Source organism: Ruegeria sp. H4 (genome assembly GCF_056533065.1).
In genome coordinates this window covers 167,113-389,849 of record NZ_JBQFOC010000002.1, presented here as the reverse complement: position 1 = coordinate 389,849, position 222,737 = coordinate 167,113, and the positions used below count along the sequence as shown (strand labels likewise).

General features: G+C 56.8%; 221 protein-coding genes, 6 tRNA genes and 1 pseudogene (2 of these 228 only partly in view). 118 read left to right on the top strand and 110 right to left on the bottom strand.

Annotated features, from left to right (window positions below; genetic code table 11):
* Positions 1–34 carry the final stretch of a dihydropteroate synthase gene (folP, locus tag ACR0KG_RS13410; protein WP_480827555.1) on the top strand. Its footprint begins 965 nt before the window's first position, so 34 of the gene's 999 nt are visible here — the last part of the coding sequence; its start codon lies off the left edge, out of view; the stop codon is at positions 32–34.
* 33 nt (positions 35–67) lie between these two features.
* Positions 68–1,411 carry a phosphoglucosamine mutase gene (gene glmM / locus ACR0KG_RS13405; protein WP_480547892.1) on the top strand — a complete coding sequence of 448 codons (1,344 nt, stop codon included), beginning with the start codon at positions 68–70 and terminating at the stop codon, positions 1,409–1,411.
* On the opposite strand, the gene ACR0KG_RS13400 is transcribed toward glmM, so the two are convergent.
* The gene (locus tag ACR0KG_RS13400) at positions 1,408–2,310 is read right to left on the bottom strand and encodes a DMT family transporter (RefSeq protein ID WP_480827554.1); all 903 of its coding nucleotides are present in this window, start codon (positions 2,308–2,310) and stop codon (positions 1,408–1,410) included. The two genes, glmM and ACR0KG_RS13400, sit on opposite strands and share 4 nt — an antisense overlap.
* 79 nt (positions 2,311–2,389) lie before the next feature.
* Between ACR0KG_RS13400 and ACR0KG_RS13395 the strand changes: the two genes are divergently transcribed.
* Complete coding sequence (locus ACR0KG_RS13395; RefSeq protein WP_480541107.1) at positions 2,390–2,701, top strand: ArsR/SmtB family transcription factor; 312 nt, start codon at positions 2,390–2,392, stop codon at positions 2,699–2,701.
* On the top strand, positions 2,698–3,153 hold the full coding sequence (locus tag ACR0KG_RS13390; protein ID WP_480827553.1) for an SRPBCC domain-containing protein: 456 nt from the start codon (positions 2,698–2,700) through the stop codon (positions 3,151–3,153). The genes ACR0KG_RS13395 and ACR0KG_RS13390 overlap by 4 nt, the downstream gene beginning before the upstream one ends.
* Before the next feature lie 45 nt (positions 3,154–3,198).
* Here ACR0KG_RS13390 and ilvC read toward each other — a convergent pair whose 3' ends face one another.
* Positions 3,199–4,221 carry a ketol-acid reductoisomerase gene (gene ilvC / locus ACR0KG_RS13385; RefSeq protein WP_480547896.1) on the bottom strand — a complete coding sequence of 341 codons (1,023 nt, stop codon included), beginning with the start codon at positions 4,219–4,221 and terminating at the stop codon, positions 3,199–3,201.
* 131 nt (positions 4,222–4,352) lie between these two features.
* Here ilvC and ACR0KG_RS13380 point away from each other — a divergent pair, with 131 nt between their 5' ends.
* Both ACR0KG_RS13380 and ACR0KG_RS13375 read left to right on the top strand, forming a co-directional pair.
* The gene (locus ACR0KG_RS13380; RefSeq protein ID WP_480541110.1) at positions 4,353–4,808 is read left to right on the top strand and encodes an Lrp/AsnC family transcriptional regulator; all 456 of its coding nucleotides are present in this window, start codon (positions 4,353–4,355) and stop codon (positions 4,806–4,808) included.
* Complete coding sequence (locus ACR0KG_RS13375; protein ID WP_480827552.1) at positions 4,805–5,263, top strand: Lrp/AsnC family transcriptional regulator; 459 nt, start codon at positions 4,805–4,807, stop codon at positions 5,261–5,263. The genes ACR0KG_RS13380 and ACR0KG_RS13375 overlap by 4 nt, the downstream gene beginning before the upstream one ends.
* A 6-nt stretch (positions 5,264–5,269) precedes the next feature.
* Here the strand turns inward: ACR0KG_RS13375 and ACR0KG_RS13370 are convergent, their stop codons facing one another.
* On the bottom strand, positions 5,270–5,971 hold the full coding sequence (locus ACR0KG_RS13370) for a GntR family transcriptional regulator (protein WP_480547898.1): 702 nt from the start codon (positions 5,969–5,971) through the stop codon (positions 5,270–5,272).
* 232 nt (positions 5,972–6,203) lie between these two features.
* Between ACR0KG_RS13370 and ACR0KG_RS13365 the strand changes: the two genes are divergently transcribed.
* Positions 6,204–7,331, top strand: coding sequence for an aminotransferase class V-fold PLP-dependent enzyme (locus tag ACR0KG_RS13365; protein WP_480827551.1), 1,128 nt, complete (start codon positions 6,204–6,206; stop codon positions 7,329–7,331).
* Positions 7,332–7,343: 12 nt separating this feature from the next.
* On the opposite strand, the gene ACR0KG_RS13360 is transcribed toward ACR0KG_RS13365, so the two are convergent.
* The 3 genes from ACR0KG_RS13360 to ACR0KG_RS13350 form a co-directional block, all read right to left on the bottom strand.
* A complete protein-coding gene (locus ACR0KG_RS13360; RefSeq protein ID WP_480827847.1) occupies positions 7,344–8,540 on the bottom strand; it encodes a UbiH/UbiF family hydroxylase in 1,197 nt (398 codons plus the stop codon).
* A gap of 73 nt (positions 8,541–8,613) precedes the next feature.
* Entirely contained in the window at positions 8,614–8,862 is a 249-nt protein-coding gene (locus tag ACR0KG_RS13355; RefSeq protein ID WP_480827550.1) for a hypothetical protein, read from the bottom strand.
* Positions 8,863–8,948: 86 nt separating this feature from the next.
* On the bottom strand, positions 8,949–9,593 hold the full coding sequence (locus ACR0KG_RS13350; RefSeq protein WP_480827549.1) for a pyrimidine 5'-nucleotidase: 645 nt from the start codon (positions 9,591–9,593) through the stop codon (positions 8,949–8,951).
* A 99-nt stretch (positions 9,594–9,692) separates the two neighbouring features.
* Here ACR0KG_RS13350 and ACR0KG_RS13345 point away from each other — a divergent pair, with 99 nt between their 5' ends.
* Positions 9,693–10,340, top strand: a complete 648-nt coding sequence (locus ACR0KG_RS13345) for a GntR family transcriptional regulator (RefSeq protein ID WP_480827548.1) — start codon at positions 9,693–9,695, stop codon at positions 10,338–10,340.
* 3 nt (positions 10,341–10,343) lie between these two features.
* Here ACR0KG_RS13345 and ACR0KG_RS13340 read toward each other — a convergent pair whose 3' ends face one another.
* Together ACR0KG_RS13340 and carA are read right to left on the bottom strand one after the other, a co-directional pair.
* On the bottom strand, positions 10,344–12,224 hold the full coding sequence (locus ACR0KG_RS13340) for a glycosyltransferase (RefSeq protein WP_480827547.1): 1,881 nt from the start codon (positions 12,222–12,224) through the stop codon (positions 10,344–10,346).
* 81 nt (positions 12,225–12,305) lie between these two features.
* On the bottom strand, positions 12,306–13,472 hold the full coding sequence (gene carA / locus ACR0KG_RS13335) for a glutamine-hydrolyzing carbamoyl-phosphate synthase small subunit (RefSeq protein ID WP_480547902.1): 1,167 nt from the start codon (positions 13,470–13,472) through the stop codon (positions 12,306–12,308).
* 183 nt (positions 13,473–13,655) lie between these two features.
* Here carA and ACR0KG_RS13330 point away from each other — a divergent pair, with 183 nt between their 5' ends.
* Complete coding sequence (locus ACR0KG_RS13330) at positions 13,656–14,141, top strand: GatB/YqeY domain-containing protein (protein ID WP_170532647.1); 486 nt, start codon at positions 13,656–13,658, stop codon at positions 14,139–14,141.
* A 24-nt stretch (positions 14,142–14,165) separates the two neighbouring features.
* Here ACR0KG_RS13330 and ACR0KG_RS13325 read toward each other — a convergent pair whose 3' ends face one another.
* A complete protein-coding gene (locus ACR0KG_RS13325; protein WP_480541130.1) occupies positions 14,166–14,657 on the bottom strand; it encodes a DUF2244 domain-containing protein in 492 nt (163 codons plus the stop codon).
* 43 nt (positions 14,658–14,700) lie between these two features.
* The gene (locus ACR0KG_RS13320; RefSeq protein ID WP_480547903.1) at positions 14,701–15,300 is read right to left on the bottom strand and encodes a DsbA family protein; all 600 of its coding nucleotides are present in this window, start codon (positions 15,298–15,300) and stop codon (positions 14,701–14,703) included.
* Between the two features lie 224 nt (positions 15,301–15,524).
* Between ACR0KG_RS13320 and ACR0KG_RS13315 the strand changes: the two genes are divergently transcribed.
* The gene (locus tag ACR0KG_RS13315) at positions 15,525–16,676 is read left to right on the top strand and encodes a S41 family peptidase (RefSeq protein WP_480547904.1); all 1,152 of its coding nucleotides are present in this window, start codon (positions 15,525–15,527) and stop codon (positions 16,674–16,676) included.
* 120 nt (positions 16,677–16,796) lie between these two features.
* Here the strand turns inward: ACR0KG_RS13315 and ctaD are convergent, their stop codons facing one another.
* Entirely contained in the window at positions 16,797–18,455 is a 1,659-nt protein-coding gene (ctaD, locus tag ACR0KG_RS13310) for a cytochrome c oxidase subunit I (RefSeq protein ID WP_480827546.1), read from the bottom strand.
* A 189-nt stretch (positions 18,456–18,644) separates the two neighbouring features.
* Here ctaD and ACR0KG_RS13305 point away from each other — a divergent pair, with 189 nt between their 5' ends.
* Positions 18,645–19,400: a glutathione S-transferase family protein gene (locus ACR0KG_RS13305; protein WP_480827545.1), complete on the top strand. Its 756-nt coding sequence runs from the start codon at positions 18,645–18,647 to the stop codon at positions 19,398–19,400.
* Between the two features lie 84 nt (positions 19,401–19,484).
* Positions 19,485–19,904: an HIT family protein gene (locus tag ACR0KG_RS13300; protein ID WP_480498693.1), complete on the top strand. Its 420-nt coding sequence runs from the start codon at positions 19,485–19,487 to the stop codon at positions 19,902–19,904.
* Positions 19,905–20,386: 482 nt separating this feature from the next.
* Here ACR0KG_RS13300 and lipB read toward each other — a convergent pair whose 3' ends face one another.
* Complete coding sequence (gene lipB, locus ACR0KG_RS13295; RefSeq protein WP_480547906.1) at positions 20,387–21,043, bottom strand: lipoyl(octanoyl) transferase LipB; 657 nt, start codon at positions 21,041–21,043, stop codon at positions 20,387–20,389.
* 39 nt (positions 21,044–21,082) lie between these two features.
* On the bottom strand, positions 21,083–21,742 hold the full coding sequence (locus tag ACR0KG_RS13290; protein WP_480827544.1) for a DsbA family oxidoreductase: 660 nt from the start codon (positions 21,740–21,742) through the stop codon (positions 21,083–21,085).
* 141 nt (positions 21,743–21,883) lie between these two features.
* Here ACR0KG_RS13290 and ACR0KG_RS13285 point away from each other — a divergent pair.
* Both ACR0KG_RS13285 and ACR0KG_RS13280 read left to right on the top strand, forming a co-directional pair.
* Positions 21,884–21,970, top strand: a tRNA-Leu gene (locus tag ACR0KG_RS13285).
* A 212-nt stretch (positions 21,971–22,182) separates the two neighbouring features.
* Complete coding sequence (locus ACR0KG_RS13280; protein WP_480541144.1) at positions 22,183–23,709, top strand: FkbM family methyltransferase; 1,527 nt, start codon at positions 22,183–22,185, stop codon at positions 23,707–23,709.
* Positions 23,710–24,134: 425 nt separating this feature from the next.
* Here the strand turns inward: ACR0KG_RS13280 and ACR0KG_RS13275 are convergent, their stop codons facing one another.
* A complete protein-coding gene (locus ACR0KG_RS13275) occupies positions 24,135–24,917 on the bottom strand; it encodes an FkbM family methyltransferase (protein ID WP_480541145.1) in 783 nt (260 codons plus the stop codon).
* Positions 24,904–26,013: a glycosyltransferase gene (locus ACR0KG_RS13270; RefSeq protein WP_480827543.1), complete on the bottom strand. Its 1,110-nt coding sequence runs from the start codon at positions 26,011–26,013 to the stop codon at positions 24,904–24,906. The genes ACR0KG_RS13275 and ACR0KG_RS13270 overlap by 14 nt, the downstream gene beginning before the upstream one ends.
* Positions 26,014–26,365: 352 nt before the next feature.
* Here ACR0KG_RS13270 and ACR0KG_RS13265 point away from each other — a divergent pair, with 352 nt between their 5' ends.
* The 4 genes from ACR0KG_RS13265 to ACR0KG_RS13250 all read left to right on the top strand — a co-directional run bounded on the left by ACR0KG_RS13265 (position 26,366) and on the right by ACR0KG_RS13250 (position 32,025).
* Positions 26,366–28,249, top strand: coding sequence for a glycosyltransferase family 2 protein (locus ACR0KG_RS13265; RefSeq protein ID WP_480548949.1), 1,884 nt, complete (start codon positions 26,366–26,368; stop codon positions 28,247–28,249).
* 96 nt (positions 28,250–28,345) lie between these two features.
* Entirely contained in the window at positions 28,346–29,008 is a 663-nt protein-coding gene (locus tag ACR0KG_RS13260) for a class I SAM-dependent methyltransferase (protein WP_480827542.1), read from the top strand.
* Positions 29,009–29,039: 31 nt separating this feature from the next.
* On the top strand, positions 29,040–30,095 hold the full coding sequence (locus ACR0KG_RS13255) for a glycosyltransferase family 2 protein (RefSeq protein WP_480541153.1): 1,056 nt from the start codon (positions 29,040–29,042) through the stop codon (positions 30,093–30,095).
* A gap of 25 nt (positions 30,096–30,120) precedes the next feature.
* Positions 30,121–32,025, top strand: a complete 1,905-nt coding sequence (locus ACR0KG_RS13250; RefSeq protein WP_480548953.1) for an ATP-grasp fold amidoligase family protein — start codon at positions 30,121–30,123, stop codon at positions 32,023–32,025.
* 12 nt (positions 32,026–32,037) lie between these two features.
* Here ACR0KG_RS13250 and ACR0KG_RS13245 read toward each other — a convergent pair whose 3' ends face one another.
* Positions 32,038–32,343 (bottom strand): DUF6476 family protein, encoded by a 306-nt coding sequence (locus ACR0KG_RS13245; RefSeq protein ID WP_480541157.1) that lies wholly within the window; start codon positions 32,341–32,343, stop codon positions 32,038–32,040.
* Here ACR0KG_RS13245 and ACR0KG_RS13240 point away from each other — a divergent pair.
* The 5 genes from ACR0KG_RS13240 (at position 32,342) to ACR0KG_RS13220 (ending at position 36,478) form a co-directional block, all read left to right on the top strand.
* Positions 32,342–33,376, top strand: coding sequence for an RluA family pseudouridine synthase (locus ACR0KG_RS13240; protein WP_480548955.1), 1,035 nt, complete (start codon positions 32,342–32,344; stop codon positions 33,374–33,376). The two genes, ACR0KG_RS13245 and ACR0KG_RS13240, sit on opposite strands and share 2 nt — an antisense overlap.
* A 146-nt stretch (positions 33,377–33,522) precedes the next feature.
* Positions 33,523–34,419, top strand: coding sequence for an RNA polymerase sigma factor RpoH (rpoH, locus tag ACR0KG_RS13235; RefSeq protein WP_170451393.1), 897 nt, complete (start codon positions 33,523–33,525; stop codon positions 34,417–34,419).
* A gap of 144 nt (positions 34,420–34,563) precedes the next feature.
* The gene (locus ACR0KG_RS13230) at positions 34,564–35,538 is read left to right on the top strand and encodes a Gfo/Idh/MocA family protein (protein WP_480827541.1); all 975 of its coding nucleotides are present in this window, start codon (positions 34,564–34,566) and stop codon (positions 35,536–35,538) included.
* A 56-nt stretch (positions 35,539–35,594) separates the two neighbouring features.
* Positions 35,595–35,864 carry a DksA/TraR family C4-type zinc finger protein gene (locus ACR0KG_RS13225; protein ID WP_480827540.1) on the top strand — a complete coding sequence of 90 codons (270 nt, stop codon included), beginning with the start codon at positions 35,595–35,597 and terminating at the stop codon, positions 35,862–35,864.
* Positions 35,865–35,971: 107 nt separating this feature from the next.
* Entirely contained in the window at positions 35,972–36,478 is a 507-nt protein-coding gene (locus ACR0KG_RS13220; RefSeq protein ID WP_480551513.1) for a hypothetical protein, read from the top strand.
* A gap of 90 nt (positions 36,479–36,568) precedes the next feature.
* On the opposite strand, the gene ACR0KG_RS13215 is transcribed toward ACR0KG_RS13220, so the two are convergent.
* From ACR0KG_RS13215 to ACR0KG_RS13205, 3 genes are all read right to left on the bottom strand, one after another.
* Entirely contained in the window at positions 36,569–38,389 is a 1,821-nt protein-coding gene (locus ACR0KG_RS13215; RefSeq protein WP_480827539.1) for a M3 family oligoendopeptidase, read from the bottom strand.
* A gap of 103 nt (positions 38,390–38,492) precedes the next feature.
* On the bottom strand, positions 38,493–39,440 hold the full coding sequence (locus ACR0KG_RS13210) for an alpha/beta hydrolase (RefSeq protein WP_480827538.1): 948 nt from the start codon (positions 39,438–39,440) through the stop codon (positions 38,493–38,495).
* Positions 39,440–39,730 (bottom strand): SCP2 sterol-binding domain-containing protein, encoded by a 291-nt coding sequence (locus ACR0KG_RS13205; RefSeq protein ID WP_480548969.1) that lies wholly within the window; start codon positions 39,728–39,730, stop codon positions 39,440–39,442. Before ACR0KG_RS13205 ends, ACR0KG_RS13210 begins: the two co-directional genes overlap by 1 nt.
* Before the next feature lie 69 nt (positions 39,731–39,799).
* Here ACR0KG_RS13205 and ACR0KG_RS13200 point away from each other — a divergent pair, with 69 nt between their 5' ends.
* From ACR0KG_RS13200 to ACR0KG_RS13175, 6 genes are all read left to right on the top strand, one after another.
* Positions 39,800–40,369 (top strand): tetratricopeptide repeat protein, encoded by a 570-nt coding sequence (locus tag ACR0KG_RS13200; RefSeq protein ID WP_480827537.1) that lies wholly within the window; start codon positions 39,800–39,802, stop codon positions 40,367–40,369.
* A gap of 22 nt (positions 40,370–40,391) precedes the next feature.
* Positions 40,392–43,202, top strand: a complete 2,811-nt coding sequence (locus ACR0KG_RS13195) for a helicase-related protein (protein WP_480827536.1) — start codon at positions 40,392–40,394, stop codon at positions 43,200–43,202.
* A gap of 6 nt (positions 43,203–43,208) precedes the next feature.
* Positions 43,209–43,574, top strand: coding sequence for an RNA-binding S4 domain-containing protein (locus ACR0KG_RS13190; RefSeq protein WP_480548975.1), 366 nt, complete (start codon positions 43,209–43,211; stop codon positions 43,572–43,574).
* A 65-nt stretch (positions 43,575–43,639) separates the two neighbouring features.
* Complete coding sequence (fdxA, locus tag ACR0KG_RS13185) at positions 43,640–43,978, top strand: ferredoxin FdxA (protein ID WP_170532724.1); 339 nt, start codon at positions 43,640–43,642, stop codon at positions 43,976–43,978.
* A 283-nt stretch (positions 43,979–44,261) separates the two neighbouring features.
* Positions 44,262–44,777, top strand: a complete 516-nt coding sequence (locus ACR0KG_RS13180; RefSeq protein ID WP_170532727.1) for a CarD family transcriptional regulator — start codon at positions 44,262–44,264, stop codon at positions 44,775–44,777.
* Positions 44,778–44,876: 99 nt separating this feature from the next.
* A complete protein-coding gene (locus ACR0KG_RS13175; protein ID WP_480827535.1) occupies positions 44,877–45,122 on the top strand; it encodes a hypothetical protein in 246 nt (81 codons plus the stop codon).
* Between the two features lie 3 nt (positions 45,123–45,125).
* On the opposite strand, the gene cobS is transcribed toward ACR0KG_RS13175, so the two are convergent.
* Entirely contained in the window at positions 45,126–45,890 is a 765-nt protein-coding gene (gene cobS, locus ACR0KG_RS13170) for an adenosylcobinamide-GDP ribazoletransferase (protein WP_480827534.1), read from the bottom strand.
* A gap of 78 nt (positions 45,891–45,968) precedes the next feature.
* On the opposite strand from cobS, the gene cobT reads away from it, so the two are divergent.
* On the top strand, positions 45,969–46,979 hold the full coding sequence (cobT, locus tag ACR0KG_RS13165) for a nicotinate-nucleotide--dimethylbenzimidazole phosphoribosyltransferase (protein WP_480827533.1): 1,011 nt from the start codon (positions 45,969–45,971) through the stop codon (positions 46,977–46,979).
* Between the two features lie 29 nt (positions 46,980–47,008).
* Here the strand turns inward: cobT and ACR0KG_RS13160 are convergent, their stop codons facing one another.
* Positions 47,009–48,889, bottom strand: a complete 1,881-nt coding sequence (locus ACR0KG_RS13160) for a cation:proton antiporter domain-containing protein (RefSeq protein WP_480827532.1) — start codon at positions 48,887–48,889, stop codon at positions 47,009–47,011.
* Positions 48,890–48,908: 19 nt separating this feature from the next.
* Positions 48,909–49,373 carry an Lrp/AsnC family transcriptional regulator gene (locus ACR0KG_RS13155; protein ID WP_353007826.1) on the bottom strand — a complete coding sequence of 155 codons (465 nt, stop codon included), beginning with the start codon at positions 49,371–49,373 and terminating at the stop codon, positions 48,909–48,911.
* A 137-nt stretch (positions 49,374–49,510) separates the two neighbouring features.
* On the opposite strand from ACR0KG_RS13155, the gene hppD reads away from it, so the two are divergent.
* On the top strand, positions 49,511–50,608 hold the full coding sequence (gene hppD, locus ACR0KG_RS13150) for a 4-hydroxyphenylpyruvate dioxygenase (protein WP_480827531.1): 1,098 nt from the start codon (positions 49,511–49,513) through the stop codon (positions 50,606–50,608).
* Here hppD and ACR0KG_RS13145 read toward each other — a convergent pair.
* Together ACR0KG_RS13145 and ACR0KG_RS13140 are read right to left on the bottom strand one after the other, a co-directional pair.
* Positions 50,605–51,231, bottom strand: a complete 627-nt coding sequence (locus ACR0KG_RS13145; RefSeq protein WP_480827530.1) for a class I SAM-dependent methyltransferase — start codon at positions 51,229–51,231, stop codon at positions 50,605–50,607. The two genes, hppD and ACR0KG_RS13145, sit on opposite strands and share 4 nt — an antisense overlap.
* Entirely contained in the window at positions 51,224–53,185 is a 1,962-nt protein-coding gene (locus tag ACR0KG_RS13140) for a hypothetical protein (protein ID WP_480827529.1), read from the bottom strand. The genes ACR0KG_RS13145 and ACR0KG_RS13140 overlap by 8 nt, the downstream gene beginning before the upstream one ends.
* Before the next feature lie 163 nt (positions 53,186–53,348).
* On the opposite strand from ACR0KG_RS13140, the gene ACR0KG_RS13135 reads away from it, so the two are divergent.
* Positions 53,349–54,044 (top strand): SIMPL domain-containing protein, encoded by a 696-nt coding sequence (locus ACR0KG_RS13135; protein WP_480827528.1) that lies wholly within the window; start codon positions 53,349–53,351, stop codon positions 54,042–54,044.
* Between the two features lie 2 nt (positions 54,045–54,046).
* Here the strand turns inward: ACR0KG_RS13135 and ACR0KG_RS13130 are convergent, their stop codons facing one another.
* The 3 genes from ACR0KG_RS13130 to ACR0KG_RS13120 form a co-directional block, all read right to left on the bottom strand.
* Positions 54,047–54,757 (bottom strand): GNAT family N-acetyltransferase, encoded by a 711-nt coding sequence (locus ACR0KG_RS13130; RefSeq protein WP_480827527.1) that lies wholly within the window; start codon positions 54,755–54,757, stop codon positions 54,047–54,049.
* A gap of 3 nt (positions 54,758–54,760) precedes the next feature.
* Positions 54,761–56,053 (bottom strand): O-acetylhomoserine aminocarboxypropyltransferase/cysteine synthase family protein, encoded by a 1,293-nt coding sequence (locus ACR0KG_RS13125; RefSeq protein ID WP_480541192.1) that lies wholly within the window; start codon positions 56,051–56,053, stop codon positions 54,761–54,763.
* Positions 56,054–56,124: 71 nt separating this feature from the next.
* On the bottom strand, positions 56,125–57,120 hold the full coding sequence (locus ACR0KG_RS13120) for a hypothetical protein (protein ID WP_480827526.1): 996 nt from the start codon (positions 57,118–57,120) through the stop codon (positions 56,125–56,127).
* A gap of 300 nt (positions 57,121–57,420) precedes the next feature.
* Here ACR0KG_RS13120 and ACR0KG_RS13115 point away from each other — a divergent pair, with 300 nt between their 5' ends.
* Genes ACR0KG_RS13115 through preA form a run of 3 tightly spaced genes read left to right on the top strand, consistent with a single transcriptional unit; the run spans position 57,421 to position 60,960 of the window.
* Positions 57,421–58,755, top strand: coding sequence for an NAD(P)-dependent oxidoreductase (locus ACR0KG_RS13115; protein WP_480827525.1), 1,335 nt, complete (start codon positions 57,421–57,423; stop codon positions 58,753–58,755).
* A 43-nt stretch (positions 58,756–58,798) separates the two neighbouring features.
* The gene (locus ACR0KG_RS13110) at positions 58,799–59,635 is read left to right on the top strand and encodes a methyltransferase domain-containing protein (protein ID WP_480548999.1); all 837 of its coding nucleotides are present in this window, start codon (positions 58,799–58,801) and stop codon (positions 59,633–59,635) included.
* 20 nt (positions 59,636–59,655) lie between these two features.
* The gene (gene preA, locus ACR0KG_RS13105; protein WP_480549001.1) at positions 59,656–60,960 is read left to right on the top strand and encodes an NAD-dependent dihydropyrimidine dehydrogenase subunit PreA; all 1,305 of its coding nucleotides are present in this window, start codon (positions 59,656–59,658) and stop codon (positions 60,958–60,960) included.
* Positions 60,961–61,007: 47 nt separating this feature from the next.
* Here the strand turns inward: preA and ACR0KG_RS13100 are convergent, their stop codons facing one another.
* Complete coding sequence (locus ACR0KG_RS13100; RefSeq protein WP_480549003.1) at positions 61,008–61,616, bottom strand: TetR family transcriptional regulator C-terminal domain-containing protein; 609 nt, start codon at positions 61,614–61,616, stop codon at positions 61,008–61,010.
* Positions 61,617–61,786: 170 nt separating this feature from the next.
* On the opposite strand from ACR0KG_RS13100, the gene ACR0KG_RS13095 reads away from it, so the two are divergent.
* The 10 genes from ACR0KG_RS13095 (at position 61,787) to ACR0KG_RS13050 (ending at position 71,121) form a co-directional block, all read left to right on the top strand.
* Positions 61,787–63,037: a Zn-dependent hydrolase gene (locus ACR0KG_RS13095; RefSeq protein WP_480827524.1), complete on the top strand. Its 1,251-nt coding sequence runs from the start codon at positions 61,787–61,789 to the stop codon at positions 63,035–63,037.
* Positions 63,038–63,130: 93 nt separating this feature from the next.
* A complete protein-coding gene (gene hydA / locus ACR0KG_RS13090; protein WP_480827523.1) occupies positions 63,131–64,585 on the top strand; it encodes a dihydropyrimidinase in 1,455 nt (484 codons plus the stop codon).
* A gap of 53 nt (positions 64,586–64,638) precedes the next feature.
* Positions 64,639–65,436: an ABC transporter ATP-binding protein gene (locus ACR0KG_RS13085; RefSeq protein ID WP_480827522.1), complete on the top strand. Its 798-nt coding sequence runs from the start codon at positions 64,639–64,641 to the stop codon at positions 65,434–65,436.
* Positions 65,426–65,863 (top strand): N-acetyltransferase family protein, encoded by a 438-nt coding sequence (locus ACR0KG_RS13080; RefSeq protein ID WP_480827521.1) that lies wholly within the window; start codon positions 65,426–65,428, stop codon positions 65,861–65,863. Before ACR0KG_RS13085 ends, ACR0KG_RS13080 begins: the two co-directional genes overlap by 11 nt.
* Positions 65,860–66,792 carry an ABC transporter permease gene (locus tag ACR0KG_RS13075; RefSeq protein WP_480827520.1) on the top strand — a complete coding sequence of 311 codons (933 nt, stop codon included), beginning with the start codon at positions 65,860–65,862 and terminating at the stop codon, positions 66,790–66,792. Before ACR0KG_RS13080 ends, ACR0KG_RS13075 begins: the two co-directional genes overlap by 4 nt.
* Positions 66,789–67,634 (top strand): ABC transporter permease, encoded by an 846-nt coding sequence (locus ACR0KG_RS13070; RefSeq protein WP_480827519.1) that lies wholly within the window; start codon positions 66,789–66,791, stop codon positions 67,632–67,634. The genes ACR0KG_RS13075 and ACR0KG_RS13070 overlap by 4 nt, the downstream gene beginning before the upstream one ends.
* Positions 67,635–67,696: 62 nt before the next feature.
* Positions 67,697–68,686, top strand: coding sequence for an ABC transporter substrate-binding protein (locus ACR0KG_RS13065; RefSeq protein WP_480549017.1), 990 nt, complete (start codon positions 67,697–67,699; stop codon positions 68,684–68,686).
* Between the two features lie 159 nt (positions 68,687–68,845).
* Positions 68,846–69,559, top strand: coding sequence for an ABC transporter permease (locus ACR0KG_RS13060; protein WP_480549019.1), 714 nt, complete (start codon positions 68,846–68,848; stop codon positions 69,557–69,559).
* Positions 69,552–70,286 carry an ATP-binding cassette domain-containing protein gene (locus tag ACR0KG_RS13055; RefSeq protein WP_480549021.1) on the top strand — a complete coding sequence of 245 codons (735 nt, stop codon included), beginning with the start codon at positions 69,552–69,554 and terminating at the stop codon, positions 70,284–70,286. Before ACR0KG_RS13060 ends, ACR0KG_RS13055 begins: the two co-directional genes overlap by 8 nt.
* A gap of 19 nt (positions 70,287–70,305) precedes the next feature.
* Entirely contained in the window at positions 70,306–71,121 is an 816-nt protein-coding gene (locus ACR0KG_RS13050) for an ABC transporter substrate-binding protein (protein WP_480541221.1), read from the top strand.
* A gap of 39 nt (positions 71,122–71,160) precedes the next feature.
* Here ACR0KG_RS13050 and ACR0KG_RS13045 read toward each other — a convergent pair whose 3' ends face one another.
* The 10 genes from ACR0KG_RS13045 to ACR0KG_RS13000 all read right to left on the bottom strand — a co-directional run bounded on the left by ACR0KG_RS13045 (position 71,161) and on the right by ACR0KG_RS13000 (position 80,400).
* Positions 71,161–72,033 (bottom strand): substrate-binding domain-containing protein, encoded by an 873-nt coding sequence (locus ACR0KG_RS13045; RefSeq protein WP_480541223.1) that lies wholly within the window; start codon positions 72,031–72,033, stop codon positions 71,161–71,163.
* On the bottom strand, positions 72,034–72,159 hold the full coding sequence (locus ACR0KG_RS13040; protein ID WP_480541225.1) for a hypothetical protein: 126 nt from the start codon (positions 72,157–72,159) through the stop codon (positions 72,034–72,036). It abuts the gene before it with no gap.
* A gap of 13 nt (positions 72,160–72,172) precedes the next feature.
* The gene (locus ACR0KG_RS13035) at positions 72,173–73,435 is read right to left on the bottom strand and encodes a c-type cytochrome (RefSeq protein WP_480827518.1); all 1,263 of its coding nucleotides are present in this window, start codon (positions 73,433–73,435) and stop codon (positions 72,173–72,175) included.
* The gene (locus ACR0KG_RS13030) at positions 73,436–74,644 is read right to left on the bottom strand and encodes a formate dehydrogenase subunit gamma (RefSeq protein WP_480549029.1); all 1,209 of its coding nucleotides are present in this window, start codon (positions 74,642–74,644) and stop codon (positions 73,436–73,438) included.
* A 73-nt stretch (positions 74,645–74,717) separates the two neighbouring features.
* Entirely contained in the window at positions 74,718–75,314 is a 597-nt protein-coding gene (gene fdh3B / locus ACR0KG_RS13025; protein ID WP_039530246.1) for a formate dehydrogenase FDH3 subunit beta, read from the bottom strand.
* A gap of 15 nt (positions 75,315–75,329) precedes the next feature.
* Entirely contained in the window at positions 75,330–78,224 is a 2,895-nt protein-coding gene (locus tag ACR0KG_RS13020) for a formate dehydrogenase subunit alpha (protein ID WP_480827517.1), read from the bottom strand.
* Between the two features lie 154 nt (positions 78,225–78,378).
* On the bottom strand, positions 78,379–78,567 hold the full coding sequence (locus tag ACR0KG_RS13015; RefSeq protein WP_480827516.1) for a twin-arginine translocation signal domain-containing protein: 189 nt from the start codon (positions 78,565–78,567) through the stop codon (positions 78,379–78,381).
* Between the two features lie 58 nt (positions 78,568–78,625).
* Entirely contained in the window at positions 78,626–79,237 is a 612-nt protein-coding gene (locus tag ACR0KG_RS13010) for a TorD/DmsD family molecular chaperone (protein ID WP_480827515.1), read from the bottom strand.
* 3 nt (positions 79,238–79,240) lie between these two features.
* Entirely contained in the window at positions 79,241–79,822 is a 582-nt protein-coding gene (locus tag ACR0KG_RS13005; RefSeq protein WP_480827514.1) for a DUF3306 domain-containing protein, read from the bottom strand.
* A complete protein-coding gene (locus ACR0KG_RS13000; RefSeq protein ID WP_480827513.1) occupies positions 79,819–80,400 on the bottom strand; it encodes a DUF3305 domain-containing protein in 582 nt (193 codons plus the stop codon). The genes ACR0KG_RS13005 and ACR0KG_RS13000 overlap by 4 nt, the downstream gene beginning before the upstream one ends.
* A gap of 233 nt (positions 80,401–80,633) precedes the next feature.
* On the opposite strand from ACR0KG_RS13000, the gene ACR0KG_RS12995 reads away from it, so the two are divergent.
* Entirely contained in the window at positions 80,634–82,589 is a 1,956-nt protein-coding gene (locus tag ACR0KG_RS12995) for a 4Fe-4S binding protein (protein WP_480827512.1), read from the top strand.
* Here the strand turns inward: ACR0KG_RS12995 and ACR0KG_RS12990 are convergent.
* Entirely contained in the window at positions 82,583–83,311 is a 729-nt protein-coding gene (locus ACR0KG_RS12990) for a hypothetical protein (protein WP_480827511.1), read from the bottom strand. The genes ACR0KG_RS12995 and ACR0KG_RS12990 overlap by 7 nt on opposite strands.
* A 108-nt stretch (positions 83,312–83,419) precedes the next feature.
* Here ACR0KG_RS12990 and ACR0KG_RS12985 point away from each other — a divergent pair, with 108 nt between their 5' ends.
* The 3 genes from ACR0KG_RS12985 to ACR0KG_RS12975 are packed head-to-tail and all read left to right on the top strand — an operon-like array spanning position 83,420 to position 85,652.
* On the top strand, positions 83,420–84,481 hold the full coding sequence (locus ACR0KG_RS12985; RefSeq protein ID WP_170532826.1) for an Mrp/NBP35 family ATP-binding protein: 1,062 nt from the start codon (positions 83,420–83,422) through the stop codon (positions 84,479–84,481).
* A complete protein-coding gene (locus ACR0KG_RS12980) occupies positions 84,478–85,176 on the top strand; it encodes a biotin/lipoate--protein ligase family protein (protein ID WP_480827510.1) in 699 nt (232 codons plus the stop codon). The genes ACR0KG_RS12985 and ACR0KG_RS12980 overlap by 4 nt, the downstream gene beginning before the upstream one ends.
* Entirely contained in the window at positions 85,173–85,652 is a 480-nt protein-coding gene (locus ACR0KG_RS12975) for a DUF6505 family protein (protein ID WP_480827509.1), read from the top strand. The genes ACR0KG_RS12980 and ACR0KG_RS12975 overlap by 4 nt, the downstream gene beginning before the upstream one ends.
* Here the strand turns inward: ACR0KG_RS12975 and ACR0KG_RS12970 are convergent.
* Both ACR0KG_RS12970 and ACR0KG_RS12965 read right to left on the bottom strand, forming a co-directional pair.
* Positions 85,649–86,149, bottom strand: coding sequence for a flavin reductase family protein (locus tag ACR0KG_RS12970; protein ID WP_480827508.1), 501 nt, complete (start codon positions 86,147–86,149; stop codon positions 85,649–85,651). The two genes, ACR0KG_RS12975 and ACR0KG_RS12970, sit on opposite strands and share 4 nt — an antisense overlap.
* A gap of 125 nt (positions 86,150–86,274) precedes the next feature.
* Positions 86,275–86,351, bottom strand: a tRNA-Ile gene (locus ACR0KG_RS12965).
* Positions 86,352–86,458: 107 nt separating this feature from the next.
* Between ACR0KG_RS12965 and purM the strand changes: the two genes are divergently transcribed.
* The 3 genes from purM (at position 86,459) to rnd (ending at position 89,370) form a co-directional block, all read left to right on the top strand.
* On the top strand, positions 86,459–87,505 hold the full coding sequence (gene purM / locus ACR0KG_RS12960; protein ID WP_480549047.1) for a phosphoribosylformylglycinamidine cyclo-ligase: 1,047 nt from the start codon (positions 86,459–86,461) through the stop codon (positions 87,503–87,505).
* Complete coding sequence (gene purN, locus ACR0KG_RS12955; protein ID WP_480549049.1) at positions 87,502–88,098, top strand: phosphoribosylglycinamide formyltransferase; 597 nt, start codon at positions 87,502–87,504, stop codon at positions 88,096–88,098. Before purM ends, purN begins: the two co-directional genes overlap by 4 nt.
* A 114-nt stretch (positions 88,099–88,212) precedes the next feature.
* Positions 88,213–89,370, top strand: a complete 1,158-nt coding sequence (rnd, locus tag ACR0KG_RS12950) for a ribonuclease D (protein WP_480549051.1) — start codon at positions 88,213–88,215, stop codon at positions 89,368–89,370.
* 6 nt (positions 89,371–89,376) lie between these two features.
* Here the strand turns inward: rnd and ACR0KG_RS12945 are convergent, their stop codons facing one another.
* Positions 89,377–89,901, bottom strand: coding sequence for a hypothetical protein (locus tag ACR0KG_RS12945; RefSeq protein ID WP_480827507.1), 525 nt, complete (start codon positions 89,899–89,901; stop codon positions 89,377–89,379).
* Between the two features lie 140 nt (positions 89,902–90,041).
* Here ACR0KG_RS12945 and ACR0KG_RS12940 point away from each other — a divergent pair, with 140 nt between their 5' ends.
* Positions 90,042–90,452 carry a SufE family protein gene (locus ACR0KG_RS12940; RefSeq protein ID WP_480827506.1) on the top strand — a complete coding sequence of 137 codons (411 nt, stop codon included), beginning with the start codon at positions 90,042–90,044 and terminating at the stop codon, positions 90,450–90,452.
* Between the two features lie 9 nt (positions 90,453–90,461).
* Here ACR0KG_RS12940 and ACR0KG_RS12935 read toward each other — a convergent pair whose 3' ends face one another.
* Positions 90,462–91,118: a DUF1638 domain-containing protein gene (locus tag ACR0KG_RS12935; RefSeq protein ID WP_480827505.1), complete on the bottom strand. Its 657-nt coding sequence runs from the start codon at positions 91,116–91,118 to the stop codon at positions 90,462–90,464.
* A 192-nt stretch (positions 91,119–91,310) separates the two neighbouring features.
* Positions 91,311–92,009: a corrinoid protein gene (locus tag ACR0KG_RS12930; RefSeq protein WP_480541258.1), complete on the bottom strand. Its 699-nt coding sequence runs from the start codon at positions 92,007–92,009 to the stop codon at positions 91,311–91,313.
* Between the two features lie 287 nt (positions 92,010–92,296).
* On the opposite strand from ACR0KG_RS12930, the gene ACR0KG_RS12925 reads away from it, so the two are divergent.
* A complete protein-coding gene (locus tag ACR0KG_RS12925; protein ID WP_480827846.1) occupies positions 92,297–93,364 on the top strand; it encodes a PA0069 family radical SAM protein in 1,068 nt (355 codons plus the stop codon).
* Between the two features lie 45 nt (positions 93,365–93,409).
* On the opposite strand, the gene gltA is transcribed toward ACR0KG_RS12925, so the two are convergent.
* Positions 93,410–94,705, bottom strand: coding sequence for a citrate synthase (gene gltA, locus ACR0KG_RS12920; RefSeq protein ID WP_480541260.1), 1,296 nt, complete (start codon positions 94,703–94,705; stop codon positions 93,410–93,412).
* Positions 94,706–94,827: 122 nt separating this feature from the next.
* Positions 94,828–96,228 (bottom strand): glutamate--tRNA ligase, encoded by a 1,401-nt coding sequence (gene gltX / locus ACR0KG_RS12915; RefSeq protein WP_480827845.1) that lies wholly within the window; start codon positions 96,226–96,228, stop codon positions 94,828–94,830.
* A 78-nt stretch (positions 96,229–96,306) separates the two neighbouring features.
* Between gltX and ACR0KG_RS12910 the strand changes: the two genes are divergently transcribed.
* Complete coding sequence (locus tag ACR0KG_RS12910; protein WP_480827504.1) at positions 96,307–98,358, top strand: ComEC/Rec2 family competence protein; 2,052 nt, start codon at positions 96,307–96,309, stop codon at positions 98,356–98,358.
* Here the strand turns inward: ACR0KG_RS12910 and lexA are convergent.
* The 6 genes from lexA to ACR0KG_RS12880 all read right to left on the bottom strand — a co-directional run bounded on the left by lexA (position 98,352) and on the right by ACR0KG_RS12880 (position 103,177).
* Positions 98,352–99,050, bottom strand: coding sequence for a transcriptional repressor LexA (gene lexA, locus ACR0KG_RS12905; RefSeq protein ID WP_480827503.1), 699 nt, complete (start codon positions 99,048–99,050; stop codon positions 98,352–98,354). The two genes, ACR0KG_RS12910 and lexA, sit on opposite strands and share 7 nt — an antisense overlap.
* Before the next feature lie 78 nt (positions 99,051–99,128).
* Entirely contained in the window at positions 99,129–100,301 is a 1,173-nt protein-coding gene (locus ACR0KG_RS12900) for a molybdopterin molybdotransferase MoeA (RefSeq protein WP_480827502.1), read from the bottom strand.
* Positions 100,298–100,771: a cyclic pyranopterin monophosphate synthase MoaC gene (moaC, locus tag ACR0KG_RS12895; RefSeq protein WP_480827501.1), complete on the bottom strand. Its 474-nt coding sequence runs from the start codon at positions 100,769–100,771 to the stop codon at positions 100,298–100,300. The genes ACR0KG_RS12900 and moaC overlap by 4 nt, the downstream gene beginning before the upstream one ends.
* Positions 100,771–101,583 (bottom strand): indole-3-glycerol phosphate synthase TrpC, encoded by an 813-nt coding sequence (gene trpC, locus ACR0KG_RS12890; RefSeq protein WP_480827500.1) that lies wholly within the window; start codon positions 101,581–101,583, stop codon positions 100,771–100,773. The genes moaC and trpC overlap by 1 nt, the downstream gene beginning before the upstream one ends.
* Entirely contained in the window at positions 101,580–102,599 is a 1,020-nt protein-coding gene (trpD, locus tag ACR0KG_RS12885; protein WP_480549069.1) for an anthranilate phosphoribosyltransferase, read from the bottom strand. The genes trpC and trpD overlap by 4 nt, the downstream gene beginning before the upstream one ends.
* Positions 102,596–103,177 carry an anthranilate synthase component II gene (locus ACR0KG_RS12880; protein ID WP_480541274.1) on the bottom strand — a complete coding sequence of 194 codons (582 nt, stop codon included), beginning with the start codon at positions 103,175–103,177 and terminating at the stop codon, positions 102,596–102,598. The genes trpD and ACR0KG_RS12880 overlap by 4 nt, the downstream gene beginning before the upstream one ends.
* Positions 103,178–103,373: 196 nt before the next feature.
* Between ACR0KG_RS12880 and ACR0KG_RS12875 the strand changes: the two genes are divergently transcribed.
* Positions 103,374–104,783 (top strand): divergent polysaccharide deacetylase family protein, encoded by a 1,410-nt coding sequence (locus ACR0KG_RS12875; protein WP_480549071.1) that lies wholly within the window; start codon positions 103,374–103,376, stop codon positions 104,781–104,783.
* A gap of 45 nt (positions 104,784–104,828) precedes the next feature.
* Here ACR0KG_RS12875 and trpE read toward each other — a convergent pair whose 3' ends face one another.
* The 5 genes from trpE to fabI all read right to left on the bottom strand — a co-directional run bounded on the left by trpE (position 104,829) and on the right by fabI (position 110,849).
* On the bottom strand, positions 104,829–106,340 hold the full coding sequence (trpE, locus tag ACR0KG_RS12870; protein ID WP_480827499.1) for an anthranilate synthase component I: 1,512 nt from the start codon (positions 106,338–106,340) through the stop codon (positions 104,829–104,831).
* A gap of 9 nt (positions 106,341–106,349) precedes the next feature.
* Positions 106,350–108,191, bottom strand: coding sequence for a peptidyl-prolyl cis-trans isomerase (locus ACR0KG_RS12865; RefSeq protein ID WP_480827498.1), 1,842 nt, complete (start codon positions 108,189–108,191; stop codon positions 106,350–106,352).
* An 80-nt stretch (positions 108,192–108,271) separates the two neighbouring features.
* Positions 108,272–109,447, bottom strand: coding sequence for an aminotransferase (locus tag ACR0KG_RS12860; RefSeq protein WP_480827497.1), 1,176 nt, complete (start codon positions 109,445–109,447; stop codon positions 108,272–108,274).
* An 81-nt stretch (positions 109,448–109,528) separates the two neighbouring features.
* Entirely contained in the window at positions 109,529–110,038 is a 510-nt protein-coding gene (gene gpt, locus ACR0KG_RS12855; RefSeq protein ID WP_170532900.1) for a xanthine phosphoribosyltransferase, read from the bottom strand.
* A 4-nt stretch (positions 110,039–110,042) separates the two neighbouring features.
* Complete coding sequence (fabI, locus tag ACR0KG_RS12850) at positions 110,043–110,849, bottom strand: enoyl-ACP reductase FabI (protein ID WP_480549081.1); 807 nt, start codon at positions 110,847–110,849, stop codon at positions 110,043–110,045.
* A 135-nt stretch (positions 110,850–110,984) separates the two neighbouring features.
* Between fabI and pdxH the strand changes: the two genes are divergently transcribed.
* The 4 genes from pdxH (at position 110,985) to ACR0KG_RS12830 (ending at position 112,834) form a co-directional block, all read left to right on the top strand.
* Positions 110,985–111,590 carry a pyridoxamine 5'-phosphate oxidase gene (pdxH, locus tag ACR0KG_RS12845; RefSeq protein ID WP_480549083.1) on the top strand — a complete coding sequence of 202 codons (606 nt, stop codon included), beginning with the start codon at positions 110,985–110,987 and terminating at the stop codon, positions 111,588–111,590.
* Positions 111,591–111,732: 142 nt separating this feature from the next.
* Complete coding sequence (locus ACR0KG_RS12840) at positions 111,733–112,239, top strand: cold-shock protein (protein ID WP_480549447.1); 507 nt, start codon at positions 111,733–111,735, stop codon at positions 112,237–112,239.
* A gap of 10 nt (positions 112,240–112,249) precedes the next feature.
* On the top strand, positions 112,250–112,714 hold the full coding sequence (locus tag ACR0KG_RS12835; protein ID WP_480549449.1) for a DUF192 domain-containing protein: 465 nt from the start codon (positions 112,250–112,252) through the stop codon (positions 112,712–112,714).
* A 43-nt stretch (positions 112,715–112,757) separates the two neighbouring features.
* A tRNA-Pro gene (locus tag ACR0KG_RS12830) sits at positions 112,758–112,834 on the top strand.
* A gap of 229 nt (positions 112,835–113,063) precedes the next feature.
* Here the strand turns inward: ACR0KG_RS12830 and ACR0KG_RS12825 are convergent.
* Positions 113,064–113,498, bottom strand: a complete 435-nt coding sequence (locus tag ACR0KG_RS12825) for a hypothetical protein (RefSeq protein WP_480549085.1) — start codon at positions 113,496–113,498, stop codon at positions 113,064–113,066.
* Between the two features lie 520 nt (positions 113,499–114,018).
* Here ACR0KG_RS12825 and ACR0KG_RS12820 point away from each other — a divergent pair.
* Entirely contained in the window at positions 114,019–117,639 is a 3,621-nt protein-coding gene (locus ACR0KG_RS12820; RefSeq protein WP_480827496.1) for a vitamin B12-dependent ribonucleotide reductase, read from the top strand.
* Positions 117,640–118,181: 542 nt separating this feature from the next.
* Positions 118,182–118,427 (top strand): EF-hand domain-containing protein, encoded by a 246-nt coding sequence (locus tag ACR0KG_RS12815; RefSeq protein WP_353007741.1) that lies wholly within the window; start codon positions 118,182–118,184, stop codon positions 118,425–118,427.
* A gap of 51 nt (positions 118,428–118,478) precedes the next feature.
* On the opposite strand, the gene ACR0KG_RS12810 is transcribed toward ACR0KG_RS12815, so the two are convergent.
* A complete protein-coding gene (locus tag ACR0KG_RS12810; RefSeq protein ID WP_480827495.1) occupies positions 118,479–120,023 on the bottom strand; it encodes a trimethylamine methyltransferase family protein in 1,545 nt (514 codons plus the stop codon).
* 400 nt (positions 120,024–120,423) lie between these two features.
* Here ACR0KG_RS12810 and ACR0KG_RS12805 point away from each other — a divergent pair, with 400 nt between their 5' ends.
* The gene (locus tag ACR0KG_RS12805; RefSeq protein WP_480827494.1) at positions 120,424–120,951 is read left to right on the top strand and encodes an outer membrane protein; all 528 of its coding nucleotides are present in this window, start codon (positions 120,424–120,426) and stop codon (positions 120,949–120,951) included.
* 5 nt (positions 120,952–120,956) lie between these two features.
* On the opposite strand, the gene ACR0KG_RS12800 is transcribed toward ACR0KG_RS12805, so the two are convergent.
* Both ACR0KG_RS12800 and ACR0KG_RS12795 read right to left on the bottom strand, forming a co-directional pair.
* A complete protein-coding gene (locus ACR0KG_RS12800) occupies positions 120,957–122,144 on the bottom strand; it encodes a pyridoxal phosphate-dependent aminotransferase (protein WP_480827493.1) in 1,188 nt (395 codons plus the stop codon).
* A gap of 44 nt (positions 122,145–122,188) precedes the next feature.
* Positions 122,189–122,533: an MmcQ/YjbR family DNA-binding protein gene (locus ACR0KG_RS12795; RefSeq protein ID WP_480541296.1), complete on the bottom strand. Its 345-nt coding sequence runs from the start codon at positions 122,531–122,533 to the stop codon at positions 122,189–122,191.
* 207 nt (positions 122,534–122,740) lie between these two features.
* Here ACR0KG_RS12795 and cysS point away from each other — a divergent pair, with 207 nt between their 5' ends.
* The 3 genes from cysS (at position 122,741) to ACR0KG_RS12780 (ending at position 126,616) form a co-directional block, all read left to right on the top strand.
* Complete coding sequence (cysS, locus tag ACR0KG_RS12790) at positions 122,741–124,138, top strand: cysteine--tRNA ligase (RefSeq protein ID WP_480827492.1); 1,398 nt, start codon at positions 122,741–122,743, stop codon at positions 124,136–124,138.
* A gap of 64 nt (positions 124,139–124,202) precedes the next feature.
* Entirely contained in the window at positions 124,203–125,837 is a 1,635-nt protein-coding gene (cimA, locus tag ACR0KG_RS12785) for a citramalate synthase (RefSeq protein ID WP_480827491.1), read from the top strand.
* Complete coding sequence (locus tag ACR0KG_RS12780; protein ID WP_480549100.1) at positions 125,834–126,616, top strand: squalene/phytoene synthase family protein; 783 nt, start codon at positions 125,834–125,836, stop codon at positions 126,614–126,616. The genes cimA and ACR0KG_RS12780 overlap by 4 nt, the downstream gene beginning before the upstream one ends.
* Here ACR0KG_RS12780 and ACR0KG_RS12775 read toward each other — a convergent pair whose 3' ends face one another.
* The gene (locus ACR0KG_RS12775) at positions 126,617–127,843 is read right to left on the bottom strand and encodes an MFS transporter (RefSeq protein ID WP_480541304.1); all 1,227 of its coding nucleotides are present in this window, start codon (positions 127,841–127,843) and stop codon (positions 126,617–126,619) included.
* A 97-nt stretch (positions 127,844–127,940) separates the two neighbouring features.
* Between ACR0KG_RS12775 and ACR0KG_RS12770 the strand changes: the two genes are divergently transcribed.
* Genes ACR0KG_RS12770 through ACR0KG_RS12755 form a run of 4 tightly spaced genes read left to right on the top strand, consistent with a single transcriptional unit; the run spans position 127,941 to position 130,037 of the window.
* Complete coding sequence (locus ACR0KG_RS12770; protein WP_480549102.1) at positions 127,941–128,573, top strand: DNA-3-methyladenine glycosylase family protein; 633 nt, start codon at positions 127,941–127,943, stop codon at positions 128,571–128,573.
* Positions 128,570–129,235, top strand: a complete 666-nt coding sequence (locus ACR0KG_RS12765) for an alpha/beta hydrolase (RefSeq protein ID WP_480541308.1) — start codon at positions 128,570–128,572, stop codon at positions 129,233–129,235. The genes ACR0KG_RS12770 and ACR0KG_RS12765 overlap by 4 nt, the downstream gene beginning before the upstream one ends.
* Before the next feature lie 2 nt (positions 129,236–129,237).
* Positions 129,238–129,735, top strand: coding sequence for an N-acetyltransferase family protein (locus ACR0KG_RS12760; RefSeq protein WP_480827490.1), 498 nt, complete (start codon positions 129,238–129,240; stop codon positions 129,733–129,735).
* Positions 129,732–130,037, top strand: a complete 306-nt coding sequence (locus ACR0KG_RS12755; RefSeq protein WP_480827489.1) for a putative quinol monooxygenase — start codon at positions 129,732–129,734, stop codon at positions 130,035–130,037. The genes ACR0KG_RS12760 and ACR0KG_RS12755 overlap by 4 nt, the downstream gene beginning before the upstream one ends.
* A gap of 6 nt (positions 130,038–130,043) precedes the next feature.
* Here ACR0KG_RS12755 and ACR0KG_RS12750 read toward each other — a convergent pair whose 3' ends face one another.
* Positions 130,044–130,469, bottom strand: a complete 426-nt coding sequence (locus ACR0KG_RS12750; RefSeq protein ID WP_480549106.1) for a VOC family protein — start codon at positions 130,467–130,469, stop codon at positions 130,044–130,046.
* Between the two features lie 32 nt (positions 130,470–130,501).
* Positions 130,502–131,107, bottom strand: a complete 606-nt coding sequence (locus ACR0KG_RS12745) for an rRNA large subunit pseudouridine synthase E (protein WP_480827488.1) — start codon at positions 131,105–131,107, stop codon at positions 130,502–130,504.
* Positions 131,108–131,319: 212 nt separating this feature from the next.
* Between ACR0KG_RS12745 and ACR0KG_RS12740 the strand changes: the two genes are divergently transcribed.
* A complete protein-coding gene (locus tag ACR0KG_RS12740; protein WP_353007716.1) occupies positions 131,320–131,907 on the top strand; it encodes an HNH endonuclease in 588 nt (195 codons plus the stop codon).
* On the opposite strand, the gene ACR0KG_RS12735 is transcribed toward ACR0KG_RS12740, so the two are convergent.
* Together ACR0KG_RS12735 and ACR0KG_RS12730 are read right to left on the bottom strand one after the other, a co-directional pair.
* Positions 131,904–132,371, bottom strand: coding sequence for a disulfide bond formation protein B (locus tag ACR0KG_RS12735; RefSeq protein WP_480827487.1), 468 nt, complete (start codon positions 132,369–132,371; stop codon positions 131,904–131,906). The genes ACR0KG_RS12740 and ACR0KG_RS12735 overlap by 4 nt on opposite strands.
* Positions 132,368–132,946 (bottom strand): YqaA family protein, encoded by a 579-nt coding sequence (locus ACR0KG_RS12730; protein WP_170532969.1) that lies wholly within the window; start codon positions 132,944–132,946, stop codon positions 132,368–132,370. Before ACR0KG_RS12730 ends, ACR0KG_RS12735 begins: the two co-directional genes overlap by 4 nt.
* A gap of 145 nt (positions 132,947–133,091) precedes the next feature.
* Here ACR0KG_RS12730 and ACR0KG_RS12725 point away from each other — a divergent pair.
* The 6 genes from ACR0KG_RS12725 (at position 133,092) to ACR0KG_RS12700 (ending at position 140,024) form a co-directional block, all read left to right on the top strand.
* Positions 133,092–133,177 (top strand) — tRNA-Leu (locus ACR0KG_RS12725).
* Positions 133,178–133,338: 161 nt separating this feature from the next.
* Positions 133,339–134,043: a class I SAM-dependent methyltransferase gene (locus ACR0KG_RS12720; RefSeq protein ID WP_480549109.1), complete on the top strand. Its 705-nt coding sequence runs from the start codon at positions 133,339–133,341 to the stop codon at positions 134,041–134,043.
* A 338-nt stretch (positions 134,044–134,381) separates the two neighbouring features.
* Positions 134,382–135,593 (top strand): glycosyltransferase family 2 protein, encoded by a 1,212-nt coding sequence (locus ACR0KG_RS12715; protein ID WP_480549110.1) that lies wholly within the window; start codon positions 134,382–134,384, stop codon positions 135,591–135,593.
* Positions 135,594–135,912: 319 nt separating this feature from the next.
* On the top strand, positions 135,913–136,881 hold the full coding sequence (locus ACR0KG_RS12710; protein ID WP_480827486.1) for a TAXI family TRAP transporter solute-binding subunit: 969 nt from the start codon (positions 135,913–135,915) through the stop codon (positions 136,879–136,881).
* A gap of 102 nt (positions 136,882–136,983) precedes the next feature.
* On the top strand, positions 136,984–139,596 hold the full coding sequence (locus ACR0KG_RS12705) for a TRAP transporter permease (protein ID WP_480827485.1): 2,613 nt from the start codon (positions 136,984–136,986) through the stop codon (positions 139,594–139,596).
* Entirely contained in the window at positions 139,593–140,024 is a 432-nt protein-coding gene (locus ACR0KG_RS12700; RefSeq protein WP_480827484.1) for a universal stress protein, read from the top strand. The genes ACR0KG_RS12705 and ACR0KG_RS12700 overlap by 4 nt, the downstream gene beginning before the upstream one ends.
* Here ACR0KG_RS12700 and ACR0KG_RS12695 read toward each other — a convergent pair whose 3' ends face one another.
* Genes ACR0KG_RS12695 through ACR0KG_RS12685 form a run of 3 tightly spaced genes read right to left on the bottom strand, consistent with a single transcriptional unit; the run spans position 140,025 to position 144,113 of the window.
* Positions 140,025–141,065, bottom strand: a complete 1,041-nt coding sequence (locus ACR0KG_RS12695; RefSeq protein ID WP_480827483.1) for a lipocalin-like domain-containing protein — start codon at positions 141,063–141,065, stop codon at positions 140,025–140,027. It abuts the gene before it with no gap.
* Positions 141,055–143,469 (bottom strand): FtsX-like permease family protein, encoded by a 2,415-nt coding sequence (locus tag ACR0KG_RS12690; protein WP_480827482.1) that lies wholly within the window; start codon positions 143,467–143,469, stop codon positions 141,055–141,057. Before ACR0KG_RS12690 ends, ACR0KG_RS12695 begins: the two co-directional genes overlap by 11 nt.
* Complete coding sequence (locus tag ACR0KG_RS12685) at positions 143,466–144,113, bottom strand: ABC transporter ATP-binding protein (protein WP_480549114.1); 648 nt, start codon at positions 144,111–144,113, stop codon at positions 143,466–143,468. Before ACR0KG_RS12685 ends, ACR0KG_RS12690 begins: the two co-directional genes overlap by 4 nt.
* A 174-nt stretch (positions 144,114–144,287) precedes the next feature.
* Between ACR0KG_RS12685 and ACR0KG_RS12680 the strand changes: the two genes are divergently transcribed.
* Entirely contained in the window at positions 144,288–144,743 is a 456-nt protein-coding gene (locus ACR0KG_RS12680) for a potassium channel family protein (RefSeq protein WP_480541330.1), read from the top strand.
* Here ACR0KG_RS12680 and cls read toward each other — a convergent pair.
* Entirely contained in the window at positions 144,733–146,145 is a 1,413-nt protein-coding gene (cls, locus tag ACR0KG_RS12675; protein ID WP_480549116.1) for a cardiolipin synthase, read from the bottom strand. The two genes, ACR0KG_RS12680 and cls, sit on opposite strands and share 11 nt — an antisense overlap.
* Positions 146,146–146,218: 73 nt before the next feature.
* Positions 146,219–147,289, bottom strand: a complete 1,071-nt coding sequence (locus ACR0KG_RS12670) for an AI-2E family transporter (RefSeq protein ID WP_480827481.1) — start codon at positions 147,287–147,289, stop codon at positions 146,219–146,221.
* 144 nt (positions 147,290–147,433) lie between these two features.
* On the opposite strand from ACR0KG_RS12670, the gene ACR0KG_RS12665 reads away from it, so the two are divergent.
* Positions 147,434–148,300 (top strand): YihY/virulence factor BrkB family protein, encoded by an 867-nt coding sequence (locus ACR0KG_RS12665; RefSeq protein ID WP_480549120.1) that lies wholly within the window; start codon positions 147,434–147,436, stop codon positions 148,298–148,300.
* Between the two features lie 108 nt (positions 148,301–148,408).
* Positions 148,409–148,597: a hypothetical protein gene (locus ACR0KG_RS12660; protein ID WP_480541336.1), complete on the top strand. Its 189-nt coding sequence runs from the start codon at positions 148,409–148,411 to the stop codon at positions 148,595–148,597.
* 2 nt (positions 148,598–148,599) lie between these two features.
* Here the strand turns inward: ACR0KG_RS12660 and ACR0KG_RS12655 are convergent, their stop codons facing one another.
* Positions 148,600–149,316, bottom strand: coding sequence for an RlmE family RNA methyltransferase (locus tag ACR0KG_RS12655; RefSeq protein ID WP_480549122.1), 717 nt, complete (start codon positions 149,314–149,316; stop codon positions 148,600–148,602).
* Complete coding sequence (locus ACR0KG_RS12650; RefSeq protein ID WP_480541340.1) at positions 149,316–150,428, bottom strand: Ppx/GppA phosphatase family protein; 1,113 nt, start codon at positions 150,426–150,428, stop codon at positions 149,316–149,318. The genes ACR0KG_RS12655 and ACR0KG_RS12650 overlap by 1 nt, the downstream gene beginning before the upstream one ends.
* A gap of 180 nt (positions 150,429–150,608) precedes the next feature.
* On the opposite strand from ACR0KG_RS12650, the gene ACR0KG_RS12645 reads away from it, so the two are divergent.
* From ACR0KG_RS12645 to ACR0KG_RS12630, 4 genes are all read left to right on the top strand, one after another.
* A complete protein-coding gene (locus ACR0KG_RS12645; RefSeq protein WP_480549124.1) occupies positions 150,609–152,495 on the top strand; it encodes a PhoX family protein in 1,887 nt (628 codons plus the stop codon).
* Positions 152,496–152,743: 248 nt separating this feature from the next.
* Positions 152,744–153,040: a virulence factor gene (locus ACR0KG_RS12640; protein WP_170533008.1), complete on the top strand. Its 297-nt coding sequence runs from the start codon at positions 152,744–152,746 to the stop codon at positions 153,038–153,040.
* 26 nt (positions 153,041–153,066) lie between these two features.
* Positions 153,067–153,993 (top strand): methylenetetrahydrofolate reductase, encoded by a 927-nt coding sequence (locus ACR0KG_RS12635; RefSeq protein WP_480549126.1) that lies wholly within the window; start codon positions 153,067–153,069, stop codon positions 153,991–153,993.
* 9 nt (positions 153,994–154,002) lie between these two features.
* Complete coding sequence (locus ACR0KG_RS12630; RefSeq protein ID WP_480541346.1) at positions 154,003–155,064, top strand: methyltetrahydrofolate cobalamin methyltransferase; 1,062 nt, start codon at positions 154,003–154,005, stop codon at positions 155,062–155,064.
* An 84-nt stretch (positions 155,065–155,148) separates the two neighbouring features.
* On the opposite strand, the gene ACR0KG_RS12625 is transcribed toward ACR0KG_RS12630, so the two are convergent.
* Positions 155,149–155,685, bottom strand: coding sequence for a winged helix-turn-helix transcriptional regulator (locus ACR0KG_RS12625; protein ID WP_480549128.1), 537 nt, complete (start codon positions 155,683–155,685; stop codon positions 155,149–155,151).
* 39 nt (positions 155,686–155,724) lie between these two features.
* Between ACR0KG_RS12625 and ACR0KG_RS12620 the strand changes: the two genes are divergently transcribed.
* Both ACR0KG_RS12620 and ACR0KG_RS12615 read left to right on the top strand, forming a co-directional pair.
* The gene (locus ACR0KG_RS12620) at positions 155,725–156,096 is read left to right on the top strand and encodes a VOC family protein (protein WP_480827480.1); all 372 of its coding nucleotides are present in this window, start codon (positions 155,725–155,727) and stop codon (positions 156,094–156,096) included.
* Positions 156,097–156,159: 63 nt separating this feature from the next.
* Positions 156,160–156,233 (top strand) — tRNA-Gly (locus ACR0KG_RS12615).
* A gap of 46 nt (positions 156,234–156,279) precedes the next feature.
* Here the strand turns inward: ACR0KG_RS12615 and ACR0KG_RS12610 are convergent.
* Positions 156,280–158,328: an ASKHA domain-containing protein gene (locus tag ACR0KG_RS12610; protein ID WP_480827479.1), complete on the bottom strand. Its 2,049-nt coding sequence runs from the start codon at positions 158,326–158,328 to the stop codon at positions 156,280–156,282.
* Positions 158,329–158,544: 216 nt separating this feature from the next.
* Between ACR0KG_RS12610 and guaB the strand changes: the two genes are divergently transcribed.
* The 3 genes from guaB (at position 158,545) to ACR0KG_RS12595 (ending at position 163,570) form a co-directional block, all read left to right on the top strand.
* Positions 158,545–159,993 carry an IMP dehydrogenase gene (gene guaB, locus ACR0KG_RS12605; protein ID WP_480827478.1) on the top strand — a complete coding sequence of 483 codons (1,449 nt, stop codon included), beginning with the start codon at positions 158,545–158,547 and terminating at the stop codon, positions 159,991–159,993.
* A 16-nt stretch (positions 159,994–160,009) separates the two neighbouring features.
* Positions 160,010–161,167, top strand: a complete 1,158-nt coding sequence (locus ACR0KG_RS12600; protein WP_480827477.1) for an RsmB/NOP family class I SAM-dependent RNA methyltransferase — start codon at positions 160,010–160,012, stop codon at positions 161,165–161,167.
* 111 nt (positions 161,168–161,278) lie between these two features.
* Positions 161,279–163,570: an ATP-binding response regulator gene (locus tag ACR0KG_RS12595; protein WP_480827476.1), complete on the top strand. Its 2,292-nt coding sequence runs from the start codon at positions 161,279–161,281 to the stop codon at positions 163,568–163,570.
* Positions 163,571–163,575: 5 nt separating this feature from the next.
* Here ACR0KG_RS12595 and ACR0KG_RS12590 read toward each other — a convergent pair whose 3' ends face one another.
* Positions 163,576–164,169, bottom strand: a complete 594-nt coding sequence (locus tag ACR0KG_RS12590) for a gamma-glutamyl kinase (RefSeq protein ID WP_480827475.1) — start codon at positions 164,167–164,169, stop codon at positions 163,576–163,578.
* A 192-nt stretch (positions 164,170–164,361) separates the two neighbouring features.
* Here ACR0KG_RS12590 and recA point away from each other — a divergent pair, with 192 nt between their 5' ends.
* The 4 genes from recA to ACR0KG_RS12570 all read left to right on the top strand — a co-directional run bounded on the left by recA (position 164,362) and on the right by ACR0KG_RS12570 (position 169,554).
* The gene (gene recA / locus ACR0KG_RS12585) at positions 164,362–165,429 is read left to right on the top strand and encodes a recombinase RecA (protein ID WP_480549140.1); all 1,068 of its coding nucleotides are present in this window, start codon (positions 164,362–164,364) and stop codon (positions 165,427–165,429) included.
* A 178-nt stretch (positions 165,430–165,607) separates the two neighbouring features.
* Entirely contained in the window at positions 165,608–168,280 is a 2,673-nt protein-coding gene (gene alaS / locus ACR0KG_RS12580; protein WP_480827474.1) for an alanine--tRNA ligase, read from the top strand.
* Position 168,281: 1 nt separating this feature from the next.
* Positions 168,282–168,569, top strand: coding sequence for a DUF1330 domain-containing protein (locus ACR0KG_RS12575; RefSeq protein WP_480549144.1), 288 nt, complete (start codon positions 168,282–168,284; stop codon positions 168,567–168,569).
* 361 nt (positions 168,570–168,930) lie between these two features.
* On the top strand, positions 168,931–169,554 hold the full coding sequence (locus tag ACR0KG_RS12570; RefSeq protein ID WP_480827473.1) for a transglutaminase-like cysteine peptidase: 624 nt from the start codon (positions 168,931–168,933) through the stop codon (positions 169,552–169,554).
* Between the two features lie 71 nt (positions 169,555–169,625).
* Here the strand turns inward: ACR0KG_RS12570 and ACR0KG_RS12565 are convergent, their stop codons facing one another.
* From ACR0KG_RS12565 to ACR0KG_RS12540, 6 genes are all read right to left on the bottom strand, one after another.
* A complete protein-coding gene (locus ACR0KG_RS12565; protein WP_480827472.1) occupies positions 169,626–170,093 on the bottom strand; it encodes a hypothetical protein in 468 nt (155 codons plus the stop codon).
* 462 nt (positions 170,094–170,555) lie between these two features.
* A complete protein-coding gene (gene typA / locus ACR0KG_RS12560) occupies positions 170,556–172,373 on the bottom strand; it encodes a translational GTPase TypA (protein ID WP_480549148.1) in 1,818 nt (605 codons plus the stop codon).
* Positions 172,374–172,449: 76 nt separating this feature from the next.
* Complete coding sequence (locus ACR0KG_RS12555) at positions 172,450–172,785, bottom strand: SMR family transporter (RefSeq protein ID WP_170536604.1); 336 nt, start codon at positions 172,783–172,785, stop codon at positions 172,450–172,452.
* 375 nt (positions 172,786–173,160) lie between these two features.
* Positions 173,161–174,324, bottom strand: coding sequence for an HD domain-containing protein (locus ACR0KG_RS12550; RefSeq protein ID WP_480541375.1), 1,164 nt, complete (start codon positions 174,322–174,324; stop codon positions 173,161–173,163).
* On the bottom strand, positions 174,321–174,566 hold the full coding sequence (locus tag ACR0KG_RS12545; RefSeq protein WP_353007675.1) for a hypothetical protein: 246 nt from the start codon (positions 174,564–174,566) through the stop codon (positions 174,321–174,323). The genes ACR0KG_RS12550 and ACR0KG_RS12545 overlap by 4 nt, the downstream gene beginning before the upstream one ends.
* Positions 174,566–175,219, bottom strand: coding sequence for an alpha/beta hydrolase (locus ACR0KG_RS12540; RefSeq protein ID WP_480827471.1), 654 nt, complete (start codon positions 175,217–175,219; stop codon positions 174,566–174,568). Before ACR0KG_RS12540 ends, ACR0KG_RS12545 begins: the two co-directional genes overlap by 1 nt.
* A gap of 177 nt (positions 175,220–175,396) precedes the next feature.
* Between ACR0KG_RS12540 and iscR the strand changes: the two genes are divergently transcribed.
* From iscR to ACR0KG_RS12495, 9 genes are all read left to right on the top strand, one after another.
* A complete protein-coding gene (iscR, locus tag ACR0KG_RS12535) occupies positions 175,397–175,855 on the top strand; it encodes a Fe-S cluster assembly transcriptional regulator IscR (RefSeq protein ID WP_353007674.1) in 459 nt (152 codons plus the stop codon).
* Positions 175,856–175,903: 48 nt separating this feature from the next.
* Complete coding sequence (locus ACR0KG_RS12530) at positions 175,904–176,947, top strand: cysteine desulfurase family protein (protein ID WP_480827470.1); 1,044 nt, start codon at positions 175,904–175,906, stop codon at positions 176,945–176,947.
* A gap of 18 nt (positions 176,948–176,965) precedes the next feature.
* Positions 176,966–178,486 (top strand): Fe-S cluster assembly protein SufB, encoded by a 1,521-nt coding sequence (sufB, locus tag ACR0KG_RS12525; RefSeq protein ID WP_480827469.1) that lies wholly within the window; start codon positions 176,966–176,968, stop codon positions 178,484–178,486.
* 70 nt (positions 178,487–178,556) lie between these two features.
* The gene (gene sufC / locus ACR0KG_RS12520) at positions 178,557–179,312 is read left to right on the top strand and encodes a Fe-S cluster assembly ATPase SufC (protein ID WP_480549157.1); all 756 of its coding nucleotides are present in this window, start codon (positions 178,557–178,559) and stop codon (positions 179,310–179,312) included.
* Positions 179,312–180,592 carry a SufB/SufD family protein gene (locus ACR0KG_RS12515; protein ID WP_480827468.1) on the top strand — a complete coding sequence of 427 codons (1,281 nt, stop codon included), beginning with the start codon at positions 179,312–179,314 and terminating at the stop codon, positions 180,590–180,592. Before sufC ends, ACR0KG_RS12515 begins: the two co-directional genes overlap by 1 nt.
* Complete coding sequence (locus ACR0KG_RS12510; RefSeq protein WP_480549161.1) at positions 180,592–181,077, top strand: YIP1 family protein; 486 nt, start codon at positions 180,592–180,594, stop codon at positions 181,075–181,077. The genes ACR0KG_RS12515 and ACR0KG_RS12510 overlap by 1 nt, the downstream gene beginning before the upstream one ends.
* Complete coding sequence (locus ACR0KG_RS12505) at positions 181,074–181,640, top strand: YIP1 family protein (RefSeq protein WP_353007668.1); 567 nt, start codon at positions 181,074–181,076, stop codon at positions 181,638–181,640. Before ACR0KG_RS12510 ends, ACR0KG_RS12505 begins: the two co-directional genes overlap by 4 nt.
* A 12-nt stretch (positions 181,641–181,652) precedes the next feature.
* Complete coding sequence (locus ACR0KG_RS12500) at positions 181,653–182,873, top strand: cysteine desulfurase (protein ID WP_480549163.1); 1,221 nt, start codon at positions 181,653–181,655, stop codon at positions 182,871–182,873.
* Between the two features lie 66 nt (positions 182,874–182,939).
* A tRNA-Arg gene (locus tag ACR0KG_RS12495) sits at positions 182,940–183,016 on the top strand.
* Between the two features lie 493 nt (positions 183,017–183,509).
* On the opposite strand, the pseudogene ACR0KG_RS12490 reads toward ACR0KG_RS12495, so the two are convergent.
* The 9 genes and pseudogenes from ACR0KG_RS12490 to ACR0KG_RS12450 all read right to left on the bottom strand — a co-directional run.
* A pseudogene (locus tag ACR0KG_RS12490) lies at positions 183,510–184,544 on the bottom strand (recombinase family protein); the annotation flags it as partial.
* Positions 184,544–184,867, bottom strand: a complete 324-nt coding sequence (locus ACR0KG_RS12485; protein WP_480827467.1) for a hypothetical protein — start codon at positions 184,865–184,867, stop codon at positions 184,544–184,546. The pseudogene ACR0KG_RS12490 and the gene ACR0KG_RS12485, both read right to left, overlap by 1 nt.
* A gap of 233 nt (positions 184,868–185,100) precedes the next feature.
* Entirely contained in the window at positions 185,101–185,463 is a 363-nt protein-coding gene (locus tag ACR0KG_RS12480) for a hypothetical protein (RefSeq protein ID WP_480827466.1), read from the bottom strand.
* Positions 185,423–185,734: a hypothetical protein gene (locus tag ACR0KG_RS12475; protein WP_480827465.1), complete on the bottom strand. Its 312-nt coding sequence runs from the start codon at positions 185,732–185,734 to the stop codon at positions 185,423–185,425. Before ACR0KG_RS12475 ends, ACR0KG_RS12480 begins: the two co-directional genes overlap by 41 nt.
* Before the next feature lie 21 nt (positions 185,735–185,755).
* Positions 185,756–185,989: a hypothetical protein gene (locus tag ACR0KG_RS12470; RefSeq protein WP_480827464.1), complete on the bottom strand. Its 234-nt coding sequence runs from the start codon at positions 185,987–185,989 to the stop codon at positions 185,756–185,758.
* Positions 185,990–186,069: 80 nt separating this feature from the next.
* Positions 186,070–186,291, bottom strand: a complete 222-nt coding sequence (locus ACR0KG_RS12465; protein ID WP_480827463.1) for a hypothetical protein — start codon at positions 186,289–186,291, stop codon at positions 186,070–186,072.
* A 19-nt stretch (positions 186,292–186,310) separates the two neighbouring features.
* Positions 186,311–187,957, bottom strand: a complete 1,647-nt coding sequence (locus tag ACR0KG_RS12460) for a type IV secretory system conjugative DNA transfer family protein (RefSeq protein ID WP_480827462.1) — start codon at positions 187,955–187,957, stop codon at positions 186,311–186,313.
* The gene (locus tag ACR0KG_RS12455) at positions 187,957–188,241 is read right to left on the bottom strand and encodes a hypothetical protein (RefSeq protein WP_480827461.1); all 285 of its coding nucleotides are present in this window, start codon (positions 188,239–188,241) and stop codon (positions 187,957–187,959) included. The genes ACR0KG_RS12460 and ACR0KG_RS12455 overlap by 1 nt, the downstream gene beginning before the upstream one ends.
* 477 nt (positions 188,242–188,718) lie before the next feature.
* On the bottom strand, positions 188,719–189,843 hold the full coding sequence (locus ACR0KG_RS12450; RefSeq protein ID WP_480827460.1) for a hypothetical protein: 1,125 nt from the start codon (positions 189,841–189,843) through the stop codon (positions 188,719–188,721).
* A 508-nt stretch (positions 189,844–190,351) separates the two neighbouring features.
* Here ACR0KG_RS12450 and ACR0KG_RS12445 point away from each other — a divergent pair.
* Both ACR0KG_RS12445 and ACR0KG_RS12440 read left to right on the top strand, forming a co-directional pair.
* Entirely contained in the window at positions 190,352–191,722 is a 1,371-nt protein-coding gene (locus tag ACR0KG_RS12445; protein ID WP_480827459.1) for a hypothetical protein, read from the top strand.
* 80 nt (positions 191,723–191,802) lie between these two features.
* The gene (locus tag ACR0KG_RS12440; protein ID WP_480827458.1) at positions 191,803–194,094 is read left to right on the top strand and encodes an AAA family ATPase; all 2,292 of its coding nucleotides are present in this window, start codon (positions 191,803–191,805) and stop codon (positions 194,092–194,094) included.
* Between the two features lie 50 nt (positions 194,095–194,144).
* On the opposite strand, the gene ACR0KG_RS12435 is transcribed toward ACR0KG_RS12440, so the two are convergent.
* Positions 194,145–194,324, bottom strand: coding sequence for a hypothetical protein (locus tag ACR0KG_RS12435; protein ID WP_480827457.1), 180 nt, complete (start codon positions 194,322–194,324; stop codon positions 194,145–194,147).
* Between the two features lie 227 nt (positions 194,325–194,551).
* On the opposite strand from ACR0KG_RS12435, the gene ACR0KG_RS12430 reads away from it, so the two are divergent.
* Both ACR0KG_RS12430 and ACR0KG_RS12425 read left to right on the top strand, forming a co-directional pair.
* Positions 194,552–194,875 (top strand): H-NS histone family protein, encoded by a 324-nt coding sequence (locus ACR0KG_RS12430; RefSeq protein ID WP_480827456.1) that lies wholly within the window; start codon positions 194,552–194,554, stop codon positions 194,873–194,875.
* 146 nt (positions 194,876–195,021) lie between these two features.
* Entirely contained in the window at positions 195,022–195,435 is a 414-nt protein-coding gene (locus ACR0KG_RS12425; RefSeq protein ID WP_480827455.1) for a hypothetical protein, read from the top strand.
* 1 nt (position 195,436) lies between these two features.
* Here the strand turns inward: ACR0KG_RS12425 and ACR0KG_RS12420 are convergent, their stop codons facing one another.
* Positions 195,437–195,871 (bottom strand): hypothetical protein, encoded by a 435-nt coding sequence (locus tag ACR0KG_RS12420; RefSeq protein ID WP_480827454.1) that lies wholly within the window; start codon positions 195,869–195,871, stop codon positions 195,437–195,439.
* 117 nt (positions 195,872–195,988) lie between these two features.
* A complete protein-coding gene (locus tag ACR0KG_RS12415) occupies positions 195,989–196,582 on the bottom strand; it encodes a recombinase family protein (protein ID WP_480827453.1) in 594 nt (197 codons plus the stop codon).
* Positions 196,583–196,747: 165 nt separating this feature from the next.
* Between ACR0KG_RS12415 and ACR0KG_RS12410 the strand changes: the two genes are divergently transcribed.
* Entirely contained in the window at positions 196,748–197,095 is a 348-nt protein-coding gene (locus tag ACR0KG_RS12410; RefSeq protein WP_480827452.1) for a hypothetical protein, read from the top strand.
* A gap of 55 nt (positions 197,096–197,150) precedes the next feature.
* Entirely contained in the window at positions 197,151–197,666 is a 516-nt protein-coding gene (locus ACR0KG_RS12405; RefSeq protein ID WP_480827451.1) for an ORF6N domain-containing protein, read from the top strand.
* 5 nt (positions 197,667–197,671) lie between these two features.
* On the opposite strand, the gene ACR0KG_RS12400 is transcribed toward ACR0KG_RS12405, so the two are convergent.
* On the bottom strand, positions 197,672–198,307 hold the full coding sequence (locus ACR0KG_RS12400) for a hypothetical protein (RefSeq protein WP_480827450.1): 636 nt from the start codon (positions 198,305–198,307) through the stop codon (positions 197,672–197,674).
* 587 nt (positions 198,308–198,894) lie between these two features.
* On the opposite strand from ACR0KG_RS12400, the gene ACR0KG_RS12395 reads away from it, so the two are divergent.
* The 3 genes from ACR0KG_RS12395 (at position 198,895) to ACR0KG_RS12385 (ending at position 201,258) form a co-directional block, all read left to right on the top strand.
* Positions 198,895–199,320 (top strand): hypothetical protein, encoded by a 426-nt coding sequence (locus ACR0KG_RS12395; protein WP_480827449.1) that lies wholly within the window; start codon positions 198,895–198,897, stop codon positions 199,318–199,320.
* 350 nt (positions 199,321–199,670) lie between these two features.
* The gene (locus ACR0KG_RS12390; protein WP_480827448.1) at positions 199,671–200,240 is read left to right on the top strand and encodes a hypothetical protein; all 570 of its coding nucleotides are present in this window, start codon (positions 199,671–199,673) and stop codon (positions 200,238–200,240) included.
* 1 nt (position 200,241) lies between these two features.
* Positions 200,242–201,258, top strand: coding sequence for a M48 family metalloprotease (locus ACR0KG_RS12385; RefSeq protein ID WP_480827447.1), 1,017 nt, complete (start codon positions 200,242–200,244; stop codon positions 201,256–201,258).
* 58 nt (positions 201,259–201,316) lie between these two features.
* Here ACR0KG_RS12385 and ACR0KG_RS12380 read toward each other — a convergent pair whose 3' ends face one another.
* The 4 genes from ACR0KG_RS12380 to mepK form a co-directional block, all read right to left on the bottom strand.
* Positions 201,317–201,529, bottom strand: a complete 213-nt coding sequence (locus ACR0KG_RS12380; RefSeq protein ID WP_480827446.1) for a hypothetical protein — start codon at positions 201,527–201,529, stop codon at positions 201,317–201,319.
* 135 nt (positions 201,530–201,664) lie between these two features.
* A complete protein-coding gene (locus ACR0KG_RS12375; RefSeq protein WP_480827445.1) occupies positions 201,665–202,900 on the bottom strand; it encodes a relaxase/mobilization nuclease domain-containing protein in 1,236 nt (411 codons plus the stop codon).
* Complete coding sequence (locus tag ACR0KG_RS12370) at positions 202,897–203,301, bottom strand: hypothetical protein (RefSeq protein ID WP_480827444.1); 405 nt, start codon at positions 203,299–203,301, stop codon at positions 202,897–202,899. The genes ACR0KG_RS12375 and ACR0KG_RS12370 overlap by 4 nt, the downstream gene beginning before the upstream one ends.
* Positions 203,302–203,537: 236 nt before the next feature.
* The gene (gene mepK, locus ACR0KG_RS12365; protein WP_480549165.1) at positions 203,538–204,107 is read right to left on the bottom strand and encodes a peptidoglycan L,D-endopeptidase MepK; all 570 of its coding nucleotides are present in this window, start codon (positions 204,105–204,107) and stop codon (positions 203,538–203,540) included.
* 351 nt (positions 204,108–204,458) lie between these two features.
* Between mepK and ACR0KG_RS12360 the strand changes: the two genes are divergently transcribed.
* From ACR0KG_RS12360 to ACR0KG_RS12345, 4 genes are read left to right on the top strand one after another with little or no spacing between them, the layout of a single operon-like run.
* Entirely contained in the window at positions 204,459–206,066 is a 1,608-nt protein-coding gene (locus tag ACR0KG_RS12360; protein WP_480827443.1) for a L,D-transpeptidase family protein, read from the top strand.
* A gap of 36 nt (positions 206,067–206,102) precedes the next feature.
* Positions 206,103–207,194: a UDP-3-O-(3-hydroxymyristoyl)glucosamine N-acyltransferase gene (gene lpxD / locus ACR0KG_RS12355; RefSeq protein WP_480827442.1), complete on the top strand. Its 1,092-nt coding sequence runs from the start codon at positions 206,103–206,105 to the stop codon at positions 207,192–207,194.
* A gap of 32 nt (positions 207,195–207,226) precedes the next feature.
* Positions 207,227–207,484, top strand: a complete 258-nt coding sequence (locus ACR0KG_RS12350; RefSeq protein ID WP_170536685.1) for an acyl carrier protein — start codon at positions 207,227–207,229, stop codon at positions 207,482–207,484.
* Positions 207,485–207,493: 9 nt separating this feature from the next.
* Positions 207,494–208,705, top strand: coding sequence for a beta-ketoacyl-[acyl-carrier-protein] synthase family protein (locus ACR0KG_RS12345; protein ID WP_170536688.1), 1,212 nt, complete (start codon positions 207,494–207,496; stop codon positions 208,703–208,705).
* Positions 208,706–208,752: 47 nt separating this feature from the next.
* Here ACR0KG_RS12345 and ACR0KG_RS12340 read toward each other — a convergent pair whose 3' ends face one another.
* Positions 208,753–209,331 carry an invasion associated locus B family protein gene (locus ACR0KG_RS12340; RefSeq protein WP_480541425.1) on the bottom strand — a complete coding sequence of 193 codons (579 nt, stop codon included), beginning with the start codon at positions 209,329–209,331 and terminating at the stop codon, positions 208,753–208,755.
* 454 nt (positions 209,332–209,785) lie between these two features.
* Here ACR0KG_RS12340 and ACR0KG_RS12335 point away from each other — a divergent pair, with 454 nt between their 5' ends.
* Positions 209,786–211,333, top strand: coding sequence for a helicase HerA-like domain-containing protein (locus ACR0KG_RS12335; RefSeq protein ID WP_480541427.1), 1,548 nt, complete (start codon positions 209,786–209,788; stop codon positions 211,331–211,333).
* A 95-nt stretch (positions 211,334–211,428) separates the two neighbouring features.
* Here ACR0KG_RS12335 and ACR0KG_RS12330 read toward each other — a convergent pair whose 3' ends face one another.
* From ACR0KG_RS12330 to ACR0KG_RS12295, 8 genes are all read right to left on the bottom strand, one after another.
* The gene (locus tag ACR0KG_RS12330; RefSeq protein WP_480541429.1) at positions 211,429–211,683 is read right to left on the bottom strand and encodes a hypothetical protein; all 255 of its coding nucleotides are present in this window, start codon (positions 211,681–211,683) and stop codon (positions 211,429–211,431) included.
* A gap of 190 nt (positions 211,684–211,873) precedes the next feature.
* Positions 211,874–213,187 carry a branched-chain amino acid ABC transporter permease gene (locus ACR0KG_RS12325; RefSeq protein WP_480541431.1) on the bottom strand — a complete coding sequence of 438 codons (1,314 nt, stop codon included), beginning with the start codon at positions 213,185–213,187 and terminating at the stop codon, positions 211,874–211,876.
* Positions 213,184–214,194, bottom strand: coding sequence for a branched-chain amino acid ABC transporter permease (locus ACR0KG_RS12320; protein WP_480549175.1), 1,011 nt, complete (start codon positions 214,192–214,194; stop codon positions 213,184–213,186). The genes ACR0KG_RS12325 and ACR0KG_RS12320 overlap by 4 nt, the downstream gene beginning before the upstream one ends.
* A 257-nt stretch (positions 214,195–214,451) precedes the next feature.
* Complete coding sequence (locus ACR0KG_RS12315) at positions 214,452–214,781, bottom strand: hypothetical protein (RefSeq protein WP_480827441.1); 330 nt, start codon at positions 214,779–214,781, stop codon at positions 214,452–214,454.
* A 276-nt stretch (positions 214,782–215,057) separates the two neighbouring features.
* Positions 215,058–215,483: a hypothetical protein gene (locus ACR0KG_RS12310; RefSeq protein WP_480549179.1), complete on the bottom strand. Its 426-nt coding sequence runs from the start codon at positions 215,481–215,483 to the stop codon at positions 215,058–215,060.
* A gap of 2 nt (positions 215,484–215,485) precedes the next feature.
* The gene (locus ACR0KG_RS12305; protein WP_480549181.1) at positions 215,486–216,328 is read right to left on the bottom strand and encodes an ABC transporter ATP-binding protein; all 843 of its coding nucleotides are present in this window, start codon (positions 216,326–216,328) and stop codon (positions 215,486–215,488) included.
* The gene (locus tag ACR0KG_RS12300) at positions 216,325–217,113 is read right to left on the bottom strand and encodes an ABC transporter ATP-binding protein (RefSeq protein WP_480827440.1); all 789 of its coding nucleotides are present in this window, start codon (positions 217,111–217,113) and stop codon (positions 216,325–216,327) included. Before ACR0KG_RS12300 ends, ACR0KG_RS12305 begins: the two co-directional genes overlap by 4 nt.
* A 127-nt stretch (positions 217,114–217,240) precedes the next feature.
* Positions 217,241–218,422, bottom strand: coding sequence for an ABC transporter substrate-binding protein (locus ACR0KG_RS12295; protein WP_480549185.1), 1,182 nt, complete (start codon positions 218,420–218,422; stop codon positions 217,241–217,243).
* A 161-nt stretch (positions 218,423–218,583) separates the two neighbouring features.
* Between ACR0KG_RS12295 and ACR0KG_RS12290 the strand changes: the two genes are divergently transcribed.
* The gene (locus ACR0KG_RS12290) at positions 218,584–219,678 is read left to right on the top strand and encodes a PQQ-dependent sugar dehydrogenase (protein ID WP_480827439.1); all 1,095 of its coding nucleotides are present in this window, start codon (positions 218,584–218,586) and stop codon (positions 219,676–219,678) included.
* Between the two features lie 4 nt (positions 219,679–219,682).
* On the opposite strand, the gene ACR0KG_RS12285 is transcribed toward ACR0KG_RS12290, so the two are convergent.
* The gene (locus tag ACR0KG_RS12285; RefSeq protein WP_480827438.1) at positions 219,683–220,687 is read right to left on the bottom strand and encodes a GlxA family transcriptional regulator; all 1,005 of its coding nucleotides are present in this window, start codon (positions 220,685–220,687) and stop codon (positions 219,683–219,685) included.
* A 167-nt stretch (positions 220,688–220,854) separates the two neighbouring features.
* On the opposite strand from ACR0KG_RS12285, the gene ACR0KG_RS12280 reads away from it, so the two are divergent.
* A complete protein-coding gene (locus ACR0KG_RS12280) occupies positions 220,855–222,225 on the top strand; it encodes a class II 3-deoxy-7-phosphoheptulonate synthase (RefSeq protein ID WP_480827437.1) in 1,371 nt (456 codons plus the stop codon).
* Between the two features lie 57 nt (positions 222,226–222,282).
* On the opposite strand, the gene ACR0KG_RS12275 is transcribed toward ACR0KG_RS12280, so the two are convergent.
* On the bottom strand, positions 222,283–222,737 hold the 3' portion of the coding sequence (locus ACR0KG_RS12275; protein WP_480827436.1) for a PAS domain-containing protein. It continues 214 nt past the right edge of the window; the window shows 455 of its 669 coding nt (coding positions 215–669); the start codon falls outside the window, past its right edge; it ends in the stop codon at positions 222,283–222,285.

Here is a 222,737-nt window from a genome sequence, read left to right as displayed (position 1 = left end):
TCAGGCCTTGCGTCTATGGGCTGCGGTCCGGTAATCCGGTCTCAACGATTTTGGTGAGGGGTCATTGATGCGCAAGTTGTTCGGAACAGATGGTGTGCGGGGCACGGCCAATACCCATCCGATGACAGCCGAAATGGCCTTGCGTATCGGGGCTGCGGTTGGGCGGTATTTCCGCCGTGACGCCTCAGGCGTACACCGTGTGGTTATCGGTAAAGATACGCGACTGTCCGGCTATATGCTGGAAAACGCGCTGACAGCAGGTTTGACCTCAACTGGAATGAACGTGCTGCTGTTGGGCCCTGTGCCGACACCCGCAGTGGGTCTGATGACCCGGTCCATGCGCGCCGATCTGGGGGTCATGATTTCGGCCAGCCACAACCCGGCCATCGACAATGGGATCAAGTTTTTTGGGCCTGATGGATTCAAACTGTCCGATCAGGCCGAGATCGAGATTGAGCGCTTGATTGAAGAGGGCGTCAGCCCGGCCCAAGCACAGAATATCGGCCGCGCCCGCCGCGTCGACGATGCGCGTTTTCGCTATGGCGAGCGGATCAAATCCTCTTTGCCACGCGATGTGCGGCTGGATGGCCTGAAGGTTGTGATCGATTGCGCCAACGGGGCCGCGCACCGCACCGCGCCGGAAGTGCTGTGGGAGTTGGGGGCCGAGGTGATCCCGGTTGGCATTGCGCCGAACGGCAAGAACATCAACCTCAACTGCGGATCGACACAACCGCAATTGGCCGCAGAGACGGTGGTGGCGCATGGTGCGAATGTGGGGATTTGCCTGGATGGCGACGCGGATCGGGTCGTCGTTATCGATGAGACTGGAAAAGTAGCGGATGGCGATCAGTTGATGGCCTTGCTGGCCTCGGCCTGGGCTAAGTCTGGCCAGTTGAAAGGCGGCGCTTTGGTCGCCACCGTTATGTCTAACCTTGGGCTAGAACGGCATTTGCAATCGCAGGGTTTGCAGCTGGAACGCACCGCGGTTGGCGACCGATATGTGGTCGAACGCATGCGAGACGGTGGCTTCAACCTGGGTGGGGAACAATCCGGCCATATCGTGATGAGCGACTATGCCACCACCGGTGACGGGCTTATGGCAGGTCTGCATTTTCTGGCCGAAATGGTTCTGTCGGGCCGTAAAGCCTCGGATCTCGCGCGGCAGTTTGAGACCGTGCCGCAACTGCTTAAGAACGTCCGCTATGCTGCCGATCAGGCCCCACTTGAGGCGCAAAACGTTAAGGCAGCTATTGCCGATGCCGAGGCTCGCCTGAGCGGGCAGGGGCGTCTGTTGATCCGAAAATCAGGCACCGAACCATTGATCCGCGTGATGGCGGAGTGCGAGGATGACGCGCTTCTGTCTCAGGTGGTCGATGGCATCGTGGCCGAGGTCGAAGCGGCGGCCGGCTAGCGGCCGATCAGCAATTTACGCAGGCTGAACCACTGGCTGATCGCCAGCCCGGTCAGGATCATCGCCAGAGCGATGAAGAACCGCAGTGGCAGAGCCTCGGACAGAACCCATGCGCCGAACACCATCGACCAGATCGGAACCTGATAGTTCACCAGCGTCAGAAAGACTGACCCCGCACTGCGAATGATCGAGACCCGCAGAAGCGTTGCAAAGGCGGTCGGAACCAGCCCTAGGATGATGATGGCAAGACCCGAGCGCGCGCCTTCCCATTCCGGCAGCTCTTCTATGACCAGCATAAGCGGCAGCAAGCAGATTGCGCCGACCACAAGCGTTAGCGCGGCCAGAGTCACCGGGTCGATTGGCGGGCAGCGCCGGGTGAAGATCGAGGCCACAGAATAGCACAGCGCAGCTGTGATACAGGCAAGCTGGGCCAAAGGCTCGGCCCCTTGTCCGATCTGGGCAAGCCCCGGACCTATCAGGACCAAAGCGCCAACAAACCCCAGAGATACCCCCAGCATTCTGCGCGCATTCAGCGGTTCGTCGGAAAAGAAATGGGCCAATGGTAGAACCATCAGCGGGATCGCTGCCATGGAAAGGCCTGCGAAAGCCGATGGAACATATTGTTGACCCCAACTGAGCAGCATGAAGGGCAGAGCGGTCGACAGCAACCCGATGATGACAATCGCCCCCCAAAGGCGGCGATCCGGTCCGGGCATCCGACGACCAGTGACAGCCATCAAACACAGCAGGGTGATCGCCCCCAGCGTCGTCCGTGCCGTTGCGACGGTCACGGGTCCATATCCATCTAGCGCCATGGCGACCACCATGAACGTACCACCCCAGATGAGGCCGAGTGAAATCACACCACTCCAATCGCGGTAGTTGGGATCATGAACCATAATTCCCCCTTATCCTTTGATTTTACAGATGTCACGTGGCTGAATTTGACAATACGTAAGTTATAACTTACGGTAAGTTATGACTTACCATGATACATTTTCAGCCCTAGGTGATCCAACGCGCCTTAGGGTTTTCGAAGCGGTAGCGGCCCGGCCTTCTGCGGTCGGGGCCTTGGCGGAAACGCTACCCGTCAGCCGCCCAGCGGTATCGCAGCATCTGAAGGTTTTGTCTGACGCCGGATTGGTCGAATGCCGATCAGAAGGGACGCGTCGTATTTACTTTGCACGTCCAGATGGGTTGGACAGCATTCGGGCATGGCTGGAAAGACACTGGTCGGACGTGCTGGGCAGTTTTGCAGAAGAAATCAATCGGGAAAGGCACGATGTATGACCAATCCAATTGTCAAATCTATTACCGTGAACGCTGCGCCGAATAGGGCTTTTGATGTCTTCGTTCATCGCGTTGCAAACTGGTGGCCGCTGGACGGCCATGCAGTGTCGGCCTCCAAGGGAAAACCAGCGCTGGCGGTCATGATCGAGCCCTGGGTTGGTGGTGCGGTGTATGAAACGATGTGCGATGGCGAAAGGGCCGACTGGGGCGAGGTGCTTATCTATGAAGACGGGCGGCGCGTGGCGTTCACTTGGCATCCTGGCACGAACAAAGACTTTCCCACTCAGGTTGAAGTGCTTTTCGAAGAGAGCGATCCCGGCAAAACCCTTGTGACATTGACCCACTCGGGGTGGGAAGTCTGGGCTGCAGAGGCGCCGGAGAAACGTGGCGGATACGATACAGGCTGGGATTTTGTTCTAGGCGAGTGTTACGCCAACGCATTCACGAAATAAAAAGGGCGACCACTTGGGTCGCCCCAACTCTGACATCTGTCAGGCTTAGTTCTTTTCTTTGTCGACCATTTTACCGGCCGAGATCCAGGGCATCATGGCGCGCAGTTTTGCACCGGTTTCCTCGATCATGTGCTCGTCATTTGCACGGCGCGACGCTTTGATGGTCGGCTGGCCAACGGCGTTTTCCAGCATGAAGTCGCGAACGAATTTACCCTGCTGGATGTCGTTCAGAACCTCTTTCATACGTGCTTTGGTCTCGTCGTATTTCAGGATACGCGGGCCGGTGACGTATTGGCCGTACTCAGCCGTGTTCGAGATCGAGTAATCCATGTTCGCGATACCGCCTTCATAGATCAGGTCAACGATCAGCTTCACTTCGTGCAGACACTCGAAGTAAGCCATCTCGGGCGCGTAGCCCGCTTCGACCAGAGTTTCAAAGCCGCAGCGGATCAGCTCAACCAGGCCACCGCACAGTACGGCTTGTTCGCCGAACAGGTCGGTTTCGCATTCTTCGCGGAAGTTGGTCTCGATGATGCCCGAGCGGCCGCCACCGATGGCCGAGCAGTAAGACAGGCCGATTTCCAGCGCTTTGCCGGTTGCATCGTTGTCTACAGCAACAAGGCAGGGCACGCCGCCGCCTTTGGTGTATTCGCCGCGAACGGTGTGGCCGGGGCCTTTGGGGGCCATCATGATCACGTCGACGCCTTCTTTCGGCTCGATCAGGCCGAAATGCACGTTCAGGCCGTGAGCGAAGGCAATGGCCGAGCCCGGCTTGATGTTGTCATGCACGTATTTCTTGTAGGTTTCAGCCTGCAGTTCGTCGGGCATGGTGAACATGATGACGTCGCACCATGCGGCCGCTTCGGCGATACCCATGACCGTCAGACCTTCACCTTCGGCTTTCTTGGCCGAGGGCGAACCTTCGCGCAGGGCGACGACCAGGTTCTTCGCACCCGAGTCGCGCAGGTTCAGTGCGTGCGCGTGGCCTTGGCTGCCATAGCCCAGGATGGCCACTTTTTTGTCTTTGATCAGGTTGATGTCGCAATCGCGATCGTAGTAGACGCGCATTTCGCCGGTCCTTTCTGTTTCGATTGCTGTGCTTTTAGCCGGAGCTTTTGGTATTGGCGAGCGCGTCGGCATCAGATATTCACAAAAAACAAGAAGAAGTATTCGTGTTGGTGAAAGATTCTGGAAAATTCATGCTTGATGAGATTGATCGACGTATCTTGCGCCATTTTCAGGCCGAGCCCAGCCTTTCGACCGCTGAATTGGCCGAACGGTGTCGGATCACGCAAGGTGTTTGTTGGCGACGTATCGAAAAGATGCAGGCCGCAGGAATTGTCGAGGGCCAAGAGGCAGTGATTGACTGGACCGCTTTGGGCTACGCGGTCGAGGTGTCATTGCGTGTGACACTGGATAAGACACAGCCGCGCGCATTTGATGAGTTCACCGCTGCAGCCCGACAGGTGCCAGAAGTGATCGAGATACAGACCTTTCTGGGTAGGGTGGATGTGCGCCTGTCCATTCTGGCAAAGGATATGGCGCATTATCAGCAGCTGTATCGGGATCGCATCCTGACCCTGCCGCATATCGCTGATATCGAAGCGTTAATGCATATCGCGCGGGTCAAGCGGGACGAGGTGCTGCCGGTATGATCGAACTCGACGAAACTGATCGACAGATCCTGCGCGCCCTATGTCTGGACGCAACCCAAAGCGCGGGTGCCCTTGGTCGCAAACTCGGATTGTCACAGCCCGCCACGTGGCGGCGTATTCGCAGGCTCGAAGAGGCCGGCGTCATCAAGGGCCGCCGGCTGCGCCTGAATGCCGAGGCTTTGGGGTTCGGCGTTACGGTTTTCCTGGGTGTGAAGCTGGCCCGCAAAGGACAGGTCAGTCTGGAAGATTTCGAACGCGCCGTCAGTGCTATCCCCGAAGTGCAGACTGTCGAACATGTGTTGGGGCTGTATGATTACCGGTTGCGCGTTGTGGCGCGGGACTTGTCCGATTTCGAACGAGTGCTGCGCCGCCGGATCATGACCCTGCCGGGTGCAGGCGATGTTGAGGCGAATGTTCTGCTCAGCGAGGAACGGCTGCCCGGGCCGATTGGCTGACGGCGTCTAGTACTTTGTCCGGATGCGATAGCTCGGGTGATGCGTGATCCGCGCAAAACTTAACGGGGTGTCATCTTTCCATGTCGTCTTTTCCATCTGGATCATCGAGGTTCCCGCCGTCGTACCCATGAACTCAGTAAGGCGACTGTCAGCCGAGACTGCGCTGAACGAAACTTCAGCTTCGTTAAACGGCGCGGCGTTCAACAGCCATTCATGCGGACCACTATCGGTTAGGTTGGCATCTTCGATCTCGGGAACGGCTTCGATATTGATCCACCGCTCTTCCAACTGAAAGGGGCGGTTGTCGGCATAATGCATGCAAGTCAGGTTCAGAACACGTGCGTCGCATGCAACGCCGAGCTGAGAAGCCAGCCATCCCGGGCTTAATTCCACATTCCGCTCGACCAGCGCATACCGATAGTCAGCGTTTTGGTTTTGCACCATCTGCCGGGCCAGCAAAAGCTCTAGCTTTGCATGACGGCTTGGTTCCTTTTTGACCCGCGTCCCGCTTTTGCGCTTGCGTTCGACAAAGCCCTGATCGGCGAGTTCGCGCAGCGCCCGATTCACAGTTGCACGGGCGCAGTTGAACTCTTCAGCCAGTTGCGTTTCTGTCGGTAAAAGCGAGCCCTGAGGCCAGATGCGGCTTTCGATACGACGTTTGACTTCGTCACGAACGACCTGGAAGCTGATCCGCTTTTGAACATTCACCTGTGAAATTATCCCTTCAAGCAAAAAGTGTATGCATCTGGTCAGAAGCAAGCAAAAGTGTAAAGGGGAGCTGATACTAATTGGCGTCATTTTTGCTGTATTTGAAGCCTTTAGTACGGAATCTCAGGGATTGTTTCACTTGACCTTGGGTCAGTTTTGTCGCGCCGTTTTGCCTTTACCCGCTTAGGTAATCCCGCCAGTCTCCCCGAAAAGTCTGAGGAAAGGATTCGAAATGCCTGCATTGCTGGAAACCGTGGATCCAAACGGTCTTGAAGAGTTCTCGGTTGTCTTTACCGATCGCTCGTTGAATCACATGTCGTCGAGATTTCAGCAGGTCATGCGCGATATCTCTGACATGCTGCGCGAGGTATACAACGCCGATGGCGTTGCCATCATTCCCGGCGGTGGCACCTATGGGATGGAGGCTGTTGCCCGTCAATTCGCTCGCAACGCCGAGGTTCTGGTGGTGAGAAATGGGTGGTTTTCCTACCGGTGGAGCCAGATCGTCGAAAGCGGTGCTTTGACCAAAGCGGTGACTGTCCTGAAAGCCCGGGAAACGGGGAATTCCAGCCCATCGCCCTTTGCACCTGCACCTATCGAGGATGTGGTTGCCACCATTCGTGAGACCCGCCCGGATGTGGTCTTCGCACCGCATGTGGAAACCTCGGCCGGGGTGATCCTGCCCAATGACTATGTGGCCGCTATGGCTACTGCTGCGCATGAGGTCGGTGCGTTGATGGTTCTGGATTGCATCGCGTCTGGCTGCGCCTGGGTGGATATGAAAGCAACCGGTGTGGACGTCCTGATCTCGGCCCCACAAAAGGGCTGGAGCGCATCGCCCTGCGCCGGTCTTGTCATGCTGTCCGAGCGGGCCGAGGCGCGGTTGCAAGAGACCGCGTCCGACAGTTTTGCAGTGGATCTCAAAAAGTGGCGTCAGATTATGCAGGCCTATGACAATGGGGGACATGCCTATCACGCCACTATGCCCACGGATGCGTTGACCGCGTTTCGCGATACGATGCTTGAGACGCAAGGTTACGGGTTCGAGAAGCTGCGCGATGCGCAATGGGCGTTGGGCAATGGTGTGCGGGCGATGCTGAAGGAGAGGGGTGTTGTCTCGGTGGCCGCGGATGGATTTGGCGCGCCAGGCGTTGTTGTCAGCTATACGGCTGATCCGGACGTTCAGAATGGAAAAAAATTCGCAGCGCAGGGAATGCAGATCGCGGCTGGCGTGCCGCTGCAATGTGACGAACCGGCTGGGTTCAGCACGTTTCGGCTTGGTCTGTTCGGCCTCGACAAGCTGTATGATGTCGATGGCACCATCGCCCGCTTGAAACGCGTTCTGGATCAGGTTCTATGAACCTGTTGGGCCTTAGCGAACGCCGAGGCCCATCTGCATCAGCGTCTTGCGTACTGGTGCCATCGAATACAAGGCGTTCAGCCCCATAGCGCGGGCATCGCGCAACGGGCGCGCCTCGATCATCGAGGCGCGGTTCAGCAGGTCAATGCCTTTAACCCGCAGGTCAATCTCGGCATGGCGCGCCTTGTGATAGGCATCCAGCATTTGCGCGTCGCCCAAACCATCGGGTCGGGCTTGCGCCAGATCCAGCAGCGACCGCAGATCACCCAGCGACATGTTCAGGCCTTGCGCGCCGATAGGGGGCACCACATGGGCGGCCTCGGCCATCAGCGCGATGCGCTCGCCCGACAGGCGCGCAGCAGATTGGCTGATGATTGGCCAGATCGTCCGGCGCGAGGCCAGTTTCAACGGCCCGAACAAACCGCAGGACCGCTCGGTCATCGCGGTTTCGAATGCATTGGTATCGAGGTTCAGCAACTCAATCGCACGTGGCCCGCGTTCCATCCAGACGATTGCAGATGAAGGTTGACCCTGCCAATCGGGCAAAGGCACCAGCGTGAAGGGGCCACCGGACAGGTGTATCTCGGTCGAGACGTTTTCATGCGCTATGGGATGTGTGACGGCAAAGGCAAGCGCTTTCTGGCCATAGCGTGTGGTGTGAACTGTAATTCCCGCGGCTTCGCGCATGGGAGAATTCCGACCGTCTGCAGCGATGATCAGTTTGCACTGGAGCCGGCTGCCATCACTCAGGCCGACACGCGCCTCAGCGGTGCGGGTGAACAGGCTGACGGTACCTGTTCCGGGGCGGAAATCGACGTTGGGCAACTCGGCCAGCCGAGCCACCATCTCGCGTCGCAGCAGCCAGTTGGGCAGGTTCCAGCCAAATGGCTGATCCGAGATGTCAGAGGCGTTGAAATCCCGCACCACGCGCGGTTCAGGGATGTCACCGCCCGCGTCAACGATACGCATAATCTGCAAGGGAGCTGCGTACGATTTCAGCCGGCCCCACAATCCACACTGTTCCAACAACGCCTGCGCGGGCTGAAGAAAGGCCGTGGTCCGCAGGTCTGACCCATCAACATCGCGTTCAGTGATCGGAGGGGTCGGGTCAACGCAGACCACATTGTACCCAGCTGTGCCAAAGGCCGCCGCCGCAGTCAGGCCCGCGATTCCTCCGCCGGAAATCAGAATGTCACAGCTGTTGATCATGGCGCTTACTCCGTTCCCGGCAGACCCTAGTGCGGTTCCGCCGCCTGCGCCAAGTGACATCCTGTCTCGTGCCCTATCCGCGTGAAATCAGGATGAGGATCAGGAACATGATTGGAACCATCAGTACCGCTGGGATGTAAAGACCCGGCAGACCGAATAGCAAAGCCGAGCACCCCCACATGCTGAAGATCGCCGCCGCGGTGTACACAAGGTCCTCAGGTTCGCCCTCTGCGGCGTCTCGTGCCAGCCAGCCAAGCAGGGGAATTCTATAAAACAAGCGCTGCCAAATCGGCTGGCGCCGAGGCATCTCGATCGCGGTCATCGGGGTCTCCGTTCTGTTCGTCGCAAAACGGGATATAGGATTGATGCTGCAGGTGCAGAATGTGCAGATCGTCGCAGTGTGACAGCCTATCGCAGGCGCGCCAGAAAGGCGGTTAGATCGTCCGTGTGATGGTGGATATGGTCGGCCTCATGCGGGTCTGGCGCGACGTGAACGGTGCGCATTCCCATCTCGTGCGGGGCGGCCAGATTGCGGGGGTCATCCTCGAACATGGCAGCCTTATCGGCCTGAATGCCATCCTGCGCAAAGATCGTCTCGAAAGCTGCTTTCTCCGGTTTCGGGCGATAGCCTGCATGTTCGACGCCGTAGATCGCATCAAACAGACCTGTCAGCCCACGCGCCTCAAGTACGCGTTCGGCATAGGGCGCGCTGCCATTGGTATAAACGATGCGCCGACCGGGCAGGGCGCGGATATGGGCAGCCAGTTCGGCATCGGCGTCCATATGGCTCATATCGACCTGATGGACCGCATGCAGATAGGGATCAGGGTCCAAATCGTGTTCAGCCATCAACCCTGCCAGCGTGGTGCCATACTCGCGCCAGTAGTGGCTGCGCAGCCGGTCGGCCTCGGCCCGGTCCACGCCGATGGCCTGTACGACGTAATCCGTCATCAACACCTCGATCTGGTCGAACAGGCGCATGTGCGGCGGATAAAGAGTGTTGTCCAGATCGAACACCCATTGGGTGACGTGGCTAAAGGCAGGTTTGACCATGATGTGGGTTTAGGCTGCAATCTGGTGCTTTTCAATGCCGGGCTTGATTGCACGGCCCGGACACGGATAGACATGTCCGAACGAGGAGACGTAAGACACATGCCCCAATCCCGACAATCCAACAAGGACGCCTATAGCCTGATCTTGGAAGCGATTGACGTGGGTGTCTACAAACCCGGCAATCGTCTGGTTGAAAGTGAGTTGGCCGAGCGGTTTGGTGTCTCGCGCACTCCGATTCGCGAGGCGCTGCAGCGGCTTGAGACGCAGTCTTTGTTGGAACGGGACGGACGGTCGCTGATCGTGGCGTCTTTGGATCACAACCAGATGGCCGAGTTGTATGTGGTACGGCGTGAGTTAGAAGGTCTAGCCGCCCGTCTGGCCGCCAAGCATGCCACCGAAGAAGAAATCAGAGTTCTGCAGGAAATGGTGGCCGAGGATGATGCTTTGGTCGATGACCCAACCGCCTTGGCGCGGGCAAACCGTCGGTTTCATGAGCAGATACATTTAGCCTCGCACAACCGGTATCTGGTGCAGCAATTGGATCTGGTGCACCGCACGATGGCCTTGATGGCAACGACGTCCCTGGCGGCTCAAGGGCGGGGTGAGATTGCGCAGAGCGAACACAAAGCCATTGTCGATGCCATAGCCGCACGGGATGAAGAAGCCGCAGGCCGCGCCCTGAAAGAGCATATCTCCGTCGCGTTTATGACACGCCTCAAACAGGATGCCGTGCGGCGGGAAAACTGACGCTCAGATCTGTTGCAGGTCCTCGGCTGCTTGGCCGTGTTGGGTTTTATCCCAGAAGAACGGGTTGAACACCAACTCCCACAACGCCTTGTAGGCGGCAACGACGCCCAAGGGAAAATACAGCCCCATCGTCGGCACCCATGGCAGAAGGAACCGCCGCTCGCGTGCGGCGACGGCCAGCATCCCAACCGCAGTGTTGATCGCTTCGGTTACAATGAACAGCATTAGCAAAGGCGGGATGAGAGCAGAGGGCAAGATGGTTTGCATTGGGTTCGACACACCCAGTGTCGATAACCAAAAGACCCATAGTACCGGAGCCAGAAGGAACTGTCCCAGAGTGCCCAGAAAGAACGCCTGTACCCCGGCAAACTTCATCGGTCCAAGATCGCGGTACAGTTTCAAGGGGCTGCGCATATGCACCAGATAGGTGACCATAAATCCCTTGAGCCAGCGCGAACGCTGTTTGACCCAGGGCCAGGCGCGGAAATTGGCCTCTTCATAGGTGGTGGTATCAACCATCTCAGTGCGGTATCCGGCACGGCTGAGGCGCACGCCCAGGTCTGCATCTTCGGTCACATTATGGGCATCCCAGCCGCCCAGTTCGACCAGCTTGTCACGGCGAAAGAAAAACGTGGTTCCACCTAATGGCACCACAAGGCCCAACCGGGCAATCCCCTGCAAAATAACGCGAAACCAGCTATTGTACTCAATCGCAAAACAGCGCGAGCGCCAATTGGTGCGAGGGTTGTAATAGTCCAGAACCCCTTGCAGGCAAACCACATCCGGTGCGGCTTGGGTGAAGTGTTCGACAACGCGTTCGATCTGATCCGGTTGAGGCGCATCTTCGGCATCCCAAACGCCCAGAATGTCGCCCCGGCAGAAATCCAGCGCATAGTTCATCGCGCGCGGCTTTGTGGTCAGGCCGTTCAACTCGGGAACTTCGACGGTTCTGATCCAACTGGGCAGATGGGCCTTGGCAACGGTTTCGCGCGTGACTTCGTCACTTTCTTCCAGCACCAGGATCACATCCAGCAGCGCCTTGGGATAGGTCAACCGTTGCAAGCGTTGGATCAAAGCGCCTGCAATCTCGCGCTCTTTGTACAGCGGGACCATGATAGAGACACAGGGTTGTCGCAGGGAAATCGGGGCGGATTTGGGATCAGCCTCGCGTGGTCTGATCCGCGACACCAGAAAGGCCAACGCGCCTGCCACTCGCAAGATCATGAACAGGATCAACGTGGTAACGGCCGCAATCAGAAGAACGGAAAGCCCCAACTTCGGCATCAGCGCAAAGAGGGTCGTCACCCCAATTGCACCCAAAACCGGAACGGCGCGCGAAACCGGTGTCCAGGTGCGGCAGCTTTGCGACTCATCAACGCGTGCTTCGGCAGCATGGGCCAAAGGCATCGCAAATTGCTGCGATATCACCCGGTCAATCTGGTCTGGCGCGGCCAGAACCGGGATGATGGCATAGGGGCAGTCCTGCATTTCAGCGGTGACAGTTGGAAACCGGTCAGGCCGGGCAGTGGCGACCAGAAGAAGGGGGCCGATGCGCATCCACGGGATGACATTATGCGCCAGCCAGAATTCCACCGGCTTGAACTCGGACAAGCCCGGGGCGGGCGGGATTTCTTCAAGGTCGGCAATTTTCCAGCCGCTTTGTGTGGACAGGGCCGTCAGAACATCAGCGCGACTGACCCACCCCTCGCCAACCAGAATTTCGCCCAAAGAGGCTTTCTGTCGCGTTTGGAGGTCCAGCGCTTGCCTCAATTGATCCGCCGTTATTGCGCCTTGTTCAATGAGACAGGCCCCAAGGGGTTTGCGCAAACCTTGCGGCGGGATCGGTGCTGCAGAGGTGAAATTCTGAAGATTCAATTCAACCATTAAAAAAACCCTGACGCAGCGACCTGTCGTCAGGGTTGATCCATTTAGGTTAATAGCGGGTTAACCTTGGGCAGTGGGCGATTATGCCTGCGCTTTACGGCCCGCCATGGCGTCAGCGAAACGCTCGAACAGGTAGAAACTGTCCTGCGGTCCGGGTGACGCCTCAGGGTGGTATTGAACCGAATAGACGGGGCGATCCGTCATGCGGATGCCGCAGTTCGATCCGTCAAACAAGGATCGATGGGTTTCTACAATGCCCTCGGGTAGGGTCTCGGCATCCACCGCAAAGCCATGGTTCATCGAGGTGATCTCGACCTTGCCGGTCTCCAAGTCCTTGACCGGGTGGTTCGCACCATGATGGCCGTGGTTCATCTTGATGGTCTGCCCGCCAAGCGCCAGAGCCAACATCTGGTGGCCAAGGCAGATGCCGAAGACCGGCAGTTCTGTCGTCTCAAGAATTTCTTTGATCATCGGCACGGCGTACTCACCAGTCGCGGCCGGATCGCCCGGACCGTTTGACAGGAACACTCCGTCGGGATTGTGAGCCAGAACCTCGGCGGCGGTGGCGGTTGCCGGCAGCACGGTCACATCGCAGCCCGCCGAGGCAAGACAGCGCAAAATGTTGCGCTTGGCGCCATAGTCGATTGCAACGACCTTGTGAACAGGCGCTTCCTGACGGGCATAGCCCTCGGGCCAGGCCCACCGCATTTCATCCCAGCGATAGCTTTGCGCGCAGGTGACTTCTTTGGCCAGGTCCATGCCTTCCAGACCGGCAAACCCACGCGCCGCTGCAATCAATGCCTCAATATCGAACTTCCCTTCCGGGTCATGGGCCAGCGCCACATGCGGCGCGCCTTGTTGACGGATCGCTCGGGTCAGGCGGCGGGTATCAACGCCGCCGATGGCGATCCGGCCACGGCGAGCCAGCCAATCCTTCAACTCTTCGGCGGAACGCCAGTTCGAGGGTTCGGTCGGATCCCATTTGACCACCATACCGGCGGCCACCGGATCGTTGGTTTCGTCATCTTCGGGGTTCACACCGACGTTGCCGATATGCGGGAAGGTGAAGGTGACGATCTGTCCGGCGTAAGAGGGATCAGTCATGATTTCCTGATACCCTGTCATCGCGGTGTTAAAGCACAGCTCGGCCACAGTTTGGCCTGTTGCGCCGAAGCCTACGCCATAAAACAGGGTTCCGTCGGCCAGAGCCAGACATGCGGTGGGCTTGGACGGGGCATTCTGGACCATGGCGCAACTCTCCTAAAGGGTAAATCGGCGCATAACTAAGGGGGTTATGCCTTCGGGTCAAGTGTGTTCAAATTTTTGGCTATCGTTATTTATCAATAGGTTAAATGGTTTCGCACCCTGTTGTATCATGCTTTTTGTTTGGATATGTTCGGGGTTCCTTTGTCATGGGGATGGACAAACCAAATGGACATGCGATCACGGGTGAACACCGCCCTGAAGCAAGCAATGAAAGACAAAGCGGTCGAACGTCTATCGACACTGCGTCTGATCAACGCCGCAATCAAGGATCGGGATATCGCCTCGCGCGCTTCCGACAATGAAGAGGCGAAAGGGTGCGGCGATGCCGAGGTTCTTGAAATTCTTGGTAAAATGACCAAGCAGCGCAAGGAAAGCGCGCGCGCTTATGAAGAGGGCGGACGCCTGGATCTGGCCGAACGTGAAATGCGTGAGGTTGCGATCATCGAGGAATTCCTGCCCAAACAGCTGGATGACGATGAGGTCACACAGGCAATCCAATCGGCGATCACGTCCACTGGTGCCGGTTCGATCCGGGATATGGGCAAGGTGATGGGTGAGCTTAAGACGCGCTATACCGGCCAGATGGATTTTGGCAGGGTCGGCCCCATGGTCAAAGACCACCTCTGTGCCGCATCAAGCGACGGCTGCTGAGCATCCAACCAGATGTGAACTTAGCTACTGCGCGGCAGGACCGCGCAGTCGTTCCACCAGCTCATCATATAGGCTGATACGTTCCTCTTCAGACAGGAACGCGCCAATCTCTACCTCGCGCCCGTCACCGACAAGGGTGACGTAGTAAGGAACCGGTCCGCCTTTCCTGTGCATCTCTGGACGCGCCCAATAGCGGTTGCAGGACCATTCCTGCTGTTGCCTACCCGGTGTGCGATGGATCAGCTGGGCGCGGGTCCCATTCAGTGTGAGCACCTCAAACACGCTGCGTGCCTTGTAGTTCGTTTGGATTGCCAGCCACAGGCCCAGAACTGTCAGCAACAAGAAGGGCAGCAGACCCCAAAGTACGACCGATCCCAGCATCGCCAGGATCGGGATCAGCCCAAACAGAAATACCGAAAATATGACGATCATTGCCCCACGTGGTGGCAACGAATTGTGTGGCCACAAGCGTAGCTCTTGTTCCGTGTCCGAGGTTTGGGTCCATTGGTAGGGCATGGCTGAAACCTAGCGTATGAGCCTGCTGTGTCGATGGCAAAGTTTAGACGACATGTCCAACGCGAGCCCAGGACAAAGCGTCGTCCAACCTATCATCGCCCCAGAACACTTCATCGCGCACAACAAAGCTGGGTGCACCGAAAACGCCGAGTTTGGTCGCGCGTTCGGTTTCGGCCTCAAGCCCGGCAATACAATCTGCGTTGCGGGCACGCGCAAGTGTCAGGCGCGGATCCTGCTGACAACGCAACAAGGCTTCGGACAAGGCGGATTCGCTACCAGCTTCAACGCCCTCTTCAAACCAGATCCGGTAGAGGTTCTGGGTGAAATCCTGCCCCCAACCGTCCTGCATCCCCAGAAACGCGACCTGATTGGCAAGTCCCAGGTCCGAGATGGGGTAGGGTGCAGGCAGTTTTGCGTGGATGTGATACTTGGCGGCCCGACGCTCAATATCCCGCCACATATATGCGGTCTTTTGGGGTTTGCCTGCAAACGGCGTGTTCTGCTGCGCCATCATGACCGTGCGCACGTTAAAGGGGCGCCAATGCACGGTTGCATCGGTTTCGGCGCACCAGTCATCCAACCTCATAACGGTCAGAAAGCTGTAGGTGCTGCCGATCGAATACCAAAAGTCGATTTCAGGCATATGAACCCTCCGGGTTGCCGGAACAGTTGCCCGGACGAGAATAGCTTATTTTCGAGTATTTGGCGAATTGAACGGGCTGCGGGGTTTTTGGCAAGCGGTTCGGAGCGGGCGAGCTTTTTGTTTCGAAACGACCTGGCGTCGTGCTTCGTCGTATGGGAAGTGGACATCCCGGTGTGTCCCTATAGTCTCTGCGCATGTCTTTGTTGAGCGATCTAGAGCATGTAGTGACGACGGTATTGTCGACCGATCCCAGTTTCAACAAGGTCAAGCCCAACGCGTTGGATCAGTGTATCGCTGACGCTCGACGGGATGCGCTTGCCGATGCAAAGGACGACTTTTTGATGTCCTTGATGCGCTTGCTCGCCCTTCCGGGGAATGGGCATACCCGGCTTGTTCCGAACAATGCAATCTCAGTGCTGCCCTTGCGGTTCGTTGCCATCGGTAGCCACGTGAACCTGGTGGGAAGTGCGCCAGGCCTTGGTGCCGTACCGGGTGCGCGGTTGATCGCTGTGAACGGTGTCTGCGTGAAAGACATCGAGGCGCGTGCTGTCGACTATTTGGCGGGAACACGTCAGCGTAAACGTGTAGTTGGCCCGATGCTATTCGCATGGCCGCACGCCTTGAAACGCTTGGGTGTTTGTAAAGAGGTCGGTTTGCTCGAATACGAACTCCGCACGGATACGGGGCAAACAACCTATCTGAGAATGCACGCCGAAGACACGGTTTCTGGATCAATCTGGTATCCAAGAAACGAACACGGAAAATCCGATGCGGCATGGGTCCCAACGGAGTTTCTGAACGTTCGGGATTTTCTCGAAGACGGGCTCTTGCTTGCGTTTCCTAGTTTCTTTGACCTGAGTGAAAAGAAGCTGCCTGATGCGATATTTTCGGCCGCCGAACACGTAAGGTCGTGTGCGAGCACACCTCTTCTTATTGATGTCCGAGGGAATACCGGCGGCGATTTTCTTAAAACGATGCCTCTTATCGATGCGATATCGGATGGTGCAGAAAATCGAAAGGTTGGATTGCTCGTCGACAAGTTTACGTTCTCTGCCGCGATTGTGTTCGTGGCGATTGTCAAACACCGTTTGGGAGCCAGATGCCAAATCATAGGTGAGGAAATGGGCGATGGGCTCACGTTCTTTGCTGAAGGCGGCCTGCTCGATCTGCCCGCGAGTGGGGCGCGTGTACGATACTCGACCGCATATCACGATTGGGCAACCGGTCGGATCGATGAAACGACACCCGCCGAAATCGCCGAGCAAATCGTCCCGGTTGGAACACTTAAGCTGGACAGATCCTGGGTCGCCGGGGCGCTGAACGCGGATCCAGCAGATGGGGCCTATCGCGACATCCTCAGAGGAATGAACAAGTGACCCCATGTGCGCTGCGTCAGCGAATGTGATGTCTCTTATGTGACCGCGGCATTTTGGTGCTTGCTGGACAAAGAAAAACCCCGCCGATTTGGGCGGGGTTTTCTGTGGTCTCTGACCGGATCAGTGCGCGTGGCCTTTGTCCCAGTCTTCCTGCTTTGGCAGCTGCTCGAACGTGTGTTCAGGCGGTGGGGTGGGCAGGGTCCATTCCAGCGTGTCTGCGTATTCGTTCCACGGGTTCGGACGTGTCTCTTTCGCGCCACGGAACAGGGCGTAGAACACGATGCCGAAGAACAGCAGGAACGAGGCGAAGGACACGAATGCGCCAATCGACGAGACATAGTTCCACTGCGCGAACGCTTCGGGATAGTCGATATAGCGGCGTGGCATGCCCTGACGGCCCAGGAAGTGCTGCGGGAAGAAGGTCAGGTTCGCGCCGATGAAGAACATCCAGAAGTGAACCTTGCCCCAGAACTCCGAGTACTGACGACCCGTCATCTTCGAGAAGTAGAAGTAGACGCCAGCGAAGATCGCAAAGACGGCACCCAAGCTCATCACATAGTGGAAGTGAGCAACCACGTAGTAGGTGTCGTGATACGCGCGGTCGATGCCCGCCTGCGACAGAACCACACCGGTCACACCGCCGACTGTGAACAGGAACAGGAAGCCAAAGGCAAACAGCATCGGCGTTTTGAACTCGATCGAGCCACCCCACATGGTCGCAATCCACGAGAATACCTTAACACCCGTCGGAACCGCGATCACCATCGTGGCCAGCATGAAGTAGGCCTGCTGACGCAGTGACATGCCAACTGTGTACATGTGGTGCGCCCAGACGACGAAGCCCAGAACACCAATTGCAATGATCGCCCAGACCATCGGCAGGTAACCGAAGATCGGCTTGCGCGAGAAGGTGGCGATCACGTGGCTGATGATGCCGAAGCCTGGCAGGATCACGATGTACACTTCCGGATGGCCGAAGAACCACAGGATGTGCTGATACAGGATCGGGTCACCGCCACCGGCCGGATCAAAGAAGGTGAAGCCAAAGTTGCGGTCCATCAGCAGCATGGTGATTGCGCCTGCCAGAACCGGCAGCGACAGCAGAATCAGCCACGAGGTGATGAAGATTGACCAGCTGAACAGCGGCACCTTGAACAGGGTCATGCCCGGCGCACGCATGTTCAGGAAGGTGGTGATCATGTTGATCGCGCCGAGAATCGAGGAGGCGCCCGATACGTGCACGGCGAAGATCGCCAAGTCCATGGACATGCCGCCTTCGGTCGTCGACAGCGGCGGATACAGAACCCAGCCCACGCCCGAGCCAAGCTGATCGTTACCGCCGGGGCTCAGCAGCGAAGCGATACCCAGCGAGGTACCAGCGACGTACAGCCAGAAGGACAGGTTGTTCATCCGCGGGAACGCCATATCCGGCGCGCCGATCTGCAAGGGCATGAAATAGTTGCCAAATCCACCAAAGAGGGCTGGGATGACAACGAAGAACATCATCAGAACACCGTGATAGGTGATCATGACGTTCCACAGGTGTCCATTCGGGGTACACGGGTCGGCCATGAACCCTTCGAGGCACATGTACTGCACACCGGGGTGCATCAGTTCAAGCCGCATGTAAACGGTCATCGCCACCGAGATCAGACCGGCCAGAGCCGAGAAGATCAGGTAGAGAATCCCGATGTCTTTGTGGTTGGTCGACATGAACCAACGCACAAAGAAACTGCGCTGGTCTTCATGATCGTGACCATGAATGGCTGCGTCTGCCATTATAGGTGCCTCCTGTTGCAACTGCACCGCGCAGTCGGACCTCTCCAACGCGCGGGATTCCTGCTGGTTTTAGAATGCGAAGAGGGCGCCTTCAATGGTCGAGTTTGATATGGATCAAGATTAATTGTCGCGGGCAGCGGTTGCAGCACTTGGTCAAAGGGTACACATGTCTTTGCTGGAGGACTCTGAATGATGCTGAAATACGCGACGACCGAGCAGGCAAAAGCAGCGTCAGGGCTGCGTATGATCGTGGTTGGCGGCGTGCCCAGCCCCTGGAGCGAGGCAGCCAAAGGATTGCTACACGTCAAGAACGTACCCTGGATGCCCGTCTATTTGGATCAGCAGGACCGCGCACAGGCCGTTTGGGCCCAGACAGACAGCGCGCCGGTTGCATTTTGGGAAGACGAAAACCCGGTTTCAGACGCGGCCCAGATCGTTTCGCTGGTTCAGCGCATCGCGCCTGACCCGGATTTGGTTCCTGAGGCGGCAGCCTCTGAGATCATGGAGTTCATAAGCTTACTGGCGGCCCCCGGTGGGCTGGGCTGGCACAGGCGGTTGCAGCAGATCCATGCGGGGCTTGAGGGGCGGGATGGAGGATTTCGCCCCAAAATCGCCGCCTATCTGGCGGCAAAATACGGGTATGACCCAGAGGCAGGCGCTTTGGCCGAAGGGCGTGCAAATGCAATCCTGAAAAACGTCAGCGCTCGGCTTGAAACCGGGGGAGATTTTCTGTTCTGCAATCGTCTGACCGCCGCAGATATCTACTGCGCAGCCTTTATGGCCCTGTTTTCACCCTTGCCAGATATACTCTGCGCCATGCGGCCCAGCACCCGAACTGTGTTCGCGCATGTCTCGGATGAATCGAGGGCAGTTTTGTCATCTGGTTTGTTGGCGCACCGGGACAGAATGTATCAGGACTGGTTGGCGACGCCCTTGTCGCTGTAGCACCCGTTTTTTTGCGGCTTGACCGCATCGATGGGGCCTCGCACAAACGCAGTTAGGAAACCAGCATCCAACCGGAGCCTGCATATGTCCAGCTATGACCCCGACAACATCTTCGCCAAGATCCTGCGCGGCGAAATCCCGTCGACCCGTGTTTACGAGGATGAAGACACGCTGGCCTTCATGGATATCATGCCGCGATCAGACGGCCATTTACTGGTCATCCCTAAAAGCCCGTGCCGCAACATGCTGGATGCTACGCCCGAACAACTATCTGCAGTGATGGCGACCGTGCAGAAGCTGTCCCACGCGGTGAAACAGGCGTTTGAGGCCGACGGGGTCACCATCCAGCAGTTCAACGAAGCAGCTGGTGGGCAGGAGGTATTTCACCTTCATTTCCATGTTCTGCCCAGGCACGAAGGTATTTCAATGCGCCCGCCGGGCAATATGGGGGATTTTGATCTGATTGCCGAGCATGCGGAAAAGATCAGGAAGGCGCTAAACTGAGTGAGACGATGGAAACGCGCTGTCTATGCCGGGTATGGCCCTGAGTTTGGTGAAACGCACAACTTTTGAGCACTCAAAGCCTTTGCAAACAATGCTCAGCCTGCCGCGACCAGCGATAGCGCTGTGATCTTGCAATAGGGATGATGTGGTTTTGAAGGGATGGTCCAGTCAGTCGAAAGCTTAGAAAGAGAATTGCCGTTCCGATTTGGGGTCGGAACGGCAGACTCGTAACCAAACACTGATCGGATTTCACAGGGCAAGCCCTGGATCACCGGTTTAACATACCACTCACTCTAGATTGGCTGTTCCATGCTACTCGTAAACATTGGCATTGTATTCACAGAAGTGAACGTTGGTTAAAATGAGAGTTAATATCGTTGCAAAATTATGCAAGACCTAGAAAATTGGGAAACAGAGCGATCTGAGTTCATGGGATTGTGTCTGCGAGCTATCAAATTGCGATTCGAATCACTTAAAAGAAACTATTTTGCTGGGCTTTCGAAAGCCTCGTAAAAGGTCTTTTGCAACGCAGCATCCACATCCGCCATGGTTACGGGCAAGCCTAGATCGACCAGTGAAGTGACCCCGTGTTCGGTGATGCCACAGGGTACGATTCCGGTGAAATGATCCAGTTCCGGTTCGACATTGATTGAGATACCGTGAAAGCTAACCCATTTGCGGAGGCGCAGTCCAATAGCTGCAATTTTATCCTCGGCAGGTTGGCCCGCCGAAGTCAGCGGCTTGTCATCTCGCTGGACCCAAACGCCAACCCGGCCGTCCCGAATTTCGCCTTGAACGTTGAATTCACCCAGCGCCGCGATCACCCAGGTTTCCAGCTGTTTCACAAACTGGCGCACATCGCGGCCGCGTGTGTTCAAGTTCAGCATTACATAAGCAACGCGCTGCCCCGGGCCGTGATAGGTATATTCCCCGCCACGCTTGCTTTCGTACACGGGGAAGCGGTCCGGGTCCTTTAGGTCCGAGATTTTGGCCGAGGTTCCGGCAGTATAAAGCGGGGGATGTTCCAGCAGCCAGACGCACTCCTCTGCATCGCCTGCCGCTATCGCGGCCACGCGCGCCTCCATGAAGGCAACGGCATCCTCATACCGGGTCAGACCATCAGTGACTTTCCATTCCATGCCGGCCTCCTATCGCGTATGCGGGGCAGGGGGAAGGGGCTAGGCCGCCTCGGCCAGGCAGCGCTGTAACACTTGCGCGTAGGTCTCGGTGCCTTGCGCCCCGGTCAGCAGGTATTTGCCCCCGAATACCATGGATGGAACACCCGAAATGCCACGACTGGTCCAGAACTGCTGTTTCTCGCGCACCGAAGCGGCATGGGTCCCAGATTCAAGCGCCGCAAGGGCATCATCGGGGTCGAGCCCCGCTGCAGAAACAGCCTCAATCAGAACAGCGGTATCTGAGACATCCTTTTGCTGGGTGAAATACACCTCGAACAAGGCCAGTTTCAACGGGTGTTGCCGCCCTTGTATTTCGGCCCAATCCAACAGCTGATGCGCTGCGAATGTATTAACAATGCGGCTTTTGTCATTGAAATTAAAAGTAAACCCAAGCTCCGACCCCAAAGCGGTCAACCTGTCGCGGGCTTGTTGGCTTTGCTCAGTCGTCGAGCCATATTTTTCCGCAATATGCGCGCGCAAGTTTTGACCTTCCGGAGGCATGGTCGGGTTCAATTCAAAAGGATGCCACCTGAGACGGGCCAAAACCTGTTGCTGTTGCAAAGCCAGATCGAGCTGCCGAAATCCGACAATGCACCAGGGGCAGACAACATCCGAGACGATATCCACCTGAAGTACGGGCCGTGGGTCAGAGGTGCTCATGATAAGGTCCAGTCAGTCTGTTTTTGTTTCACCTGAGCCAACAGATATGTCGGTCCAGATGGAATTTAAACCAACGCTGTTTTGTCTCTTCACATCGCCCCCATCTGCGTCTATACGCCCCTCTACCAAGTCACTGGCAGTGCGGTCGTGGCGGAATTGGTAGACGCGCAGCGTTGAGGTCGCTGTGGGGTAACTCCCGTGGAAGTTCGAGTCTTCTCGACCGCACCAAACTTGAAAAGCACACCTATCCCCTAAATCAGGCTGAACCGATCCTTTTTGGGCGGATTCCTTAGTTTGCTTAGCGCGATGACCCTTACTTCAGATAAAAGGCACATTCTTGATTGGGCGTAGAGCTTTCATTGCCAGTCTGCTTTCTCTAAGACGCTTGTAACGGACATTTTGGGCCGTACCGTGTCCCGTGCGGCTCATCACAACTGCGGTTGGACGAAAGGGTGATCTTGATGCATAGTGAACAGGTTAGCGAAGTTAATTTTCGGAACACGACGCTGAAATTTCACATCTCGAATCCTCGCGATCATATCCAGCGCCGTCATCAAGCCGGAAACTTGTATGAGGTAGAAGAGCTACTTCTCATCGAGAAGTACTTCCCGTCCGGGGGCGTTTTTTGCGATATCGGTTCGAATGTCGGAAACCACTCCGTTTTCGTGGGTAAATTTCTGAACCCCTCCAAGATTGTTCTGTTCGAGCCGAACCCCGTCGCGTGTGATATCCTCAAACGGAACATCGCTTTGAATCAGCTCGAGGCTGTGTCGGACCTGTCTTGCGTGGAATTTGGGTTGTCCGATGAAGACTCCGTTGGCAACGCAATCGACTACCCTGACAACAATCTGGGCGCGGGCCGGGTCGTGTCGAAAAATGATGGCGCAGGTATTCGACTGCGTCCGGGAGACGACCTATTGCCCAAGAAGGTCGACTTTCTGAAAATCGATGTGGAGGGCATGGAGTTAAATGTTCTCAGTGGGTTGCAGGAAACTCTTTCAAACAGCCGCCCGGATATTCTGATTGAAGTGGTCATAGACACATACCATGACGTGCTGGATCTTCTGCATTCGCACGGATACCGCGTTTTGCACTCGATTCGGCGGTATGGCGTCAATCTGAACCTGCTGGCGCGCCCGCAAGAGCTTGTGTTGTACGGCGCGGAAGCATGTGCAAAACGCGCTACTGCGTCCGATTTGAACATCCAGGCAAAGCCAGAGCGCGACAAAAGGACAATGTTCATCTTTCGCGCTCACAAATGGACCGAGAATGAGGCCAAACTCTTTTCCATCTGGAAAAAGGCGGCTCCGGGACCTGTCTGTATCGCATATGATGCGACGAATTCTGCGCCGCCAGAGTTACCAGATGAGCAGGTATTGAGTTTCGATCAGACTTGGATTCGAGAGAATGGGCTTCTTGAAGTAAGAAAGGTTGGTTGGAGGTTCGGCGACTATGCACTGTATCGCGCGATGCAGGCCGCGCCAGACGTCGAGTACTTTCTGATTTCCGACAGCGATCTGCTTCCTAACTGGCCCGACCTCAAAGATTTTTTTACCGAGCTTGAAGCCTGTAATCAGGACCTGCTGACATCGGTGTTGGTTGGTGCTGGTCCACGCAGAGTGGCGTCTATGCAGCATGAATTGTTCGATCAGTTCGAGCGCAAAATGTCGTGCCGCTTTGGAATATTGCGTGCCAGCAGACGGCTTGTAGAGAAAGCCTATGACTTCCGTCAGTTATATTCGGACGCTATGCGGCAAAAACCGGTACGACCTTTTGCCAATGACGAAGCGTTGTTTGCTACGCTGGCGAGTAATCTGGAAGGCTACACTGCTGCGACATTTGATGAAGCACTGCCGGGGGGTGTCACGACCTCGCTTTTGCGTGATGCCGCAAATCCCGTTCCGATTGAAGGCATTGAATACCTTACATTTGCGCGCACATTTGCTCATCCCGTAGTCACTGGCTGAACCGGCAACGCGCGTGGGGCGTCTGGGTTGGCATTCACGGAGTCGAGCAAATGAGGGGGATTTGTCGCGAAGCACTGCGGGTTAGTAATCTCTTCGAAATCGTACAAATTCAAGATGGCCGCGCCCGATTTGTGTGCCACCGCTGCCAAGATAGCTCCGTCATTCACCCTCAGCGGAGCAGAGTTGTTTTGCACTCATTGGCGTAACTCGAACATGTCAGAGATCATTTTTCGGCTGACTCGTGTGAACGGAAAAATGCACCCAAAACTTGGGTCTTCGCCGACCGAGGCCAGACCTTTCGAGTATAGCGGAGGGGTCTCGAACTGACGCAAGCCCGCTGCAAGGGCGGGGCTTTCGCTGAAACATCATAGCGACTTCAAGGGGATGTCTTGAAGCATTGGAAATGCTTCTGGCAGGTCATCAACTTAGTCCAAATCGAACCATTTCGACTCCCATGGCACGAACAGGAGATCGCAATCAGGAGCGTCTCTGTCTACCGGGCGCGGGGCCTCAATCAGTTCAAAGCCGTGTTTGCCCATCTCGGCGACAAACTCACTGAAGCGATAGCCATCCTTGAAACGCCGTTTCACCGAGACCTCTGCAAGGACGAACTCCGTCCGTTTCAGGGTTTCCCTTGCCCCTCGGATCACGGCCAGCTCATTGCCTTCGGTATCGATTTTCAAACCAAATCGGCCAGGGATGTCAGTGGTATAGCTGTCGAGGCGCTGCTTTGGGACAACGCGCTTTTCCATGTTCACGATACGGTTTTCATATTCCGCTGAAAAACCCGCGACTGTCGCCAAGGACCGTCGTTTGCGATCCGTTGTGGGAATGATTAGTTCAACCTCACCTTCATCTGCGTCCAGCGCGACAATGTGAAGGTCATAATCGATACGGTCGCGCCAAGATGCGACCCGTTGTGCGGTCTCTTCAATTGGATCGAAAAGGACGAACTTTTTGTCGGGAAATGCTTCGTACAAGAATGGCGTACCGGCATCGACGCCGACGTCAAGGATTGTGTCGACCTGGAATTCAAAACTTCTAAGGTTTGCTGATGTCACGCCGCCTTGGATGACAGAAAGGCCAGTAGAGTTGAGCCGACGCATGACCGGCCGCGGGCCAACAAACTCGCCGGTTTCGAACTCGACGACTTTCAGGCCAACGGATCGCAGCAGTCGGCGAAAAGAGAATGCATCAATCTTCGGCATGTTTGACACCCTTGGTAGCAGAGCAGGTTTGTGTGTCATCAGCGGGCGTGTCTTGTAACACTGCTTCGCGCAATGCCTGGCTTTGAACTTCTGGTCGAATTGAAACAGCATGATCCATGCAAGCCGCGCGCAGTGCCAACAGTTCTTCTGTGTCCATATCAATAAGTTTTCGCATCTGGAACATCATGCCCCGTACCTTGCCATCGGTGTACAATGCCTTGTGCGCGGGTTCGGGCAGATGGTCCCTGAGCGCCTCGACATTTGGCCCAATGACAGGAAGGCCGAAGGTCAGCGCCAGATTGACCGAACCCGATGTAAGGATACGGTTGAAGGGCGCAACGCACACATGGCTGTGGGCGAGTATATCGCGCAGTTCCTCATCCGGCAGATACCGGTCATGAAACCGGACATTGGGCATCGCTCTAATTGGCTGCTGTCCCCGACGCTCGCCTGCGATGACAGCGCCTGCGATGTCCAATTCCCAGGCTTGCTCGCGGATGTTAAGTGCTTTTAGCGCTTGCCACATAAACCGCCCGCCGCGGTTTTCCTGTACTTTTCCGATATGTACGAACCGGCGGTGTTCTGCAGGCGGTAGGGTGTCGCGTCGAGCTAGAGTGTCTTCGGCAGGCTCATAAACCCCCAGGTAACTGGGATGGGCGACACGCAGGATCATATGTTGTGGGATGCGATAAGTCTGAGCCATCAAGTTGACCGCGTGGGGTGTGTGCAGGTGAATTCTGTCTGCTTGGCGCACCAGCACCGCGCGACCTTTGTGGATCGCGTCCATATCCCTGCCCGAGTTATGCGGGTGGAAGTTGTGAACCGTCCAGATGATTTTCACACCCTTGTCCCTAAGCGAAGCAAGACCGGCTTCGATCTTGGCAAAACGCTCCTCAGCGGGAATGTCATTCCTGCTGCCAAATTCGACCGTTTCCCAGTGAATCCAGTAGATATCACCGGCCTGTATCGGGGGTAATCCATCTGTGTAGAAGGCGTTTAACCGAACAACCCGGACGTCATATTCCGTGAAGCTGCTGTAGATCATGCGCTGATACGGATTGTTTCCCAGCGGCGCGTTGGAAAAAATCGTTGGCATGTGCTCGACCTCTTGTTTCAGGCGTTTCAACGCAGAGCAATGTAAATGCTGCGCCCGCCTGTCTTCTGGAACCGCTTCTGACGCGCGGCCTGCGACATCCATGCGGCCAACAAACAGCCGTTTAATGCCTTTGTTGGTGGTGCACGATGCACGGACCAAGTGGCAAGTTGCATCTTGAGGGGTGGGGCGGATTTGTTGACCTATCGTGTCTATGCGATCACGTGCGCGCGCTTGCAAAGCACAATATGGACCCGTAACAAAGCTGAGCAGCCAAGACTGTTGCGCAGGCCACCTAAGCCATGGTTTTACTTACGGTCTTGAAGCTCCGAACGCGGTCCAAGGGTGAGAATAGATGAGACTTGTCGTATCCACGATGAAAGACGAAGGGCCGTTTATTCTTGAGTGGATCGCCTATTATCTTTCGATCGGGTTCACGCATTTCATTGTCAATTCGAACGATTGTTCGGATGGAACCGATGCCATCCTCAAGCGCTGCGAAGAGCTTGGGTTTCTGGCCCATATCGATAATCCGGGGCCTTGGGAGTACGGACCTCAAGCCTCTGCCTACACAAATGCGATGAAGCATCCGTGGTACAAAGAAGCCGAGTGGATCCTGGTCTGCGATGTGGATGAGTTTTTTGACATTCGCATCGGTGACGGAACTCTCGATGACTTGTTCCAGGCTCAACCCAATGCCGACGGGTTTGCAGCGCTATGGCAACTGTTTGGGCACAACGGGGTCGTAGATTTTGAAGATCGTTTTGTGATCGAACAATTCACCAAAGCTTGCGATTTGGGCGCGGTTCTTCCGCAGAACCTGCGTGCGTTCAAATCCCTGATCCGAAACAATGGGTCCTATCACTTTATCAGCACGCACCGCCCGCGTGGCCCAGTGCGCGAGAAAGCAGAGCGTTTTGGCTGGATTGACGGGGATGGGGACCCCTTGCCGCCCGCGATGCGTCGCAGGGGGTGGGCCTTTTCGACAACTGGCGCGGGGTTCGGTGGCAGCCTGTTTCGGATGAACCACTATGCCGTGCGATCGATCGAAAGCTATTTGATGAAACGCGTCCGCGGCGACGTGAACACCACAGCCTTTCATCCAAAGATGGAGACCACCGGACAGGCCTATTGGCACCTTCACTGCTACAACGAAGTCGAAGAAACTTCGATCCTGTCGAAAGTTGGACGCCTTCGCGAAACCTACGAGCGACTACGTTCAGACGACGATTTGGATACGTTACACCAACAGGCAGTGGCGTTTCACAAGAACCGGATCGGCGCAATTCGAGAAACTGAGGCCGCCATTGGTTTTGTTAAGAAATACAAAAGCTTCAAAGGCGGCCAGAATGTAAAGGCCCTTGATCTGGGCGTCGTCGAAGAGGCCAATGTGTCCTTTGACCCGCAAACTTACAAAGACCCCAATGTTACTTTTGCGCAGGTCGCCAAGTGGAATCGCATTGGGCAGATGGTGAACGCACAAAACTCCAAGCCGAACAACTACCCCTGGTTCGTGCGGCTGGACGCGTTGGACACGCCTTTCGTGCATGAACAAGCAGCCGCATTGCATGCACAGATCACTGAACCAACGCAGGTTTCAGTGCCCTTTGATCCAAAGGATACAAGCCATCTTCCGGCTGTTTCGCCCGAGATTGAAAGGACCGCTAAGCAGCGACGCAGTTTTCTCAAATCAATCAGTGGCAAGAAATCCTGGGTCCTGATCGGGCAGGTTGAAACCGAAATTGTCGAGGAAATATTGGCGCTGCCATCTGTCTCGAAACTTTCGATACTGGCGCCGTGGGGGCTGACGTGGAACGGTTTTGCCTGTGCCGATACAACGCAAAATCCCGAGTTACAGGCGCTGGATCGCGCGTTCTATGCATTTCTGGAGTATTTTCGCGACCCCATTCTTGCGGGTCGACTGCGAGTCTATCGGGCGATGCCCCCCTTGATGCTTAAGCTATTCCAGGAGAACTCTGTTGGGGTAGCGGTCGTCAGGGGAGTTAGATCCGAACGGGTTACGAACGGTTTGCTGCGCAGGATTGACCGTGTGCTGGCCCCAGGGGGCAGCATCGCCTTCACTACCTATCGCCGTCGCGGGGGTGGTTCATATGGCGGGATGAATGCGGCGATCAACACATTTCTGGGGCAGAATGCCAGCCGATACAGGATAACCAGCCTGCAACCACCGTGGCTTGGGATCGACAAGTTACCACCACTTAACGCAGAAGAGACTTAGATTCTGGTTCTTGAGGTGTTGGCGTGGTAACGGTGGCTCAACAAACAAAAACGGGTTCGGTATAGGGCTGAAACCCTTCTGCGAAGTGAGGTCGAGATGTCAAACGAACCCAAGGTGATTGGCGTAGCGCCGGGAAGCCAGCCCAAACCCAAGGCGGACAAGGCGACCAAGCGCAAGAACTCGAAAGAGGCCATCCGGCGGACCTTTCTGTCCCGCTTGCCCAAAGGTGGGGTCGCGGTTGAGATCGGCGTTTGGCAGGGGGAGTTCTCTCCGACTATTCTGAAGCTGCTGAAACCCAGTCAGTTGTTCCTGATCGACCCCTGGAAACATATTGGGGAAGAATCGCACACCACAGCCTTTGTCGGCCGGACCGAGGACGAGAAGATGGAAGCCATCTTCCAGAAGGTCAAAAAGTCGTTTGAGAAAGAGATCGAAGACGGGAAGGTTGGCATTATACGCGACTTCTCAGTCCCGGCTCTGAACCTGTTCGATGATGAAAACATATCCTTTGCCTATGTGGACGGGGACCATTCCTACGAAGGTGTTTCGGCGGATCTGGCAGCGCTGTTTCCCAAGATGAAGATTGGCGGCATTATGGCATTCGACGATTATCATCGCCGCGGCTGGTGGGGGGATGGGGTCATCCGCGCTGTGAACGAATTCCTAGGTCAATATCCAAGACATTTGCGCATCAGAGCCATTGCGGGCGCGCAGATTGCGATCGAGAAAATCGAACCTCAGGTCGATAGTAAGGACTGATCTGACCCAGCATTTAGACCGAGCGCATCCGATGCAAAACCCTGAGAAAATCGTCATCTCGGCCATGAAAAATGAAGGGCCTTACATCCTTGAATGGGTGGCCCATCATAAGGTGCTCGGTTTTGACAAGATCATCGTCTACACCAACGATTGTTCGGACGGGACAAACCGTATCTTGCGACGGTTGCAGGAGCTTGGGCATGTCGAATTTCGACGCAACCGGGTCGGCGCCGGAGGAATTCATCGATCAGCCCTGAGACAGGCGCGTCGATTGCCGATCGTGAAAGACGCAAAGTGGATTTATGTTTGCGACGCGGACGAGTTTCTGAATATTCACGTTGGCAACCGCAAGGTTGACGATCTGATCGAGGCGACGCCCGACGTGGATGTGATCTCGATCCCCTGGAAGATATTCTCGAATAGCGGTCGGCACATACTGCGCGATTCCCCTGTTACGGCGCAGTTCGATGACGGTGAATTGGATTTTGAGCAGGGCGGGGCCGGGCGTCGTTTTGTGAAGTCGATTTTCCGGCAAGGCGAGTTTTATAATCGTTTCGGTCTGCACAACCCACATCCCAGACCCGAATTCCAGTCCAGCGTCTTCCGGTCCGTGGCGGGTGGGCATGCCAGAGAGCCCGCACCCTTCGGCAATCATGTTTCGCCGCCATTTGGGTTTGAAATTGCACAGATCAACCACTATGCCGTGCGTTCAACACAGGCGTATCTGGCCAAGCGTAGCCGTGGACGGGCAAATCATTCGTCTCATACACTTGGAACCGACTATTGGGATCGCTGGAACCGAGGCGGCTCCAAGGACGAAACCATCCTGCGTTATCAGGACGAAACGGCCGAGATATTGGAGCAGTTCAAATCAGACGAAACCCTTCAGCGATTGCATCGTAAGGCATTCCGTTGGCATAAGGATCTGATCTCGAATCTGATGCAGATCCCAGAGTATGAGCAGCTATATCAACGGCTTGTGGAAAAACCCGCCGCAAGTTTTGTAAAGCAGGATCGCGGCGTGCGCGACCGCGTCACAAGCGAAAACGTGCAGCGCCCGTCTGGCCTAAACCAACCGGAAATGTGACCTAAGACCCCGGAGTATCAACGCAATGGTTGTCGACCCCAAGCTCCCGACGATTGGAATGCTCTGGTTGGAAGGCTCGCTGAGCTTTCTTGAGCAGATGTGTCTGCTGTCTTTCGTTGCGAATGGGCACAAGGTGGTACTGTTCCACTATGGCGAGGTCGAAAACGTTCCCGAAGGCGTTGAACTGGTATCGGCGAATGAGATTCATGAGCCCAAAAAGTTCATCATGAGCAATACATTCAATACACCGGTGCCTCAGTCTGATATTTTCAGACTTCAGTTGATGAAGAAAACCGATTTCCTCTGGTGCGATACAGATGTGATTGCTTTGGCGCCGATACCAAAAGCGGATCACATCTTCGGTTTTTTCAACAAAACCACAATTTGCAACGCTGTGATGCGTTTGCCGTCCGACAGTCCTGCGTTGAAAGCCTACACCGAATACAGCTTGGATTCGTTTCCCATCCGGCCTTGGGTTGAAGGCGAGGAGAGACAGCGGCTTGAAAAGATGAAACAGGCAGGGGAGCTGCCACACGCATCGGATCAAGATCACAGCGTTTACGGGCCTGACGTTATGACTTGGTTTCTCAGGCATTATGGAGAGATAGAGCACGCAAGCCCGCCGCCGGTCTTTTATCCATTGCCGTTTCGTCAGACGGGGCAAGCAAATGACATTTCTGCACGAGAATTTCGCAACACCTACATCAAAGAAGAAACACTGGCCGTGCATCTCTGGGGGCGCCGCATGCGGTGGTGGATTGCCAAAGGCATAAAGCGGCATTCCTTTCTGGATCGGCGTCTGCGTGGATTGGGTATCCGGCCCGCTGATGCGCCTTTACCAGTCAAGGGCAGGGGTGCTCCTAAGGCCATTCAGTTCCCAGATGTGCTTCCTGATCTGCGCGTGACCGACGAACAAATTAGTGCGGCAACGGAGGGAAAGATGCCCGTTGCACTTTTGTCGGACCGCCGAGACTACCTAAGGTTTGCTCAACGCGAGTTGGACAGAATAAAAGATCAAGGCCTCTACCAAGTGCACGAAAAACCGCGCCCTGGTCATTTGCGCGGTTGGGATCACTACGGTAGCGACCCCGCGCGACTGAATGCTTTGATGCTGTCGCTGTTTCGGTTTGCCAAAAATCACCGCTACTTGCCTGACCTGTCAGCGCCTGCCACGTTGACTGAAAAACTGTTGATTATGAAGCTTTTTGCCGAGTTTCCTGCTGTCAGTGCGGCGGACAAGCTGACGGCAGAGGAGTTTGTGCCTGAAGAGGCCAGAGCTTTGCTGACGCCGGTTCAGAGATATTGGGTCTCACCTGATCCAGTGCTTTCCGAACTTGACCTCAGTGCGGGAAGTTATTGGCTTAAGTGCAATAATGCTCAGGGAAAGAATCTTCGTCTAACATGGCCTCTAACCGGAGAGGCATTGCGCCACGCGAACCGGAACCTTGAAATTTGGAGCAAGAGCCCGGTTCCGCATGGCTATTGGGCGGCCGAATGGTGGTATTCAACCATCGACACGCGGTATTTTATAGAAGAAGACCTCGCCGCTGAAGGTGAGGATATCATCGACTGGAAATTCTGGGTTGTTGCCGGGCGGGTTCAGCTGGTTCAGGTCGACCGGGACCGCTCGCGCGGGCATGTGCAGATGATCCACGACCGGGATTTCAACTTTATTCCCAAAGAGCTGTACTTTAAGACCAGCGAAGATACCGAGCCAAAGCCAGAACGGTATGACGATATGGTGCAGATCGCCGAAGCCATTGGCCAACGGGTCGAGTTCGCAAGGGTCGACCTCTATGCGATTGGCGACAAGATTTACCTTGGTGAGATTACGCTCTGCCCGTTTGGCGGGAAACGCCAGATGCGCACGCCAGAGCTGGACACTCAGTTGGGCGATGCGTGGACGGGCACGCGACTGTTCCCGAACTAAAGCAACACCGGTTTAGTCTACGGATATCTCTTGCCGCAGGTTACCGGTTGTCTTGTCGAAGATCAGAATGCGGTTGTCGTCGGTCACCACGGCATACCAGTTGTTGCCAATCGTGACCGCCTGCGCCTGTGCCCCATCGGGCAATTCGACCTGATCCGGCAGGGTGGGCGTGCGGTCCGATAGGCGGATGACAATCAGTGCGAATGTCACTAGAACCCCGCCAATCATCACCGCGGTCAGCAGCATGACCATGCGCCGCAGCAATCGCAATTGCGGTGTCTCTTGCGGTTCGTCTTGGGGGTCGGAAGGAACAGTCATGGGCACCCGCCAGATAGAGTTTCAGATTGCGGCCGATCCGCCGCCTCGTCTTGATAAGGCCCTTTCGCGGGATGTGCCAGCCGATGAGAGCCTGTCACGCACCCGCTTGGCCCGCCTGATCGAAGAGGGCGCAGTGTCTATTGATGGTGTCGCAATTTTTGATCCGAAATACAAAGTGGCCGAGGGGGCTGCGGTGGTTATTTGGGTTGCCGAGGCTGAAGACAGCCATATCGGCCCCGAGGATATTCCGCTGGAGATTGTCTTTGAAGACTCCGACCTGATCGTGATCAACAAACCGGCGGGCATGGTCGTACATCCGGCGCCAGGCTCGCCTAAGGGAACGCTGGTGAATGCGCTGTTGCATCATTGCGGCGATGATCTTTCCGGGGTCGGTGGCGTCAAGCGCCCCGGTATCGTTCATAGAATAGATAAGGAAACCAGTGGCTTGCTGGTCGTCGCTAAATCAGACGCGGCGCATCACGGGTTGGCCGCCCAGTTCGAGGCGCATAGTGTTGAGCGTTATTATCGTGCCATCTGCTACGGGGTGCCGGATGCCAATGATCCGCGCTTGCGTGGGGTGAAGGGCGTAAGCTTCGAGCCAGGCAACATCATGCGGCTAACCACGCAGTTGGCGCGGCATAAGACGGACCGGCAAAGACAGGCTGTACTGTTTCATGGCGGGCGTCATGCCGTCACGCGCGCACGGGTCGTCGAGAGCTTTGGCAATCCTGTGGGGCTGGCGCTAATCGAATGCTGGCTGGAAACCGGTCGCACGCATCAGATCAGAGTCCATATGGCCCATGCTGGCCACGGGCTGGTGGGGGATCCTGTCTATGGCGGCAAACGCAAGCTGGCGGCCAAAGCGTTCAGCGCCGCAACTGCCGAGGCGGTGCGCGCCTTTCCACGTCAGGCGTTGCATGCCGCAGTTTTGGGCTTTGAACACCCGGTCACAGGTGAAAACCTGCGGTTTGAGGCCGAATTGCCAGCCGATATGCAGGTTTTGATCGACACTCTGCATGCGCCGCTGACATAATCCGCAAACTGCTGTGAGTAAGGTTTTCTTATCTTTCCTTTACCAAAGCTTAATTCCAAACTGTTAATGGTACCTCTTGAAAGGGGTGGGTTCCTTACCTATCTCCTATGTTAAAGACTTAAACATTTGTCGGAGGGACATCATACATGGCCAATTACGCAAATCTCCCCGCACCGACGCCCGAGGGCGGCCTGAACCGCTATATGCAGGAAATCCGCAAGTTTCCTCTGCTTGAGCCGGAAGAAGAATACATGCTGGCCAAGCGCTGGGTCGAAGAGCAGGACACTGAATCCGCGCATAAAATGGTGACATCGCACCTGCGCCTGGCGGCAAAGATTGCCATGGGCTATCGCGGCTATGGTCTGCCACAGGCCGAAGTGATTTCCGAAGCGAACGTGGGCCTGATGCAGGCCGTGAAACGGTTCGACCCGGAAAAGGGTTTCCGCCTTGCCACCTATGCGATGTGGTGGATCCGCGCCTCGATCCAGGAATACATCCTGCGGTCGTGGTCGCTGGTCAAGCTGGGCACGACCTCGGCGCAGAAAAAGCTGTTCTTCAACCTGCGCAAGGCCAAGGCCCGCATTGGTGCGCTGGAAGAGGGCGATCTGCGCCCCGAAAATGTCGCGCAGATTGCCAATGATCTGGGCGTGACCGAAGAGGAAGTGATCAGCATGAACCGCCGCATGTCGGGCGGCGATGCCTCGCTGAACGCGACCGTCGGGTCCGAGGGCGAAGGCACCATGCAATGGCAGGACTGGCTTGAGGATGAAGACGCAGATCAGGCCGGTGATTATGAGGCGCGCGATGAACTGGACGCGCGGCGCGAGCTGCTGGCAGCCGCTTTGGAAGTGCTGAATGATCGTGAGAAGGACATTCTGACTCAACGCCGGTTGATGGATCAGCCCGTTACACTGGAAGAGCTGAGCACACAGTACAATGTCAGCCGCGAACGCATCCGCCAGATCGAGGTGCGCGCCTTCGAAAAGCTGCAGAAGAAGATGCGCGATTTGGCGCGCGAGAAGGGTATGCTCGGCACTGTCTGAACGGGCTGCTTGTGAACAGGATGACCGGCTCAACCCTGTTGGGCCGGTTTTCTTTTGGCCGATCCCCGCGAAACCTGCATGACAGCGCAGCCTTCTGCCGTTAAGTAGAACTCAACTTTGGTTGCGCTAACGGCGGAGGGGACAATGCAGAAACCGGTTCGATGGGGCGTTCTTGGGGCCTCGAAATTTGCGCGTCAATATCTGGCCCCGGCGATCCACGCAGCAGACGGTGCGCAGCTTTATGGGCTGGCGACCTCGGATCCTGCGAAGGCCACTCCGTTTCAGGCGTTCTGTCCGGATCTGAACATCTATGACAGTTACGAGGCGATACTGGCAGACCCGCAAATCGATGCGGTCTATGTCCCTCTGCCAAACCACCTGCATGTGGAATGGAGCCTGAAGGCGCTGGATGCGGGCAAGCATGTGCTGTGTGAAAAGCCCATGACCATGCGCGCTGATGAGTTCGACGCCTTGATCGACAAGCGCGACCGGACCGGTCTGCTGGCGGCTGAGGCTTATATGATCGTCCACCACCCGCAGTGGCAGTTGGTGCGCAAGCTGATCGCCGATGGGGCCATCGGCAAACTGGTGCACGTGACCGGCGCGTTCAGCTTTGATAATCGCGCGGATACTGGAAACATCCGCAACAAGGCGGAAACGGGCGGCGGCGGCCTGCGGGATATTGGCGTCTATGTGATCGGCTCGGCGCGGTTTGCAACGGGGCAGGAACCCTACGGCGTTCAATCCGCCATCCGTTGGCAAAACGACATCGACATCTTCACTGAAATCCGAGCGCAGTTCCCTGATTTCACCTATTCGGCCTATGTCTCGATCCGGATGCACCCGCATCAAGAGATGGTGTTTCACGGTGAAGGCGGCGTGATCCGCCTGACCGCCCCGTTCAACGCACGGGTCTTTGGCGAAGCGCGGGTGGAACTGCACCGCCCCGGGTTAGAGATGCAGGTCACGCGCTTTCCGGGCGATGATCACTATAAGCTGCAGATCGAGGCGTTCTGCCGGTCGGTGCGCGACGGTGGCGACTACCCATGCCCGCTGGAATTCTCGCACGGAACGCAACGGATGATTGATCAGGTCTTTGATGGGGCCGTGGCCCTGTAACTTGCCTTACCTGCTGGCTTGGTTATCCTGACCGCCTTGAACACAGGAGAGACCCCATGGCAGGCGGTTGGGCACGCGACGGCGCGGTAAGCGAACAGATCGAGGCGTCGATATCGGACGAGCTGGCCCGGATGCAGGCGCAAAAGCGACCTGTGGGTGAAAGCCTGACTCATTGTGCGGAGTGCGAGGAACCGATCCCCAAAAAACGACGCGCCGCCTTGCCGGGCGTGAAACTGTGCCTGGATTGCCAGCAGGAGCGGGATGGGGCGTTCAAGGCGCCCGGTGGGATCAATCGACGCGGGTCCAAGGATAGTCAGTTGAGGTGAGGTTGGTTTGGCTGCTTTGAGCCCTGAGTTACTGCTCATCTTCTAACCAAAATCTGCGAAAATGGCGCATATCAGTTTTTTGAATAGGAACGTAGAAGGTCAGAACCATGAAGAAATGGGTTCTAATACCTCTCATCATTTTTGTGCTGGGTTGGATGTTTTGGTCTTGGATACACAGGGCGTCTGCGACGCCCGAAGAGCATCTTCAGATCACAATGTCGATATGGCCTATGCAAGGGATTCACAGCGATTGGCATCGAAATGTTTCAATCACTTACAAAGGTGAACGCATTTCCAAAGAGCTTCTAGGGGATACGGGATGGTGGCGCGGTTCTAACTTGTACCGCCATATTTCAGGGGCTTATGTCGTGCATGAGGGGCAAGGCTGGTGCTTCGGCTTCACCCTTGAACCTTTGGAGTTTGACAGAGCTCTTGAAGATGTCTGTATCAAAGGCCAAATCACAACGGGCACATTGAATGGGCGTTCGCTTTACTACCGTGACTTAATTTATTTAGGGCACTTTTACGAAACTTGGCGCGATAAAGAAGGTGTAAGAATCCGATACTCTGGAGCTGATCGGACCCCAGAAGTTGAACTACCTGACGGACCATGAACTACATGCTTCGAACCTGAGAAATTCAGATTTACTCAATGTCTGCTTTGTCCCGCGAAGCGGACAAAGCGATTATTGGCCTGTCCTGATTCAGCTTTCCATCGCTTCCAACTCGTCAATAAAGCCCGAGATCATCGACAGGCCCTTGTCCCAGAATTTCGGGTCGCTGGCATCCAGCCCAAACGGGGCGAGCAGGTCTTTGTGGTGTTTCGAGCCACCAGCGCGCAGCATGTCGAAATACTTGTCCTCAAACCCCTCGGCGCCGCTTTCATAAACCGAATAGAGCGCGTTTACGAGGCCGTCGCCAAAGGCATAGGCGTAGACATAGAAGGGCGAGTGCACAAAGTGCGGGATGTAGGCCCAGAAGGTCTCATACCCTTCCATGAACTCAAATGCGGGCCCAAGGCTTTCGGCCTGTACGCTCATCCACAGGGCGTTGATGTCATCGGGGGTCAACTCGCCTTCGCGGCGGGCGGCGTGCAGTTTGCATTCGAAGTCGTAAAACGCGATCTGGCGGACCACCGTGTTGATCATATCTTCGACCTTACCGGCCAGAAGCACTTTGCGCTGTTCCTTGGTTTCGGCCTTGTCCAGCATTTTGCGGAAGGTCAGCATTTCGCCAAATACCGACGCGGTTTCGGCCAGTGTCAGCGGGGTCGAGGACAGCATTTCACCCTGATCGGCAGCCAGCACCTGGTGCACACCATGGCCCAACTCGTGCGCGAGGGTCATTACGTCGCGCGGTTTGCCAAGATAGTTAAGCATCACGTAAGGATGCACCTCGGTCACGGTGGGGTGCGCAAAGGCGCCCGGCGCTTTGCCCGGCTTCACTGCCGCATCAATCCAGCCTTTTGAGAAGAAGGGTGAGGCGATCTCTCCCATACGCGGATCAAACGCATTGTAGGCGTCCATAACGGTCTTTTCGGCCTCATCCCAGCCAACGATGCGGGTGTCTTCCATCGGCAAGGGCGCGTTGCGATCCCAGACCTGCATGACGTCCAGACCCAGCCACTTGCGTTTCAGCTCATAGTAACGGTGGCTCAGCTTGGGGTAGGCGGCGACCACGGCTTCGCGCAGGGCTTCGACCACCTCGGGTTCGACGTCGTTCGACAGATGGCGGCCGGTTTGAGCCGTCGGCATGTTGCGCCAGCGGTCGACGATTTCCTTTTCCTTGGCTTGCGTATTGTGCACACGGGCGAAGGTTTTGATGTTGACCTGAAACACCGATGCCAGTTCGCGCGCCGCCGCCTCGCGCTTGCTGCGATCCTGCTCGGTCAGCAGGTTCAGAGTGCCTTCGATGTTCAGTTCTTCTCCGTCAACGTCAAAGGTCAGACCCGCAATGGTCTCGTCGAACAGGCGTTCCCAGGCATCGCCAACAACGCCCAGATCGTGCAGGAATTTCTCCAATTCGTCAGATAGTTGATAAGGCTTCATCGCACGGATGCGACGGAAGACCGGCTCGTACCGCGCCAGATCAGCATTGGCTGCGAAATGCGCTTTGAGCACATCATCGTCGATGCGGTTGAGTTCGAGCGTGAAAAACACCAGTGGGGTGGTGAAGATAGTGATCTTTTCCTGCATGTCCGACAGGAATTTGGCACGATCTGCATCGGTGGTCAGTTGGTAGTAGCGCAGACCGGCGAATGACATGATCCGCCCGGCAATTGCGTTGATCTTTTCATTGCGCAACACGCAGGTGAGCAGGCCATCGGCATCCAGATCGGCCAGCTTGCCTTCGTAGTCTGACGCGAAAGAGGCGCATTCGCCGTCCAGCCAATCCAGATCACGCGCCAGTTCAGGCGCTTCTTCTGAGGCATAAAGGTCGCTCAGATCCCATTCCGGCAGGTTGCCCAGGTTGTCGGTGCCACCGACAGCGTTTGCATCACGGACGGGAAAGGGAAGGTCGCGCATAGATCACCTTTTGAAACTGCTTTGGCAAACATCTAGGGCTGCCGCGCCGGGATCACAAGCGGACAGTTGGCGTACTGGGGCTCAACTCGGCCCAAGTTGCGCCCTACGATTGGTGTGACAGAAAATGAGCCGCCAGCTGATCCAGCACCGGACCACGCACATCAGGCGCTTCCATCAGCACTTCGTGTTCACCATCGGGGATCTCAACCAGCGTACCGTTCGGCCAGTTTGCCATTCGGGCGCGGATCGCCTTGCGGTCCACGATTTGTTCGTGGCTGCCCAGGAAGGTCAGGCAAGGCGTATCAGGGGCAGGCTGATCCATCAGCCAGGCGCATTCTGTTAATGCCTCGCGCAGCCACCGATTGGACGGGGCGCCAAGTGACAGATCGGGATGTGTGGTCAACTGATCCTGCATCATCTTGAACATCGCAGGATCGCGGGTCAGCACATTGTCCTGAAATGGTTGCGACAGCACATAGCTTTCCAATGAGGTTGTCGGCGGCGTCCGTTCGCCGAGGCCAAGCGCAGTGCCCCAATAGGCCGTCAGACGGCTGAGCGGTTTCATGACAGGGGTGAAGAAGATGCCCCACATCGGGCCGGTGAAGGCACAGGCGGCAAAGCATCCCTGCTCGACAACCGCGCGAAACCCGATGGCCCCACCCATCGAATGCCCGATAACATACCAGGGTTTCGGCAGGTCAAGCTGCGTGGCCAGATCAATCACGGCCCGCACATCATGCTGATAATCAGGAAAACGGTCCACATGGCCAATGCGTGGGTTGTCCAGCAGCCGATCTGCCAAGCCCTGACCGCGCCAGTCTACGGCCAGCATTGAAAACCCGCGTTGGGCAAATTCTGCGGCTGTGCTGCCATATTTTTCAATATATTCGGTGCGGCCCGGAAACATAAACACCGTGCCGTTTGCATCGCCCTGAGGCCGCCAATGGCCCATGCGAATGCGGGGCCCGTCCGTCGTCTGCAACCAATGAGCCGCACCACCGGCGGGACCGCCGGCCACATCTTCGAAAAAGGGGGCCGGCGACAGTTTCATCAGGCCAGCACCGAGGCGAGCTTCATGGCGACGCCCATGTCACCATCTACGCTCAGCTTGCCGGACATGAATGCGCCCGTGGGGTTCAGCGCGCCGCTGAGAATCTCCTGAAACGTATCGGCATCGGCGCTTAGGGTGACGTCTGCTTCGTCATCGCTGATGCGCGCACCGTCCGAATCGAGAATGATTGCGCCCAGATCGGCAATTGCAAATTTGGCCGAGGCGTCAAAGTCGCCACCCGCCAGTTTTTCATTCAGCGCGGATACGGCTGCTTCCAAAGTGTCGCTCATGGTGCTCCTCATTTTGTTTGTGCGCCGTGAATGGACATCCCCGGTCGCAACGCTACACTGAGCATTGTTATGGGCATTGCAACAAACAATCTCAAAGGTACCGTTGCGGCAATCGCGCTGCTAGTCATGATTTCCGGAACTTGCGTCGCGCAAGAGGCTGATTCCCGGGATGAGACTCAGTTGTTACAGCAACTGGCGCAATCAACACCGCAGCAGGCAATTGGTTTGGATCGTCAGCTTCAGGCGCTTTGGTCGCAATCCGGTTCGGCCTCGGCGGATCTGCTGTTAGAGCGCGGGCGAGAGGCATTGGATGATGGGGATGTCGAAACCGCCATTGAGCATCTGACAGCCCTGACAGATCACGCCCCTGATTTCGCCGAGGGCTGGCATGTGCGAGCTTCGGCCTTCTTTGGGCAAGAGCGCTTCGGCATGGCCGCTGCCGATCTGGAATACGCATTGACCCTGAACCCCAATAACTACGAGGCCATCTATGGGCTGGGCCTGATCTTTGAGGTTGTGGGCAAGCCCAAGCGCGCATTCGATGCCTATCAGCGCGCGCTGGCTATACATCCCCATCACGAAGAAGTAACCAATGCGGTGAATCGACTAAAGCCTCAGGTCGAGGGCTCATCTCTCTGAGACACTGGGGCAGGGGGCACAGGTGAGCGGGTCATCCCGGGTAGTGGCCGTACTTGGCCCGACGAATACAGGCAAAACCCATTACGCAATCGAACGCATGCTGGGGCATCGAACGGGCGTCATTGGCTTGCCGCTGCGGCTGCTCGCGCGCGAAGTCTATGACAAGATCGTCGCCATTCGCGGCCCGTCTGTTGTGGCTCTGGTCACGGGCGAAGAACGGATTGTGCCGCCCCGTGCCCAGTACTGGGTCTGTACGGTCGAAGCGATGCCCGAGGGGATGGGGGCTGATTTTGTCGCCATCGACGAAATCCAGCTTTGCGCTGATCCGGAACGCGGTCACGTTTTTACAGATCGGTTGCTGCGATCCCGTGGAACCCATGAGACCCTCTTTCTGGGCTCGGACACTATGCGCGGCCCCATTGCAGCACTGGTCCCCGAGGCGCAGTTTGTTAGGCGCGAGCGGATGTCGCAGTTGGTATATACCGGTTCAAAAAAAATCAGCCGGATGCCCGCGCGCAGCGCCATCGTCGGATTCTCGGTCGACAATGTCTATGCCATTGCTGAACTATTGCGCCGTCAAAAGGGCGGCGCTGCCGTGGTTATGGGGGCGCTTAGCCCGCGCACGCGCAATGCACAGGTCGATCTCTATCAGAATGGTGAGGTTGACTATCTGGTCGCGACCGATGCCATCGGGATGGGGTTGAACCTGGATGTGAACCATGTGGCGTTCTCGTCCCTGTCCAAATTCGATGGCCGCCGGATGCGCCCGCTCGCGCCGAATGAATTAGCACAGATCGCAGGCCGGGCAGGGCGCGGCATGTCAGATGGCACTTTCGGTGTGACGGGTGAAGCAGCGCCGCTGGACGAAGGCGTGGCGCAGGCGATCATGGACAGCCGGTTTACGCCGATGAAAAAGCTGAACTGGCGGAATGCTGCCCTCCGTTTTGGCTCGATTGAGGCGCTGATCGACGCGCTTGAGGTCAGTCCGCAGGGCGAAAACCTGGTTAAGGCGCGTCCGGCTGATGACCTGCGTGCCCTGAAATCCCTGTCACAAGTGACCGAGGTTATGGCGCGTGCCAGCGATGGGCCATCGGTCCGTTTGCTATGGGATGTGTGCCGTATTCCCGATTTTCGGGGGATCAGTCACGCCGAACATGCAGGTTTGCTCGACGTGATCTTTGGCCACCTGCACGAGCGCGGGTCTATCCCCGATGATTTCATGGCCCGGCAGGTGCGACGTATCGACCGGACAGATGGCGATATCGATGCTCTTTCCAAAAGGTTGGCGTATATTCGCACCTGGACTTATGTTGCGCAACGAAACGGCTGGATGCGTGACGAATCGCATTGGCGGGACGAGACGCGCACTGTAGAAGACAGGCTGTCAGACGCTCTTCACGAACGTTTGACTCAAAGATTTGTGGACCGGCGCACATCCGTGTTGCTGCGCCGGCTCAAACAGAAGGAGGCCCTTTTGGCCGAAGTAAATGACAAGGGTGAAGTGACCGTCGAAGGCGAATTCGTCGGTCGTCTGGAAGGGTTCCGGTTTTCTCCGGACAAGGCTGCGCAGGGGGCCGAGGCGAAAGCCTTGAAATCGGCCTCACTGCAAGCCCTCGCGCCGCAATTCCATCTGCGTGCCGATCGCTTCTACAATGCACCCGATACCGAAATTGATTTCACTGATCAGGGCGGCCTGATGTGGGGCGAATATGCCGTCGGCAAACTGGTTGCCGGGGCCGAGCCTCTCAAGCCGATGGTCGAGGTTTTTGTGGATGAGGCCGCAGGTCCGGACGTCGAACAGAAGGTGCAGCGCCGCCTGCAGCACTTCATCGACCGCAAAGTGGCCGCACTGTTCGAACCGCTGTTGAACCTGTCGCGGGACGAGGAACTGTCCGGTCTGGCCAAAGGCTTTGCTTTCCGCATGGTCGAGGCGCTGGGCGTGCTACCCCGCGCGCATGTCGCGCAAGAGGTCAAGGATCTGGACCAGGACGCTCGTGGCGCCCTACGCAAGCACGGCATCCGTTTTGGTCAGTTTACCATCTTCATGCCGCTGCTGCTGAAACCTGCGCCGACGCGCCTGCGCTTGGTTCTCTGGGCGCTTTCCAGTGGTCTGCAGGAATTCCCCGAAGCGCCGCCTCCGGGGCTGGTCACCGTGCCGGTCGCCAAGGACGCGCCGCAGGGCTATGACACAATGTGTGGCTACCGCGATGCGGGCGAGCGATCGATCCGGATCGACATGCTGGAACGTCTCGCCGATATGCTTCGTGCTGAGGACAGCCGGGGCGGCTTTGAAGCCAAGCCTGACATGCTGTCGATCACGGGCATGACGCTCGAACAGTTCGCGGACCTGATGCAGGGGTTGGGCTACAAGGCCGAGCGCAGCGAGCGTGAAAAGGTCAAAGCCGCTCCGGCCGAGGCACCTGCGACTCAAGCGGCAGAACAACCCGCCGCCGAAGAAACCCCGGCTGTCGAGGCTTCGACCGATGAGGTCACCGCGCCCGCCGAGGCGTCAGCCGAGGCCACGACAAGCCCCGAGGCGGCAGCCGAGGCTCCGGCCGCAGAACCCGCAAATGACGAACCCGAGGTCGAGGTGTTCTACACCTTCACTTGGGGCCGTCAGCGTCAGCAAAATCGCGGCCCGCGCCGCGAGCAGGGGCAGGGCAAAGGCAAGCCGCGTGGCAAACCTCAGGACGGTCGCAAGCCGCAAGGCAAAAAGGGTGGCAAGCCGCAGGGCGCAAAGTCCTTCTCGTCTCGGCCTCCGAAGAAGGAAAAGGCAATCGACCCCGACAACCCGTTTGCAGCAGCGCTGATGGGTTTGAAGGACGGCAACTGATCCGTCATGGATCAGGCCAAGCTGCGGATCGACAAATGGCTCTGGCAGGCGCGATTCTTCAAGACCCGCAGCCTGGCGGCCAAGCAGGTCAGCGGTGGCCATGTGCGACTGAATGGAAACCGGGTTCTGAAACCTGCCCAAGCGGTGGGGCCCGGCGATGTTTTGACCTTCCCACAGGCGCGCACTGTTCGGGTCGTCAAGGTTGAGGCGCTGGGTAATAGGCGTGGTCCGGCCTCAGAGGCACAAACGCTGTATTCGGATTTGACCCCGAAACAGGAGGTACGGCCCACAGATCCCGGTTTCGAGGGAAAAGGTCGTCCAACCAAGAAAGATCGGCGGGCAATTGATCTTTCTCGCAAGCTCGATGACTGATCTGACCTTGAAGATAAGGCCAGTCTGAATTAGCTAATCGCCAAAGATCATACGGGAACTCAGCAATGACTTATGTCGTCACCGAAAACTGCATCGCCTGCAAATACACCGACTGTGTCGAAGTGTGCCCGGTGGACTGTTTTTACGAAGGTGAGAATGCGCTGGTCATTCATCCCGATGAATGCATCGATTGCGGCGTGTGCGAACCCGAATGCCCCGCCGATGCCATTCGCCCAGACACCGAGCCGGGGATGGAGACATGGGTCGAGTTTAACCGCAAGTTCTCTGAAGTCTGGCCCGTGATCGTGACCAAGAAGGATCCTCTGCCCGAAGCAGAGGAGCGGGACGGCGAAGAAGGCAAGATGGAGAAATACTTCTCCGAAGCGCCCGGCGAGGGCGGATAAGCGATTCGCCGCCTGACCTGGGACGATGCTCTTCAATGCGGCGTGGTAATTCTCTGAAATCAGGGCGAATATTGCGATTTTACCTTAGGTAAACTTTCGGGTGTCGCATTTTTGTGATATACTCCCTCCTTACATGATGACTGAGATCGGGATGCACTCCGTAAGTATGCTCGCTTTGGAGTTCTGAATTTATGACAAATATGCCGCCTGTCGGGGCTGAAACAGTCCCCGCTTGTGGTGTTTTGTCGTCTGCTTGCCGGTCCAAAACCAAGGAATACACTGAATGACAAAGTCGAAAAAGCTTGAGTTCCGCCCCAACGACTATGTTGTCTACCCCGCCCATGGCGTGGGCCAGATCATCTCGATCGAGGAACAGGAAGTCGCGGGCTATTCGCTTGAGCTGTTTGTCATCTCATTCGAGAAAGACAAGATGACCTTACGGGTGCCGACCAATAAGGTCACCGAATCCGGGCTGCGTTCGCTTAGTTCGCCGGACGTGATCAGCCAGGCGATGAAAACGCTGAAGGGTAAGGCCAAGGTGAAACGCGCCATGTGGTCGCGCCGGGCGCAGGAATATGAACAAAAGATCAACTCGGGCGATCTGATCTCAATCGCAGAAGTGGTTCGCGACCTGCACCGCACCGACGATCAGCGCGAGCAGAGCTATTCCGAGCGTCAGCTGTACGAAGCCGCGCTGGAACGCCTGACCCGCGAAGTTGCCGCTGTATCGGGCGCAGGTGAGCTGTCGGCGGCCAAGCAGGTGGATGAGGTTCTGACCTCGCGCGCTGCTGCTGCCTGAATGCACTCACGTTGAGTTTTGAAAGCCGCTCTGACATCAGGGCGGCTTTTTCTATCTAGGTTGGGCTATGTCTAAGCGCCCATTGGCTGAGGAACGGCCGTGATCAGGATAACCATCGGATGCGCCCTGCTTGCACTGTCCGGCCTGTTCTGGGCGGCCTACTATTCCAGATATTTCAAATGGCGCGATTGCTTTAACGAATTGGGCCGGTGCTACGACCCGGAGACCGGCCAGGTTCTGTTGCAACAGGCGGGTTTGGTCTGGGGAACAGCCGCAATGCTGACACTTCTACCCGCGCTCTACCTGCTGATTGGGCATGTTCGCCTAAGGCGCGGGCGGGCCTGATATTTACAGCTGAGCACTGATAGCGATCAAGAATGTAACCTCGGCCAGTTGTTGAGACGCCCCAAGAATGTCGCCGGTCTGGCCGTCGATTTTCTTCTTGGCCAACTGCCCAAGGCCAAAAACAACGACCGCAGCGCAAATTGCAGGCAACAAAAACTGCGTTCCAACCAGCAGTAAGCTAATCACGAATGCCAGACCCAAGGACAGGCTGACCACCATCGCTTTTGGCGTGCCGACTGAATGGCTCAGGCCCGATTGCCGTGCATTGGGCAAGGCGGCCATCAGAACCGGCATCATGGCGCGGGACAGCACGCAGGCGGCAAGGATCGCCCAGAACGCCCCGGCAGACAAAAGCGCGGCAATCGCCGAGATGCGGATCAGTTGCGCGCTGATCAGGGCCAGAACGCCATATGTCCCGATATGGCTGTCTTTCATGATTTCCAGCCGACGTTCGGCTGTGAAGCCGCCCCAAAGTCCGTCAAAAGTGTCAGCCAAACCGTCTTCATGCATTGCACCCGTCAGCATGATCAGGGCCCCCACAAGCAGAACAGCGGAAATAAATGGGGACACGGACAACGCCAACAAGACCCAGCCCACCGCGCAGGCTAGCCCGCCGACGACAAGTCCGACCACTGGAAAAGCCCAGACCGCATGAGCCTGCCGGGCAAAGACATGCTCGGGCAGACGGGGTAAGGGCAGGCGGGTCAACAGGACCAGTGCCAGCGGGATATCCCACCGAGAAATCGCGTAGTTGTCGTTTTTATTCACTCCCGCGCCTTTCAGGGTCTTGTTGGTCTTTCAGCTTCGGTTAAACACGCAGGACCACTCTGATGCAATGAGGCTTTGATGCTGCCCGAACTGAATGATTTGAACACGTTCCGCGATGCGTTGATCAACGCGCCGGGTCCGGACATAGCAGCCGCAGACGGCGCCGCCACGCGTAATGGCCAGCTGACGAAACCTCCGGGTGCGTTGGGGCGGCTTGAGGATCTGGCGATCTGGTACGCGTCCTGGCGTGGCGATACGCGTCCTCAGATCGAACAGCCTCAGGTCATTGTGTTTGCAGGCAACCACGGGGTCACGGCGCAAGGCGTATCGGCCTTTCCGCCTGAAGTGACCGTGCAGATGGTTATGAATTTCGAACATGGAGGGGCCGCGATCAATCAACTGGCCAAGGCGGCCGGGGCAAAGATGGATGTCCATGCGCTGGACTTGGAGCGCCCGACAGCGGATTTCACGCAAGGGCCAGCCATGAGCGAAGCCGAATTTCTGAGCGCGCTGAAAACCGGTTGGAACGCGGTCGACCCACAAGCCGACCTGCTGGTGGTCGGTGAGATGGGGATCGGCAACACCACCCCCGCTGCGGCCATCGCGTGCGCGCTGTTCGGGGGTGAGGCTGCCGATTGGACCGGGCGCGGCACCGGTGTCGGCGATGCGGGTCTTGCGAACAAAACCCGCGTTGTATCCGAAGGCGTTGCGCGCCATGCCACCGACGATGGGCTAGAAGTTCTGCGGTGTCTGGGCGGGCGCGAGATTGCCGCGATGGCAGGTGCCATGGCTGCCGCGCGTGTGTTGCGCATTCCTGTCATTCTGGACGGGTTTATCTGTACTTCGGCAGCGGCCTGTCTGGCGCGCGTGTCAGCATCGGCACTGGACCATGCGGTTGCAGGCCATCAAAGCGCCGAGGGCGCGCATGGCGCAATGCTTGCGAAACTCGGAAAGGACCCGTTGCTGAGCCTTGGCCTGAGATTGGGCGAGGGCTCTGGCGGTGCGCTTGCTATTAATATCCTCAAAAGCGCCGTGGCCTGCCATTCCGGCATGGCCACCTTTGCTGAGGCGGGCGTAGCAGACGGCTGAAACAAAGGGCCTGTCCGGGCAGCCCCCGGTCAGGCAGATTTCTTGGCGTGTTCTTCGGCCAGTTCCAGAAGCGCGGTCTCTAGATCTTTCTCCAAAGACTGCGCCCGTTCGATGTATTTCTTGTTCTCCGCCGTGGGCATGCCAGGCACCCACAGCTCGGCCAGTTCGCGCACAGATGCCCGGTCGTGATGATAGAAGGTCTGTTCCGCCTGCGCGGCTTCGTATTCGCTGAGCCCGATGTTTTCCAATACGTATCGACCAGCGCGAAGTGAACTGTCGAACATTTCACGCACGATATCGTTGGCCCCAGCCTGATACAGCTCGTACACATGGGTCCTGTCATGGGCGCGGGCGATGATGTGCAGGTCCGGGCGCTGGCGGCGGGCAAATCCGACCAGTCGCGTCACCGTCTTTCGATCATCCATCGCGGCTACCAGAACCGACGCCTTGTCCAACCCCGCTGCGCGCAAAAGCTCAGGCCGGGTTGGGTCACCCAGAAACCCTTTCACGCCAAACCGACGCATCAGCTGGATCGTCTCGATATCATGGTCCAGAACGATGGTCTTGAACCCGCTGGCCACCACAAGGCGATTGACGATCTGACCGAACCGTCCAATGCCCGCAATGATCACCGGCCCTTTTTCGTCGATCTCGTCCGGTTCCATCGTGGTTGTTGTCTCGCCCAGCTTCCGCGACAGCAGGTCGTAGATGATGAACAAAAGCGGCGTAATCAGCATGGTCAACGCGATGATCATAAGCAGTTTTTGCGCCAGGTCCTGAGGGATCACATTCTGTTGCCGTGAAAAGGCCAGAAGGACAAAACCGAACTCACCCGCCTGCGCCAAGCCAAGGGTGAACAACCAGTGATCACGGCCTTTCAGTTTAAAGGCTTTGCCGACAATATAGAGGATGACACCCTTGGCCAGGATCACCAGCAGGGCAAGGCCGATCAGATCAAACGGGTCGTTGAAGAAATAGCCAACGTCGATTCCAGCCCCGACCGTGATGAAGAAAAGGCCCAGAAACAGGCCTTTGAAGGGCTCAAGGTCGCTTTCCATCTCATGCCGAAATTCCGAGCTGGCCAGAACAACGCCCGCCAGAAAGGCGCCCAGAGCAGGTGAAAGGCCAACCAGCGTCATCAGGAAGGAAATGCCAACCACGATCATCAGGGCCAACGCGGTATACATCTCGCGCAGGCGTGTGGCGTGGATGAAGCGGAACAGCGGGCGGGTCAGGTAGACACCGGCCAAAATGACAAAGGCGACGGCTCCGATCGTCACCAATGTGACAGCCCAGCCGGGCAGACCTTCGACCAGGGACAGGCTGTGATGCGCATCATGCAGGTGATCTCCCGCACCGCGATCAATTGACCCGTCGGCCTCGATATGAGGGATGGCGGGCAGTGCCAGCAAGGGCAACATCGCCAAGATCGGGATGACCGCAATATCCTGCGTCAACAGAACCGAGAAGGTCGCGCGCCCGCCATTGGTCTGCATCAGTCCCTTTTCAGACAGGGTCTGCAGTACTATCGCGGTTGAAGACAGACATAGGGTCAGGCCAACGGCGAGCGCCACGGTCCAGGGGTGGCTGGCATAAATCGCCACGCCCGCAATCACTGCGGTGGACAGTAGAACCTGCAATCCGCCCAGTCCCAACAACCTGTCCCGCATATCCCAAAGCGCACGCGGTTCCAGCTCCAACCCGATCAGGAACAGCATCATGACCACACCGAATTCGGCCACATGCTGTAGATCTTCGGTTTCAGCCCCAACAAGGCCTAGAACCGGACCGATGATAAGACCGGCGGCCAGATATCCCAGAACCGATCCCAATCCCAGACGCGCCGATAACGGAACGGCAATCACCGCAGCGGCGAGATATATAGATGCCTGGTATAGGAAATCGTCCATTTGTGTCCTCGTTGCCTGCTCAGGTCGGCAGGGGGGCGTCGCGTTTCAATTGGTCCATCACGATCTGGCTTTGAACCCGTGCAACCGCAGGATGCGGCAGGATCACCTGATGAAGCAAGCTGTTGAGCGCAGATAGATCGTCGCAATAGACATGCAACAGGTAATCCGCCTCTCCGGTCATCGTCCAGGCGCTGGTGATTTCGGGACGGGCATCCACCAAACGAGCAAAGCTGGCCGATTGATCCGGCCCATGCGTGCCGAGGTGAACCTGAACAAAACCCTGGACTTGCAGGCCCAGTTTCAACGGATCCAGCCGTGCGGTATAGCCGGTGATGTAACCTTCGGCCTCCAGCCGTTGGCGGCGGCGACCGGCCTGACTTGCAGACAGGTTTAGTACTTCGCCCAGTTGTTGGGCGGTCAGATGCGCATCGCGCTGGAGCGCGGCCAACAATCCGATATCGATATGATCCAGTGCTTGCGGCATTTCACCGTATTATTTCCAAATCGCGCGTGTTTTGCGCGTATGAACATAGTTTATCTGAAAACAATGCGCAGAAACAGCGTTGTTTAAGACATATCTTGGAATCAGCAAAGAAATTCCTGTTATTAAGGAGACGCGCCATGGGTCCTTTCCCGCATAACGCCCCGAAATCCATCATCAGCGCAGAGAACCCGGCTGGAACCGACGGGTTCGAGTTCGTCGAATTCGCTCATCCCAACCCGCAGGAATTGCGGGATCTGTTTGCGACCATGGGCTATGACCTTGTTGCGCGTCACAAGAAAAAACCCCTGATCGAGCTGTGGCAGCAAGGGGACGTGACTTATATCCTCAATGCCGATCCTGAGAGTTTTGCCGCAAAGTTTGTCGCCGAACACGGCCCCTGTGCGCCTGCAATGGGCTGGCGGGTTGTCGATGCGCAGCAGGCGTATGAGCATGCGGTTTCAAAAGGGGCCGAACCCTATGATGGCGCGGACAAAACCATGGATGTACCCGCGATCAAAGGGATTGGCGGGTCGCTGATCTACTTCATTGATCAGTATTACGACACATCGCCCTACAACCAGGAATTCGAATGGATCAAGGAATCCAAACCACGCGGTGATGGGTTCTACTACCTCGACCACCTGACTCATAACGTTTTTAAGGGCAATATGGACAAGTGGTTCAAGTTTTATGGCGACTTGTTCAACTTCCGCGAAATCCGGTTCTTTGATATTCAGGGCAAGTTCACGGGGCTTTATAGCCGCGCGTTGACCTCGCCTTGCGGCCGTATCCGTATCCCGATCAACGAAGATCGCGGCGAAACGGGCCAGATCGTCTCGTACCTCAAGAAGTACAAGGGCGAAGGTATCCAGCATATCGCGGTGGGCAGCGAGGATATCTATGCCTCGACCGACGCGATTGCCGAGAAGGGGCTAAAGTTCATGCCAGGCCCGAACCAATCCTACTATGATATGTCAAAGGACCGCGTGAAAGATCATGACGAGCCGCTGGACCGGATGATGAAGCATGGCATCCTGATCGACGGCGAAGGCGTGGTGGATGGCGGTGAGACGCGGATTTTGCTTCAGATTTTCTCGAAAACCGTGATCGGCCCGATCTTTTTTGAGTTCATTCAGCGCAAGGGCGATGATGGGTTCGGAGAGGGGAATTTTCAGGCCTTGTTCGAGTCCATTGAACGCGAGCAGATCGAAAGCGGCGAGATTTCAGCGGCTTAGTCCGCTTCGAACGCAAGCTTAGTCCAAGTCACTCCGGCATACCTGTTTCCCTCTTGAAGGGAAGCGTGGCCGGAGCGATGAAGAACCTTTAGCCCGGCGTGCTGCGCGACGGTCACTAGATCGTCGGCGCAGATTGGAAACCCCGGTCTGTCCACAGGGCAGGGGCCGTGGCGCAGTGACAGGATCAGGCGGCCTGATGGTTTCAGCCGTGTAGCCAGTGCTTCAATAGCGGTTTTCTGATCCTGCGGATTTAGATGATGTAGCACTCCGATTGCCAGGGCGGCGTCAAAGCTGGTTTGGTCTTTGGGTAAGTTGGTCAAATTTGGCAGACTTGCATCAAACCACTCTATCTCGAGGTGGCGATAGCTGGTCTGAGCGTGATCTCGGAATCGGGCGACGGGTTCAACGGCCGTGACAAGAAACCCATGTTCAACCAGCCAGGCAGCCAACGCACCAGGACCCGCACCCACATCCAAAACATGCGCATCAGGGCCGGGCAGAAAATCGACAAGAGGGCCCAGTACGGCCTCCTGCGACAGGTTCTCGTAAGACGAAATTAACTGAAGAGCAGAGTGTTCGTACCCTTCAAAAACGCGCCTTTGATACGCAAAATGATCATCCACGCGGCATCTTGAGGGACACGTTGCGACCCTTCTTTTGATATAGCAACTCACTGTCGCTGATTGCGACGACCTTGCCGCCGTCGACTCGGTCACCCACTTTCAGTTTCTTGTATCGTCCGCTGGGCAAGCGCACCAAGGCGCGCCGGTTGGCTGGTGTGCCGTAGACCCCGATCAGGTTCAGGCGGCGCAGGTTGATCGCGTTGTCGATGGTCGCTTGCCGCGCCACCGATGCGGTCGTGGGGATCTTGGGGGCAACGGTTTTGGGCTCGAAGGTTTCGGCCCCACCACTGTTCTGATCCAGCCCGGCGGTTGATCCCAGATTGGTCGCCGGTGCGGCCGCCGCAGTCCGAACCAGCCCTGCAGGGCGTGCCTTGGGACGCGGAACAAGTACGACGGCCAAGGCAGTCGGGGTGTCATCCACCTCGGGGCTGGCTTGTAGCGAAGCGGGGCGTTGCTTGGGCCGCAACACAGACAGTTCTTGTAACGATCTGCCGCCCAGTTGCTGACGTTCGAATTGATCTTGCAGGTTCTCAGGGCGGGGCTTGGGCCGTATTCCGGCCAAGCGCGAGGTTGTTTCCTCGACCACCGGTTCTTGTTCGAACCGCAAAGGTACTGCTGGCGGCACAGACGAGGGGCGGCCGAGATAGACCAGCACGCCATCAGGGTTCAGCGTGCCTTCGGGCGTTGGGGTGACCAGCCCGCGCTCATCCAGATCAAACCCGGGGATGGAGGCGCGCGCCAGAGCGGGCAGATCAAAGGGCTGATCTGTTTCAAAACTCGCTGACGGTGCCAGGGCCACCGCGTCGTTGGAAAAATCGGATTTGCCAACCGAAGCCAAATACAGATCGTCCGGTTCAACGGCAACTGGTTCTTCGGGCTGTGCTGGGGCGGTCTCAACAACACCTGTGGCGATTTCAGATTGCGGAGCCGTCTCGGTTTCCTGTGCAACGTCCTCGACCGGCGTGGGTTCTACCTTCAACGCCTCAAGGATCGCCGCATCGGTCGCAGACAAGGCGGGTTGATCTTCGGCTGTCGCCTCGGGTGCGGGCTCTACAGTCGCCACCTGATCGTCTTCAAGCGCGGATTCTATCGTAGGTTCGGTATTTTCTGCCTCAGGCACTTCCGGCAGGATGTCTACCGCCAGATCAGCGGCCATTTCAGCCTCAGGGGATGTGGTTTCAGGTTCCAAGTCTCCCTCGGCCACAATCTCCTCTTCCGGCGATCCGAGAAGGGACCACGCGCCAATCACAAGAGCCAACAAACCCGTCGCTGCGATCGCAGGCAGGGCAAATTTGTTGAGACCCGCGCTGCTGCTTGCTGAGTCACCCTGCGATGGAGCAGGCGCGCGAAACGCGTCCGGGGCGGCGGTTTCCGCTATCGCGTGAACTTTGGGCGCCGACGAACCGACGTCTTCTTTGGGGTCCGGCTTTGTGGGGGCAGGACTGGCCTGTGGCGACGCAATTGGAGCTGCCATCAGCGGTTCCGCATCCAGATCAAACACCGGCGCGCCGGGAAACTCATCTTCACTCGGCTCAGCAGTATATGCGACCGGCACGAATCCATGCTCGGTGGTAAAGCTATGCGCTTCGTCCAAGGTCTGGCGTGCCACTGCCGCGCCATAGATTAGGCCGTCTTTGGTGATCGAGGCAAAACTCAGATCATCGCGCTCATATGGCGTGGCATCGACCAACGCGTCCTGCACCATTTGCGCGTGTTCGTCAGTAGACAGATCTTCCGATGGAATCGTGAGATAGCGGATTTGATCCGCTGGGATAACCACATTGCAACTCAGGTCGTTTTCCAGTGCAAAACCCTGATCTCGCAGCGCTTGTATCTGCCCGTTCAGGTCATCTGCATCCAGCGATACAGTGCCGATCTCGTACCACTCACCTTCAGACAGGTGGTGCAACGAAATACCGGTTGCAGAAAAAGATAGCGTAAAGGCGGGTTTCATATTCCCGGAGAACCATAACTATATCATCAGCGCAAACGATCACACGCTTGCAGAGTGACAGTAGAGCAGGAACCCGCCGAGGGAAAGAAAAACGCAACCTCTCCCCTTGTATCGCAAAGCCCTGCCAACCCATGTTGAACGGGAACAATTTGGAGGGATGACCTTGAAGACATTCGCTTTTCTGACCGCCATGATGGCCGCAACTGCCGCTGGTATCGCCCATGCGGAAGAACGTCGCATTACCGTTGACGCGACTGGAACCGTGCAAGTTGCACCTGATATGGCGACGATCACACTGGGTGTGACCAATCAGGATGCCGAAGCGTCGGTCGCGATGAAAGCCACATCTGATGCAGTGGCACAGGTGCTGTCCCGTCTGACAGATATGGGGATCGAGGATCGGGATGTGCAAACACGCGACCTATCGCTCTCACCGGTTTGGTCGAATCGCAATCAGCAGAACGGAGAGCCGCCCGAGATCACGGGGTTTGTCGCTTCGAACCGTGTTTTTGTCCGGGTGCGCGACCTGTCTCAGCTTGGGCAGATTATGGATGCGGTCATTCAGGACGGGGCGAATGATTTTGGCGGGCTGAGCTTTGGTCTGCAGGACACCAAACCTATCGAGGTTCAGGCACGCGCCAAAGCCGTGGGCGAAGCCACGTCAAAGGCCGAGCAACTGGCGCAAGCGGCCAATGTCACGCTGGGTCCGGTTCAGTCGATTTCCGAGCGCACCGGAGGGGTCCGGCCCATGGCAGAGATGCGCGCCTTTAGCGTCGCCGACACTGGTGGAGTGCCCGTAGCAGGCGGTGAGATCACGGTATCCGTCAGCGTTTCGATGGAGTTCGAGATTTCTGAGTAAGCTCAGTTGTCGGCGCGGGCCATCAGCGGCTGTCGTTGCTGGCCCGTCGCGTCGAAATTGTCAGGCGACAACCAAGCCTCGAATGCGCCCCGGATGCGGGGCCATTCACTGTCGAGTATCGAAAACCACGCCGTGTCCCGATTGCGTCCTTTGTAATGGGTCGCCTGGCGGAATATCCCTTCGAAGGTAAAGCCCAGCCGTTTGGCCGCCGCACAAGACGGTGCGTTCAGCGCATCGCATTTCCACTCGTAACGGCGATAGCCCAACTCGTCGAAGACGCGTTTCATCATCAGATACATAACCTCGGTCGATTGCGGTGTGCGCTGCAACAGGGGTGAGAAATGGATATGCCCCACTTCGATCGCACCCGCTGCGGGCTCGATCCGCAGATATGAGGCCATACCGATCGGCACCTCCTCCGCATTCAGAACCGTATGGAACATCGGGTCTGCATCCATACAGGTGGCACGCGCCCAGGTTTCAAACGCCCGTTCCGTGTCAAACGGCCCATAGGGCAGGTAGGTCCAGTTCCGGTGATCGGCATCATTGGCAAACGCCCGGAACAATCCGGGCGCATGTCGGTTCACATCCAGCGGCACGACCGTGCAATACTGGCCCTCCATCGGGGTATAGGGTGGTGTGGGGCGAGGGAACTCGCCCGTGACCGGCAGACCGATGGGTTGACCCAGCGCGTTGGTTTCATGCCCGCTCATGGCTTAGGCGCTGGCTTTGGCCAAAGCCTGATCCAGATCGGCGATCAGGTCGTTGGCATCCTCGATCCCGATGGAAACGCGCACAACGTTTGGACCGGCTCCTGCGGCCTCTTGCTGTTCCGGCGTCAACTGGCGGTGCGTGGTCGACGCCGAGTGGATGATCAGCGAGCGCGCATCGCCGAGGTTGGCGACGTGGCTGAAGATCTCCAAAGCGTTGACCAGTTTGATGCAGGCGTCATAGCCGCCTTTGACGGCAAAGGTGAACAACGCGCCAGCGCCGCGCGGATACTGAGCCTTGACCCGGTCGTGATAAGGCGACGAGGGCAGGCCCGCATAAGTCACGTAGTCGACCCGGTCATCCGCCTCGAGCCAGGCGGCGATCTTCTGGGCGTTTTCGACGTGGCGCTCCATCCGCAGCGACAGCGTCTCGATCCCCATCAGCGTGTAATGCGCTGCTTGCGGGTTCATGGTCATGCCCAGATCACGCAGACCAATGGCGATGCCGTGGAACGTGAAGGCCAGCGGGCCGAATGTCTCATGGAATTTCAACCCGTGATACGCTTGCTCGGGCTGGCTGAGCGAGGGAAATTTGTCATTCGCCGACCAGTCGAACTTGCCCGAATCCACGATGCAGCCACCGGTGACCGTGCCATTGCCAGTCAGGTATTTGGTGGTCGAATGCACGACCAGAGTCGCGCCGTGTTCAATCGGGCGGCACAGGTAGGGCGTGGCCGAGGTGTTGTCGACGATCAGCGGAATGCCTGCCGCGTCCGCCACATCCGCCAGCGATCGGATATCGGTGACATAACCGCCGGGGTTGGCGATGGATTCGCAGAACACCGCGCGGGTGTTTTCGTCAATGGCGGCTTTCACGGCCTCCAGATCGTCGGTGTCGACGAATTTGGCCGACCAACCGAAGCGCTTGATCGTCTGGCTGAACTGCGTGACCGTGCCGCCATACAGGCGGGTCGAGGCCACCACGTTGCAACCCGGCCCCATCAGCGGGAACAGCGCCATGATCTGCGCCGCGTGACCCGAGGAGCAGCAGACCGCGCCAACGCCACCCTCAAGCGTCGCGACACGTTCCTGCAACACAGCCACTGTGGGGTTGGTCAGGCGAGAATAGATGAAGCCCACTTCTTGCAGATTGAACAGGGCTGCCGCGTGATCGGCATCGCGGAACACATAGGCGGTAGTTTGATAGATCGGAGTCTGGCGCGCACCGGTTGCCGGGTCAGGGCGTGCGCCCGCGTGAATCTGTAGGGTGTCGAAACCATAGGTAGGGCCGTCGGACATCGTAAACTCTCCTGTCGAATTAGAACTTGCGAAATCTGTAGGGCATTGCCCGCTGTCACACAACGCCGCTTTCAGCGCATCCAGAGGCCCTGTGCTTTGATCCTGTTGCGGATCACCTGTTCGCGACTGGGCAGGGCATCGCGATCAAACAGTTTCCGGATTTTCTGACCCTTGCCCTGAATCACCAGCTTTTTGATCGGATCATATTGCTTGAGAACCTTCTTGACCTTGTTCGGGGCCACGACGGTTTCAAGAACGTCGATCACACTATCGCTCTCGCGGGCATAAAGCAGCGGGAACAGGCGATAATGGCAACTGACTGAGCCATCCAGCAATCCGTCGGGCAGTGCATCGCGCCCTCCGCCAAAAGAGTGGATCACAAGGGGCAGAGCGGCCTGATCCAGCCAAGGATCAAGGTTCTGCCCGATCAATTCCGGGATGTGTTCATCCCGGATGGTGCGCGCATAATCCAGAAATCGTTCGCCAAATTGACGTGGGCATTTGTAAAAGAAGTAGCCTGCGTTGAAATACAAATGCCGACGCCAGTGGCCCTGCGGTTGGCCGGTATCAATCGAGCCGTCGAAATCCAGATCAAAACGGCGATAAAGCGCAGACCAGATGCCCTCAAACCCTGGCCCGTAAAGCGTGGGCTTGGGCCATGTGCCTTCGACTTTTTGCGAGGCGCCGGGGCGGTCAAAATCAAAAGGAACTCTGCTCAGATCGCCGTTGATCAGGGTATCCGTATCAAAGAAAACAAAGGGTTCGCCTTCGGGCAGGGCCAAAAGCGCCTCAATCTTGTTCCCGTTGGGATAGCTTTCGCCAAAGACATGATTGTCAAAAGGCAGGATTTCCGCATCAAGCTGTTTCAGGGCCTTTAGCACGTCCTGATCTTGAATGGCCGGGTTCTGGTTCCAGCGTGGGCCTGGATTTGGCGAGGCAACGAACAGACGCCCTTTGAAGTCGGGTGCCGAATAGCGCAGCGAGGCGGCGAACAGGACCGCCTCATATTGCAGGCGGTTGTTCTGACCAATGATGACAATATTGAAGTCTTGCGAAGCTGCCCGCATCTGTGCCCGTCCTAAACATGCGTTGATCTCACGCATCTGAGATTGGGCTTACAGCAACCGGTGTAGGGCGTCAAAAGTCGTTTGTGGTGCGCGGGTTGTCCAATGCCAACCCGAGTTGCAGCACTTCAGCGTGTCAGCGCTGCCTAGTTTATTGCCAAAAACCTGCGAAAACGCCGATATTTCGAACGAAATCTCGTGCATTTTCAAAATTTTGACCAATTGATAAATTTTACCAATTGATAAAATTTCGATTTGTGGCAAGCTGAGGTCACAACAAACATATCTACAGGGAGTAGAGCGATGGCACAGGGCCAGATGGCACCCGGGATCGTTTCCGGGCGGCTTTCCAGCGATGAACTGACATCGAATTTTACGGATCTGCATCCGCCTTTGGCCCCGCATGAGGCCGCCGTGGCCGCAGATCGCTGCTATTTCTGTTACGACGCGCCATGCGTGACGGCCTGTCCGACGGATATCGATATTCCGTTGTTCATCCGCCAGATACAGGCGGGTCAGCCGCAATCGGCGGGAAAGACCATTCTGGACCAGAATATCCTGGGTGGCATGTGTGCTCGGGTCTGTCCGACCGAAACCTTGTGCGAAGAGGCCTGCGTGCGCGAAGCCGCCGAAGGCAAACCAGTTGAGATCGGGCGGCTTCAGCGTTTCGCAACCGATGATGTGATGGCCTCTGGCGAACATCCTTTTGAACGCGCTGCGGCGACCGGCAAAACTGTGGCCGTTGTTGGCGCAGGACCAGCGGGTCTCGCTTGCGCCCATCGGCTGGCCATGCTGGGCCACGATGTGGTGATCCACGAAGGCAAGCCCAAGCCGGGTGGTCTGAACGAGTATGGAATCGCGGCCTATAAATCGACCAATGACTTTGCACAGGCCGAGGTGGACTGGCTGCTGAAAATCGGCGGTATCGCTATCGAAACCGGTTCTTTGCTGGGCGAGGGCCTCTCTCTGGAGGGGCTGACTGAAAATTACGATGCCGTTTTCCTGTCCATCGGTCTGGCGGGTGTGAATGCTCTGCGGGCACAGGGTGTGGAAAAGGACGGCGTGCGCCCGGCAGTCGATTTTATCTCTGACGTGCGGCAAGCTTCGGATCTTGCTGATCTGCCGGTCGGTCGGAATGTGGTTGTGATCGGCGGCGGCATGACGGCTGTTGATGCGGCGGTGAAGTCAAAGCTGCTAGGGGCCGAGCAGGTCACGATCGCCTATCGTCGTGGGCGCGACGCGATGGGGGCCAGCCGGTACGAGCAGGACCTTGCGGCCTCGCACGGCGTGCGGATTATGACCAATGTTCAGCCTGTCGCGGTGCATGGCAACGGTGCCGCAGTCGAGATCGAGCTTGAATACACTTCGAACCAAAACGGTCAGTTGACCGGAACCGGTGAGACGGTTCGGCTGCCGGCGGATCAGGTTCTGAAAGCCATTGGTCAGACGCTGGATGGCGCGCCCGAAGGGCTGGAACTGGACGGCAACAAGATCGCCGTCAGCGGGGCTGGACGTACTTCCATCTCCGGTGTCTGGGCTGGTGGAGATTGTGCGGCCGGGGGCGAAGATCTGACCGTGACCGCCGTGGCCGAAGGCCGGGATGCGGCGATGGACATCCACGCGAGCCTGGTTTCGTGATAGGGTGAGGCTTTCAAGCCAACCTATTCGCTGAGGTATCGTTATGTCCCAGATCGAAGACGCAGTTGCCAAACATTATACCACCGGTGCCCTGACGGACCGCGTGCGCGATGCGCTAAAAGCCAGCGGCGTGGACCCGGATGCGGCCACGGTCGCCGACCTGAAAGCTGGTGACGAGTTCCACACGGGCGGCGTTCTGGCGACCGATCACCTGTTTGACCAATTGTCTTTGACCCATGCGACGCGGGTGCTGGACGTGGGCTGCGGGATCGGCGGGACGTCTCGTTACGTTGTGGATCGGTATGACTCGACGGTGACGGGGGTCGACCTGACACCCGAGTTTGTCGAAACGGCAGCGGCACTCAGCCAGATTGTCGGCCATTCCGACAAGGTCGAATTCCACGTCGGCAGCGCTTTGGACATGCCAGTGCCGGATGCTGGGTTCGATCTGGCAGTTATGTTGCATGTGGGCATGAATATCGAAGACAAGGCCGGACTGTTCGCCGAGGTTGCGCGCGCTTTGGCAACAGGTGGCAGCTTCGCGCTTTTCGACGTGATGGCAGGTGAAACAGACGAACCTCTGGCGTTCCCTTTGCCCTGGTCAAGCGTCGCTGAGACATCCTTTGTTGATGCGCCCGTGGTCTACAAGGATGCGGCTACAGCGGCGGGGCTTGCGTTGGAGGTCGAGAAGGATCGCACCGAGTTTGCAATTAAGTTCTTCGAGGAAGTCTTTGCAAAGATTGCCGAAAGCGGCCCTGCGCCGTTAGGCATCCACCTGATGATGGGCGAGACGGCGCCCGAGAAATTCCAAAACTACGTCGCAAACCTGCATGCCGGGCGGATTCGCCCGACCGAGATGATTTTCAAGAAAACCGGCTGAGGAGCCGGAAAGGAGTACCCATGGCTGACCTGACGACAGACTTTCTGGGCATTTCCAGCCCCAACCCCTTCTGGCTGGCCTCGGCCCCGCCAACCGACAAGGAATACAACGTCCGCCGCGCCTTTGAGGCCGGATGGGGCGGCGTGGTCTGGAAAACACTGGGGGCCGAGGGCCCTCCGGTCGTGAATGTGAACGGGCCGCGTTACGGTGCGATCTATGGCGCAGATCGGCGGTTGCTGGGCCTGAACAACATCGAACTGATCACCGACCGACCACTTGAGGTAAACCTCGAGGAAATGGCGCGGGTCAAGGCGGACTACCCGGACCGGGCGTTGATCGCCTCAATCATGGTGCCGTGTGAGGAGGGCGCGTGGAAAGCCATCCTGCCCCGCGTGGCTGAGACCGGCGCGGATGGAATCGAGCTGAATTTCGGCTGCCCGCACGGGATGAGCGAGCGGGGCATGGGCGCAGCCGTCGGTCAGGTGCCGGAATACATCGAAATGGTTACCCGCTGGTGCAAAATGTACTATGACCGCCCGGTGATCGTGAAGCTGACGCCGAACATCACCGACATTCGCAAACCCGCGGCGGCGGCCAAGAATGGCGGCGCGGATGCGGTGTCGCTGATCAACACGATCAACTCGATCACCAGCGTCAATCTGGATACGTTCAGCCCCGAACCTTCGATTGATGGCAAGGGCAGCCATGGCGGGTATTGCGGTCCGGCGGTGAAGCCGATTGCGCTGTCCATGGTTTCGGAAATCGCGCGAGATGCGGAAACGCATGGTCTGCCCATTTCAGGTATCGGTGGCGTTACCACATGGCGTGATGCGGCAGAGTTCATTTCGCTGGGTTGCGGCAACGTACAGGTCTGCACAGCGGCCATGACTTATGGTTTCAAGATCATCGATGAACTGACGGCGGGTCTGTCCAAATGGATGGACGAGAAGGGGTATTCCACAGTCTCAGAAGTTGTTGGTCGCGCGGTCCCCAACGTAACCGATTGGCAGTATCTGAACCTGAACTACATCGCCAAGGCCAAGATTGATCAGGACCAGTGCATCAAATGCGGTCGCTGTTATGCCGCCTGTGAAGACACCAGCCACCAGGCCATCGCCATGTCGCCGGACCGGGTGTTCGAGGTGATCGACGAAGAATGCGTAGCCTGTAATCTCTGTGTCGATGTCTGCCCAGTAGAGGGCTGTATTTCGATGGAGCCGATGGCAGCAGGAGAGGTTGACCCACGTACCGGGCGCGAGGTTCAGCCGGACTATGCAAACTGGACAACGCATCCCAACAATCCGATGGCCAAGGCCGCGGAATGAACAGGTTTGCGCAGATCTTTGAGGGGCCGTTGGTGCGGTCCCTTAGTTCAAGGTGTCAAAAGCTTGCGATACAGGGTGTCGACAAACGTTTCTGCGCCTTCGAACGGGTCTTCGTCGCCCAGGATCGCGCGCACCTGAACTTCGAAGTCTGCGTAGTGCTGGGTCAGGGCCCAGATCGAAAACATCAAGTGATAAGGGTGCACCCGCGCGATTTTGCCCTGATCCATCCACCCGGTCAGAAGCGCGGTTTTCTTATCGACCAATGCTTTGAGATCCTGAGACAAAGCCTCGTGAATGCGCGGTGCGCCCTGAACCAACTCGTTGGCAAACAGGCGGCTTTCTCGTGGTAGCTCCTGACTCATCTGCAGCTTTCGGCGAATATAGGACAGAAGCTCCTCAAGCGGATCACCGTTTTCGTCCAGATCGTGCAGTGGCGCCAGCCAGGTTTCCAGCAGGCCAGACAGAAGCTCTGTATGGATCGCTTCTTTTGACGGGAAGTAGTACAATAAATTCGGCTTACTCAGTCCGGATTCTGCCGCTATCTGATCAACCGTCGAGCCGCGAAACCCATTTGACGAAAACACGTTCAACGCTGCCTCTAGAATCGCAGCGCGGTTCTTTTTCTGAATACGGGTTGGGGCGCGGTCGCTGGGCATCTGTTTGGACTGTCTCTTTTTTCGTCAGGCACGCATGGACTAGGCCAAAAAGTTTGGTGGTGCACCGCAATTTCTTGACTGATGTCGAACCCGTGATAGCGTGAGTTTGACCAGATGGTCAAATCAAGACAGCAATAGCGAGCAAATCGCAAGCAACAGGGAAAGTGACTATGGCAGCTCCGGCGCAGAATCTCAGGATCAATGGCGACAGGTTGTGGGACAGCCTGATGGAGATGGCCAAGATTGGGCCCGGTGTTGCAGGTGGTAATAACCGACAGACGCTGACGGATGAAGATGCCGAAGGGCGCGCGCTGTTCCAAAGCTGGTGCGAAGAAGCGGGCTGTTCCATGGGACTGGATCAGATGGGCAACATGTTTGCCATGCGCGAGGGAGCCGACCCGGAGGCTCTGCCAGTCTATGTAGGTTCGCATCTCGATACCCAGCCGACAGGTGGCAAGTATGACGGCGTGCTGGGTGTGCTGGGTGGGCTAGAGATCATTCGCACGTTGAATGATCTGGGCATCAAGACCAAGCATCCGATCGTTGCGACGAACTGGACCAACGAAGAAGGAACGCGTTACGCGCCGGCCATGTTGTCCTCGGGCGTGTTTGCGGGGATGCACACGCAGGATTGGGCCTATGACCGCGAGGATGCCGAGGGCAAAAAATTCGGCGATGAATTGCAGCGGATCGGCTGGCGCGGTGAGGAGGAGGTCGGCGCCCGCAAGATGCATGCCTTCTTTGAACTGCATATCGAACAGGGTCCGATCCTGGAGGCCGAGGGTAAGGATATCGGCGTCGTCACCCACGGTCAGGGGCTGAGTTGGACTCAGATTACAGTGACTGGCAAAGATGCTCATACCGGTTCGACCCCGATGCCAATGCGCAAGAACGCAGGGCTGGCCATGGCGCGTATTCTGGAAAAAGTGGATGAGATTGCCTGGTCGCATTCACCGCACGCCGTTGGGGCCGCGGGGCATATTGATGTCTATCCGAATTCCCGCAATGTGATCCCGGGTAAGGTGGTGTTCACGGTCGATTTCCGCTCGCCTGAGTTGGAGGTGATCACTGATATGGAAAATCGTCTGCGTGTGGCGGCCGAGGATATCGTAAACGAAATGGGCCTGCAGATTGAATTCGAAAAGGTCGGTGGATTCGATCCGGTCAAATTCGATGAGGGCTGTGTGGCCGCCGTGCGCGACGCGGCAGAGCGGCTGGGGTATTCCCATACAGATATCATTTCGGGGGCCGGGCATGATGCCTGCTGGATCAACCGGGTCGCGCCGACCGCGATGGTGATGTGCCCCTGCGTAGATGGCCTGAGCCACAACGAGGCTGAAGAGATCAGCAAAGATTGGGCGGCTGCCGGGGCGGATGTTTTGCTGCATGCGGTCGTGGAGACGGCGGAGATCGTGGAATAGGGGGCGCTGCCCCCGTCGCGGCAGGCCGCGACTCCCCCGGGATATTTTTAGCCAGATGAAGCAAGCGGCGCAGACCGCAACAGGGAGTTTGAAATGAGTACTGTCATCAAGAACGGGACCATCGTAACCGCCGATCTGACCTATAAGGCGGATGTGAAAGTTGAGGGCGGCGTGATCACCGAGATTGGGCCGGACTTGCGTGGCGACAAAGAGTTGGACGCCTCTGGGTGCTACGTGATGCCCGGTGGGATCGACCCGCACACGCATCTCGAAATGCCGTTCATGGGGACCTATTCCAGCGACGATTTCGAAAGCGGTACGCGCGCGGCTTTGGCCGGAGGCACTACGATGGTGGTGGATTTCGCGCTGCCCAATCCTGGTGAGAGCTTGCTGGATGCGCTCAAGCGTTGGGACAACAAATCGACGCGGGCGAATTGTGACTACTCGTTCCACATGGCGGTAACCTGGTGGGGTGAGCAGGTGTTTGACGACATCAAGACTGTCATCGAGACGCGCGGCATCAACACATTCAAACACTTCATGGCCTATAAGGGCGCGTTGATGGTGAATGATGATGAGTTGTTTGCCTCGTTCAAACGTTTGGCCGAGTTAGGTGGTACCGCGATGGTGCATGCGGAGAACGGTGACGTGGTGGCCGAGCTGAGCGCAAAGCTGCTGGCCGAAGGCAATACGGGCCCAGAGGCACACGCCTATTCCCGTCCACCGCAGGTCGAAGGCGAAGCGACCAACCGCGCGATCATGATTGCGGACATGGCGGGCGTGCCTTTGTACGTGGTACATACCTCCTGCGAAGAGGCGCACGAGGCCATTCGGCGCGCAAAGATGCAGGGCAAGCGGGTGTGGGGAGAACCATTGATCCAGCACCTGACCTTGGATGAGAGCGAGTATTTCCACCACGACTGGGAACATGCAGCGCGACGGGTCATGAGCCCTCCGTTTCGGAACAAGCAGCATCAGGATAGCCTGTGGAACGGTCTGCAATCGGGCACTCTGAGTGTCGTGGCCACGGATCATTGCGCCTTTACGACTGAACAGAAACGCTATGGCGTAGGGGATTTCACAAAGATTCCCAATGGGACTGGCGGGTTGGAGGATCGGATGCCGATGCTCTGGACCCATGGGGTGAACACCGGGCGTTTGACTATGAATGAGTTCGTGGCTGTTACATCAACAAACATCGCCAAAATATTGAATTGCTACCCGAAAAAGGGTGCGGTTTTGGTTGGGGCTGATGCCGATCTGGTGGTTTGGGATCCGGACAAAGCCAAGGTGATTTCGGCTGAAACACAGCAGTCTTCGATCGACTACAACGTGTTTGAAGGCAAAGAAGTGCGCGGGTTGCCGCGATTCACGCTGACCCGTGGTGTGGTCGCTGTGCATGATGGTGAGATCCAGACGCAAGAAGGGCACGGAAAGTTCGTCTCGCGCGAAGCCAATACACATGTGAACAAAGCGCTGAGCACTTGGAAAGAGCTGACAGCACCGCGACCCATTGAGCGGACGGGTATTCCGGCGTCTGGTGTGTGATCTGTATGAGCCGTTCGGTGGCGGCTCAAATTCAATCTTTTCAAGGCGATGGAATGACTACTGAAAGTAAGACCCAGCCCGTGATCGAGGCAAGGCAACTCGACCTGACCTTTCAGACGAATGATGGCCCGATCCATGCCCTCAAAGATGTGAATCTGACCATCGATAAGGGTGATTTTGTAAGCTTTATTGGCCCGTCTGGCTGCGGTAAAACCACATTCCTCCGCTGTATCGCGGCGTTGGAAACACCGACCGGCGGAACGTTGAGCGTGAACGGAATGACCCCGGATGAAGCGCGGCGCAAGCGCGCTTACGGGTATGTGTTTCAGGCTGCCGGCTTGTACCCGTGGCGGACGATTGCCAAAAACATCAAACTGCCGCTTGAGATCATGGGGTACTCGGCTGCAGAACAGGATGAGCGCGTTAAGAAGGTTCTGGAACTGGTTGATCTGGGAGGGTTCGGTGGGAAGTTTCCGTGGCAGCTATCCGGCGGGATGCAACAACGTGCCAGTATCGCACGCGCCTTGGCTTTTGACGCCGATATCCTGCTGATGGACGAACCGTTCGGGGCGCTGGATGAAATTGTGCGGGATCACCTGAACGAACAGCTTCTGGCGCTGTGGGCGCGGACCGAGAAGACGATTGGGTTCGTTACCCACTCGATTCCTGAGGCCGTGTACCTAAGCACCAAGATCGTCGTCATGAGCCCTCGGCCCGGGCGGATCACGGATGTGATTGACAGCCCGTTGCCCAAGGAACGGCCCTTGGACATTCGCGATACGCCGGAATTCATCGAGGTCGCGCACCGGGTACGTGACGGGCTGCGGGCAGGGCATTCCTATGATGATTGACACTGTCCAGATCAGGCGCGCAAGGCCCGCGGATGTGGAAGCATGCGCCCGCGTGGTTCACGACTGGGTCAGCCAGACCGAGTGGATGCCCGAAGAATTATCGGTGGATCAATTGGCGGGAATGATCGGTGAGGCGTTTGACGCGCGTGAAATCTGGGTCGCGGGTGAACCAGTGGATTGCTACATGTCGGTCGACCCAAAAGAACAGAAGATCGGCGCTCTGTATTGCAGCCGAACCGGGCAAGGAATTGGCAAGCACCTTGTCGATAAGGCGAAGGAAGGGCGGGATTTTCTTTGGTTGACCACGCATACGCTCAACACAGCGGCGCAAAGGTTCTACCGACGTGAGGGGTTCGAAGTAACAGCCGAGGAGCCGCCGGTGCCCCCGGATACGGTTCCAGTGTTCCGGATGGAGTGGCGCGCATGAAGCAGGCTCTTGCCGTGATAACGGTTCTGTTGGCCATTGTCGTGCTTTGGTATTTGGCCGTGGCACCGATGAATATCCGCGTATCGCTGGATCAGGCTGAACGCGCCGGGGAAACAGTAACACCCGAGCTATCACGGGATCGCCAGCAGGTGTCGAGCTGGGTTTTGATGGCGCAGAACCCTTCGCATGTCTCGCGGGGTTATGAATTGGATCGACCGCGCCTGCCAACCCCGGTCCAAGTTGGCCAGGAGCTTTGGAAAACCACCGGTGAAATGGCGATGCGCGGGCGAGCCATGTCCAAGCGATCGCTCATCTACCACGGATGGATCACCCTTCAATCGACGCTTTGGGGTTTTGTTCTGGGCACGGCTGTCGGCATTCTCGGGGCCGTCGCTATTGTCTATTCCCGCGTTGTGGACATGAGCCTCATGCCTTGGGCCATTATCAGCCAGACAGTCCCGATTGTGGCTTTGGCGCCGATGATCATTGTCCTAAGCTCGCAACTTGGGATCGAAGGGCGCGGTGTTCCGAAGGCCATCATCTCGGCCTATCTGTGTTACTTCCCGGTTCTGGTTGGGATGGTCAAAGGGTTGCGGTCGCCTGCTGCCTCGCAGCTGGATTTGCTTAGAACGTACAACGCAAACGGGCTGCAGGCGTTTTTGAAACTGCGCTTGCCGTCTTCGGTGCCGTACCTATTCACTTCGCTAAAGGTGGGTATCGCTGCAGCCCTTGTCGGTACGATTGTCGGAGAACTTCCGACAGGCGCAATCTCGGGTCTGGGTGCGCGGATATTGATCGGGGATCAGTTTGGCACGCCGCTTGCGATCTGGGCGGCTCTGTTCGCGGCGGCTATTCTAGCGGGCATACTCGTGACCTTGCTGGATGTGTTGCAAAGGGTGACCCTGAAGCGCATGGGGATGAGCATATGAGCTGGTTGATCTTTGCGCTGATTTTCTGGGCCGGAGCCTGGTGGCTGAATGCATGGTTGGCGCGGTCGATCTATTGCGATTCCAAGGGCGTTCGGGTCTTTGTGCCTGTGCTGTTTGGTGTCACACTGCTGATCTTGTGGGAAGGTCTGGTGCGCGGGCTGAACGTCTCACCCGTGATCCTGCCGCCGCCGTCTATGGTGGCGCAGACCTTTGCGAACTCGACCGATATTCTGTGGCAGGACTTTACCCAGACCGTCTTCAAGGGTGCTTTCACCGGGTTTGCCATCGGAAGTACCGCAGCTTTTCTGACCGCTATCCTTATCGACCGGTCGGTGTTTCTGACACGCGGGTTGCTGCCCATCGGGAATTTTGTCGCGGCTCTGCCCATCGTGGGGATTGCGCCCATTCTGGTCAGCTGGTTCGGGTTCGACTGGCAATCCAAAGCGGCCGTGGTCGTCGTAATGGTGTTCTTTCCGATCCTTGTGAACACGGTACAGGGCCTGCGCGAGGCGGACTCCATGCAGCGTGATCTGATGCGCACCTATGCGGCCAGTTATTTGCAGACCCTGATCAAGCTGCGTCTGCCTGCGGCGATGCCGTTCATTTTCAACGGGCTCAAGATTGCCACAACGCTGGCGCTGATCGGGGCGATTGTAGCCGAATACTTCGGATCGCCCACGCGCGGCATGGGCTTTCGGATCTCGACCGGGGTGGGCAGCTTGTCGATCGATCTGGTCTGGGCCGAGATTGCAGTGGCGGCCATGGCGGGTACGGTGTTCTATACATTGGTGGCAGGTATCGAAAAGGTGGTGACCTTCTGGCACCCCTCACAACGCGGATAACAAAAAGAAGACTGAACAGACCTCGAAAACGGGGCACACAAAGCAACTAGGAGAAGATGAAGATGAAAAAGCTACTCAGCGGGGCGGTTGCCGCCTTTAGCCTGGCCGCCAGTGCATCACTGGCCGCAGATGAAGTGAACCTGCAGTTGAAATGGGTCACGCAGGCCCAGTTCGCGGGCTACTATGTGGCGAAGGACAAGGGGTTCTACGAGGAAGAAGATCTGGACGTGACCATTCTGCCGGGTGGCCCTGATATTGCGCCAACGCAGGTGATCGCCGGTGGCGGGGCAGATGTGACCGTCGAATGGATGCCTGCCGCTTTGGCCGCGCGCGAAAAGGGTCTGCCTTTGGTTAATATTGCGCAGCCTTTCAAAAGCTCGGGCATGATGCTGACCTGCTGGAAGGATGCCGGAATTGCCTCGCCCGAGGATCTGAAAAACCGCACCCTGGGTGTCTGGTTCTTTGGCAATGAATTCCCGTTCATGAGCTGGATGAGCAGCTTGGGTATCGATACCGGCGGCAAAAGCGAGAACGGTGTCGAGGTCCTGAAACAGGGCTTCAACGTTGATCCTTTGCTGCAGCGTCAGGCAGATTGCATCAGCACCATGACCTACAATGAATACTGGCAGGTCATCGATGCGGGCGTCAGCCCGGATGAACTAGTGACCTTCAAATACGAAGATCAGGGAGTCGCAACGTTGGAAGACGGTCTCTATGTGCTGGAAGAGAACCTGAGCGATGAGGCTTTCGTGGACAAGATGCAGCGTTTCGTGCGCGCCTCGATGAAAGGCTGGAAATATGCCGAGGAGAACCCGGAAGAGGCTGCTCTGATCGTTTTGGACAATGACGCAACCGGTGCGCAAACCGAGGAACATCAGAAGCGCATGATGGGTGAGATTGCCAAGCTAACCGCTGGTTCGAATGGTGCGCTGGACCCGGCGGATTTTGAGCGGACCGTGGGCACATTGCTGGCAGGTGGATCTGATCCGGTCATCACCAAACAGCCCGAAGGGGCCTGGACACACCAGATCACGGATGCAGCCTTGAACTAAGGTAATTCATCCTCGAAGCTGATTTAGCGCGGCCCCAAATGGGGCCGCGTTTTTTTGTGCCGACTGTCGGGATTGTGCGTGTACTCGGTGTCAAATCAGGTTAGTATTCATATGTAGAATTTCGCATTTCATCCGAGTTAACTTTGATGATGGGGAAAAATGCAAGGATTTGCATCAGAATTCAGGGTGGCGATGGATCTGATCCTCAACGGGGATGCAGAGCTTTGGGCAATTGTGCTTTTGTCTCTGCAAGTTTCCCTGTTTGCCGTGCTGATTTCCGCACTGATCGGGATGCCCATTGGGGCGGCTTTGGCGGTGGCACGGTTCCCTGGGCGGCGGGTTTTGATTGTGTTGATGAATGCGCTGATGGGCTTTCCGCCTGTGGTGGTGGGGCTGTTGGTCTATCTGATGCTCTCACGTTCCGGGCCTTTGGGTGTGTTGGAATTGCTTTACACACCAACCGCAATGATCATCGCTCAGGTCGTATTGGTCACGCCAATTGTGGCCGCGCTGACCCGGCAAGTGGTTGAGATGCTGGCCGAGGAGTATTCGGAACAACTCCGTTCGCTGGGCGTGTCGCGATTGGCGTCTGTTCCGGTTCTGCTTTGGGATGCGCGCCTTGCTTTGGTCACGGCGCTGCTGGCCGGATTTGGCCGTGCGATTGCTGAAGTTGGGGCCGTGATCATCGTGGGGGGCAACATCAACCACGTGACGCGGGTGATGACGACGACGATTGCGCTGGAAACGTCAAAAGGCAACTTGGCGCTGGCACTGGCGTTGGGGGCGATCCTGATCGGGATTGCGGTGGCCGTGAATGCCATGGTCAGCGCGGCCAGCCTGCGGGCCGAGCAGGAGGGGTTGCGCCATGCGTGATCTGGTGTCGGAAATGACAAATTGCCTGCAAGTGCGCGATGTACAAATCCGCCGCAATGGCTCCGCCTTGCTGGATGTTTCCAATCTGGTTCTGGATGGGCCGGGACCAACTTTGCTGTTGGGCCCAAACGGGGCGGGTAAGAGCTTGCTGCTACGGTGTTTGCACGGGCTGATCTCGCCAGATCAGGGGCGAGTGTTGCAGGATAATGAGGCGTTGAACGCCACTCATATGGCGCGGCAGGCCATGGTGTTTCAGCAGCCGGTTCTTCTGCGGCGTTCGGTGTCAGCCAATCTGGATTTTGTGCTCAGGCGTCAGGGCCTGAAACGCGCAGCACGTAAGTCGCGGATTGTCGAGTTGTTGGCCGAAGGCGGGCTTGAGGGCAAAGCACGGCAGTCGGCGCGTTCTCTGTCAGGTGGTGAGGCGCAGCGTCTTGCGATCCTGCGCGCGCTGGCGGCGACGCCCGAAACCCTATTTCTGGACGAACCCACAAGCGCATTGGATCCAGGCGCGACGCAGATGATCGAACGCATGATCCTGCGGGCATCGTCACGCGGCGTGCGAATTGTCATGGTGACACATGACATTGGGCAGGCGCGGCGGTTGGCAGCAGATATTGTCATGATGCAAGGCGGTCGTGTGGTTGAACACGGACCTGCCAAACAGGTTCTGGATTCCCCAGAAAGTGAAGCCTCTCGCCGTTATCTGGCGGGCGGCTTGGTGACCTAACAACAAATCGGAGATCATGATGGTTCGGGCAGTATTGCGCGCAGCGGTAGTGGGGCTTGGCCTGATGGCAGGTGCGGGCTTTGCAGAGGAGCCGTTCATCATTGTGCAGTCGACAACCTCGACGCAGAATTCGGGCCTGCTGGATTATATCCTTCCCGGCTTTGAGGCTGAGACCGGGATCGATGTGCGTGTCGTTGCTGTCGGCACCGGACAGGCCATTCGCAACGCGATCAATGGGGATGGCGACGTATTGCTGGTGCATGCCAAACCAGCGGAAGAGAAGTTCGTGGCCGATGGCTGGGGCGTTGAGCGGTTTGATTTGATGTATAATGACTTTGTGCTGGTCGGGCCAAAATCGGACCCTGCTGGCGTGAAAGGTGGGTCAGACATTCTGTCCGCGCTCAAGGCGATCGAAGCGGCAAGTGCTGTGTTTGTCTCGCGCGGGGATGACAGCGGCACGCATAAGGCCGAGATGGGGCATTGGGCGGATACCGGCATTGATCCGACGCAGGCGTCTGGCACCTGGTACCGTGAAACTGGCTCGGGCATGGGGGCGACTCTGAATGTGGCCAGCGGTATGGGGGCGTATACGCTGACAGATCGGGCGACATGGTTGTCCTTTGGCAATCAGGGCGATCTTGAGATTTTGGTCGAGGGAGACCCGCGCCTGTTCAACCAATATGGGGTGATCCTTGTGAATCCGGACAAACATCCCAAAGTGCGGGCCAAGGCCGGGCAGAGGTTTGTCGATTGGCTGACGGGGCCGGACGGACAAATGGCCATCGAGTCATACCGCTTGCAAGGGCAGCAGGTGTTCTTTCCCAACGCGCGCTGAATGGACTTGTGGCTAGACTGTCCTTTATAGGATCAGTCCCTAGCCGCTGGAGCCATTGTGGTGGACCTGTCCAAGTCCGGTCAGGTCGTAGCCGCCAAACTCGGATGCGCGGGCTTTGAACGGGTCTGAGCGCAGAAAGCGCAGCAGTTTCTGCATGGGCGCATCAAAGTAAGCGCGCCGCCAGATCGCCAGATCCAATCTTTCGGAATGGGTCGGTGAAAATCCAAGGTTGTAGAGGCCGGCCAAAGCCCCGAGGCCAAAACCTGCCTCGGCTTTACCATCATGCAGGGTGATGGCCAGCTCTTCTTCGGTGCGGGCGCAGTTTGGCAGGGCGTCCAGATCATCCCGTGTCATGTCATGAGCTTCAAGCTGGGCATCGAACAAGCGCTGACTGGCTGCACTGTCCTGACGCAAGATAACGCGTCGGCCTTTGAGATCAGCAAAACCCGCGATACCTGAGGTTCCCGGTGCAAGAAGCAGACCCCGTTGGCGCTGCGCGACCTCGACAAGAACAACAGGCGCCTCGCCCAGCGTGTCGCGTAAGGATTGGGTGTTGAACCCGTGTTCTTCGTGGATATGCAAGACAGCGGCCTGCGCGCTGCGCTCGGCAAGCCGGGTCAGACCGTCGAAGGAACCGTCGTAGTAGGTCGCCAGCCCCGATCCGCTTTCGCGCAGCGCCCAGTCCAGCAAGGGGTCGTGGCTACCGGCGACAATTGGGGGCAGGGGTGGTTCGGTCACATGCGGGCCCGACCGTGAGGCGTTGAGCCAGGCGATGACCTCGGCCCGGGGAAACAGCAGCTTGCCCATGGCGCGGACGCAAGGCAGCTCACCCGATGAGGCAAGATCGTAGGCCTTACGCTCGCCGATCCGAAGCAGGTCGGCCAGTTCCTTGGTGGTCAGATATTCGGACATTTAATCCAGACGTACAGCTGCGCCAGAGGTGGCTTCTTCCGCGCTGAAACCCATCTGGTCCAGCGTGTAGGGGGCGGCAACGGTGATGACGACCATCGCGGCCAAGGCGGTAAGAAAGGCTTTCATGGTCTCCTCCGGTTCAGTTTCGATCAACCGTTGCTCGGCGCAGGAAAGCAATCAGGTCGTCCCGGTCTTGCTCTTGCGTGATCCGCTGCATCGGCATCTTTGACCCTGGAATGTAGTGGTCTGGCCCCACGTCGAAAAGGACGTTTATCGTCTCGTCATTCCAAATGATATCAGAGTCTTGCAGCGTTTCCGAGTAGAAATAGCCAGGTAGGGTGCCGGCTTGTCGCCCAAAGATACCATGCAGCGTAGGTCCTGCTCGGCGTTGCCCATCGGGTGTTAGGCTATGGCAGATCGAGCATTTGCGGGCAAATTGGCGCTCTCCATTGTCCATCTCTGTGGGGTCTTTCAGAAAGCTGGGCTCGGCTGCTGCCATTTGTTCCTGGTCACCAAGGGCAGACACCGGCCAGCTATACATGGCCTCATCAATGCCGCCGGCATGGATATTCTGCCCATCTGTTGAAAACGCCAAGGCCCAGACCGGGCCGCGCAGGGTAGCGCGGAAATCGCTGGCGATGCGCCATTTTTCCGTGTCGATCACCATGATATAGCCTTCACCGTCACCGACAGCCAAAAGCGAGCGATCTGGGTTGAGGGCAAGGGCCAGTATTGGGCGGCGATCCAGTGTGAAATCCCGTTCCTCACCTGTTGACAGATCGCGGATGCGGGTTACGCCATCGACCGCGCCATAGGCGATCCAGCCGTCATCTTCGTTCAGGATCAACTCGTTCAGGCCGAACCCATGTTCGACCAATCGCTGTGCCTCTTCCCCGTCGAAGACATCCCATTTCCGCAGGCTGCCATCGACCCCGGCAGAATAAAGCTGTGTACCATCGCGCGAGAACGCCACCGCATTTACCCCGCTGCCGGTTGGTCCAAGCAGAATTGCGTCTGACCCGTCAACAGGCCAAACGCCTATGGTGCCATCCCAACTGGCGGTGGCCACATGCGTTTTTGAGGCTGCGATGCCGACGATCTTGCCTTTGTGCTGGCCAACGATTTTTCCGCCCGGCCAGCGGCGCAGAGTGAAATCGTCCCCGGCTGAATAGATCGCGGTGCCGTTGAACACGACCGCATTGACCGCCGCTTCGTGGCCCTCCAGCCATTTGGGTGTCTGGTCTAACCACAGCCCGACTGAATTGTCGAAACTGGCCGTCGCGATCCGACCATCCGATGCGGTGGCAATTCCCATGATGGGGCCACCATGCCCCTTAAGCGTGAAGAAATCAGCCCAAGCAGGAAGGGGGATCAGAGCAAAAACCAGAACCAGCGCGCGCATCTATTCTGCGGGTGAGGCCGCCGCCTTGCTGGCCTCTTTTTCCTGCACCTCTTCCAACCACAGCGAGTGGTGCTCGCGCGCCCATTGCTCCTCGACTTCACCGGTGCCCATGGCGTCAAACGCGCCCTCCATGCCGATGGAGCCAAGGTAGATATGCGCCACGATGATCGCGATGAACACATAGGCAACCATCACATGCCAGACCTGAGCGTATTGCATCTCTTCCTGCGGTGACATCTGGACCGGCAGGCTCAGGCCCAAAGCCTGCGGAATGCCGGTTGAATTGGCAACGGCGAATGTCTTGGCGAACATCGGCAATTCGAAGGGGAACAGCAAAGATAGGCCGGACAGGCTGATTGAGGTACCCAGCACTATGCAGGCCCAAAAGATGATCTTTTGGCCTGCATTGAACTTCTTAGCGGGCGGATGGCTGCCCTTGGTGAACAGCCCCCCTCCGGCAGCGAGCCACTTAAGATCAGTCCGATTTGGAATATTGTGTGAAATCCAGTTCACCGTGACGATGACCAGGCCCAGCATAAAGGCCCAGGCCAGGTTATTGTGCAGCCATTTGCACCCTTGGGCGATCACCGCAAACCCTTCCCTGCCAAAAATCGGGATCAGGACGTCGCGACCATAGAGGGTGAGTAATCCGGTTATTCCGAGGATGATAAAGGATCCGGCAAAAAGCCAATGACCAAAGCGTTCGAAACTTTTGAAACGTGTAACCGTTCGGCCTGTTTTTTCACCATCTATGCGAATGCGGCCTCGGATCAGGAAGAATAGCAGGATCAGACCCAGCATTCCGGCGATGATATACGTGCCGTATTCGCGCAATGGTCCGGTGCGGAATTGCCACCACCACATCCCGCCGTCTTGTATTAGAACACTGTCTGCTGGGCCGCGCGATGAAACGGTGACATCTGCCGACCCAAAGCGCAGCGCGCGGTAAACATCGCTGTCCGAGGATACGCCGCTAGGTCCAAACTGCCCCAAGAGCCCTTCGACATTGCCTTGGCCGGTGTTCTCCGATCGAAAACTATTGTCCACTTTTTCGCCGCGCTGGCGGGCTAGGATATCTTCGAGCGTTGACGCACCCCCGGTCGAGGTGCGTTCATTTGTGGTGGCCGGCACTTCGGTCTCGTCGGTTTGTGCGACGACGGCTTGAGCCATCCCAATGGTCAAAAGCAATGCGATGAGTAAGCGGAACATCTGAACCTCGGTCAAAATTCCAGATCAGGCGACCCACGGGTGCGGGTCGCCTGTTTGGTTCATGAAAGCGGTCTTAACCGTCTTTCTGGTCGTAGGCGGTGCCCCAACCCCACGCGCCCGAGCCAAACCCGCGCGCGACGACGCGCTCGCGGTAGATGGCCGAGACCACGTCGCCGTCACCGGCAAGCAGGGCCTTGGTGGAACACATCTCGGCACAGATGGGCAGTTTGCCCTCGGCGATCCGGTTGCGACCATATTTGGCGAACTCTGCGGTCGAGTGCGTTTCCTCTGGGCCGCCGGCGCAGAAGGTACATTTGTCCATCTTGCCGCGCGATCCGAAGTTGCCTGCCTGTGGGTATTGCGGCGCGCCGAACGGGCACGCGTAGAAGCAATAGCCACAGCCAATGCACAGGTCTTTGGAATGCAGGACGACCCCTTCTTCGTTCTGATAGAAGCAGTCGACCGGGCACACCGCCATGCAGGGCGCGTCTGAACAATGCATACAGGCCACCGAGATCGAGCGTTCGCCCGGGTCACCGTCATTGATCGTCACCACCCTGCGGCGATTCACGCCCCACGGCACCTCGTGCTCGTTCTTACACGCGGTGACGCAGGCATTGCACTCGATGCAGCGTTCGGCGTCGCAGAGAAATTTTGCTCTTGCTGCCATTTTCTCTTCTCCTCCTTACGCTGACCAGATCTTGCAGAGAGTCGCTTTGGTCTCCTGCATCTGGGTCACTGAATCGTAGCCATAGGTCTGGGCGGTGTTTGTACTTTCACCCAGTACATAGGGATCGGCACCTTTGGGGTATTTCTCCCTCAGGTCCTCGCCCTGGAAATGGCCACCAAAGTGGAACGGCATGAAGGCCACACCGGCACCGACCCTGTTGGTCAGCATCGCCATCACCTTAACCTTGCCGCCTTCAGGACCTTCGACCCAGACCTGTGATCCGTCCCGAATACCAAGGTTGTTGGCATCGCGCGGATTGATCTCGACAAACATGTCCTGCTGAAGCTCGGCCAGCCACGGGTTCGACCGTGTCTCATCGCCACCGCCTTCATATTCGACCAGACGACCTGACGTTAGGATTATCGGGTAATCCTTTGAAAAGTCGTTCTTCTGGATCGAAGCATAGAGGGTCGGCAGACGATAGGCCTGACGGTCCTCGTAGGTTGGATAGTCCTCCACCAGATCGCGCCGGTTTGTATAAAGCGGCTCGCGGTGCAGTGGGATCGGATCCGGGAAGGTCCAGACAACCGCGCGGGCTTTGGCGTTCCCGAAAGGCGCACAGCCATGCTCGATCGCCACCCGCTGGATACCGCCAGACAGGTCGGTTTTCCAGTTGGTCTCTGGTCCTGCAACGGCGTCGATGGCTGCACGTTCCTCAGCCGTCAGATCACCGTCCCAGCCAAGGTCCATCAGCATTTGCATCGTGAATTCGGGATAGCCATCCTGAATTTCCGATCCGACGCTGTAGACCCCTTCGGCCAGCAAGTTGTCACCATCGCGTTCCACCCCGAAACGGGCGCGGAAGGTCAGGCCACCTTCGGCCACCGGCTTGGACATGTCATAGAGGTTTGGAGTCCCCGTATGACCCATCTCCGGCGTTCCCCAGCAAGGCCAGGGCAGACCGTAGTACTCGCCGTCGTTTGGCCCACCAATGGCTTGCAGCGTGGTTCTGTCGAACGTGTGCTGATTGGCCATATGGCTTTTCAGGCGCTCTGGCGACTGACCGGTGTAGCCGATGGTCCAGAGACCGGCGTTGAACTCACGCGTGATGCTTTCAACATTCGGGGTTTCCGGGTCGTCCATCTCGATATTGCGGAACAACCGATCCGCCCAGCCGAACTTGTTGGCGAACTTGGCCATGATGACCTCGTCCGGCAGACTTTCGAACAGCGGATCCACCACCTTGTCGCGCCACTGAAGAGAGCGGTTCGAGGCCGTGACAGAACCACGCGTTTCGAACTGCGTACAGGCCGGCAGCAGGTAGACGCCATCGGTGCGGTCATGCAGAACGGCCGAGACGGTGGGATACGGGTCGATCACGACCAGCATGTCCAGCTTCTCCATTGCCGTCTTCATTTCCGTCATCCGGGTCTGCGAGTTGGGCGCGTGGCCCCACAGAACCATGGCGCGGACATTATTGTCCTGATCCATGTTGGCCGGGTCTTCCAGAACACCGTCGATCCAACGAGAGACCGGGATGCCACGCTCATTCTGCAGCGGTTTATCCTTGCCGTCCTTGTCCTTGATCGTGGCGAACTGACCTGCCAGCCATTCGGGATCTTCACCCCAGACACGGGCCCAGTGACCCCAAGCCCCTTTCGACAGGCCATAATAGCCGGGCAGGGTATGGGACAGAACACCAAGGTCCGTCGCGCCCTGCACGTTGTCGTGGCCGCGGAAGATGTTGGTGCCTCCACCCGAGGTGCCCATGTTGCCAAGCGCAAGCTGCAGCACGCAATAGGCGCGGGTGTTGTTGTTGCCGTTGGTGTGCTGGGTCCCACCCATACACCAGATCACGGTGCCGGGGCGGTTGTTGACCATGGTCCGGGCCACGCGCTTGAGCTGCGAGCCAGGTACTCCGGTGACACGCTCGGTTTCTTCCGGGTTCCAGTTGGCAACTTCGGTGCGGATTTGATCCATTCCCCAAACACGGGTGCGGATGAACTCTTTATCCTCCCAACCGTTGTCGAAGATGTGCCACAGGATACCCCAGATCAGCGCAACGTCTGTGCCGGGACGGAAGCGCACATACTCATCCGCATGCGCCGCGGTGCGCGTAAAGCGTGGGTCACACACGATCAGCGGGGCGTTGTTCTGCTCTTTCGCGCGCAGGACATGCAGCAGCGAGACGGGGTGCGCCTCGGCCGGGTTGCCGCCGATGATGAAGATGGCCCGAGAGTTGTGGATGTCATTATACGAATTGGTCATGGCGCCGTAGCCCCATGTATTCGCAACACCCGCAACTGTGGTCGAGTGGCAGATACGGGCCTGATGGTCCACGTTGTTCGTACCCCAGTAGGCGGCGAACTTACGGAACAGATAGGCCTGTTCGTTATTGTGCTTGGCCGAGCCCAACCAATACACGCTGTCCGGCCCGGATTCCTGGCGGATGTTCATCATGCCGTCGCCGATCTCGTCGATCGCCTGTTCCCAGCTGATGCGTTTCCATTCCCCGCCTTCCTTTTTCATCGGATACTTCAGGCGGCGTTCGCCATGGGCGTGCTCGCGGACCGAGGCCCCCTTGGCACAGTGCGCACCCAGGTTGAACGGGCTGTCCCAACCGGGTTCCTGCCCGACCCAGACACCGTTCTGCACTTCGGCAACGACGGTACAGCCGACCGAGCAGTGGGTGCATATGGATTTGATATTCTCGACGGCCTGATTGGCCGCTGTCTGGGCACTGGCTGGCGACACGGTTCCACCCGTAGCGCTGATCGCGGCGAGGCCGCCGATCGTCAGGCCCGAGCCACGCAGGAATGCGCGGCGATCGACGGTTTTCTCGCCGACCTGGGACAGGATACTTGTCCGCTGGGGGCGTCTCGCAACCCCGTTGGTCTTTTTCCTAAGCATTTCTTTCCTCCCTTGCTGGCCATGATGATCATGGCTGGCTTGGTAACTGCGAAACCGACGTCAGGGCCAATCGCAACCGTCAGTCGGGTAGATGACATCGTCCAGCTGGTGCGCCGGGCGCGGTCGTCGTGCTGAAAGCGCGCTTTCAAGTGGCTTAGAAGCGCGCGCTTTCCAGATACGCACGGGTGTGCGGCGTATCCTGCATGCGGGTCTCGTCCGTGGGCAGCTCGGCTGCTTCGGCTTGACCGCTCAGGCTGGCAGCGGCAACAGCAGCAGGCGCTGCGGTTCCGGCCAGTTTCAGGAAGTCGCGGCGCGTTGCGCCTTCTTCCTTGGTCGTGCTCATGGGTGTCTCCTCTCCCATTTGCGATCTAGCGCCAATTCGGGCGCTGGCGAGTGGCGGGTTATGCCGCCGTCATTCGGAACGCCTCGCGCTCGATCTCCATGAACACCCGACCGGCAGTACCGACCGAGGCATAGAGAACGGAGTTTTCAGCAGCTTCCAAATCCGAATAGAAATGCGCGGCCCAGGGCCCGATATGTTTGTTCCAGAACGCTTTCTGGTCATCCAACAAGGCAGGCGCACCAAAGCGTCCAACGATCATGCCCGCCATCATTTCCATCAACGAGGCGATGTTGTCTTCGGGTTCGAACACATTCTGCGCCCGAGTTATGCCGCGCACGGCCATATCGTTACGCAATTGCGCCAAGGGTTTTTCGTTCAGGAACCCAGTCAGATAAAAACTGGCATAGGGCAGCAGCTCACCACGCCCCAATCCGATAAACAACGCGTTGAACTCGCGCTCGGCGGCGGCGGGTTTGGTGACCTTTGCTACGCGCGACATCGCCTGAATGGCCTGTCCCAGATCGGTTTCATCGCCACTCAGCCCAGCCATCTGATCCAGCAGCAATTGATCCGGCGGGCCAGCTAGAAGCAGACCGAGGAAATTGTAGAAATCCGCGCGCAGCCGATCCTCGGCTGAGATATCCAGTGTTTGCGCGTTATCTGCGGTCATGCGTTATCCTTCGAATTCAAATCTCATGCGACGCGGGGCAGGGGAAAGCTCTGCGATCTCTTCCTCCGCATCGAACTCGGCCACTAGGACGGGCTCCGGTACCGTTTCTGCAATTGTAGCCGGTTGCGCGTCGGGTTCGTCCTCTGGTTCCTGAGCGGCAGTCTCAATTTCTTCTTCCTCGGTCTCAGCCGCCAGCGCCTCGACATGGGCCAGCATCCCTTTGCCAACCTGATACGCGGTTTGCAGATTCTCGATCACGCAGGCCGCGTCGGTGTAATCCTCGCCGTAGTCGACAAGACCATCCACATTGGCCAGCACCGGGTTCAGACGCCACAGGCGTCGCAATGCGCGGCGGCGCAGGCGGTCTGGCACCGCTTTGGCCATGAAACCCGAGACATCATCGCCCGCCTGCAAGTGATCCGGGTCGGGCAAGTTGAATTCGGCCAATATTTCGGCGTCGCTTTTTTCTTCCAGCTCGGCCTGCTGAAGGGCAATCACCTGTTCTTCGGCGGCGATAACTTCAGCCTCAGCTTCGGCCTGAACGGCAGCCTTGCGGCGAGACCAGAAATCGCGGGACTGGGTCATTGCACAACCCTCCGCGGCGCGCGGTAGACGTCTGAATCCTGCCGGATCCGCGCATCGCCTTTGCCATCTTCCACCAGATCGGTCCGTTTCTTGTCGCGGCGGCGCTTGATGAAAACCTCATCACGGTGGTGTTCCAAGGTAAAATCGCGCACCCAGGCAATCAAACCTTCGGACATCGGGATCTTCTCGACCAGTTCCTCACCCGTATCCGCATAGTCCTGGCCTTCGAACGGAGACGCAGTGATCAATACCGCATCCATCGGGCGTTCCCCGTCCAATGCATCGCGCAGAACCAGATAGATCGACGGTTGCCCGTCAGACAGGTTGACCATGTAGGCCTCAGTCTCATCCACCCATAGGGTCAAGGGCAAGGTGGCGGCGTGGTATTCGACAGCATCGCCCTCGCGGCGCAGTTCAACCCAATCCGCAGGGCCTGCACCCGGCAGGGCAGCGACCGCGCGCCAGTTCCACTTGGCCCAGCGGGTGACCCCGGGCGTTTTGCGCACAATGACGCCAACTGGCATTTCGATACAGCTTGCGGCCTTGGCCACTGGCTCCTCCCCGGCAGGCTCTCCCATGCCTGGCCTCATGTCCACTATGGTACACAACCTGTTGTTCTGCCAAGCCCCTGCACTGCGACTTTAGTCGTATTTCGATGTTTTCCTTTCATGTGGGAATTTATCGATTGGCCGGAATCGCTAAATTCCCGTGTGAACGCTGTTTGATCTTTGCCGAGGTTAGGCGTTTACATTGCCGTACCCGCAATACAGCCTACAGTGCGGTGGGGGGGCGAGTAAGTCGGGGAGGGGATATGACTACCAAGCTTTTACTTTGCGATTGTGAAGGGTCACAGCCCGTAGATGCTGAGCGGATCGGATCCGCCTGCGATCTGGAGTGTTCGAAAGTTCACACCGGATTGTGCACCCGCGAGCTTGGTTTGGTGGCCGATTTTCTGACAGGTGAGGATCCAGTGCTGATTGCCTGTGGGCAAGAGCAGGATGTGTTTCGGGACCTGGCCGAGGATCTGAGTGTTGAATCGCCCGCTTTTGTGGACATCCGGGATCGCGCGGGCTGGTCAGAGCAGGCGCAGGATGCGGCCCCAAAAATGGTTGCTCTGGCAGCTGAGGCCATGATCCCAATGCCCATCACACCCAGCGTGGATGTGATTAGCGAGCGGACCTGCTGCATCATCGGACCCTCCGAAGTTGCGTTCGAACTCGCGGATCGTCTGGCCGGCGTGCTGGCCGTGACAGTTCTGGCAACTGATGGTGGCCATCCCACGACCCGGTCTTTTGACGTGGTTCAGGGGCAGGTGCGGTCGGTCACTGGCGCGTTGGGAGGATTTACGCTGCGGATCGACCAGCTGCAGCAAATGGAGCCTGGGGGTCGCGGCGCTTTCGCCTGGTCCGATCCGCGTGATGGGGCCAGATCCGCCTGTGACATTCTGATTGATTTAGCAGGTGGCACGCCGCTGGTTCAGGCCCCTGCCAAACGCGAAGGGTATCTGCGGGGTGATCCGCGCGATCCGTTGGCGGTCGCGCGCCTGGCGTTTGACGCGGCGCAACTGGTGGGGACGTTTGAAAAACCGCTCTATGTGCGGCTTGAGGAAACGCTCTGCGCCCATTCGCGCGCCGAACAGGTCGCCTGCACCAACTGCCTTGATATCTGCCCAACCGGGGCGATCACACCAGCCGGAGAGCATGTCGCAATCGACCCGATGATCTGTGCGGGTTGTGGGGCCTGCGCGGCCTTGTGCCCTTCGACCGCGATCACCTACGAGGATCCGCCGGTATCCGCGATCCTGTCTCGCATGCATGTTCTGGCGCGCACCTATCGTCGGGCCGGTGGCAGTGCACCGCGCTTGCTGGTGCATGATGCCCATGGGGCTGAGATGATCCGGTTGGCCGCGCGTTTTGGCCGTGGCCTGCCCGCCGATGTGATCCCGATGGAGCTGAGTGTCATCTCAGGGTTCGGCCATGCCGAGATGTTGGCAGGTCTGGCCCACGGGTTTGCGCGGGTGGACATCCTGCTTGCGCCAACGACTGAGCGGGATGCACTGGATCGGGAACTCGCGCTGGCTTCGGCCATCGCCACAGATGCCGGTCTGAGCTTTATTGATGAGGCCGACCCGGACGCGTTGTCTGATCTGCTATATGCGCAGTCTGTTCCGGCACCGCTGACAGACCCTGTGTTGCCCCTTGGCAATCGCCGACAGATCACGCGGCTGGCGGCACAAGCGTTGAACCCAATGATGGAAGAGCCGCTATCCTTGCCAGAGGACGCTCCATATGGTGCGGTTGCGGTGGATACGGATGCCTGCACCTTATGTCTCAGCTGTGTTTCGCTGTGTCCCTCGGGGGCATTGATCGACAATCCGGACAAACCGCAACTGAACTTTCAGCAGGATGCTTGCCTGCAATGTGGCCTATGCCGGAACATTTGCCCCGAGGATGCGGTCACACTGGTGCCGCAGCTGGATCTGAGCGACACGGCCCTGTCTCAGCAGGTGTTGAACGAAGAAGAACCTTTTGCTTGTGTCGAATGTGGTGCCCTGTTTGGCGTGAAATCGACGGTGGAACGCATCATGGAGAAGCTTTCGGGCACGCATCCGATGTTTGCCTCGTCCGAACAGGCACGGATGATCCAGATGTGCGACAATTGCCGGGTCGGCGCGCAATTCAAGATGGAGGACAATCCGTTCCAGTCCAATCCCAAACCTCGGGTGATTACGACGGATGACTATTTCTCCAAGCGGAAGGATCATTGATGCTGCAGCGGCTTGCCAAGATCCGCCGCTTCAATGATCGAAACAAAGGCCAAGATGGCGTCGAGGTCGTCCAATGTCATCTCAACCGGATGAATGGGCGATGGGCGCGCCGGATCAAAGGGCGGCGTCAGCCCATCGATCTGAGTGAAGGCAGGGTGAGGGTTCAGCGCAAAGAAGGCCTGAAACCGTTCATCCCAATCCGGAAGGCTGCGCAAAACCGCAAAAGAGGGAGTCGAGCCCAACCCGTTCATCCGGTTTTTTGGACCGATCACGTGACAGCGGCCACAATGGGTCATCGAAAGTTCTTCGCCCAGGGTCACGTCACCATCGGTTGTCGTTACGCTACCGGTGACGGCGACCTCAAAACTGGCGCTAAAGGGCGCGCCCTGATCAGGCGCAAAGCTTTCGACTGTGCGTTTCCCGATGTCGGATGTCAGCCAATCCCGGAATCGGGCCTGCCGGGGGTCGTCCTGAATGCTCAGATGGTAGATCACACCTTCGCGGGCAAAGACCGGATCACCAGTTGGACCCGCCGTCAGCGACATAACACCGCTTTCGTCCGCAGTAACGCGTATCCCGGTCTTGAGCGAAAAGCGTGGAAGAATATGTTGCAACAGGCCGGTGTCTGTTACCTCGGACGGGGCGGCCAGGCCGATGGCCTCTTGCGACCCGGAAGGGGTGGCGGTGAGCGTCAGGCTGAGGCACAACAGGACAAAGCGCATGGCCAAACCTAACGGCCAAAAGGCAAATGCGTCAAATGAACTAGGAAAGACGGAGACAGGTGCGATGAAATGCAGCCATGCGATGGGGCAGGTTTTGGGGATGAAGGCATGAGTGTCCGTGACGCGGTTCTGGCGAACCTGAAAAAGATCACTGACCCGGTCTCCGGTCAGGATATTGTCAGCGCAGGCGTCGTCCGTGCACTGAATGTCGAAGGCGATACCGTCCGGTTTGTCATCGAGATCGATCCCAAACATGCCGAGCGCATGGAACCCGTGCGCGCGGCTGCCGAACAGGCCGCGCAGATGGTGGATGGGGTCGCCAAGGTCTCGGCCATGATGACCGCGCATTCCGATAAGGCTCCGCCGGATCTGAAGCCCAAGCCCAAACCATCGCAGACCGGTCCGCAGGCAGTACCCGGTGTGGACCGGATCATCGCCGTGGCCTCGGGTAAGGGTGGGGTAGGTAAATCCACCGTATCCGCAAACCTCGCCTGTGCTCTGGCCGCCGAAGGCCGTCGTGTGGGTCTGCTGGATGCGGATGTCTATGGCCCGTCGCAGCCCCGGATGCTGGGTGTGTCAGGACGTCCGGCCAGCCCCGATGGCAAGACGATCCTGCCGCTGCGCAATCACGGCGTTACCATGATGTCGATGGGTCTGATGACCAACGAAGGGCAGGCGGTCGTCTGGCGGGGTCCGATGCTGATGGGCGCATTGCAACAGATGATGAGCCAGGTGCAATGGGGCGCGCTGGATGTTCTGATCGTGGACCTGCCGCCGGGCACCGGCGACGTGCAACTGACGCTCAGCCAGAAATTCCAGGTGGATGGCGCCATCGTTGTCTCAACCCCTCAGGACGTGGCCCTGATCGATGCCCGCAAAGGGATCGACATGTTCAATCAGCTCAAGACACCGATCCTGGGGATGATCGAAAACATGTCGACGCACATCTGTTCGAATTGCGGGCACGAGGAACATATCTTTGGCCATGGCGGTGTCGCCTCTGAGGCTGAGGGCCTGGGTGTTCCCCTGTTGGGAGAAATTCCGCTGCATCTGGATATCCGCCTAGCCGCAGATGGCGGCGCGCCGATCGTGGTCAGCAAACCAGACAGTGCGCAGGCAGAATCCTTCCGCAAGATTGCCCGCGACCTGATCGCCAAAGGTAACGCATGACCGATCCGGTCTTCCCTCCGCTACTGACCGGTCTCGCCGCGAAGGGGGGCGAGGATCCGTGCGAAAAGGCACAGGCCATGGCAGCCCTGGGCTGTGATGCGGGCACGGTGATTTACAACATTCAGGCCGACCGCCTGCGCGTGGCCATCGTGTTCGCGCCCGAGGTGCCGTTGCAGGACGCGATGGCGATGCTACCGCTCTGTGCTGTTGGGTTTCAGAACGCTTTGGGCGCGCTGGCCCCGCCCGAAGTGGCTGTGCATCTGGGGTGGGATGGGCTGATTTGCGTGAACGGCGCAAAATGCGGGCAGTTCCACGTCGCGGCCTCGTCCTCCGATCCCGCGCAGATGCCTGACTGGCTGGTGATCGGATGGGAGCTGGCACTGCTGCAAACCAGTGATGTACCGGGGAACACGCCTGATATCACAGCGCTTTACGACGAAGGTTGCGCGGATGTTTCAGCGACCCAACTTGTGGAGAGCTGGTCGCGGCACATGCTGACCTGGCTCAACCGCTGGCAAGAGGATGGCAACGCGCCGTTGCATGGTGAATGGCTGGGCCTTTTGCGCGGAGTGGGGGAGCCTCTCACCGATGGGGGCGTCTTCCTAGGTACGGATGAACGATTTGGCATGTTGATCCGGAATGGTGAAGAGACCCACCTGCGCCCGCTGACAGAGCTATTGGAGGCAAACCAATGAAACTCGCCCGCGCGATCCATTTCGATGAAAGCGATATGAACGTATTTCATTCCCCTGCGCGGACCGGGGAATGGTGCATCTCGGGCGGGTTCGAGTTTTCGAACTGGGGGCAGGGCGATCTTGAAGGGAAATCCCGACAAGCTTTTGCCAATGGTTGGTTGGGGCTGGAAACCTTTGGGCGCGTGACCTTTGTTGCGGTGACCCAGATTGAAGCGGCAGAAAAAGATCAGGTCATTCAGAATCTGGCCGGGCATTTCGTGCAGTTCTACGGTGCGCCTTCGGTCGAAGCGGCACACGGCGTGGCGCAATCGGAAATCGATCATATGTCGGAGCTTTGCGAGGATCACGCGCCCAATACGCTGTTAACTGTCGCACGTGAGCTGACGGAAAGCGGCGTGCATGAAGCGTTTCGGGTGATCACACCGCAAGAAACGCAGTTAGAGGCGCTGGCCGTGCATGGCTCGCTTGACGACTAGACGTTGTCGACAAAACCACCGAACTGACCGCGTTTAAAGATCAGTCCTTTACCAGTGCGGAACATCACCTGTTCGACCTGACCCACAAGGATCAGGTGATCCCCGGCTTCATGTTTGGTGTGCAGCTCGCAGTCGAACCTAGCCAGACATTCGGCCAGCTGCGGGCGACCGGCTGCGTCCAATTCCCACTTGGCATGTGAGAAATCGGTGCCGTCGCGGGCGAATTTCAGCGCGGCGTCCTGTTGTTCCTGCGCCATGACGTGGATCGCATAGTGCTGGCAGGAATTGAACGCGTTGAAGCGAAACGAATCTTTGGCCAGACACCACAGCACCAAAGGCGGATCCAGCGACACGGATGCAAAAGAGTTCACGGTGATCGCACGGGGGCCGTTTGCCGTATGCGTGGTCACAACCGTAACACCGGTCCCAAAACAACCCAAAGCCGCGCGAAAATCGCTGCTTTGATCGGGGCCGGGGATAAAGGTCTTCTCGGTCATCGCACGCTCTTGTCTTCGCCGCGCCTCAGGTGCCATGCGGCAACGGCTTTGTCCATCAAAAGCTGTGCAAGGCAGCTATTCGACCCGAATGCCGGATCAACGCTACAACAGGCGAATTGGGAATTTGGTAGGCCCGGCAGGACTTGAACCCGCAACCAAAGCGTTATGAGCGCTCTGCTCTAACCAATTGAGCTACAGGCCCGCCTGAGCGCTTTGAGTATCACGGTGAACGCCCGCGTCAAGCCTGACCGTTGCAACAAGACGCACAATCGACTAACCCGCCCGCAAAGCATTCTTGAGGGACCTACCATGACAGCGGGCAAGAACGGAATCACCTATGCTGATGCAGGTGTGGATATTGATGCAGGCAACGCTCTGGTCGATCGGATTAAGCCCGCCGCCAAGCGGACGAACCGCCCCGGTGTAATGAGCGGTCTGGGCGGCTTTGGTGCGCTGTTTGATCTAAAGGCAGCGGGCTATGACGACCCCATCTTGGTAGGCGCGACTGACGGTGTCGGCACCAAGCTACGCATCGCGATTGATACCGGTGTTGTCGATGGCGTTGGCATCGATCTGGTCGCCATGTGCGTCAACGACCTGATCTGTCAGGGCGCTGAGCCTTTATTCTTCCTCGACTATTTCGCAACCGGCAAGCTAGACACGGATACTGCTGCAAGGATCATCGAAGGGATTGCCGAAGGTTGCGCGCAGTCAGGTTGCGCGCTGATCGGTGGCGAAACCGCCGAAATGCCGGGTATGTATCCCGATGGCGATTTCGATCTGGCTGGCTTTTCAGTCGGCGCGATGGAACGAGGTGCTGATCTGCCTGATGGCGTTCAGGCGGGTGATGTTCTGCTGGGGCTGGCCTCGAATGGGGTGCATTCCAACGGCTACTCTCTGGTCCGCAAGCTGGTTGAGATTTCGGGTTTGGGTTGGGACGCAGACTCACCCTTTGGTGGAGGTGCGTTGGGTGAGGCACTGCTGACGCCGACGCGCCTTTATGTAAAACCCGCCTTGGCTGCGATCCGGGCAGGGGGCGTTCATGCGCTGGCCCATATCACAGGCGGTGGCTTGACCGAGAACCTGCCGCGCGTTTTGCCCGAAGGTTTAGGGGCCCAGATTGATCTGAATGCATGGGATCTACCTCCGGTTTTCAACTGGATGGCTGAAACCGGCGGGATTTCTGAGGCTGAGATGCTGAAGACCTTTAATTGCGGCATTGGCATGATCGTGGTTTGCGCGGCCGACCAAGCAGACGCGCTGTCAACTTTGCTGACGGATTCGGGTGAGGACGTGTCGCGTATCGGCACTGTCACCGACGCGGAAGGCGTGGCCTATTTAGGCAAACTGCTGTGAGCCACAAGCGCGTTGCGATCCTGATCTCCGGTGGCGGGTCCAACATGGTGTCGCTAGTCGACAGCATGACCGGCGACCACCCGGCGCGTCCCTGTCTGGTCTTGTCCAATGAGGCGCAGGCGGGCGGGTTAACGAAAGCTCGGGATCGTGGCATTGCAACCGCTGTGGTGGACCATCGCCCCTTCAAGGGCGACCGTGCCGCTTTTGAGGCTGAGCTTTTGAAACCACTGGAACAAGCGCAGCCAGACATCGTGTGCCTGGCAGGGTTCATGCGGGTTCTGACGGCCGATTTTGTATCACGCTTTCAAGGCCGGATGCTAAACATCCATCCGTCGCTGCTGCCCAAATACAAGGGCCTGAATACCCATGCGCGCGCCATTGAAGCGGGGGATGCCGAGCATGGCTGCACCGTGCATGAAGTGACCGCCGCATTGGATGACGGCCCGATCCTTGGTCAGGCACGGGTTGAGGTTACACCGGGCGATACACCCGATGATCTGGCTGCACGGGTATTGGTGTGGGAGCACAAATTATACCCCGCAGTGCTGCGTCGTTTCGCGGATGGCAACAGTTCACCCCTTATGCTGCCCTGATCGCCCCTGAGTGATTTACAGATCCCTAAAATTCGTCCTATGGTCGCATCTATCGCTCGGGACGCGGAAAAACGGGCAGTCACATAAAGAACAAGAGCAAGAATAGTACGGCGCATGAAAACCCTGACGACGACGCAAGAGCTGGCCGAGTTTTGCTCGGCTGCTGCAGGCTATCCCTATGTCACAGTAGACACCGAGTTTTTGCGCGAACGGACCTATTACTCGAAACTTTGTCTGGTGCAGCTGGCCGTGCCGTCAGAAGATGAAGACAGCGCCGTTCTGGTCGACCCATTGGTGGATGGTCTGTCGCTTGAACCGCTCTACGATTTGTTTCGCGATGAGAATGTGGTCAAAGTTTTCCACGCCGCCCGTCAGGATCTTGAGATTTTCTGGGTCGAGGCAAGTGTTTTCCCGACGCCCTTGTTTGACACGCAGGTTGCCGCAATGGTTTGCGGCTTTGGCGAGCAGGTGGGGTATGAAACCCTTGTACGCAAAATCTGTAAACAGGGTGTCGACAAGACGTCTCGCTTTACCGATTGGTCGCGGCGGCCGCTGACGGATGCGCAAAAAACTTATGCCCTGGCGGATGTCACGCATCTGCGGAAGATCTATGAACATCTGGCGGCGGAACTTGAAAAGACCCGGCGCAGCCACTGGGTCGCGGAAGAGTTGCGCACCCTGACTCAGTCGCAGACCTATGACATACAGCCCGAAGATGCCTGGAAACGGGTAAAGACGCGCACCAATTCGGCCAAGTTTCTGGCCGTTGTGCGAGAGCTGGCACAATTCCGCGAGGCGTATGCACAGGAAAACAACGTGCCGCGCAATCGGGTGTTCAAGGATGATGCCCTGATTGAGTTGGCCTCGACCAAGCCCAAAACGCCCTCTGATTTGGGTGGCTCTCGCCTCTTGCTACGCGAGGCGCGCAAAGGTGCGATTGCCGACGGAATTCTGGCTGCGGTGAAACGCGGCGTGAATTGCCCGGCGGACAGGTTGCCCAAAGTTGATAACTCGCGGGACAAACTCAAGGTTAACCCGGCGCTGGCTGACCTGTTGCGCGTGCTCTTGAAATCGAAGACCGAAAGCTCTGGGGTGGCGGCCAAGCTGATCGCAACAAGTTCGGAACTGGATCAGATCGCGGCGGGCGAGCGTGAATTGCCCGCCATGTCCGGATGGCGCTTTGAAGTGTTTGGTGAAGACGCGCTGAAACTTTGCGAAGGTAAGATCGCGCTGGCCGCCAAAGGGCAAAACGTCAAAGTTGTCTCGCTCTAGGTACGGTTAGCGTCGGCGCGATTCCAATGCGTTCTGCTGTCCGACCACGCGCACCAGGCGAATGCCTTCCAATTCCTGCGTCGAGACATTGATTGCATCCGACACCATACGCGTCCGTTCAGACCCTTGCGGTGTCTGGGTTTTGGGATAGTCGACACGGAAGGTGTATTCCAAGATGCCGTTCTTCTGGTTCTCTTCCGACTCCACCCGGACCAACCGCGCATCAAACGCACCCTGCCGGATTGCCGTGCCTGAGGCATAGACGATGGCGCCCGACGGGATCGGTTCGATACGAAGCTCATCAACCTTAGCAATAGGAACGCTGGTATCTTCTTCTTCGGGACGAGCAAACAGACCACCGCCCTGACGCTCCTGCGGAATCAGTGCATTTGCCTCTTCGGCAGGAGGGGCTTCAACCGGGGTCGATCTGCTGCCGCCGAACCAGTTTGACGGGTTGACCCGCGAATCCCGCCAGCCGCAGGCGGACAGGGTCAGTGAGACGACGACAAGTAGGGACAGAGGTTTCAGCATGGACCCACAGCTTTATGATGGCAGTTCAGCCAATGGGTTAGCGCAATTTCTACGCCTTGAAAAGCCACGGCGGGGGCTGGACAGCGATGATGCCTGAGCTTAGGTCACAATTGTGAAGACAACGCAAGGATCGCCCCACCATGGCAACGCCCGCCTTTGAAGAAATCGTTGAGGATTTTGAGTTTCTCGAAGACTGGGAAGACCGGTATCGCCATGTGATCGAACAAGGCAAGGCGATGGAACCATTGGATGACGCCTTTAAGGTGCCATCGACCAAGGTGGATGGATGCGCCAGTCAGGTCTGGCTACAACCAATGATCGAGGATGGTACGTTCCATTTTGATGGTGATAGCGACGCCTTGATCGTGCGGGGACTGATCGCGGTATTGCGATCCTTGTATAACGGTTTGCCTGTGGCAGAGGTGTTGAAGGTGGATGCAGGGGGTGAGTTGGCCCGCCTTGGCCTGCATGATCACTTGTCTGCACAACGTTCAAACGGTTTGCGATCGATGATCGAGCGCATCCGAGAAGTCGCACAACAAAACCTCTGACAGCCTCCCTTAGCGGTTCGCCCAGTCTTTTAGCGTGACTTCAAGATCGCCATAACCGGTCAGGCGACGCTCGAACGCCAACCCCATTTTTTCGGCACATGCCTGGGCGCGTTCGGTGAGGACCGGATCATCCGTCTGAGCCTGATAGACCAGTTTGGTGTAGTTTCCGAAATACATATCGCGTAGCTCTGGGTGACGGTCCAGGCCGAGCGGTTTCCAGACAAAGGCGTCGAACTGCCGGGCCAGAAAGTCCGTCAGGTAAAAGGCCGTTGTTTCATCATCGCCGCGATCAGCAAAGGTCTGATTACCTTCAAAAAACGAGTAACAATGAGGACCTTTGATCATCTCGACCCCAAGCTCTTCGCAGGCTTTTTGCAACAGCCCTCCGGTGCCGCAATCTGCGTAGACGACAAAGATCTGGTGATAGTCATTGCGGTGTTTTGCCACCGCATCTTCGACTGCCTGAGTGATGCGGTCCGGGTGAATATGCAGGATCGCGGGCAAACAGGTCAGGGCCATATGGTCCCAGCCGTTGCGTTTTTTCAGGTCCAGAATCTCACGCGCCAGAGCCCCGCACGCGATCAGCAATATCTGCTGCTGGCCATCGTTCTCGGAATATCCATCGGTGGTCAGGCTTGCATCGTCAGGTAAAGTGTTCTGTGGCATGGCTTTGAACCCGTCAGCTTCTGGATAAAAGAATGATCTTTCGTACAGGAAGGCAAGTCTGGTGCCGACTTTCTGCCTATGGCCACCGACGCGTTTGCTGCACAAACTGATGACAGACCAGGGACGTGCCACTGCCGCGCATAAAAAAGCCGCCCAAGATCGGGCGGCTTTGTTTTGGATTGCTTTGCCGGATCAACCCGCCATCTGATTGTGCTTGCGCGAAACAAACTCCTTGGCGGTTTCAACAGCAACAGCCGCATCACGGCAGTAGGCATCAGCGCCAATGGCCTTGCCGAATTCTTCGTTCAACGGCGCGCCGCCGACCAGAACGATATAGTCATCACGCACGCCTTGCTCGACCAATGTGTCGATCACGACTTTCATGTAAGGCATGGTTGTGGTCAGCAGGGCGGACATGCCCAGAATATCGGGCTCTTCGCTTTCCAGCGCTTCCAGATAGTTTTCGACCGGGTTGTTGATGCCGATATCGACAACTTCGAAACCTGCGCCTTCCATCATCATCGAAACAAGGTTTTTGCCGATGTCGTGGATGTCACCTTTGACGGTGCCGATGACCATTTTGCCAACGCGCGGCGCACCGGTTTCGGCAAGCAGCGGCTTGAGGATAAACATGCCGCCCTTCATAGCGTTCGCCGCCAGAAGAACTTCGGGTACGAAGAGAATACCGTCGCGGAAGTCATGTCCCACGATGGTCATGCCGCCAACAAGCGCTTTGGTCAGAATATCGTACGGCGCCCATCCGCGTTCCAGCAGGATGTTCACACCTTCTTCGATTTCTTCTTTTAGGCCGTCATAAAGATCATCGAACATCTGTTCGACAAGTTCATCGTCATTCAGTTCGGACAGGACGATATCTTCTTCATCAGACATGGGGCGTTTCCCTGAGCTGTGTGGGCCAATGGCACCAAGATGGCATTTTTTCCGTTTTGGCCAAAACGCCGCAGTTTGACTGTGACGATTGCGACCTCAGTCGTTTCGGGACCGACCTATAAGATAGAAATTTGCACAGGGCGACTGAATTTTCTGCAAGATCATTCTGCATAATGTTCAGATTGTTAGGCAAATTCATCTCGATAATTGGCCACGGCACTATTCAAGCGCTCTTGATGGATCTGCGCTCTTTGCGTATCGTCGAGATGGGAACAAAGAGCGAACAAATGGTCGATCAATCCAGGATACGGGGGCGAGGAACGGCATCAAATGTTGCCGGGCGCTTCGAACGTTTTACAACGTTGGAAACCGACGACGGATGGCCTCAGGACGACGATCTTCCTCCGCTTCGCACCGAAGTTCGGGCGGAGGTTGCGCGCAGTATCATTTCCTATAACCGGTCCCCGGATTTGCCTTTTGACCGGTCGATCAACCCGTATCGCGGGTGTGAGCATGGCTGTGTCTATTGCTTTGCCCGGCCAAGCCACGCCTATCTAGGGCTGTCCCCTGGGCTGGATTTCGAAACTCGCCTGATCGCGCGCCCGAACGCGGCTGACCTGCTGCGGCAAGAGCTTTCGGCGCGCAGATACCGCGTGGCAACAATGGCGCTGGGTACGAATACCGACCCATATCAACCGATCGAGAAAACCCGTTTGATAACAAGAGGCTGCCTTGAGGTTTTGCGAGATTTCAACCATCCGTTGGCGATTGTGACCAAGGGAGCGCTGATCGAGCGCGATCTGGATGTTCTGGCTCCGATGGCCGTGCGTGGGTTGGTACGTGTCGGCATATCGCTGACGACGCTGGATGCGAAACTGTCGCGCCGGATGGAACCTCGGGCCCCATCGCCCAAGCGACGTTTGCAGATGATAGAGCGGCTGACCGGGGCAGGTGTACCGGTGCGGGTCATGACCTCTCCGCTTATCCCCGGATTAACCGATCATGAACTGGAACAGCTGCTTGAGGCGGGACGGGATGCCGGGGCCGATACTGCCAGTTGGATCATGCTGCGCCTGCCGCGCGAAGTTTCGGTGCTGTGGAAGGATTGGCTGGCGCAACACGAACCCGCCCGCGCGGAAAAGGTCATGTCGCGCCTGCGCGAAATGCATGGTGGGCGGGAATATGATCCGCGTTGGGGCCATAGGATGCGGGGCGAGGGCGAATATGCCGAGGTAGTCGCGCAAAGGTTCAAACTGGCGGTCAAACGATTGGGGTTGCGCATAGAAGGGGCCCCTTTGCGGACGGACCTATTTTCCAAGCCACCGCAGGCAGGCGATCAGCTGAGCCTGCTCTAAAACAAAACGCCCCGGATGATCCGGGGCGTTGCTTGGGTCTGATGCTTAGCGCTTTTCGATATCCACGTAGTTGCGGTTCGTCTCACCCAGATACAACTGGCGCGGGCGACCGATCTTGTTCTGTGGATCGGCGATCATCTCTTTCCACTGGCTGACCCAACCAACGGTGCGCGACAACGCAAAGATCGGCGTGAACATTGATGTTGGGAAGCCCATCGCCTCGAGAATGATGCCCGAGTAGAAATCGACATTCGGGAACAGCTTCTTCTCGGCAAAATACGGGTCTTGCAGAGCTTCTTTCTCAAGCTCTTTGGCAACCTGCAGTTTCGGGTTGTTTTCAACACCGAGCAGATCCAGAACTTCATCCGCCGACTGCTTCATCACCTTGGCGCGCGGGTCAAAGTTTTTGTAGACGCGGTGGCCAAAGCCCATCAGGCGGAACGGGTCGTTCTTGTCCTTGGCGCGGGCGATGTATTCCGGGATGCGATCGACGCTGCCGATCTCTTCCAGCATTTCCAGACAGGCTTGGTTCGCACCCCCATGCGCCGGCCCCCACAAGCAGGCGATCCCGGCTGCAATACAAGCGAACGGGTTAGCACCCGAAGACGAGGCCAGACGCACGGTCGAGGTTGAGGCGTTCTGTTCGTGATCCGCATGCAAGGTAAAGATACGGTCCATCGCGCGGCTCAGGATCGGGTTGACCTCATACTCTTCAGCCGGAACAGCAAAGCACATGCGCAGGAAGTTCGATGCGTAATCCAGATCGTTACGTGGATACACGAAGGGCTGACCGATATGGTACTTGTAGGCCCAGGCCGCAATCGTCGGCATCTTGGCGATCAGACGATGCGATGCGACCTCACGCTGGTGCGGGTCCGAAATATCGGTCGAGTCGTGGTAGAAGGCCGACATGGCGCCAACAACACCCACCATAATCGCCATCGGATGCGCGTCACGGCGGAAGCCACGATAGAAATACAGCATCTGTTCGTGCAGCATGGTGTGGCGCGTGATCGTGGTCTCGAAGGTTTCCAGGTCTTTGGCGCTCGGCAGCTCTCCATAAAGCAGCAGGTAGCACACTTCGAGGAAATGGGATTTCTCGGCCAGTTGGTCGATCGGATAGCCCCGGTGCAGCAGCTCACCTTTTTCGCCATCGATATAGGTGATGGTGCTGTCGCAGCTTGCGGTTGAGGTAAAGCCCGGATCATAGGTGAATACACCTGCCTGACCGTACAATTTGCGGATATCGACAACGTCAGGCCCGGCCGTCGGTGAGTGAACCGGCAACTCATACTCTTTTCCATGTACGGTCAGAGTGGCTGTTTTGCTGCTATCAGTCATAATTGTCCCTTCTTCATTCGTGCGCAGGCCGGATCGTCGCCGAACCATGCGGGCAATGACTGCGCGCGGGCGCGCAGTCCGGGTGTTAGCGGAGCAGCGTTACCCGTTTATGAAGATTGGGTTTATGTCGCTGCCTCAGAAAGCCGCGCCAGGGTTTCATCGCGTCCCAGCACAAGCATCATGTCAAAAACCGAAGGTGTGACGGCCCGACCTGCCAGAATGGCCCTGAGTGGACCTGCCAGCTTGCCGAACTTGAGTTCCCGTGCCTCGGCAAAGGAATTCAGCGCCTCTTCCAGCTCGTTTCGCGACCAGCTAACATTTTGCAGCTGCGGCGTCAATTCTTCCAGTATACCATCGGATACATTTGTGAGCGCCTTGGCGGCCTTTTCATCTGGAGCGATTGGTCGTTCAGTCAGAACAAAATGCGCTTTTTCAAGGAGTTCTGGGAAGGTCCGCGCGCGATCCTTCAGGCAAAACATCGCCCGTTCAAGATCACCCGATTGTGTCTGCGTGAGAGCGGGTAGTGCAGCAGCGGCCAGATATCCCTCGATCTCATGCCGCAGCGCAGTATCGTCCGAGATCGCTATGTGCTGCCCACACAGATTTTCCAGTTTTTTCAAATCGAAACGGGCCGGGCTTTTGCCGATGCCGTCCAGATCAAACCAGTCCTTAGCCTGCGCGTCAGTGAAAAACTCATCATCGCCGTGGCTCCATCCCAGACGCGCCAGGTAGTTGCGCATACCTGCGGCAGGATAACCCATCGCCTGATATTCCTGCGCACCCAAAGCACCGTGGCGCTTGGACAGTTTTTTGCCGTCAGGTCCGTGAATCAATGGGATATGGGCCCAGACCGGGATATCCCAGCCCATAGCCTCGTAGATCATCATCTGACGCGCGGCGTTGTTCAGATGGTCATCGCCCCGAATGACATGGGTGACGCCCATATCGTGATCGTCCACAACCACAGCCAGCATATAGACCGGTGTGCCATCGGAACGCAGCAGGATCATGTCGTCCAGCTGATCATTGCGAATGGTCACATCGCCCTGCACCTGATCGCGGATCACTGTTGCACCGTCCTGTGGGGCCTTGATGCGGATCACAAAGGGCGCATCCGGCTGCGTCGCCGGATCCGCATCGCGCCAGGGGCTGCGGAACAGGGTCGATTTACCCTCGGCGCGGGCCTGTTCGCGGAAGGCTGCGATTTCGTCCTGGGTCGAGAAACACTTATAAGCCTTGCCCTCGGTCAGCAGCTGATGTGCCACCTCGGCGTGGCGTGCGGCACCTTCGAACTGAGAGATCACATCGCCATCATGATCCAGCCCCAGCCAAGCCATGCCCTGCAGGATCGCGGCTGTAGCTTCCGGTGTAGACCGCTCGCGATCTGTGTCCTCGATTCGTAGCAGGAACTTGCCGCCACGTCCGCGCGCGTAAAGCCAGTTGAACAGCGCAGTGCGTGCGCCGCCGATATGCAGAAAACCGGTAGGCGAGGGGGCGAAACGGGTGACGACCTGATCGGACATTGTATGGATTAACCTTTTGGTAACCGTGTCGGGCATAGTTTGGCGCCTGTCTAACGAGCCCGAAGGACGGGGGCAACCATGCGTGTTCTTGCACGGGCCCAGGCCGCGCTGCTGAACCAGACAGGGTTCTTGTTTCCCTGGTCGCCGGTGTGCCTTGCGGTTGGGATCGGCCTCTATTTCGGACTTCGGTTCGAACCGGATTGGACGGTCTATGTCAGCCTTGGCTGCATTGGTCTGGGGCTGATCTGGTTAAGCCGTGTATTCCCTTCGGGTTGGGGATCGTTAGCGATCGGGGGGGCGCTGGTTATCGCTGGCTTTGTGCTGGCCGGCACTCGCGCCCATATGGTGGCAGAACCGGTTCTGTCATGGCGCTACTACGGCCCGGTTGAGGGGCGCGTGGTGGCCATGGACCGGTCTGCCTCGGATGCGCTGCGGCTGACGCTGGATCAGGTGCGACTAGGGGACGTACCAGACGACCGGCGACCGCAGCGCATCCGCCTTTCTATCCATTCCGGCATCGCCGCCGTTGCGCCCGGGCAACGGATCATGACCACCGGCCATCTGTCACCGCCGCAAGGCCCGGTCGAACCCGGAGGGTTCGATTTCCGCCGCCATGCCTGGTTTCAACGCTTGGGCGCGGTCGGGTACACACGCGTTCCGGTCCTCACCATCGCCCCGCCGCAGGATGTGCTGGATGGCGTTCAGATCACGGCGATCCGGATGGCGATCTCGGGCCATGTGCGCAGTCTCCTGCCGGGAGAGGTTGGCGGGTTCGCAGCCGCCGTCACAACCGGTGATCGCAGCGGCATGGGACAGGCGTCGCTGGATGCGCTGCGGGCGTCGAACCTTGCGCATTTGCTGGCGATCTCTGGCCTGCACATGGGGTTGTTGACCGGATTTGTCTTCGTGGCCTGCCGGATCGGACTGTCGATGATCCCAACCCTAGCGTTACGGATGCCAGTGCGAAAACTGGCGGCCGGATGTGCTCTGGTGGCCGCAGTTATTTACCTGATGCTATCGGGGGGCAATGTGGCGACCGAGCGGGCTTTTGTTATGGTTAGTGTCATGTTCGGGGCCATTCTGATCGACCGTCGCGCGATTTCTCTACGGGCGGTGGCGGTGGCTGCGTTGATCGTGCTGACCCTGCGCCCGGAAACGTTGCTAAGCCCCGGTTTTCAGATGTCGTTTGCTGCCACGACCGCGTTGGTGGCGGTGTTTGGCACGTTGCGCGATTATGGCCCGGCACCGGGTCCGAAATGGCTCAGGCCCATTCTGGGTGTGCTGTTGTCTTCCGCCATAGCAGGTCTTGCCACCGCCCCGATTGGGGCAGCGCATTTCAACACCATGTCGCATTATGGGCTTTTGGCAAATCTGTTATCCGTGCCCGTGATGGGTACGATTGTTGTGCCTTCTGCCGTGGTTGCTGCGTTGCTGGCGCCGTTTGGTCTGGACTGGATCGCACTCGAGGTCATGGGGATTGGGCTGAGCTGGATTTTGTTGGTTGCCGATTGGGTCTCGGGCCTTGATGGGGCGCAAGGCTACGTCGTCAGCCCGCCTTGGTTCGTGTTGCCTGTCATTGCCCTGGGTGGGCTTTGGCTGGCGCTTTGGCAGGGGCGGATGCGCTGGGTGGGCCTTGGCCCCGTGGCAGCGGCGTTCATGCTGTGGACCTCGGATCATCGCCCCGAGGTTTTGATTGCAGAATCCGGCGGCCTAGTTGGTGTCATGACTGAAGAGGGCCGGGCGCTGAGCAAGAAGAAAGGCAGCGGCTTTGTCGCAACCGTCTGGCTGGAGAATGACGGCGACGGGCAGGATCAGGGGCAGGCGGCCGGGCGCTGGCCGGGCAAGGCCGATCTGATCCAGCGTATCTCCGTGCAGGGGACAGAGGTTGTTCACATCACCGGTAAACGGGCTGCACACGGATTTACGGAATGTGACGCGAACCAGATTGTCGTCTCGGCGGTAGAGTTGACCATCCAGGGCGATTGCGGGGTGTTTGACCCGGATCGGCTGTACCGCACAGGCAGCCTGTCCATCTCGGATGGTAATGTGATCACCAGTGCCGATCTGACAGGGCATCGGCTCTGGTCCCCGAAATTTACCGGGGACCGTGACAAGGCAGGCAATCAGTAGCTGCGGATCAGTCCGACCAGACGCCCCTGAACCTTAACTTTGTCTTCGGGCAGAACGCGCGTTTCATAGGCCGGGTTTGCGGCTTCAAGCGCGATGGCATTGCCACGGCGGAAGAAGCGTTTCAGCGTCGCCTCCTGATCCTCGACCAGTGCAACCACGATATCGCCATTGTCGGCAGTCGACGTTTCCCGGATGATGACAACATCTCCGTCATTGATACCAGCGTCGATCATTGAGTCGCCTTGCACTTCCAACGCGTAATGCGACCCTTGGCCGGATACCATCGGACCAGGCACGGCCACGCGGTGCGATTCGTGGCTGATGGCAGCGATCGGTACACCAGCAGCGATGCGGCCCATGACCGGCAGTTCCAGCGAATCGACCGAGACCGGTTCGAAATTTGCAGGGCGCGGGCCTTCGGGCTTGTCGCCTTCGATGACCCTTGGGGTAAATCCGGTCGTGGGTTCACCCCCAAGGCTTTCGGGCAACTTAACGATCTCAATCGCACGGGCTCGATGCGCCAGACGGCGGATAAAGCCCCGCTCTTCCAGCGCTGTGATCAATCGGTGGATGCCGGATTTGGATCGCAGATCCAACGCGGCCTTCATTTCGTCGAAACTGGGAGGAACGCCATCCCGCTGTACGCGTTTGTGGATGAATTCCAGCAAATCCAACTGCTTCTTGGTCAGCATCGCTCACACCTCGTCGCTCATGCGTTTTCTTTTGTTCTACGCATGTTCACGTTTTGTGTCAATGAATTTGAAGATGTTCTATATCGGCAGATACAGGATTTCGGCCCCAACAGCGCGCTCCGGGTCTTCGGGCGGACGCATGATCAAAGCGTTGGCTTCGGCTAAAACACTTAGCAGAGAACTGTCCTGGTCGGCGCAGGCGCGGATGCCGTTATCGTCGAGAATTGCACGCATATAGTGTTCACGTGGCCCATTTGCAGGCAGCGCTTCGGCCAAAACCGCTCGCTGGAAGGGCGTGACGACTGTATCGAGCCCCAACATCCGTCGTACCATCGGAATCAGGAACAGATAGCCGCACACCATTGCGCTGACAGGGTTCCCCGGCAGGCCAACCATCGCGGCATCGCCCATCCGTCCAGCCATCAGCGGTTTTCCGGGGCGCATCCGGATTTTGTAGAAGGACCGCTCCATCCCCTGCGCCTCGGATACCTCGGAAACCAGATCATAGTCTCCGACCGAAGCACCGCCGATGGTGACCACCAGATCGGCCCCTTCCGCCAGTCCAAACGCGGTTTCCAATGAAGAGACCGTGTCCCGTGCGATGGGCAGAACACGGACATGAGAGCCAACCCCTTCGAGCAGCGCCTGCAGGCCGAACGTGTTCGAGGCAATGATCTGATCTGGGCCCGGGGTCTCACCCGGCATCACCAATTCGTCCCCGGTTGAGATCAGGGCGATCTGCGGTTTCCGCGCAACCGGGACCTGGGGGATGTTCATAGCGGCCATAAGCGCCACATCCTCGGGCCGGATCAAGCGCGGTGCCGCGATTGTGGTGCCTTTGGCAAAGTCCACCCCAGCGGGGCGGATATTGGTTTTGGGGCCGGGCGCGTCGGTGATGGTGATCAGGTCGCCGCGACGGTCCACATCTTCCTGTATGACAATGAAGTCAGCCCCTTCCGGCACTGGCGCGCCAGTGAAAATTCGAACGGCTTGTCCGGGGCCGACTTTGCCATCGAACCGATTGCCTGCGGCAGCCTCGCCGACAACCTTGAACATGGCGTGCAGTTCCACTTCCGCCGCCTTAACTGCGTAGCCGTCCATCGATGAGGCGGCAAAAGGCGGCTGATCGCGTGTCGCGACAACGTTTTCGGCCAGGACGCGACCCGCCGATTTGGCAAGCGGCACATGTTCGGAAGGAAGCGGAGTGACCAGATCAAACAGCAGGGCGCGGGCGTCTTCGACCGTGATCATTGTGCTTCGTAACGCCCTGATTTGCCACCATCTTTCAGCAAAACGCGAATGCCACCGATCTCCATCGCCTTATCAACGGCTTTGGTCATGTCGTAGACGGTCAGCGCGGCGGTCGAGACCGCGGTCAGCGCTTCCATCTCTACACCTGTCTGGCCTGAGGTTTTGACGGTGGCTTCGATTTGGACACCCGGTAGATCAGGGTCCAACGTCAGTACAACTGCAACCTTGGTCAGGGGTAGCGGGTGGCACAGTGGGATCAGGTCGGGCGTTTTCTTGGCCCCCATGATCCCAGCAAGACGCGCAACGCCTAGAACATCGCCTTTCTTGGCGCGGCCTTCTGAAATTAAATCAAAGGTTTCTGCTGCCATCTTGATGTACGCGGCAGCCACTGCAACGCGGTCGGTGACATCCTTGTCCGAGACATCGACCATATGTGCCTGACCTTCGGCATCAAAATGCGTAAGCGGCATCACATCACCCCTGGGATCAGCGGGTTCGACAGGATTTGGCGGGTTGCCGCAGTGACGTCATCCCGCCGCATAAGGCTCTCGCCGATCAGGAAACACCGTGCACCGTAGCGAGCGATATCGGCCAGATCTTCCGGCGCGCCCAGACCGCTTTCGCAGACAATCGTCCGATCTCCTGGCACCAGTTTTGACAGACGCCGGGTGGTATCAAGAGTGGTCTCGAAGGTCTTGAGATTGCGATTGTTTATCCCGATCAGGGGGCTTTTCAACTGCGTCGCGCGGTCAAGCTCGGCTTCATCGTGAACTTCGATCAAAACGTCCATATCCCAGTCAAACGCGGTTTGTTCCAACTCGGCGGCCTGCGAATCTTCGACCGAGGCCATGATGATCAGGATACAATCTGCCCCCAACGCCCGCGCTTCGATGACCTGATAGGGATCGTACATGAAATCCTTGCGCAAAGCGGGTAAATTGGTCGCAGCGCGCGCAGCAGTCAGATATTCTTTGGCACCCTGAAAACTGGGTGTGTCAGTCAGAACCGACAAACAGGCTGCGCCGCCGTCTTCATAGGCTTTAGCCAGAACGGGCGGATCAAAATCCGGGCGGATCAAACCTTTGGAGGGGCTGGCCTTTTTGACCTCGGCAATCAAACCGTAGCCGGTGCGCGAGGCGTTGTGCAGCGCCTCGGCAAAGCCACGCACCTCAGGCGCATCTCGTGCTTCGCTTTCCAGCTCAGCCAGCGATTTTTGTGCCTTGTCCGCTTCGATCTCTTCCAGCTTATAGGCTTTGATTTTGTCCAGAACAGTCTCGGTCATGCAGCTTCCTGTGTGATCCGCGCAAGGGCGGTGATCTTTTCTTTGGCTTTGCCACTGTCGATGCTTTCGGCTGCCTTTTCAACGCCTTCGCGCAAATCGCTCGCGGCCTCAGCCACGACCAAAGCAGCGGCGGAGTTCAGTAGAACGGCATCACGATAGGCCGACGGCGTACCATCCAGTAATGCGCCGAAGGCAGCAGCGTTTTCTTCCGGGGTGCCGCCAACGATCTCTTCGAATGGATGTACGGGCAGGCCTGCGTCTTCGGGGTGCAGTTCAACCTCTTTTATGGTGTTGTCTTCCAGGGCAGCGACCCAGCTGACACCGGTGATCGTCAACTCATCCGTCCCGTCCGAGCCATGGACCAACCACGCACGATCAGATCCCAGCAAGCCCAGTGTTTCAGCCATCGGCCGGATCAAGTCGCGAGAGAAGGCGCCCGTTAGTTGCCGTTTGACGCCCGCCGGATTGGTCAGCGGGCCGAGAATATTGAAGATCGTGCGCGTTCCCAGTTCTTGTCGAGACGGCATAACATGAGCGATGGCAGGGTGATGCATAGGGGCCATCATGAAACAGATTCCCACCTCATTCAGCGCTTTTTCAACCACTTGCGGGCCGACCATCACGTTGATGCCCATCTGACCCAGCGCATCTGCCGCGCCGGATTTCGAACTGAGGTTCCGGTTGCCATGCTTGGCCACGGTGACACCGGTCCCCGCCACGACAAAGGCCGTCGCAGTCGAGATATTCAGTGTTCCCTTGCCATCCCCTCCAGTACCCACAATATCCATTGCGCCCGCCGGGGCGGTGACCGCGTTACACTTGGCGCGCATCACAGCGGCGGCGGCGGCGTATTCGTCCACGGTTTCGCCACGTGTGCGCATGGCCATCAGCAGCCCACCGATCTGGCTGGGCGTGGCCTCGCCATCGAACAGAATGCCAAAGGCCTGTTCCGCCTCGGCGCGGGTCAGGGGCCGGTCGGCAGACGCACCGATCAGCGGTTTCAATGCGTCGCTCATGCGGGGACTTTCAGTTCTTGCAGGAAGTTCTTGAGCAGGGCGTGGCCATGCTCGGAGGCGATAGATTCCGGGTGGAACTGCACGCCATGAATGGGCAGTTCCTTGTGTTGCAGCCCCATGATTGTACCGTCTTCCAGTTCTGCTGTGATCTCAAGGCAATTGGGCAGGCTCTCACGCTCAACAATAAGCGAATGATAGCGTGTCGCCTCAAAGGGTGAGGGCAGGCCCGCAAAGACGCCTTTGCCCGTGTGTTTCATCGTGCCCATCTTGCCATGCACGATCTCATGGCAACGCACGACCTTGCCGCCGAAAACCTGACCGATGGTCTGATGACCCAAGCACACACCCATCAGTGGTGTTTTTGTCTCGGCCGCGGCTTCGGTCAGGGCCAGGCAAATACCGGCTTGATCTGGGTCGCAAGGGCCGGGGCTGAGCAGGATACCGGCGGGATTCATCGCCATGGCTTCCTGCACATCCAGCGCATCATTGCGGCGAATGACCATTTCGGCCCCAAGTTCGCCCAGATAATGCACCAGGTTGTAAGTAAACGAATCGTAGTTGTCGATCAGCAGCAGCATTTGGGCACTTATCTTAGCTTGGGCATTTCAGGCTGGCGATACAGCCCCCGGCCACGGTATAATGTCGGGACATACATGCTCAGGCTTGGGCGGCAGCGTCAAGAGGACAACCCGTTCCGTACGCGCCATCAGGCCAAGCGTTGCAAAAGATGACGTAAGAACGGGCGTAGCAGTAGACAGGCGAAAGGCGTTGGACATGGGCGGATTTGTCGGAGGAATGGTCGCGGGTGCGGTCGTTGTTTTGATCTTGGGTGCGGTTTTGTCGTTGCAGGCACCGTTGACCCAAAAACCGGTTGTGGCAACCGAGGCACCACAGCCCGAGGATGTCACCACATCCGAGGCTTCGGCCAGTGTGACCGAGACCGGATCGGACGCCGATCTGGTCGATGCACAACCCGCTGGGCCAAAAGCTGCCGATTTCCAAGAAGAGGATGTGGCCGATCTGTCGGGCCTTGAGCAAGAGACAGATGCCCAGCCAAACATCACCGGGCCGGGGCAACAGCCCGAACAGCCGGATCCCGACACAGCGGATGAGGTTGCGGTGCTGACAAACCCGCCTGTTGCGCCGCCTCTGCCCGGAGCCGCGCCTGAAACCCCTCAGGATGAGGTGCAGCCACAGGTTATTGGTGAGGCACCCGCTGCGCCTGAAGCTGAAGAAGTTGCGGTTTTGGAACCAGTGCCAAGCCTCGACGTTCCAGGCTCGACCGAAGACAGCACAGAAGAAAACCCGTTTGAAAATAGCCCAATTGCTGTGGAAGGGGACGAAGATACGCTGCCCCGAACCTTGCCGCGTATTGCCGCCTTGCCTCAGATTGGTGGAGAGAACGAGACCAGCACCAGCACGATCGTCGGCAAGCGCGTAGTGCCGCTGACCGAACGCGACGATCCACCGGCTGAGGAAACAGGTGATGTCACAGGGCTGATCCCTATGGGCAAACCCATCGAAGCCTACGCCGCCGCATTTGAAAATGCCGACTCCAAGCCGCTGATGTCCATTATCCTGATCGATGATGAACAGTCCTTTGGGGCCGAGGCCTTGCAGGACTTTCCCTATCCGATCAGCTTTGCCGTCAGCCCGTCTGATCCAAACGCCGCCGAAAAAATGGCGCGCCACCGCGCTGCCGGGTTTGAGGTGATGGCGCTGGCCGATTTGCCCGAGGCTGCCAGCGCACAGGATGCCGAAGTATCGATGGCCGTCTGGCTGGAAACCCTGCCGGAAACTGTAGGAATTCTAGAAGGGGTTGAAACCGGCATTCAGGGCAATCGCAAACTGGCCGATCAGGTGGCCGAGATTGCAGGTGTGACGGGTCGTGGGCTGATCACTCAGGACAATGGATTGAACACTGTCCAGAAGATCGCCGCGCGCAACGGCATCCCGTCCAGCGTTATATTCCGCGATATTGACGGGGCCCGTCAGGACCCCAAGATCATGCGCCGTTTTCTGGATCAGGCCGTCTTCCGCGCCGGGCAGGAGGGCACTGTGGTGATGCTGGGCCGTGTGCGTCCCGAAACGATTTCTGCCTTGCTGCTTTGGGGGCTTGAGGATCGCGCCAGCCGGGTCGCCATGGCGCCAATTTCTGCGGTGATGAAGCGCGAGGTTCAGTAAGGGCTGACGAAAGGCGGCTGATCCGGGATCGCCGCCTTTCGTTGTTTAACTGTTGCCTGTTGAGGTGAACCGGGCCGCATCTGCTGCTGCCCGCCGGATCGCGTTCGATTTATGGACCGTTTCCATAAACTCTGCCTCGGGGTCGCTGTCATAGACCACGCCGCCGCCTGCCTGAATGTAAAGCTTCTGCTCTTTCACAATGGCCGTGCGCAGGGCGATACACATATCCATGTCACCACCCGCGCTGAAATAGCCGACACCGCCGCCATAAACGCCGCGCTTTTCAGGCTCCAGCTCGTCAATAATCTCCATCGCACGGACTTTTGGCGCGCCCGAGACTGTACCCGCAGGCATCCCAGCAAAGAAGGCATCCAACGCGTCTTTGTCCTCGGCCAATTCACCTACCACGTTCGACACGATATGCATCACGTGGCTGTAGCGTTCGATGATGAACTCTTCGGTGGGCCGCACAGTGCCGATCTTGGCGACGCGGCCCGTATCGTTGCGGCCTAGGTCCAGCAGCATCAGATGTTCGGCCAATTCCTTCTTGTCGGCCAGCAAATCCAACTCGTTTGCTTTGTCTTCTTCTGGCGTTGCACCGCGTGGGCGGGTGCCCGCGATAGGGCGAATGGTGACTTCGTCGCCAAAGACCCGCACCAGAATCTCGGGGCTGGCGCCCACGACCTGAAAGCCACCGAAGTTGAAGTAGAACATGAACGGCGAAGGGTTGGTGCGGCGCAAAGACCGATAGAGCGTGAACGGCGGCAGCGGGAAATCCTGTGTCCAGCGCTGTGCCGGGACGACCTGAAAGATGTCGCCTGCTCGGATGTATTCCTTGGCCTTTTCAACCGCTTCCATATAGCCGGATTTGGTGAAATTCGACACGGGCGGAGCAACCTCGGACGCGTCACCCAGATCGCGGGTTTCCGCTGGCATGGCGCGTTCCAGATCGCGGACAGCGTCCATCACGCGTTCGGCGGCCTGCGCATAGGCTGCTTTGGCCGATTGCCCTTCGCTAGACCATGCAGGAGAGACCACTGTGACTTCGCCTTTGACGCCATCCAAAACCGCTACGACCGAAGGGCGCAGCATGATCGCATCGGGCAATCCCAGCGGATCAGGGTTCACATCCGGCAGATACTCGACCAGACGCACCATGTCGTAGCCCAGATAGCCAAACAGCCCGGCAGCCGCCTGCGGCAGATCATCGGGCAGGGCGATCCGGCTTTCGGACAGAAGGGCGCGTAGATTGTCCATTGGGTTGCCGGTTTGCGGGTCAAACGCCTCGGGATCGAACCGGGCGGATCGGTTCAACTCGGATGTTTCGCCCCGGCAGCGCCAGATCAGATCAGGCTTCATGCCAACAATCGAATAACGCCCGCGCACCTCTCCGCCCGTGACGGATTCCAGCATAAAGGCATCTTTTTGCGCACCGGTCAGCTTCAGCATCAATGACACCGGTGTGTCCAGGTCAGCAGCAAGGCGCGTGTAAACGACCTGATTTTCACCCGCCTCATAGGCGCGGGCGAACGTGTCGAAATCGGGTGTCAGTGCCATGATGGTCTCTTAGTAACTCGCCTGCACGGCGTTCAGGGCTTGCTGATCGACCACAGGGCGTGCGCGGGTCTGTGCGTCGCGGACATAGGCGTCAAAGATGTTCTGCGCCAGGGCCTGATCCAGTTGAGCGCTGAGGGCCTCTTGCAGCTGTCGCAACTCGTCAGTTTCATCCGGTGGCAGGATCTCGTCCAGACGTACGATCAAGGCGGCGCCATTGCCGCTGACCACGCGCAGTTCGCCGGGCTCCATCTCGAAAACGTCTGCCATGAAGCTGGGGGGCACATCCTCAAGAAATGCGGTGCGGGTCAGGGCGTTTTCCACGCGGAACGGCAGGCCGGTTGCGGTGAAGTCTCCATCGGTGGCCAGATCCAAGAGGACCGAGGCCGCCTGATCCTGAAGCGCCGCGTTTGTCTCGGCCGCAATCCAGGCTGCAGCGACGCGGTCGCGTGCGCTATCCAAGGGTTCGGGGCGCGGGGGCAGGTCTTCTTCCAAACGCAGCGCGAAGATCGATCCGTCCTCAAGGAACGCGATCTCTGGGAAGTCACCGTCCTGCACCGCTTCGGCGGCCACGCGGAACCCGTCATAAGCAGCAACCTGTTCGCTGCTGTCGCGGGTCCAGTCAATCTGATCCAGCACCATCTCGGTTTCAGCAGCCAACTCTTCCAGCGTGGCACCACCGGCCAGTAGGTCGTTGATATCCTCAGATTGGGCTTCGATCAGGCGGCGCGCGCGCTCAGAAGCCTGTTCTTCGCGCAAGCTTGGTTCAGCCTCTTCAAAAGGAACGTTGTTGGCGGCCAGTGAGCCGTTTATCCGGAACAAAGCCGGGCCAAAGACCGAAGGCAGAGGTCCGACAACCTGATCCAGTTCTGCCGCGAATACGGCATCGGCAGCGTCGCCCAGATCGTCGCGGGTGACATCGCCCAGATCGATATCGCTCAACTCAAGCTCGCGGTCGCGCACCAGTTGTTCGAATGTGGTGCCCCCGACCTCAAGCTGTGCCATTGCGTCATTTGCCGCCTCTTCACTGGGGAAGTTCAGCCGTTCGACCAACCGGCGTTCGGGTTGTTGGTATTCAGCCGCGCGCTGGTCGTAGAGTCGGCGCAGTGTATCTTCGTCGACCTCGACCGTATCGATCAACATCTCGGGCGAAAGGATCGCATAGGTCAGTCGTTTGGTGCGGGGCAGGGTGAACAAATCGGTGTTTTCATCATAAAACGCCTGAACCTGTTCATCGGTTGGATCCGCAACCGGCGTCGTCAGCGCCTCAACCCCAAGGGTCGCGATGGTAAAGCTGCGCCGTGCGCCCAGATAATCGACCAGCGTTTGTGTCAGCGTATCGGGCATGACTACACCGCTGGTCACAGCTGCCTGCAGGATCGTGCGCGAAGATTCCTTGCGCAGATCCGATTCGAATTCGGTATCCGAGATACCCAGTTGATCCAGTTGGAACCGATAGGCTTCGCGGTCAAAACTTCCATCAACGCCCTGAAAGGCTGGGATCGCAACGATCTCTTCCTGCAGGTTTTCGTCGCCAATCGAAATGCCCAACTGGCTGACTTCGTTGTCCAACGCGGCGAGGGCGGTCAGGCGGGACAAGGCGCGCTGTTCCAAACCCAGCTCTCGGGCCTGAGACATTTGCAGAGATTGTCCGGTCTGGGCCTCAACAGCACGGATCTCGCGTTGCAACTCGCGTACATAGGCATCGACCGAGACGCTTTCTTCACCCACCTGTGCAACGGTGCGGATGGTGCCGCTGAGATTGGTGGCGCCAAAGCCGGCAAGACCGACGAACAAAAGGCCCATCAATATCCAGACAAAGGTTTTCGAAAGACTGTTCTTGCCTGCAGCCATGATGCCCTCTTGGTGTTTTGGCAGGTCTCTGCCCTGTTGGTCGCCGCCCTGAATACGACGGGCACCGCCGGGGGGCAAGCTTAGAAGGAAACTGCCTGCAAGCGGTCGAACAATTGGCCAATCCCAGCTCGATCCAGATTGGCAAAAGCGATGCGCACCTGGCGCTGACCGGCAGGATCGCCTGCGGGCATGAACATCGTACCGGGCAGCAGGAGAATACCGGCTTCGGGAACGAGGCGGCGGGCAAGTTCATCCGAGGCGATATCGAACGGGTGTTCGAGATAGGCGAAATATGCGCCGAGGCCCAACAACCGCCAGCCCGTGGCAGTCAGCCTTGGCATCTCATCCGTGATGGCGGCGCGCCGGTCGAGGATCTCATCTCGTTCCCCGGCCAACCATTGGCCGAGGTTCTGCATGCCCCACAGGGCCGCGAATTGACCGATCTGACCGGGGCAAATGGCAACCGTATCCAGAAATTTTTCGATCTCGGCCAGCAGGATGGTGCTGGACGCAATCGCTCCGACGCGATGACCGGTCAGGCGGTAGGCTTTCGAGAAAGAATAGAGATGCACAAGCGTCTGATCCCAGCCCGGTTGTTGAAACAGCGCATGCGGCGGTCCGCTGCGGCTGTCAAAATCGCGGTAGGTTTCGTCGACCAGCAGGTAGATGCCAGCCTCGCGCGCCAGATCGTAGAAGGCGCGAAGCAGGTCCGCCGGGTATTCGACCCCGCCGGGATTGTTGGGCGTGACCAAGGAAATAGCGCGGGTTTTGTCGGTGATCAGCGCACGCGCCTGTTCGGGATCAGGCAAAAGATCAGCGCCGGTTGGCAAGTCGACAGAGTGCACGCCTGCCATGTCCAGCCACATTTTGTGATTGAAGTACCATGGGGTAGGTAGGACGACCTCATCCCCCTGATCCGTGATCGCCGAGATGACGGCCGAAAACGCCTGATTGCACCCCGAGGTGATGGCAACCTGGTTCTCGGCGACCTCAGCCGCGTAGTGGGTGCTGATCTGGTTGGCCAGCTCCGCGCGTAAATCACTGTTACCCAAGACGGGCCCATAGAGATGGGCGCTATCTTGCTCTACTGCAAACTCGGCCATGGCCTGACGCATGGCCAGCGGTGGTGGTTCGACCGGGGCCGCCTGACTAACATTGATCAGCGGCTGGTCATCTGAAAATGCAACCCCGTCCAGCCAGCGACGCGCCTCCATCACCGGGGGCGGAAAGGTGACGCTGGTGCGGGTTTGAGTCATTGGGTTTTGTCCTTGGACAGTGCCAGCAGGGCTTGTGCGAGGCTCTGCCTCGCGCTCCGAGGTATTTTTGAACAGAAGAAGTTAGTCCGTGCCGCGATAGGGTTCGACATATTGCAAGGCCATATCCCATGGGAAGAAGATCCAGGTGTCCTGGCTGACCTCGGTAATGAACGTGTCGACCATCGGGCGGCCCTTGGGTTTGGCATAGACCGTCGCGAAATGCGCCTTTGGAAACATCCGGCGCACCAGATCCAGGGTTTTGCCGCTGTCGACCAGATCGTCGATGATGAGAACGCCTTCGCCATCGCCCATCAACTGGGCATCCGGGGCCTTGAGCACCTCGGCCTCGCCCTGTTCCTGATGGTGGTAGGAGCGTACGCTGATCGTGTCGACGGTGCGGATGTCCAGCTCACGGCTGACGATCATGGCCGGGGCCATGCCGCCACGCGTGATGGCGACAACCGCGCGCCATGATCCATCATCGGGGCCTTGACCATCCAGCCGCCAGGCCAGAGCGCGGGAATCGCGGTGAATCTGATCCCAGCTGATATGAAAGCCTTTTTCGTGGGGCAGGCGATCCTTGGCGCTCATGATCTTAGCCCTTTTCTACGTCAGGCGCATCGACGGCTTTCATGCCGACAATGTGATAGCCCGAGTCTACATGCAGATTCTCACCGGTGACGCCACTGCTGAGATCGGACAGTAAGTACAATGCCGAGTTGCCGACATCGTCGATGGTTACGTTGCGACGCAGGGGTGAGTTATACTCGTTCCATTTCATGATATAGCGGAAGTCCCCGATGCCACTGGCGGCGAGCGTTTTGATGGGCCCCGCCGAGATCGAGTTCACGCGTATGCCATCCTTGCCCAGGTCCTCGGCCAAATACTTGACCGATGCTTCCAGCGCGGCTTTGGCAACGCCCATGACATTATAATGCGGCATGACCTGCTCGGCGCCGTAGTAAGTCAGGGTCACTGCGCTGCCACCTTCGCCCATCATCTTTTCCGCGCGCTGCATGACGGCTGTGAAGGAAAAGACGGACACATCCATCGTCAAATTGAAATTCGCGCGGCTGGTGTCTACATAACGACCGCGCAGTTCGTTCTTGTCCGAGAACCCGATGGCGTGAACGATAAAATCCAGCTTGCCCCATTTTGTTTCAAGCGCGGTGAACAATGCGTCGATTGACGTCTCGTCGCTGACGTCGCACGGCAGGACGATTTCGCTGCCAAGTTGCGCTGCCAATGGGTCGACCCGTTTCTTAAGAGCGTCGCCTTGATAAGAAAAAGCCAGATCGGCCCCGGCATCGGATAAAGCGCGCGCGATTCCCCATGCGATTGATTTGTCATTGGCCAGTCCCATGATGAGGCCGCGTTTGCCGGCCATCAACTGATTTGCCATGTTTGGTTCTCCGCCTGTCTTCGCATTGTATTGCGTTGGTTTATGCCATCGTTAGCGCTGCATCAAGGCCATCCACTCTTGCCCGTAGCGGGTTATCGCCTTAGGTTCATTCTCAGTACTTTCCAGGGGATGGAAATGAACGAGCGCGATGGCATCTTTGCTGGCTCCGATCCGTTTGAAATAGCGGCTCGGTGGTTGGGTGAGGCTGAAGAGAGTGAAGTCAACGATCCGAACGCAATCGCGTTGGCGACTGTCGACCAGGATGGTATGCCCAATGTTCGTATGGTTCTTTTGAAAGAGATCGAACCGGACAGCTTCGTTTTCTACACGAACTACGAAAGCACCAAAGCGTCAGAACTGGATGGTGCGGGCAAAGCGGCATTTGTGATGCACTGGAAATCTTTGCGGCGTCAAATTCGAGTTCGTGGTATAATAACGCGCGAAACGGGTCCGAAAGCGGATGAGTATTATGCATCCAGATCGCTTAAAAGTCGATTGGGGGCCTGGGCTTCGCGGCAGTCTCAGCCGCTGAGCAGTCGCGCTGCGTTGATGGCCGAGGTTGCAAAGGTAACTGCGAAACATGGGCCGAACCCTGCGCGACCGCCATTTTGGGGAGGGTACAGAATCGCGCCGACTGAAATTGAATTCTGGGCAGATGGGGCCTTTCGCCTGCATGATCGCTTTAGGTGGACGAGGGATCGGTCCGATTCAGTCTGGCAAGTGGAAAGGCTGAATCCATGATCTTCGCGTTACGTGAAATGCAACGCTCAGAAAACAATGAGTTTTTTCAGCTTGAATTTGCGGGCCATTCCCATAAACAGACAAACCTTAACGATCCTAATAAATGCGCGTAAGGAATACAGTGCCGGACGATCTGAACAACATGTATCGCGTACGTGGACACGTAAAATGGTTCGACCCTGCGAAAGGGTACGGGTTCGTTGTGTCTGACGAAGGCGGTCCGGATATTCTGTTGCATGTCAACGTCTTGCGCAATTTTGGGCAAAGCTCTGTCGCGGATGGTGCGGGCATCGAAATTATGACGCATCGGACAGACCGGGGCGTTCAGGCGGTCGAGGTGATCAGTGTTGATCCGCCTGCACGCGCAGATTCGATGCTACTGGCCGATTTCGCCGAACTTGATCCAGATGTGATCGCAGATGCCCCGATGGAGGCCGCGCGGGTGAAATGGTTCGACAAGGGCAAAGGTTTTGGCTTTGCCAATGTGTTTGGTCGTGGTGAGGATGTGTTTCTGCATATCGAAGTTTTGCGTCGCTCGGGCCTTGCCGACCTGCAACCCGGCGAAGCGCTCGCCATGCGTGTGATCGATGGTAAACGGGGCCGGATGGCTGCACAGGTTCTTGCCTGGGAAGCCGCACTGGACGATTGATCCCACAATGATGAGTCGCCTTATCGCTCCTGCCCTGATCATTGCCTTTTGGGCCGCGGGCGCGTTGGCGGAGTGCCGTCCTGACCGGGTTGAGCTGAAGAACGATCAGACTCAGATACGTTTCGACGTTGAACTGGCGATAACACCCCAAGAGCGTTCGCGTGGGTTGATGTTTCGAGAGTCCCTACCCAGCAGGTCGGGAATGCTGTTCGTATTCGATCCGCCTCAGCGCGTGGCGTTCTGGATGAAGAACACCCTGATTCCACTGGACATGATCTTCATCGACAAAACCGGCGCAGTCAGCAGCGTGCATGAAGGCGCGATTCCGGGTGATTTGACCCCGATTGAGGGCGGCGATTCCGTGTTTGCGGTGCTCGAAATCAATGCTGGATTGGCCACACGCTATGGAATCGCAGCTGGAACCCAGATGCGCCATGAAATTTTTTCACAAGGCCCCGCAATTTGGCCCTGTTAGGGCTTTTCAAATCAGATCGGCACGTTTAGGAAGGCGCACGGTCCGGGGCGTGGCGCAGTCTGGTAGCGCACCTGTTTTGGGTACAGGGGGTCGTAGGTTCGAATCCTGCCGCCCCGACCACTTCCAAAAATGTTAAATTACGCGCACGCTGTATTGTGCACTCAACCAGATATTGATTGGCACATAGTGTGTATTGCACGCCATTCTCCCGAGGGGCCAAACTTCAAAGCCCGTGTGGAAAAGGTCGGTTGGAAGGCAGCGATTCAGGGGTGGGACGAAGGTAGTTTTGACTGGACCAACAACAAGCTGTTTGAATAATGCAAGCAACACAGCGGCCGTAAAAATATAGTCAGCCCGGCAACCCGCCCATCGTGCGATAAAGCCTGCTAAGAGCTTGGTCCAACGCTTCGCTTTCGACGGGAACCTCAACAACTGATCCTGCTTTCTGTGGCACTCTGAACACCAGCGAGGCATCCACGCGGTAGCCAGATGCGGTTTTGCTCGGGTTCAATCGCATGACGCTTTTGGGCAGGTTCTGAGGCGAGCCATCATAGGTTAGTATCAGGAAAGCGGCTGCTTCGGGGGGCAGGTATTCGCTGCATTCAAAGCTTCTGTCGGGCAGCTTGCGAAAACTGTCGCCCGGGCCGGTGCAGCTCGTTTCGAAGGTTTCGAACAGACGCGTCGGGTAGTCGTTGAACTGAGCACTGCGTGATGGTTCGGACACATCTTGTGGTGTGCACGCCACGAATAGGGCCACTGGCGATAAAAAGTGAAACAGCCGCATCTGATTGTAAGCCCTTAGTGATTTTCGCGTTAACCACCTCGACCCTTGGAAGGCTCGCGATGATTCTGTTCCAGCCTAACCAGCAGTGGTCTGGTTCATCAAACGCTTATAAACATGCTGGTAAAAACAGGAATTTCATTCTGATGAGTTTGGGATCGGCGGGATTTTGCCGTGGATCATTCTGTGGAGGAATCGGAAACGCCCCACGCAAGACCCGGCGCGATGATCGGGTCAACACAAAAGATTTCAAAAATGACTCAAAAAGGCCGTTGACCTTCTATGGGTGGATACGCCAGATTGTATGAGCCGAATATGACGCCACTACATCTGGTATGAAATCAGAGAAGGCGCAGGGCAGGGACGGGACGCACACCAACTGATTGTGCAACCGCTGATGCGGTTTTGCGCTGCGCGCGGCAGCGTCCGGACCTTTGCGTCTGTCGAGTTCGGCAAGGTGGGGGGCTTGGCATTTCTCAGGCCCGAAGCTGGGTAGACGGTCATTAATTCGAAGGCAGCGGAAATGAAAATTGAAAGAAAGTTCACCAAACCGGGGCAGGATGCATACGCAGACTTGGATTTCATTTCGGCCACGTCCGAGATTCGAAATCCCGACGGCACTATTGTCTTTCGGCTTGATGATATCGAAGTTCCGTCGAGCTGGAGCCAGGTGGCCAGCGACGTCATCGCGCAGAAATATTTCCGCAAGGCCGGTGTTCCCAGCAAGCTGAAAAAGGTCAAAGAGAAAGACGTTCCCGAATTCCTGTGGCGTTCGGTTCCGGCCGATGGCGCTGAATTCGATGGCGAGACATCCTCCAAGCAAGTGTTCGATCGTCTGGCCGGCGCGTGGGCGTACTGGGGCTGGAAGGGCGGCTATTTCTCAACCGAGGAAGACGCGCGCGCCTACTTTGACGAGATGCGCTATATGCTGGCGACCCAACGCGCCGCTCCGAACAGCCCGCAATGGTTTAACACCGGTTTGCACTGGGCCTACGGGATCGACGGCCCTGCGCAGGGTCACCACTATGTCGACTACAAAACCGGCAAGCTGACCAAATCGAAATCCGCTTATGAGCATCCGCAGCCGCATGCATGCTTCATCCAGTCCGTCGATGATGATCTGGTGAACGAGGGCGGCATCATGGATCTGTGGGTGCGCGAGGCGCGCTTGTTCAAATACGGTTCAGGCACCGGGACCAACTTCAGCCATCTGCGGGCTGAGGGCGAGGCGCTGTCGGGCGGCGGCAAATCCTCGGGCCTAATGGGATTTCTCAAGATCGGCGACCGCGCCGCTGGCGCGATTAAATCAGGCGGGACAACCCGTCGAGCAGCGAAGATGGTGATCGTCGATGCAGATCACCCGGACATCGAGCAATTCATCGAATGGAAGGTGCTCGAAGAACAGAAGGTGGCCTCGATCGTTGCCGGATCGAAGATGCACGAGAAGATGCTGAACGGCATTTTTGAGGCCATCCGTTCGTGGGATGGCTCTGCTGATGACGCTTATGATCCGAACGCGAACGATAGTCTGAAGAAAGCGGTTCGTGAGGCCAAAAAGGTCGCGATCCCTGAGACTTACATCAAGCGCGTGCTGGATTATGCGCGGCAGGGTCACGACAGCATCGAGTTCCCCACCTACGACACCGACTGGGATTCGGAAGCCTATAGCTCGGTCTCGGGTCAGAACTCGAACAACTCGATCCGCGTGACCAACGCGTTCCTGACCGCTGTTGAGAAAGACGCGGATTGGGAATTGATCAACCGCACCGATGGCAAGGTTGCCCGCACGGTCAAAGCGCGCGACCTGTGGGAGAAGGTCGGCCATGCCGCTTGGGCTTGTGCTGATCCTGGTATTCAGTTCCACGACACTGTCAACGAATGGCACACATGCCCCGAAGATGGTGAGATCCGCGGATCGAACCCGTGCTCGGAATACATGTTCCTGGACGACACGGCCTGTAACCTCGCGTCGATGAACCTGCTGACCTTCCTTAAGGATGACGAGTTTCAGGCGGCGGATTACATGCACGCCTCCCGCCTATGGACCCTGACGCTGGAAATTTCAGTGACGATGGCGCAATTCCCGTCCAAGGAAATCGCGAAACTCTCTTATGATTTCCGTACTTTGGGTCTTGGCTATGCCAATATCGGCGGACTGCTGATGAACATGGGCTACAGCTATGACTCGGACGAAGGTCGGGCGATCTGTGGCGCGCTGACCGCGATCATGACTGGTGTGGCCTATGCGACCTCGGCTGAGATCGCCGGAGAGCTGGGTCCGTTCAAAGGGTATGAGCGCAATGCCGAGCACATGCTGCGCGTCATCCGTAACCACCGCCGCGCATCGCAGGGTGTGACCAACGGGTACGAGAAACTGGCCGTCAAGCCTGTGCCTCTGGATCACGGCAACTGCCCAGACAAACGTCTCATCGATCTGGCCATGTCGGCCTGGGATGAGGCGCTGAGCCTCGGCGAGAAGAACGGCTATCGCAACGCACAGGCCACCGTGATCGCGCCCACCGGGACCATCGGTCTGGTGATGGATTGCGACACGACCGGGATCGAGCCGGACTTCGCACTGGTTAAATTCAAAAAGCTGGCCGGTGGCGGTTACTTCAAGATCATCAACCGCTCGGTACCGTCGGCGCTGGAGAAGCTGGGCTACTCCTCGTCTCAGATCGAAGAGATCGTGGGCTATGCGGTTGGGCACGGCACCATCGGCAACGCGCCGGGGATCAACCACACCTCGCTGACAGGTCACGGGTTCGGCCCGAATGAACTGGCCAAAGTGGACGCCGCGCTGGAAAGCGCCTTCGACATCCGGTTCGTCTTCAACCAGTGGACACTGGGTGAGGATTTCTGCACCGGCGTACTGGGCATCCCGGCGACCAAGCTGAACGATCCTACTTTCGACCTGCTGCGCCATCTTGGCTTTACCAAAGCGGATATCGACGCAGCGAACGATCACGTCTGCGGAACCATGACGCTGGAAGGCGCACCCCATCTGAAGGAAGAGCACTATTCGATCTTCGACTGCGCCAACCCGTGCGGCAAGAAGGGCAAGCGTTTCCTTGGGGTTGATAGCCACATCACCATGATGGCGGCAGCGCAAAGCTTCATCTCGGGTGCGATCTCTAAGACGATCAACATGCCCAATGACGCGACCATCGAGGATTGCCAGAAGGCCTATGAACTCAGCTGGTCGCTGGGCGTGAAGGCGAACGCGCTGTATCGCGATGGTTCGAAACTTTCGCAGCCGCTGGCGGCGGCTCTGGTCGAGGATGACGACGAAGCGGCAGAAGTTTTGGAAAGCGGTTCGACGCAGGAAAAAGCCGTCGTCCTGGCCGAGAAGGTGATCGAGAAGGTTGTGGTCAAGGAGATGATCCGCAGCCATCGCGAGAAACTGCCGCATCGCCGCAAGGGTTATACCCAAAAGGCGATCGTTGGCGGCCATAAGGTCTATCTGCGCACCGGTGAGTTCGAAGACGGCAAGCTGGGCGAGATTTTCATCGACATGCACAAGGAAGGCGCTGGCTTCCGGGCAATGATGAACAACTTCGCCATCGCGGTCTCGGTCGGCCTGCAGTATGGCGTGCCGCTGGAAGAGTTTGTCGATGCCTTCACCTTCACCAAATTCGAACCGGCTGGGATGGTGCAGGGCAACGACTCGATCAAGAATGCAACGTCGATTCTGGACTACATTTTCCGCGAATTGGCCGTGTCTTATTTGGACCGCACCGATCTGGCCCATGTGAAACCTGAAGGCGCAACCTTCGATGATCTGGGTCGTGGCGAGGACGAAAACGTCTCGAACGTTTCAGAAATCAGCGACAGTGCGGCGTCCAAGTCTTTGGAAGTGTTGAAGCAAATCAGCTCGACCGGCTATCTGCGCAAGCGCCTGCCGCAAGATCTGGCGGTGTTCAACGCGGGTCAGGCTGATTTGAACGGCATGGCAGAAACAGCCGCTGCATTTGAAGCTCCGGCCGCAGAAACTGCCGTCGCAACCACCATGGACGCTCGTACCAAAGCCAAGATGCAGGGCTACGAGGGCGACCCGTGCGGCGAATGCGGAAACTACACGCTGGTGCGCAACGGCACCTGCATGAAATGCAACACCTGCGGCGCGACAAGCGGGTGTAGCTGAGTTTAGCGCCCCGGCACCCCGGGGCGCAGGGGTCGGATAGCTGCCACAGGTACCGACCCCGACGAATACGGATCAAGGCGCTGAGACTTACCATCGATGCCTTGGTCCACTCGGCCGACATGCCCGTGTTGGCCGGGAACAGGGTGGGGCGGAATATTTGCTCCCTCCCACTCTCTCACGGGGCGGGTGCGCTCGCCCCATGCGCAGTCCAGGCCGCAGGCAAAAAAACACCGGGCGGTCAACGAAATGAGCCTGGAAGGCGAAACTGACAGGGGGCTTCGGCCCCCTTTCTTTTTTCAACCCCTTACCGCGGTTGTCAGCAGAGCCTTGCCGGATCTCCGGGCAGTCATCGGGCAAGAACCGCCGAAAGCAGATCGGCGGATTTCGCCCGGCGGGAGATCGCAGGGCCGACTCGGGGAAATCCGCAAAGAATGGCGCGAAATTCGGGGATGAAAGGGATGCGGGTGACTGCGAAGGGCAAGATGGTGTCTGTGGTGCTTGTCCGGACGTAACAACGCAAAACTCACTCAGGAGGCACTATCATGAAACCGCAACATCTGGCCGTTATCTCGGCATTCGCACTTGGCTTGCCCTCGTTGGCTTTGGCGCAATCGAGCGCTGATGCGAATGGCGATGGCGTTCTGACCATCGAAGAAGTGCAGGCTGTGGTACCAGAAGTGGATACCGATACGTTCTCGGCCATGGATGCAAATGGTGATGGCGCGCTGGATCAGGATGAGATCGCAGTTGCGCAAGAAGCCGGTTTGCTGCCCCCCAGCAACGGCTGATTTGTATTGAATAAGGGCGGCCCGAGGGTTTCGGGCCGCCTTTACAAATGGTTACGCGGGTAAGTGAATGTTGAACTTGGCGCGAATTTCGGCATCTAGCAACGGATCAAACTGAGCGGACGACGGTGCGCTCAGAATTTCTTCCTTGCGGGCAGTGGCCTTCTCCAGCAAATCTGGTTTACCCATCTCGGCCCATTCTTTTGGTGACGTTCGGTCGCCAAATATTGGATAGACATAGTCGGCCTGCATCCGGCTGAGTGTTGCGTCAGTTCCCAAGTAGTGGCCCGGCCCGCCCATGCAAACCTCGGCAATCTGATCCAGCGCCAGTGTTTCATCATTGACTTCGATGCCGCGCACGCAGCGCTGTGCTTGACCGATCAGATCATCGCTGAGGATGAGGCTTTCGAAGCAAAAGCCCAGAAGCGAAGCATGCATGCCCGCCGCTTCATAGACCATGTTCAGCCCGGACAACCCGGCCATGACGTTCGAACACATCTGCTCCCACCCGGCTTGCATATCGGGCAGTTTCGAATCTGACGCGCCCGCGGCGGCGCCTCCCGGCAGGTCGTAGAACTGGTGCATCTGCGCACAGCCCGCACTCAGCAGGGCTTGTTCGCCAGACCCGATAGACATGGCCCCAGTGCGCAGGTCCAGACCAAAGGGCCATGTGCCAAAAATCGCGGGTGCGCCTGGCTTTACGGCGTTTACATAAACCAAACCGGCCAGGCATTCGGCAGTGGCCTGCGTGATCGCCCCGGCGATGGTTGATGGGGCGGTTGCGCCGGCCATGCCAGCAGACAGCAACAGAACAGGCATACCGGCCTTGATGCATTCCTCCATCACTTCGCAGCTTTCGGTGGCGAATTTCATCGGCGGAACGACAAAGCAGTTCGAGTTGGATACAAAAGGCCGCTCGCGCCATTTGTCCTCACCACCGGCAATCATGTGCAGCATTTCGATGGCAGGTGCTACATGCGATGGCTCGGTAAAGGATGTTCCAATGTGTTTGTAAGTCCCTGAGCATGCGGCATAAACTGTATTGTAGTCCATCTCGAGATTGTCGAGGATGTCGCGGCAGACCATGGGGCGCTGGACGAAGTGGATATTGTCCAGCTGCTGGCAAATCCGCGCGGCGTCGTGCAGATCCTGTACGGTTGAATCGCGGTATTGACGGCCATGGACATCAACCATACTTACGGCTGCTCCGGCTGTGCCATAGTGAACCTTGGTGCCGGTTAGGTCGAGGTCGGTCTGGCCGTCGCGGCTGCAGAGCGTGATGGACCGGTTGGCCTTTGCGATCGTATCTTCAACCAATGCGCGCGGGAACCGAATGCGCCCGTCGTCGCCCAGTGTACAGCCCGCACCGACCAGATAGTCGATACCGCTTTGGGGGGCGTCTGCAAGACCAATGGTTTCAAGGGCTTGTAGGGCGGCATTGTGGATTTTTTCCACCTGAGCTGGTGTCAGAGGTTTGTATGTGCCGCCTTCCATGCCGGGGCGGATCGGGCGCAGATGTTCTGGAAGGGCGGATGCACGGGCTGCGCGACGTGCAGAACGTCCACCGCTACGAGAGGCACTACGGGATTGCGTGTTCATTGAATAAGTCCGGTCTTTAAAGAGGTATCTTGAGCATGAGCGATCAAGACAAGCCAGGCCGACCCCTTGCCGCGCGCCCACGATCCGCACCAATGGTACGACTGATCAGACGAATTTTCCAAATCTCGTTTGCCATGAGACCTCTCAGTTGCCCGATAGGCTGTCAGACGGCCACACCCTGTTCTGTTCCGTTTGCGACTTAGCTGTCAAAAACCGACAGATTGTATCGCTGGCCTTGTTGAACGCGTGTTCTGGGCACATTTTCTCCCGCTTTGGGTGAAATCTGTTATACTTTATTAACTTACTGCTGAATATCCTGTGATCAGAATTGAAATCTGGCAACTGCATGCCAGTTTAAATGTGTGACTGTCGTTGCACCAGACACGGATGAACACTGTTGATGATGGATTGGAAACCACGTTGGGCCCTGATCGCCGCGATGACGATCACATGCACCACCCCTGCCTTGGCAGAGGATTGGTCAGGTGCCTATGCGGGTTTCAGTTTCGGCTATGCCGAGGCAAGCGGCCCTGACAGCTCCAGCGGTGACACAGGCACATTTGGTGCCCACATCGGGTTTGATCAGGATTTTGGCAATTTCGTTTTGGGGGGTGAGTTGGAATATAATCGCTTGTCCCTGAACCTCAGCGAAAATCAGGGAAGCCTGGACAGTATGTCACTTGTTAAACTGCGTGGCGGGTATGATTTTGGCAACGCGCTCGGATACGTGGTGGTCGGTGCGGCCCGCGCGGAAACCTCGACCGACAGCGATACAGCGGCGGTTTACGGCATCGGTGTCGCTTATCCGATTGGCGAAAACCTTGTGATCAGTGGTGAGGCGTTGCGCCAGAACTTCGACGATGCCACCCGATCTGAGGGTGGTTTGGGTACAAATGTTTTCAACCTGAGGACAACATTCCGGTTCTGAGCCCATCACTCGGCCGCGCGATGTTTTGCCTGACCAGCCGCAAAATCGCATAAGGTCTGCAGAGCCTGCGAAAAACGCGCGTCCTCTACCGTCATTGCCAAGCGAATATGGCCCGCTGCGGCCCGGCCAAAGCTTTCACCAGGCATGACGGCGATGGCGTGATTGTCCAGCAAAGCGTTTGCAAAACCTTCACCGGATAGGCCGGTCGCGCTGATATCCAGCATCAGATACATCGCACCTTGTGCGGGCACGAGGCTGATGACGTGCTGCTTGCTCAGAATCTCCATGGCAAGCGCGCGACGGCGACGGAAAGGAGCGGCGATACCAGCCTCTAACTCCGGGCCGGCCTTCAATGCAAAACAGGCGGCATCCTGAATGAAACCTGGCACGCCGTAGGTCGTGTGCGTGGCCAGATTGATCAGATGCGCAATCACCTCTTGTGGACCAATAACCCATCCGCAGCGAGAGCCTGTCATGGCATAGGATTTGGACATGGACCCAACAACAAGTGTGCGCTCGGCCATATCCGACAAGGCACGGGGAGATACATGCTCACCTTCCCAGACCTGCGTGTCATAGACCTCGTCCGAGATCAGCCAAAGATCGTGCCGTTTACAGGCCCCTGCGATGCCTTCAAGCGTTTCGTGGGAATAGACCACGCCGGTTGGATTGTTGGGTGAGTTGATCAACAGGGACACGGCTCCGTCCGCGGCAGCTTCGATATCTTCGGCGCGCGGTTGAAATGACTCCTCGGCCTGCGCCTGGATGGGGCGGGCTTGCGCGCCGACCCCTCGGATCGTACCGGGATAAGTGGCGTAATATGGATCAATATACAGCCCCACATCCCCAGGATCACACAGGGCCATATGTGCTGCGAACAGGGCGGATTGTCCGCCGGGCGTGATCAGAACATTGTCACGCGTGGTGGGCACCCCGGTCCGTACCTGAGTTCTTGCGGCGACCATGTCGCGTAGTTGATCGGTTCCCGGGACCATTGCGTATCCGGTGTGTCCGTTTCGCGCCGAGTGGTTCATGGCGCGCAAAATCGATACATCGGTTCGGGTGTCGTGTTCGCCAATTGTCAGCTCGGTCACGGCGTGTCCGGCGCTGGCCATCCGGCGCGCCCGGTAGAACACATCCCAGCCATCACTGTCGCCTGCTGTGATCTGAGAGATGCGATTTGACACTTTCATCTGAACACCTGCTTGCGAAGTTTCGAACAGCTCGCGATGGTCAATCAGCTGCGCGCGGGAAGGGTCGCCTGAACCTTTTTCGTCAATGAGGCACGGACCAGATCATAAGACGCTGTCAGGCGGTGCCTCAGTTCTTCCTCCTCCGCGTCAAAGGGCAGGCGGATCCAACTGCGGTGAAAATACGGGGCTTTGACGCCGACACCTGCATCGATCAGCATTTGTGCGGTTTCGATATCGGCGGTTTTGACCGAGACACCATCATTGGCAACCCCGATACAGGCGAACATCTTGGCGCCCACTTTCCACGCATCATGGCCGCCGCCCCAGGGATCGGACCATTCAGCACCCGGTAGGGCGCGGCACACAGAGTTGACGAAATCCCGGCTCATGTTCGGCACCATGCAGGGGAGGTGAGGCAAACTCAAGCCTTGGCTTGGCGTGTTGCGCGTGGTATGTCAGCACCATGAACCGGATGACCTGCATCATTATCTGCTGCATTTCCTGCTGATTTATCAAGCGGGCCGGTATCTTTCGTTTTCATCCCTGAGACAAGTTGCTAAGCCCGCGCCAACGCGTACGCTTTAGGAGCCCAAGTGATGACGACACTGAAACTGCACAACACACGGACACGGACGAAGGAAAACTTCGTTCCGATCGATCCTGATAACGTGCGGATGTATGTCTGTGGGCCGACGGTCTATGACCGGGCGCATCTGGGCAATGCGCGACCTGTGGTCGTGTTCGACATGCTGTATCGGTTGCTGCGCCATGTCTATGGTGCGGATCACGTCACCTATGTGCGCAATTTCACCGACGTAGACGACAAGATCAACGTGACCGCGCTGAAGCGCAAACAAGCCGGGGCCGAAGGGTCTTTGGAGCAGTTGGTCCACGAACGCTCGGATGAGACCATCGGGTGGTATCTGCATGATATGGGTGCGCTTGGGACGCTGGAACCGAACCAGATGCCACGAGCGACTGAGTTTATCCCTCAGATGATCGAGATGATCGAAGACCTGATCTCGAAGGGCCATGCCTATGAGGCCGAAGGTCATGTGCTGTTCGCGGTGGACTCGTGGAAGGACGAATACGGCAAGCTCTCGGGCCGGTCGGTCGATGACATGATCGCGGGGGCGCGGGTTGAGGTTGCACCTTACAAGAAGAACCCGATGGATTTCGTGCTGTGGAAGCCTTCGACCGATGAGCTGCCAGGGTGGCAGTCACCCTGGGGTCGGGGGCGTCCGGGCTGGCACATCGAATGCTCGGCCATGTCCTATGAACTGCTGGGCGACAGTTTCGACATTCATGGTGGCGGCAACGATCTGATGTTCCCGCACCATGAGAACGAGATCGCCCAAAGCTGCTGCGCGCATCCCGAGGGTGAGTTCGCTCGGGTCTGGATGCATAATGAAATGCTGCAAGTCGAGGGCAAGAAAATGTCCAAATCGCTGGGCAATTTCTTCACCGTGCATGACCTGTTGGAACAGGGCGTGCCGGGTGAGGTGATCCGGTTTGTGTTCTTGCAGACCCATTATCGCAAGCCGATGGATTGGACCGAGAAGAAGGCGCGCGAAGCCAAAGCAACGCTGCGCAAGTGGCGGGCGCTGACAGCGGGCATCGAGCCCGCCGCCAGCGCGGCACCCTCGGTGATCGCAGCACTTGCGGATGATCTGAACACAGCGGGTGCCATCGCCGAGCTTCACCGTCTCGCTTCGGGCGGGGACGCTGCGGCGTTGCTGGCAAGTGCGCAAGTGCTGGGCCTGCTGACGGATGAGATGGGCGGCTGGGCTGCCATTCCGGCGGCGGATTTCTCTGAATACGAAGAAAGGCTGGCAGCCGCGCGTGTAGAAGCCATGGTGAGCAAGGATTTCTCGGAAGTGGATCGATTGAAATCCGCCTATCTTGCCGCAGGTCTGGAAGTGCGCATGAGCAAGGACGCTGTTGAGATCATCGCCGGATCGGGTTTCGACGCGTCGAAGCTGGAAAGCGTATAATCAGATGCTTCGCCCGGAACTGTCCGGGCGGGGCGATGCCCGAACAAGCCAAAGAGCCAGACCAATGACCAAAACCCGCCTCTATCTGTATGACACAACCCTACGCGACGGGCAGCAAACGCAAGGGGTTCAATTCTCGACTGCTGAGAAGGTGCAGATCGCGCAGGCGTTGGACGAGTTGGGTGTCGACTACATCGAGGGCGGCTGGCCCGGGGCGAATCCGACCGACAGCGCGTTTTTTGACGTTGCACCGAAGACCTCGGCCCGGTTGACGGCGTTTGGGATGACTAAGCGCTCGGGTCGGTCGGCAGAAAATGACGACGTGCTGGCGGCGGTGATGAATGCGAGCACGCAGGCGGTCTGTCTGGTCGGCAAGTCGCATGATTATCACGTGACCCACGCGCTTGGCATCTCGCTGGAGGAGAATGTCGAGAACGTCCGCGCCTCGGTTGCACATCTGGTGGCGCAGGGGTGTGAAGCTCTGTTCGATGCCGAGCATTTCTTTGACGGTTACAAAGACAATCCGGCCTATGCGACTGAGGTCTGTCGGGCCGCACTGGATGCGGGCGCGCGTTGGGTTGTGTTGTGTGACACCAATGGCGGCGCTTTGCCCGCCGAGGTCGGACGCATTGTATCAGAGCTGATCGCAGCGGGCCTGCCGGGGGATCGTTTGGGTATACACACCCACAACGATACCGAGAATGCGGTGGCCTGTTCTTTGGCCGCTGTCGATGCGGGGGCGCGACAAATTCAAGGGACCTTGAATGGGCTAGGAGAGCGGTGTGGCAATGCGAACCTGACGGCTCTGATCCCGACCTTGTTGCTGAAGGAACCCTATGCCTCGCAGTTCGAGATCGGTGTCAGCCCTGCGGCGCTGGCCGGTCTGACACGGATCAGCCGGATGCTGGACGATATCCTGAACCGGGTGCCCAGTAAGCAGTCGGCCTATGTGGGAGCCTCGGCCTTTGCGCATAAGGCGGGGCTGCATGCCAGCGCGATCCTCAAGGATCCATCGACCTACGAACATGTCGATCCGGCAACGGTGGGCAATGCACGGATCATTCCGATGTCAAACCAGGCTGGGCAGTCGAATCTGCGCAAACGCTTGACCGAGGCCGGGCTGTCCGTGGAAAACGGAGACCCGGCTTTGGGGCGCATTCTTGAGCGGATCAAACAGCGCGAGGCCGAGGGCTATTCCTATGACACCGCGCAGGCCAGTTTCGAACTGCTGGCGCGGGATGAACTAGGGCAGTTGCGCGAGTTCTTCGAGGTCAAGCGCTACAAGGTCACCGTCGAGCGGCGCAAGAACAAGTACAACAACATGGTCAGCCTGTCCGAGGCCGTGGTTGTGGTGAAGGTCGATGGTGAAAAGAAACTGTCGGTCAGCGAGTCTCTGGACGAGCAAGGCAGTGATCGGGGGCCGGTGAACGCGCTGGCCAAGGCGCTGGCCAAGGATCTGGGGCAATATTCGCAGGTATTGGCGGATATGCGGCTGGTCGACTTCAAAGTGCGGATCACCCAGGGCGGGACCGAGGCCGTCACGCGTGTCATCATCGACAGCGAAGACGGGCAGGGGCGGCGGTGGTCCACCGTTGGGGTCAGCGCGAACATAGTCGACGCGTCCTTCGAGGCGCTGCTGGAGGCGATTCAATGGAAACTGGTGCGCGATTGTGACCCTCAGCAGGCAGCGGCAGAGTGACGGCTGCATTTGACGAGGATGTCAAAGCCTGTGCCGCTTTGGTGCACAAGGCCGATCCCGATCGGTTTCTGGCGGCAATGGCTGCTCCGGTTGCGGCGCGGGCGGTTTTGTTTCCGATCTATGCACTGAATGTCGAGGTCGCGCGCGCCCCTTGGGTGACGCAAGAGCCGATGATTGCCGAAATGCGCCTGCAATGGTGGCGCGATGCCCTGCAGGAGATCTCGCAAGGGCCCACCGTGCGGCGGCACGAGGTTGTAACGCCTCTGTCGCAGGTTCTGTCGCCTCATTTGGCCAGGATGCTTGATGAATATGTGGCGGTGCGACGGTGGGACATCTATCGCGATCCTTTTGAGGATCAGGAACATTTTGACGCCTATATCAATCACAGTTCCGGCTCGCTGCTGGTGGCCGCAGCTCAGTCCCTTGGGGCGGCAGATGAGGATGTGTTGCGCGATTTCGGCTATGGCGTGGGCGTGGCGAATTGGTTTCGCGCGATCCCAGAGCTTGAGGCGCGTGGGCGTATACCATTGCTGGATGGCAGACCCGAAGGCGTGAAGGTACTGGCAGAAGCGGCGTTGGCGCGACTGGCTCGGGCACGATCAAACCGGTCTGGAGTGTCAGATGCGGCGCGTCCGGCGCTTTATCTCGGATGGCAGGCAGAATGGATTTTGAAACGGGTGAGCGCACAGCCCGACCGGGTTGCGGTAGGTGACTTGGCGCAGAGCGAGGTGCGGCGGCGGTTGTCATTGATGTGGACTGCTGCGACTGGTCGCTGGTGATTAGGCCGGTTTCGCATCGGCAGGTCTGAGGACAAGCCACAGCAATGCGCCACCAGCCAGGGTCAACAGCGGGATCATGGCGAGATTGACGGCTGTCCAGCCTTCAACCGGTGACCCTCCGGAACAGTTCATCAATCCGCCCGATGCCAGCGAAGCAACGGTCACACCGCCGAATACCAACAGGTCGTTCAGGCCCTGCATCCGGCCACGCTCATGCACTTCGTGCGACGCGGCCAGCATGCTGGTCGCACCGATAAAGCCAAAGTTCCAGCCGATCCCCAGCAGGATCAGAGCGATGAAGAAGTTCTCCAACTCGACACCCTGCAAGGCGACAACTCCGGCACCGGCCAGGATCGCAAGGCCAAGAGCCACGATCTTTTCCACCCCAAAGCGCGCGATCAGGTGACCCGTGAAAAAGCTGGGAACATACATGGCCAGCACGTGATAGGTGACCACATCCGCCGCGTCATTGGCCGAGAAGCCGCAGCCCACAACCGCCAGTGGGGTCGAGGTCATCACAAGGTTCATCAACGCGTAGGACACCATCGCACAGATGATCGCAACAGCAATGCGCGGGGTTTTCAGCAGCTCTAGCCGCGAGCGGCCCTTGGGCGCATCTTCGGTCGGTTTCGGCGGGGTGGGGATGTCGAGAAAGAAGAACAGCGCCGATCCAATCACGTTCAGCGCGATCACTGCCACGTATGTGCCGAGGAACGGGATCACATATGACTCTGACGTCAGTTTGACGATTTGTGGTCCGATGATCGCAGCGGCCAAACCGCCTGCCATCACATAGGAAATCGCCTTGGGGCGGAACTCATCTGATGCGGTATCCGCTGCGGCAAAACGGTAAAACCCATGCGCGCTCATGTAGATACCGGTCAGCAGGCTGCCGAGCAGGAAGATCGGGAAGGACCCCAGATAAAGGCCATAGGCTCCGATAAGGCCGCCCAAGGCCCCGGCTGTTGCCCCGACAAGGAAGCCGGTCCGGCGCCCCCAACGTTGCATGATGGCCGAGACAGGCGTGGCGGCCAGCATCGATCCCAGAACGATCAGCGAGATTGGCAGGGTCGCTAGGCAGGGGTTGCTGGCCAGGGACTGGCCGGCCAATCCACCGACGATAAAGATCATCGGCATTTGCGCGCCCAAGATCGATTGCGCAGCGACCAAAACCGCTACGTTGCGTTTGGCTTGCGAGTCGTCCGGGGTGGCTGTCGTCAGTGTCATGGGCCAATGCGTATCGGTGAACGCGCCAGGGCACAAGCGGCTTGCATCTGAGGCTGATCTCCCTAACGTGCAACCCGTATCACAAGGCAGAGAGCGCATGTCCGTAGGTCGCATCATTGAAACGCCCGATTGCGTGACGGAAGGGGCCGAGTGGCTGGCCAACACCTGCCCGCGCATGGCCCATGCGATGGAGCAGACCGGCCCTTTGCCCCTGCGGCGCAAGCCCGATGGATTCGCCCAACTGCTCAGCGCGATTGTCAGCCAGCAAGTCAGCGTGGCCTCGGCCAATGCGATCTGGAAGCGCATGCAGGATGCAAAGCTGACCGGGCCGCGCAAGATCATGTGGGCCACCGATGACGATCTGCGGGCTGTAGGTCTGAGCCGTCAGAAGGTTCGATATGCGCGGGCGTTGGCTGAGGCGCGTATTGATTACAAAGCGTTACGCGACGCTCCTGATGCGGATGTTATCACGACATTGATCCAAGTTCCGGGCATCGGTGTCTGGACCGCTGAGATTTACGCGATGTTCTCGCTTGGTCGCGCGGACGTCATCGCTCCGGGTGATCTGGCCCTGCAGGAGGCCGCACGGGTGCTTTACGATCTACCCCAACGTCCAACCGACAAGGAACTGCGCCAGATGGCCGAGGCATGGTCGCCTTGGCGGTCGGTTGCGGCACGCGTTTTGTGGGCCTATTACCGGGTGGCCAAGAAAAGAGAAGGGATCAGATGACACGGGTTTTGAACGCGCTCCGGAAAGAGCCGGTTTCAGGCGACACACGCTCGGTCGTGGTGTTCGTACACGGCTATGGCGCCAACGGGGCCGATCTGCTGGGTCTTGCTGATCCGCTGGGTGAACATCTGCCCGATACGCTGTTCGTCGCGCCCGATGCACCCGAACAGATTCCCGGAATGCCAAATGGCTTTCAATGGTTTCCGATCCCTTGGATTGACGGCTCGTCCGAGGAAGAAGCGCGCCGCGGCATGGAGATGGCGAGCGACGACTTCAACGCCTTCCTCGACGCACTGATGGTGGATGAAGATGTCCTGCCCGAGCAGGTCGTTCTGTTCGGTTTCTCTCAGGGCACGATGATGAGCCTGCATGTTGCCCCGCGGCGTGAAGACCCGGTAGCCGGGATCGTTGCGTTCTCGGGCCGCTTGCTGGAACCCGATCTACTGCCCGATGAAACCGTCAGCCGGATGCCGATCTTGCTGGTTCATGGCGACGCCGATGATGTGGTTCCGCCGCAATCGCTGCCCGAGGCGGCCGAAGCCCTTCAAGCTGCTGATTTCAAAGAGGTCTATGCGCATGTGATGAAGGGAACCGGCCACGGTATCGCACCGGACGGGCTAAGTGTGGCACTGGCTTTCATGCGTGACAAGCTGAGCTTTTAGCGATGATTGCCGTTCGCCCGATTATGCCAGAGGATGTGGCCGAGGCTCGGCTTATTCTTAACGATATCATCGCGGCGGGTGGTACGACTGCATTCGAAATCCCGTTCTCGGACGCGCTGTTTGCGCAGAGCTATCTGAACGGGGCCGACAAGGTCTGTTGCCATGTCGCACTGGATCATCAAGGCGAGGTCGCGGGGTTTCAATGGCTTGGCACGCATCAGGCCTTGCCCGAGAATTGCGCCGATGTCGCCACGTTCACCCGCCGAAACCCGGTGCTGCGGGGCGCAGGCCGGGCCCTGTTTGCCGAGACTGTCAAAACGGCAGGTGCATTGGGATTTGCCGCGATCAATGCCACGATCCGAGCGGACAACCTTCTTGGCTTAAGCTATTATGAAAAAATGGGTTTCCGCGACTACTCGGTTGAATACGGCGTTCCGCTGCGGGACGGCACTCCGGTCAATCGCATATCGAAACGCTATGATCTGACGGAGGATAGATGATGCTGGTTGTCACGGGCGTTGTGGAAGTGAACGAGGCCGGGGTTGAACGGGCCCGCGAGGCTGCCCAGCAGATGGTTGCGGAAACCGTGAAAGAGACCGGCTGTCTGGTCTATGAATTCAGTCAGGTGCTGGGCCACAAAACCCGGTTTCGCGTTTACGAGGAATGGCAGGATCAAGCCGCGCTTGAGGCGCATTTTGCAACGCCTCATATGGCCGTTTTTCGCGCAACTTTGGCCGAGGTTGGTCTGATTTCCAGCGAGATTTACAAAGTTGTCGGCGGTAAGAAGCAGCCGCTCGGCTGATCTGGATCAGCCCCACAAATGGCCCTCGGCAAACTCGACCGAATTGCCTGCGGGGTCGCGGATGTAGAGTGACCGTGCGCCGCTGGGCCAGTCGAACTCGGCATCGATCGGGACATTCCAATCCAATAGGTGTTTGCGCATGGCGGCGATCTCGTCACGGGCCAGCACAAGGCAGACATGCCCCCGACCCCGCGCGCCATGAGGCGGCACGGGCAGGTCCGGGTTCAGGGGCGGTTGTTCAGTTTGATCCGGATTGAACAGCAATAGAACGGACCCGCCAACACGATAAAACACGTGCCGGTCCTTGATCCGCTGAATGCGCTCCAGCCCCAGTATTTCACCATAAAACTGTTCTGCCGCGCCCAGATCATCGACATATAGCGCAGCCTCCAGAATGCCTGACGGGGCAGGGATGTCTGGCGTAAGTTTCATGGCCGTATTCTAGCAGAAAGAAGCGGGCTGTGTCACCGCCGTGCGCATCTGTCTCGTTTACGTTGCGGGGCGGCATTCAGGTTGGGCAGGGGTAGGCTGTTCCATTGGCCGGGCTCAAGATCGTCCAAAGTCCAGTCGCCGACGCGATAGCGGATCAGGCGTAAGGTCGGCAGGCCGACAGCGGCCGTCATCCGGCGCACCTGCCGGTTCTTGCCTTCGCGGATCGTCAGCTCGATCCAGCTGTCGGGAACGGTCTTGCGCTCGCGGATCGGAGGGGTACGGGGCCAGAGGCCCTCTGGCTCATCCATCTGACGTACTTTGGCGGGGCGTGTCAGGCCATCCTTCAGCTCAACACCGTCCCTCAGCGCGTTCATTGCGCCCGCGTCAGGTTCACCTTCAACCTGAACCCAATAGGTTTTGGCCATCTTGTGCTTGGGATCCGATATCTGTGCCTGCAGTCTCCCATAATCGGTTAACAACATTAGCCCTTCGCTGTCCCGATCCAGCCGTCCTGCAGGGTAGACGCCGGGCAGGTCGATAAAGTCCGACAGGGTGCTGCGCGGCGAATCTGCATTCGCGCGGTCCGTGAATTGCGGCAGAACATCAAAGGGTTTATTGAATCGAATGAACCAGGACATGCCCCGCCATAGCCTGCAAAACACGCTGTGCGCAACCTGTGGATAACTGTCATGCGCCTGTTACGGATTCGGCTTACCCAATCAGCGACATATTGTGGAAACTCAGGGCTTGTCAGAGATTTACCACGATATATAGTTATCTTAAGACCGGGGCGGGTGCTCTCCGCTCTGGTGTCACAAACGGGCAGCTGAGAGCGAGGAGCGATTCTGTGATGGACGGAGACTTCAGGACCGAATTTGTAAGAGAGCCGGGGACGCTCAAGCATCACCCGGCCTTGGTTTTGAATGCCGATTACCGCCCCTTGTCTTACTACCCGCTGTCGCTGTGGCCCTGGCAAGAGGCGATCAAAGCCGCCTGGCTGGACAGGGTGGACATCGTGGCCGAATATGACGAAGTCGTCCGAAGCCCGAGTACCGAGATCCGAATACCCTCGGTCGTTGTTTTGAAAGACTATGTAAAACCCAGAAAGCGCGTGGCCTTCACGCGCTTTAATTTATTTCTGAGGGATGAGTTTCGCTGTCAGTACTGCGGTAGCCGGGACAATCTGACCTTTGACCATGTGGTTCCGCGCGCAGCAGGCGGGGTGACAAGCTGGCAGAACGTGGTGGCGGCGTGCAGCCCTTGCAACTTGAGGAAAGGGTCCAAATCCCTGCGTCAGGCGGGGATGTCCTTGCGCAAGCCCCCGCGCCAGCCCGATGCGGAGGCTTTGCGCAACATTGGCCGCAAATTCCCGCCAAACCACCTGCACGACAGCTGGATCGACTTCCTGTACTGGGATGCAGAACTGGATGAGTTCTAGGTTTTAGACCGCCAGGCTGCGACCCAGATCAACGCTAACCCCAAAGACATAACGGCATTCCATCCGGCCAGCGAGAGGCCCAGCATTTCCCATGGGATATCGTCGCATCGCACCAGCGGAGCAGACATAATCTGATCCAACAACTCTTCTGCGGACAACCCGCCGATGCTGCCGGATGTGCAACTGGTTGGGCCTTCCCACCAGCCTTGTTCGACACCCGCATGAAACAGGCCAATGCCTGCACTTGTTAGCGCTGCAAGTGCGCCCGCCAATGGCAGCAGGCGGACAAAGGGCAGCATCAGTGCGATCAGCCCGATGACAAATGCGGCCCCATGTGGAAAGCGTTGCCAAACACACATTTGGCAGGGTGCGAGCCCGCCGAGATATTGGAAACCCCAGGCCCCTAACAGCAATGCTGCCGAACCGCCGGCGGCGAGACCAATCAGAATACTGCGCTGTGTCATAGGTATCGCACCGCTAGAAAGCCGCCGAACAGCAGAATGATGAACAATGTGAACATCAGGCCCAGACGCTTTTCAATGAAATCGCGGATCGGTTCGCCAAATTTCCAAAGAAGGCCTGCCACAAGAAAGAACCTAAGCGCACGCGCCAGAATCGACGTCGCTATGAAGGTGCCAAGCGGCATGCCCGTCCAGCCCGACATAATGGTGATGACCTTGTAAGGGAAGGGCGTCACCCCCGCCGCCAGCACAGCCCAGAAGCCGAAATCGTTGAAGCGGGTGTTGAACTCTTCCATCGCATGGGCCTTGCCCATCGATTCCAGAATGGGTTGGCCAATGCTTTCATAGGCGAATGCTCCGATCGCATAACCCAACAAACCGCCCAGCACCGACGCAACCAGCGCAACACCCGCGATAAGCCAAGCGCGCGAAGGGCGTGCCAGAATCATCGGGATCATCAGCACATCCGGCGGGATCGGGAAAAATGAGCTTTCGATGAACGCTACAATCGCCAGCGCCCAAAGGGCATGGGGGTGCTCGGCCAGTCGAATGGTCCAGTCGTAAAGCGATCGCAACATAGTCTACTCAAATCCCGGTCTTTGCCCATGCAAGCCAAATCATGCACCCACGGACCCGTCAACTGCTGGCGGTCAAACAAACCGAAAGCTGGTTGATTTTTGCCTCTGGACCTTCCCGCGCGGGGGCGCTAATCCAGTGTCCGTGGCCCAAGTGGCGGAATGGTAGACGCAGGGGATTCAAAATCCCCCGCCTTCACGGGCGTGAGAGTTCGAGTCTCTCCTTGGGCACCACAATCTCAAGTCCTTGAAGAGTTTCTTATCTCTCTTGGTTTTATTGCGGCAGCTTTCTGGAGCCAACGTTCAAACTTCCTCAGCTCCATTCTTGGGTCTTGCCTTTTATGACGGTTCTTGCAGAGTCCATGCGGGGTCGTTTCGCGCGTCTAGGAGGTATGATGCAGAGCAAGTTTTTGATTGATGGCGTTCCTGACGGCTGTATTTGGGAGTATCCAGATCCGTCAACCTTCAAACCAAAATGGACCGAGAACATCGTTTCTGTACATGTATCTGAAAGGATACCGATTTGGTTGAAGATTTTTGAAAAGAAGTTTTCTAACAATCCCATAAACATGCTCGAGATCGGGGTTTTTAAGGGGGGCTGGGCGTCACATATTTCGACAAGCAAAACAAATGTTGCGTCATTCACGGGTGTTGACCCGTATCTGGGTGACGATTCCGATCCGTATACTGGCGCATATTGGAGCAACAAACAGGGCGCTCAATCCATCTATGAAAACACATCTCAACTTTTTGGAAAGCTCGGCTATACTCTAGACCGTTCGACGTCTCTTGATTTTGTAAAACGTCACGAACATAAACCAACCTATGACGCGATTTTCATCGATGGAGATCACAGGTTTGAAGCTTGTTTGACAGATGCGCGCATTTGCTGGCCTTTGCTGAAACCAGATGGGCTTATGATGTTTGATGACTATGCAAACTCAGATCACCCTGGTGTTACCAAAGCTGTGACACAGTTTATTTCAGAGAAGGAAGAAGAAATCGAAAGCCTGCTGTATTTTGGGTGCTTTTTCACAAACCTAAACAAGGCGATTCCGGTTCTGAATGGTCAGGTAGCGATAACCAAGAAAGCAAACTAGGTTCCGTCGTTCCAATGGTACAGTGACAGCGGACGAAAACTGTGTAGGCATCACATGTGATCGCTGATAACCCTTGCCACAGATTTGTTATCTGTTGGGTATTAGTCTGGACAGGTTTCGACTTCACAAAGCTGTACCTGAATCTAAAAACCACCTAAGTTCGCTGCGCGGATTGAATTGTGCGTTTTTATGATTCTGGGAACTAATGCCGGTTTTGTGGTGGCTTTGTTGCCAACAATCACTCAAACAGCGGCAGATGTCGCATATCGTTCACTTACAAATCTGATCCGTGCGTGGAATATTGGTTAGTGTATTGATTTGAAAGGTACGTTCCATTGGTGGGAAACTCGGAAACCGCCAAGCCCGTCGGCCAGACTGACGCGCTTGAACTTACGATTTTGATGCCTTGTCTGAACGAGGCGGAAACAATCGAGATTTGTATTAAGAAAGCGCAGGATTTTATTGAACGTGCGCAGATTAAAGGCGAGGTGCTGATTGCCGACAATGGCAGCACCGATGGTTCGATTGAAATGGCTCAGGCTCTGGATGCGCGTGTTGTGAATGTCCCGCAAAAGGGATACGGCGCGGCGCTGTCGGGCGGGATCGATGCAGCCTTGGGCACCTATGTGATCATGGGCGATGCAGATGACAGCTATGATTTCTCTAGCCTGGATCCCTTTGTCGAAGCGCTGCGGGCCGGAAACGATCTGGTCATGGGCAACCGGTTCAAAGGTGGTATCTCGGATGGTGCGATGCCATTTCTGCACAGATATCTGGGTAACCCGGTGCTCAGCTTCATTGGCCGGCTTTTGTTCAACATCAATATTGGTGATTTCCACTGCGGCTTGCGCGGATTTCGGCGTGACTCGATCCGGGATCTTCAACTGCACACTTCCGGTATGGAATTTGCCTCCGAAATGGTGACGCGATCCGCGATGTCGCGTCTGAAAATTGCTGAGGTGCCGACCACCCTGCGGCCCGATGGTCGAAGCCGCCCGCCGCATCTGCGTACTTGGCGGGATGGGTGGCGCCACCTCAAGTTTTTGCTTATGCACAATCCGCGCTGGCTGTTTGTCTATCCGGGGTTGTTTTTCAGCGTTTTGGGCGGGCTGGCCGCCCTGATCCTGATGTTCGGTCCTGTTCAGGTTGCAGGCTCGGTTGAGTTGGGCACAAACACCTTTATCGCCGCCTGTGTGATCACCATCCTTGGAACCCAGTTGCTGACCTTTGGCGCCTTGGCACGGATGATAGCGACCCGGAGCGGATTGCTGCCAGTGGGAGAGCCCAGCCGGATTCTTCGAACTTGGGCCACTACCGACAATATCGCCCTATTTGCGTTTTGGTTGTTCCTGTTCGGTGTCATCCTGTTCGGCGTGGCGTTCGGCCAATGGGCGCGCCTGGGGTTTGGGAACATCGAAAACCCGCTGCCAACACGCCTGACCGTGGCCGGGTTCAGCCTGATGGCCGTTTCGGTACAAACCGCCTTTGCCGCATTCTTGTTCGGGATTATTGAGATTCCAACTCGGGAACAGAACACCGATTCCGACTGACTTTTCCGATCTTAGGAGAATGCTGACCAACAGTTTCACAGGGCTGTCCGTGTAAGCGGGCAGCCCGCTTCGTCTTTGATGGCTTAACGGGGAAAGTTCAAAAAACAGCCTCAGATATGCTGCTTTGGCGCGATCTACGCGGGGCTGGTCTTGACATTCATTGTATCTGAATGAAACCTCGAAGATGTTGGGAGACATTGGAAAAATTCAAAAGTAGCAGCAGTTGCAGGGCAGCCGGTTCTAAGATACCAGCGCGCTCCCTCGCTATTGCAGGGATTTTGGCTTTTACCGCCCACACTAAAAAAATGGGAGTTTTTACATGAAAAACAGCAGCAAGCTTAGCCTCGGCGCGTTTGTGACCGCTGCAATGATGGCACCTGCGGCTTATGCCGAAGAATTCATCACAATCGGCACCGGCGGCGTGACTGGCGTTTACTATCCTACCGGTGGCGCGATCTGCCGTCTGGTGAACAAAGGCCGCAAGGAACATGGCGTGCGCTGCTCGGTCGAATCGACCGGCGGTTCCGTTTACAACATCAACACCATCCGTGAAGGCGAGCTGGAGTTTGGTGTGGCGCAGTCTGACTGGCAGTACCACGCCTATAACGGCAGCTCGAAATTCGAAGAGGCCGGTCCTTTCGAGAACCTGCGCGCCGTCTTCTCGGTTCATCCCGAGCCGTTCACCGTTGTGGCGCGTGCCGATTCCGGCATCACCAACTTCGAAGATCTGAAGGGCAAGCGCGTTAACATCGGCAACCCCGGTTCCGGTCAGCGCGGTACTATGGAAGTGCTGCTGGGCGAAATGGGCTGGACCACCGACGATTTCGAACTGGCGACCGAGCTGAAGGCGGCCGAACAGTCGGCGGCTCTGTGCGACAACCAGATCGACGCGATGGTTTACACCGTGGGTCACCCCTCGGGCTCGATCCAGGAAGCGACCACAGCTTGCGACTCGGTTCTGGTGAACGTCAGCGGTGACGCGGTAAGCAAGCTGGTCGACGACAACTCGTTCTACCGGACTGCGACCATTCCTGGTGGCATGTACCGTGGTTCGGACGGCGACACAGTAACCTTCGGTGTGGGCGCGACTTTCGTGACCTCGGCGGATGTGTCGGATGACGCGGTTTATGCGGTTGTCAGCTCGGTCTTCGAAAACTTCGATGACTTCAAAAAGCTTCACCCGGCATTTGCGAACCTCAAGCCCGAAGAGATGATCGCGGACGGCCTGTCGGCTCCGCTGCATCCGGGCGCCGAGAAGTACTACAAAGAAAAAGGCTGGATTCAGTAAGCCAGACCTAAAGCAGGGCGCCTACGGGCGCCCTGCAACCCAAACCCGCACAAAGCGGGTATTTCAGAAGGCCAAAAATGGTCGCGACGGGGAGACATTTGCATGAGTTCCGACACACAATCCAATCGTCCGCTATCCGAAGAAGAGCTACAGGAACTAGTGGCGTCATCTGATGCGGGCGGACGTAATCCGGTCGGCAATGTCGGGATTTTCCTGGCCATTGTGGCAGCGATCTGGTCGATCTTTCAGGTCGTTTTGGCCTCGCCCATAGCGAACTATGTGCTGCCAGGCAGCATTGTGAACAACTCACGGCAGTTTCATCTGGCCTTTGCGATGTTTCTGGCCTTTGCGGCCTATCCGGCGCTGAAATCCAGCCCGCGTGACTATATCCCCATACAGGATTGGATCATGGGCCTGTTGGGCGCGTTTGTCGCGCTCTATGGCTACTTTTTCTATGACAAGATCGTCAATGCGGGCGGTCTTGCAGATGATACCGACAAATGGGTTGCATTGTGCGGTCTGCTGTTGCTGTTCGAGGCCGCGCGACGCGCGCTTGGCCCGGCAATGGCAATCATTGCAACGATTTTCCTCGCCTATGTATTCTTTGGATCTTCCGAATGGGTGCCTGAGGTTATCCGCTGGAAAGGGGCCAGCCTGAAAAAGGCGATGAGCCACATGTGGATCACGTCCGAGGGCGTGTTTGGCATCGCGCTTGGTGTCTCAACAAAATTTGTGTTCCTGTTCGTGCTGTTCGGGGCTTTGTTGGATAAGGCCGGGGCAGGAAACTACTTCATCAAGATGGCTTTCGGGGCCCTCGGCCACCTGCGGGGCGGCCCGGCCAAGGCGGCTGTTGTGGGTTCGGCGGCGACCGGTCTGATCTCTGGCTCGTCCATCGCCAACGTTGTCACCACAGGCACATTCACCATCCCGCTGATGAAGCGCGTGGGCTTTAGCAGTGAACAGGCAGGCTCGGTCGAGGTTGCCTCGTCTGTGAACGGCCAGATCATGCCGCCTGTGATGGGGGCTGCGGCCTTCCTGATGGTGGAGTATGTGGGTATTTCCTACGTTGAGGTCATCACCCATGCCTTCCTGCCGGCTGCGATCTCTTACATCGCGCTGGTCTATATCGTGCATCTGGAAGCCGTGAAGCGGAACATGCCGACGCTGGGCAACCGTGAGGTTCACCTTGCGCGGACCGTGGTTGGGATGCTGTCCTTCTTCATCGTCTTTGCGGGCCTATGCTACGGCTCGCAATACCCGGTCGATGCGGTCACCAGCATGGTGCCAACGGCCGCTGGCATGGTGCTGAGCCTGATCGTCTGTGCGGTCTATGTCGCTCTGCTGTATCTGGCCGCGCAGGTCCCTGACCTTGAGCCGGACGATCCAAACGCCAAAGAGGTCGAGCTGCCGGTTATCGCCGACATCTACAAGGCTGGTCTGCATTATCTGCTGCCGATCATCGTGCTGGTCTACTTCCTGATGATCGAGCAGAAATCGCCGGGTCTATCGGCCTTCTGGGCAACGGCGCTGCTGTTCGTGATCCTACTGACGCAGAAGCCGCTCAAGGCGATCTTCCGGGGCGAGAGCGAGGTCTACAACCGCTTCATCGACGGTGTTGCTGATTTGTGGCAAGGCCTGATCGACGGGGCGCGCAACATGATCGGGATTGCTCTGGCCACGGCCACCGCAGGCGTGATCGTGGGCACTGTGACCCTGACTGGTGTGGGTCAGGTAATGGCCGATCTGGTCGAGTTCCTGTCGGGCGGCAACCTGATCCTGATGTTGATCATGGTCGGTATCCTCAGCCTGATCCTGGGGATGGGCCTGCCGACCACGGCGAACTATATCGTCGTCAGCTCTCTGATGGCCGGAGTGGTTGTTGAACTGGGTGCGCAAAGCGGGCTGATCGTGCCGTTGATCGCGGTGCACCTGTTCGTATTCTACTTTGGGATCATGGCGGACGTGACGCCGCCTGTTGGTTTGGCAAGCTTCGCGGCCGCAGCCGTTTCGGGCGGTGATGCGATCAAGACCGGTTTCACCGCGTTCTTCTACAGCTTGCGGACCGTAGCACTGCCTTTCGTTTTCATCTTCAACACCGACCTTCTGTTGATCGACGTGACGTGGGTCGAAGGCATAATCGTCGCTATATTTGCAACCATCGCTATTCTGGTCTTTACGGCTGGCACGATGGGCTATTTCCTGACCCATAGCCGCATCTACGAAAGCATCGCGCTGATCTTTGTTGCCTTTGCGCTGTTCCGGCCAGATTATTTCATGGACCGCATCTCGCCTCCGTTCCAGTCGGTTGAACCCGCTGCGTTTGAAGAAACGATAGGTCAAGCACCGCCAGGGTCTGAGGTGCGACTGGTCATATCCGGCCCGGATTTCGACACGCTCGAAATGGCCGACACCACCGTTGTTGTCACCGTTGGCGACGAAGAGGGTGGCGCGGCGCGGGTCGAGGCGATGGGGCTGATCCTGATCCCCGAAGATGGACTGATCAAGCTTGAGGAGCCTCTATTTGGCACGCCTGTGGCCGATGATCTGGGTATCTTCGACTATTATGGGGATGAGCCGGTACGTCTGACCTCGGTCAGCTTGCCGTCCAGCCAGCCTCCGAAACAGTTGGTCTATATACCGGCGATGATCCTGCTGGCTCTGATCGCCTTCCTGCAACGCGGCCGGGCCGCCAGACAAGAAGAGGTGACAGCATGACCAAATCAGTTCTTTGCGCTGTCGATATCAGCAATGGCGATCTGGATAGTCCGGTTTTGAAACAAGCCGCTAGGCTGGCGGATCTGGACGGGGCGCAGCTTGATGTTGTGACCGTGCTTCCTGATTTCGGCGAAAGCTGGGTATCGGGTTTTTTCGAGCCCGACTTCCATGATAAGGCGCTGGCCGAGGCGCATGACAAGCTGGCCAACCTTTGCGTCTCAGTACTTGGAGTGGAACGCAATGCCGCTATGCGCCACGTGGTGGCGACTGGCACGGCCTATCAGGAAATCCTGAAAACAGCAGAGGGCGCCGGCTCCGACCTGATCGTGATCGGTGCCCATAAACCGGATTTCAAAGACTATCTATTGGGTCCCAATGCTGCGCGTGTGGTGCGCCACGCCACAGCCTCGGTCTACGTGGTGCGCTGATCAATACCCGGTCATTTCCAGATAGCCGCGTCCCGCGTGGCTGCCTGAGACAATGACCGGGCCTTCCCAATATTCAAATCGTGTCGCCATCCAGGCGTCCGGGATTAGGGCAGCGACATCGACGTCTAGCCCCCGATCCGGCAGGCTGACCTGCCATAGGATTGGCACATCCCGACCGGCCACTTGCGCGGCCTCAAGCGGTGTGAAGGTGACGGAGCCGTTTGGCAGTGCTTCGGTGCTGCCATCCGCATTGATCCAAGTGGCAGCCGTAAAATCGCCGCGATCCCCGCGTAGCCGAAAAGCCATCAGCTTGTCGCCATCGTCAAAACTCAGCGAGAACCAATCCCATCCGCTTTGATCTTCGGCCAAGGGTTGCGAAGACCATTCGCGATCCAGCCACGCCGAACCGCTGACGGTGACATCGCCCTGAGGCAGGTGCAACGTGCCTTCGACCGCATAAAAGGGTTGAGAATAATAGTAGCTGGCTTGCCCATCGGCGGATTTGACGGAATAACCATCCTCGCCGTGAAACACCAATGGGCCTTGGGCATTTAGGGACAGGGTGTACCCGAAATCCTCTCCGTTTGCGGTCAGGGACAGCGTGTCGAAATCCGGACCGCTCATGCGCCATTCGTCGATCCAGGCGGCGAAGGGTTCGCTCGTGACGCCTGCCTGACCTATGCCGCCGCGTGACAGGCGTTCGGCAAAGTAGTGTCGTTCAGGCGTGGTGACAGCGGCATGGCCCATCCATATCTGAGGGCTTTGCCAATCGTCGAGGTCAAAGGGTTTGAGGGCCGAGCGAAACAAGGTCCACTGGATGCCATAGTCGCGCCCGTCATCCCCTTTGAGATTGGCGGTCAGATACCACCACTCGATCCGGTAGCTGGGATGCGGCCCGTGATCCTTTGGGAACTCGAATAGAACCCCGCGCTGTGGCACGTCAAACCCGTCTGCCGATCCGCCCAAACCGGCATAGCCCTGCGCTAATAAGGGTGTCGGTAGCCAGACCAGCAGGAATAGAAGAAACGCTCTAACGTTCATTGGCAAACACTCTCAGCAAGCTGGCTGGGGGCAGTCGCAGCAATCGCAGGGCAGGCAGGGCCGCCGCGACAAATGCGGCCAGTAATGTCAGAAGGAACAGATACAACCAATCCCAAGGGAACAGGAACATTGGCAGGCGCCATCCAAAGGCCTGCACATTGATGACGGCTAGCAAGACCCAGGCCAGAACCAGCCCCAAGGGCAAAGCCAGGCAGGCGGTCAATGCGGCCAGCAGGACACTGCGCAACAGCTCGAACCCGGCCAGTTGCGCACGGTTCAGACCCAAGGCCCAGACCGGCGCGATATGGGGCAGGCGCTGCGTCCAAAGGGTAAGCAGGCTGGTCAGAATGGCAAATCCGGCAACCCCAAGGGTCAGGATATTCAAGGCAGAGGTCACGACAAAGGTATTTTCGAATATCGCCCTGGATTGCGCCTTCATCGCCGCCTGCTGAACCACGCTGCGTGGAGGCATTTCGAACTTTGTACGTAGGGATTGTGCCATCTCCGTCGCTTGATCTGGGTTCATACGAATACCGAACCGTCTTGCTTCGGCCCCCGGCGCGATCTGATCCATACGGGACATCGACACGATGGCCTGACCGGTAGGATTGCCATAGTCGGAATAGACGCCTGCAATGGGCAGAGAGGCCGTTGCAGAAAGCGCCAGAGCATCTCCGGGCCAAAGGTCCGCGCGCCGGGCCAGTTGCTCGTTAATAAGGATTGCCTGTCCTGACATCACCCGATCCCAATCGCCATCTGATCGCGCGATCAACGGCCAATGATCCCGGTAGACCGGGTCATCGACCACGCCATACAGGAACAGCGGGCCGGTTTCATGGGCCAATTCGACACTGCGGATGGGTAGAATTGCATCGACCTGAGGAGCAAGCCAATCCGTAATTTCCAGCGCTTGCCGATCATCTTCGGCGGTAACATACAGTTCCGAAGTCAGGCGTTGATCCAGCCAGCCGACAAAGGTCAGCCGGAAGCTCGATACCATCGTACCGACACCGATATTGGCCGCCAGCGCCAGCAACAGGGCCATCAGTGCCAAGGAAAGGCCAGGCAGTTGCGCCCGCATATCTGCCCAAATCCATTGAGACACCGGCCCGCGTGCTTTCCCGGCAAAGATCGTCAGGACAAGCGACAGGAACCACGGCAAAACCAGTGCCGCACCGGTCAACAGCCCAGCGAGCAGTGCAAAACCCCCAAGCAGACCACCCACGCCGAAATAGAGGGCGCATCCGAAGGCGATCAGGCAAACTCCGACCATCCCGGTCAGGCTATGTGATTGGCCGCTACCGCTCCAGGCCTGAATGCCGGGCCCTTCGAGCAGTGGCATACGTGACAGACGCCACAGCGCATGACCACTGGCCCCCAAGGTTCCGAGAAGCGCCATGGCCAGACCGGCCAGCGCCCAGCTTGGCTGCAGGCTCAGCTGCCCGGTGACAGGTGCGCCATAAAGCCCGCGTAAGGTTGCGGCCACGTCCGGCAGCAACGCACCTGCCAGAAAGAAACCCAGGATCAGGCCCAAAGCCCCGCCGATACAGGCCAGTACCGTCAGTTCGACCAACACCATCCACACCAGCCGCCGCATCGAAACGCCTAAGGCGCGCAAGGTTCGGATCATGCCGCGCCGTTGGGCAAAGGCGAGCCCGACGGTACCGTTCACAATGAATAACCCGACGGCGAACGACAGTAATCCGAAGGCGGTCAGGTTCAGGTGAAAACTGTCCGTCAGCTGCGCCGTATCGACCTGCGAGGCCGGGCTGATCTGCTGTAGCTCAGGTGCAATCTGCGACAGGGGCGGACGCTCGCGTGGCTGGTTCGGCAAAACCACAAGACGGGAAATCTTGCCGCGTTGGTCCAGTAGGGTTTCGGCCACGCCGATATCGGTCAAAATCACATCGGCAGGCAGAGACGTGCTGAGGATGATCGGCGGCAATCCTTCAACCGAAGACAATAGCGGCGCAAGGTCCGGATGAACAAACAAGCGGCCCGGAGCCGTCAAGATATCGGCCGGCTCTGGTGGATCAACGCTCTGCTCGGTTTCCGTCACCGCAGGCAAGGCAGGGTAGGCCACCATATCTACGCCCATCACCCGCAGGGTACGACCCTGGGCGCGATAAGGACCTTCCAGAACGGCAGCGACCTGCCAGCCCGCCCGGCGCAGCTCGGCATATCGGGACAAAGGGACGGGGCCGCTTGGATCGCGCAACTCATCAAACTGCCCCAAGGCCAGCTGCGCATTGGCCCGCGCATAGCTTGCGCGCGCCTCGGCGTTGATTGCTTGCACAGCAGACCACAGACCGGTTGCCAAGGCGATGCCGATCAGCAGCGTCGCCAGTTGCAGCCAATGCGCGCGCCAATGTGATAGCAGCGCCTGTATGACGGCCTTGGTCATTCGATGCGACCACCGGCCAGATGCACGCGCCGGTCGAGCCGAGCGGCAATGTCTTGTGAATGGGTCACCAAAAGCAAAGCGGCCCCGGTATCGGCAACCAGGGACAGCATCAGGTTCAGAACATTGGCACTGGCAGTTTCGTCCAGGTTACCCGTAGGCTCATCCGCCAGCAGCAGTTTGGGCCGCGCAGCCATGGCGCGGCCAATGGCAACGCGCTGTTGCTGGCCGCCAGAGAGGTTTTCGGGGAAACGATCCAGCAAATCGGACAACCCCAGTCGATCAGCCAGATGGGTGCTCCAGGCCGGGTCATGACAGCCAGCTAGGCGGGCGTGAAAGGAGAGGTTTTGCGACACCGAGAGCGACGGGATCAGGTTAAACTGTTGAAACACCAGCGAGACCTGAGTACGGCGTAGCCCTGCACGCCCTGCGTCATCAAGCGCTGTCAGGGCAACGCCATCCAGTGTGATCTCACCCGCATCGAAGCTATCCAAAGCAGCGGCTAAGTTCAGCAAGGTGGATTTGCCGCTGCCACTTTCACCGGTCAGGGCCAGTGTCTGCCCGTGATCCAGAGTCAGCGACACATCACGCAGGACAGGTCGCCCACCAGGATAGGATTTCTGCACCTTGTCGATCGTCAACAGCATGATCTGCCCCGCTTTTTCATGCAGGATGTGCAACGGAACTCACCCATGTCCAGTGCCGAACGCCCTCCGATGCGTTTCGCCGCAGGTACATTGAGGGCACGCCGGTCTTGTGCCTTTCCGCCGCAGAGTCCATTCTAATACTCAAGGGATCATCGCGGAACAGGGTGGAAAAACATGAGCTTGCTGCACCAGATTGTTTGGGGCAGTGCCTTTCTGGGGCTCTGCTTTGTGGTCGAGATATTCTTTCTGGCCTGGTGCACGATCTTTGTAATCAAAATGGAGCCGAAATGGTCAAAACATGGGCTGTTTCTGGCCACTGCCGCCCCGATTGCCGTCGCATTGGCGTTTATCGTTTTGACACACACAATTCAGGTGTGGATATGGGCGATCGTTTGGGTCTTACTTGAGGTGCTGCCGGATTGGAATACGGCTCTGTATTTCTCGTTGGTGACGTTCACCACGCTGGGCTATGGCGATATCGTTTTGGGTGAGGCGCTAAGGATTTTTGGATCTTTTGCGTCGGTTACCGGGCTTTTGGCCTTTGGACTTTCAACGGCCTATATGGTTGCGCTGATGTCCCGGGTGTTTCAGGAACGGTTCTTTTCCTTGGGCCAACCCCCTAAAGAATAGGCGCAAACAAACGGGCCAGGGGCGCACCAAATCGAATATAGACCGGTTGCTGGAACAAGGATCGCGTCAGTTCATAGCTTTTATCGAAATCAGCCAGAAGCATCCGTTCCACCGCCTGTGCGGCCTCAGCATTAAAAAACAACGCCATTGCTTCAAAATTCAGCCGGAATGATCGGTTGTCCAGATTAGTTGTCCCGATCGCAGCCAGAGTATCATCGACCACAAACACCTTTTGATGCATGAAACCATCGGTGTATCGAAACACCCGCGCACCACAGTTTCGAACCTCATCAAAATAGGCAAAGGCGGCCAGCCAGGGCAGGCGGTGATCGATCACCTCGGGCACAAGGATACGCACATCCACTCCACGCATCGCCGCATGTTGAAGCGCGGTCATGACGTCGATATCGGGCACAAAATAGGGCGAGGCGATCCAGAACCTCTCTTTTGCCTCGGCTATGGCCGAAAAGAACATCATAGCGCCGGTTTCGGTATCATCGCCGGGCCCGGTTGCGACGAGTAGCGCGTTCATGTCCTGATCAGATTCGCTGCCAGCCCAGTCCAGATCATCGATCAGGTCCTCACCACGGGCCCAGTGCCAGTCTTCGGTGAAAATCAACTGTAGCTGGCGAACGATATGGCCGGTGATCTTTACATGAGTGTCACGCCAGAGGCCGAACTTTTCGCCCTGACCGAGATACTCTACACCAACATTGTGTCCGCCGATAAAGCCGGTCTCTCCGTCGATCACCACTGTTTTCCGATGGTTGCGGTAGTTCAACTGAAAGCGAAAATTCGGGCCGCGCTGTTCCTTCGGGTCGGCGACATCAATCCCGGCGTTCTGCATGGTTTCCAGAAAGTCGGACGGCAAGCCATAGCTGCCCACCGCGTCGGTCATGAACCGCACATGCACCCCGCGGTTTGAGGCCGCGATGAGCCGTTCCTGCAGCTTCAATCCCAATTCATCGGCGCGCACGATGTAGAATTGGATCAGGATGTAGTTCTTTGCTGCATCAATGGCTTCGAAAATCGCATCGAATGTGGCATCGCCATCAATCAACAGCTCTGCCCCATTGCCGCGCGAAACGGGTAGATGGGCCAGAAATTCGAACGGTCGGGGATTGATCGACATTTTCTCAGGGTCTGGCTTGGAGTGATCGGCGAATGTTTTGATCCCTTCGACCACGCGCTCACTTTCTTGCCGGGCGATGCGATAGCCGTGAAAACGGTGGTGACCCAGAAACAGATACATCGGTACGGCAAAGAAAGGGGCGGCAATTAGAAAGACCACCCAGCCAACCGCACCTTGCGGTGTGCGAGCTGTCTGCGCTGCCCTGAGCGAGAAGATAGCGGCTGTAACATAAAGTGCAAAGACGGCCGCAGATACCAATACTGTCCACATTTGTTTTCAGGGCTCCGTCTGTTTGCTTTGGGTTAGAGGCGATAGGCGAACCAAGCTGCGTTCTTCTTCTTTTTTATCTGGAGTCGTCCCCTAATCGCCCATCCAAAGACATCAAGATTGCGACTGGGCGCAGCGCCGGGATATGGCTGAAAACGATCAGGATGCAGACCGTCAGGGGCACACTCAAAAAGGCTCCGATCAAACCCCAGACCGTCGTCCAGAAAGTCAACGCCAGTATGACCAGGAATGTGGACATGTTCAGGGACCGGCCCAGCATCGCAGGGTCCAGGAAATTGCCGATCAGGAACTGGATCGTGCCGCAGCCCAGAACCACTATCAGAAACGGGCCGATGCTTTCGAACTGGACTAAAGCGATCATAGCCGGAAACACCACGGCAATGATCGATCCAATCGAAGGGATGAAATTCAAGGCAAAGGTCAGAACTGCCCATGTCTCGGCATATTCCAGGCCAAGCATGCGGAAGATACTATAGCTGATACCCGCCGTGATCAGGCTGATCAGGGTTTTGACACCGACATACCGCTGTAGGCTGAACGAGATTGCATCCAGCATTGCCGACAGCTCTTTCCCGGTTTCCGGGCTTCCCGCAGCCAGCTGGATCTTTTTGCGAAAGGCCAAACGTTCGACCATAAGGAACGAAACATAGAGGCTGATTAGAAAGAACTGATTCAGCAGCGATGTTGCGCTGCCCAGCAACAGCCGCGCCAGATAGGACATGTCGATACTGACAAGGTTGTCCCGGATAAACGTTGTCACATCGCTGCCCACCAATCCCGCAATTCGGTTGATTGCGCTATCGAACTGGGCTTCATAGGTGGTGATGCCGCGTGCGAATTGGGTCGCCTGGCTGCCCAATATGTACATTATGGTAAACAAACCGGCCAACACAATTGTCACTCCGACCAGGTTTGCCAGCCATATCGGTGATTGGGTCAGGGAGATGACGCGATCGCTCAGGGCGATGATCAGAACGTTGATCAGAAGGGCAAGTGTCAGTGGGATCAGAAAAGCAGCGCCTGCATAGAGCCCCAGCACTACCAAAGCTGCAACGATGCAGCTGTCGCGCACCACAGACAGGCTGAGGCGGCGGCGCGTTGTGGGCGTATTGGGGTCCGATGTCATAGATAACCTGACTTGGGGCAGGGCGCATGCGTGCTCTGATCCTGCACAGCCCGATAGGTTTATGCAATGCTGTCAGCTGTTTATAATTCCGGATTTGTGATCGAGCGACTTCTACGTTGGCCGTCGGCGGGCTAGGGTTGCACCATGTCTGGTGCTTCGATTCTGTTCTCTGCCCGTCCGGTCAAGGCGCTGTTTCTGGCGCTGCGGCGGTTCAATGCCAAGAACGGCTTTGTCATGAGCAGCCATGTCGCTATGTCGATGATGATGGCGCTGTTTCCCTTTGTACTGTTCACCGTCGCGCTGGCAGGGGCACTTTCGCAGGGCTATGTGACGGATGAACTGGTCGATCTGATCTTTGGTGCATGGCCGCAGGATGTGGCCGGACCGATTGTGGCGGAGCTGCGGGCGGTGTTGGATGGGTCCGGGTCCGGGGCAATTACGCTTGGCGGTTTGCTAGCTGTCTACTTTGCCTCAAACGGGGTTGCAGCGGTGCGGACAGCTATGAATCACGCCTACCACGACCATGACAGCTGGCCCTTCTGGAAAACGCGTTTGCTGTGTATCGCTTTGGTCATTCTGGGCGGTGCAGCCATCCTGATCGTCGCAGCGGTCGAGGTGGGTTTGCCCGTCTACACGGCGCTGGTTTCCGAGCACACAGACTTAGATGTCGCGACTTGGTTGTCGGCGGATCGCCTGCGGTGGACCTTTGCAGTGGCCGTGCCTGTAGTGACGATTCTGATGGCGCATCTTGTTCTGCCCACGCGACGTCACAGTCTGATGCAGATCCTGCCGGGCGTGTTTCTAACACTTGCGCTATTGGGGGCCGGGGGATGGGGTTTTTCGATCTATGTCGGTCAATTCGCCAGCTACAGCGCCACTTACGCCGGTTTGGCCGGGGCCATGGCCGCGCTGATCTTCCTGTACCTTTGCGCTGCGATTGTGATTTTGGGGGCCGAATACAACAGCGCGCTGATTGATCTATCAAAAGACGATACGGGCGTGCAGGCCTAGGTGCCGATGGATCGGCACGCGCTTGCCGGTATTGGGCCATGATCCCGGCAAAATTCACTTGTAGACAGCCTTAGGGGCATCAGCCTCAGGTTTGTTTGCAGGTGGCGTATGTCAGAAACGATGCAGAAACATCCCTGTGTAGGGGACGTGAAGGGGTCATTGGAGCAGCGTATCGCGCAGTTGCGGGATCGTAAGCCGGTTTATTTGAACCATTCAGAGGTTGTTGAGATGCAGAACCTTGCAGCCGCGTCTTTTCAGGAGCATCCGCTTGCAGTGCAGTTGACGACAGAAGATTAACTTCAGCCGCGAAACCCTGTCGCCACAACGAATTTCTCGGAACTGTCCGACCGGGATGCGGGCGGTTTGACGTTGGCGACCTTCTCGAACTTCTGTTTCAACAGCTTTTGCAAATCTCCCTCGGCGCCTCCGGCCAGAACCTTGGCGACGAACGTGCCACCTTCTTCCAACACGTCAAAGGCAAAATACGCAGCCGTTTCGCACAGGGCCATAATCCGCAAATGGTCGGTCTGTTTGTGGCCTGACGACGCGGCGGCCATGTCCGACATCACCACATCGGCCTTGCCGCCCAGCCAGTCTTTGACCTTTTGATCGGCGTCATCTTCCATGAAATCCAGTACATGAGCCGTCGCACCAGCAACCGGTTCGACCTCTTGAAGATCAATGCCCAGTACAGTGCCAATGCGCTTGCCGCTCTTCTCGCCCAGCGCATTCACCCGCTTGACCGCAACCTGCAGCCAGCCACCGGGGGCGCAACCCAGATCCACGACGCGCGCACCGGGTACGAGGAATCGGAATTTCTCGTCCAGTTCCAATATCTTGAACGCCGCGCGCCCGCGATACCCTTCGGCATTTGCGCGTTTGACATAGGGGTCGTTCAGCTGCCGCTCGAGCCAACGTGTTGAGCTTAGCTTACGCCCACGCGCCGTCTTTACCTTTACCTTCAGGTCGCGCTGTCCGCGGCCTGAGGTGTTTTTTCCACTCGGTGTCTTTGCCATCAGAAAGGTCCGTCTTCCAATACGCCGTCCGCACTCATCTGTGCATAAAGCAGACCTTCGCGCAGCCCCCGGTCCGCTACAGACAAGCGGTCGGTGGGCCAGCAACGCAAAAGGGCCTGCAAAATGGCCGAGCCGGACATGATCAGGGCCTGCCGGTCATCCCCAATCCGGGGGTCGCGGCGGCGCCCGTGAGGGCCGAGTTCTAAATACCCGCGGATGACTTTGTCAATCTGATCGCTGGTCATGCGCAGACCGTCCACTTTGGTTCGGTCATAGCGCTTCAGCCCCAGATGCGACGCGGCAACGGTTGTGACCGTGCCGCTGGTGCCGACGATCTGGAATCCTTCGCGGGTTTGTTCGTCCTTGTAGGGGGCGAAGTCGGCCAGATTTTCTTCGAAAAACCAACTCATCAGGGCGAAACGAGCCGAGTCGTCTTCGACGTCGTGGAACTGATCGCGCAGGGTGGCGACACCAAGGGGCACGCTGATCCAATCCACGACCTTTGCGGCGGGGAAGGGGCTGTCAGCTGTGTGAAAGCCATTGTGAAGCCGCATGATCGCGGCCGGGCGATCGCGGCGGGGAATCGAAGATATGTCGATCCAAACCAGTTCGGTCGAACCGCCGCCGATATCAACGACCAGCAATTGTTCGGTCTTGGTGGAGACCAAAGGCGCACAAGAGATAACGGCCAGCCGTGCCTCTTCCTCGGGCTGGATGATCTCCAGCGTCAGGCCGGTTTCGCGCTTCACCTGACGGATGAAGTCGCGCGCGTTCTTGGCGCGGCGGCACGCTTCGGTCGCGACCAAACGCATCCGTTTGACCTTGTTGCGTTTCAGCTTTTGCTGGCAGATGCGCAGGGCCTGAACCGTGCGCGACATCGAGGCCCGAGACAGTCGCCCCGTCCGTTCCAGACCCGCGCCCAATTGCACGGATTTGGAGAAGCTGTCGACCACATGGAACCCGCTGCCCTTGGGCTGGGCGATCAACATGCGGCAACTATTTGTCCCCAGATCCAACGCCGCATAGAGCGCATCTGGATCGGGTCTTGCCGGCGCGGGGCTTTCGACCGCCTTCGGGAACGCGCCCGCACCTTTGGGACGCTTGGGCGCCATTCGTCACGCCCTCCGATTTTCGAGTTAGTTTGACCCTAGGCGGGGGATCGCCGACGCGCAAGTGATTTCAATTTTGAATTTAACGTGAGTGTCACACCGCGTTCATACTGGGGTGCGATCCCGTGGCCGAGCCCCGATACGGGATTCTCTACCAGCTTTCAGCCAGATATGGAGATTGCCATGAAAGACGAGCACACCCTTTCTTTTGATGAATATGATGAGGTCGTAAATCCCCGCCCCGAAGAATGCGAATTTGACCGTGTGGTTGAACGCGCCTTGTCGCGACGCGGTTTTTTGGGCGGTGTTCTGGCGATGGGCAGTTTTACGGCTGTCGCGGGCTCGTTTGTCCCCTCAGGTGCACGCGCGGCTGCGGATCGTTTTGCGTTTGATGCAATCCCGGTTTCCACCGCAGATGACGTAGTTGTGCCCGCGGGCTACAAAGCCGAGGTTATGGTGCGTTGGGGTGACCCGCTTTGGTCCGATGCACCCGAATTCGACCATGCAACGCGCGGTACCGCTGCAAGTCAGGAACGTGCATTCGGCGACAATACCGACGGTCAGGATGTGTTCCTGCATGATGGTCATGTGCTGCTGGTTGTGAACAACGAATACACCAACCGTGACATCCTTTGGGGCAATAACCCCGATGCCAAGGCGGCCTCGGACGATGATGTTGCCAAGGGCATGATGGCCCATGGTGTCACCGTGGTCGAGATCGCCAACACCGATGGCACATGGGCGATTGTCAAGGACAGCCCTTACAACCGTCGTATTACGCCGCAGACCGATATGGCCCTGACCGGCCCGGCGGCTGGGCACGATCTGCTGAAAACAGCAGCTGATGCAACAGGGACCACCTCGAAGGGCACCTGGAACAACTGCGGCAACGGCATGACGCCCTGGGGCACCTATCTGGCCTGTGAAGAAAACTTCAACGGCTACTTCTCGGCAGCTGATGAGAACCACGAGGTCAGCCCTGAACTGAAGCGCTACGGCGTCTCGTCCAAGGATTGGGGCTATGGCTGGGCCAAGATCGATGACCGTTTTGACGTCTCGAAAAACCCCAATGAGCCGAACCGCGCAGGTTATGTGGTGGAGATTGACCCGACCGATCCAAATTCGACCCCACGCAAGCTGACCGCGCTGGGTCGTTTCAAGCATGAGAACGCTGAAGCGGTTGTAAACAACGATGGTCGCGTCGTCGTTTACATGGGCGATGATGAACGGGGCGAGTTCCTGTATCGCTTTGTATCGGACGGCGTTTATGCGGCAGGCGTTGACACCAATGCGCTGCTGGAAAATGGCACTTTGTCCGTTGCGAAGTTCAACGACGACGGCACGGGTGAGTGGCTGGAATTAACGCCAGAAACCACGGGTTTGGCCTCGCAGGCTGAAATCAGCATCCACACACGTCAGGCCGGTTCAGCGGTTGGCGCGACTACGATGGACCGTCCGGAATGGGTTGCCGCAAACCCCAACTCGCCCGAGGTTTATTGCTGTCTGACCAACAACAAGAACCGGGGCGTCAAGCCGAATGCCGGTGGAGATGACACATCGGTCAACGGACCAAACCCGCGTGAGGCAAACAACTATGGCCAAATCGTGCGCTGGACCCCGAATGGTGGCGATCATACCGCGGCAGGTTTTGGATGGGACCTCTATGTTCTGGCCGGTAACCCGACTGTGCATCAAGACGCCTATGGCGGCTCGGACAACGTCAATGCGGATAACATGTTCAACTCGCCCGACGGGTTGAAGTTCGACAGCAATGGTCTGCTGTGGATCCAGACCGACGGCAACTATGGCAACGAAGGCGATTTCGCCGGACAGGGTAACAACCAGATGCTGGCCGGCGATCCGGTCACCGGCGAAATCCGACGCTTCATGGTTGGCCCGAACGAGTGTGAGATCACGGGTATCAGCTGGTCGCCTGATCGCCGCACCATGTTCGTGGGCGTCCAGCACCCGGGTGAGGACGGCAACAGCCACTGGCCCGAAGGCGGTGACGCGGTTCCACGCTCTGCGATCATCGCGGTTACCCGCGAAGACGGTGGTCTGGTCGGCTAACATCGCTGATCTTTTGAACGACGACCCCGGACGCATAGCTTCGTCCGGGGTTTTTCTGTTTCATGCAGTAGTTTCATAGTGACAATGAGAATTTTGATATGCTGATTGGCTGGGAACTCAGCTACAAGCGCCGGTACACAACCGTAGGCCAAAAAGTCGCTTGAAATACCACTTGTGTCGAAAACCGACCGACCCAGGCCCATATAGATGTTTAGAACCGCCCCATCGGGTTAGGAGGAATCACAACAATGCCTGACGTCACCATCGTTTACTGGCGCGACATTCCCGCTCAGGTCATCGTCGGCAAAGGCCGTCGCGGCGCCAAGCGGCAATTGGAAGAACGGTTTGAACAAGCCATCGACCGCGCCGCTATGAAGGTGAATGCCAAGGACAGTGATGCCTACCTTGCGGAATGGCGCAAAGCCGCGCCTTTTGCAGTTGAGGGCGACCCGTCCGAGATTGCGGAGGCACAGGCCGTGCGTCTGGAAACGGAATACGATCAGGACCGCATCAAAGCGCTGATCGCCAATGACGGTTGGGCATGAGCCCGAGACAGCTATGGGAGGCCGCAATGGCTTTGCTGAACTTCAAGAAACGTGATGCGGTCGAAAACGGGCCGGTTAATCCGACCGTCGAAGCCTTTTTGCAGGGCTATTCGATCGAGGTGATGCCCCGCACCGCCGAAAAGGTTGAAGATTTCCGCGCGTTGTTGCCCGAAGGCACCCGCGTCTACATCGCGCATATCGAGGGCACACCCATCGAAGATATGGTCAAGACCGCCAAGCGCCTCGCTGATGATGGCTATCCGGTGATGCCACACTTCCCGGCGCGGATCATCAAGGACGCGGCGACGCTTGAGAACTGGATCTCGATGTATCAGGGTGAAGCCGGTGTTGAGCAGGCGCTGCTGCTGGCCGGTGGTGTTGCAAAGCCCCATGGTGAGTTCGACAGTTCGATGCAGCTGCTGGAGAGCGGTCTGTTCGACAAGGCTGGTTTCAAACGTCTGCACGTCGCAGGCCACCCCGAGGGCAACAAAGACATCGACCCGGACGGCTCGACCAAGAATGTCGATGACGCACTGCGTTGGAAACAGAAGTTCTCTGAGACCACGGATGCCGAAATGGCGCTGGCCACGCAATTCGCGTTTGACGCCAAGCCGATCATTGCCTGGGCTGACAGTCTGAAAGAGGCGGGGATCGACATCCCGGTCCATATCGGCATCGCTGGCCCTGCCAAACTGCAGACCCTGATCAAGTTCGCCATCGCTTGTGGCGTTGGTCCGTCGCTGAAAGTTCTGCAGAAACGCGCCATGGACGTGTCCAAGCTGTTGCTGCCCTATGAGCCGACTGATGTTGTCACCGAACTGGCCAACCACAAAGCGGCCAACCCGGATTTCAACATCACCAACGTCCACTTCTTCCCGCTGGGCGGGATTAAGACCAACGCCAACTGGGCGATCAATAACGGCGGCGCTTCGGCAAAGCCCGCAAATTCCTAAGGAACGGACATGACCCGTACAGTCGTAGAATCAAAAACAAAAACTGCCGTTCTGGGCTTTGACGAACCGTTCTGCGTGATCGGCGAGCGGATCAACCCCACGGGCCGCAAGAAACTGGCCGCCGAACTGGAAGCGGGCGATTTCTCGACCGTCGAGAAAGACGCGCTGGCGCAGGTTGCTGCAGGCGCGACCGTTCTGGATATCAATGCGGGTGTTGTCTACAACTCGAACCCCAATCCGAACGAGACCGAACCGCCGCTGATGCGCAAGATCGTTGAGCTGGTACAGGGCTTGGTCGATGTGCCTCTCTGCGTCGACAGCTCGGTCCCTGGTGCGTTGGAAGCGGGTCTTGAGGCGGCTGAAGGCCGTCCGCTGCTGAATTCGGTCACCGGCGAGGAAGAGCGTCTGGAGCTGGTTTTGCCGCTGGTGAAGAAATACAACGTGCCGGTTGTTGCCATCTCGAATGACGATACTGGCATTTCCGAAGATCCCGACGTGCGTTTTGCGGTTGCCAAGACGATTGTCGAACGCGCTGCTGACTACGGTATCCCAGCTCATGACATCGTCGTTGACCCGCTGGTGATGCCCATCGGCGCGATGGCGACCGCAGGTCAGCAGGTGTTCGCTTTGGTTCGCCGCCTGCGTGAAGAACTGGGCGTGAACACGACATGCGGTGCCTCCAACGTCTCGTTTGGCCTGCCAAACCGTCACGGCATCAACAACGCCTTCCTGCCGATGGCGATGGGCGCTGGCATGACCTCGGCCATCATGAACCCGGTGGCATTGCCGGTCACGCAAAAGAAGATTGCCGAAAAGAAAGAGGCTGTCGCCGCCGCAGGTATCATCCTGCCTGAAGGTATGGATGATGAGACATTCGTGCAGATGTTCGGTTTGGGATCGACCCTACCGCGCGCTGGTAAAGAAATGGAGGCCATCCGCGCCGCCAATTTGCTCACCAACAACGACCCCCATGGTGGTGAGTGGATCAGGTTCAACAAAGCCCCCGAGGCACCCGGAGCCGAGGGAGAAGGGCGAGGACGTCGCGGAGGCGGTCGCCGCCGCCGCGCCTAAGCTGAACGCAACTTGATCACAGGCCGGGCACTTGCCCGGCCTTTCTATTTTCCATGCAGGAGAAGCTCTGATCAGCGTATGATCTCAGATGTGCAAACCGATGGCGTTGTTCACCGCTAAACCGGTGTTGATCGCGCAATAGGTCGGGTAGGGTGTGCGTTCAGAAAGGTTGATATCTCGTTGAATCAATTGATGATCTTCCAGCCTGTACAGGGACTCGGATAGCGCCCTGTCCGTGATTGTAGTCAGTGCCGTTTTCATGGTTGAAAATCGCTGAGGCGAGTTGGTCAACGCTAAAACTGGGACTGACCAGCTTTTACGTAGCAGGGCAAATTCACTTTCATCAGGTACGGCCTTAATAATCTTGCTGGCCATCTGCGCGGCCTCAACACCCTTTAGTGTCAGCCGAAACTCGGGCCGCAAAGGATGGCCGTGGCCCGGATTTCTTTCGAGAAGACGCAGCGCAATCAGGTGATCAAGGCTGGCACGAAAGGAGGTCCGGCTTGCGTTGGTCGCTGCCAGCAAGGGGGCCTGACGTCCCGGCGTACCCGCATCCAACAGCGCCAGAATGCTGAGTGACCAGGCCCGTGATGTCAGGTTGACAAGTGTCGGAATGTCCATAAAGTATAGTTACTAGTATTATGAAAAAAGGTAAAGCACATGGCACGCGTTTCTCTTGATGATACGATCACACTTGCCCTGTCCGTACGCGACCGCCACGCAAGCGCGACGTGGTATCAGGAAAACTTGGGTTTCTCGCTTGTATACCATATGGACGAAGCAGGCTGGAGCGAGGTGCAGACCAACACCAAGGGCGTGACTCTGGGTCTGGGCGAGCAGGCAGAGCCCAATCCCGGCAACTGCGTGCCCGTATTCGGCGTGGCCAATATATCAGAAGCCCGCAAGGCGCTGGAATCCGCTGGCGTACGGTTTGATGGCGAAACCGAGACCATCGAAGGCATGGTCAGCACGGCAACCTTTTTTGACCCGGACAACAATGCGCTGATGCTGGCGCAGGACCTGACCAAGTAGATTTTGGCCCCGCATGATCCCTCTTGAACCCCGGTCAAAGGGGGTGCTATCCACATCTGCGCGGCGGGTATGATGTAATGGTAGCCTGTCAGCTTCCCAAGCTGAACGCGCGGGTTCGATTCCCGCTACCCGCTCCAGATGTCCGTGTTTAGACCCGGAAAACTAGGTCCTGCGCTGATGCAGTTATCCCCTGCGGCGACGGCGCCGACCTCCACCAGCTTCGGACTCGCCACCGCCTGTATTGAACGAGGGCGCGGGCAGGGTGACGACCTGGGCCAGTTCGGGGAACGGGTCCGTCTTGTGCGGGATCGCGTTGGCGGCCACGAAATGGTCTTGGAACTTCGGCTCGATGGCGGTTTCGACCTTTGTGATTTCGCGAACCACGCGCTCGATTTCGGCCCGTGCACCGATGTTGCACAGCGCTATCCGAGCACCTGTACCTGCGGCGTTCCCGGCGCTGGACACCTTGTCCAGCGGGGCATCCGGGATCATGCCCAGAACCATCGCGTGCTTGGTCGAGATATGTGCACCAAACGCACCTGCGAGGACAACGCGATCCACCCGGTCGACCTCCATCTCATCCATCAACAACCGCGCGCCTGCATAGAGCGCGGATTTGGCCAGTTGAATGGCGCGGATGTCGCCTTGGGTGACGGTGATCCGCGGGCCGCCCTCAGCGCTGGCATCGTGGATCAGGTAGGAATGGGTGCGCCCCTCGGGCACGCTGCGCGGTGTGCCGGTCTGCTCGGCCGAGCCGATCAGGCCACTTTCATCCAACAGGCCCGCGATGCGCATTTCAGCGACGGCTTCGATAATGCCGGACCCGCAAATGCCGGTGATGCCGGTGGTGGCGATATCGACGTCAAAGCCCTCTTCGTCCGACCATTTCTCGGACCCAATGACACGGAACCGGGGTTCTTTGGTCACGGGGTCGACCTCGATCCGCTCAATCGCTCCGGGGGCGGCGCGCTGGCCGGAACTGATCTGAGCACCCTCAAAGGCCGGTCCGGTGGGCGAGGAACAGGCCAGAACGCGGCTGGTATTGCCCAGCAGGATTTCCGCATTGGTGCCCACGTCGACGATCAGCACGAGATCTTTGGATTTGCCGGGCTCTTCCGACAAGGCCACAGCGGCGCAGTCCGCACCCACATGGCCTGCGATACACGGCAGGATATAGACCTGCGCGCGTGGGTTCATGTTGGTCAGGTCCATCTCGCACGCGGGCAGGGACATCGACTCGGATGTGGCTAGCGCAAATGGGGCTTGCCCCAACTCGACCGGGTCCAGACCCAGCAGCAGGTGATGCATGACCGGGTTGCAGACAAATACCGTTTCAACGATCAGCGCGGCGTCAATTCCGGCCTCATCAGCGATTGAGGTGGTCAGATCGTTGATCGCCTCGCGCACCGCTTTGGTCATTTCCTGATCGCCGCCGGGGTTCATCATGGCATAGGACACGCGGCTCATAAGATCTTCGCCAAAACGGATCTGGGGGTTCATCAGGCCGGAAGAGGCTTTGACCTCACCCGTATCCAGATCGGTCAAATGGGCCGCGATGGTGGTCGAACCGAGGTCGATGGCCAAACCATAGAGACCGCCTTCGTGCAGGCCGGGCCAAATTTCAACAACCCGCGCGACAGAGTCCTTGTGGCCTTTGTGGATGGCGACCGTGACCTCCCATTTGCCTTTGCGCAGAACGGGTTGCAGCTTGGACATAAGCGACAGATCAGCAGTGATGGCGTCGATCTTCCATTGGTCGCGCAAGGCGCGCTCCAGCCGCTCCAGATCACCTGTGGGCGAATGCATGTCTGGTTCTTCTACGGAAACGAAATACAGGCGCGTGGCCGGGTCCATGGTGATGGCGCGTGCAGTGGCCGCTTTGCGCACCACCTGACGGTGTACTTGGCTTTCCGGGGGCACGTCGATCACGACATCGCCCTGTACCGTGGCCTGACAGCCCAGACGGCGGCCGGGCTTTAGCCCCCGCTTGTCGTCATAGCGCTGCTCGACCGCGTTCCATTCGCTCAGCGCGCCATCATTCACCGTCACGCCGTGTTTAGGAAACTCACCATAGCTGGGTGTGATCTGGCATTTCGAACAGATGCCGCGCCCGCCGCAGACCGAATCCAGATCAACACCCAACTGCCGCGCTGCAGTCAGAATTGGCGTGCCAACCGGGAAATGCCCGCGTTTGCCGGATGGGGTGAAGACGACAAGAGGGTCGGTGGTCATGAATGGCCTGCCTTTGAATTTGCGCGTGTCCCGCGCAAGATATGAGTTTATACGCAAAGGGAAAGGCCATTCAGCGGCAGGTTTTCACCAACAAGCGTCGTTTTAAGGCGCGGTGTTCTGTTGCTTTTAACAACAACTTGGGTTCAGGGGCTTTTCCTTGGGGATGATCCATGCAATAGGGTCACCGCCAAACGGGCTTTTGCATGGGGTGATCAGATGCAGATTCGTGAGGCGCTTACCTTTGATGATGTTCTTTTGGTGCCAGGGGCATCAACGGTGCTACCGGCCACGGCAGATACCACGACACGTGTGACACGTCAGATTACCATGAACATCCCGCTGCTCAGCTCGGCCATGGACACCGTGACAGAAGCGCGCATGGCCATTGCCATGGCCCAGGCGGGGGGCATCGGGGTGATCCACAAGAACCTTTCGATCGAAGAACAGGCCCGCGAGGTGCGCCGGGTCAAACGCTTCGAATCTGGGATCGTCTACAACCCGGTCACGCTGCGCGCCAACCAGACACTGGCCGATGCGCAGGCGCTGGTGCAGCGCTACAATTTCACCGGGTTCCCTGTGGTGGATGATCAGGGGCGCGTCGTCGGCATCGTGACCAATCGGGACATGCGCTTTGCGACCTCGGATGACACGCCGATCCACGCGATGATGACCGCGGACAACCTGGCGATGCTACAAGAGCCTGCCGATCTGGAAGAAGCCAAAAGCCTGATGCGCGCTCGCCGGATCGAAAAACTGCTGGTGGTTGATGGTGAGGGCAAGCTGACTGGTTTGTTGACCTTGAAAGACACCGAACAGGCGGTGCTGAACCCGACCGCTTGCAAAGACAGCCTTGGCCGTCTGCGTGTGGCGGCTGCAACCTCGGTTGGCGATGCCGGTTTTGAACGCTCGGAACTGCTGGTCGATTCAGGTGTCGACATCATCGTCGTGGATACCGCGCATGGCCATTCACAAGGTGTTCTGGATGCGGTGAAACGCGCCAAGACCCTGTCGAACGAGGTTCAGATCATCGCAGGGAACGTTGCCACGTCCGAGGCGACCAAAGCGCTGATCGACGCAGGCGCAGATGCGATCAAGGTTGGCATCGGGCCGGGCTCGATCTGCACCACGCGCATGGTGGCCGGGGTTGGCGTACCCCAGCTGACAGCGATCATGGATTGTGCGGCGGCAGCCGGTGATGCTCCGGTTATTGCCGATGGCGGTATCAAGTTCTCGGGCGATTTTGCCAAGGCCATTGCGGCAGGGGCCTCCTGCGCCATGGTGGGTTCGATGATTGCTGGGACCGATGAAAGCCCGGGTGAGGTGATCCTGTATCAGGGCCGGTCTTTCAAATCTTATCGCGGCATGGGCAGCCTGGGTGCGATGGCGCGTGGCTCGGCGGATCGCTATTTCCAGAAGGATGCCGCCAATGACAAGCTGGTGCCCGAAGGGATTGAGGGGCAGGTGCCCTACAAAGGGTCAGCCGGGGCTGTCGTGCACCAGTTGGTGGGCGGCCTGCGCGCAGCGATGGGCTATACCGGCTGTGCAACCGTTGAAGAGATGCGTAAGAACTGCAACTTTGTGAAAATCACCGGGGCAGGTCTGAAAGAAAGCCATGTGCATGACGTGCAGATCACCCGCGAAAGCCCGAACTATCGGGTGATGTAAGGTTGCAGGTTAAGACATGACACCTGCGGCGCGCGTCCAGGCTTCGATCGAGATTCTGGATGAGATACTGGGCAGAGCACCCGTTGAAAAGGCCCTGACCGGCTGGGCGCGCGGCAGCCGGTTTGCCGGGTCCAAGGATCGTGCAGCGGTGCGGGATCATGTGTTTGACGCGTTACGCCGCAAACGATCTTTTGCCGCGCTTGGCGGTGCATGTACCGGGCGCGGCCTAATGATCGGGGCCGTGCGGGCGCAGGGTGGTGATGTAAGCTCCGTGTTTGCGGGCGACAGGCATGCTCCGCCGCCTGTAAGTGCCTCCGAAACCGCGCGTGCTTTTGAAAGCGATGCGGAAAGATTGGACATCCCTGAATGGCTGTGGCCGCAGTTTTGTGCCTCGTTGGGCGCGGATACGGAAGCCGCTGCAGAAGCTTTGCAGAGCCGTGCGGGTGTTCATCTGCGCGTGAACCTTCTGAAAGCCGATCTTGCGTTGGCGACCGAGGCCTTGGCTGCGGAGGGCATCGCCGCAATCCCGCATCCAATTTGTGAAACGGCGCTTGATGTCACGGACGGTGCGCGCAAGATCGGACAAAGCCGTGCCTATACAAACGGGCTGGTTGAATTGCAGGACGCTGCGAGCCAAGCCGTTGTGGCGGCGCTGGATGTGCAGCCGGGTATGCGTGTTCTGGACTATTGCGCCGGCGGCGGGGGTAAATCGCTGGCTCTTGCTGCGCACAGAGATGTCACCGTGTTCGCCCATGACGTGAATGCAGGCCGCATGCGGGATTTGCCCAATCGAGCGGAGCGGGCGGGGGCTGATATCACCTTGCTCAGCTCTGGTGAGCTTGCAGACCATGGGCCGTTTGACATCGTGCTTGCCGATGCCCCGTGTTCTGGCAGCGGGTCCTGGCGGCGTGCTCCGGCGGGGAAATGGGCCTTGACCGGGACGCGTTTACACGAATTGACGGATATTCAAGCCCAAATATTGAATGACATTCAGGGGTTTGTGCAGCGCGATGGTGTTCTGGCCTATGCCACATGCTCGATGCTTGACTGTGAGAACGGCGACATTGTCGAGGCGTTTTTAGAGACCAACCCCAACTGGCAGCAGTCTTTACGCCAATCGTGGCGGGTAACACACGGTGTGGATGGTTTCTTTACGGCACACTTGACGCGGTAGTAGGGCGGGATCTAGCAACTTCAGGTAGAGGCTCGTGCGACTGGATTCGTTAAGCGGGTTTTAACCAATTTAAGTTCCTGATGCCCCAACGCCCTTTTGACCGAGCCATTGATGTCCGACATTGCCGATTTACCCTATCAACCGCGTTCTGATACGGTCCCTTCTATACAACGTATTGCTGCACTGGCCCTGCTGGCGCTCGCACTTGTTTTGGCACCCAGCACGAAACTTGTATCCCCGGATTGGGCCATGGGGCTTTGGGTTTCAGGTGGATCGCTGGCAGTGATTGCGCTGATTGCTGTTCTCAGGGTGGCGCTGAGCAACCGATCTGTACAGAGATCGACCGCCGTGATGGCAGCCTTTGCGCAGCAGGATACGTACCCCTGTTTGATTGCCAATGCCGAGGGCGAAATCCTGATTGCCAATGCGGCTTCCTATCAAAGGCTCCGCGCGATGCCAGGTGAGGCACTGACCCATTGTCTGCGCCCCGTCTTTGCCAACCCGGCGGCGATCTTACTGCGCCTGCAATCGCGGGCGCAATCACAGGGCCGGGCGCACGAACATGTGGTGACGCTTGATACAACAATCCCGGTATCGGTCTTCCGGCTATGTGACGGGCTGTTGTGTTGGCGTTTTCGATTTGAAGAGAGCGGACCCTGGGACTCAGTGTCTCTGCCGGTTCTGACCGAAGGGCGAAACGGTGATGTATTGCGACTGAACCGCGCCGCTGAACGTCTATTGGGTTTTCTGCCAGAAACCATGGATCAGGTACTGCCCGAAGTTGGCAATGAACAAATCGGTATCATGCGGCTCTGTACCAAAGCCGGGGATCAAACCGCGGTCGTGTCCGAGTTGTCCAACTCGAGCACAGGGCGCAATCTGGCGCTGGTTCCGTTGGCCGCCCCTCCTAAACAGGGGATCGGGACGCATTTCAACGATCTTCCCGTGCCGCTTTTGTGCCTGTCCCCTGACGGGACGATCCTGCAAGCCAACCGGCTGGCGTTGAAGCTGTTGGGTGGCGGTGAACTCACCGACACTAACATCAGCACCATCATGCAGGGCTTGAACCATCCTGTGTTAGAGTGGCTGGCTCGGACGGCAGCGGAAGAAGAAGCGCATCGGTCCGAGTTTCTGCGTCTTAGTCGTGATGACAAAGAGGTATTCATACAAGTTACACTCAGCCGTGTTCACAAAGATGGTCAGGTATGTTTGATCGCGGTTCTGAACGATGCGACCGAGTTAAAAACGCTTGAGGCGCAATTTGTGCAGGGACAAAAGATGCAGGCTGTCGGGCAGTTGGCGGGCGGTGTTGCGCATGATTTCAATAACTTGCTGACCGCCATCTCAGGCCATTGCGACCTGCTGTTGCTGCGGCACGATCAGAATGATCCCGACTATGCGGATCTCGTGCAGATCAACCAGAACGCCAACCGGGCTGCGGCTCTGGTCAGCCAGCTGTTGGCCTTTTCGCGCAAACAAACCTTGCGCCCCGAGGTGCTGGATATGCGGGATACGATCTCGGATCTGATCCACTTACTGAACCGTCTGGTCGGGGAAAAGGTACATCTGACGCTGAGCCATGACCCCGTGCTCAAACCCGTTCGGGCCGATAAGCGCCAGCTCGAACAAGTGCTGATGAATCTGGTGGTCAACGCCCGCGATGCCATGCCCGAAGGCGGTGAAATTCGGATTGAGACTGAGGTTCTAACCCTGACGAACCCGTTGACGCGGGACAGAGCCACGGTCGAGCCGGGCGAATATGTCACCGTCAAGGTCAAGGATGGCGGTATAGGAATACCGGCCGATAAGCTACAAAAAGTGTTCGAGCCGTTTTATACGACCAAACGCACCGGCGAGGGGACTGGTCTGGGCCTGTCTACCGTCTACGGTATCGTGAAACAGACAGGTGGATTTATCTTTGTCGACAGCGTTGTTGGGCACGGCACGAACTTCACTCTTTTGCTCCCGGTTTGCAAAACCGCCTCTGAACCAGAAGTGATCGAAGATGTATCGCATAGCCCGCAGACCGCCCGTCAAGGTGAAGGGGTCGTTTTGCTGGTCGAAGACGAGGCTCCGGTCCGCGCCTTTGCAACCCGCGCTTTGCGCCTGAAAGGCTACACGGTGCTCGAGGCCGAGTCCGCCGAGGATGCCCTGAACATATTGGACGACCCTGAATTGGTCGTTGATGTTTTTGTAACCGATGTGGTGATGCCGGGCATGGATGGTCCGACCTGGGTTAGCAAGGCCCTGGAATTCCGGCCCGATGCGCGCGTTGTCTTTGTGTCTGGATACACCGAAGGCGCGTTTGGCGATTCCGGACCGCAGATCGCCAACTCGACCTTCCTGCCTAAGCCGTTTTCACTGAACCAACTGACCGAAGCCGTATTCGAAAAGCTCAACTGACGCGGCTAAAGCGCTGCGTCATGGGTCGCAAATTCTTCGGAGTGTTTATTGCGAAACATGGTCTCGGTCTCAGGCGTCAGAAACATGTTCCGGGTCGGAGAGACATTTTCGCGTGGCAGGGTGATGTCCATTTGCAGCCGCTCTTGCAGGAAGTTCAGGATTTTGTCCTGATGTTCATATTTAAAAACGTGGCTGGCGCCGACGCCGTTGTTGCGGGTGCGAAAGAACTGGTTCTGGCTGCCCACATCCGCAAATTCCGGGCGCGGGTTCTGCATATAGGCGCGGACAAACTCATCGAAGCTTAGATCACGGGTTGAATGCGGATGCCCGATACGGTCATCGCGGCTGCGAAAGCGATACCAGCTGCCCAGCCAGTCGATGGGTTCACGCACGACAGCCATGATCTCCATCTCGGTGTCATATATTTTTCGGTACATGTTTTGAAAAAAACGATCAAACCGGCGCACTGGGGCGTGTTTCAACTCGGGCGGGCCCGTGATCACCAGATCCGCGCGTGATCCGAGCGCCATGTGATAGGCGGTGCTACCTGTCTTGGGTACAGATAAAAACGCAAGGCGTTCTTTATAAAAAACAAGCATTTATCAATTCCGAGACTTGGACCGTTACGATTGCAGATTGTCGTAAACCACTCTTTAACACAATTGCCGAAGAGTAGGTTCTGTAAGTTTTAGTTGAAATGTTCTCTTTTTGGTCCCATAAGGAACAAGAGGCGAACAAAGCAGCGATTGCCGCCCGGCAAAGGGTGTGACAAAAGGGAAAGCGACAGGACAATGGCGGATCTTCTGACGATGAGCGACAAGAAAAACGCAGATAAGCAAAAGGCGCTCGACAGTGCGCTGGCCCAGATCGAACGTCAGTTCGGCAAAGGCTCGATCATGAAGCTGGGTGAAGACAGCAAACAGGATATCGAGGCCAGCTCGACCGGGTCGCTGGGTCTGGATATTGCGCTGGGAATTGGCGGCCTGCCCATGGGCCGGATTGTCGAGATTTACGGGCCAGAAAGCTCCGGTAAAACCACGCTGACGCTGCATTGCATTGCAGAACAGCAAAAACGCGGCGGGGTTTGCGCCTTTGTCGACGCCGAACACGCGCTGGACCCGCAATATGCGCGCAAGCTTGGTGTTGATCTGGATGAATTGCTGATCTCGCAACCTGATACCGGCGAACAAGCGCTTGAGATCACCGACACGCTAGTGCGGTCGGGTGCGGTGAACATGGTCGTGGTCGACTCGGTGGCGGCGCTAACGCCGAAATCCGAACTTGAGGGCGACATGGGTGACAGCAATGTCGGCGTTCAGGCTCGATTGATGAGCCAGGCGATGCGCAAACTAACCGGCTCGATCAGCCGTTCGAACTGTATGGTCATCTTCATCAACCAGATCAGGATGAAGATCGGTGTTATGTTCGGCAGCCCGGAAACCACGACCGGTGGTAATGCGCTGAAATTCTACAGCTCGGTCCGGCTGGACATCCGCCGTATCGGCGCAATCAAGGATCGTGATGAGGTGGTGGGTAACCAGACCCGCGTGAAGGTTGTGAAGAACAAGGTGGCACCGCCGTTCAAACAGGTGGAATTCGACATAATGTATGGCGAAGGCATCAGCAAGATGGGTGAATTGCTCGATCTGGGTGTGAAGGCCGGTGTGGTCGAGAAATCGGGATCCTGGTTCAGCTATGGCGATGAACGGATCGGGCAGGGGCGTGAAAACGCCAAGCAATATTTGCGAGATAACGGCCAGATTGCGCTGCAGATTGAAGATAAGATTCGCGCAGCACATGGGCTGGATTTCGACATGGCACCAGGTGCCGCCGAGGATGACGATATCCTCGAGGCTTAGTAATCGCTTGGAGGGCTGCAGAAATACCCCTGCATCCCGAAGGCGCTGAGAATATTAGGAACAGGGCGGCCCATAGTGCCGCCTTGTTTCGTTTTCGGGCAGCCTATGCTGTGGACACTCCTTAGGTGCGGCGGTAAACCTGCGCAAACCATTCTGATTGCGCGCTGAGAGAGCCCAAATGCCCACGCTGAACGATATTCGATCGACCTTTCTGAACTACTTCGCCAAGCAAGGGCACGAAGTGGTGGCGTCCAGCCCCTTGGTGCCGCGCAACGACCCGACGCTGATGTTCGTGAATTCAGGCATGGTGCAGTTCAAGAACCTGTTCACCGGCGTTGAAACTCGTGATTATCAACGCGCCACAACGGCGCAGAAATGCGTTCGCGCCGGGGGCAAGCATAACGATCTGGATAATGTGGGTTACACCGCACGGCATCACACGTTCTTTGAGATGCTGGGAAACTTCTCATTCGGTAACTATTTCAAGCCTGAGGCTATCCCTTTTGCCTGGGAGTTGATTACCAAGGAATTCGGCATCGACAAGAACCGTTTGCTGACAACGGTTTACCATACGGATGATGAGGCGTTTGAGATCTGGAAAAAGGTCGGCGTGCCCGAAGACCGGATCATCCGCATCGCTACCAATGACAATTTCTGGCAGATGGGCCCGACCGGCCCTTGCGGCCCGTGCACCGAGATTTTCTATGATCACGGCGATCATATTTGGGGCGGCCCTCCGGGATCTGCCGAGGAAGATGGCGACCGGTTCATTGAGATTTGGAACATCGTTTTCATGCAGAACGAGCAGTTCGAGGACGGCTCGATGGTCGAACTCGATATGCAGTCGATTGATACGGGCATGGGTTTGGAACGGATCGGCGCGTTGCTGCAAGGCAGCCATGACAACTATGACACTGACCTGTTTAAGACCCTGATCGAAGCCTCGGCAGATGCAACCGGAGTTGATCCTTACGGAGATGAGAATGTGCATCACCGGGTGATCGCGGATCACCTGCGTTCGACCTCATTCCTGATCGCCGACGGGGTAATGCCATCCAATGACGGGCGCGGTTATGTGCTGCGCCGGATCATGCGCCGGGCCATGCGCCACGCGCATCTGCTGGGTGCGAAAGATCCGGTTATGCACCGTCTGGTGCCATCATTGGTGCAGTTGATGGGCGCGCAATATTCCGAGTTGGGACAGGCGCAGCCGCTGATCGAAGAAACCCTGTTGTTGGAAGAAACACGCTTCAAGCAAACGCTGGATCGTGGTCTGAAACTTCTGGATGAAGAAGTGGCAGGCTTGCCCGAGGGCGCGGCCTTACCTGGCGACGCCGCGTTCAAGCTGTATGACACCTATGGTTTCCCATTGGATCTGACACAGGACGCGTTGCGTGAAAAGGGTCGGACCGTGGATACCGATGGCTTCGATGCAGCCATGGCCGAACAAAAGGCTAAGGCCCGTGCAGCCTGGGCCGGCTCGGGTGAGGCGGCGGATCAGGCGGTGTGGTTCGATGTGCTCGATACCGCTGGCGCAACCGATTTCTTGGGCTATGACACCGAAAAGGCTGAAGGGCAGATCGCGGCGTTGATCGTTGATGGTGCTTTGGTCGACAAAATCGACCAGGGTGGTACCGGCTGGGTCGTAGTGAACCAGACTCCGTTCTACGGTGAGGCCGGCGGTCAGGTTGGAGATATGGGTGAGATTAGACGTTTGGAAGAACGCGAAGATGTCTCGCGCGTGGAAGACACTAAGAAGTTCGCGGATGGTAAAGTCTATGCTCACAAGGTGACCGTAGAGCGCGGCGTGCTGTCCAAGGGCGATGCGGTCGAGCTTGAAGTTGATCACGCTCGCCGGTCCTCGATCAGGGCCAATCACTCGGCGACGCACCTGCTGCATGAAGCCTTACGCGAAACGCTGGGTGATCATGTGGCGCAGCGTGGGTCTTTGAATGCGGCGGATCGCTTGCGGTTCGATTTCAGCCACTCAAAGGCGTTGACGTCTGAGGAAATTCAAAAGGTTGAGCGTGAGGTAAACGACTTCATCCGCCAGAACTCAACCGTTGAGACCCGGATCATGACACCGGATGACGCGCGTGGATTGGGTGCTCAGGCCCTGTTTGGCGAGAAATACGGCGACGAAGTGCGCGTTGTGTCGATGGGCAAAGCGCCAACTGGCAAGGGCCAGGATGGTGAGACGTGGTCGATTGAACTTTGCGGTGGCACCCATGTGCGCCAGACCGGCGATATCGGAACCTTTGTGGTGTTGGGCGACAGCGCCAGCAGTGCCGGTGTCCGCCGCATCGAGGCGCTGACCGGGGATGAGGCGTTCCGCTATCTGTCCGGGCAGGATCAGCGGCTTTCACAAGTTGCGCTGGAGTTAAAGGCGCAGTCGGATGATGTCGTCGTGCGCGTGAAATCCTTGCTGGATGAGCGGAAGGCGCTGCAAAACGAAGTTGCGCAGCTGCGCCGCGATCTGGCAATGGCTGGTGGCGCGGGGCAGGGAAGTGGGGCCGAGGCCCGTGATGTAAACGGGGTCAGCTTTCTGGCGCAGGTTCTCAGCGGCGTCTCGGGCAAGGACCTGCCGGCTTTGATCGACGAACACAAAGCGCGTCTTGGTTCGGGCGCAGTTCTGCTGATTGCGGATACAGGCGGTAAGGCAGCTGTGGCGGCCGGTGTTACCGCTGATCTGACCGATAAAGTTTCTGCGGTGGACCTGGTCAAAGCAGCCGTTGTCGAATTGGGTGGCAAGGGTGGTGGCGGACGCCCGGATATGGCGCAAGGCGGTGGTAAGGATACCACGAGCTCAGACGCTGCGATCAAGGCCGCCGAGCAGGTATTGGGAGGATAAGATGGCTGCACTTTGGATTGCACATGTGACTGTGACTGACGCCGGCGCCTATGGGAAATATGCAGAACTGGCAGGGCCTGCGATTGCAAAACATGGCGGTGAGTTCATCGCGCGTGCGGCCCGCTATGTTCAACTGGAAGGAAAAGAGCGCCCCCGAAATGTGGTTGCGCGCTTTCCTTCGGTCGAAGCGGCGGTTGAGTGTTATAACTCAGACGACTACCAGGCAGCCTTGAATCATGCGCGCGGCGCAAGTGAGCGCGAGCTGGTTGTCGTCGAAATCACAGAGTGAGAATCATCTTGCGCGATCTTTGTAGCGCAAGCACGCGGTTTATAAGCGAAAATCGGCCAAGGCGCGAAGGATGAATCTGAGACTCTTCGTGCCGACTATCACTTCTTGACTAAATATGTTTAATTACATCGAGTTATCTCGATAACCTAAGGTTGAAACTCAGAATTCCCGTTATAATTGTGGCAATCTGACCCCAATTCTTGCCCAACTTTGTCATGGTAAGTGACGAATTTCCGCCCTTTTTCCCCGTCAAGTTCATCCTAGATTGCATCGCGGGCCATGTTTACGGATATTTTCTGAAAACAGGGCAGTGTCCGGTTTGACTGCAATCGCATGGTTGAACACGGATTGGGGATCAGGAATGAAATCGATCGGCACGAAACTCATGCCTGTCTTGGCGCGCGCGACGTTAGGGTCGAGGCACCTTGTATGTGCAGCCGCTCTCTTGCTTGGCACTTTGGGGGCTGCGCCAGCAGTGCAGGCCTCCGAGGGTGCGTTTATCACAATCGTTTCAGCCTCTCCTCCGCCTTCCGGAGCGCGACAGCTGTGCCGTCAGTATGACTGGGCTTGTGCCACCAAGCGGTCTGGTAGGTTGACCAGCCAGCAGGAAATGCAGATCGTCCAGCGTGTAAACCGTCATGTTAACGCGACCATTCGCGAAGTGACGGATCAATCGCAATACAAAACCCGTGAACGTTGGGCACTTCCAACGTCTCGGGGCGGTGACTGCGAAGACTTTGCTCTATTGAAAAAGCGTGACCTGATCGCGGCAGGCATTGACCCCAGAAGGCTGCTGATTGCAACTGTGTTGGATACACGTCGCAACGCTCATGCGGTGTTGGTCTATCGTTCTGACAGCGGCGATCTAGTGTTGGATAACCTGACAAACAGCATCAAGCCCTGGGCATCGACACGGTATCTGTTCCTTCGCATGCAGGATCCCAAGCAACCCCGTCGTTGGGTAGGTGTATTCGGAAGTAGCTAAACGCTTTTGTTTGTTGTGAAATAGAGAACACCAGCCGCGAGTTACGCAGCTGGTGCTTTTTTGAAGCTGTATCAAACGTTGTTGTTCGGGGCAGGGTCGTCTGTTGTGCCGGTGGCGCCCACGTCACCAGTGCCGCCACCTGAGCCACCACCGTCGCCGGTGCCGCCGCCATCACCCGAGCTGGAACCACCACCGGTACCGCCGCCGTCACCCGAGCCACCACCCGAGCTGGAACCACCACCGGTACCGCCGCCGTCACCCGAGCCACCACCCGAGCTGGAACCGCCGCCGGTGCCACCGCCGTCACCCGAGCCACCGCCCGAGCTTGAGCCGCCACCAGAGCTTGAGCCGCCACCAGAGCTGGAACCACCTCCAGATCCGCCACCGCTCTCATCAGCGGGGCCGTCACCCGTACGCTGAGGATTTGTAATCGACGCTGTGGGGAAGTCAGTCAGAACTGCTGCGAAAGCCGGGCAGGTTTGAAGCGTGCGGGATAGAATGTCTTCGAAATCAGCCCGACGCTGAATGTATCGCAGCATTCGGGCGTCCACGACCTTACAAGCGCAAAGGGTTTCTGTTGAAACCGATTGCTTTGCAGTGCGGATCGTGCAGGTCCCGTCCGAAAAGGTTGGGCCTGCTGCAAGAAAAGACGCAGATGCAGATGTAAAAACAAGGGAAAACAAACGGGATTTAATGCGCATAGCGCCACTCCTCAAAACTCATTACCAACTGCGTCGATCTTATGCACCAATCAAAACGTGCGTTGTATGAACGACGTCACACTTTGGCCCAGAATACACCTTTGTTAGGCCGAATTTACAAGAGGGACTCTTGGTGAAAGAGTTATTCTTAACTTTACTTAAAGTTGATCAGCCATGAAAAACAGGGGCTAAACCTGACCTTAGGTCAAACCGGCCCCAGTTCACCATTTTTGCGATGGATGAAAAAATGTCACACTCGTGTCATTGTTTCTAATTTTGAAACCCTGAATTTGCCACAATTTAGGCAGATTTCGCCATCCGCTTGCGCTCGTGCGGGTCCAGATATCGTTTGCGCAGGCGCACAACGCTGGGTGTAACCTCGACCAGTTCGTCGTCATCGATATAGGCGATCGCCTCTTCCAATGAGAATTGAACATGCGGTGTCAGGCGCACTGCATCATCCGAGCCGCTGGCGCGAACGTTGGTCAGCTTCTTACCTTTCAGCGGGTTCACTTCTAGATCGTTATCGCGCGAATGCTCGCCGATTACCATGCCCTGATAAACCTCGGCCTGTGGGCCCACGAACATGCGACCACGTTCCTCGAGGTTCCAAAGCGCATAGGCGACAGCCTGACCTTTCTCCATCGAGATCAGAACACCTGCACGGCGGCCAGGAATCTGGCCCTTATGCGGGGCCCAGTCATGGAACACGCGGTTCAGAACACCTGTACCGCGCGTGTCGGTCAGGAACTCTCCGTGATAGCCGATCAACCCGCGCGAGGGGACATGGGCGATGATACGGGTCTTGCCAGCGCCTGCCGGGCGCATCTCGACCAACTCACCCTTACGGGCGCCGGTGATCTTTTCGATGACCGACCCGGAATATTCGTCATCCACGTCGATCGTGACTTCCTCGACCGGTTCCAGGCGCTGACCATCTTCTTCGCGGAACAGAACCTGCGGGCGAGAGATGCTGAGTTCGAATCCTTCGCGACGCATGTTTTCGATCAAAACACCCATCTGCAATTCACCACGTCCTGCTACCTCGAAGGCTTCGCCTCCCGGGGTGTCGGTGATGCGAATGGCGACATTCGATTCGGCTTCTTTCATCAGGCGATCACGGATGACGCGCGATTGGACTTTTTTGCCGTCACGACCGGCCAGAGGCGAGTCGTTGATGCCGAAGGTCACGGTGATGGTTGGCGGGTCGATGGGTTGCGCGGGCAGGGCTTCTTCCACCTGCGGCGCGACCAGCGAGTCAGCGACGGTGGCTTTGCTCATCCCGGCGATGGTGACGATGTCACCAGCTTCGGCCACATCAATCGGTTGCTGCGCCAGACCACGGAAGGCCAGAATCTTGGAGGCGCGGAAATTCTCGATCAGTGTTCCATCGCGGCTAAGCGCCTTGAGACTGTCGCCCGCTTTAAGTGTCCCGCTTTCCACACGGCCCGTCAGGATGCGCCCGATAAACGGATCGCTGCCTAGCGTGGTGGCCAGCATACGGAAAGGTTCGTCTTTCTTTTCGGCCTGCTTTGGGGCGGGGACGTGATCGACGATCAGGTCAAACAGTGCGGTCAGGTCCTTGCGCGGCCCGTCCAGCTCCATATCGGCCCAGCCGGACCGGCCCGAGGCATACATGGACGGGAAATCCAATTGATCATCATCGGCGCCGAGGTTGGCGAAGAGGTCGAAACACTCATCCAGCGCACGGTCGGGTTCGGCGTCGGGCTTGTCGACTTTGTTCAGCACCACAATCGGGCGCAGGCCCAAGGCCAGTGCCTTGGAGGTGACGAACTTGGTCTGCGGCATCGGGCCTTCAGCCGCGTCGACCAGCAGGACGACACCGTCCACCATGCTGAGGATCCGCTCGACCTCGCCCCCGAAATCGGCGTGGCCGGGGGTGTCGACGATATTGATGCGCGTGCCCTTCCATTCGACCGAGGTCGCCTTGGCTAGAATGGTGATGCCGCGCTCGCGTTCCAGATCATTGCTGTCCATGGCGCGTTCGGCCACGGCCTGATTTTCCCGGAACGCGCCGGATTGTTTGAGCAGCTCATCCACCAGCGTTGTCTTGCCGTGGTCTACGTGAGCGATGATTGCGATATTGCGCAGGTCCATGAGAGGTCAGCCTTTGAACGGGAAGTTGCCGCGCGCATAACGCGGCGCGGCAAAATATACCAGCCCTAACCGGCCTTCAGTGGCCTGCAGTCTTTGAAAACAGGTGAATGATCAAAATCCCGGCCAGAATCAACGACAGACCAAGGATCGCCCAGATGTCCAGTTTCTGCCCAAAGACGACAAAGCCGATGATTGCGATGAAGAAGATGCCAAGGCCGGACCAGATGGCATAAACAATGCCCACAGGCATGTACTTCAGTGTCAGCCCCAGCAGGTAGAATGCAAACCCGTAGCCAATCACGACCAGAACCGAAGGCCAAAATCGCGTGAACTGCTGGCTGGCCTGCAATGCCGTTGTCCCAACCGTTTCTGCAAAAACCGCGATCAACAGGATCAGGTAGGCTTTGGGCATTGTCATAACCTTAGTCTTGCATAGGCCGGGTCAGCTTGAGCACGGAATCAGGCTGGCAGGCAAGGGGATTCAAGCAAGCCGGTCATGGCGCTGACTACCGGGTCAGGTATACCTGACTTTAGGTAGACACGTGATCGTGTAACATCTGCGCCGTTGTTGGTGTTTTGTTACCGAGTGTATTTTATGACTTTATTTGCAAAAACTGTGATTCTTGCCGCGTTTCTTATCGTGGCGCTTGGGTGGCTTGCTGGCGGGGGGTCCGTCGATACTGATGCAGCCAGTATGGTTCAAAAGTTGGATGGTAGCGTGATTTGAGCGCCGATCTGATCCGGTAAGGGGAAAAGGGGCCTTTGGGCTCCTTTTTTCCGTTATGTGTCAGGCGTCCACTGTGACTTGGGTTTGGAAATACGCGGCCAATTGAGGCTGCAGCCAACGCCATAGGGCAGGCGCGCCAGTCTCAATTGCAGGCCGAACCCGCATTTCGATTTGCGCATAAGTCACGTCATAGTCGACCCACGATCCACCACCAGTTTCCAGATTGGCGATGGGCGTTTGGTAGCGGTCAACTGCTTTGGCAAATACCGCATCCGCTGTTTCAGCCGCTTCGAATTCATACCACAGATCAGAAAATTCGGCGTTCTGCGCTGCGGGCAACAAGCCGAAAAGCCGCTGTGCGGCAGCCTCTTCCTTTGCGGCCTGTGCCGTGTGATCCACGTGACCGTGAATGGGGTGATCGCCGGCGTCGATTTCTACAATGTCATGCAGCAAAAGCATACGCAGCACCCGCGCAACCGAAATATCGGTTTCGGCATGTTCCGACAGCACCCAAGCATAGAGCATGATGTGCCAGGAATGCTCGGCTGAGTTTTCGAACCTGTCCGATGTCATGAGACGTGAGGCGCGCAAAACGGTTTTCAGTTGGTCGGCCTCGGACAGGAACGGAAGCCGCGTGGTAAATGCGTTTGTGTCTGGGGTTGCCCTAGTCAACAGGGCCTTTGCGTGGCCGAAGGCCAAAGGAAACGCTTGGGCCAGATAGGCGACGCGCCCGCCGTCCATATTGTCCTTTGCAATCTCGATATGCGCGGGCTGGGGCTGATCTGCACAGAGCACCTGAAACAGGGGCTGGCAGCGATCCAGTATCTTGGCAAAGCGGGCGTCTGCCGTCTGATCGCCTTCAAATTCCTGCCAAAGCGCCTGAAACTCTTGTGCCTGATCGGGCGGCAATAGGCCAAAGAGCTGTGACGCCGCCCGTTTTTCGGCCTCCGCCACCGCCTGCCAGTCGGTATCCAGATGGATAGGATGGTCGCCTACGATGATCTCGACCAGATCATGGAGCAGCAGCATCCGGATGACCCGGTCAATCGAGACCTCAGGTGCAGCCAGAGGCGCCATAACCAACGCCCAAAGCGCCAGATGCCAGCTGTGCTCGGCCGAGTTTTCGGGGCGCGATTGATCCAGCAGAACATTGGCGCGTTCTACCGTTTTTAACCTGTCGGCCTGTTTCAGAAACGCGATTTGAGCCGACAGTCGATCCGTCATTGTTTTTCGATGGCTTTCACTTTGGAGCGGTGGGTGCTGAGGCGTTTAATGACGAAGGCGCGGGCCTTGCGTTCGGCCAGACGCACGCGAATTTCAGTCAGAAACGCCTCTTCCAGCGATTGAGAAGCCGCGCCAAGCACTTCGCCAACTTCGACAAAGAATCGATCATCGCCGGTTTCATCCATAACCTTCATCGTATCCTCGGCCAATTTGGCAGCGAGGCTTGTGATGGTGTCTGACATCAGCGCGTGGTCTCGGTCAGGCGGCGTTTCACATAGTCGCTGACATCGGTGATCAGCGTGTCCATGTGGCGATCCTGGAAGAAGTGATCGGCGCCTTCAACCTCGGTATGGGTGATGGTGATGCCTTTCTGCTCGTGCAGTTTGTTGACCAGTGATGTGGTGTCTGCCGGCGGCGCAACACGGTCGGATGAGCCGTTAATGATCAGGCCAGAAGACGGGCAGGGTGCCAGGAACGAGAAATCATACATATTGGCTGGGGGCGAGACGCTGATAAAGCCCGTGATCTCGGGTCGACGCATCAGCAGCTGCATCCCGATCCATGCGCCAAACGAGAACCCCGCCACCCAGCAGTGTTTCGAGTTATTGTTCATCGACTGCAGGTAATCCAACGCCGATGCCGCATCGCTCAATTCTCCTACGCCCTGGTCATACTCGCCCTGGCTTCGGCCCACGCCGCGGAAGTTGAAGCGCAACACGGTAAAGCCCATGTTGTAGAATGCGTAATGCAGGTTGTAGACGACCTTATTGTTCATGGTCCCGCCGAACTGCGGGTGCGGGTGCAGGACGATGGCGATCGGAGCGTCTTTTTCCTTTTGCGGGTGGTAGCGGCCTTCCAGGCGGCCTTCGGGTCCGGGAAAAATCACCTCGGGCATGTGTGCTTTGGTCCTGTCTTTTTCTTCTTCGAGCCCGGATATACTTGACGATAATCGTCGGGCACCTTAGAACGGTTCTAATTAATAGCGGCGCGTATTGTCGCTGCCCGTCGGAGATACGCACTGGCGGCGGCGGCGTCAATGATTTCGCGTGTATCTTGCCATGAGGGAATGCCAATGAAGCTGTCGACGAAGGGCCGTTATGCCATGGTTGCGCTGGCCGACATCGCGCTGCAGCCCTCGGATCAGTTGGTCACGCTGGGTGAGATATCGGAACGACAGGACATTTCGCTGCCCTATCTTGAGCAGTTATTTGTCAAACTGCGCCGGGCTGAACTTGTAGCGTCTGTTCGAGGACCCGGCGGTGGCTATCGTCTGGCGCGGCCCGCGTCCGAAATCCGTGTCGTCGAGGTTCTGTCGGCCGTTGATGAGACAGTTGACGCCTTGTCCAAGGGCGCGGGTGCCTCTGGGGCATCTTCTGGCAGCCGCGCTCAATCCCTGACCAATCGTCTTTGGGAAAGCATGAGCGCACATGTCTATGTGTTCCTGCATCAGACCCGCTTGTCAGATGTGATCAAGAACGATCTCGCCCCATGTCCTGCTGTGCCCAGCTTATTTGCTCTTGTTGATGAATAGGGCTTCGATTCTCGGTTGCCTGTTTAGTGTCTGACAAAAGATGTATCCATGACTCGCGTCTATCTCGATCATAACGCCACTACACAATTGCGGCCCGAAGCTCGGGACGCGATGATTGCGGCGATGGAGGTCTGCGGGAACCCGTCATCGGTGCACGCCGAAGGCCGTACAGCCAAAGCGTTGATCGAACGTGCAAGGGCGCAGATCGCCGCCGCATTTGGGGCCGATGGGGCGGATATCGTATTTACCTCAGGATCGACCGAAGGCGCGGCGTTGGCGCTTGCTGGTCGAAGACTGCATGGAGCAGCAATTGAGCATGATGCCGTAAGGTCATGGATCAAAGAAGATGTTCCGGTTCACGAAACGGGTCTTGTTGATCTACCCGATCCAGCCAACGCAACGCTTCAGTTGGCCAATTCCGAAACGGGTATTGTTCAGACTCTTCCTTCGGGACTGGCCGTGACGGATGCCACACAGGCCTTTGGAAAGCTGCCGGTGGCATTTAACTGGATGGACGTTCAGATGGCGTTGATCTCAGCGCATAAACTGGGCGGGCCCAAGGGTGTTGGTGCTGTTGTCATGAAGCGCGGCACCGATCTTGCAGCCCAGATCAAAGGTGGCGGGCAAGAGATGGGACGGCGTTCAGGCACGGAAAATGTCATTGGAATCGCAGGGTTCGGGGCCGCAGCTGAAGCAGCAGCGCGCGACCTGGCCAATGGTGTTTGGGAGCAGATTGAAGAATTTAGAAATATTCTAGAAAATGCTCTTGAGGCCGGAAATAAATCACCTATTTTTGTCGGGAAAGGTCAGAAGCGCCTGCCAAACACATTGTGTTTCGCCTCACCCGGTTGGAAAGGTGAAACCCAGGTCATGCAGATGGATCTGTCGGGTTTTGCGATCAGCGCGGGCTCGGCCTGTTCCAGCGGCAAGGTGCGCGCCAGTGCTGTGCTGACGGCGATGGGATATGACGAGGTAACAGCAGCCAGCGCAATCCGCGTTTCGCTTGGCCCTCGGACCACAAATGAAGAAGTGCTGCGGTTTGCTGAAACGTGGCTGGATAAAGAGAAAAAGCATCGCGCGCGCGCCGCGTGATCTGATGGAGAGGAAGCAATGGCCGCTTTGGACCAGACCCAGGTGAAAGAAGGTGTTGATCAGGAAACCGTGGATGCGGTGCGCGAGGTCAGCACATATAAATACGGCTGGGATACAGATATCGAGATGGAGTATGCGCCCAAAGGCGTGAACCCTGATATCGTGCGGCTCATCTCTGAAAAAAACGAAGAACCCGAATGGATGACTGAATGGCGTCTGTCGGCCTTCGAGCGTTGGACCAAGATGGAAGAGCCCAAATGGGCGATGGTCAGCTACCCTGAAATCGATTTCCAGGATCAGTATTACTATGCCCGTCCGAAATCGATGGAGGAAAAGCCCAAGTCGCTCGATGAGGTCGATCCCAAACTGCTGGCTACCTACGAAAAGCTTGGTATCCCGCTGAAAGAACAGATGATTCTGGCGGGTGTTGAGGGCGCTGAAAACGCGCCGGCCGAGGGGCGCAAAGTTGCTGTCGACGCGGTGTTTGACTCCGTCTCGGTAGGGACAACCTTTCAGAAAGAGCTGAAGGCCGCAGGCGTCATATTTTGTTCGATCTCCGAGGCGATCAAAGAACATCCTGAGCTGGTCAAAAAGTACCTTGGTACCGTGGTTCCGGTCTCGGACAACTTTTATGCCACGCTGAACTCAGCCGTGTTCTCGGATGGTTCGTTCGTCTACATCCCGCCGGGCGTCCGCTGCCCGATGGAGTTGAGCACCTATTTCCGCATCAACGCCGAAAACACCGGTCAGTTCGAACGCACCCTGATCATTGCCGATAAAGGCAGCTATGTCAGCTACTTGGAAGGCTGTACTGCACCTCAGCGCGACACTGCTCAGCTGCACGCGGCCGTGGTCGAGATCATCGTCGAAGAAGATGCCGAGGTGAAGTACTCGACCGTTCAAAACTGGTTCCCCGGGGATGAGAACGGGAAGGGCGGCATCTACAACTTCGTAACCAAGCGCGCGGATTGCCGTGGGGATCGCTCCAAGGTGATGTGGACGCAGGTAGAAACTGGCTCGGCCGTGACGTGGAAATACCCGTCCTGCATTCTGCGCGGCGAGGAAAGCCAGGGTGAGTTCTACTCGATCGCGATTGCCAACAACTATCAACAAGCTGATACCGGGACCAAAATGGTTCACTTGGGCAAGAACACCAAATCGCGCATCGTGTCCAAGGGCATCAGCGCGGGTAAGGCACAGAACACCTATCGTGGGCTTGTCTCGATGCACCCGAAGGCCAAGGACAGCCGGAACTACACCCAATGTGACAGCTTGCTGATTGGCGACAAATGCGGCGCGCATACGGTTCCGTATATCGAGGTCAAGAACAACTCCAGCCGTGTGGAACACGAGGCGACGACATCCAAGGTGGATGACGATCAGCTGTTCTACTGCCGTCAGCGCGGCATGGACGAAGAAGAGGCCGTGGCCCTTGTGGTCAACGGGTTCTGCAAGGACGTCCTGCAGGCGCTGCCGATGGAGTTTGCGATGGAAGCCCAGCAGTTGGTGGCCATCAGCCTCGAAGGATCAGTAGGTTAATCCCGCCTTTCACAGAATTCAGAACAAATTCGGGTCTTGCGACCCCTTGCGATACGCAAAAGGACAAAACATGCTGGAAATCAAGAACCTGCAAGTACAGCTTGAAGAAGAAGACAAGCAAATCCTCAAAGGTGTGGACCTGACGGTTGAAGCTGGCAAGGTACACGCGATCATGGGGCCGAACGGCTCGGGCAAGTCGACGCTGAGCTATGTGCTGTCGGGCAAGGATGGTTACGAAGTCACCGAAGGCACTGCCACACTCGATGGCGAAGATCTTCTGGAGATGGAACCCGAAGAACGCGCCGCTGCGGGTGTGTTTTTGGCCTTCCAATACCCGGTTGAGATTCCGGGCGTCGGCAACATGACCTTCCTGCGCACCGCCGTGAACGCCCAGCGCAAAGCGCGCGGTGAAGAGGAGCTATCTGCCGCGGACTTTCTGAAAGAGGTACGCGCCAAGGCAAAAACCCTGAAGATCGACGCCGACATGCTGAAACGTCCGGTCAATGTGGGCTTTTCAGGTGGTGAGAAAAAACGCAACGAAATCCTGCAGATGGCGATGCTGGAACCCAAGATGTGCATCATGGATGAAACCGACTCAGGCCTTGACGTGGATGCGATGAAACTGGTGGCTGAAGGTGTGAATGCGCTGCGCGATCAGGGCCGTGGTTTCCTGGTCATCACCCACTATCAGCGCCTTCTAGATCACATCAAACCCGATGTCGTGCACATCATGGCAGACGGCCGTATCGTCAAAACCGGAGGGCCCGAGCTGGCGCTTGAGGTCGAAAACAACGGCTATTCCGACATTCTTGCCGAGGTGAACTGATGGCCTTGCCCGAAGTCAAACAATCCGCAACCGAGGCGCGGCTGGCCGCGCTGACCATGCCCGATGCAGGCTGCACCCGCGCGGCCCGCGAAGATGCGCTGGCCCGTGTGTTGGAAACAGGTCTGCCGGGGCGCCGCGACGAATACTGGAAATACACACAGCCCGATACTCTGGTCGCGGCAGCGGCGCTGCCTGCGGCTGTTTTTGCAGATGATGAAGCGCTGATCTTTGATGAATTCGATAGCCTGAAGATCGTATTCATCGACGGTGTGTTCAGCGCTGAAGAGTCCGATGATCTGTCGCTGGAAGGTGTCAGCATAGACCGGCTAGAAGACATTTGCTGCAAAGATATCCACTGGGCCAAGGACCTGTATGGCGTTCTGGAAGCGCGTGGTCAGGTGCCGGTACAGCGCCCTCTGGCCGCTTTGAACACGGCTTTTGCCTCGGATGGGGTAGCCATTCATGTGACCGGTAAACCATCGAAACCGATCAACCTGATCTATCGTCATGCATCGCCGACATCGGACGCGATCCTACATCACGTGGTCCGCGTCGAAAGCGGGGCCGAGGCGACCATCCTGGAGACGGGTCCTGCGGCCTCGCGCTTTAACAAATGTATGGAAATCGACATTGCAGATACCGGCACCCTGCACCATGTCCGTGCACAGGGTCGTGACCATGAACGTCGCGCGGCGACGCATATGTTCACTCGGCTGGGGCAGGAATCGGTCTACAAATCCTTCACCTTAACCGTGAACGGCGTTCTGACGCGCAATGAACAGATCATCGAACTGACGGGCGATGATGCGGTTGCGCATGTGGCCGGGGCCTGTGTCGGTGATGGAGATTTCCACCATGATGACACGGTGTTCATCACCCATGATGCGGTGAATTGCGAAAGTCGTCAGGTGTTCAAGAAGGTGCTGCGCAACGGCGCGACCGGTGTTTTTCAGGGCAAGATCCTTGTCAAGGAAGGGGCCCAGAAGACCGACGGCTATCAGATCAGCCAATCGCTGCTGCTGGATGACGACAGTCAGTTCCTCGCGAAACCCGAGCTTGAGATCTATGCCGACGATGTGGCCTGTTCGCACGGGTCAACCTCGGGCGCGATTGACGAAACCGCGCTTTTCTACCTGCGCTCGCGCGGGGTTCCAGAGAAAGACGCGACCAACATGCTGACGCTGGCGTTTCTGGCTGAAGCCGTGGACGAGGTCGAAGACGGCGCCCTGGCTGAGGCTTTGGTCAGCCGGCTGGAAGGGTGGCTGGCCCGCCGCAGCTGATGCCGGTGTCATCAGATATCGTTGCCACATATCGGGGGCCGGGGCGCGTTGTGCGCCGGCTTCTGGATATGGGACCGCGCGAAGACCGAGCGCTGATCTTCGTCATGGCCTTCTGCATTGTCGCCTTCATCGCGCAGATGCCCAGCCTTGCGCGCCGTGCCCATATTGAAGGTGTCGAACTGAATATGCTTCTGGGCGGGGCCTTGATGGGCTCTGTCTTTATTCTGCCACTGTGTTTCTACACGATTGCGCTGTTGTCGCATTGGGCGGCGCGCATGATGGGCGGCAATGGCACGCCCTATGGCGCGCGGTTGGCGTTATTCTGGGCATTGCTATCTTCGGCTCCGCTGGTGTTGCTGAATGGCTTAGTCGCCGGATTCATCGGTCCAGGCCCGGCTTTGACCTTGGTTGGGCTGATTTGGGTTGCTGTCTTTTTCTGGTTCTGGTTATCCGGGTTAAGGCAAGTGCAAAGGTCAGCAGAATGAATGTTCCTCATCTGGGTCAACTGGCGGTTCTGACAATCAGGAAACCCGCCGAAGCGGCAAAACAGCTATTGGTTCTGAAACCGGGGCGAGAAGTTCTTTGGCTGACTTTCTTTCTGGCGGTTGTCCTCAACTGCCTGATCCAGCTGGGTATTGATCTGTCCGTTCCCGTGGGCGACGGCGAAACCGGCCCGGTGATCGATAGCGTACCTTTGGTTCTGATCCGATCGGCCGGCGCGATGATGTTGAGCATCTTGGCGTTTTTGTTCGTTGGCCGCCTGCTGGGGGGTACAGCTACATTTGACGACATGATGATCCTGACGATCTGGCTGCAATACCTTCAGATCGCCGCCCTGATGGGGACACTGATCCTGAGCCTGACCGTTCCGGTCTTCATGGCACTGTTGTTGTTCGCCACAGCAATACTGAGCCTCTATATCACACTGCATTTCCTGAACGAGGCGCATCAGTTCGGCTCGCTCTGGAAATCCTTTGCCGTCGTGCTGCTGTCCGCTTTGGTTGCGGTTCCCTTCGTCCTGATGTTCGCCCCTGCGGCACCCGTCTAGAAAGATCACCTCATGTATGATGTGCAAAAAATCCGATCTGACTTTCCGATCCTGTCGCGCGAGGTGAATGGAAAGCCACTGACCTATCTGGACAATGGGGCCTCGGCGCAGAAACCGCAGGTTGTGATTGACGCGGTGACGCAGGCCTATTCACATGAGTATTCGAACGTGCATCGCGGGCTGCATTACCTGTCGAATCTGGCGACCGAGAACTATGAAAACGTGCGCGGCACCATCGCACGGTTTCTGGGTGTCGCCAATGAGGATGAAATCGTTCTGAACTCGGGCACCACCGAGGGGATTAACCTGGTGGCTTATGGCTGGGCCATGCCCCGGCTTGAGGCTGGGGATGAGATTGTCCTGAGCGTGATGGAGCATCACGCGAATATCGTGCCCTGGCATTTCCTGCGTGAACGGCAGGGCGTTGTTCTGAAATGGGTTGATGTCGATACTGATGGCGGGCTGGACCCTCAAGCGGTGCTCGATGCGATTGGACCAAAGACCAAACTGGTTGCGATCACGCATTGTTCGAACGTTTTGGGCACGGTGGTGGATGTCAAAGCGATCACCGAAGGCGCCCATGCCAAAGGTGTTCCGGTGCTGGTGGATGGTAGCCAGAGCGCGGTTCATATGCAGGTCAATATTGATGAGATCGGTTGTGATTTCTATGCTATCACCGGCCACAAGCTGTACGGTCCGTCAGGATCGGGCGCGATTTTCATCAAATCCGACCGCATGGCCGAGATGCGCCCCTTCATCGGCGGCGGTGACATGATCAAAGAGGTCAGCAAAGATCAGGTCATCTACAATGATCCGCCCATGAAATTCGAGGCTGGAACCCCTGGTATCGTGCAAACCATCGGTCTGGGTGCAGCGTTGGAGTATATGATGGATCTGGGGGTGGAGAACATCGCCACCCACGAAGCCAACTTACGCGATTACGCCATGCAGCGTTTGAACGGGTTGAACTGGCTACAGGTTCAGGGAACGCGTCCGGAAAAGGCTGCGATCTTCAGCTTTACGCTGGACGGGGCAGGGCATGCGCATGACGTCTCGACCATCCTTGACAAAAAAGGCGTTGCTGTGCGCGCCGGTCATCACTGCGCGGGTCCGCTGATGGATCATCTGGGTGTAACGGCAACCTGTCGGGCGAGCTTTGGCCTCTATAACACCACCGATGAAGTCGATACTCTGATCGAAGCACTTGAACTGGCGCATGATTTGTTTGCCTGAAACGATCCCCGGGGACAAAGATTTCCAGTTGCACCCGGACCGGATCAGCGTTAGCTAACGGCCAAGGCACCTGTAGCTCAGCTGGATAGAGCGCTGCCCTCCGAAGGCAGAGGCCAGAGGTTCGAATCCTCTCAGGTGCGCCAACTCACTACTACCTGTGGATAACTCTGCTAAAGCCCTAAATGGTAAGGCCATATTTGGGGTTCGAACACCTGTTTCCCGGCCATAAAAAATAGGTTCCGCGAAAGCAAGCCTCATGATACCTTTCTTTACGATCAAGCAGCCATTTTTGTATATTTCATAAGGGTTTGCGAGGACTCCGAAAGCGAGTTCGAACATATCCTCCTTGGGGTGGCATGGTTTTTCCGTTTGTGCGGCCTTTTCCTCAGCCATTAGTTTCTCGCGTTCCAGCTTTTCAATACGTGCCTCGTACGCCGCAATGATCGTCGGGCTATCCGTTTCCAAGAGGCGGTCAATTATGCCTTCTATCTGCTTTTGCGCGTCTTTGGCTTGTTTCTGATACGTCCTGGCCTGTTCCTGCATGTTTGCGCGCTGCCACTCCCAGAGCTTGCGGAACACGTCTTTGGCCGCATTTAACAGCATGCGGGTCGGTTGTATCTGTTTCAGCAATTCCTCAAAGTCGCCTTCCAGATCAGCGCGCCGGATTGATTTGCGGTAGCTTTCACAACCTTTGGTCTTGCACATATAGTATGGGTGTTTGTCGCCAGTTTTTGATTTCGACCAGCAAGCTGTCATCGGGCGATCACAGTCGTCACAATGCACAAACCCGCGTAGCGGGAAGTCTTTGCTAATGTCTTTGCGCGCCGGGGCTTTGGCATTGCCTTCCAGTCGATCCTGAATCCGCTGAAAGGTTTCGATACTGATCAGTCCTTCATGATGCCCCTTGCGCGGCGCGATACCAAAACCGTGCACCATTCCTGCATAGATGGGCTGTGTCAGGATGTCTTTGATGCGCTGGTTTCTGATCGTACCCTGCGGCGTGTCTTTGGGATAATCAGGTTGGCTTTCAAGGTATCTTTTGACCTCGACTTGAGTCTGTAGTTTTCCGTTTGCGAAAGATTCTAATGCTTCGGTGAGTATGGAGGCCACAGGTTCATCGCGCACCAGAAACTTTTTGTGGACAGGATGATCCTGATACACATAGCCCTTGGGCGGACGGCTCATGACAACATAGCCATTCATGACGCGCGCACGGCTGCGATCAATGGTTTGCTCGGCATTGCGTTGTTTGTGGTTCTGCGCCACGGAGGCCAGGATATTCTCGATCAACAGCGAGGCTGAATCCTCGCCAAATTCAATTGAGGGACTTAACAACACCCCACCAGCTTTAGAAATTTCTTCCCGAAGGGTGAGGTGCGCGTTCAAATCACGAGCCAGCCTGGAGATGTCGTCGATGATGACAGCGATTTTCTCTTTACGGCGCTTACGGATAAATCGGAGCATAGCCTGAATGCCGGGGCGATTGATCAGGCCGCCTGACGCATCATCCTGAAACGATTCAATGACTTCCAGGGATTTGAACTTGGCAAATTCCCGACATCGCGTCTCCTGGCTGGCCAGGCCATCGCCTTTGCGTTTTTGCTTGGTAGAGCTAACGCGGCTATATATGACGGCTTTTCTCAGATCTGTATCATCCTGTTTTTGCGCCATTATTCCGGTTTCCTTTCCTCTGACCTCGATTCTAGCATCCCGGAATCCGCTTGTGCAGGCTCAGCGGCGCTTTCGAAGTCTTGTCCACAACTTTGTTGGATTGGGTGAATACCGAACCCCATTTCTACGAATGGAACCATCACATCAGCGATAATGCCCAATAGCTGGAGCTTTTCCTCCTCCGTTCCATCCATCTCTTCCAGATGGTGTAGGAACTCACGAAGGTCGATTTTTACACTCGGCTTGCCCGAAGCTGAATTGGCCACCGCCGCCGTAAACACTCGCAACAAGTCGCGATCTTCTAAATGCTCAGTATCTTTCACCGCTCACCTCCTTGAACATGCGAGATCGATATCTCCGCAGCCTGCGGGCCGCATGCATTGGCACGAGATCGTGGTTTTTTATGTTGAATATGTTCCGGTTTATCTGCGCGGTTCTTGCGCCCCGGGTTATGAGTCCATTGGCAGGTGCTCATCCTGCGCAGGCCACACCGGGCCTGCATTGCACCTGGACCCTTACTTTTCATAATACCATAAGTTGAATCTGCCACGCAAACTTACCTCTCTTGCTCGTATCCCCGGTAGTCCCTTGCCGTTCTGAAATCCTGGCGGGCTTTTTCTGGCCGCTCATGAAATCGCTCCCGCATCCAGTTCAGCCGCATGCGCTGGCGCGCCCGTCCCTGCTCGATAGCCGCTTGGCGCGTGTTTTCCTGATCGATGTCATAGCTTGGCGCTGGCGGCGCGGGGTGTTGCGCCGCCAGATAGGCCAGACTCTCCTGGGTTTTGATGCCGCGATCCGCCACCTTAGCCGGATCGGGCATATTCTCACGCTTCCATGTGGAGACAGCATCGGCAGAGGCGTTGAAACGCTCTTTCACATCACCGCCCCCGATCCGTATCGCGCTGCTGACTACGGGCATTCTGGCGCTCGTTCTCGCGGGCAGTCTCGCGCTGTTGCTGGCGCATCTCCTGCACCCGGTCATTGCTGCGCGTGGCCAAATTGGCGAGCTTCAGCAGATCATTCTCGCCAAAGCTGTTTGATTGCTGCCATTCGCCATTCTGATCCTGATAGGAGCGGCTGAACGTGGTATTGTAGTTCACGCCCTTCTCGTGCTGGTTCTCCCAGATCGCAGCATTCAGATTGCTCTCGCGCAAGGTATCAGCGGGTGATTTCTTCTGCTCTTCATTCATGATTTTGGTCTCCTTGTTGATTTAACGGTTGCGTTTGGATTGGTGTGGCCAGAGCAGAAAGACGATAATCAGCGTCATATAGGCGAGCGTTGGCGCAGCGTTTGGTTCATCGCCGAAGAAATAATATCCAACTGAGAACAGTACTCCCGCTGTACCCAAAAGGACTAGAAAGTACTTCCATAACCTCCTCAACGTCATGGGTGGGCGAGTTGGTTCTTTCTCGCCTTTCCTGATCAGGACGATGAATCCACGCATTACTGCTCTCCTTCTGGGTTGTTTCTGTTGAAGCGGGCTGGTGCGCACCCGGACAAAGCCCGGATGCGTCAGCCGTGTTTTCAGTCGAGTTTGCGGTAGCGTTTGCAGGCGAGGTACAGACATACTAGGGTGAATGCTCCTCCGAAGAGCGCCACCTTGGTCTCACCCGCTGATGCCGTAGCCCAGGTGCCAAAAGCGCCACTCGCGCCGCCAAGGGCGAAGTACAGACGTTCTCCAAAGCTCACTTTTTTCTCGACTTCTGCGTTTTCAGGTACGCGGACCTTCAACTTGGATTTGCTCATATTTTGGTTCCTTTCCGGGTTAGAGTTTCGGGCGATAGCCCTGGATGAACTGCCACTCACCGTTTTGGTATTGGGGGAGTCCCGCGAATGCTTCCGGCACAGCCTCGCGGATCACGCGGCGCTGCCGCATGCCCCAGAATGTGCGAACCCGCAGAGAGCTAAGATCCGCATCAAAATATGGATTGGGGAAGTATCGGCCCGCATACGCGCGGAGCGTGTAGTACGGCACCTTGTCCGCAATAAACGGGCCACAGGGATACCCCGCAGGGATAATCAGCGCCTTGTCTGGAGGCAGGGCAATGATCTCATCAGGCGTGAGCAGTGCTCGCGCCATTTTGCGCGTGTGGTGCATTTCCTGCTCCAACGTGCGCATCCCAAGCCCGGCGCGCAGAGGATCAGAACCTTCAAACAACACGCTATGGATCAATTCATCCCGTGCCCGCACCGCGCGCTCCTGCACCAGCGGGTCTGCGATTTCGAGGGTTTGTTGCCCCAACATGCGACTGATCTGATCCGCTGTGCGGATATCTGACACACCCGATCCCAGGAATATCTGGAGATCAGAACTGGCCATCAAAGTGGAAATTCCGGTATGGCCCAGATTTCGCTCTATCTGGCTCAGTGACTGGTAGACGAAGAAAGGCGACAGAGCAAAACCCCGGCCAGCGCTGTAAAGCGTCGCCGCATCTTCGTATTCGCCCAAAAGTGCAGCCTCGTCGCAGATCAGGTCTATGACAGGGGCTGACGGTTTGCGTTGCTTTAGAATGCGCACTGTTGAAAGGAATTGGCGCGCAAGCATCGCATATTGCGCCATCAACTCGACAGGCATAACAAAGAACACATAGACGTCTTCATCGGTATCTGCGGTCAGAACCGACAAATCAAAATCGCTCTGCGCCGTGCCGACAAAGCTGTCCTGCAAACACGGATCGCTGAATTTGGCCATAGCGTTAGAGATTTCACCCATCACAGAGGAAAAGGTGCGTTCGCTATTTCGCGCCATTGACAGCATCTCGCCGTAAACTGTGCCAAGATCAGGGCTGCCGCGCCGCGCTATCAGTTCGGAAAGCGACTCCCAGGCCTCGATGTTGGAGCGGATGAGATTGACCAACTCGAAGTGGCGTAAATGCGAGACTTCGCCGTCCAGAGTAACGAGCCCGCGAATAAGGGCTTCAACCCAGTTCTGCGCCTTCTGCTCAAAGAACCGCGCTTCCCCGCCACCACTCAGCGCAATCACCTGCTGCGCGGCATTTCGGCAGTCGGCAACAAGTGTAGGGCTGTCCGGCACCAGATGCGCCCACAGATTGACCCTGTGATTGGGCAGGCCATGCAAGCTGAATGGATTAATAACGTAGGCTTTGGCTCTCCTATGGACGAGGCCCGGCACGATGACGGCGGCCATCTCACCCTTGGGATCAACAATTGCCATGCGTACAGGACGTCCCTTGCGACCCTGCGCACCCAGAATATGGCTAAGAACGGTCGTGAGCTTTCCCGCCCCGGCTCCACTAACCAGAAGCGCACCAGCCGAAGTGGAATGCGTCAGCATCCGCCGCCCCGCAAAGCCGAATGGGATGCCGCCTTTGTCCCGGAACGCCCGCAAAACCTCGTGGGGCTGTGCCAGTGATGCCGAGCCGTAAGGATGATCTTCATAACCCATCAGCATCACACGCGTTTCCCCAGCATGACGCCGATCATGATCAGCGAAACATTCAGCGCCGCGCGTGCCGCAAAAAAGCAAAACGGAAAGCAGCCGAGTTTCCACAAAAACCCGATAAAGCCGACTAGATTCGGAGAGTATGATCCGCGCGCAATATCCAGTACGAAGTCCTGACTCAGTGCATTCAGATACGGCGCGCCAAGCAAAGCGATCATGAAGGCCGCGACCATCGACAGCCAATCCAGCACCTTAATCAGCGGACTTTGTTGTTGTGGTCTGCGCAAAGGCATAACAATCTCCAATTCAACTTGCGACAGCGCGCATTTCGACTGGCTTCAGAAAATGGAATTTTCCGAATTCAGGTTCTTGGTTCTGTAGGAATGCGCCTCTCAGCGCGGCTCGATTTTAGTTTTCTGTCGTTGTCTGCTCGACAAGCTAGGTAGCTCGTATTTCATGATCCATAGCGCACCATGATATTTTTTTCGTACACCCGTTTTTGCGGTGGCTGATATATAATAGAGCGCGTTTGAGCGCTACCAATGCAACGCGACTTTGCTTGGCACTACTCGGTAGCGTTTTAACCTTGAATTGCACCGAAATATCACTTCGCACCGACGGGACTTACGATTTTTAGTTTTGCCACCTGAGACATGCAAGTGATGCATCGGGAACGTAACCTTAACGCCCGTAGAATCCAAAATTAATTGAAGGTTTCAATGCATAAAACGCCAGGTTTTGAACTCCTACGAAACAAAATTTAAATCAAGCTAAGAAGCTAAAGCTGCTCGAAGTGAGCGAATGCCAGCTATCGTAAGATAAACTGAAATCAGTGAAACGCCTACGAGTATCGCCATTTCTAAAGAACTCTCGAAATTGAAGGAGCGTGTAACTAGAATCCCGATTACGACAAAAAAGTCACCTGTAAAGAAAATAAACACGGACAAAAAAGAAGCGATGAGTACAATTATACGAAAACCATCTCTGCGAACTTCGCCTTCATCCCACCAATATTGCAATAGTAAAAACTGACCTTCAACTTTATCCTCACTCTTTCTGGCGAGTTTAATTCGAGAAAGCAACGATATTGCAGAAACCTTCCCCCACAGTAAAAGGGCCAAGATGACAATGAGTGAGAGCTTATAGTTCATAAAGACGCCTAGTCCGGGAACTTTGATGCGGGCTTGTTCAACAGTATGCCTCAGGGAATTATAAATTCTATCATCGTTGACGTTTTGTAGGCCATGGCGCAACCCAATTGTCTGGATAGTCTCACTAAAGCTGTGTGGAGCGGAATGCGCTATAAGGTTATTGTTTTCGTTCGGAAAAAACAGTGTTAGGCTTTCTTCGGAATCCCAGCAGTAGCTCAAGTCTTCTGCCTTCCAGATAGGAGCCCGATCCGAGAAGAGTAAGAATTTCTCTTTGGAGAAAATCGTATCTGAAAACACTCTTATGGATGTCATGTTAGCTGTAGGTGCGTCCTCTTCACATTCGTACAGCTGATCTAATTCATCTATGGATTCTTGAAATACATCAATTCTTTCATTTCGAAAGTACAGCCTTCTACCATTCGAGAATGGTGCGCTTTGGGCCAAAGACCAAAACGGTCGATCACCTGCTGTGAACTCGATGAGTCTTAGCACCTCGGGTTTTTCATTATCGTTGTGGTAGTAATTCGATAGATCGTCTTCGAAGTTATCACCACCTTCGTGAGATTGATATTCTAATGGTAGGCCGTTGATATCGTCTTTTACCGTTAATAGCGTTTTGAATATCAAGCTGTCCTCTACGGTCAGAAGATCAGATCTAGTTTCCCATCGATCAAATAGAAAGACCGCCGCGACTAGCAAAAGTGTAACTTGGATTGCAAATGCGGACTTAAGATCTTTCAACATAATGATCTGGCCTAGTACTCTCAAATGCATGTGGCATGAATTGTTAGAGTGTAGTAAGCGCCGCGCTTATGAGCAACGGTATTAACGATTTCCTAAGTGTCCGGTGTTGAAGTGTTAAGAGTCTTCGCAAGATGTGTGGTGTAGTACACCACATCTTGTTGGGGAGACGCTACGCTCTCCCGCAAACCCCTCTCGTCATTGGCTCTTCCAGGGTATCGAACCCGTTCTAGAGCCACATGGGAGACTTCGCTCTCCCAAACCCATCGACTTGAGGGCGTTCCTGCCCCCTAGACCCCAGACCATTTCATGGAGACCAACCTTCCGCAGTTTGGATACGCGCCATGTCATGGAGACGCTTTCAGCGCGACCAGGAAGGAAGCATTTCATAGCTGTCCTTGCCTTGGAACCATCCTATCGATCAAAGGGCTATCGCGCCCCTTGAAACCACTCGTCAGGCTCGGAGAATTCTCTCTACACCGACACCAAATCATGCAAACTCAACTGTTGCGTGTCTAAGCAAGATACTGCAAGATATGCCAAACTAAATGATATTAAAAACATGCAGTTAAGAACCATACCATTGAGCGATTTGCGCGTGAATCGTGCAAACGACAGACACGGCGAGTTGGAGAACGAGACCGCCGCGATCGCTTGGTTGTTCAATACGCGTGAAGTCCATATGCGTAACTTGGCAAAGGACATTGTCCAACAAGGTACGATCTATGAGCCCCCCTTGGTGTCACCAGACAATGGCGTTTACACGGTCTTCGATGGAAACCGAAGGGTCACATGCCTCAAACTCCTTGAAAAGCCATCGCGCGCGCCATCCATTCAGTTGCAGGAGTACTTTGCTACACTCCGAAAACAGTGGTCTGGCACTTTTCCAACCAAGTTCACCTGCCATGTCGAGGCCGACCGTGATCGCCTAGATAGCATTCTTTTCAGGCGGCACACGGGATCGCAAAATGGCGTAGGCCAATCAACCTGGGACGACCGAATGAAGAACAACTTCATTCTTCGAACAGGCCAAGCCAGCGGCTTCAACGTAGCAGATGAAGTCGAAGCCAGGCTCACTGAAGCCAAACTTTTGCCTGGTCGAAAGAGAATTCCTCGCTCAACTATGAACCGTTTGCTGTCCGCTGAAACCTTTCGGAATCGGCTTGGCTTTAGCGTTCGTAAGAAGAAGTTCGAGTTCACACACGTTGAAGAGAAAGTGCTGACAGCCTTGTCCCGCGTAGCTGAAGACTTAGCGACCAAGAAAATCGTATTGGGCGACCTATGGGATGTCGACGGTAAGCGAAGATACCTTGATGGGCTTGAAAAAGAGGGTGTCCTTCCAACGGCAGCTGATGCTCTACAAACACCTGGCTCAGGGACTCCATCGCCAACTTCCCCTAAACCTCCCAGTCCAAAGCCTAAGCCGACGCCACTACCAAAGCCATCGTCCAGGAAGACGCTAATTCCGCAAAAAAACTATGGAATTACGTGGCCTGGGAGGCTTCAGCGACATCATGAGATTTGGGAAGAGCTACAATTCCGCCTGGATTTGCAAAAACACAGAAATGCAATTTCAGTCCTATTTCGTGTACTGCTTGAGCTTTCGGTTGAGAATTACATCAGTCAACAATCGACTAGCGCTCACAAGAATGACAAGCTTGCACTTAAGGTCCAAAAAGTAGGACAACACCTATATTCTCAGGGAAAAATTGACAAAAAACAGCTCGACGCGACCAAGAAGTTCGGTCAAATCGATCAGTTAATTTCAGCTGATACCCTGAACCGCTATGTCCATTCCGCCGACTTTGCGCCGTCAGAGTCTCATCTGACTGCCATGTGGGATAGCCTCGCGGACCTAGTTGTTAGATGCCTTGAAGCCTAGTGCCTTCTGTAACTGACACATGGCTTTGGTAATTTACGCCCTTGCCCTGGCGGCAAAAGAAAGTTCTGAAAGACTAAAGAATGATTGAACAAATACAGTTGCTTAGAAATGTTGGTCAGTTTGACAATGTCAGTCCGCCTCAGGACACAGGTTTTAGTCCATTGTCGTTCGTTTATGCGGAGAATGGGCGTGGAAAAACAACGCTCGCCGCAATTCTGCGTTCACTTTCGACAGGGCAAAGTACACTGATTACAGAACGCAAACGCCTCGGCTCCCAGAATGATCCCCATGTTGTTGTTGCCACCTCTAGCGGCACTGCAATGTTCCAGAACGGTGCGTGGAACCAACAAACGCCCGACATTGCAATATTTGATGACACTTTTGTTGCTGAAAATGTCTGCTCAGGAATAGAACTCCACCCCAATCACCGACAAAGACTTCATGAGCTCATACTCGGTGCGCAAGGTGTTGCCTTGAATGCCACGCTTCAAGGGCATGTTCAACGTGTCGAAGAGCACAACAAGGACCTCAAGAACTTTGCCAACGAGATTCCCGCAGTAGCTCGAGGGCCATACAAACCCGATGCTTTCTGTAATCTCGAACAAGATCAGGTGATTGATCAGAAGCTAGAAGATGCCGAGCGCCGGTTCGCTGCGGCAAAATCCGCTGATGCAATCCGAAACCGTCCTGGCTTTGGGGTCGTTTCCCTTCCAAATTTTAATGTCGATGAAATCAACGCAATTCTCGGACAGACTTTGGATGACCTCGATGAGGCGGCTGTTGAGCAAGTGAAAAGTCATCTAGCATCAATTGGTAGGGGTGGAGAAGCATGGGTGGCCGATGGAATGCCTCGCATTGAGCCACTTGCTCGGACCCGCGATGATCAAGAATGTCCATTCTGCGCTCAGGACTTGGCAGGCTCTAGGATCATAAATCACTATCGCGCCTATTTCAGCGACGCTTACGACGACCTTAAATCACGCATAAGAGCAACAGGGATTGCCGTGCGCGATACTCATTCAGGGGACGTGCCGTCTGCCTTCGAACGGGACATTCGGACAGCTGCTCAAACTCATGAATTTTGGAAGGACTTCACAGAAATACCTGACATTGAGATCGACACTGCCGCAATTGCAAGGGAGTGGAATGCCGCTCGTGAAAAAGTTCTAGACCATTTGCGTTCAAAAGCCGCAGCGCCGCTCGAACGAATGGCTCTATCTAATGATGCTCTAAACTCAGTTGAAACGTTCAGAGCTAGAATTGCCGAAGTTACTGCCCTTTCTGAACGGATAACCGACAGCAATGATCGAATTGATGTCGTCAAGGAACAAGCTGCAGCCGACGATCTTGCTTCTCTCGAGAATGATCTAGCCCGATTGCGGGCGCAAAAGGCGCGTTTTGATCCTGCAGTTGCTCAGAAATGCGATGATTACCTTGCAGAGAAACAAGCCAAGACAGCAACAGAGACATTGCGCGATCAAGCACGCGCTGCCCTTGATGCTTACCGCCAGCAGATTTTTCCAGCTTATGAGGGCGCAATCAATGACTACTTGGGACGATTCAACGCGTCCTTCCGGCTGACTCGAGTGGAGTCCCAGAACACACGTGCCGGTTCGTCGGCTTCCTACTTTGTGGTCATTAATAATCATGAGGTTAATATCACAGCTGCCGAAGGGCCATCGTTCAAGAACACCTTAAGTGCAGGTGATCGTAATACACTCGCTCTTGCGTTCTTCTTCGCATTTCTTGAACAGGACCAAAATCTTGCGCAAAAGGTTGTGGTCATCGACGACCCTATGACGAGCCTTGACGACCACCGCAGCCTTTGCACACGTCAAGAGATCATGGCTATATCGCAGCGGGTTCAACAGGTTTTGGTGCTTTCTCATTCGAAGTCATTTCTGTGTGGGCTTTGGGAACAAGCAGATAGGAATGCGCGCACAGCTATCCGAATAAATCGTGCCGTAACAGGTTCCGAACTCGCCGTTTGGAACGTGCGCGATGACAGCATTACAGAACATGACAAACGTCATGAGCTAGTACGCTCGTACCTTCAGGTTGCCGATCCAACCAAAGAGCGCCCGGTTGCAGAGGCGCTGCGGCACATTCTCGAAGCCTTTATTCGTGTGGCCTTTCCTGAAAGTTTTCCGCCAGGTACGTTTCTTGGCTCATTCATAGGAGTATGTGAACAGCGCCTAGGCATGGCCACTGAAATTCTTTCCCAAGCGGATATCACAGAGCTCCGCGCACTTCTCAACTACGCAAACCGCTTCCATCACGATACGAATCCTGCCTGGCAGACTGCCGTAATCAATGATGCTGAGTTAACTGGGTTCGCAGAACGAACACTTCTTTTCGCTTCTCGGCGGTAGGCCTGTTTTATTGAGTTGGTGCAGCAGGCTTTTATCGCCTGCTGCGATGTTCAATGTTCATGCGCGCGTAACGCCAATTCAGCCTGAATAGTTTCAAGCTTTGCCAGGGCGTTCCTGCGTTCTGCGCTATCGGTATCCGATGCTGCCAGAGCGTTGAAGGTTTCGCGGAGCAGGCTGCGCAATTCGTTATCGCTGAACTTTGCTGCTTCAAATCGTGTGACGAGTTTCATGTAATCCTCCTTTGGATCAAGGAGGCCCCAACCATCAGGGCCTTTCGGCCCGTCCCCAGATCATCCTCGGCTCATGAAGGCCTGATGGTGGGCGGTGGAACTTGATTGAAAGGAGGAATGCTGAAATTCGCGCGGTTTAGTGCGCAATGCGGTGACCGAAGGCGCAAAGCTTGCTCTGACACCCGATATCTGCTTTGTCGCAGCAGGACAGAAATAAGGGGAATGCAATGTCGATAGACATTAGCGGTCTGAATGCCGCTGAATTGAAAGAGCTGGCCGTGAAGATTGAAAAACGTGTGGTGCAGGTGGAAAAAGAAACGCTGCAAACGGCGCTGAAAGAAATGCGCGCCATTGCTGACAAGCTGGGCGTGGCGTTTGAAGATGTGATTGCCCTGCACGGCGGTAAGGGCAAAAAGCCAGCCACAAAATCCGCAGCCAAATACGCCAACCCCGCTGATCCGTCCCAGACATGGACTGGCCGTGGCCGCAAACCCGCTTGGGTGAAAGAGGCGCTGGAAGCCGGAAAATCAATCGACGATCTGACGATTTAAATCCAGATGGCGTGCGCGTTGAATCGTCGTATCACCTAGTCAGCCAGACATCGCATGAACTCTTCATACGGTGTTCCAGAAGTAATATAATTTCAAAAAAGGTCAAATTTATTGACCTTATAAGCTCTCTGTGCCTGAATAAGCTTATGAGATTATCTGATGAGCATATCAGTCGGGCATATTTTGTTGCAGGTATCGGTTCATACTTTCGATCAAGCTCTGACACACGAGTTGCAGAAGCCATTCAAACTGCGAACAAATTCCTCGACAGCTTGCCCGATGATATCTCCAACCCTCGCATTTCAGGTGGAGGAACCACCACGAGCGATAAAGTTCTGATATTTTTCTGGCTTCATGGACAAGGCGACACCAATCACGGTGTCACAGCGACAGTAAAAACCAACGGGTTGTGGGATCTAGAAATTGACCTATCAGGGATCAAATCTGAGAGATTGAAAAACCTATCGCTAGCCGAAGCTCTCGCACGAATTAGAAAAACCGATGCGCTATGGCCCTTTAGAGATTTCCCCGTGCCTTCCAGCGGAACCCCGGAGATTTAGACTAAGCCTTGCAACTATATTGTATCCACCAGTCGTTAAACGGGCCTGTTGGCGGGAGTTGGCCTTGATTATATCGCCGGATATCTCTGAGAACTCCACACATGCATGCGGAAGCGTCTATGTCAGCTTGGTCTTTGTCAATTTGTCCACTGGCGTTTTGACGATCTTGAATGTGCTTCTTTTCGCATTCGTCAGCTTCACTTGAAAGCTGCTTAAGAAGTCGATCAGAAATAATTGTTAACTTCGAGATTGTTTCAACCAAATCAGGATCGTTCAAAATCTCTTCTTCTTCCGGTGTTGCTTGTTTTCGGTATCCTTCGATAGCTTCTTGAACACCGATGTTTCGGCTTACCATCAATTGCTTTACTGAGGCCGCAATACTCACCACCGAAGCAAGTATCGAAATTGACGCGCCAACTGTCACTGGATCAACCATAGTCCCCCCTAAATCTCTAACTCAAAGCCTCAGACCACGCACAATTGAGATGCTAAAAACACCAAAAAGGTTACAGCTACATCGACTTCAATGCAAATCCGCTTGGGCGTTGGGTAATCATTGCTCTAGCGCCCTAAGCTGACGGTCGAGTGTTGCCCGTGCCGCCCCGATCCGCCGCGCGGCCTCAGAAACAGAAATCCCGGTCTGCGCGATGTGCTGCTGTGCAGTGACTACCGTTTCTATGTCCAGTGCCGGGCGTCTACCAAGGCGCTTGCCCCGTTTTCTGGCGGCTTGCAGCCCTGCCGTCGTGTTCTCGACGGTAAGATCGCGCTGGAATTCGGCAACAGCGCTGAACACGTGGTAAATCAACTTCCCGCCCGGTGTCGTGGTGTTTATCCCCTCGCTCAGAGAACAGAAGTGAATGCCGTCATTATGAAAGCGCACCAGCAAGTCAGAAAGATGCTGCACAGAACGCCCCAGACGGTCGAGTTTGAACACCACCACCGTGTCGCCGCATCGTAGCTCTTTGAGCATCGCATCAAGACCGCTGCGGCTGGACTTCTTGCCGGATACGCCGTGATCTTCGAAGATCTTCTCGCAGGCAACATCGGACAGGGCGTCACGCTGCATCCGCAATTTCTGGTCTTTGGTGGATACACGGGCATAGCCGATGCGCCGCCCCTGTGCACCGAGAATAGGCCAAACACTCATGGATTTAAGTCTCCTGCGTTGCTCAGAAACGAACCTTTCTGAGCAGGGCGCAGGCTGCGCCTTTTTCGTCAGATTTTGGGGCTTTCCCCGCCGGAAATTGCGGCTTTCACAATGTATTGTCATTACTCCTCCTGTTAAAGTGCCGTTGATCAAAAACCTTCGTTTATGATCAAATGTTTAAAGGTTTCCGGCAAAGCGTTTCTGGCGGCTTGTCTGTTCCATCCACAGCTTTCAATGGCCGAGGAATTTACCAGTGCCGACGTGCTCGCGTGGGAGGAAAGCGCGCAGGATTCGTTCTTTCAGAACGCCATCTCGATGACAGCCATCGTCGTGACCCGCACTGGGCAGCATGACAATTTGGTTGCTTGCCTGAATGACTGGTATGGGCAGAATGAAACCCGGCCAGAACGTAATGCCTATATTCGCGGCAAGTTGAGAGATTTTCCAAACTACCACCCGCAAGGGATCATTCTGGCCGTTCTGGAGGAAGCCTGCGGTGAGTTCGCGCGCTAATCGCAATCACGACTAGACGCTTGAATTCTGTAGTGAATTCGTTCAACATATTGGTATGAATGAAGAAAAATCCATTCTTCCCATAGAGAGGATCGCTCAAAACATCTATGTCTTTCGCGGCCAAAAGGTCATGATCGATAGTGATCTTGCAACACTTTATGGCGTCCCAACTTCGCGGCTAAATGAGCAGGTGAAGCGGAACATAGAACGGTTTCCGGAAGACTTTGCCTTTCAACTCACACCAGAAGAATTTGATGCTTTGATGTCGCAAATTGCGATATCAAACACCGGGCGCGGTGGCCGCCGAAAGGCACCGTGGGTTTTCACTGAACACGGCGTGTTGATGTTATCCAGTGTTTTGCGAAGTTCTCGTGCGGCGGAAATCAACATCGCTATCACCCGAACATTCGTACGTATGCGTGAAATTCTGGCAACCCACAAAGATATTGCGCGCAAAATTGATGAGCACGACCAGCATATTTCAGCCTTGTATGACTATGTTCGTCAATTGATGGCGCAAGAAGAAGAGCCGAAGAACCCCATCGGCTACGTAAAGCCCAAAAGCGACTGAGTGCCTTACAACTTCGGAATATCAACTTCAGCCGTTGTAAATGTTGGCTTTTTATCCACTTCAGGCGCATTCGGTGTTGAACGTGTAAGAGCGTCTACTTTAGGCAGTACCGTGTCTTCGATTTCATCCATACGCTGATGGAAACTCTCTAGTTTATCTTTGGATGGTGGGTTTTCCTCATCATCCATTTGCAGTTCCATCCCGCCAATTTCATCCTGGCCGTTGCGGATATCTTTTTCCAGCTTGTCCAACTCATCCAGCTGTTCTTGCAGCGCTTGGCGTTCGACCTGCGTCTGCTCATCTTTCAGGCGCTGTTCGGTCTCGGCTCTGACACGCAACACAGTATCCAGCGCCGTATCCAAACGCGATTGCACCTCACGTAGCCGTCTCTCAGTCTCCTGGAACAACTTCAAATAAGCCGGATCGTCTTTCATTAAAATCTGTAAGGTTGTCAGTTGGACATCACGCTCTGCGCGGCGTTTGGCGGCGTCCGAATGGTTGGGCGCAGCATCACCAAGAAACCGATCAATGCGGCCAACATCGCGTCCGGCCATCTCATTGTTGAAATCGTCTCGTAGCTGCGTGCGCTCTTTGTCCCGCTCCAACTGGCGGGCATCATCTCCACCATTCTCTAAATTCATAGCAATATCTTAAAGAATTATGGTTAATTTAGGGTTAAGAATACAAGGATTGATTCTTGGAAAGATGATCAAAAAGTTGCTTTGGAGTGTAGATAAACGATTGCCTAACCCCAATCAAATATCTGCAAAAACCAACGCAACTCATGTATCGACGATTGACTACATTTCTGCCGCCGATGTTGCGATGTCTTCGCCTTCCTTTGAAAGATATATGTCCCAGTTCGGAGTAAACTTCTTCCAGACTTTCAATATCGACCGGATCAATACTCGCTCTCACCAAGCCAGACCTTAACGGATTCAGATAAATCCAACCATTTCCCTTTTTCAAAATGATCAAGCAATGCCTGAAGTTTCTCTCCAAGAATCCAACATGCTTTCCCACTCCAGTATCTGAGAACAAGCAGAGGAAATCACAACTTGATTCCTTATCAAGTTTTGCATCATGATTCTTCATTATGTTACAATAGTTTGTGAGCTTACTACGACGTATTTTTCGAATTGCAGGGTATTTACCACTTAATGGACCGCATGCAGGTATAGAAAGGGAACTCCTCATTTCCGGGGCAAAGCCTATAGGATTTCTATCAATGGCAACACCGCCACCAGGCGTCATTGAAGATCCAAATCCAGACATCGACAAGATAAGAAATGACATCCAGTTACTAGACGATGCGGCAAGTCTCGGTAAATTGCATGCTCTAAAGTTCGTCCGCGTTGGACAAGTTGAAGGTGAGAAACGCATATGGGCATTCTACTGCCAGCCTGGCCTCGAAAGAGATATGAACGAGCTTGCCGAGTTTATCATCGCGGAGAGCGAAGGAAGGGACACTCGACCGCTTCAGCATGATGTAGGTATATTTTTGGGCTACTCACCTGAAGACGTAAGACTGTTTTACGATGGCGGTTACGCTTCATTGCCGCAACTATTTGGTTGGGCAATGACTGCCACGCACGACTTCCGAAAAAGCTGCCGCGTCGATCTCATGCTGGCCAATACGGATTGCGAACCCTAGCGATAACCCTTTCCCTGACACATGTAGCACACGACTTGGCGGCTCTTCTGAACAGGAGTGCGTACCTTGTTACCTAACGGCGCGGGCTCTTCGTAGTACTCTGTGGTAGTACCCGTACCCTGGCATTCCAAACATTTCTTTTTCTTTTCACCCGTCACGGGATCAACACGGTCATCTGACATTGGAAATCACCTAAATCAAAAGTTACGAAACTTGCTATCGTTTTAGGCTGAAGAGCATCAACATGCGCGTAAAGCCTCAGGTTCGCGACGCGCTGTTCGATTCTACCGAAGCCTATTTGAAGACCCGTGTTACCCTATGTCATATTTTTTGATTCGCTGGGTTATAGAATGATTTCAGAGTATACGGACTCCGAATTTGCGCGTTTTCTTGCACTCATCGTGGTGTCTAAGCAATTCATTATTTCGGCTGTTTTCATACTGGTAACCATATCCATCATGCTCGCCTATCGCAGGGTGCTCCAGAAGGTTGAACTTGATTTTTCTCTCGAAAATATGACCCTGAAGGCCTCGGTCACGCTTCTTATACCGGTTTTTTTGCTGATTGCTCTTCTTGGGTATTCGTATGTGTTACTTTCCTCTCCCGTCGCTGTAAAATTTGAGGACAATTACATCGTCGAAGCTGCTGGCGCTGCACCCGCTCCTAGGCCTCTTCCAGTCAACGAACTACCCGATGAGAGAATTCGCGACTTATCACTAACAATAAGAGAGTTCTCCAATCAACAAAACGCTGAGGTTGGAAGCCAGGAGAGCCGAGAGCTTTTGGCAAGACTGACTCGATGGAGAAACAGCTTGGTTTTTTCGCGCTTTCCAGAATCGGAAGTCAGCGCTGTGCAACGTGGCGAGAACATTGCGAACCCATCGAACCAGACAATGATCGAGTTTTTAATGGGGTTATAAAATGAAACCACTGGGATTCATTGCGCTTCTAAGTGTTATGGCGCTATTTTCTTCCAACTCACAAGCACAAGTAACGCGCAGCAGCGATCAACGTGATTGGCTTGTATATTATGCTGAACTTGCAAATTACGCGGTGCAGCAAGCCTCAGAAATCGATCCGGAACTGCGGCAGGACTATGAATTGCGGGTGACTGAAGGCACCGCAGTCCCGTCTGCTATGGTGATTTACCGAGGTGAATCTGGCGGTTCTGAGATCCACGTCAATCATGCATTCATTCTGATGAGCCTTTTTCTGGCAGACATTTACGCAGCAAATTCACTTACGCAAAATGAGTTTTTGGGTTGCGCTGAACAGTATGTAACATACCTGCAGCGCGAGGTCGCTCGCAGCATAGCCGTTGAAGCAGCAGGCGGAAAACCCAACGAAATACTACCACCAGAAGATGTTGCGTTCGCATCACCTGAGTGCAATGGCATCGAAGAATATCTTCCACTCGCCGAACAGTTCAGACCACAAAGAGACATTCTGGTCGGGAACGCGTTGGGATTCGTGATACTGCACGAGATCGGCCATATACGGATGCACAAACACGTCCAGGTTAGCAACGATTTATCCAGTATGAATAAAGCACTAAGCCACTTCTGTGTATCCCGTTCGCACGAGTTGCAGGCCGATAGGTTCGCAGTTAGAAAATTATTTGAACTTGGTTGGGCGGATGCGCTTCACTACACGCCAATTTGGCACCTGTTGTCCGTCACTGATCCAATCACCGCTGCGGCGGCAAACGAGCGCTGGATACTTGAGACAACAGCTACTCATCCCTTTGCAGGTGATAGGATGGCAGCAGCGTACGACTATATGTTCGGACTTTATGAGTCCAATGGCCTCACAATCAATCATGAACTCAAAGCGCTGGTCGAGCAACTGACTGAGATAATAGCCAAGAAAGACTTCTTGAGCGAACTGAGCTTGCAAGACTTAGGCATTTTCTCATTGGATTTATCATCCTGTAGTTAGGTCAAGCCCAGTCTGTGATAAACTTGGAGTAAATTGAGACCGGTGTCTTTGACCTAATTTAGAAAGGAATCTCATCGTCCATTTCAGGACCGATTGGGTCGTCTTTGCATTCTTCGATAAATCGCGCGACATCGCCGCAATGCGCCATGTACTGGCGTTCGATCAACGCGTGCAGGGTTTCATGGATATCGGTACCTTCAAATTCGCCAATATCCCTCAGTCGTACAAACTCAGTCTCGTTTACTATTAATGGGATGATAATTGTAGCCATGTCTGCCTCCTTTTTTGGTTATCCGGGTTCTTGATCACGCCCACGGTCACGCTGGCGATCCATCTGTTTCTGTCTTTCCTGTTGGTGGCGGCGCTCGGCATCCTTGCGCGCCTGCTGGTTCTGCTCTTCAAAGCGCTATGTGATTTCCACCGGGGCTTTACCGCCCAGCATCATGTAATGCGCCACATCACGGTTAAGCGCCTGCATCTGTTCCTGCTGCTTTTCTCGCATCAGATCAGCTTGTTCTTTCAGCCTGCGGCGTTCCTCAAGCTGACGCTCAATCATGGCCTGTTTCTCGGCGCGGTCACGTTCCAACGCGCGTGCCATCTCGGCTTCATTCTCTTCTCTGATTTTTTTGTTCTTGCCCGTAATCCAGCCCCACAGCCCGCGTATACCTGTCGGCGTGCGTGTAGCGCGTGCTTGTTCTTCTTCCTGCCAGCGGCGTTCCTGTTGCGTCTTAAGCTGATCGCGCAAGTGACGCTGGCGCTGCACCATTTGTTCACGTTGATACTGCGTTGCCAGGTTTTCCTTGGTGGCTTTATCCTCAGCCTCACGCGCCCAAGTGCGCAGCTTGGGCGTCATACGTTCCGCAATGAAACCTTTCGCATCATCGGTGGATGGTAGATTCTCGGGATCACCCAACCGCGCCTTGAGTTCTTTGGTTTTGGCTCCGGTGGCGCGGGAAAGTGAATAGACCTCACCGCGCCAGTCAACCGCAACAAATCCGCGTCGGTCTCCCTGTGCCAGCATATAGCCGCGTTCACGCATAGCGGCCTCAAAGCTCTGGCGGGAATCCAATCCAGCCCAAGCCTCGCGCATGGCTTCTTTGATCGCTTTGGGGTCTTGGCGCGTGCGTTTGGCTTGCTGCCATTCTTCACGGCTGAAGCTCAGCGGATCACGCTGATTGCGGTCTTGCAGGCCTTTGGGCATCTCCCAGCCATGTTCAAGGAAGAGATCACGCGAGATACCTTTGAGCGTGTTTTTGTAGAATGGCAGATTGATCGCTTTCATCTCTTCGCCATCAATCCGGCTCCAAACAGCATGCGCATGCCGCCGCCCGTCTTTTTCATGGAAGACAATGGCGCGGGGCTGACCATCCAGACCCAATTCCCCTTCAATCCGCTCTATCGCCGTTTCAAAGCCTTCGACTGTGACCTGCTGATCGGGCGGAGGATTGAGGCTGAGCGAGAAGAGATGATTTGTGGCACGGGTGCCTTTGGCGATGGCATCGGCCTCGCTGAAAGCTTCAACGATATCCTCGCTGACATAGCCGCGCAGCTCATGCAATTCGACATGATCATTGTCGCGCATAGCCATCAGGTATCGCCCCAACTGCACCGCATCACCGCGCTCTTTGGCTTTCAGGATCATGGCTGTACGCCTTTCTTGCCCAAAGCGCGCAGCAGTTCAGCCCGTATGGACACGATGTCCTGGCAGGCATCTTTGATCTCAGCCTCGACTTCGGGGTGAACAGGCAGCGTGCCCGTATTCACCGCTTTGGCGAGTTGGTTGAGGTTGGAGGACAGCCGGGATTGCCCCAAAGCCGCCAGAACACGCGCCAGAGCGATGTGATCTTCCACAGGCCTTGTATTGCGCCCGCGGACCTTTTCCAGATCACCTTCAAAAAGCCTGGCTTTGATGTAAGCACTCAACGGCACGCCATTGGCGGCTTCTTCCAGCTTCGCGCGTTCCTCAAACGTCAAACGCAGCGAAAATGGTGTAGGTTTCTTGCCTTTGGCTTGCTGGTTGAATTGCTTATTCGAGGTGGACATCGCTGCACCTCGATTCAGACTCTAAGTCCTTCAAGGTATTAGCGAGTTCAGATCCTTCTAAGTGGCGCTCCCATTCGCGCAACACTTCCAGGAGGGAGTTCGAACTTTCTCCTCCTAGGCGCGCCATATTTCATTGAGATTTAGGCAGCGGGTTAATCCGCCCGAAAGTTTTGGCAAAACAAAACCCCCGTCAGACGATCTGCGGGGGTTCGGGACGTTTGGGTTTGGCAGGTAGACTAACCGCGCCAGGTTCGAACGACACCACAATCCATGTGTACGAAGTTCGACCGGTAGTATTGCCCTACGCCACCAGCGCGGCAGGACATCGCGGCCTTGGCCATTTGCGATACCGAACGGGACGACAGGCGCAAATCGGCGGCCTGGCCTTGCATGTGCAACGAATTCCGGGCCACACGACGGGATTTTGAGCGCAGCATTGCGTTGGTTTGAGGGGAGCGGTAACCCGATAAAAGCATATAGGGCTCGTCTGCATCCAGAAGATTGTGTGAAGCCGCCATGATGTCGATGGTACGCAGGTCCATGCTTTTGGATTGATCGGTGCGCCAGTCGCGCATGAAGTGGTTCACTTCTTTGACAGCATCCTTGATGTATTTGCCGTCAACCCAATATATCATGTCGATCCGTTCGCCTGTGCGACCGGAATACATGCGAATGCGACGAACATCGCCACCACCGCGAAGAAATCCTGCTGCATTGGAATAGGTCGGTGCGGCTACGACCGCCGTTGCCGCGAATGCGCCCAATAGGGCACGCCGGGTCAAGCCCGATGTACTGCTCTTGGTCATTTCAGTTTCGTCCCGTACTGTATCCTGCCTGCGAACGATGTTACGTCCGCTGTCTTAATATTTCCCATCCCAGATGGCGAATTTATGGCACAAACAGATTCGAGGGCCAAGTTTTGTTTGATTTTCAGCAGAACAAGGGGGAATTTTCGGCAGTTTTTCGCGCAACTGAGATTTTTCGCATATTTTTCGCACGACTGAGGGGTTTTGGCATCGCCGCGATGCAATCGCGCATCAGCCGCAAAAGAAGACCAGGGATAAGGTATTTGTGAATAGACAACGACCTGTTCCCAAAATCATAGTGGTTCGGCGCATTCCCATTTGTGCAAGCTATTGAATAACCAAGGGCATCCCATGTTCTCTGTATTTCGGACCAGTACCAGTATCCTTTTGACAGCCTGTTTTGCGGCAACGGCTGCGATGGCCAATACCGCCTCTGACGCGATGCAGGGGACGGCGTTTCAAATGGCGGTGGCTGAACATATGCCAACGTCAGACGATATCGCTGTATTTTACCGGTCCAACGGCTATGCACCGGTTTGGGTGGGTCCTTCGCAAGATCATGCCGATCGCCGCGCCGCTTTGATTGAAGCTTTGTCAAGCAGTCATATGCATGGGTTGCCATCCGCAAGCTATGATATCGACGCTCTGGTGGACCAGATGCGCACCGCTCGTTCGGTGCGGGATCTTGGCGCACTTGAAGCTGAATTGACCACCCTGTTTCTGGACTATGCCGACGATCTTTATGCCGGGGCACTGCGCCCAGCCAGCATTGATGACGGACTTGTTCGTAAGGTCGAGCGCCGCAGCCCCGAAGCGCATTTGCGACAGTTAAACGCCCAAGGGGCTGACTATTTTGATCAGCTTGCACCCCAAACGCGTCAATACCGGTCATTGATGAAACAGAAACTGGCGTTGGAAGCTCTGCTGGATCAGGGCGGTTGGGGGCCAACTGTTCCCGTAACCAAGCTGGAATTTGGCGACATGGGTGCCACAGTGGTCAAACTGCGCAACCGCTTGGTGACCATGGGGTATCTGAAGCCAACCGCGAGCCCGAGCTATGACGATGCCATGCTTGCTGCCGTTCGCGCCTTCCAGACCGATCATGGGTTGGAACCCGACGGAGTTGCAGGAAAGGGCACCATCTCCGAGATCAACCGCCCGGTATCAGATCGGCTAAAAGCAGTTCATGTCGCGCTGGAACGTGAGCGGTGGTTGCCACGCGAACGCGGTGAGCGTCATATTCTTGTCAATCAGGCCGATTTCTCAGCCAAGATCGTGGATGACGGGCAAGTCACGTTTGAAACGCGCGCTGTGATCGGCAAAAATGTCCATGATCGCCGCAGCCCCGAGTTTTCGGACGAAATGGAGCATATGGTGATCAACCCCAGCTGGTATGTGCCACGCTCGATCATCACCAAGGAATATCTGCCTAAGCTGCAATCAAACCCGAATGCTGTCGGGCATATCCAGATCACAGATCGCAGCGGCCGTCAGGTCAACCGTGGGGCCGTGGATTTCACGCAATTCACGGCGCGCAACTTCCCATTTGCGATGCGCCAGCCGCCCAGCAAAAGCAACGCGCTGGGTTTGGTGAAGTTCATGTTCCCCAACAAGTACAACATCTATCTGCATGATACGCCTCAGAAATCCCTGTTCGCACGTGAAGTGCGGGCGTTCTCACACGGCTGTATCAGACTGGCGCAACCTTTCGAGTTCGCCTATGCGCTGCTGGCTTTACAGGAGGAGGACCCCAAGGCGTTCTTCCACCGTGTGCTGAACAGCGGGAAAGAGACCAAAGTGGACCTGGATCAGAAGGTGCCGGTGCATCTGATCTATCGTACGGCCTATATGGGTCCGAAAGGTGAGGTTCAGTATCGCCGCGACGTCTATAACCGCGATGCCAAGATTTGGGCGGCACTGCAAAAGGCAGGGGTGGTCCTGCCGGACGTTCAGGGATAAGCACAAGGGCAAATCCTGCCAAAGGGAACGCCCCTCATGCAATATACCATCCAGAAAATCGCCGACAGCCTTGGTGCGGAGTGTCAGGGCGACACCAGCTTGACGATCGACAGAGCGGCCGAGCCGGGTGACGCCGGACCCACGGATCTGGCTATGGCAATGTCCCCGAAATATGCCGACGCTCTGACCGGTGGTAAGGCGCGCGCGGCGGTGCTCTGGGAAGGCGCAGATTGGCAGGCAATGGGATTGCAGGCTGCAATCTTTGTAAAACGTCCGCGTATGGCCATGGCTGGGATCACATCGATGCTGGATCGCGGGCAGGGGGTTGAACCCGGCATTCATCCATCTGCGGTGATCGATCCAACGGCCGAGATTGGCGCGGATGTTTCAATCGGGCCTTTGACAGTTGTAGGCGCCCGCGCTCGGATCGGTGCAGGCTCAGTCATTGGCGCTCATTGCACGATTGGGATCGACGCCGTTCTTGGCGAACAGGCACTGCTGCGCGAAATGGTCAGCATCGGTGCCCGCGCCCAAATCGGAGATCGTTTTATCGCCCAACCGGGTGCTCGGATTGGCGGCGACGGGTTCAGCTTTGTCACACCTGAGGTGTCGGGCGCTGAAAACGCACGCAAAACCATGGGCGATCAGGGCGAGGCCAAAGCGCAAAGCTGGCTGCGGATTCACTCTTTGGGCGCGGTTGAGATCGGTGATGATGTCGAGGTCGGCTCGAACTGTACCGTGGACAATGGCACAATCAGAAACACGCGCATCGGTGACGGATCGAAACTGGATAACCTTGTGCATGTGGGTCACAACACGCGCGTGGGGCAGGATTGCCTGTTATGTGGGCAAACCGGCGTCTCGGGCTCGGTCGAGATTGGCAATAACGTGGTGCTGGGCGGCCAGACCGGGGTTGTCGACAATATCTTCATCGGCGACGGCGTGATCTCGGGGGGCGGCACGAAAATTCTGTCGAATGTGCCTGCGGGGCGCGTCATCATGGGCTATCCGGGCATCAAGATGGACACCCATACCGAGATCTACAAAGCACAACGCCGTTTGCCGCGCTTGGCACGCGACGTCGAGGCACTCAAAAAGGCTGTTTCCAAACAGGCCCCGAGTGATTAAATCATCCTCAGATTGATAATCAGGGGATCGACATGAGCATCAGCGACCGCGTCATCGCAATCATTGCAGAGCAGGCCGTGCTGGAGCCATCGGATGTGACGCCCGACAGCACGTTGGAGGATCTGGGCATCGACAGCCTGGGTCTGGTCGAAAGCATCTTTGCCATCGAAGAAGAGTTCGATATTTCGGTGCCCTTCAATGCCAATGAGCCCGAAGCGAATGATTTCGACATCTCGAACGTGGCCGCAATCATTGCGGGCATCGAAAAGCTTGTATCGGAAAAGGTCTGACCCGGAACAATGAAACGGGTCGTCATTACCGGGGCAGGTACTATCAATTCGCTGGGCCATTCAGTGCCCGACACGCTGGAAGCCATGCGCGAGGGGCGTTGCGGGATCTCTGAGCTGGAGTTTCGCGACGTGGATCGCCTGGCCATCAAGATCGGCGGGCAGGTGCGCGGGTTCGAGGCCGAAGGGCGCTTTAACCGCCAACAGATGTCTCTGTATGACCGATTTACACAATTCACTCTGACCGCCGCGAAAGAGGCCATCGACCAATCGGGGATCGAATTCCATGGTGAATTGGCGGCCCGGTCTGGCGTGGTTCTGGGTACGGCTGGGGGTGGCGTCTCGACCTGGGATGACAATTACCGGTCGGTCTACGAAGACGGCAAGAACCGCGTGCACCCCTTTGTTGTGCCCAAGCTGATGAACAATGCCGCGGCCAGCCACGTGTCGATGGAACACAACCTTAAGGGCCCAAGCTTTACCGTTTCGACCGCCTGCGCGTCATCGAACCATGCGATGGCGCAGGCCTTTCAGATGGTGCGTAGCGGAGCAGCGCCTGCCATGGTCACCGGTGGGTCCGAATCCATGCTGTGTTTCGGCGGCGTGAAAGCCTGGGAAGGGCTGCGGGTCATGTCCAAGGATGCCTGTCGCCCCTTCAGCGCCAACCGCAACGGAATGGTGCAGGGTGAAGGCGCTGGCATTTTTGTATTCGAGGAATACGACCATGCCCGCGCACGTGGCGCCGACATCCTGTGCGAGGTCGTGGGTTTTGCCATGTCATCTGATGCATCCGATATCGTCATGCCCAGCAAACAGGGCGCATCCCGCGCGATGGCGGGGGCCTTGGCGGATGCGAAACTGAACGCCAGCGACGTATGCTATATCAACGCGCATGGCACTGGGACGGCTGCGAATGACAAAACCGAATGCGCGGCCGTTGCCGATGTGTTTGGGCCGCATGCGGATGATCTGATGATCTCATCCACGAAATCCATGCACGGCCACTTGATCGGCGGCACTGGAGCGGTCGAGCTGTTGGCATGTATCATGGCACTGCGGGACGGAGTCATCGCGCCGACGATCAGCTATGAAGAACCTGATCCGGAATGCGCGCTGGATGTGGTACCAAACGAAGCGCGCGAGGCCAAGGTTGAGGTCGCGCTCAGCAATGCTTTTGCCTTTGGAGGCTTGAACGCTGTGCTTGCGTTGAAAAAGCTGCAGTGAATCAGCATCGCCGCAGTTGATGCACTGCGGCGATGGACGTATCTGGTTCAGTTCGCGTTGACGGTCAGGCCATCAAACCCAGATGTGAAGCCCGATAGCGACATATCCATATCCAGAATCTGATCCGGGAAACGCGCAGGCACCAGCGAGAAGATCGCGGTGCTGCCAGCTTTCATCGCGTCGATGTCACCTTGGCTCAGACCAAGCTGTGCAACGCAACCGACAGGCACGCAGTGGTGATAGTTATATAGCTTGCGCGGGGCGCCATCGATCGACAGTGCCAGCTGTGCTTGCAGCAATGTTTCCAGCGGTACAATCACATTGGCCCAGGCTACAGCCGCACCACCTTCGGGCAATTTGCCGATCGATACTTCGGCAATGGGCTCACCTTGTTGGCCTTTCAGCACCTGTACAATTGCACAAGGGTCATCACCCTCTGCCGCCTTGATGCAAGAGACTTCCCAATCTCCGCTGGTTTCTCTGACGAACTGTTCACCCACACGCGGGCCGGTTTCACCGAGATCCAAGCCGGTGTCAGCATCTGTGGTGCTGGTATCTTGTGCGCTTGCGACACCGCAGATCAGCGCAGCGACGAGCGTATTGATCGAGAGGAGTTTCTTGTTCATGAATGCCTCGGTTTGATGATTGAGTGAGTTTTTTTCTTCCTCTAGCACCGTTCGCCCTCAGTGTCAGTCACTAAGCGTCGCACAGGTTGTAAAGTGAACAATTTCTTGCCGTAAAGATGGGAATTTTGCGTAGAAATCCAAAGAAAAAGGGAGCTGGTGATGCAGCTCCCTTTTCGAATTGGTTCTCCCCGTCGGACTGGCCGACTTATTTATGCGCAGACGTTACGAGAGGGGGGCGCAGCGGTCAACAGCTAACCTGGATTATTAATATACTCCTTAGTTCACTTTTAATCGGTCCAACGCACAAAAAAGCCGTGCCCGAAGGCACGGCCAGTCGACAGGGAGGAAGTGCGCCTTTGCAGCTGGCACCACAAAGCGCGCAAATTGACTATCGCAGTCAAAGGTTAACTTTGTATGCTGGCCCCAGAGCGATGGACATTAAGGCAGTGAAAACATGGGCGAAGATATTTTTCTGGGCGGTGGCGGGACCGAGTATGGGCAGCCACAAGGGCTGACGCTGAAATATGCAAACCGGCATGGCCTGATTGCCGGGGCAACTGGAACCGGTAAAACCGTGACGCTTCAGATTCTTGCCGAAGGGTTTTCCAAGGCGGGTGTTCCGGTGTTCCTGTCCGACGTCAAAGGTGACCTGTCCGGCTTGGCACTGCCCGGCAGCGAAACCCATAAGTTGCATCAGGCTTTCATGGATCGCGCTACGCGTATTGGCTTCTCGGATTTTTCCTACAACGCATGTCCGGTCACCTTCTGGGATTTGTTTGGTGAACAGGGCCATCCCGTGCGCACAACTGTGACTGAGATGGGCCCGCTGCTGCTGTCGCGGTTGATGGAGCTGAGCGAGGCGCAAGAGGGTATCCTGAACATCGCCTTTCGCGTGGCGGATGAAGAAGGCATGCCGCTTCTGGACCTAAAGGACCTGCAGGCGCTGCTGGTCTGGATTGGTGAAAACCGTGCACAGCTGTCGTTGCGCTATGGCAATGTCTCGACCTCGTCCATCGGGGCGATCCAACGGCGGTTGCTGGTGCTGGAAAACCAGGGCGGAACGCGGCTGTTTGGCGAGCCCGCTCTGGATTTGTCAGACCTGATGCGCACCGATGAGGCCGGGCATGGCACGGTGAACATCCTTGCCTCGGACAAACTGATGGGGTCGCCACGCCTTTATGCAACTTTTCTGTTGTGGCTGCTGAGTGAGCTGTTTGAAGAACTGCCCGAGGTTGGTGACCCTGAAAAACCCAAGCTGGTGTTTTTCTTCGATGAGGCGCATCTGCTGTTTGATGATGCGCCCAAGGTTCTGGTCGACAAGGTCGAACAGGTCGCGCGCCTGATCCGGTCCAAAGGCGTTGGCGTCTATTTCATCACGCAGAACCCGGCCGATATTCCCGAGGACATTCTGGGCCAGTTGGGAAACCGCGTTCAGCATGCCTTGCGCGCCTTTACAGCGCGGGATCGCAAGAACCTGCGCCTTGCAGCCGAGACCTATCGCGAGAATCCGGCCTTCGATACAGAAGTCGCAATCCGAGAGGTCGGTGTCGGTGAGGCCGTTACATCAATGCTGCAAAAGAAAGGCGTGCCGGGGATGGTCGAGCGGACGTTGATCCGCCCTCCGGGGTCTCAGCTTGGACCGATTACCAAGGCAGAGCGTCAAACGGTGATGGCAGCATCCGCGATGGCGGCAAAATATGACACGTCGGTCGACCGGAAATCGGCCTTTGAAATCCTTCAGGCCCGTGCCGAAACCGCCGCCAAAGAGGCGGAAGCCGCCGAAGCTGATGAGGTGGTAGAGATGCAATCCGCGATGGAGCGAGAGTTTGCCTCGGCCCGTCGATATTCTGGTAGCCGTGTTGGGCGATCTTCCTCGCGCGTGACGCGCAAGAAAGACACGTTTGCCACGGCCATGGGTGAAGCTGTGATCAAAGAGCTCAAAGGCACCACTGGCCGCCGTATCGTGCGCGGTATTCTTGGGGGCCTGTTCCGGAATAGATAAGGCCTTCGAATTCACCAGACAAATATGTGCAGCGTGTGCCCCGCGGAAGCCATCGGCTCGGCGGGGCATGAGCGTCTCATGTCAAATGCAACAATTTACTTGCCGATGCGGCGCAGGCCTTCCTGCTGGCAAATGGCATCCGCCTCGGGCACCGACATCTTGGTAGCCGGGAAATCGATGGCGCGATCCCAAGTCACGCGATCTTGGCGATACAGCTGGCACGTCACGACTCCCTTGGACGTCTGGACCTGGACTGGTGTCGTTTCCAAATCTTTCGGTGAGGGAATACATGCCGCGACTATCGCAACAAGCGGCAACAAGACGATAGCTTTGGTTAGCGGGTTTTTCATGGTTCTTACTACTCTTTAGACTGGTTTACTGGTCATTTGCGGGCCCGATGAACGGTGTGAGTGAGCGTCAACAAAACGAACAGTTTCAGTTACTGGTAATGGTAGGCTGGTTTAGTCAAAAAACCTTTAAGAAACAAGACGCCGCGCCGGTTCCTGCCGACGCGGCCATCTGATTTAAGAGGATTTCGGCCTATTTCTCAGGGATCAGCCCTCTTGGACTGAATCTGAGAACAATCAGCAGGATCAGGCCCATCGTAAACAGCCGCATATGGGCGGCGCTATCGATCAGATGTGTCTTCAGCGCGCTACCATCAGCCATTCCACTGGTGATCAGGTTCATCAGCCAAAGGCCCATCGGCTCAACCTGAACCCAAAGAAACCAGATCAGGAAGGCGCCAAGAACGGCACCGAAGTTGTTGCCTGACCCACCGACGATCACCATAACCCAAACCAGAAAGGTAAAGCGCAAGGGGTTGTAGGTACCCGGTGTAAGCTGCCCATCCAACGTGGTCATCATGGCACCCGCGATGCCGCAGATCGCGGACCCCAGCACAAAGATTTGCAGATGGCGGCGCGTGACATCCTTGCCCATCGCTTCGGCCGCGACTTCATTGTCACGAATGGCGCGCATCATGCGGCCCCATGGGCTTTTGAGTGCCATCTGCGCCATCCAAAGCAGGACCAGAAGAACGATCAGGAACAGCAGCGAATAGCCTAGCTTAACCGACAGTGTCGAAGCCGTGACCGGGTCAATCCCAAGCCAATCTGCCCGAGCGATAAACGCAGGATCTTGTTGCAAATCGACCTCGTACCCAACGACAGGCGAAGGGCGCGGTATGCCGTAGACGTTTTTGACGCCACGGGCCAGCCAGTCTTCGTTTTTCATCACGGCAATGATGATCTCGGCAATGCCAAGCGTGGCAATGGCCAGATAGTCCGAGCGCAGGCCCAGCGCGGTTTTCCCGATCAACCAGGCAGCACCAGCTGCCAGCAGACCTCCGGCAGGCCAGGCCAGCAGAACGGGCATATTCAGGCCACCGATATTGCCTGCGACGGCAGGGTTAATCGCCTCGATCGTTTCGACATTTGGATCAAAGATCGCGCGGTATACAAAGAAGCCGACGATCAGAATGCCGATGATGGCTAAGGTCTGCGCGCGCCCCTTTGGCATCTTCTGCGCAACCATTACGGCGGCGACCACCGTACCCGCCCCCAGCAACAGCGCAAGGATGACACCATAGCCACCACCCGACCATGCACCGGGTGTTGGAGGGGTCGAGACCAGCACAACCGCCAAGCCGCCCAGCGCGACGAAGCCCATGACACCAACATTGAAGAGGCCCGCAAAGCCCCATTGCAGGTTCACTCCGATCGACATGATGGCCGAGATCAGCCCCATGTTCAGGATCAGGATCGCTGCATTCCAGCTTTGTGTGAACCCGGTCAGCAGGATCAGCGCGCCAACGACGATAAAGAGCAGGGTGTTTTTAACAGACTCGCTCATATCACTTTCCCCTTGAACAGGCCCGTGGGCTTGAACAGCAGCACGATCAGCAGGATCGCAAAGCTGACGGCGAATTTGTAATCAGTCGACAGGAATTGCACCAATCCTGAAGGGGCAAGGCTTTCCGGCGCAACATATGTCAGCACTTTTTTCCACGCATAGGTGATCGTCACCTCTGAAAACGCAATGATGAAGCCGCCTGCGATGGCACCCAACGGGTTGCCTAGGCCGCCTACAATGGCCGAAGCGAAGATGGGCAGCAGAAGCTGGAAATAGACGAAGGGCTTGAAACTCTTGTCGAGGCCGTAAAGCACGCCCGCCGTGGTCGCCAGTGCAGCCACGATGATCCACGTGATCATCACCACACGTTCGGGATTGATACCCGACAGCAGCGCCAGATCCTCGTTATCCGAATAGGCGCGCATCGACTTACCCGTGCGGGTCTTGTTCAAGAACCAGAACAGCAGAGCAACGGCCAGAATAGCGACAATCACGGTGATGCCCTGAGAGGTCTTGATTGCCAGCCCCTCACGCAGCCCGGTCATCGCCTTAAAATCCCGTGCCGAGACGATGAAGCGCGCCCCGTCCGAAAACCTTTGATCATCCGGCCCGATGATAAAGCGCACAAGTCCATTCATGATGAACATCACGCCCATCGAGACGATCACCAATATGACCGGTTTGGCCTTTTGCGCGCGATAGAAGCGATAGACCAGCCGATCTGTGATCAGCACCAGAACGATACAGCCTAAAATAGCAAAGGGCAGGGCCAACAATGCGGTTGGCAGCGGGCCGAAACTGACACCGGCCGCCTGCAATGCCCATGTGACCAAAACGGCGATCATCGCGCCAAAGGCCATGGTGTCGCCATGGGCAAAATTCGAGAACCGCAGGATGCCGTAGATCAGCGTCACCCCCAACGCGCCCAGCGCCAATTGGCTGCCATAGGCAATCGCGGGCACGATCACAAAATTCGAAAGCGCCACGAGCGCATTTAACAGGTCCATATTCATTCCCTCTGACCGGGTGCGGCCTTATGGCACGACGCCATCGCAGGACACAACACAAGAGGGCGGTTTTCTAGCCTGTTTCCCCGTTGTTTTGGGGAATTCCACCCTGTGTTCACAATTTGAGACTCAGGGTGGAATAGATACTGGATGCAACATCCAGCCCATTAATCGCAGTTGGCGACCCTCGCCCATCTGTTGATTCTCGCGGAGGTCAGGGCTGACTTGTATCGTTCTGATATTTATGAGTATTCGGGTTAAGCACCAGTTTCTGTGCACGACCCGTGATCGGTTCCGGCATGTGGTCCTTTTACCGACAGATCATAGCTCATATCGTCCATATGCACGACAAAGGTCATCACATCCGCGCCTTCGATGTGAACAAAGGTCATGTTGCCAATGCCTTTGAGGACGATCGCATCCCCGGCGACCTTGTCGGTTGCGATACTGCCTTTGTCACGCTCAGCCGAGCGGTCCAGTCGGACTTCGCTGCCGTCCCGATCCGAGACACAGACAAAGTGACGTTCCTCGGCCGTTGCGGCGGTCGCGCATAGGGTGGTGACGGCCACCCACATCCATTTTTTCATTTTAGTGTCCTGAATAGAGTTTTTATCCAGAAGGTTCGCTGATTTCACCGGGCTGGATCGGCTTATCCGGGAAACTGTTTCCTTCACAGAGCCTGCGCTAATTACAGAATGTGACCGGATTACAGCCGACTCGTGGAATTGTTGGGATGGTGATCGAGGATTTGAGACTGTTGGATACCGAGATCAATCTGCATGTTCTGCGAGATTGGTGACTTCAGTCGATTTCGTGAACAAGAAAGAAGTTGGAGAGCGTCACAAGAACGTCGAGGAAATCCATTAGTTCAAACCCCCACGAATGGCGCTGCAAGTAATTTTTGTCATTCGATTAGACAGAGACGCATTTCGACCCCAGTTACTTATCGCAATGAGGTTCATACCAAACGCATCAGCAATTTCACCGTTGGGCACGATAACGGTAGAATAGTCGGGTTTAGGATTTTGTTTGATGTATGTTTCCGCCTGAGCGTAATTTTCAAAGTACCCGAGTTTGATACGTCGATCTTCATTTCCTTCCAGAAAATAGTCGTTGTTCTCACGGCTCAAAACAAACGAAGAAAGCGGCAAAATTGCCCGCACGCACACTTGTTTTTCACACGCAGCGTACATGCTGCAATTTGCCGGGAATCCAGATTGGTCCCAAGCTGCCCAAAGAACTGAGGCTTGGAGCATACAAGCAATTGGTAATGCGATAAAAAACCTCATCTTCACCCCCCCAAGAAGCTCTTTCGCACCTCGGGATCAGCCAACAGTTCTTTGCCCGTCCCGGTATACGCATTCCGTCCCTGCACCAGAACATAGCCTTTGTCGGCAATCTCCAACGCCTGACGAGCGTTCTGTTCAACCATCAGGATCGGCAACCCTGTGCGTGAGACTTCGATAATCCGGTCGAACAGCTCATCCATCACGATGGGTGAAACACCGGCGGTGGGCTCGTCCAGCATCAGCACTTTGGGCTGGGTCATCAAAGCGCGTCCAACGGCGACCTGTTGGCGTTGACCGCCCGACAGCTCTCCGGCGGCTTGGTTGCGTTTGTCGCGCAAAATTGGGAAGAGGTCATAGACCTGTTCCATCGTGTCCGAGAAATCATCCCGGCGAATAAATGCCCCCATTTCGAGGTTTTCTTCCACCGTCATCGATGTGAAGATATTCGAGGTCTGGGGCACAAATCCCATGCCGCGGATGACACGATCCTGCGGGGTGAGGTTGGTGATGTCCTCACCATCCAAACGCACAGAACCGGACCGAACGTCCAACATACCGAACACAGCTTTCATGGCCGTCGACTTGCCCGCGCCGTTGGGGCCAACGATGACCGCGATTTCGCCCTTGTCGACGGAGATGGTGCAGTCGTGTAGAATGTCTGGGCCTTTACCATAGCCGCCAGTCATAGTGTCGCCGATCAGAAAGGGGCCGCCCTCGACCTTATGCGTTTCGCCGCTTGTGGTGCGCGCAGGCGTCAGGGTGCCGACCCCGTGAGTATTCGTGATCGAGGCGTCTTTGTTGCCCTTGTCGTCCTTGTAGGGGTTGTCGCTTCTGCCAGCGGTCATGTGTGGGCCTCCAGCTTGTCTTTGTTTTTGAGGCCGGTGCCCAGATAAGCTTCGATCACATGCTCATTGGCCTTGATCTCATCCAGAGTTCCTTGGGCCAGCACCTTGCCCTCGGCCATACAGATGACCGGGTCGCAGATCTTGCCGATGAAATCCATGTCATGCTCGATAACAACAAAGGTATAGCTGCGTTCCTTGTTCAAGCGCAGGATCGTATCGGCAATGGTCATCAGTAGGGTGCGGTTCACGCCCGCGCCGACCTCGTCCAGAAATACGATCTTGGCGTCCACCATCATGGTTCGGCCAAGCTCCAGCAGTTTCTTCTGACCACCCGAAACCTGACCCGCCTTGTGGTCAGCCAGATGTTCGATGGTCAGGAACTCCAAAACTTCGTCGGCCTTGGCCTTCAACGCCCGTTCTTCATCCGCGATCCGCTTGCGCCCGAACCAAGTGTTCCACAGCGATTCCCCCGCCTGGGCGCCTGGCACCATCATCAGGTTCTCGCGACAGCTCATCGACGAGAATTCATGCGCAATCTGGAACGTGCGCAGCAGCCCCTTATGGAACAGATCATGCGGCGGCAGACCGGTGATATCCTCACCATCCATGAACACACGGCCAGAGGTTGGGGCCAAAACCCCGGCAATTACATTGAACAGCGTCGTTTTTCCGGCCCCATTCGGCCCGATCAGGCCGGTGATCGAACCCTTTTGGATTTCCAGCGATGCCCCATCCACCGCGTGAAACCCGCCGAAATGCTTGTGCACGTCATCGACGACGATCATCTTTTCCCCCAGCTGCCGGTCCTGGCATTCTTGTCACGCCCCCGTTTTTCGGGGTGCGGCCTTTTTTCATTGAAACAGCCCGGACACAAGGCCCGGGCTGCTTGATTTTATGACTATTGTTCTCGGATCAACGGAAGTTGACGGTTTTATTCTCGCCGTCGGTCACTTCGATCTCGCGATACGAACCCGCGCTTTCACCGGGGCCGATCAGCTCAACACCCGATGCGCCGACATAGTCGATCTCCTGACCAGCAGCCAGCAGCTCCAGGCCTTTCGCCAGCTCACCGGGATAGATTTTCTCACCCGGAGCGTTGGCAACGTCCATGATTTTGGAACCATAGTCCGCCGGGCTGGTCGAGCCTGCAGCCTGCATGGCCAGCATGAACAGAGCAGCGGCGTCGTAGCTTTCCGGAGAGTAGGGCGACGAGCCATCAAAGCCTGCAGCTTCGGCCATGGCAAAATACTTCTCGGCGCCTTCACCACCCGAACCAGCGATCTGACCGAACGAGCCGTTCAGGTCCGGACCGACATTCGCAGGCAGCGAGTCACCGATCATACCGCCGGGCAGGCCGAATGTGTCAAAAGCACCGCTGTCCAGAGCTGACTGGATGATGCCCAGGCCGCCTTGGTCCAGATAGCCTGCAACGACCAGAATATCGCCACCGGCCGAGGCCAGCGCGCCAACTTCAGCCGAGTAGTCGGCCTTGCCGTCTTCGTGTGCGGCAACGATGGTCACTTCGCCACCCGATGCCTCGAACGAGGACTGGATCGCGTCCGCCAGACCCTTGCCGTAGTCGTTGTTGGTGTAGGTCAGAGCAATCGAGCTAATGCCGCGATCGTTCAGGATGTCTGCCATCACCTGACCTTCACGCGCATCCGACGGTGCGGTGCGGAAGAACAACCCGTTGTCTTCCATGGTCGACAGACCAGGCGAAGTGGCCGATGGCGAGATCATCACCATGCCGTTCGGAATCGCGACGTTCTGCAGGATCGCGCCGGTTACGCCCGAGCAGTCACCGCCGATGATGCCACTGACTCCATCCGCGATGAAACGCTCACCATTTGAGGTGGCCAGACCGTTGTCGATGCAGCCGGTATCGGCACGGGTGCCAACAACCGTCGCGCCATCCAGCAGCTTGCCCGACTCGGTGACTTCGGCAATTGCCATTTCGGCACCCGAGCCCATGGCCGGGGCCAGCGATTCAATTGGGCCTGTGAAGCCGAACAGAATGCCCAATTTGACATCCTCGGCCATGGCCGTGCCCGCCAGCAAGGCGGTTGCTGCGGTTGCTGTAAGCAGCTTTTTCATGAAGTTACTCCCTGATTTCGTATTCCAACTGGGCACGACCCTAGGCAAGCTGTTCGCAAAAGAAAAGTCCCTAGAAACGCCTGCTTTTTGTCTAAGCGCACCTATCTATTGAGGGTATCGGCCCGTAATGGTCGCACAACCCGAATCTGCGGAGGTTTTCTATGTTCCGGCTTTTTGCTCTTGTTCTGTTGATCTGCGCAGGTGGCGCGTCCTTTGCCGGAGTGCTGCAAACCAAAGAGGGCTCAGTTGAGGCCACACAGATGCTAAGCGGGTTGGACACGCCTTGGGGCTTGGGGCTCCTGCCTGATGGAAGCTTTCTGGTGACTGAGCGGGACGGAGAGCTGATCTATGTGTCGGATGGCGAAACCAATCGCGTATCAGGCGTTCCGAAGGTGGCCGCTGCCGGGCAGGGCGGGTTACTGGACGTTACCATCCCTCGTGACTTCAGTCAGAGCCGCGAGGTCTTTTTGACGTTTTCCAAACCCCAAGCGGGCGGGGCTGGCACCGCCTTGGCTGTTGCGCGCCTATCAGAAAATGGCAAACGCCTGACCAACCTGCGTGTCTTGTTCGAGGCCAAGCCCGGCGGTTCCGGTGGTCGCCACTTCGGATCACGCGTGGTCGAGGCGCAGGATGGAACGCTGTTCCTAACCATCGGCGACCGGGGGGATCGGCCCTCAGCGCAGGATACAAGCAATCACATGGGCTCGGTCATCCGTATCAACCGTGACGGGACGGTTCCGGCCGGCAACCCCTTTATCGGGCAGTCCGGTATTCGACCCGAAATCTGGTCTTTTGGCCATAGGAACCCGCAAGGGGCCGGTCTGGATGCAAATGGCGCGCTCTGGGTTTCAGAACATGGTGCGCGGGGTGGGGATGAAGTGAATCTGGCGCAGCCGGGCAAAAACTATGGCTGGCCGATTATTTCCTATGGCACGCATTACTCAGGTGAGAAAATAGGCGAGGGTACGTCAAAGCCCGGCCTTGAACAGCCTGCTTTCTATTGGGACCCCTCCATCGCGCCCTCAGGCTTGCTGGTTTACTCCGATGATTTGTTTCCAAGATGGCGCGGCGACATCTTCGTCGGTTCGCTCAAGTTTGACTACATCGCGCGACTGTCCGGATCGCCTTTGCGCGAAGTCGAGCAGATTAAGGGACCGGAAACAGAACGTGTCCGCGATATCGTTCAAGCCACAGATGGATCGATCTGGTTCATTTCCGTTGGTCAGGGTGCGGTCTATCGTATGACACCTGGCTGAGATGTCAGATCGACAGGCGCCCGCTTTGCGATCCTCGTTCCCGATAGGGCGTCGTGTTGTAATGCGCCCGGTAGCATTTTGAGAAATGGCTGGGCGAAGCAAAGCCACAAGCCAGTGCCACGTTGATCACGCTCATATCCGTCTGCATCAGCAAGTTGCGCGCTTTATGCAGGCGGAGTTCCATGTAGTACCGCTTAGGCGAGCGGCTCAGGTAGCGGCGGAAGAGACGTTCAAGCTGACGGGTAGACATGCCCACATCTTTGGCCAAGATCGAGGGTGAGATCGGTTCTTCCGTATTTTTCTCCATCATCAGGATGACCTGGCTCAACTTGGGGTGACGAACGCCGATACGGGTCGGCGTCGACAGGCGCTGTGTGTCCTGATCCGTGCGAATCGAGGAATAGATCATCTGATCGGCGACGGCATTGGCCAATTCTTCGCCGAAATCATCTGCGATCAGCTTCAGCATCAAATCGATTGAGGATGTGCCCCCAGCAGTTGTCATGCGATTGCCATCGATCAAAAATACCGATTTGGTCAGTTCAACGGTGTCGAACTCTTCTGCGAAACTGTCAGCATTCTCCCAGTGAATGGTCGCACGTTTGTCATCCAGCAGGCCTGCTTTGGCCAGCGTATAAGCTGCGGTACACAGACCACCGATCTTCAGGCCCTTGCGCGCCTCGCGGCGTAGCCAGCTTAAAACCTTTTTGGTGGTCGAGCTCTGAACATCGACGCCACCACACACCATGATCATATCGTCACGGCGCAAATCGCCAAGATCCGCATCAAGCTTGAAGGTGGTTCCAGCCGAACACGACACCACCTCGCCGCCTTCGCCGACCAGCGACCAGGTGTAAATCTCTTTGCCTGCCATACGGTTGGCAATGCGCAGACTGTCTAGCGCGGATGCAAAAGACAGTAGCGAGAATTTGTCTAACAAGATGAATACAAAGTTGACCGGCTTATCTGTGTCGCCGTCCACTGTGACAACTTGGCGTTGCTCTTGCATGGCTGTTGTTCCCCGAATCCACGACGGCTGCACCTCGTCGCGCGTATTTTGCCAGACACCATGCTCAAAGCTTGTTTCCGGCGTCAAGAGGCGCAAATGGGATATGGTCACTCTTCATTGCATTTTGTATAGAGACCACCTGAATACTATCAGCGGAGATCAAGGCTATGACCGAATGGCAGAAATCGAACTGGCGCAACAAGCCCCGGGTTCAGATGCCAGACTATACCGACGCGGCCGCCCTGGCCAAAGTCGAGGCGCAGCTTTCGCAGTATCCCCCGCTGGTCTTTGCCGGTGAGGCGCGGCGTCTCAAGCAACATCTGGGTGCCGCCGGTCGCGGCGAGGCTTTCCTGTTGCAGGGCGGGGATTGTGCTGAAAGCTTTGAACAATTCAGCGCGGATGCGATCCGTGATACGTTCAAGGTAATGCTGCAAATGGCAATGGTGCTGACCTACGGTGCCAAGGTGCCGGTGGTCAAAGTGGGCCGTATGGCCGGCCAATTTGCCAAACCGCGCAGCGCACCGACCGAGATCGTGGATGGTGTGGAGCTGCCCAGCTACCGCGGCGACATCATCAACGAACTGGCCTTTACACCCGAAGCACGGATTCCGAATCCGTCCAAAATGTTGCAGGCCTACACGCAGGCAGCGGCGACACTGAACCTGCTGCGCGCCTTCTCGACCGGTGGTTTCGCGGATATGAGCCGCGTTCATGCCTGGACGCTGGGCTTCGCCGATGACCAGGACGTTCAGAAATATTCCGAGATTGCAGATCGCATTCAGGACAGCATCGACTTTATGGGCGCTGCCGGGATCACGGCGGATACGACGCATGAGTTCTCAACCGTCGAATTCTACACCAGCCACGAAGGGCTGTTGCTGGAATACGAAGAGGCGCTGACCCGTCTGGATTCAACCTCAGGCAACTGGTTGGCAGGTTCGGGTCATATGATCTGGATCGGTGACCGCACCCGTCAGCCCGACGGCGCACATGTCGAATTCTGTCGCGGCGTTCAGAACCCGATTGGCCTGAAATGCGGCCCCACCACAACGGCCGAGGACCTCAAGGTTCTGATGTCAAAGCTGAACCCGGACAACGAAGAGGGTCGCCTGACCCTGATTGCGCGTTTCGGGGCAGGTAAGGCGGGTGAGCATCTGCCGCGTCTGGTCAAGGCCGTGAAGGAAGAAGGGGCCAAAGTCACTTGGGTCTGCGATCCAATGCATGGCAACACGATCAAGTCGGCCACAGGCTATAAGACACGTCCGTTCGACTCGGTTCTGCGCGAAGTGCGCGACTTCTTTGGCGTGCATCAGGCCGAGGGCACCATCCCCGGCGGCGTACATTTCGAGATGACCGGACTGGATGTGACCGAATGCACCGGCGGCGTGCGCGCCGTGACCGAAGAAGACCTGTCCGACCGCTATCACACCGCGTGCGACCCGCGCCTGAACGCGTCGCAGTCGCTGGAGTTAGCGTTTCTGGTCGCGGAAGAGCTGACCAATCTGCGCCGGAACGGTTCCAAGCGCGCGGCCAGCTGAATAGAGTAATCCAAGAATCGAAACGGCGGGCCAAGGGCTCGCCGTTTTTTGTGGCGGCTAGTCGTCGCGCGAGACGACCAGTCGTAGATGGCTTCTTCGGCTAAATTCGGTCTGATCTTCGGCAAAGCCTGCGGCATCACGCTGAGGTTCGACCGGGCTGTGTAGATCGGAAACCTGCTTGATCCGCTGGTCTGAGACCTCAAAGCGGCGCGGGGTCGACCCGATGGCACCATCGCTAAGCATCACGCCCAGCACACGGCTGACATCACCCAGATCGCTGCGCAAGGGCAGCAGGATCATCCGGGCTTGCATGCGGGCGCGGCCAAATGCGCCGCTGGAAGTCAATCCAAGCTCGGCCGTGGCGGGCGCGCTGAACACCTGTTCCAGCGTCTCTTTGACTTTGGGTCGTGCTTCGGCCTCGAAGAACGCAGTCAGCGGCATGCCACGCACTTCCATACCGGCAAGCTTATTCAGATGGCTTCCCGCCAAACGAAACCGGGCCAGCCCGGGCG

Excerpts from the sequence above, each read along its gene's own strand:
- glmM (WP_480547892.1), top strand. The coding sequence starts at position 68 with ATGCGCAAGTTGTTCGGAACAGATGGTGTGCGGGGCACGGCCAATACC.
- ACR0KG_RS13400 (WP_480827554.1), bottom strand. The coding sequence starts at position 2,310 with ATGGTTCATGATCCCAACTACCGCGATTGGAGTGGTGTGATTTCACTC.
- ACR0KG_RS13395 (WP_480541107.1), top strand. The coding sequence starts at position 2,390 with ATGACTTACCATGATACATTTTCAGCCCTAGGTGATCCAACGCGCCTT.
- ACR0KG_RS13390 (WP_480827553.1), top strand. The coding sequence starts at position 2,698 with ATGACCAATCCAATTGTCAAATCTATTACCGTGAACGCTGCGCCGAAT.
- ilvC (WP_480547896.1), bottom strand. The coding sequence starts at position 4,221 with ATGCGCGTCTACTACGATCGCGATTGCGACATCAACCTGATCAAAGAC.
- ACR0KG_RS13380 (WP_480541110.1), top strand. The coding sequence starts at position 4,353 with ATGCTTGATGAGATTGATCGACGTATCTTGCGCCATTTTCAGGCCGAG.
- ACR0KG_RS13375 (WP_480827552.1), top strand. The coding sequence starts at position 4,805 with ATGATCGAACTCGACGAAACTGATCGACAGATCCTGCGCGCCCTATGT.
- ACR0KG_RS13365 (WP_480827551.1), top strand. The coding sequence starts at position 6,204 with ATGCCTGCATTGCTGGAAACCGTGGATCCAAACGGTCTTGAAGAGTTC.
- ACR0KG_RS13360 (WP_480827847.1), bottom strand. The coding sequence starts at position 8,540 with ATGATCAACAGCTGTGACATTCTGATTTCCGGCGGAGGAATCGCGGGC.
- ACR0KG_RS13355 (WP_480827550.1), bottom strand. The coding sequence starts at position 8,862 with ATGACCGCGATCGAGATGCCTCGGCGCCAGCCGATTTGGCAGCGCTTG.
- ACR0KG_RS13350 (WP_480827549.1), bottom strand. The coding sequence starts at position 9,593 with ATGGTCAAACCTGCCTTTAGCCACGTCACCCAATGGGTGTTCGATCTG.
- ACR0KG_RS13345 (WP_480827548.1), top strand. The coding sequence starts at position 9,693 with ATGCCCCAATCCCGACAATCCAACAAGGACGCCTATAGCCTGATCTTG.
- ACR0KG_RS13340 (WP_480827547.1), bottom strand. The coding sequence starts at position 12,224 with ATGGTTGAATTGAATCTTCAGAATTTCACCTCTGCAGCACCGATCCCG.
- carA (WP_480547902.1), bottom strand. The coding sequence starts at position 13,472 with ATGGTCCAGAATGCCCCGTCCAAGCCCACCGCATGTCTGGCTCTGGCC.
- ACR0KG_RS13330 (WP_170532647.1), top strand. The coding sequence starts at position 13,656 with ATGGACATGCGATCACGGGTGAACACCGCCCTGAAGCAAGCAATGAAA.
- ACR0KG_RS13325 (WP_480541130.1), bottom strand. The coding sequence starts at position 14,657 with ATGCCCTACCAATGGACCCAAACCTCGGACACGGAACAAGAGCTACGC.
- ACR0KG_RS13320 (WP_480547903.1), bottom strand. The coding sequence starts at position 15,300 with ATGCCTGAAATCGACTTTTGGTATTCGATCGGCAGCACCTACAGCTTT.
- ctaD (WP_480827546.1), bottom strand. The coding sequence starts at position 18,455 with ATGGCAGACGCAGCCATTCATGGTCACGATCATGAAGACCAGCGCAGT.
- ACR0KG_RS13305 (WP_480827545.1), top strand. The coding sequence starts at position 18,645 with ATGATGCTGAAATACGCGACGACCGAGCAGGCAAAAGCAGCGTCAGGG.
- ACR0KG_RS13300 (WP_480498693.1), top strand. The coding sequence starts at position 19,485 with ATGTCCAGCTATGACCCCGACAACATCTTCGCCAAGATCCTGCGCGGC.
- lipB (WP_480547906.1), bottom strand. The coding sequence starts at position 21,043 with ATGGAATGGAAAGTCACTGATGGTCTGACCCGGTATGAGGATGCCGTT.
- ACR0KG_RS13290 (WP_480827544.1), bottom strand. The coding sequence starts at position 21,742 with ATGAGCACCTCTGACCCACGGCCCGTACTTCAGGTGGATATCGTCTCG.
- ACR0KG_RS13275 (WP_480541145.1), bottom strand. The coding sequence starts at position 24,917 with ATGCCGAAGATTGATGCATTCTCTTTTCGCCGACTGCTGCGATCCGTT.
- ACR0KG_RS13270 (WP_480827543.1), bottom strand. The coding sequence starts at position 26,013 with ATGCCAACGATTTTTTCCAACGCGCCGCTGGGAAACAATCCGTATCAG.
- ACR0KG_RS13265 (WP_480548949.1), top strand. The coding sequence starts at position 26,366 with ATGAGACTTGTCGTATCCACGATGAAAGACGAAGGGCCGTTTATTCTT.
- ACR0KG_RS13260 (WP_480827542.1), top strand. The coding sequence starts at position 28,346 with ATGTCAAACGAACCCAAGGTGATTGGCGTAGCGCCGGGAAGCCAGCCC.
- ACR0KG_RS13255 (WP_480541153.1), top strand. The coding sequence starts at position 29,040 with ATGCAAAACCCTGAGAAAATCGTCATCTCGGCCATGAAAAATGAAGGG.
- ACR0KG_RS13250 (WP_480548953.1), top strand. The coding sequence starts at position 30,121 with ATGGTTGTCGACCCCAAGCTCCCGACGATTGGAATGCTCTGGTTGGAA.
- ACR0KG_RS13240 (WP_480548955.1), top strand. The coding sequence starts at position 32,342 with ATGGGCACCCGCCAGATAGAGTTTCAGATTGCGGCCGATCCGCCGCCT.
- ACR0KG_RS13245 (WP_480541157.1), bottom strand. The coding sequence starts at position 32,343 with ATGACTGTTCCTTCCGACCCCCAAGACGAACCGCAAGAGACACCGCAA.
- rpoH (WP_170451393.1), top strand. The coding sequence starts at position 33,523 with ATGGCCAATTACGCAAATCTCCCCGCACCGACGCCCGAGGGCGGCCTG.
- ACR0KG_RS13230 (WP_480827541.1), top strand. The coding sequence starts at position 34,564 with ATGCAGAAACCGGTTCGATGGGGCGTTCTTGGGGCCTCGAAATTTGCG.
- ACR0KG_RS13225 (WP_480827540.1), top strand. The coding sequence starts at position 35,595 with ATGGCAGGCGGTTGGGCACGCGACGGCGCGGTAAGCGAACAGATCGAG.
- ACR0KG_RS13220 (WP_480551513.1), top strand. The coding sequence starts at position 35,972 with ATGAAGAAATGGGTTCTAATACCTCTCATCATTTTTGTGCTGGGTTGG.
- ACR0KG_RS13215 (WP_480827539.1), bottom strand. The coding sequence starts at position 38,389 with ATGCGCGACCTTCCCTTTCCCGTCCGTGATGCAAACGCTGTCGGTGGC.
- ACR0KG_RS13210 (WP_480827538.1), bottom strand. The coding sequence starts at position 39,440 with ATGAAACTGTCGCCGGCCCCCTTTTTCGAAGATGTGGCCGGCGGTCCC.
- ACR0KG_RS13205 (WP_480548969.1), bottom strand. The coding sequence starts at position 39,730 with ATGAGCGACACTTTGGAAGCAGCCGTATCCGCGCTGAATGAAAAACTG.
- ACR0KG_RS13200 (WP_480827537.1), top strand. The coding sequence starts at position 39,800 with ATGGGCATTGCAACAAACAATCTCAAAGGTACCGTTGCGGCAATCGCG.
- ACR0KG_RS13190 (WP_480548975.1), top strand. The coding sequence starts at position 43,209 with ATGGATCAGGCCAAGCTGCGGATCGACAAATGGCTCTGGCAGGCGCGA.
- fdxA (WP_170532724.1), top strand. The coding sequence starts at position 43,640 with ATGACTTATGTCGTCACCGAAAACTGCATCGCCTGCAAATACACCGAC.
- ACR0KG_RS13180 (WP_170532727.1), top strand. The coding sequence starts at position 44,262 with ATGACAAAGTCGAAAAAGCTTGAGTTCCGCCCCAACGACTATGTTGTC.
- cobT (WP_480827533.1), top strand. The coding sequence starts at position 45,969 with ATGCTGCCCGAACTGAATGATTTGAACACGTTCCGCGATGCGTTGATC.
- ACR0KG_RS13160 (WP_480827532.1), bottom strand. The coding sequence starts at position 48,889 with ATGGACGATTTCCTATACCAGGCATCTATATATCTCGCCGCTGCGGTG.
- ACR0KG_RS13155 (WP_353007826.1), bottom strand. The coding sequence starts at position 49,373 with ATGCCGCAAGCACTGGATCATATCGATATCGGATTGTTGGCCGCGCTC.
- hppD (WP_480827531.1), top strand. The coding sequence starts at position 49,511 with ATGGGTCCTTTCCCGCATAACGCCCCGAAATCCATCATCAGCGCAGAG.
- ACR0KG_RS13140 (WP_480827529.1), bottom strand. The coding sequence starts at position 53,185 with ATGAAACCCGCCTTTACGCTATCTTTTTCTGCAACCGGTATTTCGTTG.
- ACR0KG_RS13130 (WP_480827527.1), bottom strand. The coding sequence starts at position 54,757 with ATGAGCGGGCATGAAACCAACGCGCTGGGTCAACCCATCGGTCTGCCG.
- ACR0KG_RS13125 (WP_480541192.1), bottom strand. The coding sequence starts at position 56,053 with ATGTCCGACGGCCCTACCTATGGTTTCGACACCCTACAGATTCACGCG.
- ACR0KG_RS13120 (WP_480827526.1), bottom strand. The coding sequence starts at position 57,120 with ATGCGGGCAGCTTCGCAAGACTTCAATATTGTCATCATTGGTCAGAAC.
- ACR0KG_RS13115 (WP_480827525.1), top strand. The coding sequence starts at position 57,421 with ATGGCACAGGGCCAGATGGCACCCGGGATCGTTTCCGGGCGGCTTTCC.
- ACR0KG_RS13110 (WP_480548999.1), top strand. The coding sequence starts at position 58,799 with ATGTCCCAGATCGAAGACGCAGTTGCCAAACATTATACCACCGGTGCC.
- preA (WP_480549001.1), top strand. The coding sequence starts at position 59,656 with ATGGCTGACCTGACGACAGACTTTCTGGGCATTTCCAGCCCCAACCCC.
- ACR0KG_RS13100 (WP_480549003.1), bottom strand. The coding sequence starts at position 61,616 with ATGCCCAGCGACCGCGCCCCAACCCGTATTCAGAAAAAGAACCGCGCT.
- ACR0KG_RS13095 (WP_480827524.1), top strand. The coding sequence starts at position 61,787 with ATGGCAGCTCCGGCGCAGAATCTCAGGATCAATGGCGACAGGTTGTGG.
- hydA (WP_480827523.1), top strand. The coding sequence starts at position 63,131 with ATGAGTACTGTCATCAAGAACGGGACCATCGTAACCGCCGATCTGACC.
- ACR0KG_RS13085 (WP_480827522.1), top strand. The coding sequence starts at position 64,639 with ATGACTACTGAAAGTAAGACCCAGCCCGTGATCGAGGCAAGGCAACTC.
- ACR0KG_RS13080 (WP_480827521.1), top strand. The coding sequence starts at position 65,426 with ATGATGATTGACACTGTCCAGATCAGGCGCGCAAGGCCCGCGGATGTG.
- ACR0KG_RS13075 (WP_480827520.1), top strand. The coding sequence starts at position 65,860 with ATGAAGCAGGCTCTTGCCGTGATAACGGTTCTGTTGGCCATTGTCGTG.
- ACR0KG_RS13070 (WP_480827519.1), top strand. The coding sequence starts at position 66,789 with ATGAGCTGGTTGATCTTTGCGCTGATTTTCTGGGCCGGAGCCTGGTGG.
- ACR0KG_RS13065 (WP_480549017.1), top strand. The coding sequence starts at position 67,697 with ATGAAAAAGCTACTCAGCGGGGCGGTTGCCGCCTTTAGCCTGGCCGCC.
- ACR0KG_RS13060 (WP_480549019.1), top strand. The coding sequence starts at position 68,846 with ATGCAAGGATTTGCATCAGAATTCAGGGTGGCGATGGATCTGATCCTC.
- ACR0KG_RS13055 (WP_480549021.1), top strand. The coding sequence starts at position 69,552 with ATGCGTGATCTGGTGTCGGAAATGACAAATTGCCTGCAAGTGCGCGAT.
- ACR0KG_RS13050 (WP_480541221.1), top strand. The coding sequence starts at position 70,306 with ATGGTTCGGGCAGTATTGCGCGCAGCGGTAGTGGGGCTTGGCCTGATG.
- ACR0KG_RS13045 (WP_480541223.1), bottom strand. The coding sequence starts at position 72,033 with ATGTCCGAATATCTGACCACCAAGGAACTGGCCGACCTGCTTCGGATC.
- ACR0KG_RS13040 (WP_480541225.1), bottom strand. The coding sequence starts at position 72,159 with ATGAAAGCCTTTCTTACCGCCTTGGCCGCGATGGTCGTCATCACCGTT.
- ACR0KG_RS13035 (WP_480827518.1), bottom strand. The coding sequence starts at position 73,435 with ATGCGCGCGCTGGTTCTGGTTTTTGCTCTGATCCCCCTTCCTGCTTGG.
- ACR0KG_RS13030 (WP_480549029.1), bottom strand. The coding sequence starts at position 74,644 with ATGTTCCGCTTACTCATCGCATTGCTTTTGACCATTGGGATGGCTCAA.
- fdh3B (WP_039530246.1), bottom strand. The coding sequence starts at position 75,314 with ATGGCAGCAAGAGCAAAATTTCTCTGCGACGCCGAACGCTGCATCGAG.
- ACR0KG_RS13020 (WP_480827517.1), bottom strand. The coding sequence starts at position 78,224 with ATGCTTAGGAAAAAGACCAACGGGGTTGCGAGACGCCCCCAGCGGACA.
- ACR0KG_RS13015 (WP_480827516.1), bottom strand. The coding sequence starts at position 78,567 with ATGAGCACGACCAAGGAAGAAGGCGCAACGCGCCGCGACTTCCTGAAA.
- ACR0KG_RS13010 (WP_480827515.1), bottom strand. The coding sequence starts at position 79,237 with ATGACCGCAGATAACGCGCAAACACTGGATATCTCAGCCGAGGATCGG.
- ACR0KG_RS13005 (WP_480827514.1), bottom strand. The coding sequence starts at position 79,822 with ATGACCCAGTCCCGCGATTTCTGGTCTCGCCGCAAGGCTGCCGTTCAG.
- ACR0KG_RS13000 (WP_480827513.1), bottom strand. The coding sequence starts at position 80,400 with ATGGGAGAGCCTGCCGGGGAGGAGCCAGTGGCCAAGGCCGCAAGCTGT.
- ACR0KG_RS12995 (WP_480827512.1), top strand. The coding sequence starts at position 80,634 with ATGACTACCAAGCTTTTACTTTGCGATTGTGAAGGGTCACAGCCCGTA.
- ACR0KG_RS12990 (WP_480827511.1), bottom strand. The coding sequence starts at position 83,311 with ATGCGCTTTGTCCTGTTGTGCCTCAGCCTGACGCTCACCGCCACCCCT.
- ACR0KG_RS12985 (WP_170532826.1), top strand. The coding sequence starts at position 83,420 with ATGAGTGTCCGTGACGCGGTTCTGGCGAACCTGAAAAAGATCACTGAC.
- ACR0KG_RS12980 (WP_480827510.1), top strand. The coding sequence starts at position 84,478 with ATGACCGATCCGGTCTTCCCTCCGCTACTGACCGGTCTCGCCGCGAAG.
- ACR0KG_RS12975 (WP_480827509.1), top strand. The coding sequence starts at position 85,173 with ATGAAACTCGCCCGCGCGATCCATTTCGATGAAAGCGATATGAACGTA.
- ACR0KG_RS12970 (WP_480827508.1), bottom strand. The coding sequence starts at position 86,149 with ATGACCGAGAAGACCTTTATCCCCGGCCCCGATCAAAGCAGCGATTTT.
- purM (WP_480549047.1), top strand. The coding sequence starts at position 86,459 with ATGACAGCGGGCAAGAACGGAATCACCTATGCTGATGCAGGTGTGGAT.
- rnd (WP_480549051.1), top strand. The coding sequence starts at position 88,213 with ATGAAAACCCTGACGACGACGCAAGAGCTGGCCGAGTTTTGCTCGGCT.
- ACR0KG_RS12945 (WP_480827507.1), bottom strand. The coding sequence starts at position 89,901 with ATGCTGAAACCTCTGTCCCTACTTGTCGTCGTCTCACTGACCCTGTCC.
- ACR0KG_RS12940 (WP_480827506.1), top strand. The coding sequence starts at position 90,042 with ATGGCAACGCCCGCCTTTGAAGAAATCGTTGAGGATTTTGAGTTTCTC.
- ACR0KG_RS12935 (WP_480827505.1), bottom strand. The coding sequence starts at position 91,118 with ATGCCACAGAACACTTTACCTGACGATGCAAGCCTGACCACCGATGGA.
- ACR0KG_RS12930 (WP_480541258.1), bottom strand. The coding sequence starts at position 92,009 with ATGTCTGATGAAGAAGATATCGTCCTGTCCGAACTGAATGACGATGAA.
- ACR0KG_RS12925 (WP_480827846.1), top strand. The coding sequence starts at position 92,297 with ATGGTCGATCAATCCAGGATACGGGGGCGAGGAACGGCATCAAATGTT.
- gltA (WP_480541260.1), bottom strand. The coding sequence starts at position 94,705 with ATGACTGATAGCAGCAAAACAGCCACTCTGACCGTACATGGAAAAGAG.
- gltX (WP_480827845.1), bottom strand. The coding sequence starts at position 96,228 with ATGTCCGATCAGGTCGTCACCCGTTTCGCCCCCTCGCCTACCGGTTTT.
- ACR0KG_RS12910 (WP_480827504.1), top strand. The coding sequence starts at position 96,307 with ATGCGTGTTCTTGCACGGGCCCAGGCCGCGCTGCTGAACCAGACAGGG.
- lexA (WP_480827503.1), bottom strand. The coding sequence starts at position 99,050 with ATGCTGACCAAGAAGCAGTTGGATTTGCTGGAATTCATCCACAAACGC.
- ACR0KG_RS12900 (WP_480827502.1), bottom strand. The coding sequence starts at position 100,301 with ATGATCACGGTCGAAGACGCCCGCGCCCTGCTGTTTGATCTGGTCACT.
- moaC (WP_480827501.1), bottom strand. The coding sequence starts at position 100,771 with ATGCCGCTTACGCATTTTGATGCCGAAGGTCAGGCACATATGGTCGAT.
- trpC (WP_480827500.1), bottom strand. The coding sequence starts at position 101,583 with ATGACCGAGACTGTTCTGGACAAAATCAAAGCCTATAAGCTGGAAGAG.
- trpD (WP_480549069.1), bottom strand. The coding sequence starts at position 102,599 with ATGAGCGACGCATTGAAACCGCTGATCGGTGCGTCTGCCGACCGGCCC.
- ACR0KG_RS12880 (WP_480541274.1), bottom strand. The coding sequence starts at position 103,177 with ATGCTGCTGCTGATCGACAACTACGATTCGTTTACTTACAACCTGGTG.
- ACR0KG_RS12875 (WP_480549071.1), top strand. The coding sequence starts at position 103,374 with ATGGGCGGATTTGTCGGAGGAATGGTCGCGGGTGCGGTCGTTGTTTTG.
- trpE (WP_480827499.1), bottom strand. The coding sequence starts at position 106,340 with ATGGCACTGACACCCGATTTCGACACGTTCGCCCGCGCCTATGAGGCG.
- ACR0KG_RS12865 (WP_480827498.1), bottom strand. The coding sequence starts at position 108,191 with ATGGCTGCAGGCAAGAACAGTCTTTCGAAAACCTTTGTCTGGATATTG.
- ACR0KG_RS12860 (WP_480827497.1), bottom strand. The coding sequence starts at position 109,447 with ATGACTCAAACCCGCACCAGCGTCACCTTTCCGCCCCCGGTGATGGAG.
- gpt (WP_170532900.1), bottom strand. The coding sequence starts at position 110,038 with ATGAGCGCCAAGGATCGCCTGCCCCACGAAAAAGGCTTTCATATCAGC.
- fabI (WP_480549081.1), bottom strand. The coding sequence starts at position 110,849 with ATGGCAAATCAGTTGATGGCCGGCAAACGCGGCCTCATCATGGGACTG.
- pdxH (WP_480549083.1), top strand. The coding sequence starts at position 110,985 with ATGAACGAGCGCGATGGCATCTTTGCTGGCTCCGATCCGTTTGAAATA.
- ACR0KG_RS12840 (WP_480549447.1), top strand. The coding sequence starts at position 111,733 with ATGTATCGCGTACGTGGACACGTAAAATGGTTCGACCCTGCGAAAGGG.
- ACR0KG_RS12835 (WP_480549449.1), top strand. The coding sequence starts at position 112,250 with ATGAGTCGCCTTATCGCTCCTGCCCTGATCATTGCCTTTTGGGCCGCG.
- ACR0KG_RS12825 (WP_480549085.1), bottom strand. The coding sequence starts at position 113,498 with ATGCGGCTGTTTCACTTTTTATCGCCAGTGGCCCTATTCGTGGCGTGC.
- ACR0KG_RS12820 (WP_480827496.1), top strand. The coding sequence starts at position 114,019 with ATGAAAATTGAAAGAAAGTTCACCAAACCGGGGCAGGATGCATACGCA.
- ACR0KG_RS12815 (WP_353007741.1), top strand. The coding sequence starts at position 118,182 with ATGAAACCGCAACATCTGGCCGTTATCTCGGCATTCGCACTTGGCTTG.
- ACR0KG_RS12810 (WP_480827495.1), bottom strand. The coding sequence starts at position 120,023 with ATGAACACGCAATCCCGTAGTGCCTCTCGTAGCGGTGGACGTTCTGCA.
- ACR0KG_RS12805 (WP_480827494.1), top strand. The coding sequence starts at position 120,424 with ATGATGGATTGGAAACCACGTTGGGCCCTGATCGCCGCGATGACGATC.
- ACR0KG_RS12800 (WP_480827493.1), bottom strand. The coding sequence starts at position 122,144 with ATGAAAGTGTCAAATCGCATCTCTCAGATCACAGCAGGCGACAGTGAT.
- ACR0KG_RS12795 (WP_480541296.1), bottom strand. The coding sequence starts at position 122,533 with ATGAGCCGGGATTTCGTCAACTCTGTGTGCCGCGCCCTACCGGGTGCT.
- cysS (WP_480827492.1), top strand. The coding sequence starts at position 122,741 with ATGACGACACTGAAACTGCACAACACACGGACACGGACGAAGGAAAAC.
- cimA (WP_480827491.1), top strand. The coding sequence starts at position 124,203 with ATGACCAAAACCCGCCTCTATCTGTATGACACAACCCTACGCGACGGG.
- ACR0KG_RS12775 (WP_480541304.1), bottom strand. The coding sequence starts at position 127,843 with ATGACACTGACGACAGCCACCCCGGACGACTCGCAAGCCAAACGCAAC.
- ACR0KG_RS12770 (WP_480549102.1), top strand. The coding sequence starts at position 127,941 with ATGTCCGTAGGTCGCATCATTGAAACGCCCGATTGCGTGACGGAAGGG.
- ACR0KG_RS12765 (WP_480541308.1), top strand. The coding sequence starts at position 128,570 with ATGACACGGGTTTTGAACGCGCTCCGGAAAGAGCCGGTTTCAGGCGAC.
- ACR0KG_RS12760 (WP_480827490.1), top strand. The coding sequence starts at position 129,238 with ATGATTGCCGTTCGCCCGATTATGCCAGAGGATGTGGCCGAGGCTCGG.
- ACR0KG_RS12755 (WP_480827489.1), top strand. The coding sequence starts at position 129,732 with ATGATGCTGGTTGTCACGGGCGTTGTGGAAGTGAACGAGGCCGGGGTT.
- ACR0KG_RS12750 (WP_480549106.1), bottom strand. The coding sequence starts at position 130,469 with ATGAAACTTACGCCAGACATCCCTGCCCCGTCAGGCATTCTGGAGGCT.
- ACR0KG_RS12745 (WP_480827488.1), bottom strand. The coding sequence starts at position 131,107 with ATGTCCTGGTTCATTCGATTCAATAAACCCTTTGATGTTCTGCCGCAA.
- ACR0KG_RS12740 (WP_353007716.1), top strand. The coding sequence starts at position 131,320 with ATGGACGGAGACTTCAGGACCGAATTTGTAAGAGAGCCGGGGACGCTC.
- ACR0KG_RS12735 (WP_480827487.1), bottom strand. The coding sequence starts at position 132,371 with ATGACACAGCGCAGTATTCTGATTGGTCTCGCCGCCGGCGGTTCGGCA.
- ACR0KG_RS12730 (WP_170532969.1), bottom strand. The coding sequence starts at position 132,946 with ATGTTGCGATCGCTTTACGACTGGACCATTCGACTGGCCGAGCACCCC.
- ACR0KG_RS12720 (WP_480549109.1), top strand. The coding sequence starts at position 133,339 with ATGCAGAGCAAGTTTTTGATTGATGGCGTTCCTGACGGCTGTATTTGG.
- ACR0KG_RS12710 (WP_480827486.1), top strand. The coding sequence starts at position 135,913 with ATGAAAAACAGCAGCAAGCTTAGCCTCGGCGCGTTTGTGACCGCTGCA.
- ACR0KG_RS12705 (WP_480827485.1), top strand. The coding sequence starts at position 136,984 with ATGAGTTCCGACACACAATCCAATCGTCCGCTATCCGAAGAAGAGCTA.
- ACR0KG_RS12700 (WP_480827484.1), top strand. The coding sequence starts at position 139,593 with ATGACCAAATCAGTTCTTTGCGCTGTCGATATCAGCAATGGCGATCTG.
- ACR0KG_RS12695 (WP_480827483.1), bottom strand. The coding sequence starts at position 141,065 with ATGAACGTTAGAGCGTTTCTTCTATTCCTGCTGGTCTGGCTACCGACA.
- ACR0KG_RS12690 (WP_480827482.1), bottom strand. The coding sequence starts at position 143,469 with ATGACCAAGGCCGTCATACAGGCGCTGCTATCACATTGGCGCGCGCAT.
- ACR0KG_RS12685 (WP_480549114.1), bottom strand. The coding sequence starts at position 144,113 with ATGCTGTTGACGATCGACAAGGTGCAGAAATCCTATCCTGGTGGGCGA.
- ACR0KG_RS12680 (WP_480541330.1), top strand. The coding sequence starts at position 144,288 with ATGAGCTTGCTGCACCAGATTGTTTGGGGCAGTGCCTTTCTGGGGCTC.
- cls (WP_480549116.1), bottom strand. The coding sequence starts at position 146,145 with ATGTGGACAGTATTGGTATCTGCGGCCGTCTTTGCACTTTATGTTACA.
- ACR0KG_RS12670 (WP_480827481.1), bottom strand. The coding sequence starts at position 147,289 with ATGACATCGGACCCCAATACGCCCACAACGCGCCGCCGCCTCAGCCTG.
- ACR0KG_RS12665 (WP_480549120.1), top strand. The coding sequence starts at position 147,434 with ATGTCTGGTGCTTCGATTCTGTTCTCTGCCCGTCCGGTCAAGGCGCTG.
- ACR0KG_RS12660 (WP_480541336.1), top strand. The coding sequence starts at position 148,409 with ATGTCAGAAACGATGCAGAAACATCCCTGTGTAGGGGACGTGAAGGGG.
- ACR0KG_RS12655 (WP_480549122.1), bottom strand. The coding sequence starts at position 149,316 with ATGGCAAAGACACCGAGTGGAAAAAACACCTCAGGCCGCGGACAGCGC.
- ACR0KG_RS12650 (WP_480541340.1), bottom strand. The coding sequence starts at position 150,428 with ATGGCGCCCAAGCGTCCCAAAGGTGCGGGCGCGTTCCCGAAGGCGGTC.
- ACR0KG_RS12645 (WP_480549124.1), top strand. The coding sequence starts at position 150,609 with ATGAAAGACGAGCACACCCTTTCTTTTGATGAATATGATGAGGTCGTA.
- ACR0KG_RS12640 (WP_170533008.1), top strand. The coding sequence starts at position 152,744 with ATGCCTGACGTCACCATCGTTTACTGGCGCGACATTCCCGCTCAGGTC.
- ACR0KG_RS12635 (WP_480549126.1), top strand. The coding sequence starts at position 153,067 with ATGGCTTTGCTGAACTTCAAGAAACGTGATGCGGTCGAAAACGGGCCG.
- ACR0KG_RS12630 (WP_480541346.1), top strand. The coding sequence starts at position 154,003 with ATGACCCGTACAGTCGTAGAATCAAAAACAAAAACTGCCGTTCTGGGC.
- ACR0KG_RS12625 (WP_480549128.1), bottom strand. The coding sequence starts at position 155,685 with ATGGACATTCCGACACTTGTCAACCTGACATCACGGGCCTGGTCACTC.
- ACR0KG_RS12620 (WP_480827480.1), top strand. The coding sequence starts at position 155,725 with ATGGCACGCGTTTCTCTTGATGATACGATCACACTTGCCCTGTCCGTA.
- ACR0KG_RS12610 (WP_480827479.1), bottom strand. The coding sequence starts at position 158,328 with ATGACCACCGACCCTCTTGTCGTCTTCACCCCATCCGGCAAACGCGGG.
- guaB (WP_480827478.1), top strand. The coding sequence starts at position 158,545 with ATGCAGATTCGTGAGGCGCTTACCTTTGATGATGTTCTTTTGGTGCCA.
- ACR0KG_RS12600 (WP_480827477.1), top strand. The coding sequence starts at position 160,010 with ATGACACCTGCGGCGCGCGTCCAGGCTTCGATCGAGATTCTGGATGAG.
- ACR0KG_RS12595 (WP_480827476.1), top strand. The coding sequence starts at position 161,279 with ATGTCCGACATTGCCGATTTACCCTATCAACCGCGTTCTGATACGGTC.
- ACR0KG_RS12590 (WP_480827475.1), bottom strand. The coding sequence starts at position 164,169 with ATGCTTGTTTTTTATAAAGAACGCCTTGCGTTTTTATCTGTACCCAAG.
- recA (WP_480549140.1), top strand. The coding sequence starts at position 164,362 with ATGGCGGATCTTCTGACGATGAGCGACAAGAAAAACGCAGATAAGCAA.
- alaS (WP_480827474.1), top strand. The coding sequence starts at position 165,608 with ATGCCCACGCTGAACGATATTCGATCGACCTTTCTGAACTACTTCGCC.
- ACR0KG_RS12575 (WP_480549144.1), top strand. The coding sequence starts at position 168,282 with ATGGCTGCACTTTGGATTGCACATGTGACTGTGACTGACGCCGGCGCC.
- ACR0KG_RS12570 (WP_480827473.1), top strand. The coding sequence starts at position 168,931 with ATGAAATCGATCGGCACGAAACTCATGCCTGTCTTGGCGCGCGCGACG.
- ACR0KG_RS12565 (WP_480827472.1), bottom strand. The coding sequence starts at position 170,093 with ATGCTGCGATACATTCAGCGTCGGGCTGATTTCGAAGACATTCTATCC.
- typA (WP_480549148.1), bottom strand. The coding sequence starts at position 172,373 with ATGGACCTGCGCAATATCGCAATCATCGCTCACGTAGACCACGGCAAG.
- ACR0KG_RS12555 (WP_170536604.1), bottom strand. The coding sequence starts at position 172,785 with ATGCCCAAAGCCTACCTGATCCTGTTGATCGCGGTTTTTGCAGAAACG.
- ACR0KG_RS12550 (WP_480541375.1), bottom strand. The coding sequence starts at position 174,324 with ATGACGGATCGACTGTCGGCTCAAATCGCGTTTCTGAAACAGGCCGAC.
- ACR0KG_RS12545 (WP_353007675.1), bottom strand. The coding sequence starts at position 174,566 with ATGTCAGACACCATCACAAGCCTCGCTGCCAAATTGGCCGAGGATACG.
- ACR0KG_RS12540 (WP_480827471.1), bottom strand. The coding sequence starts at position 175,219 with ATGCCCGAGGTGATTTTTCCCGGACCCGAAGGCCGCCTGGAAGGCCGC.
- iscR (WP_353007674.1), top strand. The coding sequence starts at position 175,397 with ATGAAGCTGTCGACGAAGGGCCGTTATGCCATGGTTGCGCTGGCCGAC.
- ACR0KG_RS12530 (WP_480827470.1), top strand. The coding sequence starts at position 175,904 with ATGACTCGCGTCTATCTCGATCATAACGCCACTACACAATTGCGGCCC.
- sufB (WP_480827469.1), top strand. The coding sequence starts at position 176,966 with ATGGCCGCTTTGGACCAGACCCAGGTGAAAGAAGGTGTTGATCAGGAA.
- sufC (WP_480549157.1), top strand. The coding sequence starts at position 178,557 with ATGCTGGAAATCAAGAACCTGCAAGTACAGCTTGAAGAAGAAGACAAG.
- ACR0KG_RS12515 (WP_480827468.1), top strand. The coding sequence starts at position 179,312 with ATGGCCTTGCCCGAAGTCAAACAATCCGCAACCGAGGCGCGGCTGGCC.
- ACR0KG_RS12510 (WP_480549161.1), top strand. The coding sequence starts at position 180,592 with ATGCCGGTGTCATCAGATATCGTTGCCACATATCGGGGGCCGGGGCGC.
- ACR0KG_RS12505 (WP_353007668.1), top strand. The coding sequence starts at position 181,074 with ATGAATGTTCCTCATCTGGGTCAACTGGCGGTTCTGACAATCAGGAAA.
- ACR0KG_RS12500 (WP_480549163.1), top strand. The coding sequence starts at position 181,653 with ATGTATGATGTGCAAAAAATCCGATCTGACTTTCCGATCCTGTCGCGC.
- ACR0KG_RS12480 (WP_480827466.1), bottom strand. The coding sequence starts at position 185,463 with ATGCCCGTAGTCAGCAGCGCGATACGGATCGGGGGCGGTGATGTGAAA.
- ACR0KG_RS12475 (WP_480827465.1), bottom strand. The coding sequence starts at position 185,734 with ATGAATGAAGAGCAGAAGAAATCACCCGCTGATACCTTGCGCGAGAGC.
- ACR0KG_RS12470 (WP_480827464.1), bottom strand. The coding sequence starts at position 185,989 with ATGCGTGGATTCATCGTCCTGATCAGGAAAGGCGAGAAAGAACCAACT.
- ACR0KG_RS12465 (WP_480827463.1), bottom strand. The coding sequence starts at position 186,291 with ATGAGCAAATCCAAGTTGAAGGTCCGCGTACCTGAAAACGCAGAAGTC.
- ACR0KG_RS12460 (WP_480827462.1), bottom strand. The coding sequence starts at position 187,957 with ATGCTGATGGGTTATGAAGATCATCCTTACGGCTCGGCATCACTGGCA.
- ACR0KG_RS12455 (WP_480827461.1), bottom strand. The coding sequence starts at position 188,241 with ATGCCTTTGCGCAGACCACAACAACAAAGTCCGCTGATTAAGGTGCTG.
- ACR0KG_RS12450 (WP_480827460.1), bottom strand. The coding sequence starts at position 189,843 with ATGTTGAAAGATCTTAAGTCCGCATTTGCAATCCAAGTTACACTTTTG.
- ACR0KG_RS12440 (WP_480827458.1), top strand. The coding sequence starts at position 191,803 with ATGATTGAACAAATACAGTTGCTTAGAAATGTTGGTCAGTTTGACAAT.
- ACR0KG_RS12435 (WP_480827457.1), bottom strand. The coding sequence starts at position 194,324 with ATGAAACTCGTCACACGATTTGAAGCAGCAAAGTTCAGCGATAACGAA.
- ACR0KG_RS12430 (WP_480827456.1), top strand. The coding sequence starts at position 194,552 with ATGTCGATAGACATTAGCGGTCTGAATGCCGCTGAATTGAAAGAGCTG.
- ACR0KG_RS12425 (WP_480827455.1), top strand. The coding sequence starts at position 195,022 with ATGAGATTATCTGATGAGCATATCAGTCGGGCATATTTTGTTGCAGGT.
- ACR0KG_RS12420 (WP_480827454.1), bottom strand. The coding sequence starts at position 195,871 with ATGGTTGATCCAGTGACAGTTGGCGCGTCAATTTCGATACTTGCTTCG.
- ACR0KG_RS12415 (WP_480827453.1), bottom strand. The coding sequence starts at position 196,582 with ATGAGTGTTTGGCCTATTCTCGGTGCACAGGGGCGGCGCATCGGCTAT.
- ACR0KG_RS12410 (WP_480827452.1), top strand. The coding sequence starts at position 196,748 with ATGATCAAATGTTTAAAGGTTTCCGGCAAAGCGTTTCTGGCGGCTTGT.
- ACR0KG_RS12405 (WP_480827451.1), top strand. The coding sequence starts at position 197,151 with ATGAATGAAGAAAAATCCATTCTTCCCATAGAGAGGATCGCTCAAAAC.
- ACR0KG_RS12400 (WP_480827450.1), bottom strand. The coding sequence starts at position 198,307 with ATGAATTTAGAGAATGGTGGAGATGATGCCCGCCAGTTGGAGCGGGAC.
- ACR0KG_RS12395 (WP_480827449.1), top strand. The coding sequence starts at position 198,895 with ATGGCAACACCGCCACCAGGCGTCATTGAAGATCCAAATCCAGACATC.
- ACR0KG_RS12390 (WP_480827448.1), top strand. The coding sequence starts at position 199,671 with ATGATTTCAGAGTATACGGACTCCGAATTTGCGCGTTTTCTTGCACTC.
- ACR0KG_RS12385 (WP_480827447.1), top strand. The coding sequence starts at position 200,242 with ATGAAACCACTGGGATTCATTGCGCTTCTAAGTGTTATGGCGCTATTT.
- ACR0KG_RS12380 (WP_480827446.1), bottom strand. The coding sequence starts at position 201,529 with ATGGCTACAATTATCATCCCATTAATAGTAAACGAGACTGAGTTTGTA.
- ACR0KG_RS12375 (WP_480827445.1), bottom strand. The coding sequence starts at position 202,900 with ATGATCCTGAAAGCCAAAGAGCGCGGTGATGCGGTGCAGTTGGGGCGA.
- ACR0KG_RS12370 (WP_480827444.1), bottom strand. The coding sequence starts at position 203,301 with ATGTCCACCTCGAATAAGCAATTCAACCAGCAAGCCAAAGGCAAGAAA.
- mepK (WP_480549165.1), bottom strand. The coding sequence starts at position 204,107 with ATGACCAAGAGCAGTACATCGGGCTTGACCCGGCGTGCCCTATTGGGC.
- ACR0KG_RS12360 (WP_480827443.1), top strand. The coding sequence starts at position 204,459 with ATGTTCTCTGTATTTCGGACCAGTACCAGTATCCTTTTGACAGCCTGT.
- lpxD (WP_480827442.1), top strand. The coding sequence starts at position 206,103 with ATGCAATATACCATCCAGAAAATCGCCGACAGCCTTGGTGCGGAGTGT.
- ACR0KG_RS12350 (WP_170536685.1), top strand. The coding sequence starts at position 207,227 with ATGAGCATCAGCGACCGCGTCATCGCAATCATTGCAGAGCAGGCCGTG.
- ACR0KG_RS12345 (WP_170536688.1), top strand. The coding sequence starts at position 207,494 with ATGAAACGGGTCGTCATTACCGGGGCAGGTACTATCAATTCGCTGGGC.
- ACR0KG_RS12340 (WP_480541425.1), bottom strand. The coding sequence starts at position 209,331 with ATGAACAAGAAACTCCTCTCGATCAATACGCTCGTCGCTGCGCTGATC.
- ACR0KG_RS12335 (WP_480541427.1), top strand. The coding sequence starts at position 209,786 with ATGGGCGAAGATATTTTTCTGGGCGGTGGCGGGACCGAGTATGGGCAG.
- ACR0KG_RS12330 (WP_480541429.1), bottom strand. The coding sequence starts at position 211,683 with ATGAAAAACCCGCTAACCAAAGCTATCGTCTTGTTGCCGCTTGTTGCG.
- ACR0KG_RS12325 (WP_480541431.1), bottom strand. The coding sequence starts at position 213,187 with ATGAGCGAGTCTGTTAAAAACACCCTGCTCTTTATCGTCGTTGGCGCG.
- ACR0KG_RS12320 (WP_480549175.1), bottom strand. The coding sequence starts at position 214,194 with ATGGACCTGTTAAATGCGCTCGTGGCGCTTTCGAATTTTGTGATCGTG.
- ACR0KG_RS12315 (WP_480827441.1), bottom strand. The coding sequence starts at position 214,781 with ATGAAAAAATGGATGTGGGTGGCCGTCACCACCCTATGCGCGACCGCC.
- ACR0KG_RS12310 (WP_480549179.1), bottom strand. The coding sequence starts at position 215,483 with ATGAGGTTTTTTATCGCATTACCAATTGCTTGTATGCTCCAAGCCTCA.
- ACR0KG_RS12305 (WP_480549181.1), bottom strand. The coding sequence starts at position 216,328 with ATGACCGCTGGCAGAAGCGACAACCCCTACAAGGACGACAAGGGCAAC.
- ACR0KG_RS12300 (WP_480827440.1), bottom strand. The coding sequence starts at position 217,113 with ATGATCGTCGTCGATGACGTGCACAAGCATTTCGGCGGGTTTCACGCG.
- ACR0KG_RS12295 (WP_480549185.1), bottom strand. The coding sequence starts at position 218,422 with ATGAAAAAGCTGCTTACAGCAACCGCAGCAACCGCCTTGCTGGCGGGC.
- ACR0KG_RS12290 (WP_480827439.1), top strand. The coding sequence starts at position 218,584 with ATGTTCCGGCTTTTTGCTCTTGTTCTGTTGATCTGCGCAGGTGGCGCG.
- ACR0KG_RS12285 (WP_480827438.1), bottom strand. The coding sequence starts at position 220,687 with ATGCAAGAGCAACGCCAAGTTGTCACAGTGGACGGCGACACAGATAAG.
- ACR0KG_RS12280 (WP_480827437.1), top strand. The coding sequence starts at position 220,855 with ATGACCGAATGGCAGAAATCGAACTGGCGCAACAAGCCCCGGGTTCAG.